We start from the raw sequence: 227,243 nt of genomic DNA, 5'->3' as shown, positions 1-227,243 counted from the left end.
TCAGCGCCAATGGTACTATGGCTTAAGCCCTGGGAGAGTAGGTCGCTGCCAGGCCTGCCAAGGACAAGAAATCTTCCTCTTTCGATGTTCGAATAAAAAACGCCGCTTCCGGAAACGGAGGCGGCGTTTTTGTTTGTGTTCTCGTCTTCAAAAGTACGCTGCGCTAGCCGAGCTCACGCGGTCCTGGCCATTGGCGTCGCGCGTTGCGATCGACAACACAGATCCGGCGGCAAGGTTCCTCGACAAGACGGTGATGCTCGGCCCGGCTTTGACGGTGGTCTGCGCACGCAGAAGGCGATCGAATGAACTGCGTGCCTAACGACCGTTCTGGGTCAAACTGCGACTTGGCAGGGAGGGCAGCTTTTGGCGCGCAAACCGGACCTAGTCAGGAATGGATCTCTTAGCTGCCTCCCGAGGATCAGGCCACGGATAGGACTGCGATTGCACGATTGAGTTGAGGATCATCTAGACCCATGGAGCCCGGCTCGGCTTGGACCTCGATCGTGGGTGCGACGCCAACGCCTTCCAGCCGCTCGCCGTCGACCTCCACGTCCCCGACCGCGAGCAACAGCAAGCCGCCATCAATGAGAAATGCCGTCGCAGCGAGGACAGCTCCCTCGGTCCGGCTACCGATGACCTCGCCAAGCCGATATTTCTTGAAGCCATAGGCAAGGATTTCCTTGCCGCTGCGGGTGCCACCGTTGACAAGCATGGCGACAGGCTTGCGCCACTTCACGTTCTCGAGTTCGCTGGCGCCATTGCGATCAGTGACCTGTATCGTCGGCGCTCGCGTGTTGAACAAATCAAGATATCCGGGGATCGCGCCGCCCCAGCCATCGCGCAAGTCCCAGATCAGTGCGTCGGCGCCGTTCAGGGGACTCTGCGATAGAAGATGCTCGAGCGTCCGCTGATACACGGAGCCGGCGTAGCACCAGACATGAACATAGCCGATGCTTCGGCCGTTGGCCGGTATTATACGGGCGCTGGCCTTCAAGCCGTCCAAGAACATCTTGTTGGGCTCAATTTCGACCGGAGTAACCGATATTTGCATAAACGCGCCGGCACGACGCAGCCCCAGCACAACTTCGTTGCCGACCTTGCCACGGAATGACTGTACCGGCTCAAACGGTGCATCATCGGCGAAGACGATCGCATCGCCAGCGAGCAGGCCGGCTTGTTGGGCTGGCGTGCCTTCTATAACACCGGTGATCATGTTGCGACCCTGCGTGTCGAGACGCGAGAGGATGCCAATGCCGGGATAGGAGATACGGCCATTCGGAAAAACACGTTCCAGTCCGCGCCGCCTTAACGCACCAGCAAAGATATCAGAAAGCTGGTAGTACTCTGGTTCGTACGGTGTGTAGTAGCGGGTGTGCGAAGCATGCAGCTCAGAGAGCATGCTATTAATGACGCCGGCCAGCGCCTCTTCGGAACTCGCCCGCGTGGCGTCCGGCAAGTAACGTTCCCGGACGGCCGACCAATCGAGCCCGTCTAGGTGCGGATCGTAAAAGCGATCTCGCACGGTCCGCCATACCTCCTCGAACGTGGCGATGCGTGCGGGCACGGCCTGGGATGTGGCCGAATCCGCTGCTTGTTGCTGCTCGGCCCACAACACCGTTGGAGTCAGAGCTGATGCCGCGGCCACTGACGTGAGCCGCAAAAAGTGGCGGCGCGACAGTGCTGAGTTGATTACCTTCTTCATCGTGCAACCTTGCGATGGAGCTCGTCGCTGTCTCGATAATCGGACATTCTCAGAGCCAGGGGGAATGTCTCAAACGGGCCGAAAGCGGCCATTGAACCGGATTTGAGGCCGCGCACGCCAATCCGCGCTTTTCGTTGGTTACGATCCACGTAGTCCAGCACGCCGCTGCAGTTCTGAGCGTTACCTCAACGCGCGTTGAAGGTGAGGCCGGCGCGCTCCTTTAGACGCTTGCGGAACGCCGGACCCATCAGCGCGCCCGGCGTCCAGGTGCCGCCCTCGCCCTGCACGTCGCGCACGAGGCAGAGAGCGCTCTCGGCGATCATCTTGCTGGTCGAGCCGTAGCCCGGATCGCGGTCGCCCGTGACGACCGCCTCGACCCGTCGGCCATCCGGCAGCTCGCCCAGGAAGAGGATGTCGTAGAAGCCCTTCGCGCGCTCTTCCCGAGTCGGGCCTGCACCGGGTTTGAGACCGCCGGTCCCGAGCAGGGAAAATATGGTGGCGAAGGTCTCCGTCGTCACGCGACCGATTTCCCCAAATCCGGGCGCGACCATCATCTCGTCGTAAACGAAGTCCGTGCCGTAGGGATGACCCAACAGGAAATTCGTGCGGTGTACGTTCTTGGTGTTGACCGGCGCCATGGGAAACGGCACGAGCCACACGTTCATGCTCGGGTCGTATTCGGGGATAAGGCCCGACGGCTGAGACGGCCCGGTGAACCCGGGTGTCAGCGCGAAGGGATCGGTCAGCAGCCGGATCAGGGCCGGGTCGCGCGCCGCGGCCGCCAACGTCGCCTGGGCGCTCGCTGCGGTGCCGCCCGACATGCCACCTTTCACCTTGCGCAGGCGGGCTTTAACCCGCCGCGCCGGGCGTCCGAATTTCTCGCGCGCCTTCTCCTGCAACGTGAGCACGCCGAGATCGAACGGGATGGAATCGAAGCCGCAGGAGAAGACGATGCGCGCGCCGGTCCGTTTCGCCTCTTCGTGATAGGCGTCGATCATGCGCCGCATCCACGCCGGTTCGCCGCACAGATCGACATAGCCAGTGCCGGTGGCCGCGCAGGCCGCCACAAGCTCGGGGCCGTAAAGCTGATAAGGCCCGACCGTCGTGATAATCACGGCCGCACGCTCGCACATCGAACGTAGGCTGGCCGGTTCGCCGGCATCCGCTTTCACCAAAGTCAAATCGTCTGGTGCGCCGATGTCGGCACGCACTTTCTGGAGCTTGTCGGTCGAGCGTCCCGCGATCGCCCAGGACGGAGCATCGTCGCCGCGATAGGACGTCGTCAGATATTCGGCGACGAGACGGCCGGTGTAACCCGTCGCGCCATAGACGATGAGGTCGAAGTCCCGCTTCACGACGCTGGTCCTCCTCGAACCCGGGAGAGCGTTACCCCTTACTCGGACCGGTCTTCCGCCGGCAGGATCGCACCAGCTTGCCTAGCGCGCTCATTCGATCACCTCGTCGGCGCGGGCCGAGCAGGCGCCTAAGAGGTGGGGATGCCAGGCCATTTTGTGCTGTCCCGGAGCCCGGCGAGGACACGAGGACGCGCAGCAAGTGCCACTAGAGGGGGCAGCCGCTTTCGTTGAACCGTCCCATCGCATTTGACGGAGGATACCACAGTTCCTGTCTTGGGGTGCGCAACGACCGGTTGGAGTCAACACGCCATTTTGACCGCGGGCGAGCCACTTCCCGTCTTCCCCTCGACAAGCGGACAGTTTCCGGGCCGGTTGGCGTGCCCCAAACGGGCCAACACCGGAAGAACTCAGGGTGAGCAAATCTGGTCCAAGCGCTCGACAGGAGTCGATCGGTGTCGCAAAAGCGACGCAGCACTGACGGGTCGGATTGCAGGAGCCGAAGCCTCGTGTTGCCCCGGAAGCAGACCTGAAGGAGAAGGGGCGAACGCGACTCCGGCAGCAGCCGCAGGGTCCTCGTGATGCCGCTAGTCAAATCGCACATGTGCAGCAAATGCTGCCGCACGCGGCGGTCTCAGATACGAAACCTGTTGACAGGGATCGGCTTCATTCGTCCTTCCATTTGATCGAGCAGCCAATAGACGCCTTTTGGTCAGCCGGCGCAAGACCGGTGGTCACAATCGCGCGCATGGCCTCGACAAGCTCTCGGGGCGCCCCCGCGCGAGGCGGAGTTGCACGCCCTTCGTCGAGCCGGCCGCGATACTTGAGCTTGCGGTCGGCATTGTAACCGAAGAAGTCCGGCGTACAGACCGCCCCATACGCCCGAGCGACTGTCTGGGTCTCGTCGTGGAGATATGGAAACGGGAAATCATGAGCCTTCGCGAAACGCTTCATATTCTCAAATGAGTCTTCGGGATAGTTCGCCGCATCGTTCGAGCAAACCGCCGCAAAGCCTATGCTCTCCGACATCAGCACGCGGGCGTCCGAAACCATGCGGTCGATCACCGCTTTGACATAGGGACAATGGTTGCAGATGAAGACGACGACCGTGCCTTTTTCGCCCGCAACGTCGTCCAGTGCGTAAATCTTGCCGTCGGTGGCCGGAAGCTGGAACACGGGCGCCGGCGTATCAAGAACGACTTGGGTAGCTGCTGTCGCCATTTCGCACCTCCTTGTGCCCAAATATATGCTGACTACGGCCTGCTGGGGCACAGTTTCCAAAGCCTACTCGCCAGTCGCGTTGTTTTGGCCATATGTTAGCCATTTCCGGTCGCCCCTTAACAGCCGCCATTGGGACGAGCGCGGGATTTCGTCGGTGTAGGCCACGAACGGACGTTAGCAGCTCCAATGTCCCGACGCGTGGGGCTGCGACCATGATAAACTGCTGTCTAAAGTTTGTTCGCCCGGCGGCTCTGAATGATCGTCTCGACACTCACCGCCGGCCGCGCTCCTGCGATTTTTTTTCGCCGATCAGACAGGGCACCCGGGGCTCTTTCTCGGCGGCTGGGACGATCCCGCTCTCTGGCGTGAGGCCCGCAACTTCGCGAATAAGCTTGGTCCGGATCGCTGCCTGGAATTTTTCGCGATCTTTGATCGTCATGATGAAGGCGCCCGGCCCTCCGATCACGCAGTCCTCGTAATAGAGATCGAGGTTCTCGATATCGGTCGTCGAGAGGGATGGCTCCTTCATCATGATCGGGAGGCCGTTGATGATGATGCCTTTCTCCAGGGCAGCGTCGCGCGCGCCGGTTACGGGGGGCTCCGTCGTTGTTCGACCCATCGCCGGAAATGTCGATGACGCGCCGCAACCCGCGATACGGATTCTCTTCGAACAGATCGCCGATTTCCGTCCCTCGCACCGTCCCATTCCCAGCCGGGCCAAAAACGAGCACATCGCTGCGACCCGTCTGATCGATCCACCTGACGATTGCGTAGCGAGCAAGCTCCAACGGCACGCGCACTCATTTGTCATTGAACAAGGATGCCCCAGTCCCTCGCGGCGTTGAGTGGGCCGGGAATGTCGTCTGCCGCCCGATCTTGGGCGGACTGCACCATCAATATGGCCGGATGTGATTTACGGCAGGCACAACTTCCGAACCCTTCACGCGAAGAACTTCTCAAACGCAAAATGGCGGCTTTCCGGCCACCGTTCTTCGCTGGGCATCGAGCGGCAACAGCAACTTTTCGAGCACACCATTGGGGTCCCTGACCGATGCAATGACCCTCGATCGGCAGTTGTTCGATACTTCGCGCGCGGCCGCGACCTCATGTGCCGCTAATGCAAGCCACCGCCCGCGCGGACTTGCGGGCTAGGCTTTCTGTTGGCGCTGGCGGCGTGCTGTTTACACCTCCAGAAATTCCTCGCCGACGAAAGGGCCCACGCCGATCTGGCCGATCGCCTGGACATGTTTTGCCCTGCGAGACCAGGACATTCGACCTACCGCAGGCTTCGCGACGATCTCTTCGGGCATGTAGCGTTTTTGCCGTTTGTAGTCCTCCTTGAGGCCCAACACATACCTCAAGTCGGATCACTTCCAGGAGGTGGATAAGTGTGGCATTCGCAAGGACCAGCAGGATATTATAAATTCCGACATTCGCGCTCAGGAATAATGGTTCGAACGGACAAAGCGGCGCGGCTCCTGGCGCGGTTCATTCTATTCAAGGGAGACCAGCGTGGGCACAGCGATTCGTAGCAGCGGAATGATCCGCGAGGCCACTCGGCTCGCCGCAGCCGGCGAGCTCGGAAATTCGGATGTCATTCGACTCTTGCAGATTCCTCATAGCAAAGAGGACGTTCAAGAAGTCCTTCGCACCTTCGAGCAGCAACTGTCCCGAGAAGCGAAGAGCAAGTTGACTTTGGACGCGTTCGTGCCGCCACCGTCCGATGTCGATAATGAGCGGTACGAACCACTCTTCGACAAGTACATCATCACGGGCAAGACCTATACGACCGCCAGCGGCGCAGTCGTGCCGAATGAGCTTCAGTATTATAACGGTCAAATGGTGCACCTCTACGGCGAGTGCTCCAATGTACCTCTCGTGAATGCCGCATTGGCCGGCAGTGGCTACAGGCCGATAACCTTGAAGTACGCGGACGGCAGGCACGCGGCTGTCGCACAGCTCTGGTCGAATAAGTTCACCGACACCTCGATCCGGCCGTATGCCGCCATGTTCATAGTGGTTGCTGCCGTGGCGGACAACGCTCCCGAAAGCCAGGCGTCCCTGAAGGCGGCCTCCAACGGCGCATCGAGCGTGCTTGTGATGCTTGATGGATCGTTCGATCCCGCAACAGCGGTGTATGAGAACAAAGCGCGGATGTACATGTTCCGACTGCTCGATACGACCCAGGTTGCGATCGACGTCGGCCGCGAGCGCATGGGTACCGACAAGCGGCCCGGGACCATCGATATGGCGTGCATCGGTCGCCGGCTTCACTTGTCGATCAAAGACCAGCACAGACGTGGCGTCGTCCAGGGAGACCTGGCGCTTACCGGGGATCCGACGGCATACGAGTCAGTGGTAGCTCAGGCGGCCAAAACAGCCGGCGTCACGCTGCAGGCGCTTCCGCGCGGTGCCGAATGCGTCTACCCGGCGGTCGCGCGCATCGGGCAGGGGCCGGTCGTTTGCTGGCAGTGGCGAAGCGATGTCGCCCCTCGGCTGCAGCCGGTGATGCCAGGATCTTTGCACTTCGACCGGAGCTCGGAAGAAGGTCGGACCCTTCTCGCATGGGGCTTCACGCCCAAAGTGCTGGGTTTTTTTCCCAAGGTGCGGGGGGTGATCACCGGCCTGGCGGATCAGACCCCGCGTTGCGCCCGCGACAGTTCGGCTGCATGCGAGGGAATGGCAAACGCCGGCTCGCGCCTTCGTTGGGGGGCATCCGAAGAGGCCGCCTCTGCCCCATTCCGCTTGGCTTGGAATACGAGCTTCCTCGGATCATTGAAGGTGGTGCTCCGCAAAGAATTGGTCGGCCCAATGTCCGACGGCCTCCGGGTCAATTGGCACATCACGGAAGGGACCTTCGTTGGGCCGGGTCACGATGCCGTCGTGTTACCCGGCGCGGCGGACTGGATGCATATCCGCCCGGATGGAATTGCGATCGTCAACGTCCGGGCGTGTTTCGAGACGCGGGACCGCGTTCGCGTGTACGGCGCCTACGGCGGGGTCGCCGATTTTGGTCCCGACGGCTACGCTCGGGCGCTGCGCGGTGAGTATGACCAGCAAATCTCCGCCGTGGTCACACCGACATATGAGACTGCGGATCCGAGGCTCGAATGGCTCAACCGCGTCCAGTGCATCGGTGTGGGGAAGGTGGACATGAGCGCGCTTCGCGCGCAGTTCGACATGTACGTGGTGCGGGTGGGGGAGCGAGCACAAGAGGCGTCCAGCGCTGCAGCACAGTCACCGATACCGGAGCAGATCATCACCGCGGTTGAACGTTTTCGCGCCGCGATTCCTGCCAATTTCGATCCGATCTACGTCGAGAAAGTCGTCATACCGTTCTTCCTGACGAACGTTTACGAAGGGGAGCGGCCCCTTTTGCCAATGATTGACCTTAATTTCAGTAAGGAGAATGCACTCCCTCGTGATCGTTTTGGTCTCATCTATCGTGACTGGAAACCGACCCCTGAGGAGGGCGTGATGGTTTTCCTGCAAGGTCTCGAGAAGCGGGGTGAGAATAATCTTCGCAAGCGAATCTATTTTTCGGCGGTGACGCCCGATCTCTATAAGCCGATGTACCGCGCCAAAGTTACAGCTTTTTTTGACAAGCTCTTAGATCAGAAATTCGCTGACAGGCCATTCATGCAGCATTACCTCGACCACTATTTCGACCTCTATTGGGACCTTCACCTTGGACTTGTTGGCAGCGATATTCCCCGTGAGGTTCGTGAAATAGGAGAGGCGTTCAATACGGTCTTTGCCTATCGGGATCCGTTGCTGCCAGTTACCTACCAAAACTATATGAAGGTTCGTGAGCTTCAGGATTTTCTCAAATCGTGGATCGGCAAACGCATCGACGATATCCAATCGGGCAAAATCAAAAATCCCGAGAGAACCATGGCTTGGCATTGGCTGAAGAATGCCCAGGACGGCGGTCATTTCAGCAAGAAGGACATGGTCATTGAGTGCCTCCACGATTTCGTCGCGCTAAGCCAATGGGGCAATGCGATTTTCCGGGTCATGTCGCTCCTGTCGGAAGACCGCGGCGACCAGGCCGTGCGAGCATCATTTCAGAAGACAATGAGCGGAAATTTCGACACTGCCGGAGGTGCGTCTTTCTCGCCACTTGAGCTATTCGTAATGGAATTGTTTCGCGTGATTTCGCCGAACGGTGGCAGCGTCTCCGCCATCCATGATGCGAGATCAAGCGTCCGCGGGGAGGCTCCGCAGCAAAAGTTCGACATGCCGTTTGAAAGGGACAGCTATGTATCCACACCGCATGCCAGCACCAGCCTGGATCCGGTTCACTGGACGGATCCGAATACGTTCGATCCGCAACGATATCTCCGCGTCCCGACCAGCGCGCAGATCAACGATGACAAATGTCGGCAAATCGGCCTGGCACGGTGTCCCTTTGACATCACCAGTTTCAAGATCAAGGACGGACGAAATGCCCGTATTACAAATAGCGGCTTCGGCACGTTATTTGTCGTTGCGGACGAACGAAGCTATCCGGTTTGTGACTATGCCGGCTTTGCTCCGTTCGGCTTTGGATACCGACGATGTGCGGGTGAACGACTGACAATTCTCGTATTTGAGGATTTTTTGCGAAAGGTCTGGCGCGACAAGATCGCGTTTCGGAAGCTTGATCTGGCGAATCCTGCTCGCGTACCAGTCGGACTGGACGCAGTGATCCAAGACGATATCGGGTTCTACAGATCCGCCTTGCGATAGCGTATCGCGCCGCTGGCAAGCGGTTTTTCGCCGTCGCAAGCGGGCTGGCGCCGGCGTGGGGAGATCCAGCAGGTCGCCCAACTACCGGCAGCAGCCCCTGTCCTGTACACGCAATACAATGTAGTCTATTAGACAGAACCAGGATCCGAAGTCGGTCGAGCAAATGCAAGGCAAATGCTATGGATCGAAAAGCGCGGTCGAAGACTCGGGGCTCTCTCCTCCGGGGGCGTCGCCGCTGTCGCGTTTACCGGGACTTGCCGATGCGGCTGGCGTCCAGACCGGGGCGGCCCAAAAGCGCGGCCTTCTTCGACAACCTTTTGACGCGCTTCAATCAGCACGCCAAAACGCTGCGCGCTTGGGAGGCTCCTCGGTGCGGCAGGCGGCGGCTTGCACACCCCCCATGGTGACCAATCCCGGCGATCTCATTGCGCGCGCACTCGAAATCCTCGCCGAGGAAGACGAAGCATGGCGGGTGCGCCGGGGTCTCGATCTCACGCCGCGGAGCGTCCGGTGAATTCCCCGTCGCGCGGATTCGTCGATAGACGGCCGTGCGTTTTCGCGGAAGCTGCGGCAAAGCCCTCACCTATTCCGGCGTGTGACCGGTTTCTTCCGGCGCCTTCCCTGACGCTGCAAACGGATGAAGCTCGAGCTACGGCAGCGTGCATGCCTTTGAGGCAGCGCGCGCGGGACGGCTCGGAGCTGCGATGGGGCGAGGCGGATACGCCCGTGCCCCCCGCGGTGATTTCTCCGGGAACCCCGGCATCGGTCACGGTAGCGGTCTCTCCAGTGCGGCCGGGTCACGCCGTCACGGTAGAGTACCGGGTGAACGGAGGCCCGGTCCGCCAGGCAATCGGGCAATCCGCACCGCGCGTCCACGGTGCGAACGGCCGGCTATTCCGGGCGCTCCTGCCGGGCCAATCCGGCGGAACGGTGGAGTTTCTGCCGGTGCTTGGCTTTGCCGGCCAGCCGATCTCTCCGCGCCTACGGGAGTCCGCCGAATGTCCCCGGTATCAGGTGGGCTGCGGAGCGGCACCGGTCGAGACCGCTGCTCTACCTGCAGGCGAGCCCCGCTGGGACTGGGATACCACGTTCCTCTGGGCCGGCACGGTGGCCATCCGTACGGAGGTAATAGGCGTTATGCCGGATGGACTGCGGATCAACTTGCACGTCACGGAAGGACGCTTCGTTGGGCCGCGCTTCGAGGGGATCGTCCGGCCCGGCGGGGTCAACTGGCTGCGCATCCGCAAGGACGGTGTTGGAATAGTCAACGTGACAGAGTGTCTGCAGACGCGGTCTGGCGCGCGGATCGACTGCTTGTATGATGGCGTCCTTGACCTGGGTGCGGACGGCTACGCACGTGCCATCCGCGGCGACTTCGGTATACTGCCGCCGTTCGTTCTTGCTCCGACCTACGCGACCGCTGACAAAGAACTCGCTTGGCTCAACCGCGCCCAGTGTATTGGCGTTGGCAGGGTGGACATGAAGACGCTTCGCGCCTCGTACGACATATACGTCGTAACGGCGGGGGCAGCAAAACATGTAGACTGAAGACTCATTCGAAGCCGCACTCGTGGAGTGCGCGCGGACGGTGTTTTGAGCTCAAGATATTTGCGTTGGTGCGCAAGCACAAACGACATCTCGTTCCCGATGTATCTAATTAGGGGGGCCTCTGAGATGACAACCGATAATCCGCAAGTGCCTTGGACCGACGAGCAGTGGGCTCGCGTCAACAAAGCCGTTCAAGAGGAAGCTAGCCGCGTACGGATCGCGGCGACGTTCCTTCCGTTGCTTGGGCCGCTGCCCGGGGATACCGACTTCGTGAGGCAGGAAGTTATCACCCAGGTTGCTCCGCCTAATTGGGCTGCTTGGGCTGCTCCGCCGCCGCCATTTCCGCCGCCGACAATATCGCCTGTTCCGCCGCCGATAATATTAGGTATCCAGGACAGGCGTGTCATCCAGTTGGCGACGTTACAGGTAAGAGTGCCCGTGCGGGGTGCGCAGATGGCCGATCCGGAGATGACCAGCGTGCTGGCCTTGTTTCGGCGCGCTGCTAGCGTACTGGCTCGTCTTGAGGACGCCGTCGTCTTCAGGGGATTGGTGCCAGACCCAGCATTCCCGGGACAGAATAGGTTTGCCCCTCCCATAAATGTCGGCCCAGCGCCCCCGCAAAGGCTCTGGGAAATCACCGGCGGGGAGCCAAGCCGTGGACTTTGGACAATCCCACTCGGATTCCCTCTGGCGCCGCAGGTGAACATTGCAGCGGTGCCGCTCAAAACCAGAGACGCGCGGCTGGTGGTCGGGATAGCCCAGGCCATTGGCCTCCTGGAAGCGCAGGGCCACTTCGGACCGTTCGCGGTGGTGCTTGACCAGGCGCTGTTTCTTGTCGCTCAGACGCCATCGGCGGCTCTTGTATTGGCGCAAGATCGCATCCTCCCGTTTCTGGGCGGCGGTCCGCTGCTCCGCTCGTCCACGCTTAACGTCACTCCCGCCGTTGCGAACGGCGTGGTTGTGGCACTTGGCGGCGAGCCAGTCGAGCTAGTCATCGCCACAGACGTATGCGTCCAGTTCCTGCAGGTCACAGCCGAGCCGAATTTCGTCTTCCGTGTGTGCGAGAAGATGGCGCTCCGCATCAAGGAACACGAAGCGATCGTACGGCTGATTGAAATCGGGGCACCGTAGCGATTGACATTTCCGGCGATCGCGGCGTGTACGGACAAATGTCTCGGGGCTAAGCTCACTTGATCGCTACTCGCCTCGGTACAAGACTAGGAGGAGATGCAAATGCAAATCTCAATAGGCATCGAGGATTTGAAATCTGCCCTTTCGATCGATGACGAGGCCGCCCGGCGAAAAATTGAGAAAACCTATAGAGTGAGGAGGATCGACGACAACACGCTAATCGAACCGAAGCGCCAGAAAGACGGGTTCAGAATAACTGTGGAAGCGCCGAGCAGCGGTCTATTGTTCATTGACTTAATTGACGAACACGGAGCGCCCATCGATACCCTCGCATATGATCTGAAAGCAGGAAAATTCTGTCAGCCTGTGCGAGACCCCGAACCCGCGGCTTCCGCTCAGGCCAAGCCGCAGGCCGATCCAGGGCGCGACCTTGAGCTCGCGCTGCAGATCGGTAGCAAGGCCGCGCTCATCGTGTTCTTGGACCATCATCCCGAGGGGCTCTACGCGGACCTGGCAAAGGCTAAGCTTAAGGAGATGCCGTGAAGGCCAATCGGCAAACTCGCCCAATTCCTAATACGGATCGCTTCGAGCTCTCTACTTGGTAAAATACAGATGGCTGCTGGCGTACGTTTGGCAACTTTGTGCAATGAAGCTCATGCTTGAAAGTGCTCGTGAGATCGTCGAGAGTGATCTGATGTATCGCGTCCCGCGCGCTCGGTGACGCCTCCAAAGCTGGCTAAAAGTCGGACTAAGTGGTCATGGCTCGGTGAAGCATGCCTACTAGGGTTATCGTCTTGGGTGGCGGTGTCGCCGGCATGAGTGCCGCGCACGAGTTGGTCGAGCGCGGCTTTGATGTCGTGGTGCTCGAGAGCGGCGATATTGCGGGAGGCAAGGCCCGCAGCATTCCCGTCTTCCACGAGGGCGAGGACACCAGCGGACATCAGGTCGCCGATGGCGCTGGGGCGTCGATCCAGCATCGGGTGCCCGGCGAGCATGGGTTTCGATTCTTCCCAGGTTTCTACAAGCACGTAATCGAGACAATGCGCCGCATACCGTCGTTTGACGGGAGCAAGGTTGCGGATCACCTGGTGCCGACCACGCGACTGGAGTTCACGCAATACGACGAGCCCCCGTTCGTCGTACCCGCCGGCTTTCCGCTCTCGCCCCGCGATGCCGGCACCATGTTGCGGGACATCCTGCTGTTGTTCGAACACTCCACTGGCCTCACACCCGACGATCTGGCATTCTTCGGTGCGCGCGTCTGGCAGATACTCACGTCGTGCCCCCAGCGCCGGCTCGCAGAATACGAACGCACGAGCTGGTGGGAGTTCGTCGGCGCCGAGCAGCGGTCCGAGTCATATCAGAAGTTCCTCGCTACCGGCATTACGCGCTCGCTGGTGGCGTCCAAGGCGCGCAAGGCCAGCGCGCGCACCATCGGTGACATCTTTGTGCAGCTGGTGCTCACGATCCTGAACCCGATCGCGGGATCGACTGATCGCGTGCTCGATGGGCCAACGAATCTTGTCTGGATCGATCCGTGGCTTGCGTATCTCGAATCGAGAGGGGTGCGGTACGTCAAGAACGCGCGGGTCGAGGAGATCCTTTACGAGAACGGACGGATCGCCGGCGTCGTCGCTCTCCAGCAGGGCCAGCGCATCATGGTGCATGGCGACCACTACGTGGCGGCGCTCCCGCTCGAGGACATCGCCCCCCTGGTGAGCGACCGCCTGGCGGCAGCCGACCCGACGCTCGCCAACCTGCGCGCGCTGGCTCCGAACCTGGAGTGGATGAATGGTGTGCAGTTCTATCTGCACCGCGCGGTGCCGTCGGCGCACGGGCACGTGATTCACATCGACACCGAATGGGCGCTCACGAGCATCTCGCAGCTTCAGTTCTGGCGTGATGTGCCGTCTGAGCTGTTCCGAGACAGCGATGTGCACGGCATCCTCTCGGTCGATCTTTCCGATTGGACGGCCCCGGGATCGGACGGACGCCCAGCTATGCGGTGCTCGCGTGAAGAAGTGGTGCGCGAGACATGGAATCAACTGAAGCGCTCGGTCAATGATGCCGGTGATGAAGTGCTGCGCGATGAGGATTTGCATTCGTGGTTCCTCAGCGCAAACATTGAGAACGATCCCGCGCGCCCGGGCTGGCTGCGGAATTCCGAGCCGCTTCTGGTGAACCAAGTCGAAACCTGGGCCTTGCGTCCCGAGGCGACCACCGCCATTCCAAACCTCTTTCTGGCGTCGGACTACGTTCGCACGCATACCGACCTCGCGACGATGGAGGCAGCCAATGAGGCGGCTCGGCGCGCAGTGAATGGGCTGCTTGACGCCGTGAAATTCGACGGAAGCCGCTGTGAGCTGTGGCCGCTGCACGAACCTGAAATCCTCCTGCCATGGCGGCTGCACGATGCTGCGCGATACCAGGCCGGCCTGCCGTGGGACGCTTCACTCGCGCAGGTAGCTGCCCACGCCTTACGCGGTGCGTCGCCGCTCCTGGAGCAGGCGAGCTCCCTGCTCGAGCAGGTATCGCCGTTCACCCATGCCGTCGCCGACACGCTCGACCCGCACAGTGCCGCCGCGGATGATGTCGGCGCGCTTGATACGGTCGACCCGGCGACGATGGCGCGCCGCTTGGTTGATGTGCCCACCTTGCAGGATGCGTTGATCAAGGTCGCGGACACTGTGCCGTTGGCCGGCGAGATCGTAGGCCCGGCCGGCTTCCTGGACCGCCTGGTGTGGTATCGCGACATGCTGGCCGATATGCTCACAGAAGGTGTACCGACGTGGGAACCGCAGCGCCACCTGTATGGGCTCGTGACGGATTTCATGGGCCGGTCAGGCAAGGGCCTTCGTCCTGCCCTCTGCATCGCGACCGCGAGAGCGCTGGGCGGCCGCGCGGAGGATGCGTTTCCTGCCGCCGCCGGCCTGGAAATGCTGCACAATGCATTTCTCGTGCACGACGATATTGAAGACGGTAGCGACTGGCGGCGTGGCGTTGCGACAATGCATCGTCGCGCCGGGATTCCAATTGCCGTGAACACCGGCGATTCCATGAACGCACTCGCTATGCGCCTTTTCCGCAAGACCGGCGAGCGGCTCGGCCCGGTGACGGCGCTGCGCATCTTCGACGAAGTCGATCACATGGTCGTCGAGACCTTGGAGGGGCAGGCCAACGAACTAGGATGGGTACGAGACAATGATCTCACAGTTACGACAGACGATTATCTGCGGCTCGTGCTCAAGAAAACGGCCTGGTACAGCTTCATTCACCCCATGCGGATTGGTGCACTCGTTGCCAACGGCGAGGACCAGAATCTCGGTCGATTTGATCGGTTTGGCTATCTGCTTGGACTGGCTTTCCAGATCACCGACGATGTTCTTAACCTGGTTGGCGACATTGGGCGTTACGGCAAGGAGATCGACGGAGATCTCTGGGAAGGCAAACGGACGCTTCTGCTCGCGCACGCCCTGGGTCGGGCGAATCCCACTGACCGTGCGTGGATTAGCACCTTTCTGGCGCGGCCCCGCGAGCGACGTTTGCCGCGCGAAGTGCTGAGGCTACATCAGATTATCGCGGACGGCGGGAGCATCCCATGGGCGCAGCGAGCGGCAGCCGAATTTGCAGAGGCTGCAGCGCGCGAATTCCACAACTCGGCGTTCGCCGGTGTGCCTGCAGGTCCAGACCTCGAATGGCTGCGCACTTGCATAAACTTCCTGACCCAGCGCGACGCGTAATCGGGTTCAGGTTGGAATGAATGGGGACATCGTAACCCGATTGCTCTTAGATCCCTTGATTGAGTCCCGCCAGGAAAGCTGCATCTGCGCGCGACCGCGGCACAGCCGTCCTACTGCAAGTTTCCAGGGTTATAGTAGGTTGTCGCGGAACGTCTGCGCGACAACGTTCGGCAGCACCGGAGAAACGTATGGAGCGCCTCAGCAAGCCAATCGATGCGGACATCCCGTTGCTTGAGAAAAGCGCTGATCAGCTCGGCTATGTGGTGCCCGATCTTGAGCAAGCCATCAAGGGCTGGATAGACCAGGGTATCGGGCCCTGGCTCACGATTGGTCCGGTGGTGGTCACTGATAACAAGTATTTGGAGAGGCCCTCACGCCCGCTGATCATGTTCGGATTCTGCCAGGTCGGCGGGGTGCAGCTGGAGCTTATTCAGCCGCTCGACAATGAGCCGTCAAGCTGGCGCGCCTTCCTTGCGGCCGGAAGGAGCGGTCTTCAGCACTGCGGTTTTTGCGTCGAGCCGCACGATTACCAGCGGTCCGTCGCGCAGACCAAGGCGTGTGGCGCGACGATCCAGCAGATGATGTCTTTTTCGGGCGCCCGCTTCACCTATTTTTCCCTGCCTGCTCGCGCCGGTCCTCTGATGGAACGAATTCGTCTTGGAGAGGTGGCGCCTGAAAAAGCAAATGCAGTGCGCTATTCCATCGCGGGGGGGGGCGAGATCGTAGAACTGATCGAGCTCCAGCCCCGTATCCGCGAGATGTTCGCAAAAGTTACGCAAGCAGCGGACACTTGGGACGGCAAGGCCAGGCCCGTTCGTCACCTGATAGGGCCTGTCGCAAAGGCAGCAATCGGTTCGCACTTGCTCCGAACTATGCGATTCCGGTGATGTATTTTCGTGGCGGCGCGACGCACGGTATGTGGCGGCATGCTCGCCTTTGACGGCGGCGCATTGGCCTTGATCGCGATCCGCTGCACCGGCATCACGCCGAACGAGCGCGGCCGGTTTGCGAGGCTTGGCGGCCAAGCTCGATCCGCCGACATCGCGCGGCGATCCTTTGAAATCGATGGTTGCGGTCATGACGGCATCGATGCGCGCGCCTGTTCGAGCGATCAATTGCGCGACGTTTCGCTGCTCTCGCTCATGCCTTGAGCTGCTCCAGCAGCGATTTGGCCTCCTTCAAGTCCAGCGTGTCGAAACCCTCGGTGAACCAACCATAGACCGGGGCGAGAATATCGTGGGCCTGCTGTCGTTTGCCCTGATCGTACCACAGCCGCGCCATGCTCACAGCCGCACGCAGTTCCCAGGACTTTGCCTGCTGCTGACGAGCGACCGCCAGCGCATGTTCGAAATATTCTTCCGCTTTCGTTGCGTTTGGGTTGGGCGACGATAGCTCGATTTCGCCTGCCATGCGCTTGATCTCGGCCTCAAACCAACTTTCCTTGGTTGTTTCTACCTGGGTCATCGCTTCGCGAATGCAGTTCCGTGCATCATCGAAGTGGTCGAGTTCAGCATGAGCGCCCGCCAGATACGACAAGCAGAATGGCACTAGCGCTGTTGCCGCCGTTGACCGACGTGCGATGATACCCGAGTCGATCACATGGACCGCGTCTGAGGCCTTCCCAGTGAGGGCCAAGACGCAACCTTGGACCACCATTCCGAGCGACCCCCAAAACAATGAACCTCTCTCGTCTGCCAGGGGGACAAGTTCATTAGCTTCGGCGCTTGCTGCCGCATAGTTTCCGCAGCAGATATGGGTAAAGGATGTATGGAACAGGGCATACATCAAAGTGGCTGCTTGGCCGATCTCGCGCGCTTCCTTGAGTGCCTGTTCAGCGTCTCTGCCTGCAGCCTCGGGGAAGCCAAGAAGCCACAGAGCCCAGGACCGATAGGATAGGGCTGCGACCCTAATGTCCTGGCCAAATCGAGCCGCCAGCGTACGATGCTCGGCGGGTTCGTAGATCGCGATCGCCTGGTCGTAATGTGCCAGACTTTCTGCAAGGACGCCCGTACACGTCAGAGACGTAGCCATAATACGATGCCCAAGCATGAGCGGAACCATTGTTCCCTGTTTCTCGGCAAGCGCCAAGCACTCTGTCGCAAGGTCGAGGAGAGCGTCGCTTTTGAACTTTATATAGTTCGTGACCCAGAACCCATAGAGGACTGAAAACAGGAGCAACGGGTCTTCAGGGGGCTCTCCGAGTGACTCCGCTTGCGCGATGAAGGCGCGGGCTCGATCGAGAGATGCGATAGTCTCAGGGGCCGCGTGGCCCTTGGTGTTCATCAAGGCATTCACAAGCGCGACCTCCAGTTTGATCTGGTCGCCACGCAGCGCTGGTGTGCCCGGCAGCGTCGCAATCTGTGAAAGAGCGCGGATTAGCTGAACCGTCGCCTCTACTAGCGCTGAACGCGCTAGCGACCGCTGTCCCGCCTTGCCCCATAAGGCCGCCGCCCTCTCGATCAGCCCGGCCTCAGTGCAGTGATGTGCTAGCCGTTCCGGCTGGCTCTCGGCTGTTTCGGCGAATTGGCTTTCAATTGCTTCGGCAATGCGTGCATGGAGCGCGCGGCGGGGCTGGCGCAGCAACGTGCTATAGGACGCGTCCCGCACCAAAGCATGCTTGAATAGGTAAGTTGCATTCGGCGGCGAGCCTAACCTGAAAAGCAAACCAGCCTTTATGAGACGGTTCAGCACTGATCCCAGTTCCGCCGCTGGCACGCGCACCACCGCCGCCAGGAGAGCATGCGAAAACTCCCGGCCGATCGCCGCGCCAATCTGTGCCACTTCTTTGGCGGGGCCGAGCCGGTCGAGCCGCGACATCAATGAAGCGTGCAAACTTGCGGGGACTGCCCAGGCCGGGGACGGAATGACGGCAATCGTGCGTTCGACTGCGCCGTGGCCCTCCGCCTCCAGCACTGCCTTCGTCATCTCCTCCACGAACAGGGGGACGCCATCGGTACGTTCGATGATGTCCTGCCTGATGCCCGCCGGCAGCAGCTTGCTCCCGACTACGCCGTCGATCATGGCGCCGACTTGGTGTTTCGTCAGCCGATTGATCGTCATGGCGGTCACGTGCTGCCGCCCGATCCAGGGCGGATCGAATTCCGGGCGGAATATCACAATCATTAGCGCGCGAAGGGTCTCAATCCTGGCCACGATCCGGCCGAAAGCTTCTAGGCTCGTAGGATCGGTCCAATGCGCATCCTCAAAGATTATCAAGACTGGGCTTTGCCGTGTAAGCGCTTCTAATTGTGAGATGAGCGCTTCGAATGTTCGCTGCCTGTGCTGCTGCGGGGTCAATTTGAGGGCGGGATAGCGTCCATCATTCGGAAGCGACAGCATCTCGGCAAAGAGCGAAGCGTCCCCGATCGAGGTCGAGGTCTGAGCGAGCAGGGTATCAAGCTTGTCGAGCCTCGCGTGCAGTGTATCGTCGTGCGTCAGCCCGGCGGCACGTTCCATCTGCCCGATGATCGGATATAGCGCGCTGTCGGTGTGCTGCGGCGAGCAGACATAGCGCAAACGCGTATGCGGCTCTCCGGCGAGTCGTTCCAGAAGCGCGGCAGTGAGACGCGACTTGCCGATCCCAGCCTCACCGGCGATCAGGACCGCCTGGCCTTCACCTGTCTTCGCCCTGGCCCAACGCTGTAGAAGCAATTCGAGTTCTTTCTCCCGCCCGACGAGGGCAGTCAGGCCAGTTGCGTGTAGCGCCTCGAAGCGGCTCTCCACGGAACTCGCCCGCAACGCCACCCAGGCCCGCGTTGGCGCGGCGATGCCCTTGAGGTCCTGCGGCCGGAGGTCTTGTAGCTCGAAGAGGTTTCCGAGCAGCCTTCGGGTGCCTTCGGCGATGACAACCGTGCTCGGCTCAGCGATCCCCTGCAGACGAGACGCCAGGTTCGGCGTCTCGCCCACCACCCCGCGTTCCTGGGCCTCGCCGGCACCAACGAGATCGCCAACCACGACCAAGCCTGTCGCGACCCCGATACGCACCCGGAGCGGCTCCTGGATACCCAGATTGCCGATCGCCTCGATGATCGCCAGTCCTGCGCGGACGGCACGCTCGGCATCATCCTCATGAGCGTGGGGATAGCCGAAATAGATGAGCACCCCATCGCCCATGTACCTGGCCACGAAGCCGTCGAACCGGGCGACCGTCTCCGCGACGCACTTATGATAAGCGCCGATTACCGAACGCAGATCCTCTGGGTCGAGCGTGGTCGAGAGCGCGGTCGAGCCAACGAGGTCGGTGAACATCACCGTCAGTTGGCGACGCTCGGCGTCGTCTCGCCGAGTTGGCTCGATATCCACGAGTGCAGAAGGTGCCGTTACGGCAGCCGAGACGTTGCTGAGATCGCGGATCGCATGCAGCATTTTCAACCGGTGGCCGAGCGAAACGCCAAGGTCTTTGAGATGTTGGTCGGTCAAGTCGGGGAGAACGGCCATATCAATGTCGTTCTCGGCGAACCTCTGCGCATACTCGGACATGCCGAGCTTTTTGAGCCAGTCCGCAATTTGTTGCACCGCGGTCACCGTGATCCGTGCGTCGCCTATCTAAGTGTTGGCCCGACGACTACAGAAAGAGATTACACAAGAAAGACCGCGAAAGCACGTCCTCACGGGCGCGGAATCGCGATACCAATCGAGCCCTGAATGCCCGCCCTGTGCGCTAGCGATTGGTATAGAGGACCAACAAATCAATGCATGACGTACCGACGCTCGACATGGAGCAGGCCCGGGCGCTATTCCGACAGTTTGCCGAATCCTGCCCGCGCGGACCTCGGACCAGCGAATTGCTGATCGATGCGCTGGCGAAGATCGCCTGCCCGGGCCCCCCGGCAAAATTGATTTTGCCGCTCGGGGCACCGGACCGTTCTCTGGAAGTCGACGACCTTGCTTCACGCAGTCGATGCAGACGAACACCGCATCGATCCAAGAGCGCAGCTGCGTCCGCCCACACCCGCCGCAGTAGCGAACATGTTGCCCGCTAGACTAGGCAAATCCGCCGAGGCGCTTGGCGATGCGGTGCGGATGGCAAGTGATTTTGCTCAGCGCGTCGACATTGTCGAGCGCTGGGTCGGGTCGATGCTCGAAAGCGGCACGCAGGACTGCGCGATCGGCCTCTCCTCCCGGATGATGGTCGCCGCCGGCGGCCGCGCGCGGATCAAGGACTGTGTTGCAAAATCCGGCCTTAGCGCCAGTCAATTCCAGCGCCGGTTTGCGACGCAAGTCGGAATGGCACCAAAGCTGTTCGCACGCACCATCCGGTTCGACCGGGCGCTGGCGTCTCGTCGCAATACCCCGAGCCGTTCGTGGAAGGATATCATCCACGAACTCGGTTATTTCGACCAGGCCGATTTCATCCGCGAACGCCACGCCTTTGCCGGTCTGCCGCCTGGCGGCCTCGTCGGTGAGTGGGACAACATCTTTTTTCCGGCGGATGACTGAAATTTACAGGCGCACTTCTGGATCCTCGCGCTAGGTCTGTCGTCAATCGAGCTGCGGGAGAGCGGTTGTCATGTTGACGAATCTGGCGCGCTTCAATGCCATCATAGAGCGCGGCTTTTCCCAAGGCGACCTCACGGACGCGGACGAAATCTGCGCCGAGAACCTCGTCGAGCACGAGTATCTGTCGCCCACCGATATTCCCGGTCCGCAAATCCTGAAGGCGCAAATCGAGGATGCGAGGCGTAGCATCAGGGATCTGACACTTGCGGTCGAAGCGGTCGTGGAGGCTGGCGATACTGTGTGGGCACGCAGCAAGGCAACGGGCGTCGATCCACGCTCGGGCAAGCCAGTCGCCATTGATGTCATGGACATCTGCCGCTTTGCCGACGGCAAGCTCGTTGAGCACTGGGGGGTGCCGGACCGGTTTGCGCTTCTTCATCAGGTTGGAGCGCTGCCGCCACGTAAATAGGTCGAATGGGCCCATTTGAGTCGAAAAAAAATCCCGTAACCAATGGCCTCCTTTCAGGCGCCCCTCCGAACTAATCGATCCGCGATTCCTTGGAAATCAGCCAAATCAACTCGCGATTCAATGGAATCCCGCGAGATCGCACCACAATTCTTTGGAATTCGACTCGTGAATCGTTGGAATCGAATCGGACCCAATTTGGCGCGACAGTGGTTGATTTGCTTGGTGGGCCCGGCAGGACTCGAACCTGCAACCAGACCGTTATGAGCGGCCGGCTCTAACCATTGAGCTACAGGCCCCGCCGCGGGACGGCCGCGGATGTGCGGCCGGCAACGGTGCGCGGTTCGTTTACAGGGATGGAGGCGGGGGTGCAATGCTGGCTCGGGCGTAAGGGAACGCCGAAGCAGTACCGCGTGTAATTTTTGAATAACCGAAACTGGCGATGATGCACTCATGCGCCTGTTTTGCCCGACGAGTCAAATGGCCCTCGCGAGGAGCCATTTTTCATCGTGCGTAACCCCTTGTAATCGCTGGCCTGTTCTACGGTGCATGGGGTTGTTTTCGCAGTTATTGTGTTGAGGGAGACCCTTGGGTCCCCCGAACGTCTTGCCAGCGGGCGGACGAAGCCGGCCGCGAGGTCTGCCTAGTCCACCGAAACCCCGGCGAACTCCACCACCTTCTTCCATTTCTCGGTCTCGTCGGCGACCAGCTTGCCGAACTCGGCGGGCGTCATCGGCTTCGGGATGCCGCCATTCTCGGTCAGCCGCGCGATGACCTTCGGGTCCTTCAGGGCTTCGCCGACGGCCTTGTTGAGGATCTCGATCACCTCGGGCGGCGTGCCCTTCGGCGCGGAGATGCCGTAGAAGCCGACCGATTCGAAGCCCGGCACGGTCTCGGCGATCGCCGGCACGTCGGGCACGGTTGGCCAGCGCTGCGGCGAGGTGACGCCGATGGCGCGGACAGTGCCGCCGCGCGACTGCTCGAGCGCGGAGGGAAGGTTGTCGAAGATCAGCTGCACCTTGTTGGAGATGATGTCGGGGAAGGCGATGGCCGAGCCGCGATAGGGCACGTGCACCATGTCGCACTTGGTCATCACCTTGAAGAGCTCCGCCGACATGTGCACCGAGGTGCCGTTGCCGGACGAGGCAAAGGAGATCTTGCCGGGATTGGCCTTGCAGTAGTCGATGAACTCCTGAACCGTCTTCACCGGCATCGCATTGGAGACGACCAGCATGTTGGTGAGCTGCATGATGCTCGCGACCGGCACGGTGTCGCGCAGGAAGTCGTAAGGCAGCTTCTTGTAGAGCGAGGTCGAGATCGCGTTGTTGGGCGCGACGAACAAGAGCGTATAGCCGTCGGGGGCTGCGTTGATCGCGGCGGCGGCCGCGATGTTGCCGCCGGAGCCGGCGCGGTTCTCGACGATGAATTGCTGGCCGAGGCGATCCGAGAGCGCTTGCGCCATGATCCGCGCCACGATGTCGACCGGGCCGCCGGCGGCGAAGCCGATCATCCAGTGCACGGGGCGGTCGGGGTAACCGGCGGCGGAGGCGGGAGGGGAGGCGTTGAGGAGAGTTGAAAGAAACAGCAGCCCAAAAACAGTGTTACGCAAAATTCGCAACATGACGTCTCCCATTGTTCTATTGTCGTTGGGCTGCATGCTTTCACAAAAACCGCCCGCTGCCTACATCGCCGCAAGTCGATGTTGACGCGGGGCGGCCGGGACTCATCATGAGATTCGCAATCACAATCCTTCTCGGCGCGGCGCTGCTCGCAAATCCACTCGCAAGCCCCGCCGCTGCTCAAACCGGAGGCAAGGCCATTCCGACCACGACACTCAGCCTGGGCACCGCGACGCCCGGCGGCGGCTTTCCGCTCTATGGCAACGCCTTTGCGGAAGCGATGAACGCGGCCGATCCGCAAATCACCATCGCGCCCCGCAACACCAAGGGCAGCAACGAGAACATTCCGCTGCTGGAGAAGGGCGAGCTCGATCTCGCGCTGGTCGCGGGCGAGCCGGCCTACGAGGCGTTTGCCGGCATCGGCCGCGCGCCTGTGCGGTTGAAGATACTCACCGCGATCTATTCCAACCCCGGCATGTTCGTGGTGCGGGCGGACAGTCCGTACAAGACCATTCGCGATCTCGTCGGTCAGCCCGTTGCGTTCGGCGCCAAAGGCTCGGGCCTGCCGATCCTGGCGCGCTACGTGCTCGATGGTCTCGGCCTCAAGCAGGACGAGGATTTCAAGGCCGTCTATCTCGATCGCGCCGGCGATGGCCCCGCGATGGTCGAGGATGGCCGCGTCGCCGCGCTGTGGGGTGCCGGCATCGGCTGGCCCGGCTTTGCCGCGGTGGCATCGAGTGCGTCAGGCGCGCGCTTCATTGCGCCGACCGCTGAGGAGATCACGCGCATTCGCGCCAAGCATGCGTTCCTGAAGCCGCTCACCGTGCCGGCCGGCTCCTATCCGAAGCAGGCCGAGCCGATCGCCTCGCTCGGCTCGTGGAGTTTCGTCCTCACGCGCGAAGACCTGCCCGATGACGTCGCCTATCGTCTCGCGAAGACGCTGCACGGCGCCGAGGCGACGTTCTGCAAGCAGCTCGCGCAGGCCTGCGAGACCACGGCGTCGAACACGGTCGCGGCAGCACCGAAGCCGGAGCTGATCCATCCGGGTGTGATGAAGTATTTTCGCGAGATCGGGGTGGTGAAGTAGGTCGCGACTGCATCCACAACCGTCATGGCCGGGCTTGACCCGGCCATCCACGTTCTTGGTGCCGCACGAAAGATCGTGGATGGCCGGGCCAAGCCCGGCCATGACGACGACCTCTCTCTACGCGGTCATTTCTTCACCAGCGGACACGCCGGGTCCGGTGGGCCAAACGCCTTCTCGCCCGAGATGGTCGTGAGGATCTTGTAATAGTCCCACGGATATTTGCTCTCCTCCGGTGTCTTCACCTGCACCAGCCAGAGGTCGTGCACCATCAGATTGTCATCGCGTAAGTGGCCGTTGCGGGCGAAGAAATCCTCGATCGGCTTTTCCCGCATCTTCGCCGCGACCTTGAGCGGATCGTCGGTGCCGGTCTCCTTGATGGCGTTGAGATAGTGCATCACGCTCGAATAGACGCCGGCCTGCCACATCGACGGCATCTTGTTCATCTTGGCGAAATAGCGCTTCGACCATTCGCGGGTCTTGTCGTCCATGTCCCAGTAGAACGACGTCGTCAGCAACAGCCCTTGGGCGGCCTGCAGGCCGAGGCCGTGGATGTCGGTGATCAGCGCGAGCAGCGCCGCCATCTGCTGGCCGCCCTTGAACACGCCGAACTCCGAGCCGGTCTTGATCTCGTTCATGTTGTTCGGGGGACCAGCGGCAATGCCGATGATCTTGGCCTTGGAGGCCTGCGCCTGCAGCACGAAGGAGGAGAGGTCGGGGGTTGCCAGCGGCGGCCGCACCGAGCCCAGCACCTTGCCGCCATTGGCGGTGACGACGCTGGAGGCGTCGCGCTCCAGCGAATGGCCGAAGGCGTAGTCGTCGGTGATGAAGAACCAGCTGTCGCCGCCGCGCTTGACCACCGCATCAGCAGTGCCGACCGCGAGCGCGCGGGTGTCGAACACCCACTGGATCGCGTATGGCGAGCAGAACTTGCCGTGGAAATCCGCCGTGCCGGTGGAGTGGGTGATGAATAGCCGCTTCTTCTCGTTGGCGATGTTCTGTACCGCGAGCCCGACCGCGGAGACCGGCACGTCGACGATCAGGTCGACCTGGTCGACATCGAACCAGCGCCGCGCGATGCCGCCGCCGATATCGGCCTTGAGCTGGTGGTCGCCGATCACGATGCTGATCGGCTTGCCGAGCACCTTGCCGCCGAAATCGTCGATCGCCATCTGCGCCGCCGTCACCGAACCCTGGCCGGTCGGCGCGGAGGCGGGGCCGTTCATGTCGGTGAGCACGCCGATCTTGACGATGTCGTCTGAAACCTGCGCCGACGCCGTACCCGGCAGCAGCGCGGCCGCCAAGAACGTCGCTGCAAAGCCGGCCGCGACCGGCAGTCCAAATCTCGTTGGATTCACGCTTGTCCTCCCCTGATCCGGCTCGTTGGCCGGTGTTGCCCGGGTATGCCCGGCTGAATTGGTTTCTTTTGCAACTATTTGGGGGCGGGCGTCAACGTCAGGCCGCGAAGCGGATCTGCCCCGCCGGCGAGGGATCGTAGCCGGTCAGCTCCTCGGCGCGCTGTCGCAGCCGCCTTTCGCTGAGGAACCGGATCAGGGCCTGCATCGGCGGGCGGAAATAGCTGCGTTGCCGCATTGCGAGATCAAAATTCTCCCAGACCAGCGGCACGAAATCGAGCCCGGCCGAGCGCGCCGCCGCACGCGTCGCGATTCCGCAATCGGCTTGTCCGGCGCGGACGATCTCGGCGAGATCCGGCCCGGTGAGGGCCGGCGTCTCGATCCGGCGCAGGTCGCGCGTCGAGGCGCCGGCGCGCTTCAACAGCACGTCGAGCAGCATCTGCGCGCCTGTGCCCTGTTGTCGCATCGCCATCCTGACACCGAGCGCAAGCACGTCGGAGAGGCCGCGCAGCCGTTTCGGATTGCCCGGCGGCAACACGAGACCCTGCTCGCGGCGCACGAATGCGACCAGCACCGTATCATGCAGGTCAGGCGCGTCACGCAGCGCCGTCGCACTGGCGTCGGAGGCAAGATTGCCGTCGGCCTCCAGGCCGTGGAAGTGCACCGCCACCGCCATCACCTCGTCGCGTTGCAAGCGCTCGAGCCCGCGCGCGGTGCCCTCGCTCATCGATCCCAGGCCCGAGCCGGATTCACGCAGGCTCCAGTCCAAAAGCTCGTCCTGACTGCCGCCCACGACCGGCGGCGGCTCCGCAGTCAGCATGCCGGCCGGACGCGCCAGTCCCGACAGGACCCAGAGGTCGAGCTCGTGCCGCGGGAAGAGCCACTTCCCGGTCACCTTGGTGCAGGGAATCGCGCCGGTGGTGACGAGTTCGTAGAGCTTGCGTTCGCCGAGCCGAAGGTAGTCGGCGGCTTCGCTGGTCGTCAGGAATTCCATCCTGCATTCCTATGCAAATTCTTGCTTCTTTTTGGCGTTCGACGCAGGTGGAATTCTGCATTTCAATTTACGTCCGCCAGGACCATGCCCGATCATCTCGCTGCTTTGCAACACATCCTCGCGCGCGATCTCTGCTTTGGTGAACGATCCTGAAGCACCCGCGTGGCGCGGGCCTTGTGGCCGTCGCGCTCGCAATTGCAATGGGCGCACCGCGCGAGCCGCATTGCCGAAATGTCCCGAGTGGGGAGCGCAACGCGCAAACGCGTCACGAGTGTGGCGCAATCGATCATCATCATGATCGCGTCATAGCCAATGGGAACCCGATCATGGTCGTCCGCCGCCTGTCCGCTGCACTTGCGCTTCTCTGCGGCCTCGCCGCGGGCGTGGCGGCGTCATTCGCGGAGGACCGCGCGATCGTGCTGGCCTCGACCACGGCGACACAGGAGTCCGGCCTTCTCGATCATCTGCTGCCGATCTTCCGCGAGAAGACCGGCATCGAGGTGACGGTGATCGCGCGGCGCGCCGATGAAGTGCTCGATGGCGCGCGCAGGGGCGAAGTCGACGTCGTGCTGATGCACGCACGGCCGCAGGAGGAGAAGTTTGTCGCCGACGGTTTTGGCATGAAGCGTTTTGACGTGATGTACAACGACTATGTGCTGATCGGACCGAAGAGCGATCCCGCCGCCGTGAAAGGCAAGGACATCGCCACCGCGCTGAAGGCGATCGAGGCCAAGGGCGCGCCGTTCGTGACGCGCGGCGATCGCTCGGGCACCCATGGCGCGGAGCTCGCGCTCTGGATCGTCGCCGGCATCGATATCGCCGCTGCCAAGGGCGCATGGTATCGCGAAGTCAAGCAAGGGATGGACGCAGCCCTCGACGCGGCGCGCACGGCGAACGCCTATGTGCTGTCCGACCGCGGCAGCTGGATCGCCTTCAAGGATCGCGGCGATCTCGACATCGTCGTCGAAGGCGACAAGCGGCTGCTCAATCAGTACGGCGCGATGCTGGTGAACCCGGAAAAGTTTCCGGACGTGAAGAAGGAGCTGGGGCAGACCTTCATCGACTGGCTGATTTCGCCGGAGGGGCAGGCGGCGATCGCCGGCTACAAGGTCGACGGACAGCAGCTGTTCTTCCCCAATGCGGCCAAATCCGGCGGCTGACCTTCGCATCGCCAGCGGTTGCCAAACCGGGCGATGCATGGTCCATCATGGCGCATGACCCAGCGCCTGCCGCCATCGCTGACGCCGCTCGACACTGCGCTCGCCGCGTTGCTGCGAGGCGTTGATCCGATCGCGACGATCGAGTTGCCCCTGACGGAGGCCGCCGGCTGCATCGCGGCAGGGACGCCGCTGCTTGCGGCCTGTCCGCCGCGCGACATCGCCGCTGCGGACGGCTGGGCGCTCTGCGCCAACGATATTGTCGGTGCGTCCGCCTATTCGCCGCTGCCTCTGACGACGGCGGCCGTTTGGGTCGATGCCGGCGACGCGATGCCGCCGGGATGTGATTGTGTGCTCGATGCCGACGCAGTCGAGGTGTCGGGTCCACTCGCCCAGGTGCTGGCAGAGGGCGTGCCCGGACAGGGCGTCAGGCGCGCCGGAAGCGACATCGCCGGGCGTGCGCCCGCCGTGGCGGAGGGGCATTTGATCCATCCTGCCACCCTGCTGCTCGCGCGCGCCGCCGGTGTTGAAAAGCTGAGCGTACGGCGGCCGCGGCTGCGCATCGTCAACGTGCCGGGTGCTGCCGTGACGGCGCACATGATTGCCGAGATCGCGCGCGCAGCAGGGCTGCAGGTGCAAACGCGCGAAGCTGCCGCGCGAGATGCGGCATCGATCGCGGAAGCGCTCGGCGATCTCACTTGCGATCTCACTTGCGATCTCGTCGTGGCGATCGGCGGCAGCGGCGCCGGCCGCCGGGATGCCGCGGTCAGCGCGCTGGCCCGGCATGGCGACGTGCTCGCCCACGGCCTCGCGCTCCAGCCCGGACGCACCGCCGCGGTCGGGCGGCTCGGACCGGTTCCAATCGTCGCATTGCCCGGCTCGCCCGATCATGCACTCGGGGCCTGGCTCGCGCTCGTGCTGCCGCTCGTCGATCGGCTGTCGGCGCGGCAGTTGCGCCGACGCATGACCTTGCCGCTTGCGCGAAAAATCGCATCCAGTGTCGGCATCGCCGAAATCGCCCTGCTGGCCGAGGAACATCATGCGTGGCTCCCGCTTGCGGTGGGGGAATGGCCGCTTCAGGCCATTGCCCGGGCCGATGCATGGCTGCTCGTTCCCGCCAGCCACGAGGGATTTGCGGCAGGAACGCCGGTCGATGCCTATCTGATGCGGGAGTGATATGGGTTTGGCATGACGATGATCCCGCAATCGCAAGACCGCAGCGCGCTCGAACAGGAACAGTTCCTCAAGATCCTCTCTCGCGAGGACGCGCTGGCGCGCTTTGAAGCTGCGTTGTTCCCGCGCGCGGTCCCGAGCGAGGCGCGCAAGCTTGCCGATGCGCTCGGCGCGGCGCTGGCCGAAGACATCACGGCGCCCCTCGACGTTCCGCCGTTCGACCGTTCCAACGTTGACGGTTTTGCCGTGCGCTCGGCCGATCTGGCCGCGGCCGGCGAAGGCGCGCCCGTTCGCCTTGCGCTGAACGGCGAGACCATTCACTGCGGCACCGCGCCGAAGCTGCAAGTGGCGACAGGAACCGCAACGCCGATCGCAACCGGCGGGCCGCTGCCGCGCGGCGCCGACGCCGTCGTCATGGTGGAGCACACCCAGCCAGCCGGATCCGATGCGATCGACGTCCGGCGAGCCGTCTCGCCGGGACAGTTCGTGTCCTACGCAGGCTCCGACATCGCGCGCGGCGAGGCGCTGCTGCGCGCCGGCACGATCATCGGCTCGCGCGAGATCGGCATGCTGGCGGCGTGCGGCATCGCCGAGGTGACTGTCGCGCGCAAGCTGCGTGTTGCCGTGATCTCCACCGGTGACGAATTGGTTCAACCCGGCGAGGCGCTCGCGCCGGCTGCGATCTACGACACCAACGGCGCCATCGTCGCCGCCGCGATCGACGAGAACGGCGGCGAGGCGGTGTTCCTCGGCGCCATTCCCGACGATGAGGCAAAACTCGAAGCCGCCATGCGCCGCGCGCTGGCGGACGCCGACATGCTGGTGCTCTCGGGGGGCACCTCGAAAGGCGCAGGCGACGTGTCCCATCGCATCATCGGCCGGCTCGGCCAGCCCGGCATCCTCGCGCATGGCGTTGCGCTCAAGCCCGGCAAGCCGCTGTGCCTTGCGGTGTGCGACGGCAAGCCGGTGGTGATCCTGCCGGGCTTTCCGACCTCGGCGATGTTCACCTTCCACGACATGATCGTGCCGGTGCTGCGTCGGATGGCCGGGCTGCCGCCACGCTCCGATGCCAAGGTAAGCGCGACCGTGCCGGTGCGCATCGCCTCCGAGCTCGGCCGCACCGAGTTCGTCATGGTCTCGCTGGTCGGCGGCAAGGACGGCCTGATCGCCTATCCCTCCGGCAAGGGGTCCGGTGCGATCACGTCGTTCGCGCAGGCCGACGGTTTTCTGCGCATCGACGCGCTCGCCGACCAGATGCCGGCCGGGACCGACGCCGAGGTGACGCTGTTCACGCCGCATGTGCGGGTGCCCGATCTCGTCATCGTCGGCAGCCATTGCACCGGCCTCGATCTCGTCACCGCACAGCTCGCGCATGCGGGGCTGACCGTGCGCTCGATCGCGGTCGGCAGCCTCGGCGGACTCGCGGCGGCGAAGCGGGGCGAATGCGATCTCGCGCCGATCCATCTGTTCGACGACAAGAGCGAGACCTACAACACGCCTTACCTCGTTGAGGGGCTCGAGCTCGTGCCGGGCTGGCGGCGGATGCAGGGCATCGTGTTCCGCAAGGGCGACAAACGTTTCGAGGGGCTCGGTGCGAAGGAAGCAGTTGCCGCCGCGCTCGCGGACCCCGCCTGCATCATGGTCAACCGTAACCAGGGCGCCGGCACGCGCATCCTGATCGACCGGCTGCTCGGCGGTGCGCGCCCGGAAGGTTACTGGAACCAGCCGCGCTCGCACAATGCCGTGGCTGCGGCTGTCGCGCAGCACCGTGCCGACTGGGGCATGACCATTGCGCCGGTCGCCCATGCGGTCGGTCTCGGTTTCATTCCGTTCGCGGAAGAGCATTATGATTTCGCGCTGGTGACGGCGCGCAAGCAGCGGCCGGCGGTGCAGGCTTTTCTCGATGCACTTGGTTCGACCGAAGCTAGAACGGCGTTGGAGCAGGCAGGCTTTCGGCCCGCCTAGACGACATACGACGACGCGGCGTTCAAGCCGCGCGACGGGGTGGGGGACGCGATGGCAAGGCCGCTTTCGGTTGCGATCGTCGGTGCCGGCATGGGCGGGCTTGCATCCGCCGCGGCGCTTCGGCGCGTCGGTATCGATGTGATGGTCTACGAGCAGGCCTCCCAATTCGCCCGCATCGGGGCCGGCATCCAGATCGGCTGCAACGCGATGAAGGTGTTGCGCGCCCTGGGGCTGGAGGCGCGGATGCGCCAGCACTCGTTCTATCCACGCTCCTGGAACAACCGCGACTGGAAGAGCGGCGACATCAAGTTCGACATGATTTTTGGCGAGAGCGCGGAAGAGAAGTTCGGCGCGCCCTATCTGCTGGCCCATCGCGGCGATCTCCATGCGGCGCTGGCGAGCGTGGTGTCGAACGAATTTGTGCGGCTCAATCACAAGCTCGTTGGCCTCGACGAGACCGGCGATGGTGTCCGGCTGAGCTTTGCCGATGGCACGCGTGCCATCGCCGATGCCGTGGTCGGCGCGGACGGCGTCCATTCGACGGTCCGCGATCTCCTGTTCGACACCGCGCCGGCCAAATTCACCGGCCGCATCGCCTATCGCACCACCTATCCCACCGCGCTGCTCGGCGGCGCAGGGATCGACGACTGCACCAAATGGTGGGGCGAGGACCGCCACATCGTGATCTATTACGTCAAGCCTGACCGCAGCGAGGTCTATCTCGTCACCAGCCAGCCCGAGCCGGACTTTCGCATCGAGTCCTGGTCGGCGAAGGGCGACGTGCGCGATCTGCGCGCATCATTCGAAGGCTTTCATCCGCAGGTCACTCAGGTGCTCGCCGCCTGTCCCGACGTGCACAAATGGGCGATCATGGACCGTGACGCGCTGGAGCACTGGGCCGATGGCAAGGTGACGCTGCTCGGCGATGCCTGCCATCCGATGACGCCCTACATGGCGCAAGGCGCGGCGATGGCAATCGAAGATGCCGCCGTGCTGTCGCGCTGCCTCGACGGTGTCGGCCGCGACGGCGTCGCCAATGCGTTCCGCCGCTTCGAGGCGACCCGCAAGGTGCGCACGACGCGGGTGCAGGAGACCTCGCGCGCCAACATCTGGCTCAAGGAGCGCACCGATACAAGCTGGGTTTACGGCTACGACGCCTGGGAAGTGCCGCTGGCGGCTTGAACCGTCTGCTCGTGCTTGCGCCGACGCTTCTTGTCAGGAGGCCGCATCCAGCGCGGCCAGCCGTTCGGCTTCGGCGATGTCCTCGACCGTGTTGGCGTTGAAGAACGGATCGAGCGGCGCGGCCGGCCATGTCACCGTTGCCAGCGGATAGCGCGCGGTCCAGCGGTCGATCTTGCGGAGGTCTTCGACGACCAGCGCGTGACGCAGCTCGTCGCGCAAGGCGACGCGCCACAGACCGATCACCGGATGCGACTGGTCGCCTGATGCGGCGACCGCGAGCTGTGCGTTCTCGCGCTCCCGCACCTCGTGCAATTGCGCCACGAGATCGCGCGGCAGGAACGGGCAGTCGCCTGCGGCGCTCAGCACCCATTCGATGTCAGGCCGGTTCGCCGCCGTCCAGTCGAGCGCGGCGAGAATGCCGGCGAGCGGACCGGGAAAGCCGGGTACGTCATCGGCGACAACGGCCAGGCCGAATGCCGCGAAGCGTGCGGGATCGCCGTTCGCATTGAGGATCAATCCGCTGCATTGCGGTGTCAATCGCGCGATCACGCGCTCAAGGATGGTGCGGCCGCCGATGGTCCGCATCGGCTTGTCGCCGCCACCCATGCGCCGTGCGAGGCCGCCTGCGAGCAGCACGCCCTGCGTTACCGGAAAGTCAGTCGTCACCACCTTCACCCTTGCGTTTGTGCTTCGTCGATTCCTCCTCGACGTAAGCAAGGTTCTGGTCGTAGACGATCCGCTCTTCACCCGCGAGCGCGATGAAGCGCTTACCGCGCGTGCGGCCGACCAGCGTCAGTCCGACCTGGCGAGCGAGATCGACACCCCAGGCGGTGAAGCCGGAGCGCGACACCAGGATCGGAATGCCCATCCGCACGGTCTTGATCACCATTTCCGAGGTCAGCCGTCCCGTGGTGTAGAGGATCTTGTCGGAGGCATCGACGCCGTGGCGGTACATCCAGCCCGCGATCTTGTCGACCGCGTTGTGACGGCCGACGTCCTCGGTGTAGCAGAGCGGCTCGCCCTCCTTGCACAGCACGCAGCCATGGATCGCGCCGGCCTCCAGATAAAGCGAGGGCATGGTGTTGATGGTCTGCGTCATCTGATAGAGCCAGGAGGTGCGCAGCTCGGCCTGCGGCAACGCGACGCTCTCGACCGCCTCCAGCAGGTCGCCGAACGCGGTGCCCTGCGCGCAGCCCGAGGTCTGGGTGCGCTTCTTCAGCTTGGCTTCGAAATTGGTGTGATGTGAGGTGCGCACCACCACCACCTGGAGGTCGTCGTCGTATTCGACCTCGGTGACCTCGTCATTATATTTCAGCATGTTCTGGTTGAGCAGATAGCCCAGCGCAAGATATTCCGGGTAGTCGCCGATCGTCATCATGGTGACGATCTCCTGCGAATTCAGGTAGAGCGTCAGCGGCCGTTCCATCGGCACCTTGATCTCGACCTTGGCGCCGGTCTGGTCGGTGCCGGTCACGCGCTCCGTCAGGCGCGGGTCGTCAGGGTTCGGAACGATCAGGGGCACCGGGGCTTTGTCGATCTTCATCATGGCCGCGACGTTAGCATGACATTCGGGTCAAGCCGATATAAGCATGCTCACGACGATGGAGAAGGCGGTTCCGGCCGCATGACACGGCTGGCGGAGATCGAGTTGCGATGAAAGTCATCGGCCTTGCGGGCTGGAGCGGTGCGGGCAAGACCACGCTGTTGACGCGGCTGATCCCGCATCTCAACGCGCAAGGCCTGCGCGTCTCCGTCATCAAGCATGCCCATCACCAGTTCGACGTCGATGTGCCCGGCAAGGATTCCTGGCGCCACCGCGAGGCCGGCGCGGCCGAGGTGCTGGTTGCGTCGTCGAACCGCTGGGCCCTGATGCATGAATTGCGTGGCGCCGAGGAACCGCGGCTGCCGGAGCTCCTGGGCAAGCTGTCAAGCGTCGATCTCGTCGTGGTCGAGGGCTTCAAGCGCGAGCCGCACCGCAAGATCGAGGTGCATCGCGCCGGCAACGACAAGCCGTTGCTGTTTCCCGATGATCCCGGGATTGTCGGGATTGCGACCGACATTGCCATTGAAACCCGCCTGCCGACCGTCCATCTCGATGATATCGAGGCTGCCGCGGCATTGCTGCTGCGTGCGGCGATGCCGGTCGAGGAAGCGGTGGCAAAAAGCGCCGCGATACGCTGACGAGGCACCATGGCGCAACTGTCGGACGATTGCTTTGCCTTCGGCGGACCGATGATGTCGGTCGACGAGGCCGTTGGTCTGATCACCACGCGCGTCAATGCGATCGCCGATATCGAGACCGTGGCACTCGTTGACGCCGATGGGCGCGTGCTCGCGCGTGATATCGCGGCGCCCCTGCCGCTGCCGCCCTTCACGAACTCCGCCGTCGACGGTTACGCCGTGCGCAACGCCGACCTTCCGGACAGCGCGGAACGGGCATTCCCGCTCGACGGCCGCATCCAGGCCGGCGGCCTTGCGCAGGCGCCGATCAAGGCCGGCCACACCGCGCGCATCTTCACGGGCGCGCCGATGCCGCCCGACGCCGAGACCGTCTTCATGCAGGAAGACGTCCGCCTCGATGAGGCCGGCAGAATCGTGCTGCCGCCGGGGCTGAAGCCCGGCGCCAATGTCCGCCCGGCGGGCGAGGACATTCCGCAAGGGCACGTCGCGCTGCGGGCCGGCCAGCGGCTGCGGCCGCAGCATGTCGCGCTTGCTGCAGCATTCGGCCTGACCCGGCTCGACGTCGTCAGGCGCATCCGCGTCGCCGTGTTCTCGACCGGTGACGAGCTGGCTTCGCCCGGCGAGCCGCGCGCGGCCTCACAACTGTTCGATTCCAACCGCTTCATGCTGATGGCGATGCTGCGCCGGCTCGGCTGCGAGGTCTCCGACCTCGGCATCTTGCGCGACGAACGCAATGCGCTCGCGGATGGATTGAAGCAGGTTGCAGGCAGCCACGATCTGATCCTCACCACCGGCGGCGTCTCGACCGGCGAGGAGGACCACGTCAAGGCGGCGGTCGAGAGCATCGGCTCGCTGGTGCTGTGGCGGATGGCCATCAAGCCCGGCCGTCCCGTGGCGATGGGCATCATCGGCGGCACGCCGCTGATCGGCTTGCCCGGCAATCCCGTCGCCAGTTTTGTCACCTTCGTCCACGTGGTGCGGCCGACGGTGCTGGCGCTTGCGGGCAGTCTGCCGGAGCCGCTGTTGCCGATCCCGGTGCGTGCCGCGTTCACCTACAAGAAGAAGATCGGCCGCCGCGAATATGTTCGTAGCTCGTTGCGACGCGGAGAGGACGGTGCGTTGGAAGCGGTCAAGTTTCCGCGCGAGGGCGCAGGCCTGTTGTCGTCGCTGGTCGAGACCGACGGCCTCATCGAACTCGGCGACGACATCACGCGTGTCGAGCCGGGCCAGAGCGTGGGTTTCTTGTCCTATGCGGATTTGCTCTGAGCCTCGCGTTGACGCCATCGTCTCACCCCGCCATGTTGCGCCCATGACCAGAACCACGCTCGATCTCACCGGGCTGAAATGCCCACTACCTGCGCTGAAGACGCGCAAGGCGCTCAAACCGTTACAGCCGGGCGATCAGCTCGAAGTGCACTGCACCGACCCCTTGTCGGTGATTGACATTCCGAACCTGATCCGCGAGACGGGCGACACGGTGGAGATCACCGAGCGCAACGAGGCGCGCATCGTGTTCTTGATAGAAAAGATCAATGGATCGATAGAGAAAACCAATGGTGCGCTGCGTTCGTAGTGCACGGTCACTCTGCTGATACCTACCTTTTGTCTATCGACATCAATCGTGGCTTCTGCCCCAATTGACAACCTCCGTGCAGGCGCGGAGGTTGAGTCTTGTCTGCGATACGCGGATGAACGGGCCAAGCTCACGAAGCCTGCACGGTGTATCGGCATAGAGCCCCGCTCGAGGGGTTAACGACTCGGATGCGCGTGACGATCCTGGCGCGCGTCAATGATTGTGCGGGGCAGCAGGGACCGTGGCTGCGCCGCAAGGGCTGAGGACCAGGATTGCAGCGGCAGGCTTGCTCAGAAGGGCAACTGCAGGGGAGGACTACATGGCAACAATCGAGAGCGCTGGAACACTTTCGGGTGCCGGCGCAGGTTTTCTGGATCGCGAGCGAACCATCGCGACCGCCGGCTTCAATCGCTGGCTGGTGCCGCCGGCTGCGCTCTGCATCCATCTCTGCATCGGCATGGCCTACGGCTTCTCGGTGTTCTGGCTGCCGCTGTCGCGCGCGATCGGGGTGACCGCGCCGAAGGCGTGCGCAGACATGTCGCTGTTTCAGGAGCTGTTCACGACCAGCTGCGACTGGAAGGTCGCCAGCATGGGGTGGATGTACACGCTGTTCTTCGTGTTGCTCGGTATCGCGGCTGCGGTTTGGGGCGGCTGGCTGGAGCGCGTGGGACCGCGCAAGGCCGGCTTCGTTTCGGCGCTGTGCTGGTGCGGCGGCCTCTTCCTCGGTGCGATCGGAGTCTACACCCATCAGCTCTGGCTGTTGTGGCTGGGTTCGGGCGTGATCGGCGGCATCGGTCTCGGCCTTGGCTATATCTCGCCGGTGTCGACGCTGGTGAAGTGGTTTCCGGACCGCCGCGGCATGGCGACCGGCATGGCCATCATGGGCTTCGGCGGCGGCGCCATGATCGGCGCGCCGCTGGCGAACCTGTTGATGAACTACTTCAAGACCCCGACCTCCGTCGGCGTCTGGGAGACCTTCGTCGCGATGGGCGTCATCTACTTCGTGTTCATGATGATCGGCGCGTTCCGTTATCGCTTGCCGCCGCCCGGCTGGCAGCCCGAGGGCTGGACCCCGCCGTCCAAGGCCAACGCGATGATCTCGAAGAGCAACGTCCATCTCAACGACGCGCACAAGACGCCGCAGTTCTGGCTGATCTGGTGGGTGCTGTGCCTGAACGTATCGGCCGGCATCGGCGTGATCGGCATGGCCTCGCCGATGCTCCAGGAAATCTTCGCCGGCAAGCTGATCGGCCTGCCTGACGTCGGCTTCAACGCGCTCGACGCCGGGCAGAAGGCGCAGATCGCCGCGATCGCCGCGGGCTTCGCCGGATTGCTGTCGCTGTTCAACATCGGCGGCCGCTTCTTCTGGGCATCGCTGTCGGATAAGATCGGGCGCAAGAACACCTATTACACGTTCTTCATCCTCGGCATCGTGCTCTACGCGCTGGCGCCGACGTTTGCGGCGATGGGCTCGAAGCTCCTGTTCGTGCTCGGCTTCGGCATCATCCTGTCGATGTATGGCGGCGGGTTCGCCACCGTGCCGGCCTACCTTGCCGACATGTTCGGGACCCAGTTCGTCGGCGCCATCCACGGCCGGCTGCTGACGGCGTGGTCCACCGCAGGCATCATCGGCCCAGTCGTGGTGAACTACATCCGCGAGTTCCAGCTCGCGGCGGGCGTGCCGCGCGATCAGCTCTACAACACGACCATGTACATCCTGTGCGCGATGCTGATCGCGGGCCTGATCTGCAACTACCTGATCAAGCCGGTCGATTCGAAGTGGCACATGAAGGACGCCGACGTCGCCAAGCTGCAAGCGGCGAGCGCCAGCGCCGCTGCCGCGGGACCGCACGGCTCCTACGGCATCGGATTCGGCGGGCTTGACGTCAAGGCGGCGCTGTTCTGGGCCTTCGTCGGCGTTCCCCTGCTTTGGGGTGTCTGGAAGACACTGGAGAGCGCGGTCAAGATCTTCTGATCGCCATCGAGACTGCCGCGGGATGCTGATCATCGGCGTCCCGCGGCGTTCGCCTTTTAGACATCATCGAGAGTCGGACTTAATCAAGAGTGGGACTTAGGGGGATTGAAATGCTTCGCACCCGAATTTGCCTTGTGGCCGTGTTGCTTGTCGCCGGCCTTCATGCCGCATCCGCGCAGACGACGCCGCCGGCGGCGCCTTCCGCAACGGAAGCCAAGCCGGGCAAGATCAAGCTCACCATGCAGAAGCTGAAGGACATGAAGGCGAAGTGGGCGGCCAACAAGCCGAAGCTCAAAGCCTGCCGCGCCGACGTGAAGTCCAAGGGCCTCGCTGGCGACGACCGCTGGTTCTACATCGAAGAGTGCATGAGCAAGACGTGAGGCCGCGCCACAAATCGGGTCGATGAAGGGGCATGGAGCCGGGCGGCTGCATGCCCCTTAAATGCTTATCGGAACGCATGAATTCTCTTGGCATCTGGTATGCCACAGGCTAGAGTTGGACTCGTTCTAAAGAAGAGATACGAGACGCATCGATGAGTCACGACGTGCACGAGGTCCGCTCGTTCGAACACCCGGGCGAGGGACGGAAGCGAGCCAAGGCCACGCCCAAGGGGCGGCAGGTCGATCCCACCGCCGCGCACGAGATCGAGCAGCTGCTCGGCGACAGGCCGCGGCGGCGCGACCTCCTGATCGAATATCTGCACCTGATCCAGGACAAATATCACCAGATCTCGGCCGCTCATCTCGCCGCGCTTGCCGACGAGATGAAGCTCGCCTTCGCCGAGGTGTTCGAGACCGCGACCTTCTACGCGCATTTCGACGTGGTGAAGGAAGGCGAGCCCGATATCGCGCCGCTGACGATCCGCGTTTGCGATTCTCTCACTTGCGCGATGCTGGGCGGCGAGAAGCTGCTCGCCGACCTGCAGAGCACATCGGGTCCGGGCATCCGCGTCGTGCGCGCACCCTGCGTCGGCCGCTGCGATACCGCGCCGGCGGCTGAGGTCGGTCACAACTTCGTCGATCACGCGACCGTGGCCAATGTGATGGCGGCGGCGAAGGGCGGCGACACCCACGCGCATCTGCCTGAGTACGTTGATTACGACGCCTATGTCGCCGGCGGCGGCTACAAGCTGCTCAATCGCGTGCGCTCGGGCGAGTTGCCGAAGGACGATCTGCTGAAGGCGCTCGACGACGCCTCGCTGCGCGGCCTCGGCGGCGCCGGCTTCCCCACGGGCCGGAAATGGCGCGCGGTGCTGGGCGAACCCGGCCCGCGGCTGATGGCGATCAATGGCGACGAGGGCGAGCCTGGCACGTTCAAGGACCGCGTCTATCTCGAAAGCGATCCGCATCGCTTCATCGAAGGTATGCTGCTCGGCGCGCATGTCGTGCAGGCCTCCGATGTCTACATTTATCTGCGCGACGAATATCCGGCATCGCGCGAGATCCTCGAGCGCGAGATCGCAAAGCTTCCGCCAGGCGGTCCGACGCTGCACATGCGCCGTGGCGCCGGCGCCTATATCTGCGGCGAGGAATCCTCGCTGCTCGAAAGCATCGAGGGCAAGCGCGGATTGCCCCGGCACAAGCCGCCCTATCCGTTCCAGGTCGGCCTGTTCGGCCTGCCGACGTTGATCAACAACATCGAGACGCTGTGGTGGGTGCGCGACATCGTCGAGAAGGGCGCGGACTGGTGGAAGGGCAACGGTCGCCATGAGCGTCACGGCCTGCGCAGCTTCTCGGTCTCGGGCCGCGTCAAGAACCCCGGCATGAAGCTGGCACCCGCCGGCATCACCGTGCGCGAATTGATCGACGAATATTGCGGCGGCATGGCCGACGGGCACCAGTTCTATGCGTACCTGCCGGGCGGCGCGTCGGGCGGCATCCTGCCGGCGTCCATGGACGACATCCCGCTCGATTTCGGCACGCTGGAGAAATACGGCTGCTTCATCGGCTCGGCTGCGATCGTGATCCTGTCGCAAAAGGACAGCGTGCGCGCGGCGGCGCTGAACCTGATGAAGTTCTTCGAGGACGAGAGCTGCGGCCAGTGCACGCCGTGCCGTGTCGGAACCCAGAAGGCGGCGCAACTGATGCAGAAGCCGGTCTGGAACCGCGCACTTCTGGAAGAATTGAGCCAGGCGATGCGCGATGCCTCGATCTGCGGGCTCGGACAGGCGGCATCGAATCCGCTGTCTACTGTGATCAAATATTTCCCTGACGAGTTCAAGGAAGCGGCCGAATGACCAAAATTACGTTCGAGCTCGACGGCAAGCAGGTCGAGGCCAAACCCGGCGAGACGATCTGGCAAGTTGCAAAACGCCAAGGCCGCGAGATTCCGCATCTGTGCTATTCGCCAGCGCCCGATTACCGCCCCGACGGTAATTGCCGCGCCTGCATGGTCGAGATCGAGGGCGAGCGCGTGCTCGCCGCGTCCTGCAAGCGCACGCCGTCGGTCGGCATGAAGGTGAAGACCGAGTCCGCGCGTGCGGTGTCGGCGCAAAAGTTGGTGATGGAGCTGCTCGTCGCCGACCAGCCGGCGCGCGAGACCTCGCACGATCCGGATTCGAAGTTCTGGCACTGGGCCGAGACCACAGGCGTCACCGAAAGCCGCTTCCCCGCCGCCGAGCGCTGGGCGACCGACGACAGCCATCCGGCGATGCGCGTCAATCTCGATGCCTGCATCCAGTGCGGCCTCTGCGTGCGCGCCTGCCGCGAGGTCCAGGTCAACGACGTCATCGGCATGGCGTATCGCAGCCATGGCTCGAAGATCGTGTTCGACTTCGACGATCCCATGGGCGAGTCCACCTGCGTCGCCTGCGGCGAGTGCGTGCAGGCCTGCCCGACTGGCGCGCTGATGCCGGCCGTCATGCTCGATGAGAAGCAGACCCGTGTCGTCTATGCCGACAAGAAGGTGGATTCGCTCTGCCCGTTCTGCGGCGTCGGCTGCCAGGTGACCTACGAGGTCAAGGACGAGAAGGTGATCTATGCCGAGGGGCGCGACGGCCCCGCCAATCACAATCGTCTTTGCGTCAAGGGCCGCTTCGGTTTCGACTACATCCACCATCCGCATCGTCTGACCAAGCCGCTGGTTCGGCTGCCGAATGCGAAGAAGGATTCCAACGACCAGGTCGACCCGGCCAATCCCTTCACGCATTTCCGCGAAGCGAGCTGGGAAGAAGCGCTCGACATCGCGGCCAAGGGCCTCGTCAAGATCCGAGACGGGAAGGGCGTGAAGGCGCTGGCCGGCTTCGGCTCGGCCAAGGGCTCGAACGAAGAGGCCTATCTGTTCCAGAAGCTGGTGCGCACCGGTTTTGGCTCGAACAATGTCGACCACTGCACGCGGCTCTGCCACGCCTCGTCGGTGGCGGCGCTGTTCGAAGGCCTCAGTTCGGGCGCGGTGTCGGCGCCGTTCTCGGCTGCGATGGATGCCGAAGTCATCATCGTGATCGGCGCCAATCCGTCCGTGAACCATCCGGTCGCCGCGACCTTCATCAAGAACGCGGTCAAGCAGAATGGCGCAAAGCTGTTCGTGATGGATCCGCGCCGGCAGACGCTGTCGCGCCACGCGACCAAGCATCTGCAATTCAAACCGGGCTCCGACGTCGCCATGCTGAATGCGATGATCAACACGATCATCACCGAAGGCCTGACCGACGACCAGTATATCGCCGGCTACACCGAGGGATTTGAGGACCTCAAGGAGAAGATCAAGGAATTCACGCCGGAGAAGATGGAGGCGATCTGCGGCATCCCGGCGCAAACGCTGCGCGAGGTTGCGCGCACCTATGCGCGGGCAAAGTCGTCGATCATCTTCTGGGGCATGGGCATCAGCCAGCACGTCCACGGCACCGACAATGCGCGCTGCCTGATCGCGCTGGCGCTGATCACCGGCCAGGTCGGCCGTCCCGGCACCGGCCTGCATCCGCTGCGCGGCCAGAACAACGTGCAGGGTGCCTCCGACGCCGGCCTGATCCCGATGTTCCTGCCGGATTATCAGCCGGTCAGCCGCGACGATCTGCGCGGCAATTTCGAAAAACTGTGGCAGCAGGATCTCGATCCCGTCCGCGGCCTGACCGTGGTCGAGATCATGAACGCGATCCATGCCGGCGAGATCACGGGCATGTATATCGAGGGCGAGAACCCCGCGATGTCCGATCCCGATCTCCAGCATGCGCGCCAGGCGCTCGCCATGCTCGATCATCTCGTCGTGCAGGATCTCTTCGTCACCGAGACCGCGTTCCACGCCGACGTCATCCTGCCGGCCTCGGCCTTTGCGGAAAAGGACGGCTCCTTCACCAACACCGATCGTCGCGTGCAGCTCGCGCGCCAGGTGATCAAGCCGCCGGGCGATGCACGGCAGGATCTCTGGATCATCCAGGAGATCGGCAAGCGGATGGGCCTGCCCTGGAATTATTCCGGCCCCGGCGACGTCTACACCGAGATGGCGGAGTTGATGCCCTCGCTCAAGAACATCAGCTGGGAGCGGCTGGTGCGCGAAGGTGCTGTCACCTATCCGGCCGATGATCCGAACAAGCCCGGCAACGAGATCATCTTCACCACGGGCTTCCCGACCGCGAGCGGCCGCGGCAAGATCGTGCCGGCCAAGGTCATCCCGCCGGATGAGCTGCCCGACGCCGAATATCCGATGGTGCTCTCGACCGGCCGCGTGCTCGAGCATTGGCACACCGGCTCGATGACCCGCCGCGCGCAGGTGCTCGACCAGATCGAGCCGGAAGCGGTCGCGTTCATGTCGCCGAAGGACATGCACCGGAAGAAGCTCGCGCCCGGCGATTTCATCCGGCTGGAGACCCGCCGCGGTGCGGTCGAGGTCAAGGTCCGCTCCGACCGCGATGTGCCCGAGAACATGGTGTTCATGCCGTTCTGCTACGCGGAAGCGGCGGCCAACCTGTTGACCAACCCGGCGCTTGATCCCTTCGGCAAGATCCCGGAGTTCAAGTTCTGCGCGGCCAGGGCCGAGCGCGCGGAGATGCGGGACGCGGCGGAGTAATACTGCGCCGTCGTTGGGCGGCGTAGCACCGTCAACGCCCACTGTCGTCCCGGCGAACGCCGGGACCCATACCGCGTGATCTCGCGATTTTGGACGGTCGCGGTACCGAACGACGAGTCTCCGCCAAACTCCTTCTTGTGGTTATGGGTCCCGGCGTTCGCCGGGACGACACTGAAGGTGTGGCGCGTATAGACATCCTCCTTGCCATGGCTTCGCTCCTCGCAATGACGGTGGTAAACATCGTGCATGTCCAAAGTCACCCCAGCCACGCGCGCGCTTGCAGCCGCCGGCGTTGCCTTCACAGTCCACACCTACGACTACGATCCTGACGCCGAGAGCATCGGGCTCCAGGCGGCGTCGGCCCTCGGTGAAGATCCGTCGCGCGTGCTGAAGACGCTGATGGCGCTTGTGGACGGCAAGCCGATCTGCGTGATCGTCCCGTCCGACCAGGAAGTCTCCATGAAAAAGCTCGCCGCTGCCGCGAGTGGCAAGTCGGCGCAGATGATGAAGCCGCCCGAAGCCGAGCGCGTCACCGGCTACAAGGTCGGTGGCATCAGCCCGTTCGGGCAGCGCAAACCGGTGCGCACCGTGATCGAGCAGAGCGCGCTCGCGCATGATCAGGTCTATCTCAACGGCGGCCAGCGCGGCTTGCAGGTTCGGCTGAAGCCGGGCGACGTGCGGGATGTCCTGAAAGCGGTCGTCGCGGATGTGGTCGCGTGAGCGCCGCGCGCTACTGCTTCTGCAGCAACTTGAGCCGGCAGCGCAATGCCTCGCGGATATGCGCCCTCGCAAGCTGCTCGGCCTTGTCGCCGTCGCGCGCGGCGATGGCGTCGATGATGGTCTGGTGCTCGCCGTGGCTGGTCGAGGGACGGCCCGTCACCGTGAAGGTGGTTGGGCCCAGCAGCGCGATCCAGTCCTGCAATTCGCGCGAGGCGTTGTCGAGATAGCGGTTGCGCGCGGCGCGGCAGATGGCTTCGTGGAAGGCGCGGTTGAGCCGCGCCATCTCGGCAGCGTCTGACGCCGACGCCTCGATAAAGGCCTGCTCGATATCCCTGAGCGCGTGGACTTCGGGCGCTGAGGCGTGCTCGGCGGCCAGGCGCGCTGCAGCACCTTCCATGATCTCCCGCATGGCGTAGAGCTCGAGCACCTCGGAAATGTCGAGGTCGCGCACGATCAGCCCGCGGCCGCCGGCGGGCTCGACGAAGCCGCGGGCCGCGAGACGACCAAGCGCCTCACGGACCGGCGTGCGGCTGACCTTCAACCGCTGCGCGACCTCTTCCTCGCGCAGCCGGTCGCCGGCACGGTAACTGCCGGCCTGGAGCGCCTCGCACAGCGAGCGGAACACGGCTTCGCCCAGCGCCACGCCGCCGCCGCGTGTGATCGATCCGCCTGACTTTGCCACGCGCTTGGCCATGTTCCCTCACGGCGCATCCTGCCCATGCAGAGATGGCACTTGCCGCGCCGATGTATATCTTTGTATACAAAGGTACGCAATGGCTGCCCTGGGTCGATCGGGGTCCTCGGCGGCAGAATGTCTCTAACTTCGTCGCATCGGGCAGACGGGATGAGCAGCAAATACGACGTCCTGGTGATCGGCGGCGGCAATGCGGCGCTATGCGCCGCGATCTCGGCGCGCCGCGGCGGTGCCTCGGTGCTGGTGCTGGAGGGCGCGCCAAAATTCTATCGCGGCGGCAACACCCGCCACACCCGCAACATGCGCTGCGCCCATGATGCGGCGACTGAGATCCTGACCGGTCCCTACACCGAAGAGGAATTCTGGCAAGATCTGCTGCTGGTGACGGGCGGCCAGACCGACGAGGTGCTCGCCCGGCACATGATCCGGGAGTCCAAGGATATCCTGAACTGGATCGTGGAGCAGGGCGTGCGCTGGCAACCCTCGCTCGGCGGCACGCTGAGCCTCGGCCGTACCAACTCCTTCTTTCTCGGCGGCGGCCGCGCGATGCTGAACGCGCTCTATCTGACCGCCGAGCGGCTCGGCGTCGATGTCGAGTACGACGCCGAGGTCACCGATCTCGTGATCGAGGACGGCATGTTCCTCGCCGCGCGCCTCAAGCGGCCGATCAAGGGCGAGACCGAGATCCGCGCGACGTCGCTGGTCGCCGCTGCCGGCGGGTTCGAGGCCAACATCGAATGGCTGAAGCAATATTGGGGCGAAGCCGCGGACAATTTCCTGATCCGCGGCACGCCCTATAACCGCGGATCGATCCTGAAGATGCTGCTCGACAAGGGCGTGCAGGAGGTCGGCGATCCCACCCAGTGCCATGCGGTCGCAATCGACGCCCGTGCGCCGAAATTCGACGGCGGCATCATCACCCGCCACGACTCCGTCGTGTTCGGCATCGTCGTCAACAAGCATGCCCAGCGATTCTACGACGAGGGTGAGGACATCTGGCCGAAGCGCTATGCGATCTGGGGCCGGCTGGTCGCGGCGCAGCCCGACCAGATCGCCTACATCATCTTCGATTCCACCGTCGTCACCAGCTTCATGCCGACGCTGTTCCCGCCGATCGCCGGGCAGACCGTCGCCGAGCTGGCCGGCAAGCTCGAGCTCGATCCGGCTGCGCTGGAGAAGACCGTCACCGAGTTCAACGCGGCCGTGCGGCCCGGCACCTTCGATCACACCATTCTGGACGACTGCGTGACTGAAGGTATCACGCCGCCGAAGACGCATTGGGCACGCAAAATCGAGACCCCGCCTTATCTCGCTTATCCGGTGCGGCCCGGCATCACCTTCACCTATCTCGGCACGCGCGTGACCAAGGAGGCGCGGATGCTGATGGCTGACGGCAGGCCGTCCGCCAACATGTTCGCGGCCGGCGAGATCATGGCCGGCAACGTGCTCGGCAAGGGCTATGCGGCCGGCATGGGCATGACCATCGGCAGCGTGTTCGGGCGGATCGCAGGACGGGAAGCGGCGAAACATGCACGGAACTAGGATTCTGGACGAAGCCGACCGTCTGATGACGGTCTGCAATTCCTGCCGCTACTGCGAGGGTCTTTGCGCGGTATTCCCCGCCATGGAGATGCGGCGCGCCTTCTCCGATGGAGATCTCAACTATCTCGCAAACCTCTGCCATTCCTGCGGCGCTTGCTACGTCGACTGCCAGTTTTCGCCGCCGCACGAGTTCAACGTCAACGTCCCGCAGACGCTTGCGGTCGCGCGTGCCGAGTCCTATGCGGCCTATGCCTGGCCGCAGGCGTTGTCCGGTGCCTTCGCTCGCAACGGGCTCGTCATCAGCGTCATCGCCGCGCTCAGCATGGCTGCCTTCATCCTCGGCTTTGCGGCCTTGAACGACCGCAATGTGTTGTTCGGTGTGCACACCGGCCCTGGTGCCTTCTACAAGCTGATGCCGCACAACGCGATGGCCGCATTGTTCAGCGCCGCCTTCCTCTACGCGATCCTCGCGCTGGTCATGAGCGTGCGTGCCTTCTGGCGCGACATCGGAGCTCCCATTGGCGGTCGCGCCGACGGCGGCTCGATCTTCCAGGCTGTCCGCGATGCCGGCGAGCTGCGCTATCTCCACGGTGGCGGCGTCGGCTGCTACAACGAGGACGACAAGCCGACCGACCGGCGCAAGCTTTTCCACCACCTGACGTTCTACGGTTTTCTGCTGTGCTTCGCCGCAACGTCGGTGGCGACGCTCTATCACTACCTCTGGAGCCGCGAGGCGCCGTATCCGTGGTGGGATCTGCCCGTGGTGCTGGGGACACTCGGCGGCATCGGCCTCATCGTCGGTCCGATCGGCCTGTTCGTTGCGAAAACGCGGCGTGCACCGGAACTGCTCGACGAGCAGCGCTACGGCATGGACGTCGGCTTCATCGCCATGCTGTTTCTGACCGGCTTCACCGGCATGGCACTGCTTGTCCTGCGCGAGACCGCCGCCATGGGGCCGTTGCTGGCCCTGCATCTCGGCGCAGTGTTCGCGTTGTTCATCACCATGCCCTATGGCAAGTTCGTGCACGGCATCTATCGCTTCGCGGCGCTGGTGCGTTATGCGCAGGAGCGGCGCAGCGAAGCCGGCTCTTGAGAGGCATGCGCGGCTGACGTATTTCTGGGCCGTTCGCGCACAGCGCGAATCGCTTAGGGATTCCGCGCTCATGTACATGTTTCTGCCTTTTCTGCTGGCGCTCGCGGGCTGCGCGAGTGCCTGGCGTTCGCGCGCGGGACTGAGCTATGCGCTCTGGAGCGCAACAGTCGTGGTCACGGTCGCATGGTTCTTCCACCACGCGACCGATCCGCTCAAATTCTCGTTCTGACGGTGCCGAGATGAGCCCTGCAGAGCTGAGCGAGCAACGGCCGGTCGGCGGGATCCTGAACATGCTTGGGCTGCTCGGGATCTCGTTGATCCTGACGGTCGCGTTCGCCTATCAGCTTGCGCTTGGCGAGTTGCCTTGCCCGCTTTGCCTGTTGCAAAGGGCCGGGTTCATCGCGATCGGCATGGGGTTTTTGTTCAACCTGCGCCTCGGTGAGCGTCCATCGCACTACGCGATGATTCTCGTTTCCAGCCTCGTCACCGGCTTCATCTCGATGCGGCAGGTATCGCTGCATCTTGCGCTCGGCGATCCCGGATACGGCTCAGCGCTGTTCGGGCTGCATTTCTACACCTGGGCGCTGATCGCGGCGATCGGGATCGTGTGTTATGTCGCGCTCGTCTTCATCCTGAAGGATGTGACCGGCAAGCGAGACGGGGACGCGCCTTTGAACGATGCGGCATCGAACACGGTCTTCGCGATCTTTGCGTTGCTGGTCGCCGCCAATCTCTTGTCCACCGTGCTGGAGTGCGGCGCGGGGCAGTGCGACGACAACCCGGTTCGCTATCTCCTGCTCAAGTGATCGGATTGAAGCGGCCTTCGTGCAGGAACGCGATCGTCTGCTCGATCGCGACGGCATTTCGTGGAAGTCCGGTGTGCGATGCCTTGACGACGATGTGGTCGGCCATGTCGGCCAATTTCGCGCTTTCGACTGAAACCCGTCCGTCATTGGGCCGCGGCAGGACAAAGGCCGAGGCGATTGGCGCGATGGTGCGGCATCCCGCGATGACGCCGATCGCATAATCGGGCGACGGCAGGGCGGCGAGCACAGGGGGCTGGGCTGTCGAAAGCTGCGAGCCGGCCGGACCGAAAACAGCGCGGTAGAGCGAAAGGTCCTTCAGGAGATCGGCGACTTCGCTGCCGCCGTTGGGCGTGCCCAGCATCACGACACGGCCGAGCCGCACCGGACGATATCTCGCGATGTAAACCCGGGCGAGTAGCCCGCCCATGGAATGGGCGACGAAGTGGATAGCGCCGTCGCATTGCTCTGCAAACGCGGCGACCGGCGCGTGGATGTCTTCCGCGAGCTCTTCGAGCGGCTTCTTGCGGCTGGGGTAGTCGAGATTGAGCGTGGCGAAGCCGTGACGCTGCAACGCTCGATCCACCTTCTTCAGCGTCCAGGAACCGACCCCGATGCCGTGAAGCAGGACCACGCCGTCGCACCGCGCACTTGCCGGTGCGACGGACGTGGGCTGGATCTCACGCAACCTCACGCTCCGGCGAGGAGGCCTGCTCGCGGGCCATCGTCGTTGCCGTGACATAGTCGGTCTTGCCGGTGCCGAGCAACGGCACCTTGTCGACCACCATGATCGCCGCGGGCACGGTCAGCTCGGACGCGCCGATCGCCTTGGCCTGGCCCTGCATCGCACTGCGCTCGGCGGTCTTCTCCGTCGTCAGCAGCACGATGCGCTCGCCCTTGCGCTGGTCGGGGATCGACACGGCGACCGAGGCGGCTTGCGGCCACAGCGTCGTCGCGATGCTCTCGACCGCCGACAGCGAGACCATTTCGCCCGCGATCTTGGCGAAGCGCTTTGCGCGTCCCTTGATGGTGATGAAGCCGGCCGCGTCGATCGCCACGATGTCGCCGGTGTCGTGCCAGCCCTCGGCGAGCGGCTCGAGCACGCCGGGATTTTCGGCCCTGAGGTAACCGAGCATCACGTTCGGTCCGCGCACCGACAGGCGTCCACCTTCCTCGATGCCGGGGACCGGATCGAGGCGGCTTTCCATCAGCGGTGAGAGGCGGCCGACGGTGCCGGGACGGTTGGCCATCGGCGTGTTCATCGCCAGCACCGGCGCGGTCTCGGTGACGCCGTAGCCTTCCAGGATGCGGATGCCGTAGCGCTCCATGAACACCTGACGGGTGCGATCCTTCACCGCCTCCGCGCCGGCGATCACCAGGCGCAAGGTGCGGAAGTCGTAGGCATGCGCCGAGCGGGCGTAGCCGGTGAGGAAGGTGTCGGTGCCGAACAGGATCGTGGCGCCGGTCTGGTAGATCAGCTCCGGCACGATGCGGTAGTGCAGCGGCGAGGGGTACATGTAGATCGGAATGCCAGCGAGCAGCGGCATCATCATTCCGCCGGTCAGCCCGAAGGAGTGGAACACCGGCAGCACATTGAACACCTTGTCATTGGCATTGGCATCGACCCGGGCCAGCGCCTGCGCCGCGTTGGCGAGGATATTGCGGTGGGACAGCACCACGCCCTTGGGCGTGCCTTCCGAGCCCGAGGTGAACAGAACGACGGCCGGATCGTTGGCCTGGCGGGCGACGCGCGGTGCGGTGCCTGCGAGCAGGCCCTTGATCTTGTCGGCCGTGCCGATCGAGGCGCGGACGTCTTCGAGATAGACGACGCGGGCCTCGGCGGAGATCGCGGCCATCAGCTTGTCGAGCTTGCCCTTCTCGATGAAGGCTTTCGAGGTCAGCACGGTCTTGACCTGCGCGGCCTTCATGGCGGCGAGGACGTTGACCGGGCCGGCGGAGAAGTTGAGCATGGCCGGAACGCGGCCAATGCTTTGCAGCGCCATGAAGACGACGGCGACACCCGCGGAATTCGGCAACAACACACCGACATTCTCGCCGGCTACCGTGCCGGCTTCGAGCTTGCGGCTCAAGACCTGCGCGCCGAGAATCAGCTTGCGATAGGTCAGCTTGGTGCCGAGCGCGTCCTCGATGATGACCTTGCCGGTGTCACGATCGCGATAGGCGTGTCCGAGTGCTTCGAACAGCGTGTGATCGAGCATGGCGTTCTTCACCATCGCATCGATCATCACGTCCTGAAGTGCGGCGCCCGCGGCATTGCGGCGTGCCTTGCCCTTCAGCGTCGGATCGACCGGAAGCTTGACCGGCGGCAGGATCGTGACCGTCACCCGCGGGAACCACGAGCGCTTGATCTGGCTGCCGTTGAGATAGCTGAGATGCGAGCGCTGCGCGCCCTCGATGCGAATGGGCACGACCACCGCATCGGCCTTGTCCGCGATCATCGCGGTGCCGTCGTAGACCTTCATCAGCGAGCCGGAGACGGTGATGCGTCCCTCCGGGAAGATCACCACGGGCTCGCCGGCGGCGACGAGCTTGATCAGGTCGCGGGCGGCCAGCGGCTTGGTCGGGTCCATGGTGTAGTGCTTGACGACGCGCAGGAACGGCTTGGCCCACCAGGCCTTGGAGATGCCGGTATCGACCGCGAAGCTGGCGTCGATCGGCAGCACGGCGTGCAGCAGCGGGCCGTCGATCAGGCTGACATGGTTGGGCGCGATCAGCATGCGCGTGCCCGGAGGCGGCAGGTTCTCGAGCCCGCGAACCTCGGTGCGGAACAGCGCGCGGAACAGCAGCCCGCCGAAATCGCGGACGCCTTCCTTGCCCCACTTGGTCAGCACGAACCACACTGCGCCGAAGCTGGCGACGCCGAGGCCGAAGAAGATCCAGCCGACATGCAATCCGCTTGCCTGCAACAGCGCGACGAACAGCGAGCCTGCTACCATGAAGGCGGCTTGCAGCACGTTGCCGGCGGCGATGATGCGGGCGCGCTCGGACGGTGCCGACCAGGCTTGCACGGCAGCGAAGGAGGGAACGACGAACAGGCCGCCGCCGAACGCGAAGGCGACGAAGTCGATCAGCATGCGCAGCCCGGCGAACGAGGTCGCGAAGTCGGCCGCGGCGATGTCCTGCCCCTTGGCGGTCACACCGATTGCCCAGGCGAGATCGAGGCCGGCAAACCCCATGATGATGGCGCCGATCGGCACCAGCGCGAGGTTCGGGCGGACGTGGCTCAGGCTGGCCGCGAACAGTGAGCCGATGGCGATGCCGATCGCGAAGGTCGCAAGACACAGCGTCACCACGCCTTCGGTGCCACCGACGACCTCCTTGACCAGCGCCGGCAGCAGCGACAGCACGATGGCGCCGACCAGCCAGAACCACGAGACGATCACGGTGCCGTCCCACAGACGGTGGTCGGCGTGCAGCGTCTTGAGCAGGCTGAGCGTCGAGGTCCAGGGATTGGCGTCGACAGGCAGATCGGGGGCAGATGGCGTTGTCTGCGGAATGCGCGAGGCGAAGGCCCAGGACAACAGGGCCAGCACGACCACGGCGGAAGCGACCCAGCCCATATGCGCGGAGCCGGCCACGAACTGGCCGCCGGCGACAGTGCCGAGCAGGATGGCCATGAAAGTCGCGCCTTCGACCAGCGCGTTGCCGGTCGCGAGCTCTCCGAGCTCGAGCTGGTCCGGCAGCATGGCGTATTTCACGGGGCCGAACAGGGCGGCGATGGTGCCGAACAGCGCGAGCGCCGTGAACAGCAGCGGCACCGAGTGCAGGAAGAAGCCGGCGGCGGCAAAGGCCGCAGCAAAGATCTCCGCGAATTTGAGCCGCCGCGCGACGACGGATTTGACGTATTTGTCGGCGAGTTGGCCGCCGAGCCCCGACAGGATGAAATAGGGGAAGATGAAGACGGCGCCTGCGACCGTCACCAGCGCGTCGCCGTGACCGGTTGCGGCGCTGTAAAGCAGGATGATGACGAGTGCGTTCTTGAGCACGTTGTCATTGAGCGCCGAGAAAAATTGCGCCCAGAACAGCGGCGCGAAGCGGCGTGACGACATCAATTCCCTGATCATGACAAGTCCTGTTTTGGGAAGGCAGCCTGAGATTGTTACGTTGTCGGTGAGGCGTCACGACCGGAAGCTTACGGGACGAACGATGGCTGGATGACGACGGTCGCCGACCTGCTCTGTCCCCTCGACCCTTCCGATCCTGTTGGTCTCCAAATGGTCTCGTTAGGTTCGCAAATATCTGGTCGCAGCCGTGGTTCGGACGGACCGGCCGCGCTTTTCCGGATACCGCGCGGAGCGATGAGGAAATGTTGAACCGCATCGCCAAAGGCCGCGACATCGGCTGCGAATGTCGGGACATGGTAAGTCCTTCCTTGCAACCGGGTCTTGCATTCGAGCCGACCGGAACGTCCCGGGTGCGCGCGCCTCACGTGAGATGAGCGAGGTGGCGAAAGGGCGAGAGGCGGCCGAGCAGGCTGAACCGGTGGCCCGCGTGACGGCTACCGGCGCGGCTCGCCCGCCACATCCGGAAGGTCGCGCGGCGCTCGGTGAGCACGCCGGCAATGTCGCAGGCATTTGCGATGCGATCGACCGGCGCCATCGCGAACTTGAGTACGGCCCGGCCAAGGCCGGCCACGAGAGCCGCGGCGTCGTCGACGAAGGTGGAGGCGATATCAACAGCGAGGGTTTGCATTTTGCAGATCTCCGGGTTAATTTGAACAATGTTCAAATGAGTAGATTGAAAATGAACAATGTTCAAGAAGAATCGCCACGCGACCAGAAAAAAAATCGGCGGAGGCTCCAGATCCTAGAGATCGCCCGCGGCATTATTTCAGCTAAGGGACTGAGATCATTGAAAGTTCGTGACGTTGCGGAGGCCGCCGGTTGCTCGGTGGGCAGTGTCTATAACGAATTCGGCGACTTCGACGGGGTGATCCTGACGGTCAATCGGGAGACGGTTCAGGCGCTCACGGTGCGGCTTGGCGAGGTCCCGGGGGAAGATCCCGTTCGCCAGCTCTACGGGCTGGCCGCGACCTATCTCGAATTTTTCGCCGAGCACGCAAACCTGCTGCGCTCGTTGTTCGAGCATCGGATGGAGGACGACCGTCCTTATCCCGACGACATCCTTCAGATGGTGATGGACGCGTTCGCGCTGATGCATCCACCCCTGGTGCGGCTGCTACCGGATGCGGACGACGTGAGGATCGCGCTGTTGTCGCGCACGCTGTTTTCCGCCGTGCACGGAATCATCTCGCTCGGCCTCGAGGAGCGCATGGTGGCGGTGCCGCCTCAGATGCTGCGCCAGCAGGTCGAGCAATTCGTCGATACGCATCTCGCCGGCCTCGGGATCGTGCCGGTCGGCACGCGGTCGACTTGAGGAGGCCAAGCGGCTACCACGCGTATCGCAGGCTCGCGGTGCCGGAATAAGTGGTGCTGCGCGCCGCGAACTCGCCGTCGAACTTCGCCGACAGGGCAACGCCGTTCGAAAACTTCAGCTCGGCACCGGCAGATGCGAGCGCGGTGTTCTTTGCCGGCGTTGCGCCATTGACGATGAAGCTCGCGCCGGGCAGCGCCTGGAATGCGGCGACGAGCGTCGGGTCGCTCACCCAATCATGGGCCCAGGCCGCGCGGCCGCGCAACGTGAGCACCGAATTCGGCGTGACCAGCGCCGCGCGATCGAAGCGCGCGCCGAGCTCGCTCCGTGTGTCGGAGGCCGTGCGTCCCTGATAGGTCAGGCCAAAGCCGCTGCCGGCCAGATCGGCCTCGGTATAGGTCGGTGTGCGAAAAGCCTGCGCTTGCGCCGCCACGTATGGCGTGAAGCCGCCAATCGGCGTGGCGAAGCGATAGCCGCCCTCGATGCGGCCTCCGACGGTTTGCGCGTCGAATTTGGCGGTGAGCTGGTTGCCGAACGGTGCGAGCCGGTCTGTCGACATCCAATGATTGGCCACGGCAAGAGAGGCGGCGAAATAGGCCGGCCCTGTGCGCACGGCGGTGTAGACGCCGGCCTGGATTGCATCGCTCTTGCCGCCGCCGATCGCCTGCGCGAGGTCCCATTTGGTGCCGCCGCCCGACAGCGCGAAACCGACCAGCGCATCGCGGCCGAAATGATAATCGGCGCCGGCCGCGACGCCGCCGGCGCGCGCGCTCAGGTCGTGACTGCCGATCACGACGGGGTCTCCGCTGGTGCGGTTGGTACCGCCGAACGCCGTGCCCCAAGCCGTCCAGCGCTCAAAGACCGGCGCTTTCATGGCAGGCGTCCCCAGCACCTTGTTGTAGGCGAGGGCGATATCGTCCGGCAGCGCGGCGCGTTCGGGGCTGAAACCGAATGCCGTGCCACCCGCGTCGACGATGCCATTGCCGCGGCCATCGACGAATGGATCGAGCATCAGGCCGAGGAACTGGCTCGTGAACTGGAAGGCGCCCTGCTGGGCGCCGGTGGCGGCTTCACCCGAAAGCTGGTCCAGACTGTAACGGAGTTGGGCGTCGCTCTGGCCTGCGAAGGAGGAGAGGAAAGGCAGGTTGGGACCGAACGCGCTCAAGGCGCCGGCCACGGCCTTCTGGTTTTGCGTTTGGGCGATCGAGAGGAATGCAGCGTTGTTGTAGTTGAGCGTCAGGAAGACGCTGAACCCGTCATAGCTGAGGAAGGAAGCGAAGAGCTGCGGATTGTATCCGCTGACGGTCACGCCCGAGAAGCTACCGGTGACGCCAGTCGTCGTGCTCAGGATGGTATATTGCGTCGAGGGGTTATAGGCGCCGGCGATCGTGTTGACTGCGACGGTGCCGCCGTTCAACGCTGCGCTGACCGCGAGGATCTTCTCGGATTGTCCGGTAGCGGTGACGGAGATCGCGTAGGTCGAGCCGGCGTTGAATGTGACATTGCCGGAGCTCGTCAGCGTACCGAGATTGCCGGGCAAGACCGTGCCGCCCGATAGCACCGTGATATTGCCGACGGCGCCGTTACCGCTGAGGATGCCCGCGCTGACGGTCGTCGCGATGTTGGGCATCGAGCCGTTCACCTCGACGGTGCCAGCCAGGACATTCATGGTCGCGATCTCCGTCGTCGAGCCGTTCATCGTCCAGGTGGAGCTGCCGGTCTTTTCCAGCACCTCGAATTCCCGGAACTGACCGGCCGCGCCGAATATGCTGAGATTGAACGCTGCGTTGGTGGCCCCGCCCAGGCGCAGCGTGTCCGTTCCGTTGCCGCCGAGGACCCATCCCGTGATGCTCGATCCCGCTCGCAACTCGAAGACGTCGTTGCCGCCCTTGAGGTCGGCAGCCGTGCTGACGCCACCGCTGATGATCGTGCCTGAGTTGATGATGGTGTCCTGATTGGCCGAGCCGATAATTGCCGTGCCCGAGGCACTCGATATCGTGCCGGCGTTGTTGACGACGTTGCCGTCTGCCGCGCCGCTTAGATCGACGGCCGCGACATTGATGGCATGGACAAAGCCGCTCGACAGGATGTTCGCCTGATTGTTCGCCGACCCGCCGCCGATGCTGATGCTGATGGCTCCGGTAACGCCGTTTCCGACCGTACCTCCGATCACGACGATGTTGTTGCTCGAATTGGCCAGTGCGAGCCCCGACGTGCCGAGGCTCGATGACCCAACCATGGCGCCGGCATCCACGGTGATGGTGTTACCGCCGCCGCCGATCACTGCAATGCCGTCGCTGTTGGCGGACGTGACCGTTGCGTTGCCGAAGACCTTGGCCGCGCTATTGGATGCCGCCTCGAGGACAACGCTGGCAAAGGTCGGGTCGTTCACGGAGGTCGCGGTGCCGTCGCCAATGTTGACGGTGACGCCGCTGACCACAGGCGCCGTCTTGACCTGGGTGTTGCCCGCTCCGGTGCAGATGATGGAATCGCCTGACTGCAGCGCTGCCTGCGCGCCGCTTCCGGTCACCACACAGGCCGCCTCTGCCGGCGTCGCGAGCCACGGCAGCGCACTACCTGCGGCAACGGCGCCGATCGCGGTGCTCAAGAGAAACGCATGCCGCCGACACGTCTTCGCGCGACGGATCTGGGGCGGGGGCAACAAACCATTCCAGGGCACCTGCAAACTCCTCTTTCGGCACGGTCCGGGCGGAATTCGGACCGCAACGTTGGCTGGTGCCATGCTTAGCGGGGGAGGTTCCGGCCATCGTGGATCAGCGCGCAAGGCGGTGTGGCGGAAAGCGAAAGACGCAGTTTTTTCGGGAGCAATGTGGCCACGGCGTCACACAGCTTCGCCGTCGCGACGCCGTTGGACGATGTCTGCAATCGGATGCCGGGGTTGAGAGGGCGCCGGCGCCTATCAGCCTCGCGCCGCGACGGCTTCGCGCGGACGGGTTGCAACGACGACGACGTCCGGTCTGCCGTTGTCGACCTGTACCCGGTTGCGCCCCTTTTCCTTGGCACGGTAGCAGGCGGCATCCGCGCGCCGCATGGCGTCCTCGAGCGTGGTGTTGCCGTCCGCGATACAGGCGACGCCGATGCTGGCGGTCACCGCAAAGCAACGATCATCCCAGGCGAAGGTGAACAGCTCGAGCGATCTGCGCACGCGTTCGGCGATATCGACGGTGGTCGAGGGCGAGCATTGCGGCAGGATCAGGCCGAATTCGTCGCCGCCGAGCCGGGCCACCAGATCATGCGGCCCCCGGTCCTGTTGCAGCAGGCGCGAGACCTGGCAGAGCAGGCGGTCGCCGGCGAGGTGGCCGCAGGTGTCGTTGACGCTCTTGAACTGGTCGAGGTCGAGCAGGATCAGGCCCAGCGAGCCCGCCGCGGTGGTGTCCAGCACGTTTTGCAGGCGCGCCTCGAAGGCGCGGCGGTTGGACAGGCCGGTCAACCAGTCGTGCGATGCCTGCCATGCCAGGCGCTCCTTCTCGGCATGCAACGCATCCTCGAACGCCTGTCGTTGCAGCATCAAGCGCCGCGTGTGCCAGATCAGGAGCAGGATCAGCGTCGCGGCCGCCACGATGTTGATGCACGTCAGCGTTACCTTGATGGCGCGCGAGCCTTCGCCGAGGACGGTCGAGAACCGCTTTGCATGCACCGTGAACTGCGTGTTGAGCTCCGAGAGCCGCGACGACAGCAGCCGCAGGCGGTCGCGGTCCTCAATGGGGCCGTGCGCCAGCTCGGACCGGATGACCTCGCCGAAGACGCTGAGCTCCAGCAGCATGGGATCGGTGGCCGCCCACTCGTGGATCGCTTCCTGGAGGAAGCTGACGCGGCTGAAATAACGGAACAGCCAGATCAATCCCGGAACGTCATCGGGATGGTTGCCGCCTTGCAGAAACCCGACGCGGGCGGCCTCGACGTCGACCGGATCGCGCTCGAGTGCCCAGCGCGCGAACTCATCGCCGATGGGAACGGCAAGGGACGCCTGGTAGTGGGTGAACTGGCTCGCCTCGCCTGAATGCAGATAGAGATTGAGGAAATAGACGGCGTTCTTCTGTGACCGCGACCACATCGCTTCGCCCGCGACATAGGCGCGGACCGATGACATCACCTCGAGGCTGAATCCCGCGATCGTTGCTTGCAGCACGACGACCACCACAAATGGCGAGACAAGTTTGATGACGTGAAGGAAACTACGCCCCTTCGTCGACGTCGCTGTTCTGCGAAACACCCTGCATTCCCCAAATCGATCAACGACCCCACCGGAGCGTCGCGCCTGCAACGCCAAGTAGAGGGGAAAGTTGCTTAACTCGACCCCAAGGACGCAGGCGACTGCACTGCAGGGTGAAAGCGTCGTGAAGCGGATGCCCGCAGATCGTTGCAAATGCCGACGAACCGGAACCGATGCGGTCGTGGCGAACCAATGCCTCGCATTCGTCCTGCGCGGTTTACCTGATCGAGAGAGTTTGGTCCGGCGCTAGACCAGCACCGGCTTGCGCACCCGGCCAGCGTCGCCGAACACGCGCAAATAGCGTTCGATCTCGGATGGCATGCCGGTCGCCTTCTCCGGATTGTCAGAGAGCTTGACGGCCGGGTGGCCGTCAACCGACGACACCTTGCAGACCAGCGAGATGGGATCGAGATTGAACGAGCCGTCCGGCGGGCAGCCGACGAAATCATTGGTGAGGTTGGTGCCCCAGCCGAAAGAGAGCCGCGAGCGACCGGAGAAGTGGTGATAGGTCTCCTCGATCGAGCCGACATCCATCGCATCGGAGAAGACGAGCAGCTTGTCCTTGGGGTTGCGGCCCTTCTTTTCCCACCATGCGATGATCTCCTCGCCGGCCTGGATCGGTGGTGCGCTGTCGGGGCGGAAGCCGGTCCAGTCGGCGACCCATTCCGGCGCATCGCGCAGGAAGGATTTGGTGCCGAAGGCGTCGGGCAGCGCGATCAGGAGATTGCCGCCATAGGTCTGGCGCCATTGGTCGAGAATGCGATAGGGCGCCCAGCGCAACTCCTCGTCGTCCTTGGCAAGCGCGGCCGCGACCATCGGCAGCTCATGCGCATTGGTGCCGATGGCTTCGAGATCATTGTCCATCGCCAGCAGCACGTTGGAGGTGCCGATGAAGGACGGGCCCAGGCCTTCCTTCACCGCCTCGACGCACCAGCGCTGCCAGAGGAAGCCGTGGCGACGGCGGGTGCCGAAGTCGGAGAGCCGCAAATTCTCGAGCTGGCGCAGCCGCTCGACCTTGGTCCACAGCTTGGCCTTGGCGCGGGCATAGAGCACGTCGAGCTCGAAGCGGCCGCGGCCCTTCATCGCGGCGCGCGACCGCAACTCGTTGAGGATGGCGAGCGCCGGAATTTCCCACATCGTGGTGTGGGTCCAGGGACCGTGGAAATGCAGCTCGTACTGGCCCTCGACCTTGCGCAGCTCGTATTCGGGCAGCCGGAATTCGGCCAGCCAGCGGATGAAGTCCGCCGAGAACATGTGAGTCTTGCCGTAGAAGGTGTTACCGGCAAGCCAGATCAGCTCTTTCTTGGCGAAGCGGATGGTGCGGGCGTGGTCGAGCTGGGCGCGCAGCTCGCCCTCGTCGATGATCTCGGCCAGCCGCACATGGCGCGAGCGATTGATGACCGAGAAGGTCACCTGCTGATTCGGATAGTCCTCCCGAATCATCTGCAACATCAATAGCTTGTAGAAGTCGGTATCCAGCAGGCTGCGGATGATGGGGTCCAGCCGCCAGCTATGATTGTAGGTCCGGCTCGCAATATCGGTCACTGTCATGGGACAATTCTAGCGTGGCGGCCCTCGCGCAACCAGTGGGTTTGGCGAAGGGCAGACTTCCCTGAAACCGTAACCGAGGCTCAGTCTCCGGCCGCCGTTGCCGCCACGGTTTCGAGCTGGCCGCGGATCCAGCGATGGGCTGGGTCTTTCTGATAGCGCTGATGCCAGACCATGAACATCGGCAGCTCGGCCAGCGTCTTGGTCCGCGACGCAAGCGGAATCGGTACATGCGCGAAACCGCGCATCACCCCGGCCGCGAGCAGGCTCGGCATGCTCGCCAGCATCTGCGAGCCGCGCAGGAAGGGCGGCACGCCGGAAAAGCTCGGCACGGAGATGGCGATGTCACGCAGAAAGCCGTTCGCCGCCAGCCTGCGGTCGAAGTCGAGCCGCTCGTTGTCGGTATAGACCACCGTGATGTGGCGTGCCGCGAGATAGGCGCTGCGGCCGGCCGGCGCGGTGCGCGCCTTGGGATCGAAGTAGCAGACGTAATGGTCGCTGAGCAGCCGCTTCTGCACGATGTCGACGCCGGATGGCGGCAGCGGCGTGACCATGAGATCGCAGCGGTTTTCGCGCAGCATCGCAGGCGACGGCGACTGCGAGGGGATCACGCGCAGGTTCAGGCTCCTGACCTGTCCCGCGACATGATCGAAGAAGCGCGGCAGCAGCAAGTCGCGCTGGAAATCATTGGCGGCGATCGTCAGCGAAAGCGGCGCGCGTGCCGGCTCGAAGGTGACGCCGCCGGCAAAGCTGCGCATCTCGTCGATCAGCGCCCGCGCTTTCGCGGCCAATGCCTGGGCATGGGCGGTGGCGACGATGCCGCGGCCGGATTTGGCAAACAGCGGATCGCCCGCGATCCGCCGCAGCTTGTTCAGCCCGTGACTGACCGCCGATTGCGTCAGACCAAGCCGCGTCGCTGCCGCCGTGACCGAGCCTTCCTCCAGCACGGCAAGGAACAGTTCGAGGGCGTGGCCGTCGAGCGCCAAATGATCGATTTTCTTCATGTAATTCATTATAATCGATCTATTTATCTTGAGAATAGATCGTCCCATGATCTCCCGATAAGCCGCGCCCCTCAAACCCGGGCGCCACAGGGAGAGACAACGCCGATGAATGTCCAGGCGCCAGCCTTGCAGGATCCCCGCCTCAACCGACCCGAGCCGTTCACGCCGCGCGACAGCGGCTTCTTCCAGCGCGACCATTCGATCCATCCACCGGCGCATGCGCCCGGCTACAAATCCTCGGTGCTGCGTTCGCCGCGCCAGCCGCTCCTGTCGATCGAGAACTCGGTCTCGGAGATCACGGGTCCGGTGTTCGGCCACAACGATCTCGGCCCGCTCGACAATGATTTGATCCGCAACTACGCCAAGGATGGCGATCCCGTCGGCGAGCGCATCATCGTCCATGGCCGCGTGCTGGACGAGACCGGCCGCGGCGTGCCGAACACGCTGGTCGAGTTCTGGCAGGCCAATGCCGGCGGCCGCTACCGGCACAAGAAGGACACTTATCTCGCCCCGATCGATCCGAATTTCGGCGGCTGCGGCCGCGCGCTGAGCGACGACACCGGCTACTATTATTTCCGCACCGTGAAGCCGGGCCCCTATCCCTGGCGCAACTTCGTCAACAGCTGGCGTCCCGCCCACATCCACTTCTCGGTGTTCGGCTCGGGCTTTGCGCAGCGGCTGATCACCCAGATGTATTTCGAGGGCGATCCCCTGATCCCGGTCTGCCCGATCCTGACGACGATTCCGGACAAGGATGCGCTCGACCGCCTCGTGGCGCCGCTCGACCTCAACGCCTCGACGCCGTTCGATTCGCTCGCCTACCGCTTCGACATCGTGCTGCGCGGCCAGCGTTCCACCTATTTCGAAAATCGCACCGCGGGGAACTGAGCCAATGCCGCAGCCGCTCGACTATCTCAAGGAAACCGCCTCGCAGACCGCCGGGCCCTACGTTCATATCGGCCTGATCCCGGCCATGGCCGGCTTCGACATTTTTGAGAAGAACTTTTCTAACGTGCTGGTGACGCCGAACACGCCAGGCGAGCGCATCACGCTGGAGGGCACGGTGCTCGACGGCAGCGGCACGCCGCTGCGCGATGTGCTGCTCGAAATCTGGCAGGCCAACGCAACCGGCCGCTATAGCCATCCGGCCGATCGCCCGGCCGGCGCGGTGGACGAGGAGTTTCGCGGCTGGGGCCGCGCCGGCTCCGATTTCGAGAGCGGGTTGGTGACGTTCGAGACCATCAAGCCAGGTGCCATCATCGACAAGGCAGGCCGCAAATGCGCGCCGTACGTCAATATCTGGATCGTCGCGCGCGGCATCAACATCGGTCTCAATACGCGACTCTATTTCTCCGACGAAGAAGCCGCGAATGCCGCCGACCCCGTGCTCAACCTGGTCGAGCCGCCGGTGCGGCGCGCGACGCTGATCGCCACGCGCGGTGAGCACGCCGGCAAGGTCGTGTACTCCTTCACGATCAATCTGCAGGGGGCGGAGGAGACGGTGTTCTTCGACGTCTGACGATCCGCCGATCGCCCCGCGGGATCATTCCACCTGGTCGCCGCGATTGATCGATCCGCGCGTGGTGGCTTGCGGTGGTTGCGGTCGCATCTCGCGCGATCCCGGCCGCTCGGCCGGGGCGCGCCCCACTCTTGGCTTCAGCTCCGTCAAATCGATGAAGACGTCGGCTTGTCGGCGCAGTTCGTCGGCCACCATGGGAGGCTGGCTCGCAAGCGTGGAGACGACCGTCACGCGGACGCCGCGGCGTTGCACGGCTTCCACCAGTGAACGAAAATCCCCATCGCCCGAGAACAGCACGATCTGATTGACGTGCTCGGCGAGTTCCATGGCATTCACGGCGAGTTCCACATCCATGCTGCCCCTCATCTTGCGGCGGCCGGTCGTGGCGTCAACGAACTCCTTGGCGAGCTTGGTGACGACGGTATACCCGTTATAGTCGAGCCAATCGATCAATGGGCGGATTGACGAGTATTCCTGATCCTCGCTCACGGTCGTGTAGTAGAAGGCTCGCAGCAACGTACCTCGGCCGTGAAATTCGCCGAGCAGGCGCCTGTAGTCGATATCGAAACCGAGCGCCTTGGTGGCGGCATAGAGATTGGGGCCATCGATGAAGACCGCAATCTTCTCAAGCGAAGACATTATGCACTAATCCCCAGTTCCGCATTGAAGCCGGCAGGTTCAGCCGCCAGGGCTGTGTGCCGGCCGGAAAACGTCGAAGTCGCCGATGGCCCGCGGAAAAAGGCGGCGCAGACGGCCGGAGGGGGGACCGTCCCGCGCCAGTTAAGGGAGGTTGCTGCTATCAGCGCCAGGATTCCGAATGCAGTCACGTTAAGGAGTGCGCATGCCACGCTCAATTGTACTGAGGTAAACGGCGCGTATCCAAAGGGTTGGATGCTCTATACGAAGGTAAGTGGCGCGCCGGTACGGATCTCGACAGCCCGGCGATCACGAATGGCCTCAAGCCTCGCCGCCATGGAGCTGGGCGCGAAAGGCGCGCGGCGACAGGCCCGTGGCTGCGGCATAGACGCGGCTGAAATAGGCGGGATCCTCGAAGCCGAGCGCGTAGGCGATCGTCGAGACCGGCAAATTGGTGTAGACGAGGTTGCGACGCGCCTCGCGGATCAGCCGGTTGAGGATCAGGTGCGAGGCGGTGTCGCCGGTCGCTGCCCGCGTCAGCCGGTTGAGATGGGTCGGCGTGATCGACAGCGCGCCTGCATAGTCCGCAACGCTCCAGCGTTCCAGATGATGCTGTTCCAGCAGCGCCTCGAAGCGGCGGAACAGCCCGCTTTCCGCCGTGCCGTTGCCGCCGCTCTCGCTGGTGAGCGCGCGGGCCACCAGCCCGATCATGGCCGCCGACAGTGCACGCAGCACGTGCGCGCGGCCGAAATCGCGTGCGGCGTGCTCGGCGAAGATCTGCTTCATGGTGGTGCGGATCTGCGGCGTGCCGCGCACCACGGCCGATCGGGACAGGGCGCCGCGCAGTCCTTCCGAGGCAAGCAGTGCCTCGTCCAGAATTTCCGCGGCGATGGTCAGCACCCAGCCCTGGGTATCGGGCTCGAAGCGGAAGCCGTGGACATGGCCGACCGGCACGTTGACGACCTGCATCGGCCGGAGCGGCACCACGCGCCCGTCGAGCGTCGCCTCGCCGCCGCCGCGCTCGATCAGCAGCACCTGGTGCAGCCGGGCATGGCGGTGCACGGCCAGCGTCCAGTCGTGCAGCACCGAGCGCGACGCGATCGTTTCGCAATGCACGACGTCGGGCAGATCGCCGGACTCGCCGAAGAGGTTGTAGACCCGGATTGCCGGGGCAGAGGCTGCGGTTCTCATGTTCGAATAGTACAAGACAAAGACGAAACCCTCCATCGGTTTGCGGCGCTGCATCTGCAAAAAACGCAGCGACGGGAGGACGTAAAAATGAAAGTTCAGGTCTGCATCATCGGCGGTGGGCCATCCGGGCTGCTGTTGTCCCAGCTTCTGCACCTGAAGGGCATCGATACGGTCGTGCTGGAGAAATACAGCCGCGACCACGTGCTCGCCCGCATCCGTGCCGGCGTGCTTGAGCACGGCTTCGCCAGGTTGATGCGCGAGGCGCAGTGCGGCGAGCGGATGGACCGCGAGGGCGAGATCCACGACGGTTTCGAGATCGCGCATGACGGCGTGCTCTCCCATATCGACCTGCACAAGCATTCCGGCGGCAATTCGGTGCTGGTCTACGGCCAGACCGAGCTGACGCGCGACCTCTACGAGGCGCGCGATCGCCTCGGCGGCAAGGTCGTGCACAACGCCGAGGACGTGACGCCACACGATCTGACGTCGGACCGGCCCTACGTGACCTATCGATCAAACGACGAGATCGTCCGCATCGATTGCGATTACGTCGTTGGCGCCGACGGCTTTCACGGCGTCAGCCGCAGGTCCATCCCGAAGGACGTGCTGCGCGAATACGAGAAGGTCTATCCGTTCGGCTGGCTCGGCGTGCTGTCGCGCACGAAACCGGTGTCGCCCGAGCTGATCTATGTGAAGCATGAACGCGGCTTTGCGCTCTGCTCGCTGCGCTCACAAGTGCTGAGCCGCTACTACGTCCAGGTGCCGTTGACCGACAAGGTGGAGGACTGGAGCGACGATGCGTTCTGGACGGAGCTGAAGCGTCGCCTGCCGGACGAGGTCGCCGGCCGCCTGATCACCGGGCCCTCGATCGAGAAGAGCATCGCGCCCCTGCGCAGCTTCGTCGCCGAGCCGATGAGCTACGGCCGCCTGTTCCTCGCCGGCGATGCCGCCCACATCGTGCCACCGACCGGCGCGCGCGGGCTCAACAGCGCGGCGTCCGACATCTACTATCTCTACCACGCCATGCTTGCGCATTATCAGCACGGCGACGATTCCGGCCTTGCGGGCTATTCCGCCAAGGCGCTTGCGCGGATATGGAAAGCGCAGCGTTTTTCGTGGTGGATGACGATGCTGCTGCATCGTTTTCCCGACCGTTCCGAATACGAGGACCGGCTTCAGCAGACGGAGCTCGAGTACCTGCTCTCGTCCGAGACGGCGCAGCGGCTGCTCGCGGAGAATTACGTGGGACTGCCGTTTTAGCGACGGTTTGTGACCGCTCAGCTGACGTTGCCGCTCCAAAGGGGAGCTCTCCCCGCGGCACGAGGCGAGTTCGCCCGTCAGGCCGGTTCCCTTTCAATAAGTGGTGACGGACGCCGAAATGCTCTGTTGCCTCGTGCGATCGTTCCTACCTCCTCAACCGAACAGGAGGGCGCAGCGATGACGAACACAGCGCTTGTGGTCGGCGCCAGCGGTATCGTCGGCAGCAATCTCGCCCGCCATCTCAGCGATCGCGGCTGGCAGGTGCTTGGGCTCGCAAGGCGCCCACCAAGCGACCTCGATGGTGTTCGTCCCATCGCGGCCGATCTGCAGGATCCGGCCTCGCTTCGCGACATCCTGGCGAGCCTTCGTCCCACTCACGTGTTTCTCGCCACATGGCTACGTCAGCCGACCGAGGCGGAAAATATCCGCGTTAACGCTGCGATGGTGCGCAACGTGCTGGGGGCACTTTCCGGCGCAGATACGCTTTCTCATGTCGCGCTGGTCACCGGGCTAAAGCATTACCTGGGACCCTTCGAGTCCTACGGTAAAGGCAGGCTGCCCGCAACGCCATTCCGCGAGGAGCAACCGCGGCTCGATGTCGAGAACTTCTACTACGCTCAGGAGGACGAACTATTCGATGCAGCCAGGCGCGGTGGTTTCAGCTGGAGCATTCACCGCCCGCACACGATCATCGGCTATGCGATAGGCAACGCCATGAACATGGGAACGACGCTTGCCGTCTACGCGACGATCTGTCGAGAAACGGGGCGGCCATTTCTCTTTCCAGGCTCGGCGATGCAATGGACCGGCCTGACGGATATGACGGATGCCAGATTGCTGGCGCGGCACCTGGAATGGGCCGGGACGACGACGGTCGCGCGAGACCAGGCATTCAACGTCGTAAATGGCGATGTCTTCCGATGGAGCTGGATGTGGGCGCGACTGGCCGGCTGGTTCGGGTTGCAGCCTGCGCCCTTTCCAGAGGAAATTTCGCCGCTTGAGCGTCAGCTTGCCGATTCAGGTCGTATATGGGCTGATATCGCGCTCAAGTATGATCTCGTCGAAAGGGACCTCTCCGTCCTTTCGTCGGCATGGCACACCGATGCCGACTTGGGCCGACCTATCGAAGTCGTCACCGATATGAGCAAGAGCCGTAAGCTCGGTTTCCTTGAATATCAGGCGACGGACGACAGTTTTTTCGATCTCTTCAGCAGGTTGCGTGCCGCGAACGTCATTCCTTGAGCCTTCTGACGAAGAGTAAACAACCGCTACTTTCCTTCCAGCGTATTGACCGGCGTCCACTCTGGCGATGGTGGATTTGCGGCGAGGGCTTTTGCGCGCTTGGCGAACAGCGCCGACGCCGGATCGATCTTCGCGACGCCGTCGAACGCCTCGGCCGCCTTCGCAAACTCCCTCGCCCGCCAGGAGGCGAGCCCCTCCGCATACGCCGCGGCCATCTTTGTTTGCGGCGCGCTCTCTGCGCCCTTGTCCGCCAGCGGCTCGAACACCTTGATTGCTTCGCCGCGGCCGAGCACCCTGATCGCATCGAGCTCACGCCAGGCGAAAGTGTCGCCGGTCTGCGCCATCGTCGTTTCCGAGGCCATGATGGCGGTGCCGTAATATTTGTTGGCGCCCTCGAGGCGCGAGGCGACGTTCACGGTGTCGCTCATCACGGTGTAGTTGAAGCGGCGGCGCGAGCCGATATTGCCGACCACGGCTTCGCCGCTGTTGAGCCCGATGCGGTGCGACAGGCCATGGCCTGCGAAGGCGGGATTGCTGGCGTTCAATTCCGCGAGCCTCTCGTGGCACTTCAGCGCGGCGTGAACCGCGTTGCGCGCGTGCGCGGGATCGTCGGCCGGCGCGCCGAACATCGCGACGATGGAATCGCCGATATATTTGTCGACATAGCCGCCATGGCTCTCGATGATGTCGGTCATGGCCGAGAGATATTCGTTCATCAGGGTCACCAGCTCGCCCGGCGTCATCGTCTCGGCGATCGAGGAGAAGCCGCTGAGGTCGGAGAAGAACATGGTGACGTTGCGCATCTCGCCGCCGAGCGCCGGCATCTTGCCGGAGGCGACCATGGTGTCGATCACTTCGGGCGCGAGATAGAAGGCAAAGCTCTGGCGCAGGAAGCGCTCGTCGCGATCGGCCAGCACGAAGCGGTAGCCGATCATCATCGCGAGCGCGGCGAGACTTGCGAGCGCAGGCTCGGTCAGCGGCAGTGCCAGCGCGTGCACGAACGCGGCGACGGCAACGGCTGTGTAAGCCGCAGTGAGGCCGAGCCATGCGATCATCGCGCCGCCCGGTGCGAGCATGGAGGCCGCGCAGGCGATGATCGCCGCGAACACGATCGTGAGAACGGTCCGCATGGGAAAGCCGAGCTCGGTCACGGCGTCGCGGTCGATCAGGTTTCGCACGACGGTGGCATGCACGAACACGCCTGCGATATCGCTCCGGGCCTTCTGCGTGGTGTTCGTCGGGATGGGCAGGGCGCATCGCTGTGCTGGCGATCCGTCATACCCGCCGGACAGCCGCATCGAGGTGAGCTTGCGGTCATCGAAATTGAGGACGGTGCCGAGCAGCACGACCTTGCCGGCGAAGGCGCGGCGGAAGAAATCGCGGTCGCCTTTTTCGACGCAGGCGCGCAGGTCGGCGAAGGAATAGGCCGGGACGTCACGGCCCATGCCGCGGTAGTTGAGCGTCAAGGTGTTGGGGACCGCACTCGGGATCGTGTAGCCGGACAGCTGCGTCACGCCGTTTGGTCCGGTCTCGGGCTTTGCGCCGAGCGCACGCGCAGCGAGCTCGACCGCCATCGCTGGGGCCGGTTTGCCGTCGATCGTGAAGCTCAGCGGCATCCGCCGGATCACGTCGTCGGTATCGATATGGACGTTGAGGGCGCGGATATTGTTCTTCACCGCCAGTTGCTGCGCGCGGTCAGGCCTCTCCGGGTGGTCGTTGCTGAGGATCTCGCCAAGCACCAGCTTGCCGCTGTCGGAGAGCTGCCGCAGCGCGATCAGGTAGTCCCGGTCAAATCCTCTGATGCGGCTGCCGAACGACGTATCGCCGAAGGGAATCTCCGACTGCTCGATCGAGCTCATGAAGATAACGTCGAAGCCGATCACCTTGGCGCCGCCGTCGGTGATGCCAGTGAGCACGCGGCCGATCTCGCGTGTCCAGGTCTGCGTCGGCGATCCCTTGAAGGGTGGGGTGTCGTAGGTCTCGCCGTCGATGGCCACGACGACGACCGGCGAATCGGCGGGATCGCGGCGATCGCCGACAAGCTCCCAGCGCAGCGCCGTGAGGATATCGAGCGAGAGACCTTGCAGCGTCTGAAGCGGCGGGGACGTGAAGACTGCGCCCGCAACCAGCGCAATCAGGATCGCCGCAACAATGTCCCGTCCCCCGATCCGCCGCATCGCCCCGTCGCAGACCGCCTATTCGAGCCGCAGCAGGCGACCGACGATCGGCGTCGGCGATGACGTGGCGCTGGCATCGACCTGGAAGGCGTAGCGCTTGGCGCCGAGAATGGCGAGATAGCTGCCGCCCGGGGTCAGCGTCTTTCCGGCCTTGGCAAAGTCGTAGAACTTGCCGCCGACCATGATCTCGCTCTTGAGCGGCACGCTGATCGTGGGCTCCTTGCCGTCGGTGCGTTCGATTACCAGCGTGCTGCCGCTCTTGGCCTGTATCAGCGGGGCGACGCCATAGAGCGTCGGCAGCTTGGCCGGCGGCGCTCCCTTCGCGTCCGATCGCATGGTGCGGAAGGTCGTCGCGGCGCTCTGGTTCGCCTCGCGCTCGGACAGTTTTGCTGCATTGGTATCGCAGGGCACTTTCTCGCGCTTGACCTCGCCGAGTTGCACGGTGCTCTGCTCGGCGCCGACCAGGACGACGCCTTCGCTGATGGTCTCGCGCTGGCAGGATTTGAGGTAGCTGAGCGTGATGCTGGCCTTGGGCCCGAGCTTGATGATCTTGCCGGGCGCGACATAGTCCATGAACGCGATGCCATCGACCTTGCCCTGGACGTCCTCGACGATCGCGGCAGGGGTCTCCGCCAAAGCGGGGGCCGCAAGACAGAACGCGCCGACACCAGCGCCGATCAGGCTTCTCATGGGAATTCTCATCCAATTCGACCGATAAATCGCCGGTCCCCGTCCTGGTTCGATGCTTAGCATCGGCGCGTCCAGGTAAGTGTGACCGGAATCACTCTTGGTTATTTGGTGCACTCTAGCAGGAACTGGTTCAAACCGGCGACCGGAGAAAAGCAAAGCCGCGGCAAGCGGTTGGCCGGATGGATCATGTCAGGCGGCCGGGACGGGCGCAGGCAACCGGTCCTCGGCCGCACCCTCTATAATAGGCGCGAGCGGCACTTCGGTCTTCTGATACGGCGTCGCCTGTTGACCGGCGGCGATTTCCACGACCTCGTCCCAGCGCGACAGGAAGGCCTCGACGCAGGCCGGGTCGAACTGCCGGCCCTGGTTCTCGACCAGATAGTCGCGCGCCACGTCGAGCGGCATCGGCTCTTTATATGGCCGGCGCGTCGTCAGGGCGTCGAAGACGTCGGCGACCGCGACGACACGTGCGGCGACCGGGATCTCGTCTGCCTGAAGGCCGTTCGGATAGCCCGCGCCGTCCCAGCGCTCGTGATGTCCTGCGGCAATTTGCGCACCGAGCTGGATCAGCTCGCAGCTGGAGTCCGCCAGGATCTTTTCGCCGATCGTCGCATGGGTGCGGATCACCGCCATCTCATCGTCGGTGAGCCTGCCGGGCTTGAGGAGGATATGGTCGGGGATGGCGACCTTGCCGACGTCGTGCAGGGGCGCGGCCAGATAGATGTCGCGGCAGAGCCGGGGCGGCAGGCCGAGCTGCTCGGCGATGATGCGGCTGTAGCGGGCGACCCGCAGCGTGTGCTCGCCGGTGTCGTTGTCGCGGTATTCGACCGCGAGCGCGAGCCGCAGGATGATCTCCTCCTCGCGCTCGCCGAGCTTCTGGGTCGCGGCCGCGACCGCGCTCGCCAGATCGGCGGCACGGTCGTTCTGCTTGCGCACGGCTGCACCAAGGCGCACCAAATTGCGCAGGCGCACCGTCATCTCGACGCTCTGTGGCTGTTTCGGTAAGAAATCGGTTGCACCAACCTGCAGCGCTTCCATCTTGACGTCATCGGTCTGTCGCGACGTGATCATCGCGATCGGGATGTCGGCGCAGCCGGGCAGGGTGCGGAAGGCGCGGATGAAGCTGATGCCGTCCATATGCGGCATTTCGTAGTCGACCAGCACGAGGTCGAAGACGCGCTCGCGTGCGCAAGCCAGCGCCTCGACGGGATCGAGGAAAGTCGTGGCCTCGACCAGGCCTTCGGCTTCGATATGACGTTTCAGGAAATTGAGGACAGAGCGGCTGTCATCAACGAGAAGCGCTTGGGTCAGCATCGGCGGCCGGTCTCGTTCGGATGCGAGGCGTGACCTCCACGAATAGTCTTTGCGATTTAACGCGGAGCAAACGCCCGGGCTGCGGCGAACTGACTCAAGACTGCGCACAGCGCATGCGAATTGAGCGAACCATGCACGTCTGCATGCATGCGCGAAGTTCTTCGGTTTGTGACCCGTAGTTGTACGGTGATGCCCATTAGGGGTTTGCACACTCTCCCAAGCGAATAGTCGTCGCGCGAGATTCGCGTCATGCGTGCAGCGAATCCCGAGGAAATCTGGGGGACGAATGTCGTCTGACGTCACTGAGCCGAAGTGGTCCCTACGGCTGCCTGCAGATTGCAGCATCGCTGCGATCCGCAGCGTCTATGACCTGATCCGCGAAGCTTTCGGCCGGCAGGACCGGCTCGAGATCGATTGTTCGAGCGTCGACAAGGCCGACGTAACCTCGATCCAGCTTCTGCTGTCGACCGCCAAGACGGGCGAGGCCCAAGGCCGCCCGGTGGTGCTCACATCATTCTCCCAGTCTCTGCGCAACACCCTTCGCCGCGCCGGCTTCGCCAGCGATGCGATGATCGATCAGCACTTCCCGCAAAAGAAAGATGGCACCTGATGGCCACGATTCTCACGGTCGACGATTCCCCCAGCATCCGTCAGATGATCAAGGTCGTGCTCGAGCCGGCTGGTCACAACGTGATCGAGGCCGGCGACGGCGCGCAAGGGCTCGCCAAGGCGCAGGCCGGCAAGCTCGACCTCGTCATCACCGACCTTAATATGCCTGTCATGAACGGGCTGGAGCTGATCCGGGCGCTGCGCAAGCTGCCGAGCGCGGTCGGCATGCCCATCGTGTTCCTGACCACCGAATCCAACGACACGGTGAAGCAGGAAGCCAAGAGCGCCGGCGCCACCGGCTGGATTACAAAGCCGTTCAAGCCGGAGCAGCTGCTCGCCGTGGTCGGCAAGCTGGTGCGTGCATGAACGCGATGGACCCGACAGAGGTCTTTCGCCAGGAAGCCAGCGAGCTGTTCGAGGTCCTGGAAGGGGCTCTGCTCGACCTCGGCCAGCGTCCCGACGACCGCGAGCTGGTCGATTCCGCCTTCCGCGCCCTGCATACGATCAAGGGCTCGGGCGCCATGTTCGGCTTCGACAAGGTCGCCTCCTTCACCCACGAATTCGAGACCGCGTTCGACCGCGTCCGCAAGGGCGAGATCAAGCCGACGCAGGAGCTGATCTCGGTCGCGCTTGCGGCCAAGGACTATATCCGCGCGCTGATCGAGGATCCGCAGTCGACCGACGACATCATCGGCGAGGCCATCCTCGACGACCTCAAGCGCTTCGTGCTTCCCGACCAGCCTGCCGCTCTCGTCGCCGAAATCGCCGAAGCGCCGCCGCTGGCACCCGGTGAGAGCAAGCAGGCCGGCTGGCACCTATATCTGGAATTCGAATCCCACATCCTGCGCAACGGCTCGAACCCGCTCGATCTGCTGGAAGACCTCTGCAAGCTCGGCCCGTGCTTCGTCGTGCCCGTGACCGACGGCATCCCGTTCCTCGACGAGATGGAGCCGGAAGACTGCTATCTGAAGTGGGACGTCAAGCTGCACGCCGCCTGCGACAAGGACGCGATCGACGACGTCTTCATGTTCGTCCAGGACGAGATGAAGCTGACGCTCTCGCCGCTTGAGCAGGTCGAAGCGCCCGCGCCGCTGCCGTTGTTCCAGCTCCTCGACGAGGAGCTGGCTCCCGTGGCCGAGATGGCCGCGCCGGTGGCCGAGGTCGCTGCCGCGCCCGTCGCCGCGCAGCCCGTCGCAAAGGCGGAGCCGAAGCCGGAAGCCAAGCCTGAATCCAAGTCTGAACCGAAACCGGAGGCCAAGCGTGACGATCGCGGCATCGCCACCGTCCGCGTCCAGGCCGAGCGTCTCGACGAGTTGATGGACCGGGTCGGCGAGCTCGTCATCGCCCAGGCGCGGCTGACGCAGCTTGCCTCGTCCGGCTCGGATCTCTCGATCAAGATGATCGCCGAGGAAATCGAGCGCCTCGCCTCCTCCCTGCGCGACACCACGATGGGCGCGCGCATGGTACCGATCGGCTCGCTGTTCGGCCGCTTCCGCCGCCTGGTGCACGATTTGTCGCGCGACCTGTCGAAGCCGGTCGAATTCGTCACCACGGGCGAGGACACCGAGCTCGACAAGACCATGATCGAGTGCCTGGCCGATCCGCTGGTTCACCTGATCCGCAACGCCATCGACCATGGCATCGAAGACACCGCGACCCGCTCCGCCAACGGCAAGACGGAGCAGGGCCGGATCGAGCTCGCGGCCGTTCATTCCGGTGCGCAGGTGCTCGTCACCGTGAAGGACAATGGCGGCGGCCTCAACACCGCGCGCATCCGCGCGAAAGCGGAAGAGCAGGGGCTGATCGCCTCCGGCGCCGTGCTGACCGATCACGAGATCCACCAGTTCCTGTTCCACCCGGGCTTCTCGACCGCGCAGACCATCTCGGCGCTGTCGGGCCGCGGCGTCGGCATGGACGTCGTCAAGCGCACCATCGAGAACATGCGCGGCACGATCGACCTGTCGACCCGGCCGGGCCAGGGCACCACGGTGACGCTGCGCCTGCCGCTGACGCTTGCGATCATCGAGGGGCTGCTGATCCGTGTCGGCGAAGGCCGCTATATCATTCCGTTGTCCGCGGTTGAGGAGTGCATCGAGCTGACCGCCGAGGACGAGCGCTCCCGCGGCCGCAACTTCCTCAACGTGCGAGGCAATCTCGTGCCCTTCCTCAGGCTGCGCGAAATCATGACTGCGTCGGGCACGCCCGACCGGCACCAGAAGACGATCATCATCTCGACCGGTGAGACGCACGTCGGTCTTGTCGCGGACCAGATCATCGGCAACCACCAGACCGTGATCAAGTCGCTCTCCAAGCTGCACTCCGACGTCACGATCTTCTCCGGCGCGACGATTTTGGGTGACGGCACGGCGGCGCTGATCCTCGATGTAGCGCAGCTCGTCACGCTGGCGCAGTCGAAGGTCGAGAAACAGCATATCAGCGAGGCGGCCTGATGAACGATGGTTTGACGGGCGAGCATCACGCCGACGCGATGCAGGTCGTAATGATCGGCCTCGGCGAGGAGAAGTTCGCGCTCGACGCAGGCCTCGTGCGCGAGATCATCGATCCAGTGCCGGTGACCAAGGTGGCCGGCGCGCGCGCCTTCGTTCCGAGCGTCATCAACGTGCGCGGCAACGTCATTCCGCTTGCGGACCTGCGCATCCGCTTCGGCATGCCGCAGCTCGACAATTCGGCCGACACGCGCATCGTCGTCATCGAGCTCACGCTCGACGGCGAGCCAGTCCTGGTCGGCGTCACTGCCGACAAGGTCTACGAGGTCACCGAGATATCGCAGACCGACGTACAGCAGACGCCGCGCGTCGGCATGCACTGGAAGCCGGAATTCATCCGTTTCATCGCCAAGTGGCGAGAAGAGTTTGTCATCGTTCCCAACATGGAACGCATCCTGAATTGAAATGAGGTCTCGGGGCGAGACTGGGGTAGGGGCTGGAAATGAGATTCACGGTCAAGGCAAAGCTTGCCATCGCGTTCGGTGTGGTCCTGTTACTGTCGATGGCGGCGGGCGGCCTCGCTTATGTGAAACTGAGCGAGATGATCGACACCGCCGACAGTCTGGTGTCGCGTGCCAACCGGATGGACCGTGCGGCGGAGATCGAGAAGGGTATCCTGCTTCAGGTTCGCGCCGAGAAGAACCTCATTCTCGCGCCTGAAGGCGAGGCGGATCGTTTTATCGCCGAAATCGCCAAGCAGCGCGAGACGCTCTCGAAGTTGAAGGAAGAGATCCAGGCCGCGGCTTCCCCCGAAGGCAAGAAACTCATGGAGAATTTCGGCGTCGCGTATGCGCGGATGAACGCCGTTCAGGACGACGCCCTCAAGACCGCCCGGACCGACAATGCGAAAGCCGCCGAGCGCTCCATGACCGAGGTCCGCAAGGCGGTCGCCGAGGCCATGGAAGCCGCCAACGTCTACGTCACCAACGTCAAGAAGAACATGGCCGCTCAGGCGGCCCAGGCTCACGAGGACGGCAACCGGGCCCAGCTCCTGCTGATCTCGGCCGTGCTGGCTTCGCTTGTCATCGGCCTGATCGCCGCGATCTGGATTTCCTTGAGCATCTCCCGCGGTCTCGGCCGCGCCGTCGGGCTCGCCGGCGCGGTTGCCGATGGCGATCTCAGCCAGTCGATCAAGGTCACAAGCAACGACGAGATCGGCGATCTCGTTACCTCGCTGAACTCCATGGTCGAGAAGCTCAAGCAGATCGTCGCCGAAGCACTCACCGCGGCGCAGAACGTCTCAGCCGGCAGCCAGGAGCTTTCGGCCAGTGCCGAGCAGCTGTCGCAGGGCGCGACCGAACAGGCCTCGTCGGCCGAGGAAGCCTCGTCCTCGATGGAAGAGATGGCCTCGAACGTGAAGCAGAATGCCGACAACGCCAACCAGACCGAGAAGATCGCCGCGCAGTCGGCCAAGGACGCGGAAGCCAGCGGCGTCGCCGTCGGGCGCGCCGTCAACGCGATGCAGACCATCGCCGAGAAGATCACGATCGTGCAGGAGATCGCGCGCCAGACCGACCTGCTTGCCCTCAACGCCGCGGTCGAGGCCGCGCGCGCCGGTGAGCATGGCAAGGGCTTTGCCGTGGTCGCGTCCGAAGTGCGCAAGCTCGCCGAACGAAGCCAGGCGGCCGCGGCGGACATCGGTACGCTGTCGACGGAAACCGTGAAGGTCGCGCGGGAAGCCGGCGACATGCTGTCCAAGCTCGTGCCCGACATCAAGAAGACTGCCGAGCTGGTCCAGGAGATCACGGCGGCCTGCCGCGAGCAGGACGTCGGCTCGGCCCAGATCAATCAGGCGATCCAGCAGCTCGACAAGGTCGGCCAGCAGAACGCCAGCGCCTCCGAGCAGGTGTCCTCGACCTCCGAGGAGCTCGCCTCGCAGGCCGAGCAGCTTCAGTCGACGATCTCGTTCTTCCGCATCGAGCATGCCGGCCGCGGCGAGGCTGCCGCGCCGGCGCCGATCGACCGTGCGGTCACCCAGCTCCGCGCCAAGGCCGCGCACATGGCGGCAGCGGACCGCGGCGTCAAGAAGCCCGCGCCCGCCCGCAAGCCGGCGCGCGCGATGAAGGTCGCCAATGGCGGCGGCTTCGCCTTCGACATGCATGACGGCGAAGACGATCGCGACGCCGAGTTTCAGCGCTGACCGCAACTTGAAAACAATCTGACCCTGGACCGTACCATGGCCGCAACCTCGCAATATCTGACGCTCGGGCTCGCCGGCGAGACGTTCGGCATCAGCATCCGCAATGTCCGGGAAATTCTCGACATGCGGCCGATCTCACGGCTGCCGCATGCGCCGAATTTCCTGCTCGGCATGATCGACGTGCGCGGCAGCGGCTATCCCATCGTCGACCTCCGCACCAAGCTCGGCCTGCCGGCCGTGGAAGCGACTGAAGCGACCCGCATCATCATCCTCGACGTGCCGATGAAGGATCGCCTGGTCGGCGTCGGCTTCGTCGCCGACTGCGTGTTCGAGGTCACCGATATCGACGAGCAGGCGATCGAACCCATCCCCGAGGTCGGCGGCAAATGGCAGTCCGACTATGCCGCCGGGATCGGCCGCAAGGGCGAGAAATTCGTCGTCATCTTCGATCTCGCCAAGCTGATGGCGAACGACGAGATCCCGGAAGGGCGCGATACCTCTCGCGCCGCCTGAATTTGCAAGCGTGAAGCGTGGTCAAGCGTAAGCACCCCAATTCGAACCAACGAGACTGACATGAGATTCACCGTCAAAGCCAAGCTTGCCAGCGCCTTCGGCGTCGTCATCCTGCTGTCCATGATCGCCGGTGCGGTCGGCTATTTGAAGCTGGCGGACATGGTCGGCACCACCGAGCTTCTGGTCAGCCGTGCGGGCCGGATGGAAAAGGCGGCGGAGCTGAAGGAAGGCATCCTGTTCCTTGTGCGCGCGGAGAAGAACGCGATTCTCGCAGCGTCCGATGCGGAGCACGAGCAGTTCCAGGCCGACCTCATCAAGAACCGCGACGCGATCACCAAGTCGAAGGATGAGATCTATGCGGCTGCCAGCGAAAGCGGCAAGAAGCTGATGGAGGTCTTCAACGTCGCTTTCGCCAAGCTCAACGCCTATCAGGACGAGACGGTCCGGCTCGCGAAGACCGACAAGCCGAAGGCCCTGGATCGCTCTATGCATGATGGCCGCAAGGTCGTTGCGGACGCGATCGAAGCGGCCGACGTCTACATCAAGAATGTCAAGAAGAACATGGCTGAGCAGGCCGAGCAGTCCAAGCAGGACGGTGCGCGCGCCGAGATGCTGCTGATGAGCCTGGTCATTGCCTCGCTGCTGATCGCCGCGGTCGCGGCGACCTGGATTGCGCTGAACATCAGCCGTGCGCTGGCGCAGGCGGTGGGTCTCGCTGATGCGGTGGCGATCGGCGATCTCAGCCACAAGATCGAGTCCTCCAGCAATGACGAGATCGGCGATCTCATCAAGTCGTTGAACGCGATGACGGTCAACCTCAACGCGACGGCGGCGCTCGCCAACCAGATCGCACAGGGCGATCTCATGGTCGAGGCCAAACCGCTGTCGGACAAGGATACGCTCGGCCTCGCGCTCGAGCGCATGGTGGAGAAGCTTCGCCAGATCGTGTCGGAAGCCCTGACCGCGGCGCAGAACGTCTCCGCCGGCAGCCAGGAGCTCTCCGCCAGCGCCGAGCAGCTCTCGCAGGGCGCGACCGAGCAGGCCTCGTCCGCCGAGGAAGCTTCCTCTTCGATGGAGGAGATGGCCTCCAACGTGAAGCAGAACGCCGACAACGCCAACCAGACCGAGAAGATCGCCGCGCAGTCCGCCAAGGATGCCGAGGCTAGCGGTGCCGCGGTCGGCCGCGCCGTCAACGCGATGCAGACCATCGCCGAGAAGATCACGATCGTGCAGGAGATCGCGCGCCAGACCGACCTGCTCGCGCTCAACGCCGCGGTCGAGGCTGCGCGCGCCGGCGAGCACGGCAAGGGGTTTGCCGTGGTTGCGTCCGAAGTGCGCAAGCTCGCGGAACGCAGCCAGGCGGCCGCGGCCGAGATCGGTACGCTCTCGACTGAAACGGTCAAGGTCGCGCAGGAGGCCGGCAATATGCTCTCCAAGCTCGTCCCTGATATCAAGAGGACGGCAGAGCTCGTCGAGGAAATCACCGCCGCCTGCCGCGAGCAGGACGTCGGCTCGGCCCAGATCAACCAGGCGATCCAGCAGCTCGACAAGGTCGGCCAGCAGAACGCCAGCGCGTCCGAACAGGTCTCCTCGACCTCGGAGGAGCTCGCCTCGCAGGCCGAGCAGCTTCAGTCGACGATCGCCTATTTCCGCATCGAGCAGGGACGCGGCCAGGCCGCCGCGCCGATCGACCGGGCGGTTACCCAGCTCCGCGCCAAGGCGGCGACAATGGCGGCCGTCGAGCGGCCGGCCAAGAAGCCGCAGGCGAGGCCGGCGCGCGCGATGAAGGCGGCCGGTGGCGGCGGCTTCGCCTTCGACATGAACGACGGCGAGGACGATCGGGACGCCGATTTCCAGCGCTGAGAGCGGTCAAGAGGTCGGCCCATCCTTCACCGGTGGGCCGATCCGCCGTCAGTGATCGTGTAAACGCGTGGGATTCAAGATGGCCCGTTCGGCCCAATATTCAGTGCAGGCGGCCATCGCGGATCGGGGCATTCAGCCATGATGCCCGCCGTGCAGGATACGGTCGTCCATCTGTCCGACCGTCACTTCCGGACCATCGCCGAATTGATCGAGGGCCAGGTCGGCATCAAGCTGCCGCAGGGCAAGCGGCTGATGCTGGAGGGGCGGCTGCACAAGCGCGTGCGCGCGCTGGACTTCTCCGACCTCAACGAGTATGTCGACAACCTGTTCGAGGCCGATCATTTCGACACCGAGCTGACCCATCTCATCGATGTGGTGACGACGAACAAGACCGACTTCTTCCGGGAGCCCCAGCACTTCACCTTCATGAGGGACGTCGCGATCCCGGCCCTGCTCAAGTCGCACGGGCGGAAGAACGCGAACCTGAAGATCTGGAGCTCGGCGAGCTCCACCGGCATGGAAGCCTACACCACCGCCATGGTGCTGGACGACATGACGCGGAACGGCTCGCGGTTTCAGTACCGCATCCTCGGGACCGACATCTCGACCGCGGTGCTGCGACTTGCCAAGTCCGCGATCTACACCCGCGACGTGCTCGCCCCGGTGCCGGAGCCCTTCGTGAAGCGTTATTTCCTGTCGTCGCGGGACAAGTCGCGCGGCGAGGTGCGGGTGGTGCCGGAATTGCGGCGCATGACGCATTTCATGAGGATGAACCTCATGGATAAGTCCTACCCCGTCGACCGGGACGTCGACATCATCTTCTGCCGCAACGTCCTGATCTATTTCGAGCGCGAGACCCAGCGCAAGGTGATCGAGCAATTGTGCAGCCATTTGCGGCCCGGCGGTTATCTTCTGGTCGGTCATTCGGAATCGATGATTCACAGTGCAGTGCCGGGTCTGAAGCAAGTTCAGCCAACCATTTTCAAGGTCTAGCCGGAGCGCAACCAGAATGCCGAGGGAGAAAGTTCGCGTACTGATCGTGGACGATTCGGCGTCGGTGCGCCAAATCCTGCAAACGATCCTCAACGACGACCCTGACATCGAGGTGATGGGGACGGCGTCCGATCCGTTCGCGGCGGCGCGCCGCCTGCAGAACGAAATCCCCGATGTCATGATCCTCGACCTGGAAATGCCGCGCATGGACGGCATGACCTTCCTGCGCAAGATCATGGCGCAGCGTCCGATCCCGGTGATCATCTGCTCCTCGCTCACCGAGGAAGGTTCCAACGTGATGTTCGAGGCGTTCGAGGCGGGCGCGGTCGACATCGTGCCGAAGCCGAAGATCGACACCCGGCAGGCGCTCCTCGAATGCTCGACGCGGCTGCGCGAGGCCGTGAAATCGGCAGCGCGCGCGCGGGTGCGCCCGCGGGCGGAGCGCCGTATGATCGAGAGGAAGCTGACCGCCGACGCCATCATCCCGCCGCCGGTGCAGGGCAAGGTCCGGCCGACGACTGAACGCATCGTGTGCATCGGCGCATCGACCGGCGGGACCGAAGCGCTCAACGACGTCCTCGAGATGCTGCCGCCGCACTGTCCTCCCATCGTCATCGTCCAGCACATGCCGGCAGGGTTCACCGCCGCCTTCGCCAGGCGTCTCGACAGCGTCTGCCAGGTCCGCGTCACGGAAGCCGAGGACGGCGAGCCGGTGCTGCCGGGCTGCGCCTATATCGCGCCGGGCGCCCGTCACATGCTGGTCCAGCGCATCGGCCTGCGCTACCAGATCGCGATCAAGGACGGCCCGCCGGTGTCGCGGCATCGCCCCTCGGTCGACGTGCTGTTTCGCTCCGCGGCCCAGCATGCCGGCGCCAATGCGCTTGGCGTGATCATGACGGGCATGGGCGACGACGGCGCGCGCGGCATGCTGGAGATGCGCAAGCTCGGCGCCTCGACGCGCGCGCAGGACGAGGAGAGCTGTGTGGTGTTCGGCATGCCCAAGGAAGCCATCGCGCATGGCGGTGTCGAGAAGGTCGTCTCGCTGCATCATATCCCGCGCGAGATCATGCTCTGGTATCAGGCCGGACACGTTGCGGTGGCAGGTTGATTGCGATGTCCGCTATTCCGGCCAACACGCTCACCGAGGCGATCGTCGCGATCGAGGATGTCTCGTCGCGGATCGAGGACGTCTTCGCGCGCGTCGGTCACGAACTCGGTCGCGGCCACCTCATCTTCAAGGAGCTGAACCAGGGCCTTGCGACGCTCTCGGAGGAACTCTCCGGCGCCGAGATCGAGGGCGCCGCCACCGCGCTAAAGGAGATCGCCGCGCGGCTCAGCGAGCTGGCAGAGGCGCTGCCGGCCGAGAGCGCGCTGCTTGCGACCATCGGCACCAGCACGGCGGAGGCGTCCTCGCTGCTCAAGCCGCTGTTCAAGCACATCCAGATGATCACCATCATCGCGCGCAGCGCGCGGATCGAGGCGGCTTCGCTGGATGGCGACCGCGAGGGTTTTCTCGCCTTCACGCAGGAAGCCTACGATCTCGGCAAGGCGGTACAAGGTTCGATCGAGGGCTGCGCGCGGGACCAGCAGCGCCTGTCGGAAGCCGTTGCGACCGCGTCCGGCCGGCAGAGGGAATTCGAGAGCCGTTACCGGAATCAATTGGTGTCGGAGAGCGCCGAGCTCGGCGCAGCCTATTCCGGATTGCGCGGCCAGCGCCGCGACAGCAGCCAGCTCGCCGACCTCGCGAGCACCAGCACCAGGAAGATCGCCGAGGCGGTCGGCGGCGCGATCATTTCCTTGCAGGCCGGCGACAGCACGCGCCAGCGCCTCGAACATGTCTGTCATGGCCTCGGCCAGGTGTCGGAAGCTGCGCCGAGCCTCGTTCCCGAACGGGGCGCGAGCGAGGACGGTGCGCGCGCGATCTGCCAGTTGCAGGCGGCCTTGCTCAGGGACGCCCAGCGCGAATTCGGCGGCGACATCGGCCAGATCGTTCGCGCGCTCACCGCCATCCTGCACGATGCAGGCAACGTCGTCGGCCATGGCCGCACGCTGTTCGGCGGCGAGGATGGCGGCTCGTCATCGTTCCTCGCGCGCATCAAGCAGGCACTGGCACATGCCTCGACCCTGATCGCCACCTGCGAGAGCGCCGGCCGCTCGGTCGACGAGGCGCTCGCCATCGTCGAGGACACGCTGGGAAAGTTTCGCCAGGCCATCGCCGGACTTGCCGAGGCGACCGTCGACATCACCCTGATCGGAATGAATGCTGGCCTGAAAGCAAGCCATCTGGGCAGTCGCGGCAGCGCGTTTGTCGTGATCGCCAACGAGCTCAAGGCGACCGCGGACCAGGTTTCGGCGGGCGCGGGGCGCCTGCGGCCCGTGCTCGACGGCATCGAGCGCTCTGCGAACGAGCTGAAGGAGCTCCGCGTCCGGGGCGATCCCACGCAGCTCGCCAAGTTCGAGCCGCAGATCCTCCAGGCGCTGCGCGAGGTCGAGGTCGGCAACGAACGGCTCGGCAAGCTGATGAACCGGCTCGTCGATGAAGGCGCGGAATTCGAGGGCCTGATGAATTCGGCGCAAGGTCTGATGAGCTCGCTAGGCGAGAGCTCCGCGGCCTTGCCCGCGGTTGCCGCGCGCCTCGAGACCGCGAGCGCCGCCGCGCAGCGGCCGCGGCCGGAGGCGCAGGATCAGGCGATGCTCGATGATCTCTTCGCGCGCTACACGATGGAGCGCGAGCGGGACGTTCACCGCGAATTCCTGCAAACGCTTGGCCTTGCGTCGATCGCCGCCACGCGCCGCGTCGAAGCGGTCGAGACCGCGGATGACGGCATAGAGTTGTTCTGACGTTCGCCGCCGGCGTCGCGCGTCGGCGGCAATTCGACGGATTGGGTTTTCCGAGCATTAACCTTGCCCGAAGGGCTGGCCGTTAGGTCATTGTCGCGCCCCAGAGTTGGTCGCAAATACAGGGCGATCTTCACCTCGGAAAATTCCCCATGCTGAGAGACGGTAAATACGCTGCCTGGTTCAGGACCTCACGAGGTCAGGGCACCGGCATCGTGGATCTGGCCGAGGGCCGGATCTCGGGCCGCGACAGCTTCTTTACTTATGGTGGTTCCTACCGGGTCGATGAGCAGCACTTCTCGGCCGTCCTGACCGTGAACCGGCATGCTGACGGCCCGCTGAGCGTGTTTGGGCCTGATGAGGTCGAGGTCAAACTCTCGGGTGTGTGCAACGGCCTGGTGGCGAGCTGTTCGGGAACGGCCAAGGAAGCACCCGACGTGAAGTTCGAGGCGACGCTGATCTACAGCCAGGAAGATGCGCCGGCGGCCGACGCCAAATGCGCGGTCGTGAAGCTCAACGCCGACAAGCTGCCCAAGGGCCTCGACAACCGTTCCCGGCCGCGTCATCCGTTCACGCCGCCCAAGGCGCCTGCGTCGTAGGGTGCGGGTTTTTAGCTTTGCATTGACGCTGTTGTCGCGAAATCACGGCGCGACTGGACTGCGGCAACACTAGTTTTAGAGGTGAAATCTAGGTTGAGGCCCATAACAAAAGGCGGACAGGGACATGCCTCAGATCTGGATGACATATGACGAACTCGCGACCCTCAGCGGCTGCAGCGCTGCCGAGGCCAGGATGCAGGCGCTGCATCTTTCGCTCGATCGCCGCAAGAGCCGCGACGGGAACACCCGCGTCAAGCTGAACCTCGCCTTGATGGCCCGGTTCTGCGAGACCGTTCGCGAAGCCGAATTCGACCTCGATGACGCGATCACGGCGCTGCGCGATGCCCATCGGCAGATGTCCGGGGTTCTTTCGACCAGTCAGCCGAGCTTGCGGCGCGGAGTGGCGTAAGCCGGCGCCGGTGGCCAGCCTCAGGACGGCGGCCTCGGCAGGAAAGCCAGGATGGTCTGGGCCAGAAGGACGCCGACGGTGCCGCCGGCGGCCTTTTGCAGCACATCGATGAATCGTGGATCACGATCCGGCGTCACCGCCTGCAAGACCTCCAACCCGACTGCGACGGCGATCACGAACGCGCAAGCCAGCTTGACGCGCCCCGGTAGCAGGAAGGACAGCAGGAAGCCCAGCAGGCCGTAGGCGCTGAAGCGCTCAATCACGACGACCCAGTAGGCCTCCGCGTGGCCCATGAGTGCCGGCCGGCCCGCGAGCTTGGCCAGCGTCGCATAGACGATGAGCACGAGACAGATAACCGCGGCTGCGATGAGATGGTTGCGGCGCATTGCGCCAACATAGCCGGTCGACCGGCTGGCCGCTTTCGAAAGCCAAGAACATCGTTAAGGTTCACAAACCCTCGAGGGCATGAACCAAGGTTCACGGGCGAGCCGCGGAGCCGAGGCTACGGCCCAACCCGCATGCATGCAGTTGACGTCAAACGCGGCGGTGTAGTCGCGATCTCACGCGGACGGCGCTGAGTTGGCGAGGGCAGGCATTCATCTGCCAGTTCTTCGGCCTGGTGACCCAAAGCCGCACTGCCAAGAACAGGAAGTTGATGCCGAACCAGATCGACATCACGATAAGGAAAGAGCTTGCCATGGCGGCTCCGCCTCCCGCTTTCTTTCGAAAGCAATGCGGAGCGCGGCTGAGAGTTCCGCCTTCAGGGGAACGGGCAGGCGATCGTCCCTGCCCAAATTCTCGTCATCGACAAAACCAGGCCACCCCGGTCAGGCACAAAGCAACGCGCCTGACCGCATGACCAAGCCGTTCGTAGGGATCGACGTTTCAACGCCGATTGTAGGACCAGCCCTTGTCGACATTGGTCGGGTAGTGGGCTGCGAAGTACGGATTCTTGAGGCAGTTGCGCGCGGGATCGAAAATCCAGTCGGCGCATTCCCGGTAATTCAGGAATCGGCAATCGAAACCGAAGGCGCACCACGGCGCGCCGTTTGGAAATCCGAAGCCCACGGGGACTTGCGCCGACGCTACTGAGGGCAGAGCCAGGAGCAGAGCTACGGCGAGCGCGCGGGACAACATGGTGCATTCCTCCAACAATCTATCAAACTGAGACCGAAGCCGGTCCGGCGACCGTTCTGCGCCGAAAAGGGACGATGTTCAATCTTCGTCGTTGGATAGTCTAGCAGCCGGGCGCGGAGAGATCGAGAGCGCTGAAAGCGATCGGCCCATGTCGATTGGCGGCTGCCATGCATCGATTGATGAGGCGGACGCGCCCGTCCATGACGTGTCGCGCGCGGCCGACGCTAGCCCTTCTTGGCGCCCTTGGATTTCAGCGACAGGCCGAGGCGCAAGGCCATACGCTTGATCGCATCGGGCGAGCGCCCGAGAAGTTTTGCTGCCTCTTCCAGCGAAGTCGAAGACTTGGCCAATTCCATCAGCCGGCGGTCTTCCTTGAACGACCAGGGCCTGCGCGCCATAACCGAAATCATCCTCTCGTCGAGACAAAGACAAAGCCGCCAAGCGGACCCACGTTCGCTCGACGGCTTTGCTTGGGTGGGGCCGGGCCTGGGGGAGCCCGGTGAGAAGATGGATATGCGATCCACTAAGGTTCGCAACAAACAACGCGGATTAAGCTAACCGCTCAACCTTACCGCGATGAAATCGGCGCGTTGCGCTCCGTATAACCACGGAGTTTCGCTAACCAAGATCGATCTGCACGCTGTGATGGTGGGGATCGAGGATGTTCTGCCACCACGTCCGGTTGTCGCAGAACCGGTGCACGGTCTTCGCAAGTCCGCGCTCGAAATCCTCGCGGGGGGCGCCTGCCGATATCCGAGACCCGACTTCGCGTCTCGACGCTGCGGCAAGACCCAGCTGCTCCGCCAATCCGCGCGGACTGTTCTGATGAGCATGGAAGAAGTGCCGATCCCCGAGCCGTCGCCGAGCAGCCGTCGAAACAGCGACCGGTCTTGCCGCGTGGTGGTGATGAGGATTCTCCTGAGGTCGGCGTACGTCAGGTCGGACCGCAGACACTGGATCGTCGGCTTGCCGAAGACAGGCAGGAGCTGCTTGGACGCCATGCTGACGATGGAGGCGAGCAGGGAACTTGTTCCCTGCGATGTGGCCCTCAATGTCCTCCAAGCTCAGGCCGGCAACCTCCACTTGACAATGGATGGCACGGCGTTTCGGCGTCAGCATTTGTGCGCGATTAGGAATTAGATGCTTCGAGATCACGACATTGTTTGCTTCGAAATCACGACGTCGATTCGAGCGATCAACTTGAATTGAAACGGCGCCGGTTGGTCGCAACGGCTTCGAACGAGAAAAAATCCAATCGCGATGCATGCGGCAGCGGTTTGACGAGCAGTATTATGCTTCTCTCGGTTGAGTCGTCACGAGATCGTCGAATTCGTTCGGCTATGGTGCGCGCGCACGAACAAATCAAAATCAACAAAATCAAGAAGACCGAGATGCTTCAAAAGGCGCGAGCGGCACTTCCTCTCACCAAGCTCAGAGAGCGGGCGTTTGAAGGCGCGTTCTTTAGCGTTGCGCTGATCGCGATGGCGGGCTGGGTGTATTTCATCACGCTGTTGCTGGTGCGATTGTTCCTCTGGTTTTTCGGCTGACGCACGAGCCGATCACTTCGCGTGCAGGGTGCTGCCCAAAAAATCCCTGGCATGACGAGAAAATCAGCGGCGGTGATCATGATCTCGACACAACTCGAGGATGAGACTGCCGGTATCACTGGAACGAATTGCGAATGATGCTGCTCGCGATCCTGGTCTCGCTCCTCGCTGGCTTTGGCGCAGGCTATGCGACGCGCGCGCTGCGGCCTCGCGAGCGCGCAGAGCGTCATCCGTTCCACCGTCCCTACAGTCCCACCGCGTTCCGGCAGAACAGTTCATTGGCGAGGGCACGGCGTGCATTCTGAGGATTTACAACCGGCGTGCGGTTCTCGCGTTGCGGCTCGCATGGCGGCGGAGGGGAGTGAATCATGACGGGATTTCGGGGAGACGCCATGACGAGCCCGACGTACAACGCGCCACGGCGGTATTTCGTCGACGGGGGAGGTCGCCGCGTCCTGATCGGCCTGACGCCAGAGGAGACGTTCGAGTTCGAGCGGCTCGACAGCGAGCAGGCGCAGGTCGCGCCCGATGCCGGCGAGCGGCGCAGGCTCGAGCTCTATGAGAAGCACGAGGGGGCCTGGAGGGCCTGGATGGCGCAAAGCCGCACCGAGCGGCGCGAAGGATTCAACCTTTATTAACCATCGCAGGCCCATTTTCTGGTCTGGCGCCTCGAACCGGAAAATGCACGCATGTTTCAGCTCTTCCTGCGGGCCCGCACCCATAACTTCCTGAAAGACCGTTTCGGCGGAGAGCAGGTGTTCCGCGCGCGCTCGCCCGAGCGCGACGCCGAAACCGATCGCACCCGCATCGAAGCCATCATGGTTGCGATCGATGACGCCCTGCATGCGGCGGAGCGCGAGCAGTCAGGTCTCAACCGGCGGGTCGAGGACGTGCTGGCGCGCGCCGCCGTGACGATCGGCAACGGCGACGACGAATATCTCGAGCGCGAGGCGCTCGACAATCACCACCAGGACCTGTTCGACAAGGAAATCCTGAACGGCCAGCGCCGACTCAAGGAGCTCGGCGCCTCGATCGCCCATTTCAAGTTCCTGAAGGCGGCGATGCTGAGCCGTTTCCCGGACTACCGGCCTCCGGCGAGCCCCACCAACTGACGCTTGATACGGCGCGCGAGCGAGACCGCTAGATCGCGAGCATGCTGTTGCCCTGAATGGACAGCAGCGTCAGGTTTCCGGTGGCATAGGCCCCGGTATCGATGTTGGCCCGGTTCTCGAGCAGCTCGGCCTGCTTCACCGGCGTATGGCCGTGCACGACGTATTTGCCGAAGCGCCTATTGCTTTGCAGGAACTCGTCCCTGATCCACAACAGATCCTGCTCGCGCTGCTCGGAAAGCGGAATTCCCGGACGCACCCCTGCATGGACGAAGAAGAAGTCGCCGCATGTGAAGGTCGGCCGCAACTGGCGCAGGAACGCGATGTGCTCCGGCGGCATCACGGATGTGAGCTCGCGAACCAGATCGGGCAACTCGTCCTTGCCAAGGCCGGGCGCGGCCGACACGCCGTACGACATCAGGGTCTGGAGCCCGCCGAACTGAAACCATTCGGCGGCGCGGGCGGGATCTTCCAGCACCGAGGTGAAATAGGCCTCGTGATTGCCCTTGAGAAAGACGGTGTTGCGGCGGCGGCTGCGGTTGATCAGGAGGTCGAGGGTATGACGCGAGTCCGGTCCGCGATCGATGTAGTCGCCGAGGAAGACCTCGATCGCGCGATATGGCCGGCTGTTCGCCATGTCCGCATCGATCACGGCGAACATCTGCTCGAGCAGATGGGCGCAGCCGTGGATATCGCTGATCGCATAGATGCGCACGCCGTTCGGTAGCTTCGGCCGCGGCGAATTTCGGGGCGCAATCATGGACATGGGGTGCAACTCTTTCAAAGAGCTTCGCCCGGGATGTCAATATGCTATCGGCGGATTTGGGTGCCCGAGCAGGTTTTTTTCTACCCCTGCCAGCAAGCCTGCGCCTGCCCGATCATTCACCAGCGCTGCGAATCACCCGTCCCCAAGCTTGCGCGAGGCTGGCCGAGTTGCCGCTGTCGAACGATGGTGCAGCCTTGCCGCGATAGGCGGCCGCTCGCGCGCGGACCAGAACCGCGCCGCAGAAATAGCCAAGCTGGAGCACCGACGCGAAGACGAGGATCGTCACAACGATGTGAGCTGAATCATGTCCCTGCCAGGCGGAGCCCACACCGAGGATCGTGGCGCCGAGAACGATGGCGGGCGGCAGGATGAAGATCCGGAATCGGCCTCCCAGCAACGATCCGATCAGCAGACTGAAAATGGCAACCGTACTCACGACGCAACTCCTCGAATTGGTCACGAGTGTTAATGGCCGCGGCCTAATAACGGCTTAAGCGGCATGGTTGAACAGCCGTTCAAATGCGCGCGACAATGCTGTGCGAAAATGACGCGATTTGGTGTGAAACGCGGCGTGATGCCTGCTTAATTGTCACGCGTGTGACAGTAGTTTGAGCATTGTTTTGCTGCGACGCTGCATTGCATGAAAATCGATTTGATTTTTTCGGTGCACTGCCGCAATGTCGCTTTGTTTAGTTAAGATATACTTCGGCGCACATCGAAAAAATTAGATCGATTTGCTCGCAATTCTGATTGCGAGTGGTGACGAGGCAGCGAGGTTCGGATGGCTGTAGCAACTTACGGTTCGGAAAACTATTATTCGGTTATCTCGAACCGACGCGGTGCCCTCCAAAGACCCCTGCAAGTGGCTTTGATCGCCGGAGACTTCGTCGCCGTACTGCTCAGCTATTTCGTGGCGAGCGGCCTGTATCGCGTGCTCGTGATCGAGCAGGACTCATCCGTCGGAGCAGGCCTGGTCGTCGGCGCGGTGTTCGTGACCATCGCTTACTTCCAGGGCGTCTACGATCACCATCGTCTGCTGAACACGGTCTGGCAGCTGCGCAAGGCCCTGGCGGTCTGGCTGATCTCGCTCACCATTCTCGCCGTCGAGGCGTTCCTGCTCAAATCGTCCGCGGACCTGTCGCGCGGAACCACGCTGCTGTTCGCCGCGACCGGCGGCGTCGCCTTGGGCGGTCTGCGCGTGCTGTGGCGCCTGGCGCTGACCTCGAGCTACGCCAAGGGCCGTCTGGTGGACCGCAAGGTCGTGCTGCTCAGCCTCAAGCCTCTCGATTTCACCTCGACCCGGTTCAAGGATCTGCGCAAGCACGGCTTCAACGTCGTGCGACATTTCGTGCTCGATCCGTCTGAAGAGGGCGCGGGCTGGGATCACGAGATTCGCGACATCACCCGTCAGGCGCGAACGGCGGATGTGGAAGAATATCTCCTGGTCATCGACTGGGACGAGATGCCGCTTCTCCAGAAGCTGAGCCAGCATCTGCGCGTTGTCCCCCAGCCGATCCGCCTTCTGCCGGATTTCCCGATCGCCGATCTGGTCTCGCGTCCGTTCCAGCCCGTCAGCGGCACGGTCGCGATCGAGATCCAGCGCGCGCCGCTCAGCGTGTTCGAGCAGGCGCAGAAGCGCTGCCTCGACATCGGCCTTGCCTCGTTCGCGCTTCTGCTGCTGGCGCCGCTGCTGATCACGGCTGCGATCATGATCAAGCTCGATTCCAAGGGCAAAGTGATCTTCAAGCAGGCCCGGCGCGGCTTCAACGGCAAGCAATTCGATATCTGGAAGTTCCGCTCGATGACGGTGGCGGAGAACGGTCATGTCGTCACGCAGGCGACGAAGAGCGACGCGCGGGTGACCCGTGTCGGCCGTGCGCTGCGGCGGACCAGCATCGACGAACTGCCGCAGCTCTGGAACGTTCTGCGCGGCGAGATGTCGCTGGTCGGGCCGCGCCCGCATGCGCTCGCGCACGACAATTACTACGATCCGATCATCAGCAACTACGTGTACCGGCATCACATGAAGCCGGGCCTGACCGGTTGGGCCCAGGTCAACGGCTTCCGCGGCGAGACGCCGACCATCGATCTGATGGAAAAGCGGGTCGAGTACGACATCTGGTACGTCAGCAATTGGAGCATCTGGCTCGACATCAGGATCATCCTGAAGACCGCGCTGGCGCTGATCCATCAGGAAGCCTACTGAGCCGGGCCGACGTCGGGCGCGCGTTGCCGCGCCCGACCCGCACGCCGCCCGTGCAGAGGGGAAACGGCCTGCATTTTGCAGCATGTGATTCGTTGCTGCCCCTTTGACGATTTGCACCCCCGAAACGCCGAGCCTTGCAGATTGAGCCATCGCCTCGCCAAGTTCGTCGCCTTGCCGTTGCTTGTCACCTGGGCGATCGCTGCCGCCTGTTCTCATGCGAACGCGTTGGAGTGGGGGGTCGGCGGACCGCCGCAAAAACGCAGGGATCTCGCGCCGATCTTTCAGCTCATGAGGGAGCGGGGGCTCACGCAATACAGGACCGGTCTCAACTTGACGCAAGATGCCGAGCCGGGCGAAGCCGCGATGTTCCGGCAGACCATTGCGCTCGCCAGAAAATACTCGATCACGCTTCACCCTTTGGTCAACTTCCCTTTCCGCTACGGTGACCGCACCGACAAGGGGCGGTACCCCAAAGGAGACTGGGACGCGCTCTACAGGCAGGGCTACGACCGCACCTACGCGTTCGTCCGGCAATTCAAGGACGATGTGTCCGACTGGGAGCTTGAGAACGAGATCAACCTGCTCGCGGTCGATTCCGACGGGAAGAAGCTGTTCGGGCGCGGCATGACCGCGGCGGACTTCGAAATGCCGGTGATGGAAGACTGGGCCCAGGTGTTGCACGGCGCGTCCGATGCCATCGACCAGATCAACCGCGAAACCGGAAGTCATCTGCGCAAGGTGCTGAACACGACGTCGACGATGCTGGGCTTCCTCGACTTCATGGAGTCCCGGGGCGTGAAATACGACGTGATCTCCTACCATTATTACGAGGTGGCGGGGCAGAACCCGCATCGGCACTGGAATGGACGCAATCCGCCCTTCGACCTCTTCAAGAAGCTGGCGTCCTATCACCGCCCGGTGACGTTCAACGAGGTCAATTGCGCCGAGATCTACAAGCCGGCCTATGGAAATCGGCCCGGCGATCCTCTGACGGAGCAATGCCTCCGCTCACTGCGGGACACCTTCCAGTATCTGAAGAACCAGAAAGACGTCGAGATCGAGAGCGTGATGGTCTACGAGCTGTTCGACGAGCCGCAGAAGAAGCCGCCGGAGAACAGGTTTGGTCTGATGTACGAGATCGACAGGCCCAAGGTTGCGCTCTTCCTTCTTTCGGAATTTGCCGGCGGCCGCCTGTCGGCTGAAGAATCGACTGAGTTGAGAACCAGGGGACTGTAGCTTTCGGTCTCCGTGCGAAGAAAAGAACCTGCAATGCCTTTACCTGGATCTGAGCGCGTCAACACCGAGAAGTCGGGCAGCATCTTGGGATTCAACGGGCTGCGCGGTCTCTCGGTCGTCCTGGTCTATCTCAATCACAAGTGCGGACTGCAGTTCTACTCGGGCAGCGTCGGCGTCTGGATATTCTTCATCCTGAGCGGCTTCCTGATCATCGGCGAGCTCAACAGGCAGCGAGGCAAGGTCGGGACGGCCGCGTCCCGGCCCGCGGCGGAAATCGTCACCTTCTGGGTCAAGCGGGCGACGCGCATCTTTCCCGCATATTATGCGCTTCTCGCCATCCTCTTCCTGGCCCGGTCCTATTTTCAGCACGCGGGGCCCGATCTCGGCTTCCGCTATCACGTCGTGTACCTGTCCAACTACTGGATCGGCAGCGTCATCGGCGGGACCGCTGGTCCCTTCGGCGTGCTCTGGACGCTCTCGGTCGAGCAGCAGTTCTACGTGATCGCGCCCTTCCTGTTCATCCTGCTTCCGCTGGAGCGCCATTTCGTCACCTGCATGAGCGTCGTCGTTCTCGGTGTGATCAGCCATTTCCTGATGTATTCGTCGGGCTTCAATCACACGGCCATCCATACCCTGTCGCCGTGGAATTTCAGCCTCATCGCGTTCGGCGGCGCGCTGACGATCTTGCATCTCCAGAGACGGGAATGGGCTCCGAACGGCAACGGCACGTTCGTCTGCCTTCTCATCGTCGGGTTCATGCTGTGCTCGAACGGCGTGATTTACGACGCCCCTTCGTATCTTTCCCCCGCGATCGACATTGCGATCGGGCTTTGCCTGGTGGCGCTGGTCTGGTGGGTGCGCGCCAACCAGGACAGTGCCTTTGTTCAGGCGCTGGAGTGGAAGCCGCTCGAGCATCTCGGGAAGATCAGCTACGGCTTCTATCTCGTTCACAACTTCATCCCGAACCCGCTCGGCAAGGCGCTGACGCTCTATGGCGGGATGTCGGTGCCCGAGAGCGTGAAGATCACCGCGGGCGCAGCCATCGGTTTCGTGATCTCCTACGGTGTCGCGCATGTGTCCTGGAAGTACTTCGAATCGCCGATCCTGCGCAGCCGTCGCGGCCTGACCAAATTCTTCCTGCAATACCTGCCCGAGAATCCCTCGCAGGGCGTGCCGCGGACCGAGCTGAAATAGCTAGCCTAGCGGCTCATGCGAAAGCCATCGCCATCGGCTGGATAACAGCGATGGCGAATTCGCAGGCCTTTCTCCGCGACGAAATGCGAGAACAGTTCCCGATCGGCTTCCGGCGCGGTGCAGGTACGTTCGAGCAGCGCGGCGCGCGCCTCAGTGCCTGCCGCCTGATAGAACGTAACTGCGCTTGGGAACAGGCGGGCCTGGAAGATATCCGCGAAGTCCTGGGTGGCGTAATCCCTGAGCTCGGGCGCGGCCGCATTGAAGGCGCGAAGCGCCAGTGGCGCGCGGATGAGCTGGAGCCAGGCCTCGTGTGGCGCGAAGCGATAGGAAAGACCCAGCAGTTCTGCCGTTCGCGGCCCAAAGCCGGCCTGGCGAATTTCGGCCCAGTAGCTGCCGAACCAGCCCAGTCCTTCAGTCGGCGCGCACGCCAGCAAGGCACGGCTCGTCGACGCGACGGCGTCTGCATCGAGGTCGGCCTGCTTCAGGTCGCCTGCGCGTGTCGATTCGTCGGCGATTGCGAGCTGGAGCAGCAGGAGTTCGCGCAGCGTCTTGGCGCTGCACAGGCGACGGGCGGATGGCAAATTGTCCGATACGATCCGTCTCAGGCGATCGACTTCATATCGCTCGCCGCGCGCGACACGTCCTGCAATCTGCGGAACCGCGGGATTGGTCACATCCGGGGCGATAGCCGCGATCCACGCCAGCGCGGCTGCGGCAAGCGCGATGGTCGAGCCGCGCAGAAGCCAGCGATAGGCGATCCCCGTTGCCTGTGCCGCCGGCTCGGGGGCGCTAGGCTCCCTCGACATAGTAGCTGTTGTAGTGCGAGCCCTTATACGCCTCGATCCTCTTGAGCATCTTCGGATTGGCGCGATTGAGCACGGCGCCCAGAAGCTTCTTCTGAATGCCTTCGGAACTCGCCATCGATTCCTGGAGCGCGTTGCGGGTCGTACGGCCCCACTCGATGACATAAACCATCGCATCGACGAGATGGCTGACAGCCTTGGCGTCGGTGACCGGCATCACCGGCGCCAGATCGATGACGATGTATTCGTATTCCTCACGCACCACTGCAAGCAGGTCAGCCATCGACTTGGAGGCGATGACGTCTGCCGAATTCACCATGCGCGATGCGACGACGGAGGGCAGGAAGTCGAGCCCGCTCTCCTTGCTGCGCTGGATATGATAGCCGAACGAGCGCGGATCCTTGAGGGCTTCGACCAGGCCGGTCTTGGAATGGGGGGCCAGCGCCCTCGTCAGCGAGCGGGTATGGAGGTCGCCATCGATCAGTAGCGTGCGATGTCCGGTCAACGCGGTCAGATGACCGAAATTGGCGGCAACCGTCGTTTTTCCCTCTTTCGGCAAGGACGACAGGATTCCAATGATCTTGACCTCGCGCGAGAGGCGCGCGACGTCGATCGACACCTTGATGTTCCGCAGCGTCTCCGCGAACCGCGAGAACGGGTGCTCGACGACGTAGCTGGATATGTTTCCTTCCGGATGATCTGCCGAAGCCCTCGCCGCGCGGATGTCGGGAAGAACGCCGAGGCATTTCACCCCGAGCTGATCCTCGACGTCGCTCGGAGATCGCAGCACGTCGCTCATCAGTTCCTTCGTGAAGGCTGCCCCGAAGCCGAAACAGAGACCGCCGAGCAGGCCGCCGACCAGCGCCAGCAGCGTCTTGGGCGAGCTCTTCTTGTCGGGTTTGACGGCCGTGCCGATGATGCGCGCTTCGCTGATCGGGAAGCTCTGGTTCTGCGTCGCGTTCTGCAGCTTCTCGAGGAAGTTGTTGTAGAGGTTACGATAAGTATCCGCCGCGCTTTCGAGGTCGCGCAGCTTGACCTGCGCCTGACTCGTGCTGCCGGCCTGGGATACGAGATTCTTGAGATTCTCCTCAAGCGCCGTCTCGCGGCTCTTGGCGATCTCGTACTCGCTGCGATATGCGTCCGCGATACGACGGACCTCGTCCGCGATCGCCTTGCGCAGCTCTTCCATTCGGTTGGCGAGGTTGACGGCCGCCTGGTGCGTCTTGCCGTAACGGCTCGACCAGTCGGCATATTGCGCCGCCAGGTCGAGATATTGGGCGCGCAGGCGCGTGATCACCGTGTTGTTGAGTGCGTCCGTCACGGTCGGCTGCACGAGATCCTTGTCGAGCAGCGCCTCGATCCGGTCGAGGCGGGCCTTGGCCTCGGCGGTCGCGGCATGAGCGGCAATAAGCTGAGAGTTGACGTCCGCAAGCTGTTGCTCGCTCATCAGACCCCGGCTGGTGCCCACGATGTTGTTTTGCGCCTTGAACGTCTGCACGGCGCGGTCGCTCGCCGTCGCCTGTTCACGCAGCTCGGCGCTGCGTTGCTGGAGCCACTCGCCGGCGCGCTTGGTCGACTGATATTTCGCCTCCAGCGCGCCTACGATGTAGGCGTCCGCAATCGCGTTGGCGATCTGCGCAGCCTTGTTCGGATCGATCGAACGGTAGTTCATCGAGAGGACATAGGTCGTCAGCACGCGCTCGACCTTAAGGTTCTTCTGGAGAAGCTCGACCGCGCCGCGCTCGACCCGCTCTTTGCTCGGAGGACCGTCCGACCCGAACATCGAGATGACCTTGCCGATGACCAGCGGAATCAACCCGGGATCCGAGCCGTTGAACTCCGGATCCTCGGTGAGCTTCAGCTTACGGACGATCGAGAGGAGCAGGTCGTCAGACTGGAGAATCTCGACCTGGCTGTCGACGAAGCCCGGGTCGATCAGCGCGTTGGCGGTTCCGCTGTCCTTGTCCAGTACCTGGGTTTGGCGCGTGTCCATCAGGATGCGCGCATTTGCCGTGTACATCGGCGTTGCCACGATCAGGTAGACGAGAACGATCGCGAGCGTACCGGCCACGATGGCGACGATCAGCGGCCATTGGCGGCGTACGATGTCCAGAGCGCGCTCGGCGCTGAGCGTCGTGCCACCGACCTCGATGGCATATCTCGGGCGTTGCGGAAACTGATCTCGTGGCTGAAACATCTCTGGGAATCTTGAGGTTGTCACTCGGGAAGGGGAACGGGTTTGAACGGGTCGGCGAGTTCGGTCTTCCACTCACCCGACATCAGACCGGCGCTCGCACCCGGACCCGCCGGTGCATTGCTGGCCGTGGCCGGGCTTCCCGGAACGGGGGCAGCCGCCGCGTCCTGATCCGTGAGATATCCTTTGAGGACGGACCCGTCGTGCAGCTTGGCAACGAATTCGCTGATCCGGCGTGCGACGTCGGGCTTGGTCGCGATGCAGCGCTCTTCGGCACGGTGAAGCCCGGCGCCGATTGCGACACGGTCGGCCTGGCTCGCCTGGCGCAGCATGTCCCGAACCGGATCGAGCGCGGCTATGTCGGTCACCAGCAATCCGGTGAGCCGGCCCGAAAGCTTGTCCCTGTCGTTCTTCGACTGTCGCAACAAAACCGAGGGGTCCGAGACGAATGCGCTGACCGCGGACGACGGCGCTCGTTCGGCGCGATCGACGCATTGAGCCTGTGCCGGCGCCGACAGCGTCGCAGACACGGCAACGGCGATCACTGCCGCGATCCGTAAAACCGGCAGGGAGCGACGCAACAAGCTATCGAGTTTGATTAGGATCGCGCTCATATCTCGTTGCAAACTAGCGATGACGTATGGATTTAGGCCCTAGGTCCTTGATGACCCAAAACTATGTCAAATTCTTGTGCGGCGCAAAATATAAACCAGTACGGACCAAATTGCCATCCTTGCCCGCTCTGCATCCCCGTTTCGCATGAACGAAATTCTTGCTGCGATCAGGCGCGGATTCGGCGAATGGTTGCGCGCGCTCGTATGCGATAAGCACGAATTTTAGGCAAGCACCATGCCAAGGCAAAGGCGCGAGGGACGGTCTGGCAGACCATCGCCTCGCGCCTGTCGCAACCTGCGATTGAGGGCGGTAGAGCGAAACTTCGCGCGGTCTATTCGGAGGTCCGCAACATCGCGAGACGCGTGGCGCGCAGGCGCTCGCCATGCTCGCCGATCGCGACCCAGAAGCGCGGATTTCCGCCGGACTGCATCGAGATCCACTCGTAATCCGCGGCGTTCCAGGGGCGCACCGAAGCGGAAAGATTGTCCAGGACGAAGTCGCCGTCGGCAAGTCGCGCCACCAGCACGAGATGGCCCTGGCCGCCATTTGTCAGGACCACTGCGAGGCGCAGTGCCGACTTGGGCCAGCCCATCTCGATCAGTTGATGACGCTTGGTGACCGCGTAGTCGTTGCAATCGCCGGCGGACGGCGAAAGGCTCCAGCGCGCCACCATCGGATTGGTCGATTTCTGCATCGGTGTGATCGACGCGTTGACCGAGCTGTTCACCTCGCGCAGCATGCTCATCGCCCGGTCGCCCGAAGGCAGTGTCCGGTCGGCGGCGTCGCTCGCGCATTCGCCGTCGTTGTTCATGCAGAACTTGACGAATTGCAGCGGCGCGAGCGCATTGTCGTACTCGCGGATGAACGCGCTCTTCGCCTGATTGAGCGAACTGTCGTTCAACATCTCGGCCTTGGCGGCGGCGCCGGTCGACGCGATCCCGATCGCGACCAGCGATTTGATAATCCAGCTCATGACATCCCCGTCTCGCGTTTTCTTTTTTGACGCTACGGGTATCTCACAAACGATTTGAGCTTTGGTTCCGCGGAAATTTACAATTGTAGCTAAATAGGCCGGTCACGGGACCGGCCTTGGAGGGGTGGTTAACGGTTCCAGCCGTCAGCGCGACGGGCTTACCGAGGTCAGAACGGCGGTCGACGTCGCCGCAAACAGCGTCTGCGTCTGTGACGCCGCACCGGGCCCGCTCTGGTTCACGACCGTGGGTGCGGTCGAGCTTGCTCCGCCACCGCGTGCCTCCGCCGCGGTCGAACCAGGTCCGCCGCCGGCTGTGGTCTCGCCCGTCGGATCGGCGCCGTTGGTCGCTTCGGTCGGGATATCGCCGGTGATGCTGGTGAACGATTGGATCAGGTCGGGATTCTCGGTCTTGAGAACCGCCTCCTGGATCAGCTGGGCAACGCCGGGCTGCGACAGAACGCAAACCGATGCGGCGGTGCCGAGACCAGCGCCAATGGCCCGGCTTTGATCGGTGCTGCTGGCCTTCGCCAGCGAGACAATGCCATCGACTGTCTCGGGACGCGCGGTCAGAAGGTCGCGCACAGCCGAGGCGAGGCCGCCTTGTCCGTCCTTGAACTGGTCGAGCAGCCCGCCGGGATTGGCAAGAAAGTCGGTGGCGCGCTCGGCTGAAACAACGCCGGTGTTGGCAACGCAGCCCGAGCTGACGCCCGTTGCGCCGAATGCTGCCGGCATTCCGGCGAAAATTGCCAGCGCTCCGACGATCACGGTGAAGCGCCTACCAGAATTCCAGCTCATTGCCCTGCCCACTTCAATCAATTTGGCTTTAAACTTCAATTAATTTGACTTTAGCTCGACTTGCACGGACTTGCCACGTTCTTTTCGCATCTGTGATGGTAGCGATTGCGCAAGGCCGCACCCGACGATGGCTGCGAAAAACACGCCGTAACCGGGTATCTGCAACGAGAAATCGATGCAGCTATGTGCAACTCCCAATACAGCGACGCTGGCGCCGATCACGGGTATGTAGCGGTCGCGCTTTCGGCGCAAGCTTCCGGTAAACAGATGGTAAAGATACCCGAGGCAGGCCAGCGCAATGACGGCGAAGGCGGGGATGCCTAATTCGACGGCAATTTCCAGCGGCGTGCTGTGCGCGCGGTCCCAGATGCCGAGACTGCCGAGCGCTGCGGGTCTGATGGCGGGAAAAACAGCTTCGAAATTGCCCAGCCCGACACCGAGCAGCCGATGATCGGCGATGATCCCCAATGAAGCCTGGTAGGCAGCGAGCCGCTGAGGATCGATCAGCCCGTGTTCGACGATTCGCCCCGCCACGAGGCCGCCTACGAGCTGCAGGAGCACGAGCCCTGCTGCCGCTGAGCCGCCGAGGACCAGCCACTTCCGCGATCTGCCGAGCTCGAGCGGCACGAGATAAAGGATGATGGCCAGCACGAACGTGCCGACCGACAGCAGCAGACCCGCCCGCGATCCGGTCATGGCAAGCGCGATCGTGCAGATCGCGAATCCCGCACCGAGCGCCACCGGCGCGGAGAGGATTTGCTCGAGCTGCGATCGCCAATCCGGTTGTTCCGGCGGCCCGCCTTCCTGGCGGTGCATGGTGCGCAGAAGCGGCACCAGAAACAGCAGGGCGCAGGTGCCCCAGAACGTCGCCGCCGTGTTTCGATTGACGAAGGTCCCTGTGGCAAAGCCCAGGTAGGCTTCTTTCTGCCTGAACAGCACCATGTCCGGTGCGATCAGCTCCGCCAGAATTCCGTACAATGCATACAGGCATCCCGCCCATGCCAGTATGCGTAGCAGCGAGCGTGCGGCTCCCGCATCGCTTGCAAGAATCGCGGCGCGCGTGAAGGCGAGCGACAGCAGCAAGACCGATCCGAACGCCAGCCACGTTCCGCGCGCAGTGACTGAGAGGCGGTCAGGCAGTACGAGGCCGAAAAAACGCCGCGGCAGTTCCCAGACCGCTGCTGATTCACTGGACGGATCGCTCCACGTTTGCAACGCCACGATGACAACCACCGCCGCGATCGCCACTGCCAATGGAATGAGCAACATGGCATTGCGACGGCTCACGGCCGAAAGATCGGCGGTCAGCAGGCTGCAGACGAGCAGAAAATTCCAGAAGCAAATCCACGCGAGGTCGAGGGATCCGAGCGGAAGTGGCGCCAGCACAAACACGGCTGTGGCGAAAAATCGCGATATCGCGCCCAAAGGCCCCTCTGTCATTCAACTCAGCCGCGATGGAGCTATCAGAACTTCGCGCGAGATCAAGTTAATGCGAGGCTGGGTCGTTGATGGCCATTCGCAACATTGCAAACAAGGCCGCAGCTCGCGCGTGCAGCCCTGATCTGTTCCAGACGCAATGCCCGTTGCCTCACGAAAGCTGAATTGAAGTCTATGAGCATGTCGTCGGAGCAAAGATGCCGGCCGGCGTCTTGCTGCCGCATCTGTCGTGCACTGTCCTGGTCGAGATCGGCGCTTCGCGGCTCTTTTCAGTTGAATAAACCACCCGGTGGAGGCATTATATTGCACCGCAGCATTTCGCTTTGGTCGAATCGTAGAGCCTCTATCAAGTGCTAGCTCATCAATCAAAGGCGCACTACGTTCCGCTGGACAGCGTTCGTGGCCTCGCCGCCCTCTGCGTGGTCGTCCATCACTTCGTCGGATCGGATCCGCTCGCCGCTGCGCTGCCTCATCGCGCCTGGATCGACGTCGCGTTTTTTCACAATTCCTGGCTCTTCGTCGATTTGTTCTTCGTTCTGAGCGGCATCGTGATTTCGATGAGCTATGTTCAGTCCGAATTCAGCGGGTTCGACTTCCGAACGTTCACCTTGCGTCGTATCGCACGCATCTATCCGCTGCACATCGTCATGCTGTTCGCGTTTCTGGCGTTTCGGCTGATGCGGCTCACGCTGACCGAACTGGACCTGCTGCACTTCTCGACCAACGAGACGGCGGATCTCCAGGTTAACAATGTGTACTCGTTTGTCGCGAATGTGTTCTTGCTCCATGCTATGGGCGTGCTCGACTATCTGAGCTGGAACGGCCCGAGCTGGAGCATCAGCGCGGAGTTCTACACCTATCTCGTGTTTGGCGCCGTCGTCGTCCTGTCGCTGCGCCTTGGCTACATCAAGCTCGTCTACGTTCTCAGCGCCGTGCTGGCCGTGCTGGGCGCGGCTCTCATTATCTTCGTGCTCAAGAATGAAACGCTCGATTTCCAGACCAACGCCTTCACCCGATGCTTCCTGGGCTTCTTCGTCGGCGTGCTCACGCTTCGTTTCGTCTCGGGAAAAGGTCGTTCAGTGAGCCCCTTCGTTCAGTCGGCCTGCCAGATCGGCGCGGCCGTCGTCGCCATCGTGCTGGTTTCAGTCGTCGGCTTCGACGAACGGCTCAGCTTCGTGGCGCCGATCGTTTTCGGCGCCCTGCTGGGCTCGCTGATGGCGTTTCCGGAGCGGCTCCTGCCGAAGCTGCTGTCCGTTCGTCCGCTGGTCTGGCTGGGCAAGCGCTCCTATTCGATCTACATGACGCATGCGCTGATACTTGTCCTCATCCAGTACTTCGCGCGTGGCGTGGGCACCGGGCGCCTGCAAATCGTGGACAACATTCTTCCCGGACTGGCAGCCTCGCTGCTGCTCGCCGTCTTCGTGGCCGCCGTGCTCGTGCTTTCCAACCTCACCTACCTCTGGGTCGAGATGCCGGGGTCGCGGTTCGTGCTTTGGCTTTTCAATCGCCGCGCCGTTCCCGCTGTGGTCGCGGCGGAGTGACGGGCATGTCCAGCAACTCTTCGGCTCTACCGAGGTCGGACTGGCGCATGGTTGATCCGGTGGCCTTGCCCCGGCATCACCAGCAGGAGGGCAGTGCATTCTTCAGTCTCGAGGCAATCGCGCTCTTGCTTTATTTCTACCGCGATGCGCTCGCAGGCGCGCTGCGCTATTATCTGGCCGTTCTCAAGATCAGCCCACTGTGGTTCCTGCCCGACATTTTCGCGCTGGTCTGTATTTTTGCCTTCGTGCAGCGCTACGTCCTGATGGGACGTAACCTCGTCGCGATCCTCACGCTGTTCTACATCTGCTTTGCGCTTTACCTCGGATACGTCTTCCTGGGCTATTTCAGCGGCATGATGTCGTCGTTCAAGATGATCGCGCCGGTGTTCGTCGGCTTCTGCTTCTGCGGGCGCAATTTCGGCGACTACGATCGACTGCTGCGGTGGCTTCACCCGATCTTCTACCTGACGATCGTCGGGATCATATTGTCGTCCCGCATGCAGTTGCCCTGGGTGGGATATGCCTACGAGACTTTCGGCACGACGCGGCAGGCGACGCGGCTGTGGTGGTCGGCGTCCGAGACGCGCCTCGCCGGGCTGGCCGCCGACAGCACGATGGCCGCATTCTTCGTGTTCATTTCGTTCACGATCAGCTCGGTGCGCCGGAGCCTGCTGTGGTGCCTGTTCTGGGCCCCCATCGGTCTCTACGCCATCAAATTGACCACGAACAAGACCTCGCTCGGCGTGATGGTGATCTACGTCGCTTGCCTGATCATCGTTCGCCTCGTTCCCGAGCGTGAGAAGTTTCCCATGCTCCGGCGCATGGCGCTGCTGTCGTTCCTGTCGATCCTCGTGCCTGCGGTGCTGATCGCCCTGTTCTCCGGCAACGGGCTTGTCAGCATGTCGCGCGGCCTGTTCAGCCTGCAGGACCGCGTCAACAACAGCTGGCAGTTGCCGTTCGTCTACATGGCTGAGCTCATGCCGGTCGGCTTCTTCACCGGCTGCGGCCTCGGTTGCTTCAACTATCCGCAGCTGCTGTTCTCGAACAAGCTCAGCTATTACGTTCCGGTGGATAATTTCTACCTCGGTACCTACCTTATGTTCGGGCCGATCTTCGTGTTGTTCATGGTCATGGTCATCCTCGCGGTCGCAAGGACCAGGGACATCTACAAGCTGTCTTTTGCGGTCGCCATGAACCTCTTCACCATCACCGTTCTGGCCTATGGTCCGGCAAGCGGCTTGATCATGCTCGGCGTCGCCTTCAGCGAAGTCTTCGCCCGAGAGAGACGTGACGAGACCGTCGCGGACGCGGTGCCGCTCGCGCCTGACGTCGACGATCTGGTTTCTCGGCCGGCATGATCGCGATGTTGCCGCATGCAATGAGCTGCAGTTCGCAGCACGGGCGCTGGTCCGGAACTTTCCTTCATCTTGATATCGGATCGCGGCGGTGAGCGCAGACAGCAAGAATTTCGTGGAGGCGATCCAGGGGCTGCGCGGCGTCGCCGCGCTCACCGTGCTGATCGTCCATCTTCAGGACATGCCGCTTCTGGCAGGTTTCCTGCCTCCGATCTGGCCGTGGCTGGAAGCGACGGTCAACATGGGCGGGCACGGGGTCGAGCTGTTTTTCATGATCAGCGGCTTCCTGATTCCGGCGAGCCTGATGCGTCACCGCAGCGTCGGGAAGTTCTTTCTCGATCGCGCCCTGCGAATCCTGCCCGTGTTTGTGATCCTGCACCTGATCCTGTTCACGGCAGGCCCCCTGGTTGGCTACAAGTTCTTCAAGGGGATCGATCTGCCGACCTATCTCAAGCTGTTCTTCGTCAATCTGGCGTTCCTGCCGGACGCGCTGGGATTGCCGATCGGCCAGCAGAATGCATGGACACTGAGCTACGAATGGGCGTTCTACATTCTGTTCGCGGTGATCTTCATGATGTTGGTGCGGCGGAGGAGCTGGCTGCTGGCGGCGCCGTTCATCCTGCTCGGTCTCGCGGGCATCGCTTTTCGGCCGATCGCCGCGTTCTTTCTGGTCGGGCTGTTGTTCAGCCTGATCGATCTGCGGATCCGCGTCGTCGGCTGGCCCGGATTGCTGGCGGGCATCCTTTGCGGGATCGCGATGTACGTGTCGATCGAATATGCGCATCCGCTGGTCGGGCTGCTGCCGGGCGCGCTGCTGTTTGGAATGGTCCTTGCTCCGGACTCCGGTATAGCCGCCGCTTTGAGCGGCAGATTCCTGCAGTTCCTCGGAAAGATCAGCTATAGCCTCTATTTGGTCCATCCTTTTGCGCTATTTCCGTTGCAGGTCATCGGAGTGAAGCTGGCCGCGCATGGCGTCAATCTCTGGCTCCTCTGGGCCGGGTTCGCGGGCCTCGGCCTGATTGCCGCACTGATAGCGGGAACTATCAGTTACGAGCTGATCGAAGTGAGACTCCGCCGCTTGCTCGATCCGGCGCTGCGGGGCCTGTTGTTCGGAGTGCGCCGTGAAGCTCGCTATGTCGCCTGAGCGCATCCTTTCGCAATCGTTTCAGCCGGATCACGTACGAGAGATGTCATGATCATCAAGAATCTGCTCTCGATGTCGAGCGTGAACGTCGTGAAGTCGGCCGTTCAGTTCCTCATCACGCTGCTGATCACCTATTTCGTGACGCCCACGGAATTCGGGCTCGTGGCGTTTTCGCTGCCCTTCATCGCCTTCATCTCCATGCTGACCGACCTTGGGCTGTCGAGCGCGATGATCCAGCGGACGTCGCTCACCAGGGAGGAAGCCGGCGCGGCGACGACTCTGATGGTCGCGATCGGGATTGGTTGTGCCCTGGTGCTGGCCGCCGCCTCGAAACCGCTGGGGGCTGCCGTCGACATGCAGGGGCTGCCGTCCGTGCTGGCTGCTCTTTCCGGTTCGGTCGTCTTGTCCATTTCCGCGATGGGGCCGCGCGCGGTCCTGGAGCGCTCCCTGCAATATAAGACCATCGCCTTGATCGAAGCCGGCGCGGCTCTGGCTTCCGCGACGGTGGGCGTGGCCGGAGCGCTGCTCGGATGGGGGATCTGGGCGCTGATCGCATACTATGTCCTGATGCAGGCGGTGCGCGCCGTCGCTTTCTATGTGAACACCAGGCGCCATATCCATCTGTCCTTCAAATGGCGCGGCGTCGCGCTGATGCTGTCGTTCGGCGGTTGGGTGCTGGCCTCGAACGTCCTCAACTTCACTGCGAGAAACGTCGGCAATCTCATGATCGGCGCCAAGCTCGGCGCGGCGGCGGTCGGCCTGTTCGGTCTCGCCTTCCAGTTCATGACGCTTCCGCTGATGATCCTGTCATGGCCGGGCGGCGGCGTTCTGATGGCCACCCTGAGCCGGATGAACGGCGAGCGGGAACAGGAACGGCGCCGGTCGGCGATCTGCGCGGTGCTCGGCATGACCGCGATGATCACATTCCCGGCGATGATCTATCTGACATTCGGGCTGAAATATCCCGTTGCGACGTTCCTCTCGCCGCATTGGCAGGAAGTCCTGCCGCTGATTGCCATCCTCGCGCCCGCAGGCGCGGCACAGTCGATTGCGGCCTATGCCGGGCCGATTCTGCTGGCTCACAACAAGGCCCGGCTTCAGTTCTGGGTGAGCACCGCCAACAGTGCCAGCATGATCCTTGCCTTTGTCGTGGCGTTGCCGTTCGGGCTCACGGCTGTGGCGGTCGTGTACCTGATCGTATCGATCCTCGTTTGCGTCCTGATGCTGATGATTGGCGCCCGCAACTGCGCGATCTCCTATGCCTCTTTGTTGGGCGCCCTGATGCCGGCCACCGTCGCCACCGCGCTCGGCGCATTGTGTGCGCTCGTCGCCACGAAGGCAGACGTCGCAAGCCTGTCACATTGGCTGTTGGCGACGGCCGTCTATGCGCTGATCGTGCTCGGCAGCTACGTGATATTCAGGCGTCGCATCTGGAACAGCATGCAATCGCTGCTCGGCGGCTCGGTTCCGTCGATCCAGGCGAATGTTTCCTCGGCAGGTTAGTAGAGATCGTTTGATGTCATCAGTTGAGGGAATGAGCGGCAAGTCCCAAGCGGGAATTCCGTGGCGCGAGGACCTGATGGCAAACACCGGCAGGTCCGGTGTGGCTGCCGCTTTCGTCGCCATGCTGACGAGCCCGGGCTTTGCCGTGATCACGACCTGGCGCATCGCCAAGATGCTGCGATTCCAGACCCGCTGGGGACATCAGATCACCTGGCTGCTCGTGCGGGCGCTGATGCGGCGCGGCTGCTACATCTCGGTTCTCGCGGAGATCGGTCCAGGGCTGATCTTGCCGCATCCGACCGGCGTCGTGATCGGCGAGGGGGCGCGGATCGGTCGCTCCGTGATGCTTTATCACAACGTCACGCTCGGCCGGCGTGCCTGGGATGAACCGGGTTGCCCGACCATCGGCGACGGTGCCGTCATCTACACCGGTGCCGTGATCGTTGGCCCGACTTCGATTGGTGCGGGAGCAAACGTTGCCGCCAACGCGGTCGTGACGCGTGACGTCCCGCCGCATTCCGTCGCCGCGGGAGCACCTGCGCGGATCGTGCGCTCGGAAGCACCAGGTCGCCTGCGCGCCTGACGGCCCGCGAACCGACGGCGAGGTTCCCGGCGATCCGCGTTTGGTCCGCCGGTTCAACCCGGTCACAATTCTGATTGCTTGCCATGTATAGTTGTGTCCGGAAACGTCTCGGACACAGGAAGCAAGCCCATGTCGTCGATCATTACCGATTTTTCGCAGGTCTATCCCTATCTCGACGGCTCGAAGTTCAAAGACACCATCGTCGTACAATATCGGGGCGATGGCGACGTCAAATACAGATGCGACGTCCTCGTGGACATCTGTAGGGGCAAGCGCGTCCTGCATGTCGGATGCTGTGATCATCTGCCGCTCATCAAACGAAAGATCGACAACCGGGACTGGCTGCACGGCCTGATCACCGAGTGTTCCGAATACACCGTCGGCGTCGACATCGATGCGGATGCGGTGCGGGAGGCGTCGCGGATTTCCGGGCTCGACAACATGGTCGCGGGCGACGTGACGTCCGGCCAGAAGATCGATGCAATATCCGGCCGGAAGTTCGACATCGCCGTGTTTGGCGAAGTCGTCGAGCACATTCCGAATCCGGTCTCGTTCCTGTCGCGCTTCAGGGAGAATTACGGCGACGTCGTCGATCAGATCGTGATCACCGTTCCGAACGCCTTCAGGGGTGGCAACATCAAGGGCATCTTGAAGAACGTCGAGACGATCAACAGCGATCACCGGTTCTTCTTCACGCCCTATACCATCGCCAAGGTCGCAATCGACGCCGGCTATGCGCCGGTCGAGGTGAAGATGGCCACCTTCATGCGCGCCGGAAAGCTGAAGTCGATGCTGCTGCGGCGGCTTCCGCTGCTGGCCGAGGATATCATCTTCATCGGTGCGGCCACACCCGCGCGGCCGCACTGACCTTGCTTCCCCCGTCGTCCCCGTTCAGCTGGCAGGGGGACCTGCCAGCTGGTTCGGCGTCAGACGAACAGGAAGTTGCCGTGATCCAGGTTGGCCGAATTCACATTCTTCAACAGGATGGAATCGGCCGAGGTGAGCTGGATCAGCGTGTCGGAACCTGATTGCGAAATCTGCAGGTGGCTGTAGTCGGCCACCAGTGATTTCAGGATTTCGATCGTGTCGTGGTTCGCCGCGGTTCCAGCGTGGAAGCTCTTGATCTGGTCGTTGCCGCCGTCGAACATGACGGTGGTCGTGCCCGGCGCCGCGGAGAAGATGTCGTTGCCGCCGCCGCCCGCCAGTGTCAGTCCCGCAGTCACCGCCGTGACGGCGTGGGTGCCATCGGTGTTGAGGACGTCGATCGAGAGCAGCGAGCCGCTGGTATTGTAGCTGTCGTGCTCGACGGCGCCCGGCAGGCCGGCGACCTTGAACTTGAAGACGTCGGACGTTCCATCGGCGTTGTTGATGGTTTCGGTCGTCTTGACCCCGGTGCTGTCGTAGACGTCGGAGACCTTGCTGCCGTCCGACTTGACGACCTGCGTGTAATCGAGCGTACCGTCCGCGTGCGACCGGGTGATCGAGGTCATCTTGCCCGCAGCGTCGATGTGCTGCTGCTCCGTGACGTAGCTCTTGCCGGTGATGTTGTAGATCGTGTTGTCGTGCGAGCCGTCGGCGTTGTTGGCATAGACCGCGGTCTTGACGCCTGACGTGAACACGGTGGTCGAGTTGGAGCCGTCCTTGTTCAGCACGTAGTCGCTGGTGAGACTGCCGCTGCCGTCGAACAGCTTCGTTTCCTTGGTGCCGTCGGCGTTGACGACGTAGATCGACGAGTTCAATCCGTTCGCGTAGTTCGTCGTCGTCACGTCGCCGCCCGCCGTCTTGTGAACGTCCTGGACCAGAGCTCCCGACGAATTGTACGTGTCCGTCGTGGTCGATCCATCGGCGGCATTCAAGATCTCGCTCATCTTGTGGCCGGTGCTGTCGTAGAGATCGGTGACCTTGCTGCCGTCGCTGTTGATCACCTGCTTGTAGGCAAGCGTATCATCGGCATGAAGGCGGGTCAGGGCCGTAAGCGCGCCGGCGGCGGTGAGGTGTTGGATCTCGGTCGTATAGCTCTGGCCCGTGATGTTGTAGAAGGTGTTGTCATGGCTGCCGTCGGCATTGGTGACATACAGCTTCGTCTTGACGCCGGCCGAATAGACCGTGTTCGATAACGAACCGTCCTTGTTCTGGACCAGGTCGCTGGCGATGATCCCGCTGGAATCGTACAGCTTGGTGTCCTTTGACCCGTCGGCGTTGACCACGTAGACCGACGCCAGCTTTGCGCCGTTGTAGTTCGTCGTCGTGGTGTTGCCGGAACGGGTCTGGGAGACCTCCTGCTTCAATGCGCCGGTCGATGCATCGTAGATGTCGGTCGTCGTGCCCGACGACGTGACGGTGATGACCGAGACCTTGTGGCCCGTGGAATCGTACTGGGTCGTGACCTTGCTGCCGTCGCTGTTGATCACCTGGCTATAGGCTATCGAGCCGTCGGCATGGGTACGGCTGACCAGAAGCAGCTTTCCGCTCGGATCGATGTGGTCGTGCTCGTTGGTATAGGACTGGCCGGTGATGTTGTAATAGTAGTTGTCGTGGCTGCCGTCGGCATTGGTGCCATAGACCTTGGTCTTGACGCCGGCCGTGTAGAGCGTGTTCGAGGACGAGCCGTCCTTGTTCTGGATCAGGTCGCTCGCGATGATGCCGTTGGAATCGTACAGCTTCGACTCCTTCGACCCGTCGGCGTTGACCACGTAGACCGACGCCAGCAGCGAGCCGTTGTAGTTGGTCGTGGTCACGTTGCCGGAGGTCGTCTGCACGACCTGCTGCTTGAGCGCGCCCGCGGTGGTATAGAAATTGGTCGTGGTGGCCGTCGACGTTATGGTGACGGCCGAGGTCTTATGGCCGGTCGAGTCGTACTGGGTCGTGACCTTGCTGCCGTCGCTGTTGAACACCTGGCTGTAGGCCATGGTGCCGTCCGCATGGGTGCGGCTGACCGACAGCAGCTTGCCGCTCGCGTCGAGGTGATCGTGCTCGCCGGTATAGGACTGGCCGGTGATGTTGAAATAATAGTTATCGCGGCTGCCGTCCGCGTTGGTGACGTAGGCCTTGGTCTTGACGCCTGCCGTATAGAGCGTGGTCGACGACGAGCCGTCCGCGTTCTGGACCACGTCGCTCGCGATGACGCCCTTGGCGTCGTACAGCTTGGAGTCCTTCGAGCCGTCGGCGTTGACGACGTAGACGGACACCAGCAGCGAACCATTGTAGTTCGTGGTGGTCACGTTGCCGGAGGTCGTCTGCACGACGGTCTGCTTGAGAACGCCGGCTGTGGTGTAGAAATCGGTGCTGGTCGCCGTCGATGTCACGGTGACGACAGAGGTCTTGTGGCCCGTGGCGTCGTACTGGGTCGTAACCTTGCTGCCGTCGCTGTTGTAGACCTGGCTGTAGGCCATGGAGCCGTCGGCATGCATCCGGACGACTGATAGAAGCCTCCCGCCCGCGTCGAGCTGGTCGTGCTCGGTGGTATAGGACTGACCGGTGATGTTGTAATAGTAGTTGTCGTGGGTGCGGTCGGCATTGGTGACGTAGACCTTGGTCTTGACGCCGTTCGAATAGAGCGTGTTCGAGGACGAGCCATCCTTGTTCTGGACGAGATCCGCGATGAGATTGCCGCTCGTATCGTAGGTCTTGGTGTCCTTGTCGCCGATCGCCGAGACGGTGACGTCACGCACCATCTTGCCGCCGGTATAGGCGATGTTCTCCGACGAGCCGTCGGTATTGAGCGTCACCTTGCTGGTGATGACGCCGTCGGTGAAGTTGGACGTGCTGGTCGACAGAAGCTTTGCGGAGGAGTCGTAGACCCTGGTGACGCTCCAGGTGTCGGTCGAGTTGGTGATGGAGAACTGGTAGCCGCCCTGGATGGCTGCGAGCGCCTTCCCGTAATGCGAGATCATGTACGCCATGGTGGCATCGGAGGCGACCGGAAGCACGTGGGTGTCGGTGAGCGTGATGGTCTTAAGCGAACCCGAGGCGTTCAGGTCGGACATCTGCGACACGATGTCGGCGGCGGTTCCGCTGACGTCGGTCACGGCGGGCGGTGCAGTGCCGCCTCCTGCCGGAGCGTCGATCTCGATGATGAGCGGGTGGTCCGTGATCGGAACCACGATCTGGCTGACGTCGGTGTAGGTCGCGATCGGCGAGCTGCCCTTCAGCGGGTCATAGACGTTGATCAGGTGGTGGACGCTGCCCAGGTTGATGGTAACCGACGTCGTCGGATTCGCGATCTCGGTGTCGGTAGCGTCGTTCCAGACCTTGGGTTCCGCCCAGACCACGAGTTCATAGGCGCCGTTGCTCTTGCCGAGAACCATGCTGTTCCCGCTCGCCGGCATGTTGTCGAGCGTATAGTTCAGCGAGGCAGTCGGCGTGTGGCCGCCCTTGCCGTCGTCGGCCAGGATCGACGTCAGATTGTGGACGGCGGTCGCCGCGAGCTTCGGGGTTCCGTCGGCGTTGAACAGGCCCCAGTGCGATTCGGGATCCGTAGGGTCGTTGCTCGCCGAGGCGTCCAGCAATTGATAGAGATAGGTGGTGCTGACGCCGTCCTTGTAGGCATCGACCAGCGTGTTCAGGATCGATTTCGCCTGTACGTTCTCGCTGGCGCCGACATACGGGGTATCGCTCTTGGTCGTATAGCCGGTCTCGGTGATCACGACCGGTTTGCCGCCGGTGACCGACGTGGCGTTACCGAGCAATTGCTCGAGGGCGGTTTCGGGTGTCAGGCCGGTGCTGACATAGGCGTGAGAGTTGGCGTAGTCGGTCGACCCCGACATGTTTCCGAGATTGGCGTAGTCGGCCGAGTCATTGTAGCCGATCGACAGGTTGTAGACGGGGATGTCCTTGAGCGCGGCGTCCGCCTTGATGGCGCTGTAATAGACAGCCTGGAACTGCGCCGCGGCCGAGACGCTCGAACTCCCATTATAGCTGAAGCCCTGGATGTTGACCTCGTTGAGGCCTTCCAGCGCGATGACGCTGCCGGGATGGCTGGCCGCGAACTCTTTTACGGATTCCAGATAAGACTGGAGCGCAGCCGCGCCGCCGGCCGGAACGCCCGACGGAACCACGAGGTCGAATTTGTAACCGTCCTTCGCAAGTCCCTCGACGATCGGTTGCGCTTCCGGGCTCGTGGCGAGTCCGCCCCGCAGTTTCGTCACCCCGAGATATTTGAGATTGTCCTCGACGAGGGCGAGGTTGTCGTAGGCGCCCCAGGAATATCCAACGTGAACATTGACGCCGATGGAACTGACAAAGGTGCTCGCCGACAGGATCGTCTGATCTGGTGATGCGGTAGTCATCGGTATTTCGGAGCCTTTTCTGAAACGCGAGAGTTCGGTGCCGCCTGCGTCTGTCGTATCGGCCAATCTCTGTTTTTCGAGTTGGTGAGATCGGTAAAAATGGAAGCACCCGGAGATTTTCTCACCGACGCTTCCTGCGCGACGCCCACAGCGCACGAATCTGCGTGGACTGAGATTGATCGATGAAGACCACGGCAATGTGCTTGCAGCGTGACGTTCGAATGGCGATGCAACGACGATGTTCGATCGATGTTGTGCCGGTGCCTAATCGAAACGCATTTGCTTGTCGCGCGAGCAGCCTTGCTTCGAATCTATTGTGTTAAGCGCCGTTAAGCTTGTGGCGTGGGCGGATCGAGTTGCCTGAGAGTCACGACCGCAAAAAATATCGATCGAATTTCGAATGTGACAGTTGTTCGGGCGTTGAAGTCTTGTAGCGCGCTTCCGAATTTTCCCGCGTGCAGTCGGGAAGCGAGAAAGTAAATCTATGGAACTCGCTACCAGAGTTTTGTTTTCTCTCCTGGTCGCTGCGACATCGTGTCGACGTCAATGCAGAAGGATATCGAGTCTGTCTTTGGCCGATGAAGAAACGCCTCGTTGATGTGCAGGGTCAGTCGAACGAACGACGCCGACCAGATGAGAGGTCCAATCTGTGTGCACGAGGTGCGGCGATCGGTGCTTTGACAGCGGGACAATCGGTCGCGGACCCGGCGGGCAAGGGGCCGGGGGACGTTTCAACCGGGCGTTGCTTGCGGAATTTGAAGGGAACGCCGACCTCCGGCGGAAGGCGCGAACCCGAGAAGCGGACTTCGGACGTCGTCTGCAGTGCCGGGGCGGAGTGTCGCAGATCCGCAACGTCAATATGTTAGGCGCGCAATGCTGTTGCGGGCAAACCGCTGGCACGGCATGGAATTTGCCGCTAAGCACTGACCGAAATGTCGTCGATTGAACGGAGTAAGGCCATTCCCATGCAAGATCCCGCCCCGAATGTCATGTTTCTGGTTGAGGTCGTGAATTGCAATGACGGGATTGCATCCTATTGCGAGACCCTGGCCACGGGATTGCATGGCCGGGGCGTGCAGATCCACCTGGTCTCCGGTGCCGTGCGCTCGGACGAGAAGTCCGAATACAAGCGTCAGAAGCTGGCGGCGGCCGTCAAGGAATGGCACGTCATTCCGGGACTTCGGAAGTTGCCTTCGCTGTCGATCTTCATGCGGTTGTTGAAGCTGATCCGGAAGAACAACATCACCGTGATCAACGTCCACGGGCTGGGCATGCTGATGTGGGGCCGGCTGCTCGCGCTGCTCACCGGCGCGCGCTGCGTTGCGACCTATCATCCCTCGGTGCTCGGGAACATCGAGAAGGTGCAGAATGCGCCGCAATCGACCTTCAGCCCGGTCCAGGTCCTGTTCTTTAACCTCTTCTTTCCCCACACCCTCATCTTGATGTCGGAGGAATCGCTCCGGCATCTGCGCCGCTACGTGCTGTTCGGCAAGAACCGGATCGCCAAGGTCTATGGCGGCGTCGACACGGTTCATTTCCGCCCGCCCTCGGATGCCGAGCGCCGCGATGCGCGCGCGAAATTCGGCGTTGGCGACGGTGAGTTCATGTGCCTGTTGGCGGCCCGTCTCGCCTGGGTGAAGGGCCACGACCTCCTCATCAAGGCGGCGCGCAAGATCCGCGACGGCGCCAGTTCTCCGCCGATCGACATCAAATGCTACTTTGTCGGCAGCGGCGGAGCCGAGCGCGAGAAGGAAATCAAGTCGTTCGCTTATGCTGGCGAGAAGGACAAGGACACCTTCAAGTTCCTCGGGTTCATGGGCGACGTCCGCGAAATCCTCTGGGCCGCCGACGTGTTCGCGCTGCCGAGCCGGTTCGAGGGATTCCCGCTCGGCGTTGCCGAAGCCATGGCGACGGGCCTCGTTCCGGTCCGGACTCCGGCGGGCGGCGCGACTGATCAGATCATCCAGGGCCAGACCGGCTTCATCGTCCCGTTCGAGGACGTCGACGCGCTCGTCGGTGCGCTCGAGAAGGTGGCCGACCCCGCGATGCGCGCCGCGCTGTCGCGCAATGCTCTTGCGCGCGCCCAGCAATATTTCGGTGTCGGGCCGATGGTCGACGAGACTCTCAGGATCTACGGTTTGACCGGCGATACCAGCGGCAACGCGCTGGCTCACGCGGTGAAGGCCTGATCTTAACTGCGTGCCGAGGCCAGCAGATCGCCTCGCCACGTCACCAGAACGACGGCGAGGCCGGCAAAGACGATCTTTCCCGCGAGCCAGGTCAGGGAGTCCGACGGAGCTGCCGCGAGCATCGCGATCGCGGCGGCCGCGACGGTCGCTTCCAGGATCAGCAACGCCTTTGGCGCCGCCCTGAACCGGATCAGCGGACCGCTGGCGAAGAGGATGATGAGGGCGGTGGCCAAGGCCGCGCTCGCGATCTGTCCCGCCACCGATATGTGCAGCAACGCGCCGATCGAGGACGCCGCCGACACCAGCAGCAGTTGGCACGCGGCGACGACCACCAGCCTCGTCGCCGATTTGGTCAGATGCGGCACGATCGCGAGCGTGGCCTGAAGGTGGGTGTGGAGGAAGTAGAAGATCGCCGCGACCGGCGCCGCGTTGAGGAAATCGACCAGCAGATCGGCGGGCACGAACAGATGCGCCGCATCGGGCAGGAGGCCGATCAGCCCGCCCAGCATCACGATCGTTGCGCAGAGGATGAATTCGAGCATGCGGGCGGTGGCCCTGCGCGCTTCGCCGTCGACGCCGCGCTCGAACTGGACCACGACATTGGGATAGCAGACGGTGTGAATGGCGGCCACCAGGACCGAGAACGGGCGTTGCAGGAGGTCGATCGCCATCGAGAAGCCGGCCGCTCCGGTCGACGCGCGGCCGAGCGTGGCGATCACGATCAGGCGCAAGGTGACGGGTACGGAGAGATGAATGACGGAGGCGGCCGCAGCCATGATGCCGTAGCGGCAGAAATTGCCCCAGTCGGTCAGCATGGCGTGTCGCGACGCGCGCCGTAGTGAGGTGCGATGCACGACCAGGCTCAGGAGAAGTACCGCGCCGTAGCTCGCGGCCATGCCGCACAGCGTCGCTGCAGCCGTGCCGTGGAGCAGCGCGCCCGCGACGGCGCCGGCCAGAAGCACGCTGGCACGCAGGATCAGGAGGACGGACGCGGTCCCCAATCGGTCGGACACGCGGACGATCATGAAATAGAGGTCGGTGGCGCCTTGCAGCACGGCCATCGCCAGCGCGAGGGCGACGACGCTCGTCTCGAGCGTGCCCAGCAGTCCCGCCATGCCGCCGACGAGCAGCAGCACCAGCGCGCTGAGCAGCCCGGCGCTGAACAGCGAGAACCGCAGGCGCGCGGCCTCTTCACCGGAAGCTGCGGCGAGGAAACGAACGCCGGCCAGCTGCAGCCATTCGAACACGAAGACGCAGAACAACTGGCTCGTCGCCAGCGCCAGCGAGAACGAGGTGTACTGGGCCGGCGAGAGGATATGGCTGACGGCGAAGATCAGAATGATCGCGGACGCACTCTGGTAGATATAGCTGCCGAATGCGAGCAGGCTGATCATGTCTGGCAATGCGTGAGAAAGAACATGGTGGGATGGTTGAGGGCCATTGGCGGCATCTGCGTCAGCTTCGGCTACGTGCGAGGCGTGCCGCGGCCGCGCGTGAGCTCGTCGTAGACGTTGCGATAGCCGGCGACGACGTCGTCAAAAACCCATTTGTCGATGCCGGACTTCAATCGCTCGCTCATCTCCACGATCTGCTGCGGCGCTTCGATGATCGCCGAAATGCTCTTGGCGATCGAGGCGGGATCGGGCGACGTCAGCCAGCCGGTCACGCCGGGCTTGATCGCTTCCTGAATGCCGCCGAACGGCGTGCCGAGCAGGGGTTTGCAGGCGGCCTGCGCGTCGGCGACGACGAGCGGGCAGGGATCTTCCCAGACCGAGGGAACGACCACGACGTTCACCTGTTCGTAAAACTGCTTCGGCTGTACGAAGCCGAGAAATTCGATCCGTGCATTCGGAGCGAGCGCCTTGAGCTGCTTCTGCTGGCTCTCGGTTGTGTGGCCTGCGATGACGAGCCGAAACCGGTCAGGCGGAATCGTCGCGATGGCGCGAACGAGATTGTAGATGCCCTTCTCTTCGGTCAGGCGTCCGATGAAGCCGAACGTAACGGTGCCGTCGACCATCGCGGCGTCTGCGTTGCCGACGTCGGCGGTCGAGGCGTTTCGAATGACGATCTTCAGCGGTGTCTGCGTGAACAGGCCGAGCTGCGTATGGATGTCGAGAATGCGCTGGCTGACGCCGACGACGGCATCCAGATGTCGCGTCGCCCCGCGACGGCGAAGGGTCAGGATCTGACAGCTCATGCAGCTCGACTCGCAGGCATGTCCGTCCGAGAAGCGCGAGCAGCGCGGGCAGGTGAGATAATAGTCGTGAAGCGTGTGCAGGACCGGAATGCCGAGCTCGGCGGCAGTCCGCCACACCGCGGTCGTCAGGCCGGAGAGATTGTTCGAGTGCAGGATGTCAGGCTTGAAGGCCTTGATGCGCGCCGCAACGAGCTCCGACATTGTCTGCCAGTCCTCGATCGCGTGCCAGATGCCGCGCACCGGCGAGCTGTGCTGCTTGGCGAAAGGGAAATAGATGTTGTGTACGGGCGCCGAATACACGTCGATGCCGTTGCAGGTCTCCATCTGCTGGTTCGATGCGGACGCGGCACGTATCACTTCCACGCCGTCGTTCTGCCCGACCAGGGTCTCGGCGAGGCGGCGGACGAACGTTTCCGCGCCCCCGACCACCTTCGGTGCCAATGGCGTTGGATAGAGGGATGACGTGATAAGGATCTTCATCGAAAAGGTCTGTCCAGCTATCCTGCCAAATGGCTTTGCTGAAATCTCCGTTTCGGCTTATTGCCGGTTGGTTCGATTGTTGTTCAAATAGACGTCCAAATATTGTCCTGTCACTGAATCCGCCGAAAACCTCTCGGCAAATCCTGGCTGCGGAGGCCGGGAGACTTTCCAGTGTGACCTCTCGTTGACGGCCTTCAGCATCAATTCTCCCAGTCGCCTATAATCGCTGGGCTCGTAGGACCCAACCATATTGGAAAACCCCGCGATCTCGGGAATCCCGCCGGCCGTCGAGCAAATCGTCGCCCGGCCGGCGTTGATGCTTTCGATCAATGTGCGCGGCAGCGGCTCCGGCCAGACCGAACTCACCAGGCAGACGTCGATGCTGGCATAGAATTCGGCTGCCTTGGCAAAGCCAAGCCATTCGACCTTCCTTCCGCTGCGGCTTTTTAGCCCCCGCACGTAATCCTCAAGCCCTTTTCCGGCAATTTTCAGTTGCCAGCCCTCGTCGGGAAGCTGCTCGGCTGCCTTGAGGACTACCTCAATACCTTTTTCAGCCTCGAGCCGCCCGATGAACCCGAATATCAGATCATCCGAGCTCGAAGCTGGTGACGGCACCACGGAGCTTGGATCGGCGATGTTGAAGATGACGCGGCCATCGGTGCCGGGGAAATATTTCAGCCTGGTGTGCTGGTCGAGCACGAATTGGCTGTTCGAGACCACCGCATCGACCATACGCGAGGCCAGCAGATAAGGCGACGTCATGGCGGCGCAGACGGTGCAGCGCTGCGCGCATGTCGCATCGCCCCGAAACAGCGTCGAGCGTTTGCAGAGCAGGGAATAGTCGCGCAGGGTGTGCACGATCCTGATGTTGCGCCGCCTGGCTTCCGACCACAGCGAGACCGAGAAGCCCGTGAGGTTGTTGGTGTGGACGACGTCGGGCTTCTCAATGTCGAGAATTTCGGCGAACCGCGCCGCGGATTTGCGATTCCATGTGTCCTTAAGATGCCACTTCAGGCGCTGGACCGAGGAGGGCTTCCTGTCGTTGCCGAACGGCCAGTAATCGTTGTCCATCGGCACGCGGTATACGCGCACGCCCTTGAGTTCGTCGATCGTGCGTTCCTGCTTGTTCTGAAGGCAGACCACGGACACCTGATGGCCGCGCTGGACGAACGCCTCCGCGAGCAGCGACACAGACACTTCGGCGCCCCCGATGATCTCGGGCGGATAGAGCGTGTTAACGATCAGTATTTTCAAGGATAGCCTCGGATTAGCAGCCCGCCGCAGCGTCAGTTCGATGGCCGGATCTCGAAATCCGGCACGGCCGTGCCCTTGACGCTGACAAGCAACGGCGTTGTCGATAACGCCGTCCAGGCGCCGGCGGCAGGGCCCGGCGCTTGCTGACATACATATCTGATCTCGGCATTCGGTTCCGCATTTTTTAATCGAACTTCGAAGCGCTTCGACGCAGTCTCCGACCAAAGCGCGAGTTTCGTTTCCGATCCACCGTCACTGCGAATCTGCACGACGCCGGGCGCCGGCGTGTTTCGCGTTGCCTTCAGGCTGGTGCGGATGAAGGCCCAGCTTTCGCGAATGGAACACACGGCAGGCTTCGGCGAATTGTCGAAATGATAAATGCCGAAATTGTCCTCCAGTTCACCAGGCTTCGTCCCACTGTCCTTCAGCTCGTAGAGCCATATCCCCTTGAGCCAGGCACCGGCGGTCGAGGCCCAGAGGATGATCTGCGCCATGTTGTCGGCGGCAAGCTGCTCGGTCACGCCGCATTTCGCGCTTGGTGTCGGCCAGCCCGTTTCGGTCAGGTAGATCGGATAGTCGGGATTGCCGGTCGCCTGTGCGACGCGTTGATGAAGATTTTGCAGCCGTTCGATCGCCTCAGCTGCGGTACGCCCGGCCGGTGACAGGCAATGGTTGTAGATGTGAATGGACATCCCGTCCGCGATACGAAGCAGGTCGGTCTTCAGCAGGGCGTCGGTCCATTTCCAGCCGGGATCGTCGCCCAGTGCTCCGACCACGAAAGGCGCGGACGGCACCGCCTGCTTGACCGCGGGCTGCACCGATCGGGCGAGCGTCACATAATTTTCGACGGTGAACAGCGGCTCCGCGCGCGCTCTGAGATTGTACTCGTTCCACAACTCGAAGATCGGCTGCCGCGATGCGACCGCTTGCGCGGCTGCCACGGCATAGGTGACGAATCTTTGGCGCGCTTCGTCGGTCGTCGGCGGATCGGAATTCGGGACGAGATGATGCCCGGTCCCGAGAATGAGCAGCGGGATTCCGACGCCGGACCTGATCTGGGTCTCGAGGCGGCCGTTCAGGGCATTGAAGCCGAGCCGCTTGCCGGGCAGCTCGAAATCCGACCAGGGGAAGTCGTCGCGGAACGAGGTGACCCCCAGCTCCTTCATCTGCTTGATGGCGGTCGCGGGCACATAGCCGCGGGCGCTGGTGACGCCGCCGAGGCCCTGGTGCGTGCCGACGCCCAGCAGGAAGCGCTGATCGAGCGGCTGCGCATTCTGTGCGTCTGCAGGATATGAGAGGCCGGCCGCGACGCAGAGCCCGCACATCAACATCCGGAAACGACGCAGGGCGCGTTTCCTGTTTTGCTCGGTCACGCTCGTGTCCACTCCTGCTCGCGTCAACCCGACAAGGCTAATACTCTTCTGTGGCCCCAATGGGGTGGGGCCGCCTTGTCTGCACGCTCGTCATTGAGCGCGCTGAGTTGGGCTATTTGGAGTTCACGACCACCGAGCTGATGTTGTCCGCGTTGGCGGTTGCCGCGTTCAGCGGGGCCATGAGCTTGATGAATTCGATCGACGGAGATTCCGCCACCGAGATCACGTCGTGATCGCGCATCCTGAACGTATCCGCCTGGAACCAGCCGTCCGGCTTGCTCATGTCGAACTTGTAGACGGCAGGGACCGACTTGGTCGGGAACTGGGATACGGCGATGCCGATCCTCTCCAGCAGCGGCTTGGGCTCGAAACGGTAGACGTAGATGGACTTGGAGTCCGCACGGGCGCCGTCGAGACCGCCTGCCTTCGCGATGGCTTCAGCCAGCGACATGTTGTCGTTCTCGAACGTGAAACGACGGTTGTTGGTGCCGCCGATCGATCCCGGAGACGGCGTCGAACCGAACACCATGTAGACGCGCGGAATGCGGGTCAGGAAGACGACGTCGCCTGGAGCGAGCAGCGCATCCTCGTTGGGGTTGTGAACGACCGAGGACATCGTTTCGCTGTAGGTGCGGCCCTCGCGCTTGATCGTGATCGTGCTCTCATAGGACGGATATTTCGGGCCGCCGGCGCGCGCGATCGCGCCCATCAGGCGAATCCCGCCCGGATCGACCGGGAAGCGGAGCGGCGAGTTGACTTCGCCGAGCACGCTGATCTGGTTACCGCGCTGTTCCGCCACGCTCACGACGGCCTGCGGGTCGATGGCGCGGTCCTTGAGACGCTCGCGGATGATGTTCGACACGGCGCGCGGCGTCAGCCCCGCGACCTTGATCGATCCGGCATAGGGGATGTTGATGTTGCCGGACTGGTCGACCTGCTGTCGCGGAATGTCCACGAAGTTGCCCGGCCGCACGCCTGCTTCGCGCGGAATGAACAGGCCGCCTGCCTGCGCTTCATACACGGTCACGGTGACGATGTCGCCGATGCCGATGGTGACGTCGCGATAGTTGCCGCCGGGGAGGCGGGAGAACACCATTCCGGCGGAGTCCGTGAACGCGTTGGTCGCCTGCAGGATCGCCGGATTGACCGGCATCAGGGCATAGGCGAGCGGCGCGGTCGGCTCGGTGATCAGCGCTGCATTTGTTTGCGTCGCGACGGCATCAGGAGCGTCTAACGGAATGAAGCTACCGCAACCCGTCAAGGAGAAGCTGATCGCAGCAGCGGCCAGGATTCGGCTAATACCGAAATCAAAATCAAAACGTTCGGTCTTAGCCACCACTATTCCCTCGCACTCATCTAAAATCGGAATCACCGTACAAATCCCGTGCTGCGGAGTCACTGCTACGTCTTCGACTTTATGGTAAAGCACTTGTGGCTGTGACCTTATTGCCACTTGTGAACGTGGATACACGCCGAAATCTCTGTCCAAAATTTGTGCGGAACATCCTCTTAAATAAGCAGTTCGCAAACCATACATACACGTGTCAGATCGATGTCACGATTGAGACTGCGATCGAACCAATGAGCAGCGCGCGGCGACGGACATGCAGATGCGACGGCATTGTCGCGAGATGACATCGCCATGAACTTCAAGTGTTGGATCCCGTCCTGAGTGATCCTGCGTTGTGTTTTCGTCGTCCTGCGGCGGGCATGGCGCCAGAGCGGACGTTCTCGCCGGGTCATCGGACCAATGTTTCTGCGACGGGATTCCACCTCCGTTAACGCTTAGATTTGGAAGCTGGCGTCACGCTGGCGTCCGTAAGGTCTTCCTAATCCTGATCCGGCTAGTGGTCGGCCAAACAAAAGGAAGGCGAAGACGATGTTGCACACCGGATCACTGCTGTTCGCGGCCGGCTTTCTCACCTGCGCGATGATCGTCGCATCGGCCATTGCGTGGTCGTTCTCCGATAAACGCGTGAATGACGGCGAGTTCGCGCAGGGCGATGCCCGCCGGCTGGCCTGATCAGCCGGTCGCTACGATCGCAGATTGTTCGGGAAATCGGACTGCAACTTCGCTTGCTGCCCGGATTCGCTCATCCGCACATGCACGACGTCGGCATAAACCTGACTGAGCGTGCGGTGGGTCTGCTCGATGTCGTAGAGGCGGGTGAAACGCTCATATCCGGCACGGCCGACCGCAGCCAGGTCGAGCCTGGTTGCGCGTTGAAAACCTTCAACCAGCTTTTCGGCCGAGACTTCGTCGCACAGCACGCCCGTCGCATTGTCTTCGACGATTTCCGGCAGGGCTCCGATGCGGAAGGCAATGATCGGCTTGGCCGCCCGCATCGCCTCGATGGCGACCAGGCCAAACGCCTCCCAGCGCGAGGGAATCGCGACCATGTCGGCCTGGTCGAGCTCGGCCTCGATCTGGTTGCGGTTCATCCAGCCCAGAAAAGAGACGTTGGCGGGCAGATCGCTTCTGCGGAATTTGCTGACGACCGAGGCGCCGATCAGGCGCACGTCGAGCTTGTCTCCGAGCGCGCGCGCCGCCTCGATCAGGAGATCGTAGCCCTTCTGACGGTCGAGGCGCCCGATGAAGAGGACCTTGATCTTCTCCGACCGCCATTGCGCTGCGCCCTTGTCGAGCGCAGGACGCTGCTTGGAAATCCCGTTGTGCACAAGAACCAGGCGATTCGCCGCGATTCCGACCTGCTTGGCGTCGGCCTGCTCGCTTTCCGAGATGCAGACGATGCGATGGGTGAATTTCGACAGCACGAGCTCGGTGAACTTCGTCACCTCGCGGCTGAGGCGGCCGGTTTCGCGGCCGAAGGCCCAGCCGTGCGGGCAATAGACGATGCGCGAGCGCCGATAGGTGAGCCAGAGCACCGGGCGCACCACGAGCCCGGCGAACGACGAGTGCAGGTGGATGACGTCAGGACGAAGCTGCCGGACCGCGCGCATGGTTGCAAACAGCATGCGAAACAGGCCGACCGCGTTGCGTCCGTCGCGCGGAAACGTGGTGACCGCGTCGTCCTCGATGTTCACCAGGTCGCTGCGATGGTCGGAGGGAACGACATAGTTGACGTTGCCGGGGCCGAAGCTCGCGCTCTGGTGCGGATGCAGCTCGTTGAGGTAGGTCGCGATGCCGCCACGGACCGTTTCGGCGACATGCAGAATCTTCAGGCCGCTGGACAACGGTCATTCCTTCCTTGTCTTGAAGGCGCCAGATACTGGAGACGCCGGATCTTGCAGACGCACGTCTAACCTCGCTAAGCAGCAATAATCGGGCCGCGTCATTGTTTCGCACGGTCGGATGTGGATCGGGATGCCGGCTTGGCGAGGAATTCGAGCATCGCTGCGGCGGACTTGGCCCAGGAATATGTCATAAGGCGCTGCCGCTGCTTCTCCTGTTCCACCGGCGAGATCCTGCCGAGTTCAATTCTTTCGCGCATTCGTGCCGACAGCTGATCCGCGTTGAGCGGATCGAAATAGACGGCGGCATCGTTGCAGGTCTCGCGCACGGCATCGGCGGAACTCGCGATCACCGGACAGGCGAAGAACATCGCCTCCAGGGGAGGCACGCCGAATCCCTCATAAAGGCTCGGAAACACGAATGCGGCGGCCCGGGAGAACAGCGCGGCAATCTCCTCGTCCTTCAGGCGCCCGGCGATGACGACGCCGGCCCTCGATTCCGCGGCCGCGCCCCCGAACACCTTGTTGTTATCGCCGCCGACCACGACCAGCGGAAAATCGGCGCGGCCAAGCTGCTCGGCGGCGCGAATGGCCGTATCGACATTCTTGTTCTTCGTCATCGAGCCGACGAAGAGGAAGAATTGATGGGGCGCAAGACGCAGCTTGTCGATGATCGAGAAGTCGGGCGCGACGGTCGCAAAATGTTCCGCGCTGTTCGCAATGACGGGGATCGAAGCCGGATCCAGCGACAGCACCTCGGCAAGTTCGTTGCGTGAAAACGCCGAAACTGTTGCGATCGTTGCCGTGCGCGCCAGCAGATGGCCGAGCGTCCGGTGCAGGGCGAGGTAGCGCCAGCTGAAGAAGTCCGGCCGCCGGAAAACCTGCGCGTCGTGAATCACGACGAGATGGTCGCGGTGGAGTACGGGGCCGGAATTGGCGAGACTGACGAGACGGGTGCCGGCCGCGGCGCGCGCCAGATCGATCTGATCCCACGCGTGCCCCTGCAAAGATCCGATCTGCTTGATGGCGATGCGGCGAAGACCTGGAAGCGTCTGCGCATTCGGCGGCGCAAGGATTTGCCACTCTGCATCCAGCAGTTGCTGCGGAGCCTCTCCGCTCGCGAGCAAGCGGTCCATCGCCTTGACGATCTCGGCGGCGTAGCGCTGCACGCCCGTGAGCGATTGTGACAGGAACCTGCCGTTGATGGAGAGTTTCAAAGTCGATCTTTTTCTTTGCGGGTTCTTGCGCGAACAATGCCCTAAGACTGAGCATCAGGCGCCGAATATACGTCCTATGACGTCTAGCACATGTGGCGCTATCGTCCGAGCATCCTTGCAGGCGGATAGCATGCGATGGTGCATGACGCCATCATGTTTCCTACACATTTCGATGCGCTTACATGGGCGGACTGACTTGATGATTGTCGTGACTGTCCAAACCTTGCCTCTCATGTCCTGGTCTGGCAATGCTCCGCGGAATGAACGAGATGACAACTTTGCGGCCAGTGATCGTTACCGGCGCTGCCGGCTTTATCGGAATGCACGTTTGTGAACGGCTGTTGGCACGTGGCGAGCAGGTCGTCGGCATCGATGCAATCACTCCATATTACGATCCCGCGCTGAAGCTTGCGCGTCTCGCAACGCTCGAACACCATCCAGGGTTCAAATTCCACAAGATCGATCTCGCAGACTTCGCCGCCGTGACGCGCGTCTTCGACGAGATCTCGCCCGATCGCGTCGTGCATCTGGCGGCGCAGCCCGGCGTGCGCGCGTCGATCGACGATCCCATCACCAGCATCCGGGCCAATTGTGACGGCTTTGTCACCGTGCTCGAAGCCGGCCGGCGCCATGGTCTGGCGCATCTCGTCTACGCCTCGTCGAGTTCGGTGTATGGCGCCAACCGCACCTTGCCGTATTCGACCGAGCATTCGGTGAACCATCCGGTCAGCCTTTACGCCGCAAGCAAGAAAGCCAACGAGCTGATGGCGCATACCTTTGCGCATGTTCACAAGCTGCCGGTGACCGGGCTTCGCTTCTTCACCGTCTACGGCCCGTGGGGCCGGCCCGACATGGCCGCCTATCTGTTCACGCGCGCGATCTTCGCGAATGAGCCGATCAGGATTTTCAATAAAGGCGACATGTGGCGCGACTTCACCTATGTCGACGACATCGTCGAAGGGGTGATCCGCACCCTCGATCGGCCCGCGGCGCCGAATCCCGCGTGGAATGCCGAGCGGCCGGAAAATTCGTCGAGCTATGCGCCGTATCGCGTCTACAACATCGGCAACAACAGGTCGGTCAACCTGATGGAGTTCGTCGAGACGCTCGAGAAGATCATCGGCAAGCCGGCGATCCGCCAGCTGTTGCCGATGCAGGCCGGCGACGTCCTGGAGACGCGCGCCGACATTTCCGCGCTCCAGCGCGACGTCGGCTTCTCGCCGTCCACGTCGATCGCGGATGGCCTCGGCCGCTTCGTCGAATGGTATCGGAAGTACCACGGCGTCTGATTCCGCGGGCGACGGCACCTGCGTGTCGCCCGGGAATGCCGGCTCTTAAGCCGGTTCTTGCGCTGGTTCTTGCGCTTTTGACCGCCGGCGGCCTTGTCAGCGGGCGCGAACGGTGGTTATCCCGTCCCTCTGAACCTCTTTGACCCCGAACCAGGCGCGGGCCCATGGCTGAGCGGATCGCTCTCATCACCGGCGTGACCGGTCAGGACGGCGCCTATCTCGCCGAATATTTGCTGTCGCTCGGCTATGTCGTGCACGGCATCAAACGGCGCTCGTCCTCGTTCAACACCGCGCGCGTCGATCACCTCTACCAGGACCCGCATGTCGGCAACGTGCCGTTCCTGATGCACTATGGCGACATGACGGATTCGACCAATCTGATCCGCCTGGTGCAGCAGATCCGGCCGACCGAGATCTACAATCTCGCAGCTCAAAGCCACGTCGCCGTCAGCTTCGAGAGCCCGGAATACACCGCGAATGCCGACGCCATCGGCGTGCTGCGCCTCCTGGAAGCGATCCGCATCCTCGGCATGGAGAAGGAGACGCGGTTCTACCAGGCCTCGACCTCCGAGCTCTACGGCCTGGTGCAGGAGATCCCGCAGAAGGAGACGACGCCGTTCTATCCGCGCTCGCCCTACGGCGTTGCAAAACTCTACGGCTACTGGATCACGGTGAACTACCGCGAAGCCTACGGCATGTTCGCGTCGAACGGCATCCTGTTCAACCATGAGAGCCCGATCCGCGGCGAGACCTTTGTGACCCGCAAGATCACCCGCGGCGTCGCGCGTATCGAGGTCGGGCTGGAACAGACGCTCTATCTCGGCAATCTCGAAGCCAAGCGCGACTGGGGCCATGCCAGGGACTATGTCGAGGGCATGCACAAGATCCTGCAGGCCGACAAGCCCGACGACTTCGTGCTCGCCACCGGCGAGATGCGCTCGGTGCGCGAGATGGTCGAGCTGTCCTTTGCGCATGTCGGCCGCCGCATCGCATGGCGCGGCAAGGGCGTCGAGGAGACCGGCGTCGACGAGACGAGCGGCAAGACCGTGGTGAAGATCGATCCGACCTATTTCCGCCCGACCGAGGTCGATCTCCTCGTCGGCGACGCCAGCAAGGCGCGCGAGGTGCTCGGCTGGACGCCGAAGCGCAGCTTCGCCCAGCTCGTCGAGGAGATGATGGCAAGCGATCTGGCCGAGGCAAAACGGGACGCTGGCAGTGGCAAACGCACCGTTTGAGCTGAGGGGCAGAAGCGTCTATGTCGCCGGCCATCGCGGCATGGTCGGAGCCGCGCTGGTGCGCCGGCTGGCGCGGGAGGACGTGCGGCTCGTCACGGTCGACCGGCGCGAGGTCGATCTCTGCAACCAGGCCGCCGTGTTCGACTGGTTCGCGAAAGCGCGGCCGCAAGTGATCTTCCTCGCCGCGGCCAAGGTCGGCGGCATCGTCGCCAACAACACGCTGCGCGCCGAGTTCATCTACGACAACATCGCGATTGCCGCGAACGTGATCCAGGCCGCGCACTTCAACGGCGCCGAGAAGCTGATGTTTCTGGGCTCGTCCTGCATCTATCCGAAGCTGGCGCCGCAGCCCTTGCGCGAGGATTCGGTGCTATCAGGCCCGCTGGAGCCGACCAATGAGCCCTATGCGATCGCCAAAATCGCCGGCATCAAGATGGCGGAGGCCTATCGCAGCCAGTATGGCAGCGACTTCATCAGCGTGATGCCGACCAATCTGTACGGTCCCGGCGACAATTATCACCCTGAATTGAGCCACGTCGTCGCCGCCCTGATCCGGCGTTTCCATGAGGCAAAAGTCGCAGGCGCGAAGAGCGTCATCGTGTGGGGCACCGGCACGCCGCGGCGCGAGTTCCTCTATGTCGACGACATGGCGGATGCCTGCGTGCACCTGATGAAGACCTATTCGAGTGCGGAGCTGGTCAACATCGGCACCGGCGAGGACATCACCATCGCCGAGTTCGCGCGCGTCGTGGCCGACATCGTCGGCTACGGCGGCGAGATCAGTTTCGACACCTCGCGCCCCGACGGCACGCCGCGCAAGCTGCTCGACGTCAGCCGTCTCGCCAAGCTCGGCTGGCACGCGACGACCTCGCTCGAGGACGGCGTGAGACGCGCTTACGCGGCGTATCTCTCGCATACGTAGAATGCAACCAATGCATGTCGCGTATTTCAGGAGATGACCGCAACACCTGTCACGCGCGGCGGTTAAGGTTTATTCGGTTCGCGAAGCAACCTGCCCTAATGTTGGGCGTGCGGCCGGATACAGAAATGGTCTAGGGTGTTCAGTGGAACATCCGTCTTCAACGGAAAGAGTTTTTCATGCGAATCGCGATGATCGGAACGGGCTATGTGGGACTGGTGTCCGGAGCCTGCTTTGCGGATTTCGGTCACGACGTCACCTGCGTCGACAAGGACGAGAAGAAGATCGCGGCGCTTCATCGCGGCGAGATTCCGATCTACGAGCCCGGCCTCGACGAACTGGTCGCGACCAATGTAAAGGCCAAGCGGCTCGACTTCACCACCGATTTGTCGAAGCCGGTCGCGGACGCCGATGCCGTCTTCATCGCGGTCGGCACGCCCTCGCGCCGCGGCGACGGTCACGCCGATCTGTCCTATGTCTACGCCGCCGCGCGCGAGATCGCGCAGTCGCTGTCGGGCTTCACCGTCGTCGTGACCAAGTCGACCGTCCCGGTTGGCACCGGCGACGAGGTCGAGCGCATCATCCGCGAGACCAACCCCGCGGCCGACGTCGTCGTCGCCTCCAACCCCGAATTCCTGCGCGAGGGCGCGGCGATCCGCGACTTCAAGTACCCCGACCGCGTCGTCGTCGGCACCTCCGACGAGCGCGGCCGCAAGGTGATGGGCGACGTCTATCGCCCGCTGTCGCTGAACCAGGCCCCGCTGATGTTCACGGCGCGCCGCACCGCCGAGATGATCAAATACGCCGCGAACGCGTTCCTCGCGACCAAGATCACCTTCATCAACGAGATCGCGGATCTCTCGGAAAAGGTCGGCGCCAACGTGCAGGAGGTCGCGCGCGGCATCGGCCTCGACAACCGCATCGGCACCAAGTTCCTGCATGCGGGTCCGGGCTTCGGCGGCTCCTGCTTCCCGAAGGACACCAAGGCGCTGATCAAGATCGCGCAGGACTATGACGTGAGCCTGCGCATCGTCGAATCCGTGCTGGCCGTCAACGAGAACCGCAAGCGCGCGATGGCGCGCAAGGTCAGCCAGGCGCTCGGCGGTAGCTTGCGCGGCAAGACCATTGCCGTGCTCGGCCTCACCTTCAAGCCCGACACCGACGACATGCGCGATGCGCCGTCGATCCCGCTCGTCACCGGCCTGATCGACATGGGCGCGACGGTCAAGGCGTTCGATCCCGTCGGCATGGAGCAGGCCAAGGGCGAGCTGCCGAACATCACCTATTGCGAGGACGCCTATTCCTGCGCGCAAGGCGCCGACGCGCTCGTCATCGTCACCGAATGGGTGCAGTTCCGCGCGCTCGATCTCGGTCGACTGAAGGCGGCCATGACCCAGCCCGTCGTGGTCGATCTCCGCAACATCTACCCGCCCGAAGAGATGCAAGCCGCCGGCTTCACCTACGAGAGCATCGGGCGATCGTCCCAGGCTTAAGCTGGTCGTTTGAAGTTCGGGTTCGCCCGCCTCATCCTGGGGCGGGCGAAATCGTTTCTGATGCGATATGATCCGGTCGCATCAGGTCGCCGCGTTTGGCCTCGTTGCCGCGATGGAGATTGTCATGACCGACGACACGCACACGATCCGCAGTGGCGGGCTCACCGCGACCATCAAAGCACACGGCGCCGAGCTGTGCTCGTTGAAGGACGGCAGCGGTGTCGAATTTGTCTGGCAGGCGGGGCCGGCCTGGCCACGCCACGCGCCGCTGCTGTTTCCGATCGTCGGGCGTCTCGCCAATGACGAAATGCGGCACCGGGGCAAGACCTACCGGATGACCCAGCACGGTTTTGCGCGCGACAGCCGGTTCGCGTGGGTAGAGCGCGGCGAGAACCGTTGCACGCTGGCGCTCGAAGACAGCGAGACAACGCGCGCGCTCTATCCGTTCGCATTTCGCCTGACGGCCACCTATGCGATCGACGACGCCGGTCTCGATCTCTCGCTCACGGTCGTGAACACTGGCAAGGAGACATTGCCGGTGTCGCTCGGTGGCCATCCCGCCTTCAACTGGCCGCTTCAGCCTGGAATGTCGAAGGAGAGCTACGCGCTGACGTTCACGAACGAGGAGCCGTCTCCGGTTCGCCGTGTCGAGGGCGGACTCCTGCTCGCGGCAACGGATCCGAGCCCCGTCAGAGGCACCGTGCTTCCTTTGTCGGAATCCCTGTTCACCAATGACGCCGTCATCCTCGACCCCGTCAACAGCCATGCGGTCCACTATGCGGCCGGGCAGGGGGGCGGGCCCTGGCTCAAAATGTCATGGCGCGGCTTTCGCGAGCTCGGCGTCTGGTCGAAACCGACAGGCGCGCCGTTCCTCTGCATCGAGCCCTGGCGCGGCTATGCCAGTCCCGTCGGTTTCGAAGGCGAGTTCAGCGACAAGCCGGGTCTGATGCACATCGCGGCCGGCGCGAACGAAGAACTGTCGTACCGGATCGAGGTTGGATCGTCCTGAGGCCGGACGGCGCATCGCGCAGCCCTCAGACCTCGATCCGCGTGAGATCCTCGCCGAGCACAACGGGACCCGAATAGTCCTTCCTGACGTCCGCGAGCAACGCATCCAGCATGGCATCGTCGGTGCGCGGACGGTGATGGGTCAGCGCAAGCTTCTTGACGCCGGCCTTGGCTGCGATCTTGCCGACCGTATCGCCGCAGGCGATCGTGTATTTCGCGAGCCGGCGGAGATGGTCGTTGTTGATTTCAGGCGTTGCGAGAAAGCAGCACTGCACCAGTAGGTCGGCTCCTTCAGCCAGCCGCTCGAGACCAGGGCAGGGCACCGTGTCGCCGGAGATCGCTATGACCTTGCCCTCGGCTTCGAAGCGGAAGCCGAGGCACATCCAGCGCGCGAGAAACGCCGGCGACATGTCGAGACCGTCGCCATGTGAGACGAGCTCGGCGCTGATCTTCCAGCGACCGGTGTCGAGGACGGGGCCGGGAATGATGTCCGTCGCGACGACCGGCTTCCAGCCGCCAAAGGTCGGCTCGCCCTGATCCCGCCAGGCGATGTCCTTGTCGTAGACCTGTGTGATCAGCGTGTTGACGAGCCGTTCGGTATCGGGCGGACCGTAGATGCGCAGATCGTCCTTGCGCCCATGCATCCACGAATTCAGCATCACATCATAGAGGTCGCCGATGTGGTCGAAGTGGTGATGGGTGAGAAAGACCGTGTTGATGGCGCCGAGCGGCACGCCGGCTTTGTGGAGCTGCACCATGACGCCGCGGCCCGCGTCGAACAGGATATTCTCCTCGCCAAGCCTGATCAGCGTGGTCGTCGCCATGCGGCGCGGGTCCGGGCGTGGGCCGCCGGTGCCGAGCAGTATGACTTCCATGGCGCCCACTCCAGCGTGAAGCCGGTCGACCTGATCACGCCGCCCCGGCGTGTCTGAAGATCTTTCGTGGCGTACTGTAGATTCGAAGGCGTCAGCTAGACAAGTCGCGCGTCAGTGCAGACCGGCCACAGTGGCCGCGATGGTCGGCCGAATGGTTGACCGGTCCGATCCCGCGGACGTCAGGCGATGCGCGAGATCCTGCGCGCGCCGTTCGACCAGATGCCAGGTCGCGCGTGCGACGAGATAGCTGAGCGCGGCGGTGACGGCATAGGCGATCAGCAGCGAGACCAGTCCGTCCGCAAGCGGCCAGATCTGGCGCAGGCCGTAGATCACCGCGAAGTGCGACAGGTACATCGAATAGGAGTTGCGGCCGAGCGCCTCGATCGGCCGGCAGCGGATCGCGAGGCGGATGCAACCTGCAACCAGCGCGCCGAGCACGAGGTTGATCATCAAATAGTTGAATTCATGCGAGCCGGTCGCGCGGTCGGCGATGAAGGACAGCACGATGAAGGCGGCGAAGATCGCTGCGTCCGACTTCGCAAAGCCGTCGCGCAGCGAGAAGAACAGCGCGCATCCCACGAGGAAGACCGGCAGCTGGTTCAGGAAGCTGATGTGCAGCGCATTCCAGACGAAGGCCTCGTGGCCGGGCCCGTAATAGGCCGAGAACAGCGCGAACGCCCACGGCTTGAACAGGCAGACATTGACGAGATGCAGCGCGATCGCGAGCGCGAGATAGAGATGGCGGCGTGATCCGAAGGCCGTGATCACGAAGGGGAACACGAGATAGAACGTCATTTCCGCCGCGATCGACCAGTCGCCCGGCACGACGCTGTTGACGCTGTCCGGCCAGAAGCCGTGCAGGAACGTCGCGGTCAGGATCACCTGGAGCGGTCCGATGCCGTTGGGCGCGTCGTAGCTCGGCCCCGTGCCGTTGATGACGAGGTAAACCGGGATCGCGAGCCAGAACAGCGGCGCGATGCGCAGGAAGCGCCGGATGTAGAATTTGCGCGTCGGGTCGGTTTCGGTGCGCTGCGTCCACATCAGGCACATCGTCATGGCGCTGACGAAGTAGAACACGTTGACGCCGGTCCAGCCGCACATGAAGGCGAAGTCGACGGCGTGGATCTTTGAAGGAAAAGATTGTGAAACGTGGATCGCCATCACGCCGACGATGGCGAGGCCGCGCAGGACGTCGAGCGTGTGAGAACGGCCGAAAGGCGTTGCACCTTGCTCGGTTCGTTCGGCGGCCAACCGGGCCTGCCCCTGCATCACGCCTGCTCCGTGGTTTCGCATCTGCAAGCGGAGACCATAGAGGCGCGGCCGGCTGTTTCGAAGCCGAAGCCTTTCTTTACGTTAACCAGCGGTTGAGTCCGATGCCGAATGTACGGGATCGGCGGTGTCGAGAGCCCCGGTCGGCGCTCGCACGAGCCATGCCGGCATGATGATGCGCGCGATGAGAATTGTGGGGCAATTCATACTTAATACGCCAATACCATGACCAATATTGTTCGGGCAGCACAACACGCCTAGTATTCCAGCAGGCAATCTCGGGGGCTCGAATAAGTCGTGAATGTTCGTTCACAGGACAGTGCGCTGCGCGACGACTTGAACTTTCAAGCCGCGCCACAAGCACACAGGACATCCAACAACGTGGTTGATTCCGCACGTCAGGAATTAAGGCCTGCCGGCCGCGAACGGCTGATCGTCGTCGAAGACGATCCCGTGACGCGGACGATGCTGGTCGGCTATTTCAGCGAGAACAATTTCGACGTTGTCGGCGCCGGCTCCTGCGCGGAATGCCGTCAGGCGCTGCGCTCGCGCACCGATCTCGTCTTCCTCGACGTGCAGTTGCCCGATGGCGACGGCTTCGAGCTCGCCAAGGAGATCCAGGCGACCAGCAATGCGGGCATCATCTTCGTGACGCGCCGCGACACCGACGTCGATCGCATCCTCGGGCTCGAGATCGCCGGCGACCATTACGTTACCAAGCCGATCAATCTGCGCGATCTGCTCGCGCGTGCGCGCAGCGTGCTGCGGCGGCGTTCGATCGACCGCAAGGCGGCGCGCAACCACAATTCGATCGCCTTCGGCGACTGGATCATCGACCTGACCCGGCGCGAGCTGCTCGGCAGCGACGGCAAGCCGGTGGCGTTGACGCGCGCCGAGTTTGACCTGCTCGCGGCGCTGGTCGGCGCCGACGGCCGGCCGCTCAGCCGCGACTATCTGATCGAGGTCGTCAGCAACCGCCAGGCCGAGGTCGATATCCGCACGGTCGATGCGCTGGTGGCGCGGCTGCGGCGCAAGCTCGTCGGCAGCGGCACGCCCGTGATCGCGACCGTCACCGGCGTCGGCTACAAGCTCGCGCTCAGCGAGCGGCTCTAGCCTCATCCGTCGAAAGATCCGATCACCCTCGCGCCTATCGCGCGCGGGCGCTCTGGTCCGTCGATGTCCTTTGCGTCGCCCCGGCCAGCTGGTCATCGACCGCATACAGCGTGCAGGTCGGCGACCATTTCATGCAGGCGCTAAGCGAATCGCGCCGGGCGTCGTCGGCGGTGGTGCGGCCCGAGCGCCAGCCGTAACCGCCGTTCGGCGACACCGCAAAAGCCTTGTGCGGCATGGTGCTGGCGAGATAGCGCGAGAATTCGGCGCGCGCGGCCTCGTTGAGCTGGCCCGGCGGCGGCAGCGGATCGGGAAGGCTCAGGATGTCATGGCCGAGCCCGCGCTCGCGCAGGAAGGCGTCGAGATAGGGCGTCCATTGCGGGCGGCCAACCACCGAATAGAGATAGTGGCCGTCGTCGCCGTAAGGCGGCGCCGCAATGAATTTCGCGTGACCGCCATTGCCGCGAAATCCGTCATAGAGGCGGCGCGCGAGATCGGGACCGAAGAACGAATCATTGGCCGCATAGACCCACAGCATCGGCACGCGCGACGTCTTGCCGAACGTGGCGAAGGCCTGCACCAGCCCATTCTCGTTGCAGACGTCGTCGTCATCGCGCGAGCCGCGGCCGCCGGCAAAGCTGATCGCGGCGACGAGACCACTCGGTGCCTGCGCGGTCAGCGCGACGGTGGTGAGCCCGCCGGCGGAATGGCCGGCCGCGATCATGCCCGATGTCGTGACGTCGGCCCTGCGCCCCATCGCGTCGATCGCCGCGCGCAAATCCGCGACTGCAACCGCCGCCGCCGGCAGATAGGTGGCATTCGCGCAAGCGCCGACGCTGTCGACGCGTCCGCCGGGCGAGGTGCCGTAGCCGCGCCGCATCACGATCAGCGCGGCAAAGCCGCGCCGGGCATATTCGAGCGCGATCCCGTAATATTTGTGCGCCGACATGGTCGCGCGGTCGTCGAAACTGCGCGGCGAGCCGTGGCTGAGCAGCGCGAGCGGATAGCGCTTCGTTCCGGCCGGCCGGACCAGAAAGGCCTCCAGCCCCTGCGGCCCGGCCTCCGTCATCGGAATGCGCAGGTCTTCCGTGTAGAACTCCGCGGCCATCGCAGTGGGCACGATATCAGCCGTCGCAAGCCAGGCCATCAGAACAACCAAGAGCCTGTGAAACAGCGTCATGCCCCGACTCGAAAAAGCCCCGATCTCAAAGACCATAGCATGATCTCAGGAACGGCCAGCCCGCCGCGCGTGTTGTGCCCTTGGCGGGGGGCCGGCCGATGCTATGGTATTCCACAAACTCTGCACGACAGGACGAGGATCTTTCAGTGGCTGATGTTGACCCCGCGGCGGGCAAGCTGGTCTCGCCGGACGCGCTCACCAATGTTCCGCGGCTGGTGACGGCCTATTTCGCCGGCAAGCCCGATGCCGGCGATCCCGCGCAGCGGGTGGCGTTCGGAACCTCCGGCCATCGCGGCACGTCGTTCAAGAACAGCTTCAACGAGGGCCACATCCTCGCGACCACGCAGGCGATTTGTGACTACAGAACTGAAAAGGGCCTGACCGGCCCGCTCTTCATCGGCATCGACACCCATGCGCTGGCCGAGCCGGCGCTGGTCAGCGCCGTCGAGGTGTTCGCCGCCAACGGCGTCGACATCATGATCGACAAGGACGGCGGCTACAGCCCGACGCCTGTCATCTCGCACGCGATCCTGACCTACAACAAGGGCCGCGCTAGCGGCCTTGCCGACGGCGTCGTCGTCACGCCCTCGCACAATCCCCCCGAGGACGGCGGCTACAAATACAATCCGCCGCATGGCGGCCCGGCCGACACCGACGCGACCTCCGTCGTCGAGAAGCGCGCCAACGCCTATCTCGCCGACGGCCTGAAGGGCGTGAAGCGCATCGACTACGCCAAGGCGCGCAAATCCGCGAACGTGCACGCCTACGACTTCATCACGCCCTACGTCGCCGATCTCGGCAATGTCGTCGATCTCGATCTGGTCAAATCCGCCGGAATCAATATCGGGATCGATCCGCTCGGCGGCGCCGCCGTGCATTACTGGCATCCGATCATCGAGCGCTACGGCCTGAAAGCCACGGTGGTGAACGAGGCGATCGATCCGACCTTCCGCTTCATGACCGTCGACTGGGACGGCAAGATCCGCATGGATTGCTCCTCGCCCTACGCGATGGCGAGCCTGATCGCGATGCGCGACCGCTTCGACGTCGCATTCGCCAACGACACCGACGCCGACCGCCACGGCATCGTGACGCGCACCGGCGGCCTGATGAATCCGAACCATTACCTTGCGACCGCGATCTCCTATCTGTTCGTGAACCGCCCGAACTGGGGCAAGGATGCCGCGATCGGCAAGACCGTGGTGTCGAGCTCGATCATCGACCGCGTCGCCAAGAAGCTCGGCCGCAGGCTGGTCGAAACGCCGGTCGGCTTCAAATGGTTCGTCGACGGCCTCCTCACGGGCGGCTTCGGCTTCGGCGGCGAGGAGAGTGCAGGGGCCTCGTTCCTGCGCCGCGACGGCGGGGTGTGGACCACCGACAAGGACGGCATCATCCTCGGCCTGCTCGCAGCCGAGATCATGGCGAAGACCGGCCGCGATCCCAGCCAGCTCTTCAACGACCTCACTGCCGAGCTCGGCGTGCCGCACTATGCGCGCATCGACGTCGCCGCCACCGCGCCCCAGAAGAACATCCTCAAGTCCGTCACGCCCGAGCAGCTCGGCCTCAAGGATCTCGCCGGCGATCCCGTCCGCGCCACGCTGAGCAAGGCGCCGGGCAACGGCCAGCCGTTCGGCGGCATCAAGGTCGAAACCGATTTCGGCTGGTTCGCCGCAAGGCCGTCGGGGACCGAGGACGTCTACAAGATCTACGCGGAAAGTTTCCGCAGCACCGAGCACCTGAAGCGGATTCAGGAAGAGGCCCAGGCGGGGCTGAAGAAGGTGTTCGGGGCGTAGGGCACTGAGCCCAGTACGACTCTTCGGTTGCTGCTCCGAGGAAGTGCTTTCCGCATTCTCCGCTGTCATCACCCGCGAAAGCGGGTGATCCAGTATGCCGCGGCCGTGCCGTGATGCGGAGGAGCCGCAGCGTACTGGATTCCCCGCCTTCGTGGGGAATGACATTCCGGTACAATTGTATACATCATCAAGATAATAGGTATTCAAATACGCCAAATTTGGCCTTGAACGATTCTATCCCTCCGTTACTGTATACATAACGTATTCATAAGCCTTGGGAGAGCGACCCGTGACAAAACCCTTCCCGATGAACGCCTGGTACGCCGCGGCCTGGGACGCTGACGTCAAGCCGGCGCTGTTGCCGCGGACGATCTGCGGCAAGCATGTCGTGATGTACCGCAAGGCCGATGGCTCGGTGGCCGCGCTGGAGGATGCCTGCTGGCACCGCCTGGTGCCGCTGTCCAAGGGCCGGCTGGAAGGCGACACTGTCGTCTGCGGCTATCACGGGCTGAAATACAATTCGCAGGGGCGCTGCACCTTCATGCCCTCGCAGGAGACCATCAATCCGTCGGCCTGCGTCCGCGCCTATCCCGCGGTCGAGCGTCATCGTTACGTCTGGCTCTGGATGGGCGACCCCGCGCTGGCCGATCCCGCGCTCGTCCCTGACATGCACTGGAATCACGATCCGGCCTGGGCCGGCGATGGCAAGACCATCCACGTCAATTGCGACTACCGCCTCGTGCTCGACAATCTCATGGACCTCACCCACGAGACATTCGTGCACGGCTCCTCGATCGGCAACGATGCGGTCGCCGAGGCGCCGTTCGACGTCACCCATGGCGAGAAGACGGTGACGGTGACGCGCTGGATGCGTGGCATCGAGGCGCCGCCGTTCTGGGCCAAGCAACTCGGCAAGCCCGGCCTCGTCGACCGTTGGCAGATCATCCGCTTCGAAGCCCCGTGCACGATCGCGATCGATGTCGGCGTGGCGCCGACAGGCACCGGCGCGCCGGAAGGCGACCGCTCGCAGGGCGTCAACGGTTTCGTGCTCAACACCATCACGCCGGAGACCGAGAAGACCTGCCACTATTTCTGGGCGTTCGTCCGCAACTATCAGATCGGCGAGCAGCGCATCACCACCGAGATCCGCGAGGGTGTCTCCGGGATCTTCCACGAGGACGAGCTGATCCTCGAGGCGCAGCAGCGCGCCATGGACGAGAACCCCGATCGGATCTTCTACAACCTCAACATCGACGCCGGTGCGATGTGGACGCGCAAGCTGATCGACAGGATGGTGGCGAAGGAAAGCGCGCCGCAGCAGCTCCAGGCCGCGGAGTAGGCCAGGTGAAACCAGCGCCCGAGCGAGAGGTCGACCGCTCCGTCTCGCAGACCGTGAAGGCGCAGCTCGCGCTGCGCGACCAGATCCTGTCGGGTCGCTTACGGCCCGGCGAGCGTATCTCCGAGCTCCAGGCGGTGGAGACGACCGGCGCCTCGCGCACGCCGGTGCGCATGGCGCTGGTGCGGCTGGAGGAGGAAGGCCTGCTGGAGGCGATTCCCTCCGGCGGCTTCATGGTGAAGGCGTTTTCCGAGCGCGACATCTCCGATTCCATCGAGCTGCGCGGCACGCTCGAAGGGCTCGCCGCGCGCTTCGCAGCCGAGCGCGGCGTTTCCGCGCGCGAGCTCGAGCCGCTCAAGGAATGTCTCGCTGCGATCGACGAGCTCTTGCGCCAGGTGCCGATCTCGGTCGATGCCTTCTCGTCCTACGTCACGCTGAACGCGCGCTTCCACGCACTGCTCACGGAATTGTCGCGCAGCCCGCCGCTGATCCGGCAGATCGACCGCGCCTCGGCGCTGCCGTTCGCCTCGCCAAGCGGTTTCGTGATGGCGCAATCGGCGCTGCCCGAGGCGCAGCAGATTCTGATCATCGGGCAGGAGCACCATCGCGTCGTGATCGACGCCATCGAGAACCGCGAAGGCGCCCGCGCCGAGGCCGTGATGCGCGAGCACGCGCGCCTCGCGGTGCGAAACTTGCGGCTCGCGTTGCGCAACCGCACCCATCTCGACCTCTTGCCGGCGCTCGCGCTGATCAAGACCGCAACCGACTAGGGCCGTCACCATGCGCTTCATCGAAACCTGGATTCCGGCAACGCTCGTCGCGACGCGCGATCTTGCGCCGGGCATCCGCGAATTCGTGATCCTGCCGGATCAGTTCGACGGCACGGCCTATCCGGTCGGCAGCCACATCAATGTCAGCGTGACCATCGACGGCCTGCCGGAGACGCGATCCTATTCGCTGGTCGGCGAGGCGTCCTCGCGCGGTTTCAGAATCGCGGTGCGCCGCGCCGAGGATTCCCGCGGCGGCTCGCGCTATATGTGGCAGCTCGCACCCGGCGCTCGGCTCGACATCACCCGGCCGGCTTCGCTGCTCGCGGTCGACTGGGCCCGCGAAAACTATTGCCTGATCGCCGGCGGCATCGGTATCACGCCGATCCTTGGCGCCGCACAGGCGCTGGCGCGTCGCGGCGCTGATGTCACGCTGCATTATGCCGTGCGCTCGCGCACCGATGCCGCCTATCTCGACGATCTCGCCAAAATGCTCGGTGAGCGCCTGGTCGTTCACGCGAGCGACGAGGGCCGGCGGCTCGACCTCGATGCGCTGTTCGGATCATTGCCGCAAGGTGCGCTGGCGCTGTTCTGCGGTCCGATGCGGATGCTGGATGCCGCGCGCCACGCCTGGATCGGCGCCGGCCATCCGCTTCTCGATCTCCGCTACGAGACCTTCGGCTCCAGCGGCACGCTGCCGACCGAGACGTTTCGCGTGCGCCTGAAGGGGACCGATGTCGAGCTCGAAATCCCACGCGAGCGCTCGATGCTTGATGTGCTCAATGCCAGCGGCCACGACGTGATGTACGATTGCAAGCGCGGCGAATGCGGCCTGTGCGCCATCGACGTGGTCGAGGTCGACGGAGAGATCGATCATCGCGACGTCTTCTTCAGCGATCACCAGAAGCAAAGCAACCAGAAGATCTGCGCCTGCGTCTCCCGCGCCCGCGGCACCATCACCGTGGACACGCTGCTGCGGGCGGATGCGGTCTGACCGGGGCTGGAGGGAAAGCGCGATCAGCCTGAAGGCGTGCGCATCCGCTCTCCTCTCGGGAGCAGATGGGTGCAGGTCGTCCTGGCGAGGCAGCTAAGGGCGGTGACGATGCGGGCTTCGCTTGCTGCGTCAATGGGCCGGTAAGAGCGCTTCGTGCGGTCCACCAATCATGATAGGCTTGCTCTCGTAGTAAAAGTGTTCAGCCGGTCTTGGACAGCAAGGGTGGAGGTTCTGCCATGAAATCCAATTCTGTCTCGCTGGCAGTCGATGAGTTCGCCACAGGGCGAGCTGACGCGCTGATTTTGATCGGCCGCATTCTCCTCGCGTGGGTATTCGTCGGAAGCGCGTACGGAGCAATATCCAACTTCAGCGGCTCTGTGGGTTACTTCAGGTCCCTGAACCTTCCAGCACCTGAGCTGTTCACGATGACGAACATCGTACTGGAGGTATTGATATCCGTTGGTTTGATATTGGGCGTCGGTACGCGCTACTGCGCAATTCTGACGTTTGTGTTCGTATTGGCGGCAACGGCTATTGCGCACCGTTACTGGGAGTATCCCGCGGGTGCGCAGCAGATCGGTCAATACAACCACTTCCTGAAGAATGTCTCGATCATGGGAGGCGCGATGTTGATCTTCGTCACCGGGGCGGGCCGGTTCAGTTTCGATCGGGCATCGTAGCCGAGATCACTTCAAGTCGGGCTTGAAAGCTTCCTCTATCGCGCGGCGGATGCTCTTTGAGAGCTGCTTCAGGGTCTTGCTCACGAGGGCGAAGAGAAGCATCAACCATGTCGCAAGCGCGGCACACCACAGCACGACTTCAAATATCTCAGGCATGATGATGCCCCTCAAAAATAATTACTTTGAAATGAGGCAAGTGTTGCTTAATGGGGCCGACACGGCAAGCCGTCTTGAGAGTGGTAGCGCGCCGAAACACTCGGAAACGTTCTCAAAACAGCGGACAGCCTTAGGTCAGGGATGCAGACCAACCCTATGACCGCGAAGACTGGCGCGGGACGCAGAACCTGCCCGGCAGCGATCATTTGCAAAGGGCGGCTTGAAGAAATTCTGCCTTGCGCGAGTCTGTTTCGCCGCTGGAAGCGGACCTCCTCACATTTGCGAGTATATGCCCTACGCTGCGTAGGTCGCCCGCAGCTTCTTCGTGTCCAGCAGCGCCAGCACGCCGTCGGCCGACACCGGCCGGCTGATCAGATAGCCCTGCGCTTCGTCGCAACCGAACTGGCGCAGAAACTCGAGCTGGTCGGCGGTCTCGACGCCTTCCGCAACCACGCCGATGCGCAGGTCGCGCGCTAGCGAGATCACAGACTTCACGATCGCAGCGCAGTCGGGCTGCACCAGCATGTCGCGGATGAAGGACTGGTCGATCTTGATACGGCTGAACGGCAGCTTGCGCAGATAGGTGAGGGAGGAGAAGCCGGTGCCGAAATCGTCCAGCGCCACCGTGATGCCGAGCTCGAGCAGCGCGTTCAGGATCGACGCCGCGGAGCCGTATTTCGACAGCAGCATCGATTCCGTGATCTCGATCTCGAGCCGGTGCGGGGCGACCTTCGCGTCCGCGAGCGCCTGCACGATGGTCTGGAGGATGCCGGTGCTGTGAAACTGCGCGGCGGAGAAGTTCACGGCGACCCGGATGTCCTCCGGCCAGTCCGAAAGCGTCGCGCAGGCACGCCGGATCACCCATTCGCCGATCTCGTGGATCAGCCCGGTCTCCTCGGCGATCGGAATGAATTCGCTCGGCGGCACCAGTCCGCGCCGGGGATGCTGCCAGCGCAGCAGCGCCTCGAAACCGGTGATGCGGTTCTCGCCGAGATCGAGGAACGGCTGGAACACCAGGAACAGCTCGTCCCTGGCGATGGCGCCTTCGAGGTCCGCTTGCAGCGCCTTGCGATCGCGTGACACCCTGTCATCGGCCTCCTCGAAGAAGCAGACCGTGCCGGGACCTGCTTTCTTGGCGCGATACAAAGCGGCGTCGGCATTCTTCATGATGTCGAGCTGCGTGGTGCCGTCGCGCGGCGCCAGCACGATGCCGACGCTGGTCGCGCCGGCGATCTGGCGGCCCTCGATCTGGAACGGTTCGTCGAAGGCCGCGACGAAGCGTTCGGCGATCTCGAGCGCATCCTCCGGCCGTGCCAGATTGGCCATCACCAGCGCGAACTCGTCGCCGCCAATTCGCGCGACGTGCTCGGCCGCGCGCGTGCAGCGTTGCAGCCGGCCTGCGACCTGGATCAGGAATTCGTCGCCGGCGGGGTGGCCGAACTTGTCGTTGACCTCCTTGAAGCGGTCGAGGTCGAGCAGGAGCACCGCGAATTCCTCGCCGGACATGGCCATCCGCCGCAGCGCGGCTTCGAGCGTTTCGTTGAAGGCGAAGCGGTTGGGCAACAGCGTGAGGGGATCCTGCCGGACCGTGCGCTCGGCCTCGATCTGCCGGATCACGCGCCGCGCGAACGCGAATGAATTGACGAACACCGCGCGCAGCAGCACGCTGCCGTAGACCACCACCAGGATGGCCATCAGCACATAGGCGGGATCGCCGTCGCGACCGAGGCAGATGGCGATACCGACGAAGATGGGGCTCGTGAAGGCGATGGCCGCAATCGGGATCGTGGCGAAGGCCAGCGCGCCGCCGGCCAGCATTCCCGAGCAAAGGCAGGTGATGACGAGCTGGCCGCCGGTCGCGGCATTCGCGAAGAAGGCGACCGGGACGATGCCCCAGGCGACGCCGAGCACGAAGGCGTTGCGCACCAGCCGATGCATCGCCCGGCGCGAAACGAATTGCGGTTTTGTGATCCGGCGCGAGGCGTGGGATTGCAGGCCGAACGCAATCGCGGCGCCGGCCACGATCGCGGCCCAGGCCAACGCAAACTTCCAGTCCGGCGAATGCCAGAGCGCGATGGCGAGCACGGCCGCGTTGCAGGCATTGGCAAGCATGATGCCGACGGAGTAGCCGAGCACCAGTGACATCTGATCGGCGCGGATATGTCCGGCGACGGCTTCGTCGGTTGCAGGACCGCCAAAGGCCGACAGATCGCCGGCGAACAGCCGCGCGAAATAGCTGGTCGTTTGAGTCCGCATTCCAGGGCCTAGCAGCATGGGCCGTTTGTCCGGCTCGATCTGGAGGATTCGCTGCAAACCTTTGACGAAATATGAATTATCCCCGCTGGCCACGATCGCCATGGCCACTTCTGCGTGTTCAAGCGAGGGTATCGATAACAAATCGATACAAATACGGCGCTCCGCGTTACGGCTGTAACAATGGGCCGATCGCAGAACGCGCTCGGCCTTCATGGTTCGAGACGCGCCGCAAGGCGGCGCTCCTCACCATGAGGGTCTAAGATGTTGCCGCGGAGCAGACCTCATCCTGAGGAGCCCGCTGAAGGCGGGCGTCTCGAAGGATGGCCGCGAGGAGGCTGCCAGCCCGCTCTGTTGCCAAAAGTGCCGAACGTCACCGCCCGAGCTGCTTCGGATCATAATAGAACCGTTCTTCGATCAGCTGATCGCCCCGCCAGGTCTGCCACGCGATCTCATCCAGCGTTCGGACGACGCCTTCGGCATTCGTGAAGCTGAAGCTCCAGCGGGTCGCGACGTGGTCGCCCTCGATCAGGCTCGGCCCGATGCGGACGGCCTTCACCTCCCTGGAGGCCGCGAGCACGCCGCGCTCCTTGGCGACGAGCTTGTCGCGGCCGACCGTCGGGGCGGCGTTGTTCTCATAGGTCGCGGCATCCGGCGTATAGAATTGTTCTATCGCTCCGATGAAGTCCCCATCCTCCAGCCGCTTGGCAAAAGCTTCAACGACATCGCGGTTCGGCATGGATCACCTCACGATTAAAACCGACTGATAGTCGGTAAATACCGACCGGCAGTCGAAAAGTCAACTGGCCGGGTGCGACGAATTGGACTAGACGGGAGCCATGGCAAAGCAGGCGGAGCGGCGGGCGGCGACATCGGAGGCGATCCTGACGGCGGCGCGCCGCCTGTTCGGGACGCAGGGCTTTGCTGCGACCACCATGGACGACATCGCGGAGGCCGCGGGCGTCGCCAAGGGCGCGGTCTATCATCACTTCAAGACCAAGGAGGCGGTGTTCGAAGCGGTGTTCGATTCTGTCTCGCGCGGTCTCGTCGCCGAGATCGACCGCACCGCGCGCGCCGAGAAGGACGTCCTCGCCGCGATGGTCGCCGGCACCCAGCATTACTTTGCGGCGACCGCCAAGGGGCCGACCGGCAAGATCATCCTGCGCGACGGCCCGGCCGTGCTCGGCTGGGAGCGCTGGCGCGAGATCGACGCGCAGCATTTTGGCGGTAAGATGCCGCGCGCGCTGTCGGTGGCGATGGAGGCCGGCCTCATCGCAAAGCAACCGGTCGAGCCGCTGGCGCGGCTGCTGCTTGGCGCGGTGACGGAAGCGGCGGTTGCCTGCGCCGGGCGCGCGGATATCGCAAGGGCAGGGGCGGAATATGCCCGTGCGTTCAAGTCACTGGTCGAGGCGCTGCGTCTACGCGCATGATTGTGCTAGTGACGAACCGGAAACGCCCACCAACAAGAAGAACAGTAGCGCATGAACGCAATTTCCTCCCTCGCGCCGTCCGATCCTGAGTTCGACTACATCATCGTCGGCGCCGGCTCTGCCGGCTGCGTGCTCGCCAATCGGCTGTCTGCGAACGGCAAGCACAGCGTGCTGCTGCTCGAGGCGGGACCTAAGGATTCCAACATCTGGATCCACGTGCCGCTCGGCTACGGAAAACTGTTCAAGGAGAAGACGGTCAACTGGATGTACCAGACCGAGCCGGAGCCCGAACTGAAGGGGCGCCAGGTGTTCCAGCCGCGCGGCAAGACGCTGGGCGGATCGAGCTCGATCAACGGCCTGCTTTACGTCCGCGGCCAGCACGAGGATTACGATCGCTGGCGCCAGCACGGCAATGCCGGCTGGGGCTATGACGACGTGCTGCCCTATTTCAAGAAAGCCGAGAACCAGGCGCGCGGCGCCGATCAATATCACGGCAGCGGCGGCCCGCTGCCGGTGTCCAACATGGTCGTGACCGATCCGCTGTCGAAGGCCTTCATGGATGCCGCGGTCGAGACCGGTCTGCCCTACAATCCCGATTTCAACGGCGCCACGCAGGAGGGCGTCGGCCTGTTCCAGACCACGACGCGCAACGGCCGCCGTGCCTCGACGGCGGTGGCCTATCTCGGACCCGCGAAGACGCGCAGCAATCTCAAGGTCGAGACCGAGGCGCTCGGCCAGCGCGTGCTGTTCGAGGGACGCCGCGCGGTCGGCGTCGAATATCGGCAAGGCACAACCGTGCGCCGGGCCCGCGCGCGCAAGGAGGTCGTGCTGTCGAGCGGCGCCTACAACTCGCCGCAGCTCCTTCAGCTCTCCGGCGTCGGCCCTGCCGATCTCTTGCGCAAGCACGGCATCGATGTCGTGCTGGACGCGCCGGGCGTCGGCCACGATCTCCAGGACCACATGCAGGTCCGCATCGTGATGCGCTGTTCGCAGAAGATCACGCTCAACGACACCGTCAATAATCCGTTCCGCCGCACGTTGGCCGGCGCGCGCTATGCGCTGTTCCGGAAGGGCTGGCTGACCATCGCGGCCGGCACCGCGGGCGCGTTCTTCAAGACCAGTCCGCGGCTTGCTTCGCCCGACATCCAGGTGCATTTCCTGCCGTTCTCGACCGACAAGATGGGGGAGAAGCTGCATGATTTTTCCGGGTTCACGGCGTCGGTGTGCCAGCTCCGGCCCGAAAGCCGCGGGACCTTGCGCATCAAAAGTGCGGACCCGACCGTGCCGCCGGAGATCCGCATCAACTATATGTCCACCGAGACCGATCGCACCACCAACGTCGAAGGTCTCAAGATCCTGCGCAAGATCCTGAATGCGCCGGCGCTGAAGCCGTTCGTGGTCAGCGAGTACGATCCCGGGGCGAAGGTATCCACGGATGGAGAGCTGCTCGATTATTGCCGCGAGCGCGGCAGCACCATCTACCATCCGACCTCGACCTGTCGTATGGGCAATGACGCGCTGGCGGTGGTGGACCAGCGGCTGAAGATGAGGGGGCTCGAAGGCCTTCGCATCGTCGACGGTTCGATCATGCCGGACCTCGTGTCGGGGAACACCAACGCGCCGATCATCATGATCGCCGAAAAGGCCTCCGACATGATATTGGAGGACGCGCGCTAAATTCGCGCGTTGAAAGGATTAGGACTTGGCTACGCGATTCAAGATCGGCACACGCAAGAGCGCGATGGCGCTGGCGCAGACGGAAGAGATTGCGCGCCGCCTGACCGCCGCCATGCCCGATCTCGATGTCGAGATCGTCAAGTTCGACACCACGGGCGATCTCGACCAGACCAGCAAGCTGCTGCCGCATGGCGGCAAGGGCGGCGCCTTCGTGGCGCAGATCCGCGCTGCCGTGCTCTCCGGCGAATTGCAGGCCGCGATGCATTCGCTGAAGGACATGCCCGGCAACGAGGACACGCCCGGCCTCGTCATCGGCGCTACGCTATCGCGCGATCCCCCGAGTGACGCACTGGTGCTGCGCGATGGGGTGACGCTGGAAGCGCTGCGCCAGTCCCGTGGCAAGGGTTTCAAGATCGGCACCAACGCCGTGCGTCGCGCCGCCTATGCGCGGCGGCTGTTTCCCGATGTCGAAGTGATCCACTTCCGCGGCGCCGCCGACACGCGCGTGCGCAAACTCGACAATGGCGAGAAGCAGAAGTTGCCGGATGGCGGTGCGGTTGGTCCCGCCGATGCGTTGATCATGGCGCGTTCCGGCCTCGACCGCGTCGGCCTCTCGCACCGTATCGCCTATGAATTCTCCGCGGCGGAGATGCTGCCCGCGGCAGGGCAGGGCATCGTCGCGGTGGAATGCGCCGCGCAGGACTGGCAGACGCGGCAGATCCTGGCATCGATCGACGATCCCTCTGCGCACGCTTCTGCCGATGCCGAGCGCGAGGTGCTGTGGGTGCTCAACGGCCATTGCAATTCGCCGGTGGCGGGTTTTTCGACCATCGCAGGCGATCAGATGTCGCTGACGGCGTCCGTGCTCGACCTCTCCGGCAACACCATCATCGAAGCCTCGCACACGGGCCCCGCCAACCGCCCGCGCGAGCTCGGCCGTGCGGTGGGACTGGATCTGCTGGCGAAGGGCGCCGCCGAGATCATCGAGCGCAGCCGGCCGCGCTAGCTGGCCTGTGAAATCGCGATCGGCGGGATGATGCCATCGTGCTCCTGTGTTGCCCGACGTGTCAAACGTTGGCGCAATCTAGTGCGATGACTGCGCATCTGATTTCAGTGCCCTCTAAGTCATTGATCGGGCGTGGTCTCTGTACTGTGCATGGGGTTGTTTTCGCGGTTTTTGTTTCCGCTCCCCTCCGGGACGCAACAAATTAGCCCCGCACGCGCTTCAGCATCTGCTCGACATGGGCGATCGGCGTTTCCGGCTGGATGCCGTGACCGAGATTGAAGATGAAGCGCCCTTGCGCAAAGTTTGCCAGCACGTTGTCCACCGCGCGGTCGAGCGCAGCGCCGCCTGTGATCAGCACCAGCGGATCGAGATTGCCCTGCACGGCGACCTTGCTCTGCACGCGCTCGCGGATGAAGGCGGGCTCGGCGGTCCAGTCGATGCTGACGGCATTCACGCCGGTCGCCTCGACATAGCCAGGCAATTGCGCGCCGGCCCCGCGCGGGAAGCCGATGATCTTGGCATCGGGCACCTTGGCGCGCACGCCCTCCACGATCCGCCGCGTCGGCTCGACCGACCAGCGCGCGAACTCGGCCGGCGGCAGCACGCCGGCCCAGGTGTCGAAGATCTGCAGCGCATCGGCACCGGCCGCGAGTTGCGCCAGCAGATATGCGATCGAGTTCTCCACGAGCACGTCGATGATTTTCGCAAACGCCTCCGGATGCCGGTAGGCCATCATCCGCGCCGGCGCCTGGTCGGGCGTGCCCTGGCCTGCGACCATGTAGGTCGCCACCGTCCACGGCGCCCCGCAGAAGCCGATCAGTGCGGTCTTGGGATCGAGCGCACCGCGCACGAGCCTGAGCGCTTCGAACACCGGCTTGAGCTTGCTGAAGTCGGCGTGCGCGGCGAGCGTCGCGACTTTTGCGGGATCATCCAGCGGCTCCAGCCGCGGACCCTCGCCAACCTCGAACCGCACGGAACGGCCGAGCGCATAGGGGATCACCAGGATGTCCGAGAAGATGATCGCCGCATCGAAGCCGAACCTGCGGATCGGCTGCAGCGTCACTTCGGCGGCAAGCTCCGGGTTGAAGCAAAGATCGAGGAAGCCGCCGGCCTTGGCCCGCACCTCGCGATATTCCGGCAGATAGCGCCCGGCCTGCCGCATCATCCACATGGGCGGGGTAGCCTGGCGCTGGCCGGAGAGCACGTCGATGAAGGGCTTTGTCGCAGACTGGGGCACGGACGGTCCTATCAAGATTGAGGTTCCTGATACACTGCCGGAAGCCAGAGCGGAACAGTGGAACCAGCGCAAATGCGCCGCGTTGACCTCCCAATCGAGGAGGACTCCATGGCTGAGACATTCAATCCCGCGCCGCACGACAAGCACGCCGATGATCTTGGCAAGGCGCTGGCCGCCGATCGCCATACCAAGCTTGAAGCCGGGCTGGAGGACAGTTTCCCTGCGTCCGATCCGGTCAGCGCTGCGCAGCCGACACCGTCGAAGGCCGATGCGGATGCCGACAGTCCCTCGCTCTGGGACAAGGTTAAGTCGATCTTCAGCTAAGGCCGACGTTCAGCGAGCGCCGGGGCGCTCGGTTTCCGATAGGGTCGCTAACGCATTGTTAGCGATCCAGCGACGCTCCAGTCCGTAGGAGTACGGGAAAACCCGCATAACGCTGCGAATGTCGGCAAGCGTTTCAGGGTTCAATAACAGAAGCGGTGGAAGTTCCGGCGATCGGAGATTTCTGCCGCATGACCGTCGCCTCACAAAGAGCCGGATGGAGCCGCCTGCCGTTGCGCGCGGCGGCGTTCGTCGTGCTCACTTGTGCGACCATCCTCGGCGTCAGCGGCTGGCGTGAATGGGCCGCGCGCGATGCCGTGCTCAAGGGCGCCGAGACCGAGATGGCGAATGTTGCGCGCTCGCTGACGCAGCATGCGGAGGACAGCCTCGACCTGCTGGATTCCGGCGTCGTCGGCGTCGTCAGTCGGCTGGAGATGGACGGCGCCGAACCCGCCACGATCGCCAAGCTCAGGAATTTGCTAGAGGCACGCAAGAAGGCGATCGCGCGCATTCACAGCCTCGCCATCATCGACGACCAGGGCAACTGGCTGACCTCGCCGGGCACGATCGGCTCGACGCTCAGCGACGACGCTTTCTTCCGTCATCACCAGCTGTCCTCGAAACGGGAGCCTCATGTCGGCCATCCGGTGCGGAGCCAGCTCGATGGCGAATGGGTCGTCACTCTGTCGCGCCGCTTCAACAAGCAGGACGGCAGCTTCGGCGGCGTCGTGCTTGCGACCATCAGCGCGAACTATCTCGCGCATTTCTACGAGCAGTTCGAGCTCGGCCGCAACAGCTCCGTGGCGCTCGTGCACGGCGACGGCATGATCATCGCGCGCAATCCAAGCAACGACAGGTTCGTCGGCCGCAGCGTCGCCGACACCCCGCTATTCCGCGACGCGAGCCTGCAGCAGCCGGGCGGCGCATACCATTTCAGGTCGCCGCTGGACGGCGCCGAGCGCGTCAGCTTCTTCAAGCGCTCCGGCCGTTATCCGCTCGTCCTGCTTGCCATGGTCGACAAGGCCGAGCTGCTGGCGCCCTGGCGCGCCGCGGCGATCTCTCGCATGCTCTACGTGCTTGCGCTGGTCGTGCTGATCGCGGTCATCGGCGCGGTGCTGGTGCGGCAGTTGCAGCGGGGCCAGCGCATGGCCGCGGCCCTGGTCGAGAAAGAGGCGCATTTCCGCCTGCTCGCGGAAGGCTCCAGCGACATGGTGACCCGCATCGGGCTCGACGAGCGGCTGCGCTATGTCTCGCCCTCGTCGGTTCGCGTCGTCGGCTGGCGGCCCAATCAGCTGATCGGAACGCCGGCGCTCGCCGGCATCCATGCGGATGATCGGCCGCAGGTCCAGGCGCTCGTCGATGCCATGAAGCGTGGTGAAAAGGACGAGGCGCGCGTCACCTATCGCAACGCGCACCGGCAAAACTCGGAAGTCTGGCTCGAATCGACCATGCGGGTGACGCGCAAGGAAAACGGCAGCGTCGACGGGGTGGTCGCGATCTCGCGCGACATCACCGAGCAGAAGAAGCTGGAGACCAGGCTCGAGACGCTCGCGATCGAGGACAGCCTCACCGGGCTCGCCAACCGCCGCCGCTTCGACGAACGGTTGAAGGAGGAATGGGCGCGCGCCTATCGCGACCGCTCCAGCCTCGCTTTGCTGATGATCGACGTCGATCACTTCAAGGCCTACAACGACGAATACGGCCACCCCGCAGGCGATGCCTGTCTGCGCGTGGTGGCGAAGGTCATCGCGGCCGAGATGCAGCGCGCCGGAGATCTGGCTGCGCGCTATGGCGGTGAGGAATTCGCCATGCTGCTGCCGAACACCGATGCCGCCGGCTGCGCGCGGATCGGCGAGCGGATCCGCCGGGCGATCCGCGAGGCGGGCCTCGTCCACAGCACCAATCACGCGTCGGGCTGCGTCACCGCTTCGCTCGGCGGCGCGGCCTGCCGGCCCGCGCTGGAACGCACCGCCGGCGTGGGCTCGCTCGTCGAGGCCGCCGATCAGGCGCTCTATGCGGCGAAGCAGGGTGGGCGCGACCGCCTGATGATGTCGGTCGAGGTGGCGAGCTTGCTGCCGAAGGCGTCAGGGCTGTAGCCCATCATCCTCAATAATGCGGCGGGGGCTCGTTGGCGGGGCCCGGCGCATTCGTCTCGGCTTCCTGAAGTCGCTCGCCGAGCTCTGCGATCTTCCGCGTCAGCGCGTCGATCTGCTTCCACTGCGCGGTGATCGTCTGGTTGAGCGTCTCGATCGTATCGTCCTGATAGGCGATGCGCGTCTCCAGCGTGTCGATGCGTTCGCCCAGCGTCTTGATGTCACTCGTCACGGTCGTGCCCCAATTCCTGTTCGCGTAGGCCCCGTTCGCGCAAGCCATGACTGAGTGCGACGCGCTCGTCGAATACAAAACATTCGCCGCGCCAGCGGCTCTGCGCCTCCGGCACATCTTCGAGATATTTGAGGATACCGCCCTTGAGGTGATAGACCTCGGCAAAGCCGCGCGCGAGCAGATGCGCGCTCGCCTTCTCGCAACGGATGCCGCCGGTGCAGAACATCGCGATCCTGCGGTGCTTTGTCGGATCGAGCTGCTCGGCGGCAAAATCCTTGAACTGGCCAAAGCTCTTGATCTCAGGGTCGACCGCACCCTCGAACGTGCCCATCGCGACCTCGAAGGCGTTGCGGGTGTCGAGCACCAGCGTGTCGGGTGCTGCGATCAGTGCGTTCCATTCGGCGGCCGCGACGTACGTGCCGACTTGCCGCGTCGGATCGGCGGCCTCGTCGCCGAGCGTGACGATCTCCTTCTTCAGCCGCACCTTGAGCCGGCCGAACGGCATCGCCGCGGCGGTCGAGAATTTCAGCTCGAGATTGTTCAGCCGGCCGCCGAACAGGGCGCCGTGCGCGAGCTCGTGGACGAAGGCGTCGATCGCCTCGGGCGCACCCGCAATCGTGCCGTTGATGCCTTCCTGGGCGAGCAGCACGCTGCCCTTGAGCGCGAGGCCTGCGCAGAACGCACGCAACGGCCCGCGCAGCGCGCGGTAATCGGGCAGGGCGGCGAATTGGTAAAAGGCGGCGACCTTGTGGATCATGGCGGCTCGTTTAGCAGGCGGCCGCCGCCCAGAAAACCCGCATGGTCCCGGACAGCAAAAGGTCTATACGCCCAGCGGATGGCAGCTATTTCGCTGGTATGCCAGCATTGCCCCGGCGGGCCGGAATGTGTCATGTAGGCCCGGTTTTTCCGAGACGGCGCGCCCTCCGCGCCGACGGCCCAAGAGAGCCCCCCAAGAGAGCCCCCCAAGAGAGCCCTGAGAGAGCAAAACTTCGATGAGAAACTTCCATTTCCCCGGCAGGTCCACGGTCCACGCCACCAACGCGATGGTCGCGACCTCGCATCCGCAGGCCTCCCTGGCCGCGATCGAGGTGCTGCGCGAGGGCGGCACGGCGGTGGACGCCGCGGTGGCGGGTTCGGCGCTGCTCGGCGTGATCGAGCCGCAATCGACCGGCATCGGCGGCGACTGCTTTGCGCTGATCCAGCCGCGCGGCGAGGGCAAGATCATCGCCTATAACGGCTCCGGCCGGGCCCCGAAGGCGGCGAACGCCGACTGGTATCTCGAGCGCAAGATCAATTCCGTGCCGCTGACCTCGGCGCATGCGGTCTCGATCCCCGGCGTGATCGACGCCTTCGCGACCGTGCTGCGCGATCACGGCAAGTTCGGCTTCGACCGCCTGCTGCAGCCCGCGATCAAGGCGGCGGAAGAGGGTTACGTCGTCGCCCCGCGCATCGCCTTCGACTGGAAGAACCAGTTCGAGAAGCTGAAGGGTGGCACCAACACGGTGCGTTACCTGTTGCCGGGTGGCAAGCCGCCGGTCGCCGGCGACATCATCCGCCAGGCCGAACTCGGCAAGACGCTGCGCGCGATCGCCAAGGACGGCCGCGACGCCTTCTACAAGGGCGCGATCGCGGAGGATATGGTCGAGACCCTCAGGGAGATCGGCGGCCTGCACACGCTCGACGATTTCGCCGCCCACACCACCGAGACGACGACGCCGATCGGTACCAACTACAAGGGTTACGACGTCTGGCAGTGCCCGCCGAACGGCCCGGGCGTCACCGCGCTCTTGATGCTCAACATCCTCTCGCGGTTCGACCTGACCAAGTACGCGCCGCTCAGCATCGAGCGCTTCCATCTCGAAGCCGAAGCCGCGCGCATCGCCTACATGAATCGCGAGATGCATGTCGCCGACCCTGAGCACATGAAGATCGACGTCGCCGAAATGCTCGCGAAGGGCTTTGCCGACGAGTACATCAGCAAGATCCGCATGGACGGCATGCTCGACCTGCCGAACGTCGCGCCGCCGATGAATCCCTCGACCATCTACATCACGGTCGTGGACAAGGACCGCAACGTCTGCTCGTTCATCAATTCGATCGCGCATTCCTTCGGCTCGGCGATCGTCTCGAACAAGACGGGCGTGCTGTTCCAGAACCGCGCCGGTGGGTTCCGCATCCAGCCCGGCCATCCCAATTGCATCGCCGGCGGCAAGCGCCCGCTTCACACGATCATGCCGAGCCTCCTCACCAAGGGCGGCCGCTCCGTGATGCCGTTCGCGGTGATGGGCGGACAGTACCAGCCGGTCGGCCAGACCCACGTCGTGACCAACATCCTCGACTATGGCTGCGACGTGCAGGAGGCGATCGACATGCCGCGCGGTCTGCACTACGAGGGCCAGTACCAGCTCGAGGACAGCGTGCCTGCCGATATCGTCGAAGGCCTGAAGAAGCTCGGCCACAAGACCACCAGCGTGGTCGGCCCGCTCGGCGGCGCCCAGGCGATCTGGATCGACTGGGACAAGGGCACGCTCACCGGCGGTTCCGATCCGCGCAAGGACGGCTGCGCACTGGGCTATTAAGGGCCCGAGGGCTGGAAACGATTGCTTCGTTGCGCTAGACACCTTCCGCCTCAAACGGAAGGTCTCTTATGCAGCGTTTCCAGCGCGCACTCCTCGCCATCATGTCGGCACTCGCGATCACCGTGATCGCCGGCGTGTCGACATTCGTTTCCACCACGGCCTCGGCCCAGACCGCAGGAAAACCCATGACCACAGCTTCAGGCTTGCAGACCATTGATAGCGTTGTCGGCACCGGCGCCTCGCCGAAGCCCGGCCAGATCTGCGTGATGCACTACACCGGCTGGCTCTACGAGAACGGCCAGAAGGGCAAGAAATTCGACTCGTCGGTCGACCGCAACGAGCCGTTCGAGTTTCCGATCGGCAAGGGCCGCGTCATCGCCGGCTGGGACGAGGGCGTTGCCACGATGAAGGTCGGCGGCAAGCGCACGCTGATCATCCCGCCGCAGCTCGGCTATGGCGCGCGCGGCGCCGGCGGCGTGATCCCGCCGAACGCGACATTGATGTTCGACGTGGAATTGCTCGCGGTGAAGTGAACCGCACGTCCCCACGGAAACAAAAAGACCGGCCTCGCGGCCGGTCTTTTCGCTTTCAGACTGACGCGCGTCACTCCGCCGCGCGCTTTGCCGCAGCCGCTGCGCGATCGATTGCTTCCTTCGCGGCGTCCTTGGCGTCGCCCATGGCCTGCTGGCCCTTGCCCTTCACTTCCTGGACCACGCCTTCGCCCTTCAGGCGATCGGAACCTGTGGCTTCACCGATGCCCTGCTTGGCCTTGCCGATGGCCTCGTTAGCGGTGCCCTTGATCTTGTCGCTCGTGCTACCCATGAAACTCTCCTTCCAGTTGGCTCGCGAAAACAACGCCTGCCGACTACGAGAGTTCCGATTTTGGGTATGGCTTGATAGGCCCGCTTTGGTTAGCTTGCCGCGCACGGAACCAACAGAAAGCAAGTCCCATGACCGGCCATGATCACACGCATTCCCACCATGACCACGATCATGACGATCGCTGGAAACATGACGGCGTGCGCGTCATTCCCGGCAATCAGCTCGATACCAACGTGCCGTCGACGGCGGGCATGGACCGTGCGGCCGCGATCAATTTCGCGCGCGTCGGCGCGCAGAAATTGTGGGCGGGCACGGTCAGCATCAAGCCGGACGCCAAGACCGGTGCGCATCACCACGGCCATCTCGAAAGCGTCATCTACGTGGTGAAGGGCAAGGCGCGGATGCGCTGGGGCGAGAGCCTGCAATTCACGGCGGAGGCCGGCCCCGGCGATTTCATCTTCGTCCCGCCTTACGTGCCGCATCAGGAGATCAACGCCAGCCGGGACGAGGTGCTGGAATGCGTGCTGGTGCGCAGCGACGGCGAGGCGGTCGCGATCAACCTCGACATCGAGCCGGTCGAGAAGCCCGAGACCGTGCTGTGGATCGACCCCGTGCACCGGGATCCCAACGAGAAGAAGTAAGGGCCTGAAAGCCCGCTGGTTCTGTGCGACAGAACCACGCAGGCACAGCCTTCAAAAAATATTCGGAAGCCGTGTCGGATGGCCGTCGGGCCATCCGTCCTTGGGCAGAACCCCGCCCAAGGAGCCTCCGATGCCCAAAATGATCTTCGTCAATCTGCCGGTGACCGACCTCAAGCGCGCGACGGCCTTTTACGAAGCTGTCGGCGCGGTCAGGAACCCGCAATTCAGCGACGAGACGGCGAGCTGCATGGTCTTCTCCGAGACCATCTTCGCCATGCTCCTGACCCACGACAAATTCCGCAAGTTCACGCCGAAGCCGATCGCGGATGCCAAGACCTCCAACCAGGTGCTGCTCTGCCTCTCGGCCGACAGCCGCGTCGAGGTCGATGACGTCGTCGGCAAGGCCGAGGCCGCGGGCGGTGTGGCCGATCCCAGCCCGAAGGACGAATACAGCTTTATGTACGGCCGCAGCTTCGAGGATCCGGACGGTCATATGTGGGGCGTGAACTGGATGGACATGGCAGCCTTCGCCGCGCAGTCCGACATGGCGAACGCCTGACCGAAGCCAACGAACATCGACCATCTCAAGAGGAGCATTCACGATGTCCAAGCTCGTGCCCTGCATGTGGTTCAACGGCGATGCCGAGGAAGCCGCGAAGTTCTACGTCTCGCTCGTTCCGAACTCGGAGATCACGCACGTCCAGCGCAACGTTTCGGACGGCCCGTCCGGCAAGACAGGCTCCGTGCTCGTCGTCGAGTTCACGGTGGCCGGGCAGCCCCTGGTCGCGCTCAACGGCGGCATGAAGGTGGAATATACCCACGCAATCTCCCTGATGATCCATTGCGACGACCAGGCTCAGGTCGACAGCGTCTGGAGCGCGTTCCTTGCTCATGGCGGCAAGGAGCAGCAGTGCGGCTGGATCAGCGATCGCTGGGGCGTATCCTGGCAGGTGGTGCCGAAGGTGATGTTCGAATTCCTGTCGAGCCCAGACAAGGCTGCGGCTGCGCGCGCGATGCAGGCCATGATGAAGATGGTCAAGCTCGATGTGGAAGTGCTCCAGCGGGCGTTCGAGGGCAAGTCGGCGGCGTGAGGTGGCATGCTCTAGCCACATATTCACTGTCATCGCCCGACTTGATCGGGCGATCCAGTACTCCGAGACGCTAGTGGTCAATCGATAGGCTGCGGCGTACTGGATGCCCCGGTCAAGCCGGGGCATGACAGCGGAATTTGGGGCGAGATCCCGCCCTAGTAATTAATCCGCAACCCCACGCCGCCATGGATGGTGTTCCCCACCGGCTGCGGGCCCAGCGTGCCGTTGGCGAACAGGTCGACGATCCAGCCCTTCTGCACGCGGAAGCCGAGGCGGCCGCCATATTCGAACCAGCCCTGGTTGCCCATCGTCGGCACCACCAGGCCGTCGCCGGTCACGGTGGCGACGATGCCGCCATGGCTGGCGAAGGACTGCACCCAGCCGCCATTGATGTTGGTCTCGATGTTGCTGCCGAAGAGGTGCGTCCACTGGCCGCCGATCTTGACCAGGCTGGTGCGGTCGGTGCCGGTCGCAATGGAGGCGTCGAACGGATTGAACGCCACGGCGCTGTCCGAATAGCCGGAGACGCGCTGCCAGAGCTGCCAGACTTCGATCGAGGCCGCGAATTCGTCACGCGGGGACAAGCGGCTCATCCAGCCGGCACGGCCATAGACGGCGTAATTCGACGCGTTGGTCGAGCCCGTGACGCTCACCGGCCCGAGGCTGGTGTTGTAGTTGCGGGTGTAGCGCGCCTTCTCCCACGGCGTCAGGATGGTGCCGACGTCGAAGAACGGGCGCGACGAGCCCCAGTCGGTGAAGTCATAGCGCAGAGCGAACGCGCCGATCGGCGCGCTGGTGATGTTGTAGCCGCCCTCGCTGTATTGCGTGTAGGCGATGCCGGCGAGCAGCGACAGGTTGTTGGTCAGCTCCTTGCGGCCGTGAATACCGGCCGAGAACGAGCCGGCGGAGCCGAATGCGCTGATGCAGTCGCTGCAATTGACCTGCTCGTTGACGCCGAGCAGCACCGTGCCGAGCACCCGGTTGGTGATCATCTGGTTGAAGCGCTGGTTGGCGAGGCCGCCGATCGAATTGCCGCTGGAGTCCGCGCCGGTCGGGCCCGAAGGTGGAGGCGGTGGATACGGGCTCGGCGAGGACGACGGATAGGGGCTCGGCGAAGGGGAGGGTGTCGGTGTGGGTGTCGGCGACGGCGACGGCGAATAGGTCGGCGACGGAGAGGGCGCCGGCCCACCGCATCCGGACTCGCAAGCCGCCTGCGCTGCCGCCGGTCGCGCATTGAACGCGAAGAACGCAAAAACAGCGGTTGCGGTCAGCGCGGCGGCGAGGACGAGGCGTCTGACGTCGAGTTTCGCCATCATCACCGCCCGCACAGCATGCCGTCGTCGTGGACGGCAGGCGTGATGGTCGGCGAGGCGTCCGCGTACTGGTTGACCGAGCACAGCCCGGCGCTTGCGGCGCAATTGGCGGCAAAGGTCCAGGGCGGCGTGTTGGTCTTGGTGATACTGACCTTGCCGCCGGCCGAGGTGATGATTGCGGTGTCGCCGGGCTGGGTGAGCTGCACGCATTGGGAGCTCGTCGTGCAGACGCTGGCGGCGCCATCCTGGAGCACGACGACGGAGCGGCCGCGCTGGGAGAGGATGTCGAGCGTGGTGCCGCGCACGCCGATGGTCGCGAGCGGTGTCGTGATCTTGTAGGCGGTCTTTTCCGAATGTCCGGTGACGAAACGGAATGCGCCCGTGGTCATGCGGATCGCGACGTCGCGATAGCTGTGCTCGTCATTGAAGACGGTGCGGTCGAGCTTCAGCGTGGCGCTCGGGCCCAGCGAGAGGTTGGTGCTGTCGGCCATGACGAAGCGCGCGGCGCTGTCGGCGCCGGTGCGCACGGTCTCGTCGCGCAACATGCTGTCGCCGACACTGATCGGCGTCGTGGTCGTGGCCACGCGCACCACGTCGTTCTGGATCACGACGGCTTCGCCGACGCGCGTCTGTGCCTGCGCGCAAGGCGCCGCGCAGACGAGTGCCGACAACAGAGTTGGGAAAAGCCAGAAACGCAAATTCATTTCGCAACCGATCGATATGTCCCTGATCGTACCGGATCGCGCGCGCTTCTGATGTGGCGAAATTATCACAAGCGGCGCTGGACGTGCGTTATGCTTAGTGACAGTTGCGGCAGAATGCGTTCAATGAAAAGTGCCGTCTTTGTTTTTCTCCGCGGTGAAGCAGATTTGCCACGCAAAATAGTCCCACAGCAGCCGTTCGAATTGCCCGCGGTTCCGAAGGTGTCGCAGAGCGCAGTGATCGCTGTCGCGATTTTCCTGGTCGCGCATCTCGCGCTGCTGATCGGCCTGACGGCGCCGGAGAAGTTCGTCTTCGACGAGGTGCATTACGTGCCGGCGGCACGGCAGATGCTGGCACCCACGATCTCGCAACCAACGCTCAATCCGATGCATCCGCCGCTGGCCAAGGAGCTGATCGCGGCATCGATCGCAGCCTTCGGCGACAATGCGCTGGGCTGGCGCTATCCGTCGACCTTGTTCGGCGCGCTCGCGATCGTCGCGATCTATCTGTGCGGGCTCGCGCTGTTCTCCGCGCAGGGGCCCGCGATCGCCGCCGCGGCGATCGCGGGCTTCAACCAGATGCTTTACGTGCAGGCGCGTATCGCCATGCTCGACATTTACGCGCTCGGATTCGGCCTGCTCGCGATTGCCGCCTTCATGCACGGCTTTCGAAGAGAGCGCCCGCATGCGTTGTTCGCGCTCGCGGGCGCGTTGTTTGGCCTTGCCGCGGCTTGCAAATGGAGCGGCCTGTTTCCGCTCGGCATCTGCATCGTTGTGGTTGCGGTGATCCGGCTGATGCAGGGCTGGCGCACGCTGTTCGCCGACGCGAATCCGAGCGACTGGTATCGGCCCGATCTCTGGCCCGATCTTCGCGTGCAGCATGTCGCGCTCTGCTTCGCCGTGCTGCCGGCGCTGACATATCTTGCCGCTTTCGTACCGCTCTACGGAGCGTCGCTGCCGGATCTGATCGAGGCGCAGCGCCGGATATTCGCCGACAACACCACGACCGCGATCGCCGGCCATACCTATATGAGCGCGTGGCCATCCTGGCCGCTGCTCGCGCGCCCGGTGTGGTTCCTGTTCGACAAGACCTCGGAGAACCATGTCTCCGCGATCGTCTTCCTCGGCAATCCGCTGGTGGCGTGGCCGGCGCTGCTCGCGCTCGCCGTTGTGCTGCGCGACTTCATCGTCGCGCGGCGCTGGGATGCGTTCCTGATCGCGGCGTTCTATTTCGGCTCCTGGCTCGCCTGGGCTTTGCTGCCGCGCACGCTCGGCTTCCTCTACTATTATCTGCCGGCCGCAACCGTGGCGTCGCTTGCGCTGGTCTATGTGCTCCGACGAGAGGGGCTGCCGCGCTGGCTGCTGTGGGCCTATGTCGGGGTCGCGGCGATCGGCTTTGCGGTGATGCTGCCGATCTCGGCGGCCTTCATCGGCACGTCCATGCAGACGTTCAACCGGTTGATGCTGTTCCAGAGCTGGATATGAAATCGCCGCCTGTCACGATCGTGGCAGGCGGCGTGTTTCGCGCGGCGATGATTTGAAGTTCACTTGAAGTTCACTTGGACAATCTACTTGGACGCCGTCGTCTTGGCTTCCATGTTGACGACCTGGACGCGGCGGTTGATCGGGTCGGCGCCGTTGGCGGTGTCCTTCAGCTTGGTCTTGCCATAGCCGACGGTGACGAGCTCGGTGCCGTTGAGACCATAGTTCTGCACCAGGTACTTCTTGATGGTGTCGGCGCGCCGTTCGGAGAGGCCTTGATTGTACTCCTCGCCGCCGACCGCATCGGTGTGGCCGGCGACCACGAAGGTCGAGCCCTTCAGCGACGGATCGGACAGTGCCTTGCCGAGCGCCTGCACCGACGGCACCGACGTCTTGGCGATGTCGGCCGAGTTGTAGTCGAACTGGATCTCCAGATCGATCTTCGGCTTGGTCGCGGCGAGCTCGGCGATCTGCTCGCGCTCGCCCGTCGAGAGCGACCGGGTCGAGCGGTTGCGCACCGTGTTCAGGAACGTCGATTCCTTGGCCTGCACCGCCGGATCGGCCTGCGGACCGACGGACAGGCCGCGGGTCGCCGGCTTCGGCTTCAGCGCATCCAGAATCTGGTTGGCGGAGACGTTATCGCCGGCGAAAGCCAGGCCCGCCGTCATCGACAGCGCGGCCGTGAGGGTAATCGCCTTCAGTCCAAAAAACTTATCAAAACGGGTCATTGTCGAATCCTCGCTGTTACGCCTGATGGCGATTTGATGTTGCGAGCGTAGGGAAGGTTCAACAGCCTCGATGTGATGCGGGTCACATTCCAGACGACCGAAATGACCCGTGCATCCTAGCGCCGGCGCCGATCGGCATCCATGGCATGTCGGGCCAGCGGCGGTGCCCTGCCACCGGGAAGAAGCGCCGTCTCATTCGGCATCGACAGCTGAACCGGCTGGACTCGCAGCCCGCGCAGGTACAATCTTTCGGCCATTGTTCGTCACCAGCCGTATTGCCCGCTGCGTCAGCAGCCCAAAAAGCGACCGTCGCAGCGACTCTCAGCTCGGTTCGAGCAGCAGAAATCCCCGAGTGATCCAGATCACAGTGCGTCGTTGTGAATTGGATCAGATTGCTCTCATCGGATCGGCTCAGGTCGAACCGAGAGCAGCGAGGAAGTTTGGATCAGGGGAGAATGATCATGCGCTTCTTGATCGCAGCAATTTCAATCGCCGTATTTCTCGTCAGCGGCAACGCGGCCTTCGCGGACAAGCGCGTCGCCTTCGTGGTCGGCAACGCCGCCTACAAGAACGTCCCGCAGCTTCCCAACCCCGCGATCGACTCCAAGGCGATGGCCAGGGTGCTGCGCAATGTCGGCTTCGACGTCGTCGAGGGCGCCAACCTCACCCGCGATGCCATGACCGCGAAGCTGCTGGAGTTCGGCAAGAAGAGCGAAGGCGCCGACGTCGCGGTGTTCTTCTATGCCGGCCACGGGATTGCCGTGAACGGCGTCAACTACCTGTTGCCGGTCGACGCCGACCTGAAATCCGAGATGGACGTCAAGCTGGGCGCGGCGATCAATGTCGACCTCACGCTCGATCAGACCATGTCGGACGCGAAGGTGAAGCTCGTGTTCCTGGACGCCTGCCGCGACAATCCGTTCGCGGCAAAGATCCGCTCGGCCAAGGCCACCCGCTCCGTCAACGTCCAGACCGGTCTTGCCGAGATGAAGTCGGGCGAGGGCACGCTGATTGCCTTTGCCACCGGCCCCGGCCAGACCGCGCTCGACGGCGAGGCCGGCACCAACAGCCCGTTCACCCGCGCGCTCGTCGCCAACATTGCCCAGCCCGGGATCGAGATCCAGCAGGCGATGACCAAGGTCCGTGCCCAGGTCAGTGACGAGACCAGCAAGGGGCAATTGCCCTGGGGGCACACCAACCTCACGGGCAACGTCTATCTCAATCCGGTTGGTGTGCCGGCCGCGGCCACGACCGATCCGCCGAACGCACCGGTGTCGGCCGCGAGCAAGCAAGGCTCCGACGTCGAGCTCGAGTTCTGGCGCTCGATCAGGGACTCCAACAAGGTCGAGGAACTCAACGCCTATCTCACCAGCTATCCCAACGGCACGTTCAAATCGATCGCACTCGCCCGCATCGCGGCGTTGCAGGATGGTCCATCCATTACCACCCGCAACCTCTCGGCCGGGATCGATCCCGCGACCTTTACCGAAGAAGCCAACCAGGTGTCTGAAGACCAGATCGGTCTGGACAAGAACCAGCGCCGCGACGTGCAGCGCCGCCTCACCGGGCTCGGCTTCGACGTCAAGGCGACGGGCAAGTTCGACGATGAGACCCGTTCCGTGATGAGGCGGTGGCAGGCTGCCCGTGGCTATCCTGCGACCGGTTATCTCAACAAGCTCCAGCACAAGGCCCTGCTGTCGGAGATTGTCTCGACCCGCGCGTCCTCCGAACAGGCAGACGACGAGCCGGCGCGTCGCCGGTCCTCCGGCGGTGGCGGCCGGCGCCATTACGGCGGTGGCGGTGCCGGTCCGCCAGGCGGCCCCGGCGGTCTGTTCGGCGGTATGATGGGCGGGTTGTTCGGCCGCCGCTGAGCCGGCAGGCGAGCAACAGGCGGCCCGGTTCGGGCCGCCAATTTGTTCCGGAAACCCTTGCTTACCGATCGTCGCAAAGCCGTCGCGTGATGGCCCGCGTGCGAACAAGAATTCGGCCAGTTGGGCGCCTAGCAGGACTCCGCGTCCAATAACCGCCGAGGAAGGGAGCCGAGTTCAGTCCAGTGCCCAGGCCGAGTGATTACCAGTTCTATCGTGGCGGGCCGCAGGATCGGACAGTCTTTCTGAGCTCAATGCCCATCTATGTCGGTGCGGCGATGATCGCGGTGGCGATCCTGCTGTCCACGCTGATCACCGGGCTGAGCAGCCGTTATGTCGGCCTCGACGGTCCGAACGACGAGAACATGTGGCTGGTCGACCGCCTCACCGGCAGCGTCTATCGCTGCCAGGCGGAGGTGCGTGGCAAAGCGTCCTGCGAGCCTGACGTTGCCACCGGCAGCCTCGGTGACCGGCCCAAGGTGCAAAAGAACGGCAATTGAGGCCTTTCACCCTCGCAGCGCAGCCATGGCCAAAACCGTTATGAGCAACGGCAAGATGAAGAGCGCCTGCACGCATTACATGAAGGCGCAGAAGGCCATGTCGATGAAGTGAGGCGCGAGGCGCGCACGGTTCGGCCGCGCTGTCAGCAGTTGGCAGCGCGGCTTTTTCTTGAGAAAGCTTCTTTGGCGTCTCTCTTTTTCCTGGCGCGAATCCGGCTACATTGCCTCCTGCAATGTCACGCGCGCCCAAACCCTTTCCGATCCCCGCGACACAGGCCCGGCAGATCTGGCTGCATGCCCAGCGGCTGGACGAGCGCGCGCCGTTCGGGGAGGGCGCGCGCGCGGTGGCGGATGCGATCGACCATCTCGGTTATGTGCAGATCGACACCATCAACGTCATCGAGCGCAGCCACCACCACATCCTGTTCAGCCGCATTCCGTCCTACCGACGTGCCGATCTGCGCCAGGCCCAGAGCGTCGACAGGAGCGTGTTCGAATACTGGACCCATGCGCTGTCCTATGTGCCGGCGAACGATTTTCGCTTCTTCCTGCCGGCGATGCGCGAGCACCGGCGCGAGGGGCACAAATGGTACGCCTCGGTTAAGCCGGCCGATACGCGCAAGGTGATGCGGCTCCTGCGCGCCGGTCCGCTGACGATCCGCGACATCGAGGACGACGTGCTCACCGAGAAGGAGCATCTCTGGCAGAGCCGAAAACCCTCGAAGCGGGCTTTGCAGCTCGCCTTCTACACCGGCGTCGCGACCGTCAGCGCGCGTCAGGGTATGCTCAAGACCTATGAGCTGATGACGCGGCACTTCGGCTGGGACAAGCTGCCGAAGCCGGCGTCGGCGAGAGACATCACGGCCTATCTGCTCGACCGCGCGCTGCGGTCGCAGGGCTTGGTCAGTCTGGATTCGATCTGCCACCTCGATGCGCCGAGCAAGAAGGCGATCGCTCAGCTGGTCGCCTCGCGCGTCCGCCGCGGCGAGCTCGTGCCCGTTGCGATCGAAGGCGCCGGCAAGCAGGAGCATTGGGCCGCGCCTGCGGCGCTGGAGCCGGGTGAGGGCGCCGCGCCCGATCTCGTTCACATCCTCTCGCCGTTCGATCCGCTGATCATCCAGCGCAAGCGCACCAATCTGTTCTTCGGCTACAACCATCTGTTCGAAGCCTATGTGCCGAAGGCCAAGCGCCAGCTTGGCTATTTCGCGTTGCCCGTGCTGGTGGGCGACGAGATCGTCGCGGCGCTTGACCTCAAGACCGACCGTCAGGCGAAGAAGCTCTTGATGCAGAAATGGACCTGGGTCGGGCAGGGGAAGAAGACGGCGGGGCGCAAGGAGCTGAAGCGCGTGATCGAGGAGGAGCTCGATCGTTTCGAGCGGTTTCAATTGGCGGAGTGAGGGGCGCTCGCCACGGCGTCGGTCTCGTAGGGTGGGCAAAGCGACTTGTCCGCCGTAGCTCGAAGAGCGAAGGCGGAAGCGTGCCCACCATCGTGGTCCGCGAAGGAGAATGGTGGGCACGGCGCTAACGCGCCTTTGCCCACCCTACAAGACCATCGACCCAAACGCCGAACGCAATCCCGACCGCATAGGCCACCAGATTCCACAGCGAGAAGATCCGTCCTAACAGCAGCGCGCCCGCGGTGGTGAGCCGAAACGCATCGAGCCAGGGCGCATGCACCAGCCGGGAGAACTCGACGGCGATCGCGATCACCACGGCGATGGCTGCAAGTCGGCTCCGCGACATCCACGGCAGCAAAACCCCGACCAGCAGAAACACCATCGTCGCCCACAGCAGCGAGCCGCCATACTTTACGACGAAGGCGGGAAGCCCGAGGGGAAAGCCGTACCAGCGCAAGGACAGCCCGCAGGCGATGACCGCAAGAGCAAGGCCGGCGCGGATCAGTGATGCCTGTAGCGGCACAACAGGTTTATCCGGTTGCGCCCCGTGCATTGCTCGCTCCATTGACTCTTTCGCGGCGATGCTGAAAACCCCGGATCAGCCCATAAAAGCAACAACCCCGGGGGGGAAAGCCATGAGCCAGACCACGACCTATGCCGGTTCCGCCGGCTCAGCCAAGTCGGAAATCGAGACCTCGACGATCCGCGCCATCTCCTGGCGCCTGATTCCATTCCTGGTGCTGGCCTACTTCTTCTCCTATCTCGACCGCGTCAATCTCGGCTTCGCCGCGCTGACCATGAACGCGGAGCTGAAGTTCACGCCGCTGATCTTCTCCTGGGGCGCCGGCATCTTCTTCATCGGCTATTTCATTTTCGAGGTGCCGAGCAATCTGGCGCTGGAGAAGTTCGGCGCGAGCCGCTGGATCGCCCGCATCATGGTGACCTGGGGCATCATCTCGGCGCTGATGGCGCTGACGAGCGGTGTCACCAGCTTCTACGTGCTGCGCTTCCTGCTCGGCGTCGCCGAGGCCGGCTTCTTCCCGGGCATCATCCTCTATCTCACCTATTGGTACCCGGCTGAATATCGTGCCCGCTTCCTTGCGGCCTTCGCCATCGCCGTCCCGGTCTCGACCGTGATCGGCGCGCCGGTCTCGGGCCTGCTGCTCGGGCTCGACGGTGCGATGGGGCTGAAGGGCTGGCAGTGGCTGTTCATCATCGAGGGCATCCCCTCGGTGCTGCTGGGCATCGTCACCTGGTTCTATCTCACCGACAGGCCGGAGAAGGCGGACTGGCTCTCGGCCGATCAGAAGGCCTGGCTCAAGTCCAGGCTCGATTCGGAAATCGCGGCCAAGCAGGCGGTGAAGCATCTGTCGCTCGGCGAGGCGCTGTCGTCGCCGAAGGTGATCATGCTGAGCCTCGTCTATTTCGGCTTCGTCGGCGCGCTCTATGGCATGCAGTTCTGGCTGCCGCAGATCGTCAAGGCGTTCGGCCTCACCAACGCCCAGACCGGCTTCGTCACCGCGATCCCGTATCTGTTCGGCACCATCGCCATGATCCTGTGGGCGCGGCATTCCGATGCGACGCGCGAGCGCGTGATGCATGTCGGCGCGCCGCTGCTGCTCACCGCCGTCGCGCTGGCCGTCTCCTCCTATCTCACCGATCCCACCATGACGATGGTGGTGCTCACCGTCGCGGCGATCGGCGTGTTCTGCTGCTTCGGCGTGTTCTGGACCCTGCCGACCGCCTGGCTCTCCGGCACGGCGGCGGCCGGCGCCATCGCGCTGATCAACTCGATCGGCAACCTCGCCGGCTTCGGCGGTCCCTACCTGATCGGCTGGGTCAAGGAAGCCACCGGCCAAACCTCGACCGGCTTGCTGGTGCTGGCCGTCCTGCCCCTGATCGCCGGCATCCTAGTGTTTGTCGGCGGCCACGAGAGCAAGCACGAGTTCGCCGGGCAGGGGCGGTAGGCCGCCCGCACCGCTGCGTAGCCCGGATGGAGCGAAGCGAAATCCGGGACTGCTCGTGCTACAGCCTGCAGGCCGCGGATTGAGCTGCGCTCCATCCGGGCTAATCTGCACTGGCGCTTCTCTGCGAACCAGCCAGTCCGAGAAACACCAGAATAGCGCGATTGAGACGCAGCAGGTCGTCATCGTCTAGGCGTCCCACTAACGTTCCTACCTTGGCTTTTGGCACTGTAGTAATCTTGTCGACCATAAGTCGAGACGGAGCTCGAAGGCCGTTGCCGTCGTTCGGCTCGACCTTGAGCCGGAAAAGTGGCGCCTCGGTTTCGTCGGTCGTGAAGGCGCAGACAGTGATGGAGTTCGTCGCGTCAAAGCTGTCGTCCTGCACGATGACGACGGGGCGCGGCTTGCCCGCATAGTCCTTGCCGCCTGCCACCGTCCAGACCTCACCTCGCTTCATTCATCGGTCCAATCGGATACGGCATCAATGAAGCCTTGGTCTTCGGATTCATGTGAGCTCGTTGCGACCGCAAGCGATTGGCGATGGGCTTCCGATTGGAAGGAGGGCGAGCGGATATCCGGCACCCAGATCTGGATCGGCCGCAGGCCTTGTGCACGCAATCGATCGCGGTGGGCCTGCACCTTCATACGAGACGGCTTGGGCTTTGAAGGGCTCATATGTATTTCCGTTGGTTACATGTAACCCTATCAAGAAATGGTGCGCGTTGCCAGCGGCACAAGGCTCACCAATCCTTACCACCCCTTAACGATCACGCTTTCCTGATGACTGACGATTATTGACTTTTATCAGTGATTAATCGACATTCCTCTCGTTGCAGTCGCGGGAGTGTCCTCCGATGTTCGTTCGGTCAGTTTTGTCCAGCTATTCCAAGCTCTTGGCGGGTGTCTCGCTGGCCCTGATGGCCGCGGCGCTGGCCGGGTGCAATGACACCGTCGCTGAAAAGGCCGAGCCGCCGCGGCCGGTTCTGGTCGCGACCGCTCATTATGATGCCGAGACGCCGGAGCGCAGCTTCGTCGGCACCGTCAGGCCCCGGATCGAGAGCGATCTCGGTTTCCGCGTGGCCGGCAAGGTTGCCAAGCGCCTGGTCGAGGTCGGCCAGACCGTCGAAATCGGCCAGCCGCTCGCGACCCTCGACGAGGTCGATCTGAAGCTCCAGGCCGAGCAGTCCGTCGCCGAGCAGACTGCCGCGACCGGCGTGCTGGCCCAGGCCGCCGCGGCCGAGCAGCGCGCCAAGGATCTGAAGGCCAAGGGCTGGACCACCGATGCCCAGATGGATTCGAGCCGCGCCGCCGCCGACGAGGCCCGCGCGCGCCTGAACCGGGCCGAGCGCTCGGTCGAGTTGACCAACAATTCCCTTTCCTACGCGACGCTCAACGCCGACGCCCGTGGCGTCGTCACCGCAACGCTGATCGAGCCCGGCCAGGTGGTTGCCGCAGGCCAGACTTCGATCCGTGTCGCCCGCTTTGCCGAGAAGGAAGCGGTCGTCGCGATCCCTGAGACGCTGGTTGGACGTGCCAAGTCGGGCGCCGCCAGCGTCACTCTCTGGTCGGAGCCGGACAAGAAATATGCGGCCAAGCTGCGCGAGATCGCGCCGACGGCCGATCCATCGACGCGCACCTATCTTGCAAAGTTCTCGCTGCCCGAGGCCGACGACAAGGTTTCGCTCGGCATGACCGCGACGCTGACGCTGTCGGATGCCGCGACCGAGCGCGTCGCGCGGCTGCCGCTGTCGGCGCTGTTCAACGAAGGCGGCAAGCCCTCCTTCTACGTCGTCGACGACAATGGCGCCGTCACGCTCAAGCCGGTCGTGGTGAAGTCCTACGAGAGCAACGACGTCATCATCACCAGCGGTGTCGACGAGGGCGCCAAGATCGTGGCCCTCGGCGTGCAGAAGCTCGATCCAAGCCAGCGGGTGCGGATCGTCTCGTCGCTGTCCTTCTAGAGTTTACGAGTCACGTCGTGTGAGGTGAGTTTCGGCCCAAGCGCAAATGCCGGGGCTGAAGCGGCGAAGCGATCCAGAACCTGCCCAGCCCCCTGGATTGCTTCGCTGCCTCGCGACGACGGTTTGAACAGAGTGGCTGTGGTTTTTTTGCAATTGGATCATCTTTGGAGAGTGCGATGAAGCGCTTCAACCTTTCGGCCTGGGCCGTCAGCCATCCGACGCTGGTCCTGTTCCTGATGATCATACTCGGCGTCGCCGGCTTCTTCTCCTATCAGAAGCTCGGGCGAGCCGAGGATCCGTTCTTCACGGTGAAGGTGGTCAACGTCTCTGTGATCTGGCCGGGCGCGACCGCGCAGGAGATGCAGACTCAGGTCGCCGATCCCATCGAGAAGAAGATCCAGGAGCTGCCCTATTTCGAGAAGGTGCAGACCTATTCCAAGCCGGCCTTCACCGCGCTCCAGGTGACCTTCCGCGATTCCACGCCGCCGAAGGACGTGCCGTATCTGTTTTATCTGCTGCGCAAGAAGCTCGCCGACGTGCAGGGCCAGTTGCCTTCGGGCATTCTGGGACCCGTCGTCAACGACGAGTTCTCCGACGTCGATTCCATCCTCTACATGATGACCGGCGACGGCGCCGACTATGCCCAGCTCAAGAAGGTCTCGGAAGGCTTCCGTCAGCGCCTGCTGAAGGTGCCGGGCGTGACCAAGGTCGACGTCTATGGCAACCAGGATGAGCGCATCTTCGTCGAATTCAGCCACGCCAAGCTCGCCACCCTCGGCATCACGCCGCAGGCGCTGTTCGATTCGCTCGCCAAGCAGAACAACGTCGTGCCCGCTGGCACGGTCGAGACCTCGTCGCAGCGCGTGCCGCTGCGCGTCACCGGCGCGCTCGATGGCGCCAAGGCCGTCGCCGAGACGCCGGTCGAGAGCAACGGCCGCGTGTTCCGTTTGGGTGATATCGCCACCGTCACCCACGGCTATGTCGACCCGCCGAGCTTCATCGTGCGCCAGGAAGGCAAGGCCGCGATCGGCATCGGTGTCGTCACCGCCAAGGGCGCCAACATCCTCGATCTCGGCAAGGAGGTCGAGAAGGCCGCCGCCGAGTTCATGAAGGCGGTGCCGCAGGGCATCGACGTCAAGCTCATCGCCGACCAGCCCAAGGTGGTCGAGCACGCCGTCGGCGAGTTCGTGGATTCCTTCATGGAAGCGCTCGTCATCGTGCTGTTCGTGTCGTTCCTGGCGCTCGGCTGGCGCACCGGCATCGTGGTCGCGCTGTCTGTGCCGCTGGTGCTCGGCATCGTCTTCGTCGTCATGAACACGATGTCGCTCGATCTGCACCGCATCACGCTCGGCGCGCTGATCATCGCGCTCGGCCTGCTGGTGGATGACGCCATCATCGCGGTCGAGATGATGGTGGTGAAGATGGAGCAGGGCTGGGACCGTTATCGCGCGGCCTCCTTTGCCTGGGAATCCACCGCGTTTCCGATGCTCACGGGAACGCTGGTCACGGCCGCTGGCTTCCTCCCCATCGGCTTTGCCAATTCCGCGGTCGGCGAATATGCCGGCAGCATCTTCTGGATCGTGGCGATCGCGCTGGTCGCCTCCTGGTTCGTGGCGGTGATCTTCACGCCCTATATCGGCGTCATGCTGCTGCCCAACATCAAGGTGCACCACAATCACGATCCGCACGCGGTCTACGAGACCCGCATGTACCGCGGCCTGCGCGCCATCGTGCAATGGTGCGTCAACCACCGCATCACCGTGGTGGCCGCGACCGTCGGCGTCTTCATCGCCTCGATCGTCGGCTTCGGCCATGTCCAGCAGCAGTTCTTCCCGCTGTCGGAGCGGCCCGAGCTGTTCCTCCAGCTCCGCCTGCCCGAGGGCACCGCCTTCAACGTCACCGAGAAGGCGGTGAAGAAGGCCGAGACGCTGCTCAAGGACGACAAGGACATCGAGACCTATACGTCCTATGTCGGCCAGGGCTCGCCGCGCTTCTGGCTCGGCCTCAATCCGCAGCTTCCGAACGAGGCGTTTGCCGAGATCGTCATCGTCGCCAAGGGCGTCGAGGCGCGCGAGCGCATCAAGGCCAAGATCGAGAACGCGGCTGCGGAGGGCATGCTGACCGAGGCGCGCGTGCGCGTCGATCGCTTCAACTTCGGTCCGCCGGTGGGCTTCCCCGTCCAGTTCCGCGTGATCGGCCCCGACGCCAACAAGGTGCGCGAGATCGCCTATCAGGTCCGCGACGTCATGCGGCAGAACAAGAGCGTCAAGGACGTTCAGCTCGACTGGAACGAGCAGTCGCCCTACCTCAAGCTCGTCGTCGACCAGGATCGTGCCCGCGCCATGGGCCTGACCCCGCAGGACGTCTCGCAGGCGCTGTCGATGCTGATCTCGGGCGCGCAGGTCACGACCATACGCGACGGCATCGAGAAGGTGGCCGTGGTTGCTCGTGCGGTCCCGTCCGAACGTCTCGATCTCGGCGGCGTCGGCGATCTGACCATCACCTCGAAGAACGGCGTCGCCGTGCCGCTCCAGCAGATCGCCAAGATCGAGTATGCCCACGAGGAGCCGATCATGTGGCGGCGTAACCGCGACATGGCGATCACCGTACGCTCCGACGTCGTCGACGGCGTGCAGGCGCCCGACGTCACCAGCCAGATCACGCCGAAGCTGAAGGCGATTAAGGACAATCTCGAGCCGGCCTACCGTATCGAGCCGGGTGGGGCGTTCGAGGAATCCGCCAAGGGCAACGCCTCGATCTTCATCCTCTTCCCGCTGATGGTCATGGTGATGCTGACGCTGCTGATGTTCCAGCTGCAGAGCTTCTCGCGCCTGATCCTGGTGTTCCTCACCGCGCCGCTCGGCATCGTCGGTGCCTCGTTCGGCCTCAACGTCGCCAACGCCCCGTTCGGCTTCGTGGCGCTGCTCGGCCTGATCGCACTCGCCGGCATGATCATGCGCAACACCGTCATCCTGGTCGACCAGATCGAGACCGACGTCTCCCACGGCCTGACCCGCCGTGAGGCGATCGTGGAGGCAACCGTCCGCCGCGCCCGGCCGGTGGTGCTGACGGCGCTCGCTGCGATCCTCGCCATGATCCCGCTGTCGCGCTCGGCCTTCTGGGGCCCGATGGCGATCACGATCATGGGAGGCCTGTTCGTCGCGACCTTCCTGACGCTGCTGTACCTGCCGGGCCTCTACGCCCTGTGGTTCAGGAAGAGCCTGGACGAGGCGGGCACCCCTGAGCAGCCTGCCGCGCCGCAGCATGGGAGCGATGACCAGCACGCAATTCCGCTTGCTGAAGCGGCTGAATAAATGAGAAGACTGCTGATGGACGAGTCCTGACACATGACACTGGTTGCGGAACATATCGAAGGCGACACCCGGGATCGTATCCTCGAGGTGGCCGAGCGGCTGTTCCGCCAGATCGGCTACCAGAAGACCACGGTCGGGGACATCGCCAAGGAGCTCAGGATGAGCCCCGCCAATGTCTATCGCTTCTTCGAATCGAAGAAGGCGATCCACCAGTCGGTGGCGCGGGCCTTGATGGGCGAGGTCGAGATCGAAGCGCTGCGGATTGTGGCGCGGCCTGGTCCGGTGCTCCCGCGCTTCCGCGAGCTGCTCACCACCATCCATCGCATGAACACCGAGCGCTATGTCGGCGATAATAAGCTGCATGAGATGGTCGAGATCGCGATGCAGGAGGACTGGGACGTCTGCGTCGCCCATATGGAGTGCATTGCCGGCGTCATCGGCCAGGTGATCGCGCAAGGGGTCGCGTCGGGCGAGTTCGAGGCGCCGGACCTGCAACTGGCCTCGATGTGCGCCTGCACCGCGATGATGCGCTTCTTCCACCCCCAGATGATCGCCCAGTGCGCCACCAAGCCGGGCCCGACCATCGACCAGATGATCGATTTCGTCATCGCGGGTCTGTCGCCGCGCCACTGACGGGCGCTGGAATTTCCCCTATAAGCAGGCCGACGTAGCCCGGATGGAGCGAAGCGCAATCCGGGATGGTTCAGCGTCGCGCTAGCGGACCCGGATTACGCTTCGCTCCATCCGGGCTACCAGGATCAGGGAAGACCTCGCCGTGACCGACAAAGACCTCTATTTCTACGAGCCCTCCAAGGGCCACGGCCTCAAGCACGATCCCTTCAACGCCATCATCGCGCCGCGGCCGATCGGCTGGATCTCCTCCCGCGACACCAAGGGCCACGTCAATCTCGCGCCCTACAGCTTCTTCAACGCCTTTTGCTACGTGCCGCCGATCATCGGGTTTTCCTCCACCAACTGGAAGGACACGGTGTCGAACATGGAGCAGACCCGGGAGTTCGTCTGGAATCTGACGACCATGGATCTCGCCAAGCACATGAACGCGACCGCCGCGCATGTCGGCCCCGAGGTCGACGAGTTCAAGCTCGCAGGGCTGACCGCCGTCCCCGGCAAGCTCGTCAACGTGCCGCGCGTAGCCGAGAGCCCGGTTGCCTTCGAGTGCAAGGTGTCCGACATCGTCCGCCTCAAGGGTGCCGACGGCAAGGAGGCCGATGCCTGGCTGACGCTGGGCGAGGTCGTCGCCGTCCATATCGACAAGGCCATGATCAAGGACGGCGTCTACCAGACCGCCGCCGCCCGCCCCATCGTCCGCGCCGGCCGTCGCGGCGACTACTTCGAGATCAAGCCGGAAAACATGTTCGAGATGGTGCGGCCGGACTGATCCGGGCTACCGCTCTCTCCACCGTCATTCCGGGGCGCGCCGTTAGGCGCGAGCCCGGAATCCATACTCCCGATGGTGGTTATGGATTCCGGGCTCGACGCTTGCGCGTCGCCCCGGAATGACGACGGGGCATTCAGCCCGATTCCCCTCCCCGGAACTGCCCCCACGCCCCGGCCGTTATGGCCCCCGGGGCGGCCGCCCGGCCGCGTCAATTCGCATCTTTTTGCTTGCGAAGTGTTCACTTACCCCGGCCACTTTCCGCTAAAATGCCGATAACCGCGCCGATGCATGAGGTCCGCCATGAGCTTCCGCCGCGACACCATCACAAAGCCGATCTTCTCCTGGGCGCGCGGCGTGCTGCCGGCGATGTCCGACACCGAGCGCGAGGCGCTGGAGGCCGGTGACGTCTGGTGGGATGCCGATCTCTTCACCGGCAACCCGGATTGGTCGAAGCTGCTGAAGGTGCCTCAGGCGACGCTCACCCCCGAGGAGCAGGCCTTCCTCAACGGCCCGGTCGACGCGCTCTGCGCCATGCTCGACGAGTGGAAGATCTTCTGGGAATGGCGCGACCTGCCGCAGGAGGTCTGGCATTTCGTCAAGCGCGAAAGATTCTTCGGTATGATCATTCCGAAGGAGTTTGGCGGCCTCGGCTTTTCGCCCTATGCGCATTCGGAAGTGGTGCGCAAGATCTCGACCCGCTCGATTGCGGCGGCCGTCACCGTGATGGTGCCGAACTCGCTCGGGCCCGGCGAGCTCCTGATGCGCTTCGGCACGAAGGAGCAGCAGGAGCGCTGGTTGCCGCGCCTTGCCGACGGCCGCGACATTCCCTGCTTCGGCCTGACCAGCCCCGAAGCCGGCTCCGACGCCGCCTCGATGGTAGACACCGGCATTATCTGCAAGGGCGATTTCGAAGGCCGCGAGGTCAATGGCCTCAGGCTCAACTGGCACAAGCGCTACATCACGCTCGGCCCGGTCGCGACGCTGCTGGGCCTCGCCTTCAAGGCCTATGACCCCGACCACCTCGTCGGGAGCCAGGAAGAGCTCGGCATCACCGTCGCGCTGATCCCGACCAATCTGCCCGGCGTCAAGATCGGCCATCGTCATCTGCCGTCGATGCAGGTGTTCCAGAATGGCCCGAACTGGGGCCACGACGTCTTCATCCCGCTCGACTATGTCATCGGTGGCAAGGAGAGACTCGGGCAGGGCTGGAAGATGCTGATGACGGCGCTCGCCGCCGGCCGCGGCATCTCGCTGCCGTCGCTGTCGGCGGCCGGTGCTGCCTATGCCGCCCGCACCACCGGCGCCTATGCCCGCATCCGCGAGCAGTTCGGCATCTCGATCTCCAAATTCGAGGGCGTCGAGGAGCCGCTCGCGCGCATCGTCGCGACCGCCTACCAGCTCGACGCGGCACGCCGGCTGACCTGCGCGGCGCTGAATGCCGGCATCCATCCCGCCGTCATCTCCGGCATCATGAAGCTGCACGCGACCGAGCGGATGCGCACCGCGGTCGACGACGCCATGGACATCCATGGCGGCAAGGCCGTGATCGACGGTCCGCAAAACTATCTCGGCAATCTGCACCGCGCCGTGCCTGTTGGTATCACGGTCGAGGGCGCCAACATCCTGACCCGCAACCTTATCGTGTTCGGGCAGGGCGCGATCCGCGCGCATCCCTATCTGCTCGACGAGATGAATGCGCTTGCGGACACGAATCGCGAGCGCGGGCTCGCCGCGTTCGACAAAGCGTTCTGGAAACATGCCGGCCACAGCTTCCAGACGCTGTTGCGTGCGTTCGGCCGCAGCTGGAGCTTCGGCGCCTTCGCGCTTGCGCCGGATGCGGGCGATGCAACGCCATTCTACCGCCAGCTCGCGCGCTACTCTGCGGCCTTTGCGCTCTGCGCCGACATGGCGCTGCTCACGCTCGGCGGCGCGCTCAAGCGCAAGGAGATGCTGTCGGCGAGGTTCGGCGACATCCTCTCCGAGCTCTACCTGCTCTCGGCCGCGCTGAAGCGCTGGCAGGATGAGGGCCGGCAGAAGGAAGACTTCGCTGCGCTGGAATGGTGCATGGCGACCGGCTTCAAAACGATCGAGAACAGGCTTGCTGAGATCCTCGCCAATCTGCCCAACCGCTTTGTCGCTGTCATCCTCAAGCTCGTGGTCCAGCCCTTCGGCGCGCGGGTGCTCGGCCCATCCGACCGTGTCGTGCACCAATGCGCCAGCCTCGTGCTGGAGCCTTCGGCGGCGCGCGAGCGTCTCACGCCGGATCTGGCCCATGTCGACGACGACGGCGGCTTTGCCCGGCTGGAGCGCGCGTTCAAGCTGGTTGCGGGCACCGATGCCATCGCCAAGCGCCTGCGCGCTGCGCATGTCCGGGACTGGAAGGATGGCGTCGCCAAGGGCGTGATCACGCAGGCCGAAGGCGAGCAGCTTGCGGCCGCTCATGAGGCCGTCACAAAAGTGATCGAGGTCGATGATTTCGCGCCGGAAGCGCTCTCGCCGATTTACAAGAAAACCGGAGATGTGCATCAGTTCTTCCAGGAACTCGGTGAACAGAGGGCGGCGAGCTGATGGCACGACCGGTTTTCATCGTCGACGGCAGCCGGACGCCGTTTCTCAAAGCGCGTTCGGGGCCGGGACCGTTCACGCCGGTCGATCTCGCCGTTCAATGCGGCCGGCCGCTGCTCGCGCGCCAGCCGTTTTCGCCCGATGAGTTCGACCAGGTCATCCTCGGCTGCGTCAACGTGATCGCGGACGAGATGAACCCGGCCCGCGTCGCCGCGCTCCGGCTCGGCATGGGCGAGGACATGGTCGCCTTCACCGTGCAGATCAATTGCGGCTCCGGCATGCAGTCGATCGACACGGCCTACCGCTACATCCGCGAGGGCCATGCCGACATGGTCCTCGCCGGCGGCACCGAGGCGCTGAGCCACGCGCCGCTGGTCTGGCCGAACTCCGGTGTGCGCTGGTTCGCCGGCCTTGCCACCGCCAAGGGCGTGGCCGCGAAGCTCGCTGCCGCCTTCAAGCTGCGGCCGCGCTATCTCAAGCCGATCATCGGCCTCGAGCGCGGGCTGACGGATCCCATCACCGACTTGAACATGGGCCAGACCGCCGAGGTCGTCGGCCATCTCTTCGGCATCACGCGGGCACAGTCCGACGCCTATGCCGCCGAGAGTCATCGCCGGCTCGCGCATGCGCAGGCCGAAGGTTTTCTCAAGGGCGAGGTCGAGACAGCGTTCTCCCGCGACGGAAAATTCTTCGACCATGACGACGGCGTGCGGCCGGACTCGACGGCCGAGACGCTCGCAAAGCTGCGGCCGGTGTTCGAACGCCCCTGGGGCCAGGTCACCGCCGGCAATTCGTCGCAGATCACCGACGGCGCGTCCTGGGTGATCCTCGCCTCCGACGCGGCGGTCGCAAAGCACAGACTGACGCCGAAGGCTGTCATCGTCGACAGCCACTGGGCCGCGCTCGATCCCAGCATCATGGGACTGGGACCCGTGATGTCGGCGACGCCGCTGCTTCAACGCAACGACCTCACCGTCAAGGACGTCGAGACCTGGGAGCTGAACGAGGCCTTCGCGACGCAGGTGCTGGGCTGTCTCGCCGCCTGGAACGACGACAAATTCTGTCGCGAGATCTTGGGCCTCGACGGCGCGGCCGGCGAGATCGACCGTGACAGGCTCAACGTCGATGGCGGCGCCATCTCGCTCGGCCATCCCGTCGGCACCTCCGGCAACCGCATCGTGCTGCATCTCGTCAATGCGATGAAACGGCTCGGCACGCGCCGCGGCGTTGCGACCGAATGTATCGGCGGCGGGCTCGGCGGCGCCATGCTGATCGAGGCGGTGTGACCATGGATTCCAGGATCATGACCGCGCTCGGCGACCGCGTGCTGGAGCTTGGGCCCAGGCCTGCGACCGACGGCCCCTACAAGCACTTCAAGCTGACGCGCGATGCCGACGGCGTCGCCTGGCTGCTGTTCGACCGCGCAGATGCTAGCGCCAACACGCTGTCCGCGGACGTGATGGAGGAGTTCGATGCCGTGCTCGCGGCGATCGAGACCGAACGTCCCGCAGGCCTTGTCATCCGCTCGGCAAAGCCGTCCGGCTTCATTGCGGGCGCCGACGTCAACGAATTCCGCGGCGCCAGCGATCCCGAGATGGTCGAGACACGCATCCGCGCGGCGCATGCGGTGGTCGATCATCTGGAGGCTTTGAGGTTGCCGACGGTCGCGGTCATCCATGGCTTCTGTCTCGGCGGCGGGCTGGAGGTCGCGCTGGCCTGCCAGTCGCGCATTGCGATCGACGGCGCGCGCTTCGGCTTCCCGGAGGTGATGCTCGGCCTGCATCCCGGCCTCGGCGGCACCGCGCGCTTCACTGCGCTGGTGAACCCGACCCAGTCGATGGCGCTGATGCTGACCGGCCGCACCATCGATGCGCGTCGCGCCAGATCGCTCGGCCTCGTCGATACCGTGACGCAGGAGCGGCACGTCCGCAACGCGGTGAAGGATGCACTGTTCGGCCGTCTGAAGCGGGCGCGTCCGGGCCTTCTGACTCACGCGGCCAATTTCGGTCCCGTGCGCGGGCTGCTGGCCAGGCGCATGCGCTCGGAGGCGGCGAAGGCCGCGCCCCGCGAGCATTATCCGGCGCCTTACGCGCTGATCGATCTCTGGGAGACCCATGGCGGCAGCAAGGCCGCGATGCTGAAGGCCGAGCAAGCCTCGTTCGCCAGGCTGATGGTGACGCCGACCGCGCAGAATTTGATCCGCGTATTCTTCCTGCGCGAGCAGATGAAGAAGGCAGCCGGCGGCGGCAATTCGGTCAAACATGTTCACGTCATCGGCGCCGGCGCCATGGGCGGTGATATCGCGGCCTGGTGTGCGGGGCAGGGGCTGCGCGTCTCGCTCGCGGACATGAAGGCGGAGCCGGTCGCCGGCGCGGTGAAGCGCGCCGCCGAGCTTTACGGCAAGATCATCCGCAAGTCGACCGACGTGCGCGACGCGCTGGATCGTCTGATCCCCGACATGGACGGCGAGGGTGTCCGCAACGCCGATCTCATCATCGAGGCAGTGCCGGAAAAGCTCGAGCTGAAGCAGAAGGTCTATGCGGGCCTCGAGCCGAAGATGAAGCCGGGCGCGATCCTTGCGACCAACACGTCGAGCATTCCGCTCCAGGATCTGCGCACCACGCTGGCGCGGCCCGATCGCCTCGTCGGCCTGCACTTCTTCAACCCGGTGTCGCGGCTGCAGCTGGTCGAAGTCGTCAGCCATGACGGCAACGACGCGCAGGTGCTGAAGGAGGCGCTCGCCTTCGTCGGCGCGATCGACCGTCTGCCGCTCTCCGTGAAGAGCTCGCCCGGCTTCCTCGTCAACCGTGCGCTGACGCCCTACATGCTGGAGGCGATGGTGATGCTGGACGAGAAGATCGACCAGCGCCTCATCGACGCGGCGGCCGAGCAGTTCGGCATGCCGATGGGGCCGATCGAGCTCGCCGACCAGGTCGGGCTCGACATCTGCCTCGACGTCGGTGACATGCTGCGGACCAAGCTCGGCGATCTGCTCCCGCCGACGCCGGCCTGGCTGCGCGAGAAGGTCGCCAAGGGCGAGCTCGGCCGCAAGACGGGCAAGGGATTCTACACCTGGAAGGACGGCAAGGCGGAGAAGGCGCCGTTGCCCGAGACCGGCCCGCGCGTCACCGACCAGATGATCGACCGCCTGGTGCTGCCGATGTCCAATGTCTGCGTCGCGGCACTCCGCGAAGGTATCGTCGACGATGCCGATATGGTCGACGGCGCCATGATCTTCGGCACCGGATATGCACCGTTCCGCGGCGGTCCGCTGAACTACGCGCGCACGCGCGGCGTGGAAAATGTCGTATCCACCCTGCGCGCGCTGGCCGAGCGATTCGGTGGGCGCTTTGCGCCCGATCCGGGCTGGGACAATTTTAGGTGAGACCGACATGACCGAAACGTCCGACACCGAGCCGCGCGGCGATCTCTGCATTCGCACGCTGGCAATGCCCGCCGACACCAATGCCAACGGCGACATCTTCGGCGGCTGGCTGCTCAGCCAGATGGATGTCGGCGGCGGCGTGTTCGCATCGAAGCTCGCGAGGTCGCGTACGGTCACCGTGGCGATCGAGGCGATGAATTTTCGCAAAGCGGTCTATGTCGGCGATCTCGTTTCGGTCTATGCCAATCTCGTCCGCGTGGGCCGCACCTCGATGACCGTGCATCTCGAAGCCTGGGCGCTACGGCGCAGGGAGCTCCAGCCGATCCTCGTCACCGACGGTCATTTCACCTACGTCTCGATCGATGATGACGGCCGTCCGCAAGCGATCCAGCGCAACGATCCGCCGATCGCGACGTAATCGCGCGCGACGCTCTGCCCTATCTCACGCAAACTTGCGGCACGCCAAACGCGGCGCGACTGAGTCACCGCGTCGCGGCTTCGCCAAGAACAAGTCATAAAACGGATGAGGTCCCGGCGTACTCAATTGCGTGTCGATTCGGGGTGGAAACGGCCTCAAATGCTCAGGAACCTTTGGGCAGGATTGCCGTTATTTGCCCGCACTGAGGAATCTACGGACCATGCCGGACAGCTACATTATCGAAGTCGACTCGCAAACCGCAGGTATCGTCGTTCGTTCTCAGGGAGGCTATTGTTTCTTCGCCTCGTCCCACCGCTTCAATCGCCTTGAAGGCCAGCTCTTCCGCAACGCACGCGAAGCCGAGCGTGCTGCGCGCAAGCTGGTTAACGGCGATGTGAAGGAAGCGGCGTAGGCGCCTTCCGCTGGTGATTTCTGACGCGCAAAGCGTGGTCGGAATTTTTTGCAGCCCTTGATGCCGCTGCCTTTTCCTTCTCCCTTCATGTCCGCCGAAGCCTTGGCGAAGGCGGATGTGGGAGAAGGTGGCGCGAAGCGCCGGATGAGGGGTTGTTTCCGCGAATTCAATCGTGAGAGGGTCGCCCGCGGGGGCAACCCCTCATCCGTCTCGCCGCTGTCGCGGCGAGCCACCCTCTCCCACAGGGGGAGGGGGTAAGAGCGTCGATCACAACTTCGTCGCGGAGCGTGACAACAGCTTCCAATCGTCGCCCTGCTTCAGCCAGTTCATCAGGATATGAAGGCTGTTTGCCACTTTCTGTCCGCCGGTCATCATCTCGGCCAGCCAATGGAAGCGCACGATCGCGACGGGGCCGACGATCTTGATGGTCGGGTCCTTGTACGTAATCGACAGGAACTCCGTCTTGCCGTCGGTGGCGTTCGCGATAAAGGCCGCCTTATCCTCGAGGAAGCCGCTGGAATGGCTGTAGCTCAGATCGTCCGCGCACAGCGCGCCGAGGGCCTTCGGATCGGCCGCGATCTGGGCGAGGCGAAATGCCTCGACGTTCTTTGCCACCGCCTCGTGGTCCGTCGTGGCAGCATGGTCGCGATTCAGTGTCATCATATCCTCCGTCCTTGATCTTGCGCCCACTGTTGCAGCCGCACTTGATTGTGTCGAGCGCCAGGTCGCAATCGTCGTCGCAATACGCTGCATTGCGCCAGGCGGCGCGATTTCTGACGCGCAAAGCGTGGTCGGAATTTTTTGCAGCCCTTGATACCGCTGCCTTTTCCTTCTCCCCTTGTGGGAGAAGGTGGCGCGAAGCGCCGGATGAGGAGTTCTATCGGCGCATTCGGAAGCGAGAGAGTTACTCGCGGAAGCATACCCCTCACCCGTCTCGCCGCTACGCGGCGAGCCACCCTCTCCCACAGGGGGAGAGGGTAAGAGCGCCAATTACAACTTCGTTGCCGCCCGGGACAGCAGCTTCCAATCGTCGCCCTGCTTCTGCCAGTTCATCAGGATGTGAAGATTGGTCGATACTTTTTTCCCATCGGCCGCCATTTCCTGTTCGCCCATCCAGTGGAAGCGCACGATCGCGGCGGGGCCGACGACCTTGATGGTCGGGTCCTTGTACTCGATCGACAGGAATTTTGATTTGCCGTCGGTGGCGTTGGTGACGAAGGTCGCCTTGTCCTCGACCTTGCCGTTCGAATGGCTGTAGCTCACCTCGTCGGCGCAGAGCGCGCCGAGCGCCTTGGGATCGGCCGCGATCTGGGCAAGGCGGAAGGCCTCGACCTTTTTCGCCACGGCTTCCTCATCCGCCGCGGCCGCCAACGCCGGTGCTGTGAGAGCAAGCGCGGAGACGGCAAGGGTTGAGACGGCAAGAGTCGAGAGAGCCAGATCGCGTCGGTTGATCGTCATCGTTTCCTCCTTTTTGGTCTTGCGCGGAGTGTTGCAGCCGCGCGCGACTTTGTCGAGTGTCGCTTGGCGGTCATGTCGATGCGTCATTGCGCGATCGGGGCTGCATTGATACGTGTTTCGCATTGATGCATCGTGCATTCGGGAAAGTACGGAAATGATCGAGGCCAAAGGGCAGGCGCAGGGGCTAGTGACGGGCAGGGCGCTGCTGTTCGACATCGACGGCACGCTGGCCAACACCGACCCGCTGCACCTCAAGGCGTTCAACCAGGTGCTTGGGCCGCGCGGCCATGTGTTCGATCACGCGCGCTTCTCCAGGGAGCTGCAAGGCTTCGCCAATGCGTCGATCGGCGAGCGCTTTCTGCCCGACGAAACCGTGGAACGGCGCGCCGTGATCCTCGGAGAGAAGGAGGTCGTCTTCCGCACACTCGTCGCCGGACAGATCGAGCCGCTTCCGGGTCTGATGGCGCTGCTCGACCGCGCGGACGCCGCCGGCATTCCCATGGTCGCCGTGACCAACGCGCCGCGTCTGAATGCCGAGCTGTTGCTCTCCGGTCTCGGCATCACGCACCGCTTCAGGGCGCTTGTGATCGGCGACGAGCTGCCGCACGGCAAGCCGCACCCGCTGCCCTATCAGGAGGGGCTGCGTTTCGTCGGCGGGAGCGCGACGGCTTCGATCGCGTTCGAGGATTCCCGCTCCGGCGTGCAGTCGGCGACGGCCGCCGGCATTCCGACCATCGGCATCCGGACGAGCCTCAGCCATGCCGACCTTGTTGGCGCCGGCGCGGTTGCCTCCGCCAGCGCGTTCGACGATCCGGAACTGCTCGCGCGTCTCGCCGCCGCGATGGCATGGTGAGAGGCTTTGTCCGTTAACCGTGATCGCTGAGCGCATTGACCGAACGTGCGAACCGCCGCACCATGCGCTTTCCTGATTTGAGGCCATCGCCGTGACCGGATTGACCCATCGCCAAGCCGAAATCCTCAACATCGCGCGCGCCTCGGGGCGCGTCATGGTCGAGGAGCTCGCGCGCCGGTTCGAGGTCTCGGCGCAGACGATCCGCAAGGATCTCAACGATCTCTGCGAGCGCCGCTCGCTGACCCGTATCCACGGCGGCGCCATCATCGCCTCCGGCGTCGAAAACCTCGCCTACGAGGCGAGGCGGTTCGTCGCCGCAGACGAAAAGAAGGCGATCGGGGCCGCGGCCGCCTCGCTGATCCCGAACGGCTGCTCGCTCTTCATCAATATCGGCACCACGACCGAGGAGGTGGCGAGCGCGCTGACCTCGCACGAGGACCTCCTCGTCATCACCAACAATCTCAACGTCGCGATGCTGCTCTACCGCCATCCCCGCATCGAGGTGGTGGTCGCCGGCGGCACGGTGCGGCGGGCCGACGGCGCGGTGGTCGGCTCGACCGCGACGCAGCTCATCGGCCAGTTCAAGGTGGACTACGCCATCATCGGGGCGTCCGCGATCGACGAGGAGGGCGCGCTGCTCGACTTCGACTATCGCGAGGTGCAGGTGGCGCAAGCCATCATCGCCAATGCCCGCAGCGTCATGCTGGTTGCCGACTCCACCAAGCTGCGCCGCAGCGCGCCGGTGCGCATCGCCCATATCACCCAGATCCAGACCTTCGTAACCGACCAGGAGCTGCCCGAGCGCCTCGCCACCATCTGCCACAGCAAGGGCATCGAGGTGATGGCGGCGATGCCGAAGGGGGCGGATATCGATGATGCGACGGCCGATACTCAGGATGCGGCACCGGAAGCCGCGCCGGTGGTGCGGCTGAGATAGCGGCTTACGCGTTGCTCCATGGGTTGAGCAGCGGAACGCCGAAGGCCGCAAAATCCGTCACATTGCGTGTGACGAGCGTGAGATTGTTGGCGAGCGCGGTGGCCGCAAAGAAGCCGTCCATCACGGACAACGCAACGCCATTGCGACGGCTCTGCGCCATCAGGTCGCCCCAGCGCTCGGCGACCGCGTGGTCGATCGGCAGGATGCGCTGCGCGAACCGAGCCGGCAGGTCGTGGGCGAGCCAAGCGGCCAGCGCGGCGCGCCGACGGCCATCATCCAGCAGGGCGATACCGCGGCGAAGCTCGGCGATCGAGGCAACGCTGATGAACGCACGATCCTCATCGACCGTATCGAGCCATGCCAAGACTTTCGCGGAAGGCGCCGGCCGCTGAACCTCCGACAGCACGTTGGTGTCGAGGAGCAGGTTCACGGCATCTCGTCGCGCGGTTCGTCCTGCACCCGTTCAAGTTCGAGGTCGGCACCGCGCAGCGGCGAAGCCAGCAGGAATTCAGCTAGCGTGCCTTTGCGTGCCGTCTTTCGCGCCCATTCATCCGCGGAAACGACAACCGCATTGGGCCTGCCGTGTCGGGTGATGATCTGGGGGCCAGTTTGGGCGCGATCGACCACCTCGGACAGGCGTGCCTTGGCATTGGCGAGCGTCCACGTGTCAGTCGGGGGCGAATCGGGGGCGGTGCTGCGGTCTGTCATGCCGAATATAACTAATATGACTATTATGACTATATTGGCTCTACGTGACTATTCAAGATCGTATTGCGGTTTCGATTGGCGTCCGAACTGCCCATTTCCACGGCTGACTGCCCACCAGAAAGTTCCTCTTTCACTTCCTTTCGCCTCTCTTTCATCTTGCTTTCGCTTTTCGGTGTGATCTAATCAAAAACGAAAGTAGTCGCTCGAAGGAACGAGCGGTCGCCGGGGGATGCGTCTGTTGGAGCGTATTTTCGACCTCGCCATTATCGGAGGCGGTGTTAACGGCTGCGGCATCGCGCGCGACGCGGTGGGCCGTGGCAACACGGTCTTCCTGTGCGAAATGAACGATTTGGCGAGCGGGACCTCGTCCTGGTCGACCAAGCTGGTGCATGGCGGCCTGCGCTATCTCGAATATTACGAGTTTCGTCTGGTCCGCGAGGCGCTGATCGAGCGCGAGATCCTCTGGGGCATCGCGCCCCATATCATCCGTCCCCTGCGTTTCGTTTTGCCGCATCACGCCGGCCTGCGTCCGGCCTGGCTGCTGCGCCTCGGCCTCTTCCTCTATGACCATATCGGCGGCCGGCACCTGTTGCCGGCGACGCGTTCGGTCGATCTCAGGCGCGACGAGGTTGGCCGTCCGCTGATCCCGAACCGCTACAGCCGCGCGTTCGAATACTCCGACTGCTTCGTCGACGACGCCCGTCTCGTCGTGCTCAACGCACGCGATGCCGCCGACAAGGGCGCCGAGATCCGCACCCGCACCCGCGCGACGGATATCAAGCAGTCCGGCGGCATCTGGACCGTCAGCATGCTCAACACGCTGACCGGCGAGCGTTCGCAGGTCCAGGCCCGCGCGGTGGTCAATGCCGGCGGCCCCTGGGTCGAGGATGTGCTCGGCCGCGGCGCCGGCGTGAACGCGAAGGCCAAGGTGCGCCTGGTGCAGGGGTCGCACATCGTAGTCAAAAAGCTCTACGACCACGACCGCGCCTACATGTTCCAGAACGCGGACGGCCGCATCATCTTCGTGATCCCGTACCAGGACGATTTCACGCTGATCGGCACCACCGATCGCGATTATGACGGCGATCCCTCCAAGGTGAAGGCGACGCCCGAAGAGATCGAGTACCTCTGCGCCGCCGCGAGCGAATACCTGGCCAAGCCGGTGACTTCGGCGGACGTGGTCTGGACCTATTCCGGCGTGCGACCGCTTTATGACGACGGCGCCAGCGAAGCCAAGGCCGCGACGCGCGACTACGTGTTTGAGCTCGACACACCCGGCGGCGTGCCGCTGCTCTCGATCTATGGCGGCAAGATCACGACCTACCGCCGGCTCGCCGAAGAGGCGTTGGAACGGCTCGCACCCTATCTTCGCAGTGCGAAAGCGCGCGAAGGCTGGACCGGCAAATGGCCGCTGCCCGGCGGCGACATGGGCGTGTCCGACGTCGACGGCCTGATCGCCGAACTCCAGCGCGGCTATCCCTTCCTCAGCCATGAGCATGCGCGGCGCCTCGCGCGCGCCTATGGTACCCGCGCCATCAAGCTGCTTGGCGATGCCAAGTCGGCCGCCGATCTCGGCCAGGCCTTCGGCGCGACACTGACCGAACGCGAGGTCCGCTACCTCATGGCCAATGAATGGGCGGTCACGGCGGAAGACATCGTCTGGCGCCGCTCCAAACTTGGCCTGCGACTATCTGCCGACGAGGTTGCTGCATTGAACGACTGGATTGCAACCCACGCTGTGCCGCAAAGTCCCCTGCTGGAAGCGGGAGGACGCTCATGACCGTGACGCTCGATCATGTGACCCGGACCGTCGAGGGGATACCGCACATCCGCGACGTCTCGCTGACGCTCGAGAGCGGCACGCTCAACGTGCTGCTCGGGCCGACGCTGTCAGGCAAGACCTCGATCATGCGGCTGCTCGCCGGCCTCGACAAGCCGACGACGGGCAAGGTGCTGGTCAACGGCAAGGACGTCACCGGTGTCGACGTGCGCAAGCGTTCGGTCGCGATGGTCTATCAGCAGTTCATCAACTATCCCTCGCTGACGGTCTACGAGAACATCGCCTCGCCGCTGCGCGTGCAGGGGAAGCCGCGCGAGGAGATCGAGAAGCGTGTCGCGGAAGCCGCGCGGCTGCTCAGGCTCGAGCCGTTCCTGAAACGCACTCCGCTCCAGCTCTCCGGCGGCCAGCAGCAGCGCACCGCGATGGCGCGCGCGCTGGTGAAGGGCGCCGATCTCGTGCTGCTCGACGAACCGCTCGCCAATCTCGACTACAAGCTGCGCGAGGAGCTGCGTACCGAGCTGCCGCGCATCTTCGAGGCGTCCGGCGCGATCTTCGTCTATGCCACGACCGAGCCGACCGAGGCGCTGCTGCTCGGCGGCAACACGGTCTGCATGTGGGAGGGGCAGGCGCTCCAGATCGGCGAGACGCCGAACGTCTACCGCCGTCCGCAGACGCTGCGGGTCGCCCAGGTGTTCTCCGATCCGCCGCTCAACCTCGTCGGCATCGAGAAGAGGAACGGCTCTGTGCAATATGCGGGCGGCATCGCCGCGCCGGCCTCCGGTCTCTATTCATCGCTCGCCGACGGCGCCTATCGCGTCGGCTTCCGCGCCCATCAGCTCGCCCTCGCCAATGGCGAGGCCGACCGCCACGCCTTCCACGCCACGGTGACGGTGACCGAGATCACCGGTTCGGAGAGTTTCGTGCACCTGACCCGCGACGGATCGAACTGGGTGGCGGTGCTGCACGGCGTGCACGAGTTCGAGCCCGGCCAGACCATCGATGCCGTGCTCGATCCCAATGATGTCTTCGTCTTCGACGCGGCCGACCGTCTGGTCGCCGCGCCGAGCTCGTAAGGGGGAGATGCGCTATGGCTCGCATTGACCTCGTCGATCTCGCCCACTCCTACGGCGGCAATGATGCGCCGCAGGAAAGCTTTGCGCTGAAGCCGGTGACCATGACCTGGCGGCAGGGCGGTGCTTACGCGCTGCTCGGCCCGTCCGGCTGCGGCAAGACCACGCTGCTCAACGTCATCTCCGGCATCATCACGCCGTCGCGGGGGAAAATCCTGTTCGACGGCCAGGACATCACACCGCTGTCAACCCAGAAGCGCAACATCGCCCAGGTGTTCCAGTTTCCGGTGATCTACGACACCATGACGGTGGGGCAGAACCTGGCGTTTCCGCTGAAGAACCGCGGCGTGCCGAAAGCCGAGATCGATAAGCGCGTCGCCGAGATCGGCCGCCTGCTCGACCTTGAGCCCTATCTCAATCGCAAGGCGACGCGCCTCACGGCGGATGCCAAGCAAAAAATCTCGCTCGGCCGCGGTCTGGTCCGCTCCGACGTCGCCGCCGTGCTGTTCGACGAGCCGCTGACCGTGATCGATCCGGAGCTGAAATGGCAGCTCCGCTCCAAGCTGAAGGCGCTGCATCGCGAGCTCGACCTGACGATGATCTACGTCACCCACGACCAGACGGAGGCGCTGACCTTCGCCGACACCGTTGTCGTCATGCATGATGGCCGCGTGGTGCAGAGCGGCACGCCCGCCGAGCTGTTCGACAAGCCGGCGCACACCTTCGTTGGCTATTTCATCGGCTCGCCCGGCATGAACATCCTGCCGGCCGAGGTGAAGGGTCGCGAGGCGCGCATCAGCGGGAATGTCATCGCGCTCAACCGCAGCTATGACAGCCTGCCTGCCGGCGCCAAGATCGAGATCGGCGTGCGTCCGGAGTTCGTCGATGCCGTCGCGCCCGCACCCGGATTGCTCAGTGCGAAGATCGACCGCATCGACGACCTCGGCCGCATCCGCTTCGCGCGCGTCCGTATCGGTGAGGCCAAGATCGCGGCGCGCGCGCCGGCGGGCTTCACCAGCGCGGACGGCACTGCCGGGCTGAAATTCGATCCGGCGCATGTCCACGTCTATGCCGACAGCCTTCTGGTGGAGGGAGCCGCCTGATGGACAAGACCGTCAACCAAAAAGCCTGGTTCCTGGTGCTGCCGGTGTTCCTGGTCGTGGCCTTCTCGGCGGTGCTGCCGCTGATGACGGTCGTGAACTATTCGATGCAGGACACCTTCGGCAACAACCAGTTCTTCTGGAACGGCGTCGGCTGGTTCAAGGAACTGCTCGATCCCTCGACCGATCTCGGCGGTCGCTTTCTCGCCTCGCTCGGCCGCAATCTGTTCTTCTCGATGGTGATCCTCGCGATCGAGGTGCCGCTCGGCATCGTCGTCGCACTGTCGATGCCGCGCCAGGGCTGGACGGTCGCGGCCTGCCTCGTCATCCTCGCGCTGCCGCTGCTGATTCCGTGGAACGTGGTCGGCACGATCTGGCAGATTTTTGGCCGGCCCGACATCGGTCTGATGGGCTATACGCTCAATGCGATGGGCCTCGACTACAACTACGTGTCCAACGCAGTCGACGCCTGGATCACCGTCATCGTGATGGACGTCTGGCACTGGACCAGCCTCGTTGCGCTGCTCTGCTATGCCGGCCTGAAGTCGATCCCGGAGGCCTATTACCAGGCCGCGCAGATCGACGGCGCCTCGCGCTGGGCCGTGTTCAAGGCGATCCAGCTGCCGAAGATGAACCGCGTGCTCTTGATCGCGGTGCTGCTGCGCTTCATGGACAGCTTCATGATCTACACCGAGCCGTTCGTTGTCACCGGCGGCGGGCCGGGCAACTCGACCACCTTCGTCTCGATCGAGCTGGTCAAGATCGCGCTCGGCCAGTTCGATCTCGGCAAGGCCGCCGCGCTGTCGCTGGTCTACAATCTGATCATCCTGATCGTCTGCTGGATCTTCTACACCGTCATGACCAATGCCGGCGTCGAGCGTAAGGCACAGGCGGAGAAGGAGCCGGCGGCGGAGCCCAAGCCCGCAGGCGCGCTCCAGCCTGCGCCCGCGCTCAAGCCGAAGGAAGGAGTGGCCTGATGCATTCGATCCCCGGCCGCCGCCTCATCATGGGGCTGTTTTTGATCTTTCTGCTGTTGCCGATCTACTGGCTCGTCAACATGAGCTTCAAGACCAACGCCGAGATCGTCTCGACGATGACGCTGTGGCCGCATTCCCCGACGCTGCAGCATTACAAGCGCATCTTCACTGACGAGAGCTGGTATTCCGGTTACATCAATTCGCTGGAATACGTCGTCCTCAACACCATCATCTCGATCTCGGTGGCGCTGCCGGCGGCCTACGCGTTCTCGCGCTACCGCTTCCTCGGCGACAAGCATCTGTTCTTCTGGCTGCTGTCGAACCGCATGGCCCCGGCGGCGGTCTATGCGCTGCCGTTCTTCAACCTCTACTCGGCGATCGGCCTGTTCGATACGCCCTGGGCGGTCGCGCTCGCGCATTGCATCTTCAACGTTCCGCTGGCGGTGTGGATCCTCGAAGGCTTCGTCTCCGGCGTGCCGCGCGAGATCGACGAGACCGCCTTCCTCGACGGCTATTCCTTTCCGCGCTTCTTCATCAGGATCCTGGTGCCGCTGATCGCGAGCGGCATCGGCGTCGCCGCCTTCTTCTGCTTCATGTTCTCCTGGGTCGAGCTCCTGCTCGCGCGGACGCTGACCTCGGTGCAGGCAAAACCGATCGCGGCGATCATGACGCGTACGGTATCGGCTGCGGGCATGGACTGGGGCCTGCTGGCCGCAGCCGGCGTGCTGACCATCATCCCGGGCGCCCTCGTGATCTGGTTCGTCCGCAATTACATCGCGAGCGGTTTCGCGCTCGGTCGGGTCTAGGGAGGCATCGATGGAATCTATTGCATGGATGGCCTGGACGCTGCCGACCGCGATCTTCTTCGTGGCGCTCGCCTGCACCCTGGCGGTCATGACGTACCTCGCCGCGGTCTATCCCGAAGCCGAGCGCGTCGGCGTGCTCAGCATTCCGACGACGCGGGGCGACCGCCTGTTCATCTCCCTGATCACGGCGGCCGTCATCCACCTTCTGTGGATCACGTTCGCCGGCACCGATACACTCGCCACCCTGCCGATCGGCGAGGAAGGTTTTGAGATTTCGAGCCTGTGGCTCGCAAGTGGAATTTCGCTGGCCACGGCCGTGCTCATTTTTCGCACGGTCTGAAGCTCGCGAAGGGACGGCCAGATCCGGGGGCAACCCGGGCCTGTATAAAATTTTGTCGCTGCAACGGAGGAACAACATGCGACAGTTTAGGAGAAGGAAAGGTCCATTGACCAAGAATAGCTTTCTGACCATGTCCAGCGCCGCCGCCATCGTTGCGGTGTCGTTCGCCGTCTCGGCGCCGGTCCGCGCCGCCGACGACGCCGCGATCCAGAAGTGGATTGCGGAATTCCAGCCCTCGACGCTGTCGAAGGACGAGCAGAAGAAGGAGCTGGAGTGGTTCGCCAAGGCCGCCGAGCCCTTCAAGGGCATGGAGATCAACGTCGTCTCCGAGACCATCGCGACCCACGAATACGAGTCGCAGACGCTGGCAAAGGCGTTCTCCGAGCTCACCGGCATCAAGCTCAAGCACGACATCATCCAGGAAGGTGACGTCGTCGAGAAGCTGCAGACGCAGATGCAGTCCGGCAAGAACGTCTATGACGGCTGGATCAACGATTCCGATCTGATCGGCACGCACTTCCGCTACGGCCAGACCATCGCACTGTCGGACTACATGACCGGCGAGGGCAAGGACGTCACCGATCCCCAGCTCGACGTCAACGACTTCATCGGCAAGTCGTTCGGCACCGCGCCGGACGGCAAGCTCTATCAGCTGCCGGACCAGCAGTTCGCGAACCTCTATTGGTTCCGCTACGACTGGTTCACCAACCCGGACTACAAAGCCAAGTTCAAGGCCAAGTATGGCTACGAGCTCGGCGTGCCCGTGAACTGGTCCGCTTATGAAGACATCGCCGAGTTCTTCACCAACGACATCAAGGAGATCAACGGCGTCAAGGTCTACGGCCATATGGACTATGGCAAGAAGGATCCCTCGCTCGGCTGGCGTTTCACCGACGCCTGGCTGTCGATGGCCGGCAACGGTGACAAGGGCATTCCGAACGGTCTGCCGGTCGACGAATGGGGCATCCGCATGGAAGGCTGCCGTCCGGTCGGCTCCTCGGTCGATCGCGGTGGCGACACCAACGGTCCGGCCGCGGTCTACTCGATCACGAAGTATCTGGAGTGGATGAAGAAGTATGCTCCGCCGCAGGCCCAGGGCATGACCTTCTCCGAGTCCGGTCCCGTGCCGGCTCAGGGCAACATCGCCCAGCAGATGTTCTGGTACACCGCCTTCACCGCCGACATGGTGAAGCCGGGCATCGCCGTGATGAACGCGGACGGTACGCCGAAATGGCGTATGGCTCCGTCGCCGCACGGTTCGTACTGGAAGGAAGGCATGAAGCTCGGCTACCAGGACGCCGGCTCGCTCACGCTGTTGAAGTCGACCCCGGCTGACCGCCGCAAGGCGGCCTGGCTCTACCTCCAGTTCATCGTTTCCAAGACGGTGTCGCTGAAGAAGAGCCATGTCGGTCTCACCTTCATTCGTGAATCCGACATCTGGGACAAGTCGTTCACCGAGCGTGCGCCGAAGCTCGGCGGCCTGATCGAGTTCTACCGCTCGCCCGCGCGCGTGCAGTGGACCCCGACCGGTAACAACGTGCCTGACTATCCGAAGCTCGCGCAGCTCTGGTGGCAGAACATCGGCGATGCGTCGTCCGGTGCGAAGACGCCGCAAGCCGCGATGGATGCACTCGCGGCCGCTCAGGACTCCGTCATGGAGCGCCTCGAGAAGTCCGGCGTGCAGGGCGCCTGCGGTCCGAAGCTGCACAAGAAGGAGACCGCCGAGTACTGGTACGCCAAGGCCCAGAAGGACGGCACCATCGCGCCGCAGCGCAAGCTCGCCAACGAGAAGCCGAAGGGTGAGACGGTCGACTACGACACGCTGATCAAGTCGTGGCCGGCATCCCCGCCCAAGCGCGCGGAAGCGAAGTAAGCGGCGCATAGCGTCATCAAACACGAAAGGCCGGGAGCGATCCCGGCCTTTTTTCTGGCGGATGTCGAGAATGGCGATTGTGCCGACTACACACTCGCTGTCATCGCCCGACTTGATCGGGCGATCCAGTATTCCAGAGACGGTCGTGATTGAACCGAAGAGCCGCGGCGTACTGGATGCCCCGCCTTCGCGGGGCATGACAGCGTCATGTGTGGAGAGGAAATTACTCCGCCGGCTCGGCCGCGAGCGTCGGATAATCCGTGTAGCCCTTCGCGCCGCCGCCGTAGAACGTGTTCTTGTCCCAATCGTTCAGCGTCGCGCCCGTCTTCAGCCGCTCGACAAGGTCGGGGTTGGAGATGAACGGCTTGCCGAACGCAATGAGATCGGCTGCGTTCGTGTCCAGCACCTTGGTCGCGAGATCGAAGTCGTAGCCGTTGTTGGCGATGTAGGCGCGGGTGAAGCGCTTGCGCAGGCCCGCATAGTCGAACGGCGCGATGTCGCGCGGGCCGCCGGTGGCGCCTTCGACCACGTGCAGATAGACCAGCTTGAGTGCGTTGAGACCGTCGACGATGTGATCGAACAAGGCCTGCGGATTGGAGTCGGAGAGGTCGTTGGCCGGCGTCACCGGCGAGATGCGGATGCCGGTGCGGTCGGCGCCGGCCTCGGCGGCAACTGCCTTGGAGACCTCGAGCATCAGCCGCGCGCGGTTTTCGATGGAGCCGCCGTAAGCATCGGTGCGCTTGTTGGCGCCGTCCCTCGCGAACTGGTCGAGCAGATAGCCGTTGGCGCCGTGGATCTCGACGCCGTCGAAACCGGCCTCGATCGCATTCTTCGTGGCGCGCTTGAAGTCGTCGATGATACCGGGAATTTCAGACAGCTCGAGCGCGCGGGGCTCGGAGACGTCGGCGAAGGTGCCGTTGACGAAGGTCTTGCCCTTGGCGCGGATCGCGCTCGGCGCCACCGGGGCTGCGCCATTGGCCTGGAGATCGACATGCGAGATGCGGCCGACATGCCAGAGCTGGATGAAGATCTTGCCGCCGCGCTCATGCACGCGGTCGGTGACTTTGCGCCAGCCGGCGACCTGGTTCTTGCTGTAGATGCCGGGCGTGTCCTGGTAGCCCTGGCCCTGCTGTGAGATCTGGCTCGCTTCGGTGACCAGGAGACCTGCGGAGGCGCGCTGGCCGTAATAATCGGCGGCAAGCGGGCTCGGCACGAACGTGCCGGGCGCGGCGCGGTTGCGCGTCAGCGGCGCCATCACGAGGCGGTTGGCCAGCGTGATCGGGCCGAGCTTGTAGGTCTCTAGCAATTTGGTCGGACGGCTCATGGGAATGCTTCCAGGCGGTGACAGATCACGAACACTTGTGCATCGCGACATCAGGCGCAAGGGAGGAGCCATACGGAAAGTGCAGGCGAGCTACGCGGCCTGGTCCGCGTAGCATGATTCATGTGCAATCCCGGCCATGACAGCGGATTTGCGCTGCCACGGCCCGCGATCTCTCAGTTCGCGCCGAGGAAATCGCGCTTGCCGATCTCGATGCCGTTGTGACGCATGATGCCGTGAGCGGTGGTGGCGTGGAAATAGAAGTTCGGCAGCGAGACCCCGCTGAAGAACTGCTGGCCCTTGAGCGTCATGGTCCGGTCCGGGCCCGCCGGGAAGGTCACGTCCTTGGTGTCGGCGCCTTCGAACTGCTCCGGCTTGTACGATTTCACGTAGTCGATCGTCTTGGCGAGCCGCTGCTTCAGCTCCTCAAACGTCTTTTCCGTGTCGGGCATCGAAGGCACCTCGCTATGGGTCAGCCTGGCGCAGCCCTTGGCGGCGAAATCGCTGGCGAGCTGGATCTGCTTCGACAGCGGCAGCATGTCCGGGAAGAGGCGCGAGCCGAGCAGGACGCCCGGGTCGATCTTTTTGGCCGCGCAATGCGCCTCGGCCTTGGTGAGCAGGCCGGTCAGGCTGTTCAGCATTTGCAAGTACGCGGGGACGACGGCGTCGTGGAAGGACATGTGATGCTCGCTTGTGAATGGGAAATCTCAGGAGAAACCTGAGCCACTCACATGGGAGCATCACGGAAAATTACAATCGCGAGAGCGGCTTGTGCGGTGCGAAAATTCTACCGGATCATCCCCGCCGGCTGCGCCTGGGCCGTGCCGCCGCGCATCCGCGCGAGCAGCTCGGCGGTCGGCCAGGAATCGGCGGGCAGGCCGTATTTGATCTGCATCGCCTTCACGGCGGCGCGGCTCTGCTGGCCCAGCACGCCGTCGACCTTGCCGACGTTGAAGCCGGCCTGGACCAAGAGCTGCTGCAATTGCTTCAGCTCGTTGAACGGCAGTTGCGCGACCGGTTGGGCCGGCTTGCGCATCGGAGCCGCGCCCGCGATGCGGGTGGCGAGATAACCCGCGGTGGTCGAATAGATCAGCGAATTATTCCACTCGGTGTAGGCCGCGAAATTCGCATACGCCATGAAGGCAGGTCCATTGCGTCCCATCGGCAGCAGCACGGACGCCGCGAGATTGTCGTTCGGCAGCGGACGGCCGTCGGGATAGGTGACCCCCAACTGCGCCCATTTCGCGCGCGGCTGCTGCACCGTGAGGTCGGTCTGATCCCAGGGCAGGTTCTGCGGCACCTTGATCTCTTCGAGCCACGGCTCGCTGCGCCGCCACTTCAATCCGTTGGCGATGTAGTTCGCGGTCGAGCCGATCACGTCGTCCTCGCTGCGCAAGAGATCGCGCCGGCCGTCGCCGTCATAGTCGACGGCGTAGTTGACGTAATGCACGGGCAAGAATTGCGTCTGCCCGAGCTCGCCGGCCCAGGAGCCGACCATCTCGTCGGGTGTGAGATCGCCACGGTCGATGATCTTCAGCGCGGCGATGGTCTCGTTCACGAACATCTCCGAGCGGCGGCAGTCATAGGCCAGCGACACCAACGATTTCAGCGTCGGCAGATTGCCCATGTTGACGCCGAAATCGCTCTCGAGGCCCCAGAACGCGGCGATCACCGCCGGCGGCACGCCGTATTCCTTTTCGGCGCGTGCGAACGCAGCCGCGTGGCTCTTGATGTGCTGCTGGCCGTTCTGCATGCGATAGGGCGCGGCCATGCGGCCGGCAAATTCGGTGAAGAGCTGGCCGAACACGCGCTGGCCGCGGTCGCGATTGACGATGCCCTGGTCGTAGACGAGGTAGGGCGAGGCTTCCGATATCGTCCGCTGCGACACGCCGGCGGTAACGGCCTGCTTTTTCACGTCGGCCAGGAAGCGATCGAAGCTCGCGCCATTGTGGCACGAGGCCGCGCGCGGCGACGGGGTTGTGGCTTTGGGCGCGATGGGCTTGGCGGGTGGTGGCGCGAACTGGGCGGAGGCGGGGAGGGCGAAGGCGAGCAGAGCGGCGGCCGCGATCGCAAATCGGGTCTGGAGCATGAGGTTTCCGGCGGGGAGAAGGGCGCGTGTGGAATCTTGCTAAAGCTTAAGTGAATTGAGCGCCTCAAACCATCCCTTCGTCATGGCCGGGCTTGTCCCGGCCATCCACGCCTTTCGGGCCTTGTGTAGAGGAAGAACGTGGATGCCCGGGCCTTCGCCGCGCCGAAGCGGCTTCGGCCGCGCAGGCGGGACAAGCCCGGGAATGCAATGTTGGGCATAGCCGCGGCCCCGCGACGCACCTTGAAACCTTGCACCCGGGCCGGGGTCATCCCTACCTGAATAGCGCCGGCCGATGGCTCGCCTGCGGCCGCCCTGGGAGACGGCCATGAACTATCTGCGTACCGCAATGCTGCTCGCCGGCCTCACCGCCCTGTTCATGGGCGTCGGCTATCTGATCGGCGGCGCCACCGGCGCCATGATCGCGCTCGTCATTGCCGCCGCGACCAATCTCTTCACCTACTGGAACTCCGACCGCATGGTGCTCCGCATGTACGGCGCCCATGAGGTCGACCGCGCCAGCGCGCCGGAGCTGGTCGGGCTCGTCGCCGAGCTTGCGGGCCGCGCCTCGCTGCCGATGCCGCGTGTGTTCGTAATGGACGAGGCGCAGCCCAACGCGTTCGCGACCGGGCGCAACCCGCAGAATGCCGCGGTCGCCGTCACCACCGGCCTTGTGCATCAGCTCAGCCGCGAGGAACTTGCCGGCGTGATCGCGCACGAGCTCGCGCATATCAAGCATCACGACACGCTGCTGATGACTGTTACCGCGACCATTGCCGGCGCGATCTCGATGCTGGCGCAGTTCGGCATGTTCTTCGGCGGCCATCGCGACAACAACGGCCCCGGCATCGTCGGCTCGATCCTGATGATGATCCTCGCCCCGATCGGCGCCATGCTGGTGCAGATGGCGATCAGCCGTACCCGCGAATATGCCGCGGACAATCTCGGCGCGCGCATTGCGGGCCAGCCGATGTGGCTGGCGTCGGCGCTGCTGAAGATCGAAGGCGCCGCGCATCAGGTCCCGAACTACGATGCCGAGAGAAACCCCGCGACCGCGCACATGTTCATCATCAACCCGCTGTCGGGCCATGGTGTGGACAATCTGTTCGCCACCCATCCTTCGACGCAGAACCGTATCGCGGCGCTCCAGCAGCTCGCGGCCGAGCTCGGCGCGCAGGCATCTCCGTCGGTCGGTGCCAACGAAAACTATCCGCCGCGGAGCCCGTGGGGGCAGTCGTCCTCACGCGGCCCTTCACCTGGTCCTTCCCGTGGCCCTTGGGGCTGATGCGGAACCGGCTGGAATCGCGCCCGGCTTTGTGACCAGCTTTTGTGACCTGGCGCACACAGGATGGTCCCGGCCGGTGTTAACACCATGGCGAGACTGTTCCTTCGAAAGGGGATGCGTGGCCGGTCCTCTGCCTGCCACGGTCGAAGATGACCAAAGCTGCGGTACCATTGTTGATCGTCCTGGGCGTGCTCATTGGCCTGTCCACGCACACGGTCGTCAATTGCGGGGACGAGGACGAGCCCGACATCTGCTCGGCGGTGATCGGATTCTCGCCGCTGCGGGGATCGCTGATCGCGTTCGCCTATGAAGGGCGCGGACGGATCGCGTTGCGCCACGGCGACTGGCGGCGGGCGATCGCGGATTTCGACGAGGCCATCCACCTCAATCCCAACCGCGCCTCGCTGTATCGCGACCGGGCGCAGGCGCGCCGGCAGAACGGCGACCTGGAGCTTGCCATCGAGGATTACGATGAGGCGATCGCACATGATCCCAGGCACGCCGCGCCCTATCACCAGCGCGGTCTGGCGCTCGCCGCCACCGGGGATCTCGATCGCGCCATCCTGAGCTACAACACGGCGGTCCGTCTCGACCCGTCGGATGCGCAGGCCCGCCTCGACCGTGGCCTTGCATTCCTCGCCCGCGGCCAGGCCGACGACGCACGCGCCGATTTCGAAGCCGCTCTCGCGCTGCCGGCCGGCAAGGACGGCCGCACCCGCGACGCGGCCCGCGCCAAGCTCGCCGAGCTCGCGAGCGCCGAGCCGAACCAGGCCCCCGCGCCGAGGCGGTAGAGGAGCTCTTCTCCCTCTCCCCGTTCTTACGGGGAGAGGGTTGGGGTGAGGGGCTCTATCCACATGCGCGACTGTCGCGGTACCTGTACCCCCTCACCCGGATTGCATCTGCGATGCAATCCGACCTCTCCCCGCAAGCGGGGCGAGGTGAATCGTGCGCGCTTACTTCGCTTTCTTGGCTTTGGCCTTCTTCGCCTTTTTCACCGGCTTCTCCTTCGCCTTCTTCTCCACCTTCGCCGGGATCGGCGTGCTGGCGACGAGGCGCATCGAGCGGGCGTAGCTGTCGGCGACGTTGTCGGCGGACATCTGGAGGCGCTTGGCGGCGGCGGTGGCCTGCTCCATCGTGGCCTTGGCCATCATCTTGAAGCGGTCGCCGGTCTCCTTGCCCTTGGCCTTGGCCGCAAGGCCGTTGAAGCGATCCCGGCGCTCCTTGGCGCGGGTCAAAAGGCCCGTATGCAGCTGTCTGGCCAGTTGCCGGATCACGACATCCAGGTCGGCGTCCGCCATGTTGTTCTATCCTCTTAAAACGGTATCGATGCGGGCGGGACTATGCAGATCGGGCCCCGCCTTGGCAATTCCCGGCGGCGCGTCGTCCGCAGCTTCCGGTTACCAAACCAAAAAAGCCGCGCATTTTTGCGCGGCTTACTGGGGTGGCTTGGCGCAGACGCCTTATTTCAGCGAGGCAACCGGACCGCTCGCCGGTGCCGGATCGGGGTCGAAGCCGAACACGCCGACCAGATATTTGTAATAGTCCGGCATCTTCTCCTTGAGCGCCTCGCGCGACTTCGGGTCGTGGAATTCGCTCTTGCCGGCCAGGAAGATGCTGGCGGTCACGGCAAAGAATTCCATGGGATTCTTCATCGCATAGGATTCCTTGGGCAACAGGTCCTTGGACTTGGCAAGGGCGAAATAGCCGATCACGCCCTTGTTGGCGTAGCCGTCCGGCAGCAGCCGCGCGTGATAGGCGTGCAGCAGCTCGTGCAGCAGCACGGCTTCCTTCTCGTAGCGCATCATGTCCGGCCGCAGCATGATCACGCCGAGGCCCGAATCGACCGCGAGGTCGACGGCGTTCGGATTGGTCCAGCGCTGCTTGTCGGGGTCCCAGACCGTCAGCGTCCGGGGTGCGGTGCGCTGGATGTCCGGCGTGACCCGGCCGTAGCATGCGGTCGCGGCGCCTTCGTCGAGGCAGGCGAGCTCGCTCGCGACGATCGGAACGGTGTGGAAGAAGCGCAGCACACGCGGCGACAGGCCGGAAGCCTCGACGACGTCGATCTGCTGCTTCAGATTGTCGGTGAGCTTGTCGACGTCCTTGCGCTCGGAATTCTCCGTCAGGTCGAACATGTAGCCGCGGTAGCTCTGGAAGCCCGGCGGCAGCGCCTGCGCTGCCCCGGCCGACGCGTCGAGCGCTCCGGCATGGGATGGATTGGCGAAGAGCGCGCCCACAACGGTCGCGGTCAGCAGCAGCGCAACGCGCATGATGAACCCCCTGATGTCACTTCACCCGGCAGAATAGGCCGTCGCCGTTTGCGAAAAGTGAGTGGGGCGAGACTAAGGCACCGATGTTGAGGCGTGCTTAACCGTTGGTTGCAGATCGCGGAGACGGATTAGTGCCGGGTTAACCAAGCGTGGATTGGTCGCGCGCTTCGGCGTAGGATCGAAGCCGGGCACATGCCCGACAGCAATAGCCGGAGGAGGATGCCATGTATGCCGCCATCCGTCAGGCCAAGGCGAAAAGCGGGAGCGCCGAAGAGCTGGCGCGCCGCATCAAGGACGGCGCCGTTCCGATCATCAGCGACGTCGAGGGTTTCCGTGCCTACTACGTCGTCTATGCCGGCGACGACACGGTCACCGCGATCTCCATCTTCGACAAGTTCGAGCAGGCGGAGGAGGCGAACCGGCGCGCAATCGCCTGGATCGAGAAGGATCTGGGGCCGCTGCTTGCAGGGCATGCGAGCGCCGCAGCCGGGCCGGTGATCGTGCATACGCTGGCGTAGTTGGACGGATCGCTCTCGCCTCACACTCAACTGTCATCGCCCGGCTTGACCGGGCGATCCAGTACTCCGAGACGGCTGTGATCGAACCGATAAGCCGCGGCGTACTGGATGCCCCGCCTGCCGCCTACGCTAAAGCTTCGGCGCCCCTGGACCTCAACCCCGGCGAAGCCTTGGCGTGGCCGGGTCGCGGGGCATGACAGCGGTGTGCCTCACAACTCCCGTGCATTCGAGAACGCGAAACTCGACACCCGTCTTGTCGTCTCATCCAAAATCAGCGTGCGCGTGATCGGCGGCTCGGCGCGCTGGGCGCAGTTTTCGCGTTCGCAGAGGCGGCAGTTGACGCCGATCGGCGTGCCCTCCGTTTTCTCCAAATCCAGGCCGGAGGCGTAGACGAGGCGGGCGGCGTGACGGATCTCGCAGCCGAGGCCGATGGCGAAGCGCGGCTGCGGCAGCGGATGCGGCGCGACGGGGCGTCGCACCATCTGCGCGATCGAGAAATAGCGCGTGCCGTCGGAGAGCTCGATCACCTGCTTCAACAGGCGATCTGGCGTGTCGAAGGTCGAGTGCACGTTCCACAACGGACAGGTGCCGCCGAATTTCGAGAACGGGAACGTGCCGGAGGAAAAGCGCTTCGACACGTTGCCGGCATTGTCGACGCGCAGCAGGAAGAACGGAATGCCGCGCGCGTTCGGCCGTTGCAGCGTCGTGAGGCGATGGCAGACCTGCTCGAAGCCGGAATTGAAGCGCTGCGCCAGCACGTGGATGTCGTAGTTCAAGGCCTCCGCCGCGGCGAGGAAGGCCGGGTAGGGCATCATCACGGCCGCCGCAAAATAGTTGGCGAGCGTGATGCGGAACAGGCGGCGCGGCGCGTCGTCGAGCGGGCCGGCGCGGCCGATAATGGTCTCCAGGGCTTGCGCGCATTCGCCGAGGCCCAGCTGGAAGGCGAGCTGGAACGCGCGGCCGGGCGGATCCACCAGCTCGGAGATCAGGAGCTGGCGGCGATGGCGGTCGAAACGCCTGAGCGTCTCGCGCATCACGTCGACCGGCATGATGCGGGTCTGGATCGAATGCTTTTCGCGCAGGCGTGCGGCGAGCGCGGCATAGAGCCCTTCGGCCGGCACGTTCAGTTCGTCGCGAAGAGTCTCCGCGGCCTGCTCCAGCTCCGGAAAATAATTGCGGTTGGCCTCGATCAGCTCGCGCACGCGCTCGACGGGATTGGCCTCATAGCGCGTGCCGACGTCGCGGTCGGCCATGTGCGCCGCGGCCAAGGTCTCGCCCTGGCGGGCCTCGGCATAGGCGGCATAGAGCCGTTGCAGCGCATGGGTGACGCCGGGACAGAGCTCGGCAAGGTCGCGCAGTTCCTGCTTGGGAACGTCGATCTGGCGGAACAGCGGATCGGAGAAGATCTCGTTCAGCTCGGCGAAGAAGCGGTCCTCGTCGGCGGTCGCGAGGTCGCGCAGGTCGAGGTCATAGGTCTCGGCCAGCCGCAGCAGGATCTGCGCCGTCACCGGGCGCTGGTTGCGCTCGATCAGGTTGACGTAGCTCGGCGAGATCCCGAGCCCCTCGGCGATCTGGGTCTGCGACAGCCCCAATTGCTGCCGGATCCGCCGGAAGCGCGGGCCGACGAACAGTTTTTTCCCTGAAACGGCGGGCATTTTCAGATCTCCCAAGGGCACGACAAGCACATCAAGGACAGTCTTATTGACCCATATTCTTTACATGATTTACAAAATAACATCTATTACATGTTCTGATGTTACATGACATCACCATTCGAATACAAGGCCTCTGTACGAACTTCGCTTTCTGGCGTTTAGCTCATGACACGCATTTCGCAATGCACTGTCAAAAATGTCGATGACAAGTTGAGTTGTCATCAGCGAAAGGATCGAGCAGATGAATTACCAGCCCCGTGGCATCAACGCCCTGCAGAGCCCGGCCTCGTATCAGAGCGAGGTCGAGGCAGCCCAGGCGCTCCTCAAGACCCAGCCGACCTGGAACGGGGTGTCCGCCGAGGCCGTCGCGCGCATGCGCCTGCAGAACCGCTTCAAGACCGGCCTGGACATCGCTCGCTACACCGCGGCGCTGATGCGGACCGACATGGCGGCCTATGACAACGATCCGACCAAATACACGCAGTCACTGGGCTGCTGGCACGGTTTCATCGCCCAGCAGAAGCTGATCTCGGTCAAGAAGCACTTCGGCGGCAAGACCGATCGCACCTATCTGTACCTGTCTGGCTGGATGATCGCGGCGCTGCGCTCCGAATTCGGCCCGCTGCCCGACCAGTCGATGCACGAGAAGACCTCGGTGCCCGCGCTGATCGAAGAGCTCTACACCTTCCTGCGCCAGGCCGACTCGCGCGAGTTGAATGACATCTTCCGCAGCCTCGATAAGGCGCGCAAGGAAGGCGACAAGACCAGGGAGAAGGAGCTGATCGAGAAGATCGACAACTTCCAGACCCATGTCGTGCCCGTCATCGCCGACATCGACGCGGGCTTCGGCAACGCGGAGGCGACCTATCTGCTCGCCAAGAAGATGATCGAAGCGGGCGCCTGCGCGCTCCAGATCGAGAACCAGGTCTCGGACGAGAAGCAGTGCGGTCACCAGGACGGCAAGGTCACCGTGCCGCACGAGGTGTTCCTGGCGAAGATCCGCGCCTGCCGCCATGCTTTCCTCGAGCTCGGCATCGAAGACGGTGTCGTCGTGACCCGTACCGACTCGCTCGGCGCCGGCCTGACGCAGCAGATCGCCGTCAGCCACAAGCCTGGCGACCTCGGCGATCAGTACAACAGCTTCCTGGATTGCGAGGAAATCACGCCGGAGAACGCCCGCAACGGCGACGTCATCATCAACCGTAACGGCAAGATGATGCGTCCGAAGCGCTTGCCCAGCAACCTCTACCAGTTCCGTCCCGGCACTGGCGAAGACCGCTGTGTGCTCGACAGCATCACCTCGCTGCAGAACGGCGCCGACCTGCTCTGGATCGAGACCGAGAAGCCGCATATCGAGCAGATCGCCAAGATGGTCGACCGGATCCGCAAGGTGGTTCCGAACGCGAAGCTGGCCTACAACAACTCGCCGTCGTTCAACTGGACCCTCAACTTCCGTTGGCAGGTCTACGACGCGATGAAGGAAGCCGGCCAGGACGTCAGCAAGTACAACCGCGCCGAGTTGATGAAGCCGGAATACGACGATACGCCGCTGGCGAAGGAAGCCGACGAGCGCATCCGCACCTTCCAGGCCGACTCAGCCAAGCGTGCCGGCATCTTCCATCACCTGATCACGTTGCCGACCTACCACACGGCGGCGCTCTCGACCGACAATCTGGCGAAGGAATATTTCGGCGACCAGGGCATGCTCGGCTACGTGAAGAACGTGCAGCGCGCCGAGATCCGCCAGGGTATCGCCTGCGCCAAGCATCAGAACATGGCCGGCTCCGACATCGGCGACGACCATAAGGAATACTTCGCCGGCGAGGCTGCCCTGAAGGCGGGCGGCGCCCACAACACGATGAACCAGTTCGGCTAACGCACCACGCTATCCAAGAGGAGACTGACAATGACCAAAGGCAGCAATTTCTGGGTGATCGGCGGCGAGTTCGGTTCGATGAACTTCCACAAGCTCGTGGAAGGCTCCGCCCAGGTGCAGGGTCCTTTCAAGACCCGCAAGGAAGCCGAGGATGCCTGGCGCTCGGTCTCGGAAGAGAACCGCCACAAGGCCGGCGTCCGCTTCTCGATCGTGGAAGAGCCGTCGCGGGTCTCGGCCTGACGGCTGCCTGACTAATTAAGAAGACGTCCAAGGACGGAGGGTCCCATCCGGCGCAAGCCGGGTGGGATCGTCTGTTTTTGGTACAGGTCAATCGGCTGTGGGCGCCGTAAGTCTCTGGAATTGTGGGCCCTTTGCGGACCGTTTGGTTGCTGATAGGTTAATGGCGTAAAGTCGAGGACGAGGCCGACAATGTCAGAGCCTGAGACCAGCGGGACCCATCCCAGCCAGCCGCGCCCGGTGCGGCTGCGCGACGCGCTGCTGCGGGCACGGATCGAGGCCGCCGACCGGACTGGTGTGGTCGTCGATTTGCGCGACGCAGAGGTGGCGCGGCTGGAGATCCTCAACGATGCGCTCGATCCCCTGTTCGCGCAGGTGCCCGACCAGATCGACCTGTTCGATCGCGGCATCAGCCAGGGCGATACGCCCAGGCTCTGGATCGATGTCGTCGCACACATCATGATGGGGCGCGACAAGCGGATGTACCGCTTCGTCCAGGACACCCGCTTCGGCCGCATCGTGCTCGCCGAAGCGCACGACACCGCCGCGATCGTCGAAGCCGTGACCGACTACGTCGCCCGCCGCATGATCGAGCGCGAGCACGCCATGGTGGTGCCATCAGAGCCGAAGCCCGCGGCCGCCGAGCCGCCGCGCCGCTCGCGCCTCTGGCCATTCGTGTTCGGATTCATTTTCGGCGCGGCCGCCTTGTTCGGCCTCGCCGTGCTGGCGGCCCTGCGGAGCTGGTGAGACGCCCTCCGCCGTCATTGCGAGCGCAGCGAAGCAATCCAGGAATCTTTCCGCGGAGAGACTCTGGATTGCCTTCGCGGAGCCTGTCATCGGGCCGCGCTTCGCGCGGACCCGTTGGCTCGCAATGACGGCGAACTAGATCAGCCTTGCCTGCTTGATCTGCCGGATCTGAAATCCGGACCCGAGGCCCCGCACCGTCTGCTCGCAGCGCCAGCCGGAATTGTCTTTCTCGATCGTGAACAGGTTATACGCTGCCGCCGGGTAGCGCCCGTGGGCGAGCGCGGAGGCCGACGGCACGCCGACCGCGGGGATGTTGCCGTTGGGGCCTTCGAACCACATCGTCGAATGAATGTGGTCGTGCCCGTGCAGGATCAGCTCGACGCCGTGACGCTTGATCAGTCCCAGCAGCGCACCCGCATCGGTCATCCGTTTCTGGCGCGCGCCGGACTTCAGGGGATGATGCACCAGCAGCACGCGGAAGGCGTCCTCGGCGGCGAGGCGGTCGAGGACCGCTTCGAGGGATGCGAGCTGATCGCGGCCGAGCGTGCCCGTCGCCATCAGCGGCAGGGTCGGCACCGCCGTGGACAGGCTGATCAGCGCGAGCGGCCCGCGCCGGCGCAGCGAAGGAAAGCCGATGCTGCCGTCGTCGCCCGCAAGATAGGGTGCAAAGGTCTCGCCGAAGCGGTGAGAGGTGGCGTGGACATAGGCATCGTGATTGCCGGGAATGGTGGTGACGCGGTCGGGCGGACCGACGCCGTCGAGCCAGGCGCGCGCCGGCGCGAACTCCGCCTCCAGCGCCAGATTGACGAGATCGCCTGTTACCGCGATGTGGTCGGGCGTCTGCGCCTGGACGTCGGCGACGAGCGCGTCGAGCACCTCGCGGCGCTGGTATTTGTGGCGGTTGCGCGTCCAGTTGACGTAGCCGAGCGCGCGCTTGCCCGCGAGTTCGATCAGCCGTGGCTTCGGCAACGGCGGCAGATGCGGGTCGGACAGATGGGCGAGCGTGAAGGGGGCCATGGCGCGCGATTGCCTCGCTATTCGTCCGCTGTAATGGCAAGGTCGCGAGGACTGTGCAAGCGGGGCCCGGACCGGCGCCTCATGGCAGTTTTCTTGGGAGGTTTCTTGGGAGTTTCTTTGGGAGCCTGATGGGGGATCGTCTGAACAGCGTCCGACGGACATTCGAACCGCTGCTGCGGCGAATCTTCCACGCCTATTTCCTGCTTGTCCGCGGCATGACGCTCGGCGTCCGCGCCGTGGTGCTTGATTCCGAGAACCGGGTGTTCCTGGTCAGGCACAGCTACATCACCGGCTGGTATCTGCCCGGCGGCGGCGTCGATCTCGGCGAGACCATGGAGCAGGCGATGCGGCGCGAGCTCAAGGAGGAGGGGGACATCGATCTCACCGGTGACGCCGTGCTGCACGGCATCTTCCTCAACAGCCACGTCTCCCGCCGCGACCACGTCGCGGTCTACGTGGTCAGGCAGTTCAAGCAGGATCGCGTCCCTGAGCCCAACCACGAGATCGTCGAATGCGGATTCTTCGCGATCAATGCGCTGCCCGAGGGCACCACACACGGCACGCGGCAAAGGCTCGCGGAAGTGCTGGACGGCAAGCCGCCGACCGCGACGTGGCGGTGAGGAGATTTGGCGTTGAAGCGATCTGACGTTGAAGCGATCCGGCCGAATCCTCAAACCCGAACCGGCTGCCCGATCCCCAGCAGGTTGCCTTCGCTGTCGCGGAACCAGGCGCCCCGCTCGCCAGTACCCTTGCTCGGATAGTTTCCCGTGATCTCCGCAATTCCATCGACAGTCTTCAAGCCGGGCAGGTCATAGTCCTCGAACGCGACGCCGCGTGTGCGAAGTTCGCGCACGGTTGCCTCGATATCCTCGACTTCCCACCCCATTTGCGTGTGCGTGCCGGATTGCGTGCCGGCCGAGACGAATATCGCAAACTCGCCGGCCGCACAGACGTAACGGAGCCCACCCTCGCGCTGTTCGACCGGCTCGAGCCCGAGCTTTTCCGAATAGAACGCCCGCGCGCGGTCGAGGTCTTTGGCTGGAAGCCGGGTTGCCACTTTCGCGTTCTTCAGCATGCCCGCTCTCCCTGTCTTTGCCTCGCGACGACGCTGGATTTTCTCGGCTACGCGGTCATGACTCGACGCCCTGACGGCTCTCCTTCGCCTGCAGCTCCAGCGCCAGCAGGCTCTGCTCCTGGATCAGCGCACAGTTCTGCCGCTCCAGCCTGTGCAGTCGCGCCGTCATGTTGTGCATGAACGCGAACACCACCAGGAACAGGGCGCCGAACATCACGACGAACGGAAACACGACGCCGGTCAGATGGCTGACGAGATAAGCCAGTGTCGGAAACAGCGTGAAGCCCGCGGGGATGATCGCCACCATGGACAGCATCAGGAAGTCATAGAGATCGAACTTGCCCTGCATCGTCTTGCGCAGCAGCACCAGCATGTAGATCAGCGCAAAGGCGGAGACGACGACGACCGTCTCCGGACTTGGAAGGGCATCTGTCACGGCTGCCTCCTCAGAATGTTCGACGAGATGATGAGACCACAAATCGGAAGGGGGACGCTCGGCGTCATGACGCCCTCACGAGGCGCGCGAGCAGGATATAACCGAGGACGCGGATCATGTAGCTCGCCGACTTCAATCCGTCGATCGAGCTGACGCCGGTCTCGCGCGCCCGCATCTCGACCGGAACTTCGCTGACCGTGAGGCCTGCGCGCATGGCCCAGGCCAGCGAGATCGGCTCCGGAAAATCCGTCGGATACGCTTTTGCGAAGAAGGCGATGGCGGAACGGTCGAGCAAGCGCATGCCGCTGGTCGGATCGGTGATGCGGCCGCCGCTGAAGAGGCCGTTGAGCGCAAGCACGATCAGCCTGATGCCGGCGCGCCGCATGCGCGTGGAGCAGAAACCGGCATGGTCGATGAAGCGGCTTCCGATGGTGATGTTGGTCGGGTCGTTGCGATAGGCCTCCAGAAGCGTCTCGATGGCGCGCGGATCATGCTGCCCGTCGCCGTCGATCTGGATGCAGAAATCAAAATCCTGACGCGCCGCGTATTTGATGCCGGTCTGCACGGCGCCGCCGATGCCGAGATTCTGCGCGAGGCGGGCGACCGGCGAGCGGCAGCTTGCCACCGCGGACGTCGCGTCCGACGAGCCGTCGTCGACGACCAGGGTGTGGTAGCCGCGGCCGGTCGCCGCGATCTCGCTCAGCAGGCCGCCGACCGAGGCCTCCTCGTTGAAGCAGGGAATGATGATGAGGACGCGCGACGTGCCTTGCTGCGGTGCGGCGGCGCCGTTGCGGTACGTGTCAGTTGAACCCAAGCCCAGTCCCATATCGGCCACGTCTGCCTCACCCCCAGAATCCCCACTTTGCTATACTTGCCGGTGCTTTTCCTGTACAGGCGGCGGGCCATTTCAAGCTGCGGGGGCCGCCCGGCGAATGCCGATGAGAGCTGTTAAAGTATTTTTTTCAATTGTGTTTCTGGCAATTCTGGCCAGCAACATCAGGCTGATCTCGCATTGGAGCGAGAGCCGCGGCGTCTATGACGACATCTGCTATCTCAGGCAGGCGCATCTGTTCCAGCGCTTCGGCTGGCAAGGGCTCGACACCAGCCTCGCCCGTGAAACCGACGGCTATCTCGCGGCCAAGTTGCGAAGTATCGATTTTCCGAACTGGAACGAACCGACGCGGGCACCCTGCCACACCCAAACTGCCGACGGCAGCAAATGGGTGATGACGCCACCGCCGGGCACGGGCTTCGTGCTCGCGCGGTTCCCGGAGGGGTTCCAGGTCGTTCCGCTCTATATGCTGGCCAACGCGATCGTCGCCGGCCTTGCGCTGTTCGGCTTGTGGCGGGCGCAGGAGAAGGTCGGCTTGACGCTCGCCGCATTGCTCGGCGCGCTCTCGATCTACTTCATGATCAATCCGACCAAGGCGAGCTATTCGATGGCGCCGACCATGGTCGTCTGCGCGCTGGCGGGTCTGTTCACCGCAAGACTGTTCGTCGATGAAGGCCGGCGCCGCCTGCTGATGGTCGCTGCCGTCGGCGTGCTGCTCGGCCTGTCCGCGAGCTTTCGGATCGCCAACGTGGTTCTGTCGGCCGGCTATTTCCTGTTCTTCGGATTGTCGTTCCTGATCTGGCGTACCCGCGAGACGTTCGTCTCAGGTCTCGCGCTCGGCCTTTCGTTCCTCGTCGGGCTGTTGCCGGTGTTCGCGGCGAACCTGGTCAACTCAGGCAATCCACTGGTCTCGGCCTATGGCGGCCAGGATACGGCCCCGCGGAGCCTCGACCCGGCCGTGCTGTTGGCCTATCTCCGCGACACGCAATTCCCGTTGATCGTGATCGCCTGCGTCGGGACCGCGCTGTTGTGGCGCTTCGCCGGCCCTGGCGGCGTCAGGAAACTCGCGTTGCTGGTGGCGGGCAATCTCGCGCTGAATCTGGCGTTCTTTGCCACGCATCCGGTCTTCACCCAGTACTACGTCATCCCGATCCTGATGCTGTCGCTCTGGACGCTGCTGTTCGCGGCGGTCCTCAGCCGCGGTCCGGCACAGGGTTTTATCGCCCACGAGGCCGATGGACCGCGGCCGTCTGAGATGTTATCCCGCATCTCGCATTGACGCGTTTTCCTGACGCGAACCTGAAACCACTTCGCTCGAAGACGCATGCCGACATGACCGATCTCTCGCTCACCATCCTTCCGGAAGCCGCCGGCGACGCCCAGGCGATCGAACGGCTGCACGAGCGCACCTTCGGCCCCGGCCGTTTCGTGCTCAGCGCTTACCGCATTCGCGAGCACGTCGACCACCTGCTCGAATTGTCCTTCACGGCCCGCATCGGCACGCTGCTGGTCGGCTCGGTCAGGCAATTGCCGGTGCTGGTCGGCGAGACGCAGGCCCTGCTGCTCGGGCCGCTCACCGTCGAGCCGCCGTTCCGCGACCGCGGCATCGGCCGTCTCCTGATGGAGCGCGCGCTGAAGGACGCCAAGGAGAAGGGGCACCGCCTGGTGCTGCTGGTCGGCGACGAGCCCTATTACAGCCGCGTCGGCTTCAAGCCGGTGCCGAAGGGCCGCGTCACCATGCCGGGCCCGGTCGACGCCGCGCGCGTGCTGGTGTTCGAGCTCGTCGACGGCGCTTTCGAGGGCGTGTCGGGGCAGGTCACGCCCGACTGGAGCAAGGCGCGAGGCTAGGGCTACGATACCTCTTGCGGAGTATCCATGATGCAGGTGCGGCCCGCTGATGCCGGCGAAGTCGATCATCTCGCTCAGCTCTGGCACGATGCCTGGCATGGGTCGCATGCCTCGCTAGCGCCACCAGAACTGGTCCGCCTCCGCACGCTCCCGAATTTTCGCGATCGGCTGGCAGTCATGCTGCCCAATGTCCGCGTTGCCGGCCCGGCCGGCGAACCGCTCGGCTTCTGCGCCATCAGGGCGGACGAACTGTACCAGCTCTTCGTGTCGTCGAAGGCGCACGGCGCGGGCGTCGCAGCGGCGCTGATCTCCGACGCAGAGGCCCGCCTTACCGCGCGCGGCGTGGAGCTGGCGTGGCTGGCCTACGCCGTCGGCAACGCGCGCGCTGCGCGGTTCTACGAGAAGAGCGGTTGGCGCAACGCCGGCACCTTCGTGATGATGACGGACACCTCGAACGGGCCGTTCCCCGTCGATCAATGGCGCTTCGAGAAGCGGCTGACGCGCAGCCCGTAGCCCGGAATTCGCTCCGCTCCATCCGGGCTACGGCTCACTCAACGCGCGTGTGTCGGGGCCCGCAGGCCCCGACTGAGTCGCGGCTAGAACTTGAAGTTGGCGAACGCCCGCACGCCGATGCCGGGCATCAGAACCTCGTCCTTGGTGTAGGACACCGAGTTGCGGATGTTTTCGTTGAGGAGATTGTTGCCGACGATGCCGGCCGTCATCTCGCGCGCACCGAACAGACGCGGATCGAGCTTGGTCTTGTAGCTGACCTCGGCCTTCAGCAGATTGTAGCCCGGCGTTGGCGTCTCCGCGATCACGGCGACGTTGTTCTGCGCGAAAGCGTGCAACAGGTTGACGCGCATCAGCCAGTTGTCATCGCGCCAGAACACGCCGCCGCCTATCCGCAGCGGCGGAATGCGCGGCACGTTGGTGCCGTCGGTGAAGGTGGCGCGCACCACGTCGAACTGGTTCTCGATGCCCCAGATGCCGCCCTGGAATGCGCCGACGTCGAGCTGCGACTGGAATTCGCCGCCGCGGAAATTGGCATTGCGTTGCGAATAGACGGCCTGGTTCAACTCGGCGCCCGGCGTGCCGCAGGACGCAAAACTGTCGTCGCACATCACGCCGGTGAGGCGGCGAAAGATGAAATTGTCGAAATGCGTGTAGTAGACGGTCGCCTCGAACCGGAACGGCCCCGTCGCCTTGCGCAGTCCAACCTCGACCGACTCAGCGGTCTCGATCGTGAGGTTCGGATTGCCGATGTCGAACGTCGCGGTCGCATCATGCGCACCGCGCGAGAACAGTTCGGCCGGCTTCGGCGCGCGCTCGACATATTGTGCGGTGATGCTGCCGACCATGCCGCCCGGCAGGTCCTGCAACAGGCCGATGCTGCCGCTCTTCGGCGTGAAGGACGGATTGCGTGCGATGCCCACCTGCGGCGTGCCGTCGGGTAGATAATCCGGCGGGAAGTTCGGCGTCGTGCCGTGCAACTCGACATGCTCGATGCGGCCGGCGATCTGGGCTCGCGTCGCGTCCGTGAACTTGAACTCGTTGAAGGCGTAAGCGGCAACGCGGGTGTTGTTGTTGGGGTCCCACAGGCCGTTGAACAGCGTACCGGGATTGTCAGGGCTCGGTGCGGTCAATTCCTGATGGCCGACCTGAAAGCCCAGCGCCGTCGTCACCTCGGCGAAGCGCGCGTTGAACGGCATCAACTGCACCTCGGTGCGGATCTCCTGCTCCTTGTTGGTGAAGGTCTGCCGCACACCGTCGGTGTTGGGATCGGCGGGATCGGCAAGGCCGATCTCGTTGTGTCGATAATCCGTGGCGCCAGCCCAGAAGCGGATAGTGTCGATCGCGGCTGCATCGGGCCGGTACTCGCCCTTGACGTTGATCTTGGTCTGGTGCGCGTCGATCCGGGTGTTGTGGTCGGCGCCGTCGATGCCGGGGATATGGTAGAGCGAGTCGTTCTGCGTGATCGACGCGCCGATATAGCCGCCCTGGAAGAAGTAGGAGCCGCCGATCGAGGCGCCGTCCGTGCGCGACGCCGAATTGGGCTGGCGCCCGTTTGTGATGGTCCGGGTCTGGTCGGTCAAATAGGGGTAGCTCGGGATGCCGTAATCCGTCGTGTTGCGGCCGTAGACGTCGGCATGGAACGCGAAATTGCCGGTGCCGGTGTCGAGCAGCACGCCGCTCTCGACACCGCGATCGACCGAGCTGAACGCGGAACGCGTCTCGGCCGTGACGCAGGGCGATGTCCCGGCGGTTGCGAGTGGCGCCTTCACCGGCATGCCATAACTCTGGAACGGCTGGGCACCGCAGGTTGGCAGCGCGTCCGGAATCCGGTTGTTGGTCGCGCTGACGACGCCGCCGATCGAGGTCGAGCCGTAGCGCAAGGCGGCCGGCCCGCGCACCACCTCGACCTGGTTGGTCGCGAGCGTATCGATCGGGACGAAGTGATCCTCGCCGAGATCGGATGCGCCGTTCGCATTGGTGCCGTTCTCGACGATGCCGACGCGGTTGACGTCGAGGCCCCGGATGATCGGCCGGCTGGAGGCGCCGGGTGCAAAGCTCGAGCCGGTGATGCCGGGCTTGGAGAACAGCAGATCGCCGAGCTGGCCGCCGCCCTCGCGGCGGATCTCCTCGTTCGGCACCACGGTGACGGTGGCGAACTGGTTGGTGACGATCGGCAGCACGCCCTGCTGGGGCGTGGCGGCCGTCGCTGGCGCCGCCGGCGCAGCTTCCGCCGTGCGTTGCTGGCCGCGCGACCGTCCGGTGCGCGCGACATGGACCGGGCTGCGGGTCGGCACCACCCTGCGCACGATCGGGCTCGGCGCCGTCACGGTGACGGCGGGGATCTCGGTCGATGATTTATCTTGTGCAGGCTGTTGTACCGGCTCTTGGGCGAGCGCCGATGTGGCGGCGGCGCCGAGCAGGAGCAGGCTTGCTCCACCCAGACGCTGCGCGCGTCGCAATTCAAATGACATAGTCCTGATTCCAGTCAGGCGCCGTCCGCAAGATTTGGTGCTGATCGGAGGCGGCCTGCCGTCGCAGCGCGACGGAATTCGACTTCAACTTCTCCCGTGCGTTCGCCTGAAAGCGGCGAGCCGGGCGTGATCAAGTGATGTCTGGAGTCAGGACGCGGGAGGGGCGCGGGGCTGGAACGCCGTGCCGGCCGATTTCAGATGGACGAATTCGGCATCGGTGGTGAGCTGAAGCAGCTCGATCGCCTGCGGCAGCAGGAGCACAGGCGGCGTCGCGGATACGACGGTACCCGCCATCGCGACGACGGCGCAGATCGCGCAATTGTCCTCGCCCGGCTGCTCCCGGTCGGGGCCGGCGGGCGATTGCTTCTGGACCGCGGCGCGGTCGATCGAAGCGATGCTCTTGCCGCTGTCGGTCTGCTGGAGCGAGGACTGGGCGAGGGGAGCGGCCTGGGCGAACCAATGGCTGTGGCCGAACGCCAACGCGAACTGCACCAGCATCGCGAACAACGCGAGCCGGGCGCCGTGTCTGATATTCGACCGGAACCACTTCATCTGGAAAAGCCACCCCACATCGCGAGGCGCCGATCCCCTCGGCTTCCTGCGATGTTATAATGTAACATCGCAGGAACGGTCAGCTTATGTCAACGGAAGTCAGACGATCTCGCGCGGGTGGCCGCGCGATGTGTCGTTCAGGCAACTAACGCCCTTCGCGGACCCAGGTCGCGGCAAACGCGCCGAGCAGCAGCAGCAGGCCGATCAGGCCGGCGAAGATCGGCAGCACGCCGACGCCCTTCACGACACTGGCGTCACGCATCCGCACGCCCATCCAGCCATCGCCGGCGAAGACGCTCGCCGAACGCACCGGCACGATGCGCGGCAGCTCGACGCTGGTGCCGTCGACCACGCGCACGGCATTGCCGCCGGTCGCCTGCGTCAGCGGCTTCAGCGTTTCGGTCGTCGAGGTGACTTCCGAAAACTCCTTCGGATTGGTCGGACCGACATTGATCAGCGCCTTCAGCGTGCCGTCGGTCGCCTGCCACAGGCCGAGCTCGCTGGCCGGCAGGCTGGCGCGCCACTCGCCGGGATCGGCAGGCGCGAGCGTCAGGTCCTGCGATACGCCGGACGGCGAGGTCACGCTGACCGGCTGGACACTGTCCGACATGGTCTGGCGCACCACGACGAGGTCCTTGCCCTGCACCTGGAGGCGCAGCGCCTCTTCATCGAGGTCCGGCTGCTTCATCAGCCAGTGCGACATCCGCCGCAGCAGGTCGAGATGCGGGCCGCCGCCTTCATAGCCGCGCGCCCATAGCCAGATATGGTCGGAGAGCAAGAGCGCGACGCGGCCCTCGCCGAAGCGCGACAGGAACAGGAGCGGCTTGCCGTCGACGCCCGTCATCACCGGCGGGTTGACCGCATTGCGGGTGTCGACGGTGCGGAAGAACCGGCTCCAGCGCGGTGGCTCGGAGGCCGAGCCTTCGAGGCCGCGCGTGACCGGATGGCGTTTGCCGATCTCCGACAGATGCGCATAGAACGGCTTTTCGGTCACGCCGACGGGTTCTGCCGGCAGCACCGAATCCAGCGGCGTGCGCCAGATGCTGGTGTTGGAGGCATAGTCGGGGCCGGCCGAGACCAGCACCGCGCCGCCCGCGCGGACATAACGCGCGATGTTGTCGAAATAGGCGATCGGCAGCACGCCCTGGCGGGCGTAGCGGTCGAAGATGATCAGCTGGAATTCGTTGATCTTCTGCTGGAACAGCTCGCGGGTCGGAAACGCGATCAGCGACAGCTCGTTGATCGGCGTGCCGTCCTGCTTCTCCGGCGGACGCAGAATGGTGAAGTGCACGAGGTCGACGCTGGCGTCGGACTTCAGCAGGTTGCGCCAGGTGCGCTCGCCGGAATGCGGCTCGCCCGAGACCAGCAGCACGCGCAGCTTGTCGCGCACGCCGTCGATGGCGACGACGGCGCGGTTGTTCACCGGCGTCAGCTCTTTCTCGAGCGGCGAGGCCTCGATCTCGACGATGTTGGGGCCGGCATGCTTGATGTCGACGTCGACACTCGCGCTCTGGCCGCTTCCTAGCGTGCGCTCGCCCAGGACCTCGCCGTCCCTGCGGATCGTGACCTTGGCGCGCTCGCCGGTGACGCCCTGGTCGTCGAGGCGGTAGGTGATGGTCTGGGTCTGTCCGACGATGCCGAAGCGCGGCGCGGCCGTGATCGCGATGCGGCGGTCGCGCTCGTCCTTCTGCCCGGTGATCAGCGCGTGCACCGGCGCCTGGAAGCCGAGCCCGGCGGTGTTGGCCGGGATGTCGTGGACCCGGCCGTCGGTGATCAGGAACGCGCCGGCGACACGGTCGACCGGCACGTCCGACAGCGCGGTGGCCAGCGCCCCGAACAGTTTTGTGCCGTCGGTCTCGCCATCGGCCTGTCCGGCGTCGACGACGCGGACCTCGAGGCCCTTGATCTTCTTCAGGCTGTCGACCAGCGCTTCCTGAGCTTGCGCGGCCTCGCGATTGCGGTTGCCGAAATTCTGGCTCGGGCTCTTGTCGACCACGACGGCGGCGACCGAGGTGAGGGGATCGCGGTCCTCGCGGGTGAAGGAGGGATTGGCGAGCGCCAGCAGGAACAGCGCCAGCGCGGCCACGCGCACGGCTGCGCCGCGCGCACGCGCCACCAGCAGCACGAGCGCAACGACCACGATCGCTGCGAGCGCGAGCCACAGGACGATCGCGGGAACAAGCGGCGTGAACGCAATGCCGTAATTCATGTCGATCCTATTGCCCCAGCCGTTCGATCAGGGCCGGTGCGTGCACCTGGTCGGCCTTGTAGTTGCCGGTCAGGGTGTACATCACGATGTTGGCGCCGGCGCGGTAGGCGAATTCGCGCTGGCGGGCGTCGCCGCCGGACATCGGCAGCATGAACTGACCGTCGAGCCGCTGCGCCCAGGCGCCGGCCAGATCGTTCGAGGTGATGATGATGGGCGAGACGCCGTCGCCGCCGCGGGCCGGCCGCTGCGCGCTGTCGTCGTCCTCGTCGCGCGGCAAGGCCTCGACCCAGGTCTGGCCGGTGCTGAAACGGCCCGGGAAGTCGCGCAGCAGATAAAAGGTCTTGGTCAGCACGTGCTCGCGCGGCACCGGTTCGAGCTCGGGCACGTCGAGCGACGACAGGATCTCGCGCAGCGTCTGCATGCCCGGGGTCTGTGCGGCGCCGTTCTCGCCGGGCGGCGCTTCGATCGCGTCGCGGGTGTCGAACAGCACTGTGCCGCCCTGCTTCATGTAGGCGTCGATCTTGTTGATGGCATCCTGCGGCGGCTTGGGTGCGCCCGGCACGATCGGCCAGTAGATCAGCGGGAAGAAGGCGAGCTCGTCGCGTCCGGGATCGATGCCGACGGGATCGCCGGCCTCCAGCGCGGTGCGCTGCGCCAGGAATTGCGTCAGACCGGACATGCCGGCCTTGACGATGGAATCGACGTCGGCATTGCCGGTGACGACATAGGCGAGGCGGGTTTGCGACACTGCCTTCATGGCGAACTCGTCGGAGGCGCCATCGGCGCGCGACGGCGCGGGCGCAAGCGACATGAGGCCTGCAAGCGCCAGCCCGACGACGATCATGGCTGTCGCGGCGCGCCGGCGCAGCAGCGCGGCGATCCCGCCGCCGAGCACCGCGACGATGATGGCGTCGATCAGGAACAGCGCGAGCGCCGTCGACAGCAGCCAGCCGCGCAGGTCGCGCGGCTCGGCATTGGTGTAGGTCGCGTGCCGGGCGCGCAGGCCCGCGGTGTTCAGCGCTGCGATGCGGTCGGAAGCTGCGAGCGTGTTCACGGCGAGCGGTCCTTCTGCCGGACCATAGAAGCCGGGCGGATGATCAGGCGTAGCGCGGTCGCGATAATCCGCGGGCAGCGGCTTTGCGGTGGCCGGCGGCGGACCGAACGCGCCGAAGCCGTCGAGGATGTGCAGCGGCGCCACCGTCTCGGTGCTCGCCTCGGCCGCGACTCCGGGCCCGGGCTTGGCGGTGTAGCCGGACATGTCGACGACCCGGCGCAGCATTTCGACGAAGGTGCCCGACATCGGCAGGTCAGACCAGCGCATGTCGGCGCTGACGTGGAACAGGCTGACCAGGCCCTTGCCGCGATGCTCGCCGGTGACGAGCGGCGTGCCGTCTTCCAGCGAGGCCCAGCTCTTGGTGGCGAGCACCGCGTCGGGCTCGGCCAGCACCTGGCGGTTCACGGTAACGTCCTTGGGGACTGCGACGCCGGCAAACGGGCCATTCGCCGCGAAGGCGGCGAGATGCTGCGGCTTCTCCCAGGTCAGGCTGCCGCCGAGCGTGCGGCCGCCCTTGCGCAGCTTGACCGGCACGAGATCGTCCTCGGCCTGCGCGAGCCTTGGACCGGCGAAGCGCACCAGCACGCCGCCCTGGTCGATCCAGGCGTTGAGGCGCTCGCGGATTTCAGGAGCGACGGTGCCGACATCGGCGAGGATGATCATCGGCAGCTTCTGGTCGAGGAATTGGGTGATGCCCTGCTGCGGCGAGCCCCGGTCAGCGAGCCGTACGTCGGCGAACGGCGCCAGCGCACGGGTCAGGTAGAAGGTCGGCGCCAGCAGCGGCTGCGCGGTCTCGCTGGTCGTGCCGGTGACGATGCCGATGGCGCGGCGGCGCCACCGCTTGTCGAGCAGTTGCACCGCGCCGGCCGAACGCTCGCCCGATATCTCGAGCCGCGTGATGTCGTTGCGCAGCTCGACCGGCAGGTCGAACGAGGCTTCGGTCTCCTTGTCCTGCAGGGCGAACGAATAACGTGCTTCGCCGATCGGCGAGGACTTCTGGTCCAGCGCGCGCACGGTGCCGACGGCGATGCCGCTGTCGGTGCGCAGCACCTTCACCGTCATCTTGGCGGCGGCGTTCTCGGCGGCGACGAGCGCCAGCGGGGAGGACGTGCCGCCTTCGAACACTGTCAGGCTGCGATCTCCGATGGTCTTGCCAAGGCCCTGCACGAAATCCTCGCCACGGCCGGTATCGACGCCATCCGAGAGCCAGGCGATCTCGCAGTCGCCGGTGGCCTTCAGGAAGCGGTCGATGGCGGTCAGGGTTTCAACGCGATCGATCGAGTAGGGCTTTGGCGCGAGCTGGCGCAATGCGACCCGCGCCGCACCCGCCGGCATCAGGGTGATGTCGCGGTTCGGCTCGGACAGCGGCACCAGCGCGATGGCGCGGCGGTCGTTGTCGGCATTGGCGATCAGCTCGTCGGCGGCCCTGACCCTGACATCCCAGTGCGATGCGGCGCTCCAGCCGTCGTCGAACATGATCATCAGCGGCGCCTTGCTGCCGGCGGCGCCGGTCTGCGGATTCCAGATCGGGCCGGCGGCGGCGAAAATGACGAGGGCCGCAGCCAGGAGCCGCAGCGCGGTCAGCCACCACGGCGTCCGTGAGGGCGTCTCTTCCCTTGGTGCGATGTCGAACAGCAGGCGCGTCGGCGGAAACTCGATGCGGCGCGGCCGCGGCGGCATCACGCGCAGCAGCCACCACAGCACCGGCAGGCTGACGAGGCCGATCAGGAGCAGCGGTTCGGTGAAGGCGAGCGGCAATCCCATCATGCGGCCGGCCCCACCTTGATCGTCGTGGTGCGGGTGCCCGATTTGCTCACCTGCATGCCGGCATGCAGGAACAGCAAGAGCTCGGCGGCGGAGCGGTCGGTCGCATGGGTCGTGAACAGCCAGTTGAGTCTGCTGGTCTCGGCGCGGATCTGGTCGCGGTGCAGCGCGAGCCGCGCGGTGTAGTCCTGTGCCCAGGTCTCGGCGCGGCCCGCCGTGATCACGCCGAAGCCCTCGGGCTCGACGAACTCGACGCGGCCGGAATAAGGGAATGACTCTTCGGCGGGATCGACCACCTGCACCATCGTGCCATGCGCGCCGGAGCCGGACAGGCCCGCGAGCGTGGATTTGATCTCCGCGATCGGCGACCAGAAATCCGACAGCACGATGATCTCGGCGAGCGCGGAAGGCACGAAGGACGGCGGCAGGCTCAGCCGGTCGGCATCGTCATGCAGCATCGCCTGCGCCATCTTGTCGATGACGCTGCGGCTCGCGGTCGGCGCCATCAGTCCGGGAATGCCGACGCGTTCGCCGCCCGAGACCAGCAGCTCGGCCAGCGCGAAGGCAACGATCAGCGTCCGCTCGAGCTTGGATTCGCGCGCGGTCTTGGAGGCGAACGCCATCGAGGGCGAGCGGTCGGGCCAGATCCACACCGTGTGCGAGGCTTCCCATTCAAGCTCGCGCACATACAGATGGTCGTCACGCGCCGAGCGGCGCCAGTCGACGTTCTGCGCCGGCTCGCCGGAGACGAAGCGGCGGTATTGCCAGAAATTTTCGCCGGAACCGGCGCGGCGCCTTCCGTGCAGGCCGTGGATGACGTTGGCGGCGATACGGCGGGCTTCGAGCACCAGGCGCGGCAGCGAAGCGGCGAGCGTACGGCTTTCGCCATCGGCACGTCGGATCGCGATGATCTCCTTCGCTGTGTGCCCGTTGTCTGCGGCCATCAACCGATCCGAGCCTTCAATTGTTTGATCACGTCCGGAATCGTGCGGCCTTCGGCGCGCGCCTGGAACGTCAGCGCCATGCGGTGCTTCAATATGGGCTCGGCGAGGTCGAGCACGTCGTCGATCGAGGGCGCCAGGCGTCCGTCGATCAGCGCGCGTGCGCGCACGGCGAGCATCAAGGATTGGCTGGCGCGCGGGCCGGGACCCCAGGCGATGAACTTGCCGGTCTCGCCGCTCTCCTCGCCCGGACGGGCCGAGCGGACCAGCGACAGGATCGCCTCCACCACGGAATCGCCGACCGGCAGACGGCGGATCAGCCGCTGCGCGGTGATCAGCGCATCTGCGTTCATCGATCCCTTCGCCAGCGTCTCCTCGGCACCCGTGGTCTCGAACAGGATGCGGCGCTCGGCGTCGCGATCGGGATAGTCGACGTCGATCTCCATCAGGAAGCGGTCGAGCTGGGCTTCCGGCAGCGGATAGGTGCCTTCCTGCTCCAGCGGGTTCTGCGTGGCGAGCACGTGGAACGGCTTCGGCAGGTCGTGACGCGCGCCGGCGACGGTGATGTGCTGCTCCTGCATAGCCTGGAGCAGCGCCGACTGCGTGCGCGGGCTGGCGCGGTTGATCTCGTCGGCCATTAGGAGCTGCGCGAACACGGGACCGGAGATGAAGCGGAAGGAGCGCTTGCCGGCGGTGCTCTCGTCGAGCACTTCGGCGCCGAGAATGTCCGACGGCATCAAATCGGGCGTGAACTGGATGCGCTTGGCGTCGAGGCCCAGCGTGATGCCGAGCGTCTCGACCAGCTTGGTCTTGGCGAGGCCGGGCACGCCGATCAGCAGCGCATGGCCGCCGGAAAGGATGGTGACGAGCGTGTTCTCGATCACCCGATCCTGGCCGAAGATGACGGACGCGATTGCGTCTTTCGCCGCGCGGATCTGGCTCGACACCTGCTCGGCCGAACGGACGATTCCGTCTTCCAGTTTCTCGACACTTTCCGCCATCCGTCAGCTCCTTAAGTCCGCCACGCGGCCCGCTTGCGTCGTCAGATCATCACAAGTCGCACATGGGCCCTATGCTAGACTTGCAGGAAGGCCATGTATTCGTTGAATTAACCTATCCCCACCTTATCGGCTTAGGGATATGTAGGGCATCACGAAGTGGCGACCTCCACACCGGGTTAATCCGGTGTGGAACCGCGCACCCGGGTACAACGTAAAACCTGCACCAATCGTGCCAACAGACAAAGTCAGGGCAAACCATGGCGAACCAAGGGCAGAGCGCCGATCGAGGTCTTGAGGGGCTGACTGCCGCCGCCAAAAGTGCCGCCAATGCCGAAGGCGCCAAGAAGGGCCTGCCGCCGGTGCATCTGTGGAATCCGCCGTTTTGCGGCGATCTCGACATCCGAATCGCGTCCGACGGTACTTGGTTCTACATGGGCACGCCGATCGGCCGCCCTGCGCTGGTTCGCCTGTTCTCGACGGTCCTGAAGCGCGAAGGCGACAAGCACTTCCTCGTCACGCCTGTGGAGAAGGTCGGCATTCGCGTCGACGACGCGCCGTTCATGGCGGTCGAGATGCAGAAGGACGGCGAGGACAACCATCGCGTGCTCCGCTTCCGCACCAATGTCGACGACTGGGTCACCTGCGATGCCGCGCACCGGTTGCGCTTCGAGCAGGCCAGGGAGGGCGGGCTGACGCCATACCTGCATGTCCGCGCCGATCTCTGGGCCAAGGTTACCCGCGCGCTCTACTACGATCTGGTTGACATGGGTGAAGAGCGGATGGTCGATGGCCAGCCGATGTTCGGCGTCGAGTCGGCCGGCGAATTCTTCGCCATGGCCGACGCGGAGCAGGTGAGGGCCGCACTTTGAACAAGCCTATCCTGAAGAGTGGTCCGGTCGTGATCGGCGCGGCCGATTTCTTCGCCCGATCCAGGGCGAGGCTCGGCTTCGACGTGCCGCCCGGCCTCTACGATCCGAACATCATCCCGGCCTCGGGCGATCCCGGCACCGACAAGATGCTCGAGATCGTCGCGCGCGAGCAGCCGGTGCGGCCGGCTGCGGTGCTGATCGCCGTGGTCGACCGTCCCGAGCCGACCATCCTGCTGACGCAGCGCTCGGCGCATCTCAACGACCACGCCGGCCAGATCGCCTTCCCCGGCGGCAAGATCGACGCGATCGACGCCTCGCCGCTCGATGCGGCTTTGCGCGAGGCCGAGGAGGAGGTCGGCCTGTCCAGAGACTTCGTCGAGCCGATCGGCTATCTCGATCTCTACGGCACCGCTTTCGGCTTCCGCATCCTGCCGACGGTCGCCAAGGTGCGGCCTGGCTTCGAGCTCACCATCAACCATTCGGAGGTTGATGATGCCTTCGAGGTGCCGCTATCCTTCCTGATGAACCCGGTGAACCACCAGGTGCACAGCAAGGAATTCCGCGGCATGGAGCGGTTTTATTACGCGATGCCGTTCGCGGAACGCTACATCTGGGGTGCGACGGCCGGAATGTTGCGTGTGCTGTATGAGCGGATCTACTCATCATGATCCGGCCGGTTCTGACCGAGATCGGAATTTTCCTCATCCCCTTTGCCGTCTATGCGCTGTTCCTGGCCGCCACCCGCTCCGGCCTGTTCGCGCGATCGTCCTGGCCGGTCACCGTCGTCGCGCGCCTTGTCCTGGCCGCGCTCGTGCTTGTCATCGCGGGGCTGATCGGCTTCGCGCATTTCTCCGGCGCCGCACCAGATTCGACCTACGTTCCCGCCCATATCGAGAACGGCAGGCTCGTGCCGGGCGTGGAAAAATAGGGGCTGGACCATGAGCGCAGAGCCGTTACTCGCCAATGCGCCCTGGCTGACCTCCGGCGGGACGGCGCGCGTCCTGACGCTGCTCAACGGCAACGGCGAGGAAGCGCGCGTGGTCGGCGGCGCCGTGCGCAATGCGTTGCTCGGTCTCGTGCCCGGCGACATCGACATCGCGACCACGGCGCGGCCCGACGAGGTGATGCGGCGCGCCAAGGCTGCCGGCATCAAGAGCGTGCCGACCGGCATCGACCACGGCACCATCACGCTGGTCATCGACGGCACGCCTTACGAAGTCACGACGCTGCGCGAGGACACCGAGACCTTCGGCCGCAAGGCCAAGGTCGCGTTCGGCCGCGACTGGGTGAAGGACGCCGAGCGCCGCGACTTCACCATGAATGGACTTTCGGCCGATGCGATGGGCATCGTCTACGACTATGTCGGCGGGATCGCGGATGCGGCCGCGCGGCGCGTGCGCTTCATCGGCGATCCCGACCAGCGCATCGCCGAGGATTTCCTGCGCATCCTGCGCTTCTTCCGCATCCACGCCGCCTTCGGGGCCGGCGAGCCCGACCGCGACGGCTATCTCGCCTGCATCCGCGGCCGCGCGGGTCTTGCGAGCCTGTCGGCCGAGCGGGTGCGCATGGAGATGCTGAAGCTGCTGGTCGCTCGCGGTGCCTCTGACGCTGCGGTCGCGATGGCGGATGGCGGGTTGCTGCAAGCGCTGAGCGGAGGCGTCGTCTATACCGGGCCGCTGTCGGCCATGATCGCGATCGAGGGCGAGCTTGGCTTGCCGGCAAGCGGCACGCGGCGGCTCGCCGCGCTGACGGTCGCCGTGACCGAAGATGCCAAGCGCGTGGCCACGCGCTTGCGGCTCTCCAATGTAGAAAGCAAGGCGCTGGATTCGATGGGGCATCGCTGGTGGCGCTTCGCCACCAAGGACGAGGCCAATGCGCGGCGGTTGCTCTACCGGCTTGGCGCGGAGCGCTATCACGATCGCGTGTTGCTCGGCTGGGCGCGGGCCGGCGGCGACGTCGGATCATCGCGCTGGCGTGCGCTCGCCGAGCTGCCGCAGCGCTGGATTGCGCCGAAATTTCCGCTTCGCGCCGCCGATTTCATCGCCCGCGGCATGGCGGAAGGACCCGCGCTCGGGCACGTGCTGACGCTTGCCGAGGACGCTTGGCTTGCGGCGGATTTTCCCCTAGAGGAAGCCGCGCTCGCTTCCATCGCCGATCAAGCAGCGGCACGCGTCAGCCGCGATGAGAGAACGTGACCATCGTCTCAGGCTTCGCCGACATCTCGATCCTTCAGCTCCTGCTGGTCGCGTTGATGGCGTTGTTTGCTTCGATCATCGGTGGTCTCGCCGGCTACGGCACCGGCGCGCTGATGCCGCTGGTGCTGGTGCCGCTGGTCGGCGCCGAGCCCGTGGTGCCGATCATCGCGATCTCCGCGATCTTCACCAATTCGAGCCGCGCGCTCGCCTATCTGCGCTATGCCGATCGCCGCCGCGCGCTGATCGTGCTCGCCTGCGCGGCGCTGACGACCGCGCTCGGCGCCTACGGCTACACGCGGCTGACCAATGCGGGCGCCGCGCTCGTGATCGGCTCCATGCTGATCCTGAGCGTGCCGCTGCGCCGCGTGCTCCGCCGCCGCCAGGTCAGGATCGGCGACACCGGCCTTGCGGCTGGCTCCGTTGGTTACGGCGTGCTGGTCGGCGGCACCTCCGGCTCCGGCGTGATCCTGCTGTCGCTGCTGATGGCCGCGGGCCTCGAAGGCGCCGCCGTGATCGCGACCGATGCGATGATCTCGCTCGGCACCGGCCTCATCAAGATCTCGGTGTTCGGCGTTGCCGGCGCTGTCACCGCGCAGGTGCTCGCCTTCGCGCTGCTGATCGGCGCAATTGCGATCCCCGGCGCGTTTCTGGCAAAGGCTTTCGTCGAGCGGATGCCAGTGCATATCCACACCGCGATTCTCGACGTTGCGGTGATCACCGGCGGGCTGGTGATGATCTCGGCGGCGGCAAGGTCGCTGATCGCATAGCTGATCGCATAGATGACTCCGGTCCAATTGGCGTTCGCGATGTCCTTTCAAGGACGGACATTCCGTCCCGATGCTTGCACGCCACCAAATGCTAGCCGAAACGCCCGATCCTGACTGCCGAGGGTTGAAAAGATTTCCGCCGATGACGGCCGTGGGCCGGTGGGCCAAGCGGGACGCTTTCTTACAACTGCAATCGGGCATGTCAGGACTGAAATGCTTCAGTAGCACCGTCGCGGCAGGTTTGAGACTTCATATCAACGGAAGCGGGCGCAGGCATGCGCACGCATCGTGGTCTCGACATGCACGGAGGAAGGTGAGGCATGGGACGATCCAACACAGAGTGCCAATGGCCTGAAAAAAAGTCGCGCAATCGGTCCAGGATTCAGATTGCCTTCCGTGAGATCAGTGCCGTTCTTGTTCTCTTTCCTGCTCTCCTGGGTCTTTCTCTCCCTTCCAGTGCATGGGCGCAGACCGGGACTGACGCGAAGCCGGACCGCATCAAGGCGAATATCTCGAGAGTCGACAGTGCCTTCATTGAAGCCAATACGAAGAGATCCAGGGATTGGCCGACCGTCGGCCTCGACTACGCCGAAACGCGGTTCAGCAAGCTCAATCAGATCAACACTGACAACGTCAGGGATATCGGGCTCGTCTGGAGTTACAATCTGGAATCATCGCGCGGCATCGAGGCAACGCCCCTCGTCGTCGACGGCATCATGTATCAGTCGGCCCCCTGGAATGTGGTCCATGCCATTGACGCGCGGACCGGGACAAAAATCTGGTCGTTCGATCCGGGTGTTGACCGGTCAAAGACCTATCGCGGCTGCTGCGACGCTGTCAGCCGTGGCCTCGCACTCTACAAGGGCAAGGTTTTCGAAGCCGCCTATGACGGGCGCCTGATCGCGCTCGATGCCGCGACCGGAGCCAAGATCTGGGAAACGGACACGCTGATCGATCACGATCATTCCTACACGATCACCGGCGCGCCGCGCGTCTTCAACGGCAAGGTCGTGATCGGCCAGAGCGGTGCCGAATATGGTGTGCGCGGCTACGTCACGGCCTACGACAGCGAGACCGGTCATCAACTCTGGCGCTGGTTCACCGTGCCCGGCGATCCATCGAAGCCATTTGAAGACGCCTCGATGGAAGCCGCGGCGAAGACCTGGGATCCCTCAGGGAAGTATTGGATCAACGGCGGCGGTGGCGCGCCATGGGACTCGATCACGTTCGATCCCGATCTGAACATGGTTTATGTCGGCACTGGCAACGGCGGCCCTTGGAATCGCAAGCTTCGCAGTCCGTCGGGTGGCGACAATCTCTGTCTGGGCTCGATCGTCGCGCTCAACGCCGACACGGGCCGGTATATCTGGCACTACCAGGAGACGCCCGGCGACAATTGGGACTATACATCGACCCAGCCGATGATCCTGGCCGACATCAAGATCGACAATGTGCCGCGCAAGGTGATCCTGCACGCGCCGAAAAACGGCTTCTTCTTCGTCATCGATCGCACCAACGGCAAGTTCATCTCGGCGAAGAATTTTGTCGATGTGAATTGGGCGACGGGATACGACGCCAACGGACGGCCGATCGAGCTGCCGGCGGCGCGCGACGCAGATCAATACGAGTCGATTCCGGGACCGGACGGGGCTCACAATTGGCAGCCGATGTCGTTCAATCCGCTGACCGGCCTCGTCTACCTTCCGGCGCAGCACATCCCGGTCAATCTGTCGCCGGAAAAGTCGTTCGCGCAGAATGCTGCTGCGCCGGGCAAGCTCGGCGGCTTGCTGGGCGGGAATATCGGTTTCGTTTTCAACCCTCCGAAGTCGGCCCCATTCGGACGTCTGCTCGCCTGGGATCCGGTGCATCAAAAGGAAGTCTGGCGCGTCGAGCACGTGTCGCCGTGGAACGGCGGGACGCTGACCACAGCCGGCAACCTGGTTTTCCAGGGGACGGCGGATGGCCGCTTCGTCGCTTATGATGCGGCAAACGGAACCAAGCTGTGGGAAATGCCGACCGGCACCGGCGCGGTGGCGGCCGCCGCGACCTACATGGTCGACGACAGGCAATACATCTCGATTGCGGTCGGCTGGGGCGGCTCCTACGGCCTGACGCACCGCGCGACCGAGTACCAGAACCCGGGAACGATCTACACCTACGCACTCGGCGGCACGGCGCAGCTGCCAGCGTTCGTCAAATATCAGACCGAAGGTCTGCTGCAGGGCGTGAAGTACGATCCGAAGGACATCAGGGAAGGCGGCGAGATCTATGTCGCGGCAGCCTGCGTCGCCTGCCACGGCGTGCCTGGCGTCGGCCGCGGCGGCAACATCATCAATCTCGGCTACGCCAGCGCCGAAGAGATCACCAATCTGAGGCATATCCTCTTCCACGGTCCATTCCGCGACCAGGGCATGCCGGATTTCAGCGGCAAGTTGACGGAAGGGGACGTCGGCAAACTCCAGGCCTTCATACAGGGAACTGTTGACGCCATCAGACCGAAGAGCAGGTGATGAGCCAGCAGACGCTGCGGCGGCGAGCGGCCCGTTCGACCGTGGCCGCCCGTCACGCGGCTTTGTCGATCTTCACCCAGAGCGCACTCCCGAGCGTCGATGAGTTCCTGGCCGCGTAGGCCCATGCCGGCAAGCGCAATGGTGCAAGCGCGAGTGCGATCATCGCTTGCCCAATCCGCTGCGCCTTGCTTCGCGGCAGGCCGCGCACGAACTCACTGACGCTGCCCGGTTTCTCTGCCCTGCGCAAAAAGCTGTCCACGATGTCTTCCCTGAGGAACTTCAGGACGTTGAATGGCTCCCGCTCGCAAATGCTCAATTGCAGGCCGTGTCGTCGACATACCGCGTCAAACGCGTCCTTCGTCCAGCGGCCAATGTGGTTCGGCGGCATGTCGATGAGCGATCCGTGGCCCTCCATGTAGTGCGTTCGGATATCATTCGGCACGGCGATGAAGACAGAGCCTTGCGCCTTGAGAAGGTATTTCAATCGCGCGAAGACGTCATCCACCCGGTCCATGTGCTCGAACACCTGAAACATGAAGATGATGTCGAAGGCCTCCTTCATCGGAGTGAAGCCATCCTCCCGAAGGTCGACCGAAAAGGTCTTGTAGCCTTTCGATCGCAAGGCCTGTTGCGCTGCTTCGTTGTAATCGACCGCGTAAATATCGGACGCGCGAAAGAGTTTGTCCCTGATGTGATCGAGAAAATAGCCAAACCCGGCCCCGACATCGATCGCCGTTTTTCCGGCAGTGCCGAGGCCGCTCAGCTCCTCGATCGTCCTCTCATACTCCCATTTCATGGTTGGATAGGAAGGGTGGGGCGCGGCCAGGTTATAGAACTCGGCGCCGCCCGCGACGAACGGATCTGCAAATCCAAATCCGCAATCCGCGCATTTGCGGATATCGCAGGTGTCGCGGCCCCAGAGCAGCGACAGGTGGCTTATTAACTTTCGAGAGCGATCCGGATACTGGCGCGGACTGACGAAGGATCGGGAGGCCTGATCTGCGGTCACTTCAAACAGTTTGGCAGTTGATCCACTGCCGCATGCTGGACAGGTGCTCATCTCTCCTGACCTCATTCAGGTCTTTCGGTGGAAAGTGGTTGCGACCAATTGTCTCGTCATCATTCAAATGAAGGTTGGCGGAGCGCGAGGTCCGGGGCAGTGGACAGGACAGGCAGGCCGCTCGCGGCGCGAAAGGCGCCTTCGGCTGCGCCGATTTTCTACTGCCAGAATCTGTCACTGGCCTGCGCTAGGTCTTCTTTCAGGGCATTTTTACTGAAAGGAAGACGATGAAAACCCAGAGCAACGGCCAGGCGCTGCAGATCGCCAAGACCTACATCGAGGCCATCGCCAGCAGGAGCGTGGATACGATTACTTCCGTGTCGGCGGACGACGTTGTTTGCACGTCGCCACGCGGGCGGATCGCCGGCATGCAGAAGTTTCGCGAATTCCACGAGGGTTTCGCCCGCATGATCAAGAAGGTCACGGTTCTCGCCGTCTACGGCGACGATGATCAGGCTGTCGTCGTTTACAGCGCGGACACCCATCCGGTTGCCAACGCCGTTGTCGCGGAACTCCTCAAGGTGAAGAACGGCAAGATCGCGTCGACCGAAGTGATCTACGACGCGACTCCGTTCGCCGCCTACACGGCGACCGTCCAACCGCACTAAGGCACGATCGACCATGAAACGGATTCAATATGACAGCTACGGCGGCCCTGAAACGATGAAGCTCGAAGCCTTCGAGCTGAAGGCTCCGGGGACCGGCGAAGTCGCGGTCAAGGTCAAGTTCGCCGCCATCAATCCCATCGATTGGAAGGTGCGCAATGGCTATCTCAAAATGGTGACGGGGAAGAAATTTCCGCGTGCCATGGGCAGCGATTTTTCCGGCGTCGTGACCGCTGTTGGTGCTGGTGTCACGCGCTTCAAGATTGGCGATCCCGTATTCGGCATGTCGCAGATAAAGCATGGCGGCGCGCTTGGCGAAGCCGTCATCGCTCCCCAAACCTTCGTCGCCAGGAGGCCGGATTCAGTCTCGTTCGAGGACGCGGCTTGCCTGGCTACGCCGGGGGTCACCGCATGGAACGGCCTCGTGGACAAGGCTGCCCTGAAATCCGGCAGCCAGGTGTTCATCAACGGCTGCTCCGGCGCTGTCGGCGAGGCCACGGTGCAGCTCGCAAAGATGTTCGGGGCGACCGTCGCGGGGACATGCAGTGCGCAGGCGATGCAGCGAGCCCGTGACTTGGACGTCCAGCCTCTCTTCGATTATCGGGCCACCGATCTGTCGAAGATCCGTGAACGCTTCGACGTAGTGTATGACTCGGCGAGAACGATGGCAGTTGCCGCCGGGGTTGGCCTGCTTCGCGAAGGCGGCGTGTATCTCGATATCAATCCAGCGCCAATCAAGTTCATCCGTGCGATCTTCAACCGGAAACTCAAGCCGATCGTCTGCACCGCGCGGGCTGATATCCTTGACGGCCTTGCCGTCGCTTCGGCGAATGGAAAGCTGCGCTTGCCAGTTGCTGAGACCGTGCGTCTGAACGATGCGATCCCGCTCATCGCGGCGCTTGAAGCCGGGCACAAGCTCGCCGGAAAGGCTCTGGTAGCGATGTAAATGCCGTCTGGGCCAGTAAAGCCCCGCCGCCCGTGGCCCGCGACGCCTACTGCCATTTTTTGGCAGGATTCGTGCTAGACTTGGTCTATGTCGAAGAGCCAACGATTATTCGACCTCATGCAGATATTGCGGCGGCACCGCACCCCGGTGTCGGGCAACGACCTCGCGGCTGAGGCGGGTGTGTCGTTGCGAACGATTTATCGCGACATCGCCGACTTGCAGGGCTTGGGCGCACAAATCGACGGTGAGCCTGGCTTTGGCTATGTCTTGCAACCCGGCTTCCTCCTTCCTCCCCTGATGTTCTCGGAACAGGAAATCCAAGCCTTGGCGCTGGGCGCCCAATGGGTATCTCGCCAGACCGATGACGAGTTCGCGCTGGCGGCGCGTGACGCGCTCGCTAAAATTGGCGCGGTCCTTCCCTCGGAGCTGCAACACAAGCTGGACGACAGTGCCTTTCACGTAGGGCGCAGGTCGAAGCAGCCCGAAGCCGTCGACCTTCGCGTCGTGCGGCAAGCCATGCGCGACCAACACAAGCTTTCCATTGTGTATCGCGACCCGCAAGGCGCGAAGACCACGCGGATCATCTGGCCAATTGGCGTCGGCTTTTTCGATTCCCGGCGCATCATTGCCGGCTGGTGCGAAATGAGAAAGGACTTCCGCTCATTCCGGGCGGATCGGATAGAAAAGATCAAGCTCAGGACGGAACGCTATCCCGGTCGCCGGCGCGATCTCGTCAAGCAATGGCGGGCTCAAGTTGACGCGGAACGTCGCAAGACTCTCGGCTGATCTCACCACCGGGTCCGACGCCGATGCTGGCGAGCTATCACCTGCTGGTGCGCTTCACCATCGCCGGCGTAAGGGCCGCCTGACGCCTTCCGGGGTTAGAGCGGGCGCCGAAAATTACCGCGCCCGCTAGGCTCGAACCTTAGTTCGTGACGGGCGCCGCCTTGCGGACCAACACTTCGTTGCCCGCCCGGCTGATTTCAAGCGCACCTGGCTGCTGGGACGTTGAGAGAACAACGCTTTGGCCTGGCGCAAGAACAGAGACTACGCGGATTGGCGTTCCCGTCTCGCCCTGAGCAAGGGTCGTCACGACATGGAACCCATCGCGCTCAACGGTGTAGTAGGCGACGCCGGACACCCCGCCGAGATCGATGCTCTTTGCCTGAATTGGCCTGAGGCTATCTGCATGAGCGGTTCCAAAAGCGGCTAAGGCTAGTGTGACGGCCAAAAGGCTACTGCGGATTGACATGTTGATCTCCTCTAGCTGGGCGGTGGGCCACGCCCTCCGTTCCCTTGCCACATGAGATGGGCGGCCTATGCTCATTGATCAAACAGATTGGATCGATGATGGGTATCGATGCCGTCAATCTAAGCCATCTCGACCTAAACCTACTGGTTCACCTCGATGCCTTGCTTCGCGAACGTAGCGTCACGCGAGCTGCGGGCCGCGTAGGCATTGGTCAGTCGGCGATGAGCCACAACCTCGCCCGCCTGCGTGACCTGTTCGGCGACGAGCTTCTGACGCGAGGGCCCGACGGCTTGCGCCTCACTCCTCGTGCAGTGATGCTGGTAGAGCCGGTGCGGGCTACGCTGTCTCAAATCCAAACGATTGTCTCACGCGACGACGCATTCGATCCAGCGACGGCAGAGCGGACCTTCAGGTTCGGACTCCCAGACAGCATGGAAATCCTGGTCCTTCCCGCTCTCCTCGCACGCCTGCGCGAGGTCGCGCCTGGCGTCCATCTGCGGCTCTACAACATCGACTCGTCGAGACTTCTGGATGATCTCGATGCTGACGAACTGGACCTCGCTATTGGCTATGACGTCTTTCCTCAGGGCCAGATCCACCACAAGCGGCGTCTGCTGTTCAACGAGAGCTATCTGTGCATGTTCAACGCGGAGATAACGGGCATCACCGACGCCCAAATCTCGCTCGAAGATTATGTGCGGTTACCTCATGTTCTCACGAGCCTGCGGCCGGGCCGGACTGTGCGCGGCGTGGTAGACGACGCCCTTGAGAAACTAGGATTGCGGCGGACGGTTGTCCTGACCACGCCTCGCTTCCTCACTGTCCCTGCCTTGGTGGCACGCGCACCTGTTGTCGTGACAATGCACGCGCGGCTGGCTCGGTTGTTCGCCACAGAACTCAAGCTTAGCCTGAGCCAGCCTCCGGTGGATTTGCAGGACGTAGCTGTTTCACTGCTCTGGCACGCTTCCTACGATCACGATCCATCTCATGCGTGGCTGCGTCAGATCTTGGTGGAATTGGTCTCCGAGCTTTGAGCTGGCCGCTACCCGGCGTGGAGCGGTGCCGACTCCACAGGCCGCATGTCGCCTTT

The 227,243-nt window shown here is 63.9% G+C and carries 201 protein-coding genes, 1 tRNA gene and 1 pseudogene; 121 read left to right on the top strand and 82 right to left on the bottom strand.

Annotation, left to right across the window (positions count from 1 at the left end; all coding sequences use genetic code 11):
- Positions 1–418 precede the first annotated feature (418 nt).
- From ABIA90_RS37685 to ABIA90_RS37665, 5 genes and pseudogenes are all read right to left on the bottom strand, one after another.
- On the bottom strand, positions 419–1,702 hold the full coding sequence (locus ABIA90_RS37685) for a S41 family peptidase (protein ID WP_354121135.1): 1,284 nt from the start codon (positions 1,700–1,702) through the stop codon (positions 419–421).
- Positions 1,703–1,887: 185 nt separating this feature from the next.
- Complete coding sequence (locus ABIA90_RS37680; protein ID WP_354121134.1) at positions 1,888–3,057, bottom strand: saccharopine dehydrogenase family protein; 1,170 nt, start codon at positions 3,055–3,057, stop codon at positions 1,888–1,890.
- Between the two features lie 663 nt (positions 3,058–3,720).
- On the bottom strand, positions 3,721–4,275 hold the full coding sequence (locus tag ABIA90_RS37675) for a thioredoxin family protein (protein WP_354121133.1): 555 nt from the start codon (positions 4,273–4,275) through the stop codon (positions 3,721–3,723).
- Between the two features lie 271 nt (positions 4,276–4,546).
- Positions 4,547–4,949 (bottom strand): annotated as a pseudogene (locus tag ABIA90_RS37670) (DUF1194 domain-containing protein); the annotation flags it as partial.
- 507 nt (positions 4,950–5,456) lie between these two features.
- Entirely contained in the window at positions 5,457–5,624 is a 168-nt protein-coding gene (locus ABIA90_RS37665; protein WP_161495859.1) for a hypothetical protein, read from the bottom strand.
- Between the two features lie 163 nt (positions 5,625–5,787).
- Between ABIA90_RS37665 and ABIA90_RS37660 the strand changes: the two genes are divergently transcribed.
- From ABIA90_RS37660 to ABIA90_RS37630, 7 genes are all read left to right on the top strand, one after another.
- The gene (locus ABIA90_RS37660) at positions 5,788–9,006 is read left to right on the top strand and encodes a DUF3237 family protein (protein WP_354121132.1); all 3,219 of its coding nucleotides are present in this window, start codon (positions 5,788–5,790) and stop codon (positions 9,004–9,006) included.
- A gap of 930 nt (positions 9,007–9,936) precedes the next feature.
- Complete coding sequence (locus ABIA90_RS37655; protein ID WP_354121131.1) at positions 9,937–10,554, top strand: DUF3237 domain-containing protein; 618 nt, start codon at positions 9,937–9,939, stop codon at positions 10,552–10,554.
- A 699-nt stretch (positions 10,555–11,253) separates the two neighbouring features.
- Positions 11,254–11,685, top strand: a complete 432-nt coding sequence (locus ABIA90_RS37650) for an encapsulin (RefSeq protein ID WP_354121130.1) — start codon at positions 11,254–11,256, stop codon at positions 11,683–11,685.
- A gap of 102 nt (positions 11,686–11,787) precedes the next feature.
- A complete protein-coding gene (locus ABIA90_RS37645; RefSeq protein WP_354121129.1) occupies positions 11,788–12,228 on the top strand; it encodes a hypothetical protein in 441 nt (146 codons plus the stop codon).
- A gap of 230 nt (positions 12,229–12,458) precedes the next feature.
- A complete protein-coding gene (locus tag ABIA90_RS37640; RefSeq protein ID WP_354121128.1) occupies positions 12,459–15,425 on the top strand; it encodes an FAD-dependent oxidoreductase in 2,967 nt (988 codons plus the stop codon).
- A gap of 188 nt (positions 15,426–15,613) precedes the next feature.
- Positions 15,614–16,312: a VOC family protein gene (locus ABIA90_RS37635; protein WP_354121127.1), complete on the top strand. Its 699-nt coding sequence runs from the start codon at positions 15,614–15,616 to the stop codon at positions 16,310–16,312.
- Between the two features lie 9 nt (positions 16,313–16,321).
- Positions 16,322–16,576, top strand: coding sequence for a hypothetical protein (locus ABIA90_RS37630; RefSeq protein WP_354121126.1), 255 nt, complete (start codon positions 16,322–16,324; stop codon positions 16,574–16,576).
- Here ABIA90_RS37630 and ABIA90_RS37625 read toward each other — a convergent pair.
- Positions 16,566–19,949: an adenylate/guanylate cyclase domain-containing protein gene (locus ABIA90_RS37625; RefSeq protein ID WP_354121125.1), complete on the bottom strand. Its 3,384-nt coding sequence runs from the start codon at positions 19,947–19,949 to the stop codon at positions 16,566–16,568. The genes ABIA90_RS37630 and ABIA90_RS37625 overlap by 11 nt on opposite strands.
- Positions 19,950–20,309: 360 nt before the next feature.
- Here ABIA90_RS37625 and ABIA90_RS37620 point away from each other — a divergent pair, with 360 nt between their 5' ends.
- Both ABIA90_RS37620 and ABIA90_RS37615 read left to right on the top strand, forming a co-directional pair.
- Complete coding sequence (locus ABIA90_RS37620) at positions 20,310–20,864, top strand: helix-turn-helix domain-containing protein (RefSeq protein ID WP_354121124.1); 555 nt, start codon at positions 20,310–20,312, stop codon at positions 20,862–20,864.
- A gap of 70 nt (positions 20,865–20,934) precedes the next feature.
- Positions 20,935–21,333: an ester cyclase gene (locus ABIA90_RS37615; RefSeq protein WP_354121123.1), complete on the top strand. Its 399-nt coding sequence runs from the start codon at positions 20,935–20,937 to the stop codon at positions 21,331–21,333.
- A 220-nt stretch (positions 21,334–21,553) separates the two neighbouring features.
- Here ABIA90_RS37615 and ABIA90_RS37610 read toward each other — a convergent pair.
- Together ABIA90_RS37610 and ABIA90_RS37605 are read right to left on the bottom strand one after the other, a co-directional pair.
- Positions 21,554–21,629 (bottom strand) — tRNA-Ile (locus tag ABIA90_RS37610).
- Positions 21,630–21,973: 344 nt separating this feature from the next.
- The gene (locus ABIA90_RS37605) at positions 21,974–22,951 is read right to left on the bottom strand and encodes a Bug family tripartite tricarboxylate transporter substrate binding protein (protein ID WP_085402202.1); all 978 of its coding nucleotides are present in this window, start codon (positions 22,949–22,951) and stop codon (positions 21,974–21,976) included.
- Positions 22,952–23,058: 107 nt separating this feature from the next.
- Between ABIA90_RS37605 and ABIA90_RS37600 the strand changes: the two genes are divergently transcribed.
- Entirely contained in the window at positions 23,059–24,036 is a 978-nt protein-coding gene (locus ABIA90_RS37600; RefSeq protein WP_354121122.1) for a TAXI family TRAP transporter solute-binding subunit, read from the top strand.
- Between the two features lie 125 nt (positions 24,037–24,161).
- Here the strand turns inward: ABIA90_RS37600 and ABIA90_RS37595 are convergent, their stop codons facing one another.
- Positions 24,162–25,391: an ABC transporter substrate-binding protein gene (locus ABIA90_RS37595; protein ID WP_354121121.1), complete on the bottom strand. Its 1,230-nt coding sequence runs from the start codon at positions 25,389–25,391 to the stop codon at positions 24,162–24,164.
- A gap of 97 nt (positions 25,392–25,488) precedes the next feature.
- Positions 25,489–26,382 carry a substrate-binding domain-containing protein gene (locus ABIA90_RS37590; RefSeq protein ID WP_354121120.1) on the bottom strand — a complete coding sequence of 298 codons (894 nt, stop codon included), beginning with the start codon at positions 26,380–26,382 and terminating at the stop codon, positions 25,489–25,491.
- A 326-nt stretch (positions 26,383–26,708) separates the two neighbouring features.
- On the opposite strand from ABIA90_RS37590, the gene ABIA90_RS37585 reads away from it, so the two are divergent.
- The 4 genes from ABIA90_RS37585 to ABIA90_RS37570 are packed head-to-tail and all read left to right on the top strand — an operon-like array spanning position 26,709 to position 31,859.
- Positions 26,709–27,542, top strand: coding sequence for an ABC transporter substrate-binding protein (locus ABIA90_RS37585; RefSeq protein ID WP_354121119.1), 834 nt, complete (start codon positions 26,709–26,711; stop codon positions 27,540–27,542).
- A 54-nt stretch (positions 27,543–27,596) separates the two neighbouring features.
- On the top strand, positions 27,597–28,715 hold the full coding sequence (locus ABIA90_RS37580) for a molybdopterin-binding protein (RefSeq protein ID WP_354121118.1): 1,119 nt from the start codon (positions 27,597–27,599) through the stop codon (positions 28,713–28,715).
- A 12-nt stretch (positions 28,716–28,727) separates the two neighbouring features.
- Positions 28,728–30,677, top strand: a complete 1,950-nt coding sequence (locus ABIA90_RS37575; protein ID WP_354121117.1) for a molybdopterin biosynthesis protein — start codon at positions 28,728–28,730, stop codon at positions 30,675–30,677.
- 51 nt (positions 30,678–30,728) lie between these two features.
- Entirely contained in the window at positions 30,729–31,859 is a 1,131-nt protein-coding gene (locus tag ABIA90_RS37570; RefSeq protein WP_354121116.1) for an FAD-dependent monooxygenase, read from the top strand.
- 33 nt (positions 31,860–31,892) lie between these two features.
- Here the strand turns inward: ABIA90_RS37570 and mobA are convergent, their stop codons facing one another.
- Both mobA and fdhD read right to left on the bottom strand, forming a co-directional pair.
- A complete protein-coding gene (gene mobA, locus ABIA90_RS37565) occupies positions 31,893–32,528 on the bottom strand; it encodes a molybdenum cofactor guanylyltransferase MobA (RefSeq protein WP_354121115.1) in 636 nt (211 codons plus the stop codon).
- Complete coding sequence (gene fdhD, locus ABIA90_RS37560; protein ID WP_354121114.1) at positions 32,515–33,405, bottom strand: formate dehydrogenase accessory sulfurtransferase FdhD; 891 nt, start codon at positions 33,403–33,405, stop codon at positions 32,515–32,517. Before fdhD ends, mobA begins: the two co-directional genes overlap by 14 nt.
- Positions 33,406–33,512: 107 nt before the next feature.
- Here fdhD and mobB point away from each other — a divergent pair, with 107 nt between their 5' ends.
- The 8 genes from mobB to ybaK all read left to right on the top strand — a co-directional run bounded on the left by mobB (position 33,513) and on the right by ybaK (position 43,309).
- Positions 33,513–34,040, top strand: coding sequence for a molybdopterin-guanine dinucleotide biosynthesis protein B (gene mobB / locus ABIA90_RS37555; RefSeq protein WP_354121113.1), 528 nt, complete (start codon positions 33,513–33,515; stop codon positions 34,038–34,040).
- 9 nt (positions 34,041–34,049) lie between these two features.
- The gene (locus tag ABIA90_RS37550; RefSeq protein WP_354121112.1) at positions 34,050–35,306 is read left to right on the top strand and encodes a molybdopterin molybdotransferase MoeA; all 1,257 of its coding nucleotides are present in this window, start codon (positions 34,050–34,052) and stop codon (positions 35,304–35,306) included.
- Between the two features lie 43 nt (positions 35,307–35,349).
- A complete protein-coding gene (locus ABIA90_RS37545) occupies positions 35,350–35,613 on the top strand; it encodes a sulfurtransferase TusA family protein (protein WP_014497569.1) in 264 nt (87 codons plus the stop codon).
- A 319-nt stretch (positions 35,614–35,932) separates the two neighbouring features.
- On the top strand, positions 35,933–37,588 hold the full coding sequence (locus ABIA90_RS37540; RefSeq protein WP_063985266.1) for an OFA family MFS transporter: 1,656 nt from the start codon (positions 35,933–35,935) through the stop codon (positions 37,586–37,588).
- A gap of 110 nt (positions 37,589–37,698) precedes the next feature.
- A complete protein-coding gene (locus ABIA90_RS37535; protein WP_354121111.1) occupies positions 37,699–37,968 on the top strand; it encodes a hypothetical protein in 270 nt (89 codons plus the stop codon).
- 152 nt (positions 37,969–38,120) lie between these two features.
- The gene (locus ABIA90_RS37530; RefSeq protein ID WP_354121110.1) at positions 38,121–39,824 is read left to right on the top strand and encodes an NADH-ubiquinone oxidoreductase-F iron-sulfur binding region domain-containing protein; all 1,704 of its coding nucleotides are present in this window, start codon (positions 38,121–38,123) and stop codon (positions 39,822–39,824) included.
- Entirely contained in the window at positions 39,821–42,589 is a 2,769-nt protein-coding gene (gene fdhF, locus ABIA90_RS37525; protein ID WP_354121109.1) for a formate dehydrogenase subunit alpha, read from the top strand. Before ABIA90_RS37530 ends, fdhF begins: the two co-directional genes overlap by 4 nt.
- A gap of 246 nt (positions 42,590–42,835) precedes the next feature.
- Positions 42,836–43,309 carry a Cys-tRNA(Pro) deacylase gene (ybaK, locus tag ABIA90_RS37520; protein ID WP_354121108.1) on the top strand — a complete coding sequence of 158 codons (474 nt, stop codon included), beginning with the start codon at positions 42,836–42,838 and terminating at the stop codon, positions 43,307–43,309.
- 10 nt (positions 43,310–43,319) lie between these two features.
- On the opposite strand, the gene ABIA90_RS37515 is transcribed toward ybaK, so the two are convergent.
- Positions 43,320–44,003, bottom strand: coding sequence for a GntR family transcriptional regulator (locus tag ABIA90_RS37515; protein WP_354121107.1), 684 nt, complete (start codon positions 44,001–44,003; stop codon positions 43,320–43,322).
- Positions 44,004–44,153: 150 nt separating this feature from the next.
- On the opposite strand from ABIA90_RS37515, the gene tcuA reads away from it, so the two are divergent.
- The 4 genes from tcuA to ABIA90_RS37495 all read left to right on the top strand — a co-directional run bounded on the left by tcuA (position 44,154) and on the right by ABIA90_RS37495 (position 47,444).
- Positions 44,154–45,545, top strand: coding sequence for an FAD-dependent tricarballylate dehydrogenase TcuA (gene tcuA, locus ABIA90_RS37510; RefSeq protein WP_354121106.1), 1,392 nt, complete (start codon positions 44,154–44,156; stop codon positions 45,543–45,545).
- Positions 45,532–46,638 (top strand): tricarballylate utilization 4Fe-4S protein TcuB, encoded by a 1,107-nt coding sequence (gene tcuB / locus ABIA90_RS37505; protein ID WP_354121105.1) that lies wholly within the window; start codon positions 45,532–45,534, stop codon positions 46,636–46,638. Before tcuA ends, tcuB begins: the two co-directional genes overlap by 14 nt.
- A 70-nt stretch (positions 46,639–46,708) precedes the next feature.
- On the top strand, positions 46,709–46,867 hold the full coding sequence (locus tag ABIA90_RS37500; protein WP_201266196.1) for a DUF5993 family protein: 159 nt from the start codon (positions 46,709–46,711) through the stop codon (positions 46,865–46,867).
- A 10-nt stretch (positions 46,868–46,877) separates the two neighbouring features.
- Positions 46,878–47,444 carry a disulfide bond formation protein B gene (locus ABIA90_RS37495; RefSeq protein ID WP_354121104.1) on the top strand — a complete coding sequence of 189 codons (567 nt, stop codon included), beginning with the start codon at positions 46,878–46,880 and terminating at the stop codon, positions 47,442–47,444.
- Here the strand turns inward: ABIA90_RS37495 and ABIA90_RS37490 are convergent.
- From ABIA90_RS37490 to ABIA90_RS37480, 3 genes are all read right to left on the bottom strand, one after another.
- A complete protein-coding gene (locus ABIA90_RS37490) occupies positions 47,437–48,129 on the bottom strand; it encodes an esterase/lipase family protein (protein ID WP_354121103.1) in 693 nt (230 codons plus the stop codon). The genes ABIA90_RS37495 and ABIA90_RS37490 overlap by 8 nt on opposite strands.
- Positions 48,122–51,526, bottom strand: coding sequence for an acyl-[ACP]--phospholipid O-acyltransferase (locus ABIA90_RS37485; RefSeq protein WP_354121102.1), 3,405 nt, complete (start codon positions 51,524–51,526; stop codon positions 48,122–48,124). The genes ABIA90_RS37490 and ABIA90_RS37485 overlap by 8 nt, the downstream gene beginning before the upstream one ends.
- Positions 51,527–51,887: 361 nt before the next feature.
- Positions 51,888–52,154, bottom strand: a complete 267-nt coding sequence (locus ABIA90_RS37480) for a hypothetical protein (RefSeq protein ID WP_354121101.1) — start codon at positions 52,152–52,154, stop codon at positions 51,888–51,890.
- 51 nt (positions 52,155–52,205) lie between these two features.
- Here ABIA90_RS37480 and ABIA90_RS37475 point away from each other — a divergent pair, with 51 nt between their 5' ends.
- On the top strand, positions 52,206–52,838 hold the full coding sequence (locus tag ABIA90_RS37475; protein ID WP_354121139.1) for a TetR/AcrR family transcriptional regulator: 633 nt from the start codon (positions 52,206–52,208) through the stop codon (positions 52,836–52,838).
- Between the two features lie 13 nt (positions 52,839–52,851).
- On the opposite strand, the gene ABIA90_RS37470 is transcribed toward ABIA90_RS37475, so the two are convergent.
- The 4 genes from ABIA90_RS37470 to ABIA90_RS37455 form a co-directional block, all read right to left on the bottom strand.
- Positions 52,852–55,443, bottom strand: coding sequence for an autotransporter outer membrane beta-barrel domain-containing protein (locus ABIA90_RS37470; RefSeq protein WP_354121100.1), 2,592 nt, complete (start codon positions 55,441–55,443; stop codon positions 52,852–52,854).
- 312 nt (positions 55,444–55,755) lie between these two features.
- A complete protein-coding gene (locus ABIA90_RS37465) occupies positions 55,756–57,069 on the bottom strand; it encodes a GGDEF domain-containing protein (protein ID WP_354121099.1) in 1,314 nt (437 codons plus the stop codon).
- A gap of 246 nt (positions 57,070–57,315) precedes the next feature.
- Entirely contained in the window at positions 57,316–58,620 is a 1,305-nt protein-coding gene (gene pncB, locus ABIA90_RS37460) for a nicotinate phosphoribosyltransferase (protein WP_028159033.1), read from the bottom strand.
- Between the two features lie 80 nt (positions 58,621–58,700).
- Positions 58,701–59,630, bottom strand: a complete 930-nt coding sequence (locus tag ABIA90_RS37455) for a LysR family transcriptional regulator (protein ID WP_354121098.1) — start codon at positions 59,628–59,630, stop codon at positions 58,701–58,703.
- Between the two features lie 96 nt (positions 59,631–59,726).
- On the opposite strand from ABIA90_RS37455, the gene pcaH reads away from it, so the two are divergent.
- Both pcaH and pcaG read left to right on the top strand, forming a co-directional pair.
- On the top strand, positions 59,727–60,509 hold the full coding sequence (pcaH, locus tag ABIA90_RS37450; RefSeq protein ID WP_354121097.1) for a protocatechuate 3,4-dioxygenase subunit beta: 783 nt from the start codon (positions 59,727–59,729) through the stop codon (positions 60,507–60,509).
- A 4-nt stretch (positions 60,510–60,513) separates the two neighbouring features.
- Positions 60,514–61,140 (top strand): protocatechuate 3,4-dioxygenase subunit alpha, encoded by a 627-nt coding sequence (gene pcaG / locus ABIA90_RS37445; RefSeq protein ID WP_354121096.1) that lies wholly within the window; start codon positions 60,514–60,516, stop codon positions 61,138–61,140.
- A gap of 24 nt (positions 61,141–61,164) precedes the next feature.
- Here the strand turns inward: pcaG and ABIA90_RS37440 are convergent, their stop codons facing one another.
- Together ABIA90_RS37440 and ABIA90_RS37435 are read right to left on the bottom strand one after the other, a co-directional pair.
- Positions 61,165–61,779, bottom strand: coding sequence for a LabA-like NYN domain-containing protein (locus tag ABIA90_RS37440; protein WP_166350011.1), 615 nt, complete (start codon positions 61,777–61,779; stop codon positions 61,165–61,167).
- 318 nt (positions 61,780–62,097) lie between these two features.
- Entirely contained in the window at positions 62,098–63,003 is a 906-nt protein-coding gene (locus tag ABIA90_RS37435; RefSeq protein WP_038936366.1) for a helix-turn-helix domain-containing protein, read from the bottom strand.
- 51 nt (positions 63,004–63,054) lie between these two features.
- Here ABIA90_RS37435 and pobA point away from each other — a divergent pair, with 51 nt between their 5' ends.
- Positions 63,055–64,227 carry a 4-hydroxybenzoate 3-monooxygenase gene (pobA, locus tag ABIA90_RS37430; protein ID WP_354121095.1) on the top strand — a complete coding sequence of 391 codons (1,173 nt, stop codon included), beginning with the start codon at positions 63,055–63,057 and terminating at the stop codon, positions 64,225–64,227.
- 177 nt (positions 64,228–64,404) lie between these two features.
- Positions 64,405–65,469, top strand: coding sequence for an SDR family oxidoreductase (locus tag ABIA90_RS37425; RefSeq protein ID WP_354121094.1), 1,065 nt, complete (start codon positions 64,405–64,407; stop codon positions 65,467–65,469).
- Between the two features lie 26 nt (positions 65,470–65,495).
- On the opposite strand, the gene ABIA90_RS37420 is transcribed toward ABIA90_RS37425, so the two are convergent.
- From ABIA90_RS37420 to ABIA90_RS37410, 3 genes are all read right to left on the bottom strand, one after another.
- Entirely contained in the window at positions 65,496–67,646 is a 2,151-nt protein-coding gene (locus ABIA90_RS37420; protein ID WP_354121093.1) for a CHASE2 domain-containing protein, read from the bottom strand.
- 18 nt (positions 67,647–67,664) lie between these two features.
- On the bottom strand, positions 67,665–68,336 hold the full coding sequence (locus tag ABIA90_RS37415; RefSeq protein ID WP_259258853.1) for a hypothetical protein: 672 nt from the start codon (positions 68,334–68,336) through the stop codon (positions 67,665–67,667).
- Positions 68,337–68,525: 189 nt separating this feature from the next.
- A complete protein-coding gene (locus tag ABIA90_RS37410) occupies positions 68,526–69,650 on the bottom strand; it encodes a response regulator (protein WP_354121092.1) in 1,125 nt (374 codons plus the stop codon).
- Between the two features lie 286 nt (positions 69,651–69,936).
- Here ABIA90_RS37410 and ABIA90_RS37405 point away from each other — a divergent pair, with 286 nt between their 5' ends.
- From ABIA90_RS37405 to ABIA90_RS37350, 12 genes are all read left to right on the top strand, one after another.
- Entirely contained in the window at positions 69,937–70,260 is a 324-nt protein-coding gene (locus ABIA90_RS37405; protein WP_063692297.1) for an STAS domain-containing protein, read from the top strand.
- Positions 70,260–70,625 carry a response regulator gene (locus ABIA90_RS37400; protein WP_008142319.1) on the top strand — a complete coding sequence of 122 codons (366 nt, stop codon included), beginning with the start codon at positions 70,260–70,262 and terminating at the stop codon, positions 70,623–70,625. The genes ABIA90_RS37405 and ABIA90_RS37400 overlap by 1 nt, the downstream gene beginning before the upstream one ends.
- Positions 70,622–72,709 (top strand): chemotaxis protein CheA, encoded by a 2,088-nt coding sequence (locus ABIA90_RS37395; RefSeq protein ID WP_354121091.1) that lies wholly within the window; start codon positions 70,622–70,624, stop codon positions 72,707–72,709. Before ABIA90_RS37400 ends, ABIA90_RS37395 begins: the two co-directional genes overlap by 4 nt.
- Positions 72,709–73,170 (top strand): chemotaxis protein CheW, encoded by a 462-nt coding sequence (locus tag ABIA90_RS37390; RefSeq protein WP_166350025.1) that lies wholly within the window; start codon positions 72,709–72,711, stop codon positions 73,168–73,170. The genes ABIA90_RS37395 and ABIA90_RS37390 overlap by 1 nt, the downstream gene beginning before the upstream one ends.
- 38 nt (positions 73,171–73,208) lie before the next feature.
- Entirely contained in the window at positions 73,209–74,906 is a 1,698-nt protein-coding gene (locus tag ABIA90_RS37385; protein WP_354121090.1) for a methyl-accepting chemotaxis protein, read from the top strand.
- Between the two features lie 36 nt (positions 74,907–74,942).
- A complete protein-coding gene (locus ABIA90_RS37380; RefSeq protein ID WP_063985241.1) occupies positions 74,943–75,419 on the top strand; it encodes a chemotaxis protein CheW in 477 nt (158 codons plus the stop codon).
- A 60-nt stretch (positions 75,420–75,479) separates the two neighbouring features.
- A complete protein-coding gene (locus ABIA90_RS37375; RefSeq protein ID WP_354121089.1) occupies positions 75,480–77,282 on the top strand; it encodes a methyl-accepting chemotaxis protein in 1,803 nt (600 codons plus the stop codon).
- 138 nt (positions 77,283–77,420) lie between these two features.
- The gene (locus tag ABIA90_RS37370; RefSeq protein WP_354121088.1) at positions 77,421–78,275 is read left to right on the top strand and encodes a CheR family methyltransferase; all 855 of its coding nucleotides are present in this window, start codon (positions 77,421–77,423) and stop codon (positions 78,273–78,275) included.
- 16 nt (positions 78,276–78,291) lie between these two features.
- Positions 78,292–79,383 carry a protein-glutamate methylesterase/protein-glutamine glutaminase gene (locus ABIA90_RS37365; RefSeq protein WP_354121087.1) on the top strand — a complete coding sequence of 364 codons (1,092 nt, stop codon included), beginning with the start codon at positions 78,292–78,294 and terminating at the stop codon, positions 79,381–79,383.
- A 5-nt stretch (positions 79,384–79,388) separates the two neighbouring features.
- Positions 79,389–81,116 (top strand): chemotaxis protein, encoded by a 1,728-nt coding sequence (locus tag ABIA90_RS37360; RefSeq protein ID WP_354121086.1) that lies wholly within the window; start codon positions 79,389–79,391, stop codon positions 81,114–81,116.
- A gap of 149 nt (positions 81,117–81,265) precedes the next feature.
- Positions 81,266–81,712: a hypothetical protein gene (locus tag ABIA90_RS37355; protein WP_247314556.1), complete on the top strand. Its 447-nt coding sequence runs from the start codon at positions 81,266–81,268 to the stop codon at positions 81,710–81,712.
- 124 nt (positions 81,713–81,836) lie between these two features.
- Positions 81,837–82,121, top strand: a complete 285-nt coding sequence (locus ABIA90_RS37350) for a hypothetical protein (protein WP_247314554.1) — start codon at positions 81,837–81,839, stop codon at positions 82,119–82,121.
- Between the two features lie 20 nt (positions 82,122–82,141).
- Here the strand turns inward: ABIA90_RS37350 and ABIA90_RS37345 are convergent, their stop codons facing one another.
- From ABIA90_RS37345 to ABIA90_RS37335, 3 genes are all read right to left on the bottom strand, one after another.
- The gene (locus tag ABIA90_RS37345) at positions 82,142–82,507 is read right to left on the bottom strand and encodes a VanZ family protein (RefSeq protein WP_014497531.1); all 366 of its coding nucleotides are present in this window, start codon (positions 82,505–82,507) and stop codon (positions 82,142–82,144) included.
- Between the two features lie 499 nt (positions 82,508–83,006).
- Positions 83,007–83,258, bottom strand: coding sequence for a hypothetical protein (locus ABIA90_RS37340; protein ID WP_014497530.1), 252 nt, complete (start codon positions 83,256–83,258; stop codon positions 83,007–83,009).
- Positions 83,259–83,482: 224 nt separating this feature from the next.
- A complete protein-coding gene (locus ABIA90_RS37335; RefSeq protein ID WP_166103634.1) occupies positions 83,483–83,656 on the bottom strand; it encodes a hypothetical protein in 174 nt (57 codons plus the stop codon).
- 765 nt (positions 83,657–84,421) lie between these two features.
- Between ABIA90_RS37335 and ABIA90_RS37330 the strand changes: the two genes are divergently transcribed.
- The 3 genes from ABIA90_RS37330 (at position 84,422) to ABIA90_RS37320 (ending at position 85,917) form a co-directional block, all read left to right on the top strand.
- Positions 84,422–84,805, top strand: a complete 384-nt coding sequence (locus ABIA90_RS37330) for a hypothetical protein (protein ID WP_247314550.1) — start codon at positions 84,422–84,424, stop codon at positions 84,803–84,805.
- A 392-nt stretch (positions 84,806–85,197) separates the two neighbouring features.
- Entirely contained in the window at positions 85,198–85,443 is a 246-nt protein-coding gene (locus tag ABIA90_RS37325; RefSeq protein ID WP_039146277.1) for a hypothetical protein, read from the top strand.
- Positions 85,444–85,494: 51 nt separating this feature from the next.
- A complete protein-coding gene (locus ABIA90_RS37320) occupies positions 85,495–85,917 on the top strand; it encodes a hypothetical protein (protein ID WP_028150369.1) in 423 nt (140 codons plus the stop codon).
- 28 nt (positions 85,918–85,945) lie between these two features.
- On the opposite strand, the gene ABIA90_RS37315 is transcribed toward ABIA90_RS37320, so the two are convergent.
- Positions 85,946–86,680: a metallophosphoesterase family protein gene (locus ABIA90_RS37315; RefSeq protein ID WP_028154250.1), complete on the bottom strand. Its 735-nt coding sequence runs from the start codon at positions 86,678–86,680 to the stop codon at positions 85,946–85,948.
- 112 nt (positions 86,681–86,792) lie between these two features.
- Entirely contained in the window at positions 86,793–87,116 is a 324-nt protein-coding gene (locus tag ABIA90_RS37310) for a hypothetical protein (RefSeq protein WP_028159057.1), read from the bottom strand.
- 345 nt (positions 87,117–87,461) lie between these two features.
- Between ABIA90_RS37310 and ABIA90_RS37305 the strand changes: the two genes are divergently transcribed.
- From ABIA90_RS37305 to ABIA90_RS37295, 3 genes are all read left to right on the top strand, one after another.
- Entirely contained in the window at positions 87,462–88,886 is a 1,425-nt protein-coding gene (locus ABIA90_RS37305; RefSeq protein ID WP_166350045.1) for an undecaprenyl-phosphate glucose phosphotransferase, read from the top strand.
- 330 nt (positions 88,887–89,216) lie between these two features.
- Entirely contained in the window at positions 89,217–90,122 is a 906-nt protein-coding gene (locus ABIA90_RS37300) for a glycoside hydrolase family protein (RefSeq protein ID WP_354121085.1), read from the top strand.
- Positions 90,123–90,155: 33 nt separating this feature from the next.
- Positions 90,156–91,316, top strand: a complete 1,161-nt coding sequence (locus ABIA90_RS37295; protein WP_354121084.1) for an acyltransferase family protein — start codon at positions 90,156–90,158, stop codon at positions 91,314–91,316.
- Between the two features lie 5 nt (positions 91,317–91,321).
- On the opposite strand, the gene ABIA90_RS37290 is transcribed toward ABIA90_RS37295, so the two are convergent.
- The 6 genes from ABIA90_RS37290 to ABIA90_RS37265 all read right to left on the bottom strand — a co-directional run bounded on the left by ABIA90_RS37290 (position 91,322) and on the right by ABIA90_RS37265 (position 98,136).
- Positions 91,322–92,122 (bottom strand): hypothetical protein, encoded by an 801-nt coding sequence (locus tag ABIA90_RS37290; protein ID WP_354121083.1) that lies wholly within the window; start codon positions 92,120–92,122, stop codon positions 91,322–91,324.
- Positions 92,106–94,316, bottom strand: coding sequence for a GNVR domain-containing protein (locus ABIA90_RS37285; protein ID WP_354121082.1), 2,211 nt, complete (start codon positions 94,314–94,316; stop codon positions 92,106–92,108). Before ABIA90_RS37285 ends, ABIA90_RS37290 begins: the two co-directional genes overlap by 17 nt.
- A gap of 20 nt (positions 94,317–94,336) precedes the next feature.
- Complete coding sequence (locus tag ABIA90_RS37280) at positions 94,337–94,858, bottom strand: hypothetical protein (RefSeq protein WP_225004847.1); 522 nt, start codon at positions 94,856–94,858, stop codon at positions 94,337–94,339.
- A 401-nt stretch (positions 94,859–95,259) separates the two neighbouring features.
- The gene (locus tag ABIA90_RS37275; RefSeq protein WP_354121081.1) at positions 95,260–95,901 is read right to left on the bottom strand and encodes a transglutaminase-like cysteine peptidase; all 642 of its coding nucleotides are present in this window, start codon (positions 95,899–95,901) and stop codon (positions 95,260–95,262) included.
- A gap of 144 nt (positions 95,902–96,045) precedes the next feature.
- Complete coding sequence (locus tag ABIA90_RS37270) at positions 96,046–96,696, bottom strand: hypothetical protein (RefSeq protein WP_071916260.1); 651 nt, start codon at positions 96,694–96,696, stop codon at positions 96,046–96,048.
- 39 nt (positions 96,697–96,735) lie between these two features.
- Positions 96,736–98,136 (bottom strand): O-antigen ligase family protein, encoded by a 1,401-nt coding sequence (locus ABIA90_RS37265; RefSeq protein ID WP_354121080.1) that lies wholly within the window; start codon positions 98,134–98,136, stop codon positions 96,736–96,738.
- A gap of 347 nt (positions 98,137–98,483) precedes the next feature.
- Between ABIA90_RS37265 and ABIA90_RS37260 the strand changes: the two genes are divergently transcribed.
- The 6 genes from ABIA90_RS37260 (at position 98,484) to ABIA90_RS37235 (ending at position 105,126) form a co-directional block, all read left to right on the top strand.
- On the top strand, positions 98,484–99,674 hold the full coding sequence (locus tag ABIA90_RS37260; protein ID WP_354121079.1) for an acyltransferase family protein: 1,191 nt from the start codon (positions 98,484–98,486) through the stop codon (positions 99,672–99,674).
- A 47-nt stretch (positions 99,675–99,721) separates the two neighbouring features.
- Entirely contained in the window at positions 99,722–101,032 is a 1,311-nt protein-coding gene (locus tag ABIA90_RS37255) for a hypothetical protein (RefSeq protein WP_354121078.1), read from the top strand.
- Between the two features lie 88 nt (positions 101,033–101,120).
- Complete coding sequence (locus ABIA90_RS37250) at positions 101,121–102,173, top strand: acyltransferase family protein (protein ID WP_354121077.1); 1,053 nt, start codon at positions 101,121–101,123, stop codon at positions 102,171–102,173.
- A gap of 48 nt (positions 102,174–102,221) precedes the next feature.
- Positions 102,222–103,676: a lipopolysaccharide biosynthesis protein gene (locus ABIA90_RS37245; RefSeq protein WP_166350063.1), complete on the top strand. Its 1,455-nt coding sequence runs from the start codon at positions 102,222–102,224 to the stop codon at positions 103,674–103,676.
- 76 nt (positions 103,677–103,752) lie between these two features.
- A complete protein-coding gene (locus ABIA90_RS37240; protein ID WP_224580647.1) occupies positions 103,753–104,259 on the top strand; it encodes a serine O-acetyltransferase in 507 nt (168 codons plus the stop codon).
- 129 nt (positions 104,260–104,388) lie between these two features.
- Complete coding sequence (locus tag ABIA90_RS37235) at positions 104,389–105,126, top strand: class I SAM-dependent methyltransferase (RefSeq protein WP_071916254.1); 738 nt, start codon at positions 104,389–104,391, stop codon at positions 105,124–105,126.
- 59 nt (positions 105,127–105,185) lie between these two features.
- Here the strand turns inward: ABIA90_RS37235 and ABIA90_RS37230 are convergent, their stop codons facing one another.
- Entirely contained in the window at positions 105,186–109,547 is a 4,362-nt protein-coding gene (locus ABIA90_RS37230; RefSeq protein WP_354121076.1) for an RHS repeat protein, read from the bottom strand.
- Between the two features lie 965 nt (positions 109,548–110,512).
- Between ABIA90_RS37230 and ABIA90_RS37225 the strand changes: the two genes are divergently transcribed.
- Positions 110,513–111,736, top strand: coding sequence for a glycosyltransferase family 4 protein (locus ABIA90_RS37225; protein ID WP_354121075.1), 1,224 nt, complete (start codon positions 110,513–110,515; stop codon positions 111,734–111,736).
- 2 nt (positions 111,737–111,738) lie between these two features.
- Here the strand turns inward: ABIA90_RS37225 and ABIA90_RS37220 are convergent, their stop codons facing one another.
- The 5 genes from ABIA90_RS37220 to ABIA90_RS37200 form a co-directional block, all read right to left on the bottom strand.
- The gene (locus ABIA90_RS37220) at positions 111,739–113,130 is read right to left on the bottom strand and encodes a hypothetical protein (RefSeq protein ID WP_354121074.1); all 1,392 of its coding nucleotides are present in this window, start codon (positions 113,128–113,130) and stop codon (positions 111,739–111,741) included.
- 71 nt (positions 113,131–113,201) lie between these two features.
- Complete coding sequence (locus tag ABIA90_RS37215; RefSeq protein WP_028152407.1) at positions 113,202–114,413, bottom strand: glycosyltransferase family 4 protein; 1,212 nt, start codon at positions 114,411–114,413, stop codon at positions 113,202–113,204.
- 57 nt (positions 114,414–114,470) lie between these two features.
- Positions 114,471–115,817: a glycosyltransferase family 4 protein gene (locus ABIA90_RS37210; RefSeq protein WP_354121073.1), complete on the bottom strand. Its 1,347-nt coding sequence runs from the start codon at positions 115,815–115,817 to the stop codon at positions 114,471–114,473.
- A complete protein-coding gene (locus ABIA90_RS37205) occupies positions 115,700–116,992 on the bottom strand; it encodes a glycoside hydrolase 5 family protein (RefSeq protein ID WP_354121138.1) in 1,293 nt (430 codons plus the stop codon). Before ABIA90_RS37205 ends, ABIA90_RS37210 begins: the two co-directional genes overlap by 118 nt.
- A gap of 160 nt (positions 116,993–117,152) precedes the next feature.
- A complete protein-coding gene (locus tag ABIA90_RS37200; protein ID WP_247314515.1) occupies positions 117,153–118,577 on the bottom strand; it encodes a polysaccharide biosynthesis/export family protein in 1,425 nt (474 codons plus the stop codon).
- A gap of 342 nt (positions 118,578–118,919) precedes the next feature.
- On the opposite strand from ABIA90_RS37200, the gene ABIA90_RS37195 reads away from it, so the two are divergent.
- A complete protein-coding gene (locus ABIA90_RS37195; protein ID WP_166084269.1) occupies positions 118,920–119,063 on the top strand; it encodes a hypothetical protein in 144 nt (47 codons plus the stop codon).
- Between the two features lie 11 nt (positions 119,064–119,074).
- Here ABIA90_RS37195 and ABIA90_RS37190 read toward each other — a convergent pair whose 3' ends face one another.
- Both ABIA90_RS37190 and ABIA90_RS37185 read right to left on the bottom strand, forming a co-directional pair.
- Positions 119,075–120,235, bottom strand: coding sequence for a glycosyltransferase (locus ABIA90_RS37190; protein WP_081369340.1), 1,161 nt, complete (start codon positions 120,233–120,235; stop codon positions 119,075–119,077).
- Positions 120,236–120,333: 98 nt separating this feature from the next.
- On the bottom strand, positions 120,334–121,449 hold the full coding sequence (locus ABIA90_RS37185) for a glycosyltransferase family 4 protein (protein ID WP_166084275.1): 1,116 nt from the start codon (positions 121,447–121,449) through the stop codon (positions 120,334–120,336).
- 269 nt (positions 121,450–121,718) lie between these two features.
- On the opposite strand from ABIA90_RS37185, the gene ABIA90_RS37180 reads away from it, so the two are divergent.
- From ABIA90_RS37180 to ABIA90_RS37160, 5 genes are all read left to right on the top strand, one after another.
- A complete protein-coding gene (locus ABIA90_RS37180) occupies positions 121,719–122,738 on the top strand; it encodes an NAD-dependent epimerase (RefSeq protein ID WP_354121072.1) in 1,020 nt (339 codons plus the stop codon).
- A gap of 164 nt (positions 122,739–122,902) precedes the next feature.
- Positions 122,903–123,973 carry a GDP-mannose 4,6-dehydratase gene (gene gmd / locus ABIA90_RS37175; protein ID WP_354121071.1) on the top strand — a complete coding sequence of 357 codons (1,071 nt, stop codon included), beginning with the start codon at positions 122,903–122,905 and terminating at the stop codon, positions 123,971–123,973.
- Positions 123,954–124,895: a GDP-L-fucose synthase gene (fcl, locus tag ABIA90_RS37170; RefSeq protein WP_354121070.1), complete on the top strand. Its 942-nt coding sequence runs from the start codon at positions 123,954–123,956 to the stop codon at positions 124,893–124,895. Before gmd ends, fcl begins: the two co-directional genes overlap by 20 nt.
- Positions 124,896–125,071: 176 nt before the next feature.
- Positions 125,072–126,385 (top strand): UDP-glucose dehydrogenase family protein, encoded by a 1,314-nt coding sequence (locus ABIA90_RS37165; RefSeq protein ID WP_166084326.1) that lies wholly within the window; start codon positions 125,072–125,074, stop codon positions 126,383–126,385.
- Between the two features lie 124 nt (positions 126,386–126,509).
- The gene (locus tag ABIA90_RS37160; RefSeq protein ID WP_354121069.1) at positions 126,510–127,394 is read left to right on the top strand and encodes an aldose 1-epimerase family protein; all 885 of its coding nucleotides are present in this window, start codon (positions 126,510–126,512) and stop codon (positions 127,392–127,394) included.
- A gap of 25 nt (positions 127,395–127,419) precedes the next feature.
- On the opposite strand, the gene ABIA90_RS37155 is transcribed toward ABIA90_RS37160, so the two are convergent.
- Positions 127,420–128,268, bottom strand: a complete 849-nt coding sequence (locus ABIA90_RS37155) for an MBL fold metallo-hydrolase (RefSeq protein ID WP_354121068.1) — start codon at positions 128,266–128,268, stop codon at positions 127,420–127,422.
- A gap of 111 nt (positions 128,269–128,379) precedes the next feature.
- Positions 128,380–129,537, bottom strand: coding sequence for an acyltransferase family protein (locus ABIA90_RS37150; RefSeq protein WP_354121067.1), 1,158 nt, complete (start codon positions 129,535–129,537; stop codon positions 128,380–128,382).
- 297 nt (positions 129,538–129,834) lie between these two features.
- Here ABIA90_RS37150 and ABIA90_RS37145 point away from each other — a divergent pair, with 297 nt between their 5' ends.
- Positions 129,835–130,650, top strand: coding sequence for a response regulator transcription factor (locus ABIA90_RS37145; RefSeq protein ID WP_063979731.1), 816 nt, complete (start codon positions 129,835–129,837; stop codon positions 130,648–130,650).
- A 34-nt stretch (positions 130,651–130,684) separates the two neighbouring features.
- On the opposite strand, the gene ABIA90_RS37140 is transcribed toward ABIA90_RS37145, so the two are convergent.
- A complete protein-coding gene (locus tag ABIA90_RS37140; RefSeq protein ID WP_354121066.1) occupies positions 130,685–131,827 on the bottom strand; it encodes an alpha/beta hydrolase family protein in 1,143 nt (380 codons plus the stop codon).
- A gap of 146 nt (positions 131,828–131,973) precedes the next feature.
- Here ABIA90_RS37140 and pgm point away from each other — a divergent pair, with 146 nt between their 5' ends.
- The 5 genes from pgm to ABIA90_RS37115 all read left to right on the top strand — a co-directional run bounded on the left by pgm (position 131,974) and on the right by ABIA90_RS37115 (position 137,397).
- Positions 131,974–133,620 (top strand): phosphoglucomutase (alpha-D-glucose-1,6-bisphosphate-dependent), encoded by a 1,647-nt coding sequence (pgm, locus tag ABIA90_RS37135; RefSeq protein ID WP_354121065.1) that lies wholly within the window; start codon positions 131,974–131,976, stop codon positions 133,618–133,620.
- Positions 133,621–133,909: 289 nt separating this feature from the next.
- Entirely contained in the window at positions 133,910–134,959 is a 1,050-nt protein-coding gene (locus ABIA90_RS37130) for an aromatic ring-hydroxylating dioxygenase subunit alpha (protein ID WP_354121064.1), read from the top strand.
- Between the two features lie 5 nt (positions 134,960–134,964).
- Complete coding sequence (locus ABIA90_RS37125) at positions 134,965–135,726, top strand: GntR family transcriptional regulator (RefSeq protein WP_354121063.1); 762 nt, start codon at positions 134,965–134,967, stop codon at positions 135,724–135,726.
- A 10-nt stretch (positions 135,727–135,736) separates the two neighbouring features.
- Positions 135,737–136,717 carry a PDR/VanB family oxidoreductase gene (locus tag ABIA90_RS37120; protein WP_354121062.1) on the top strand — a complete coding sequence of 327 codons (981 nt, stop codon included), beginning with the start codon at positions 135,737–135,739 and terminating at the stop codon, positions 136,715–136,717.
- Between the two features lie 236 nt (positions 136,718–136,953).
- The gene (locus ABIA90_RS37115) at positions 136,954–137,397 is read left to right on the top strand and encodes a DoxX family protein (protein ID WP_354121061.1); all 444 of its coding nucleotides are present in this window, start codon (positions 136,954–136,956) and stop codon (positions 137,395–137,397) included.
- A gap of 6 nt (positions 137,398–137,403) precedes the next feature.
- Here the strand turns inward: ABIA90_RS37115 and ABIA90_RS37110 are convergent, their stop codons facing one another.
- The 3 genes from ABIA90_RS37110 to ABIA90_RS37100 all read right to left on the bottom strand — a co-directional run bounded on the left by ABIA90_RS37110 (position 137,404) and on the right by ABIA90_RS37100 (position 140,545).
- Positions 137,404–137,553 (bottom strand): hypothetical protein, encoded by a 150-nt coding sequence (locus ABIA90_RS37110; protein ID WP_166084486.1) that lies wholly within the window; start codon positions 137,551–137,553, stop codon positions 137,404–137,406.
- A gap of 294 nt (positions 137,554–137,847) precedes the next feature.
- Positions 137,848–139,809, bottom strand: a complete 1,962-nt coding sequence (locus tag ABIA90_RS37105) for a putative bifunctional diguanylate cyclase/phosphodiesterase (RefSeq protein WP_354121060.1) — start codon at positions 139,807–139,809, stop codon at positions 137,848–137,850.
- A gap of 370 nt (positions 139,810–140,179) precedes the next feature.
- Entirely contained in the window at positions 140,180–140,545 is a 366-nt protein-coding gene (locus ABIA90_RS37100; RefSeq protein ID WP_354121059.1) for a nuclear transport factor 2 family protein, read from the bottom strand.
- A 100-nt stretch (positions 140,546–140,645) separates the two neighbouring features.
- On the opposite strand from ABIA90_RS37100, the gene ABIA90_RS37095 reads away from it, so the two are divergent.
- Genes ABIA90_RS37095 through hemC form a run of 3 tightly spaced genes read left to right on the top strand, consistent with a single transcriptional unit; the run spans position 140,646 to position 143,919 of the window.
- Entirely contained in the window at positions 140,646–141,236 is a 591-nt protein-coding gene (locus ABIA90_RS37095; RefSeq protein WP_354121058.1) for a TetR/AcrR family transcriptional regulator, read from the top strand.
- 51 nt (positions 141,237–141,287) lie between these two features.
- Positions 141,288–142,913, top strand: a complete 1,626-nt coding sequence (locus tag ABIA90_RS37090; RefSeq protein ID WP_354121057.1) for a GMC family oxidoreductase — start codon at positions 141,288–141,290, stop codon at positions 142,911–142,913.
- Positions 142,914–142,938: 25 nt separating this feature from the next.
- Complete coding sequence (gene hemC, locus ABIA90_RS37085; protein WP_354121056.1) at positions 142,939–143,919, top strand: hydroxymethylbilane synthase; 981 nt, start codon at positions 142,939–142,941, stop codon at positions 143,917–143,919.
- Positions 143,920–144,121: 202 nt separating this feature from the next.
- Here the strand turns inward: hemC and hemE are convergent, their stop codons facing one another.
- Positions 144,122–145,156, bottom strand: coding sequence for a uroporphyrinogen decarboxylase (gene hemE / locus ABIA90_RS37080; protein ID WP_354121055.1), 1,035 nt, complete (start codon positions 145,154–145,156; stop codon positions 144,122–144,124).
- A 108-nt stretch (positions 145,157–145,264) separates the two neighbouring features.
- On the opposite strand from hemE, the gene ABIA90_RS37075 reads away from it, so the two are divergent.
- Positions 145,265–145,480: a hypothetical protein gene (locus tag ABIA90_RS37075; protein WP_014497480.1), complete on the top strand. Its 216-nt coding sequence runs from the start codon at positions 145,265–145,267 to the stop codon at positions 145,478–145,480.
- A 188-nt stretch (positions 145,481–145,668) separates the two neighbouring features.
- The gene (locus ABIA90_RS37070; RefSeq protein WP_085399129.1) at positions 145,669–147,573 is read left to right on the top strand and encodes a diguanylate cyclase domain-containing protein; all 1,905 of its coding nucleotides are present in this window, start codon (positions 145,669–145,671) and stop codon (positions 147,571–147,573) included.
- A gap of 10 nt (positions 147,574–147,583) precedes the next feature.
- On the opposite strand, the gene ABIA90_RS37065 is transcribed toward ABIA90_RS37070, so the two are convergent.
- Both ABIA90_RS37065 and trhO read right to left on the bottom strand, forming a co-directional pair.
- On the bottom strand, positions 147,584–147,802 hold the full coding sequence (locus ABIA90_RS37065) for a SlyX family protein (RefSeq protein ID WP_063985210.1): 219 nt from the start codon (positions 147,800–147,802) through the stop codon (positions 147,584–147,586).
- A complete protein-coding gene (trhO, locus tag ABIA90_RS37060; protein ID WP_354121054.1) occupies positions 147,792–148,559 on the bottom strand; it encodes an oxygen-dependent tRNA uridine(34) hydroxylase TrhO in 768 nt (255 codons plus the stop codon). Before trhO ends, ABIA90_RS37065 begins: the two co-directional genes overlap by 11 nt.
- A gap of 235 nt (positions 148,560–148,794) precedes the next feature.
- Between trhO and ggt the strand changes: the two genes are divergently transcribed.
- A complete protein-coding gene (gene ggt, locus ABIA90_RS37055) occupies positions 148,795–150,381 on the top strand; it encodes a gamma-glutamyltransferase (protein ID WP_063985209.1) in 1,587 nt (528 codons plus the stop codon).
- A gap of 68 nt (positions 150,382–150,449) precedes the next feature.
- Positions 150,450–150,914, top strand: coding sequence for an FKBP-type peptidyl-prolyl cis-trans isomerase (locus tag ABIA90_RS37050; protein WP_166084644.1), 465 nt, complete (start codon positions 150,450–150,452; stop codon positions 150,912–150,914).
- 70 nt (positions 150,915–150,984) lie between these two features.
- Here the strand turns inward: ABIA90_RS37050 and ABIA90_RS37045 are convergent, their stop codons facing one another.
- Positions 150,985–151,203 (bottom strand): CsbD family protein, encoded by a 219-nt coding sequence (locus tag ABIA90_RS37045; RefSeq protein ID WP_028148583.1) that lies wholly within the window; start codon positions 151,201–151,203, stop codon positions 150,985–150,987.
- A 128-nt stretch (positions 151,204–151,331) separates the two neighbouring features.
- Here ABIA90_RS37045 and ABIA90_RS37040 point away from each other — a divergent pair, with 128 nt between their 5' ends.
- The 3 genes from ABIA90_RS37040 (at position 151,332) to ABIA90_RS37030 (ending at position 152,935) form a co-directional block, all read left to right on the top strand.
- Positions 151,332–151,844 carry a cupin domain-containing protein gene (locus ABIA90_RS37040; RefSeq protein WP_028148584.1) on the top strand — a complete coding sequence of 171 codons (513 nt, stop codon included), beginning with the start codon at positions 151,332–151,334 and terminating at the stop codon, positions 151,842–151,844.
- 130 nt (positions 151,845–151,974) lie between these two features.
- Positions 151,975–152,403, top strand: coding sequence for a VOC family protein (locus tag ABIA90_RS37035; RefSeq protein ID WP_085399112.1), 429 nt, complete (start codon positions 151,975–151,977; stop codon positions 152,401–152,403).
- A 43-nt stretch (positions 152,404–152,446) separates the two neighbouring features.
- Positions 152,447–152,935, top strand: a complete 489-nt coding sequence (locus ABIA90_RS37030; protein ID WP_354121053.1) for a VOC family protein — start codon at positions 152,447–152,449, stop codon at positions 152,933–152,935.
- A 155-nt stretch (positions 152,936–153,090) separates the two neighbouring features.
- Here the strand turns inward: ABIA90_RS37030 and ABIA90_RS37025 are convergent, their stop codons facing one another.
- Both ABIA90_RS37025 and ABIA90_RS37020 read right to left on the bottom strand, forming a co-directional pair.
- On the bottom strand, positions 153,091–154,248 hold the full coding sequence (locus ABIA90_RS37025) for a hypothetical protein (RefSeq protein WP_354121052.1): 1,158 nt from the start codon (positions 154,246–154,248) through the stop codon (positions 153,091–153,093).
- A 2-nt stretch (positions 154,249–154,250) separates the two neighbouring features.
- Positions 154,251–154,952, bottom strand: coding sequence for a FecR family protein (locus tag ABIA90_RS37020; protein WP_063985207.1), 702 nt, complete (start codon positions 154,950–154,952; stop codon positions 154,251–154,253).
- A 51-nt stretch (positions 154,953–155,003) separates the two neighbouring features.
- On the opposite strand from ABIA90_RS37020, the gene ABIA90_RS37015 reads away from it, so the two are divergent.
- Positions 155,004–156,434: a phospholipid carrier-dependent glycosyltransferase gene (locus ABIA90_RS37015; RefSeq protein WP_354121051.1), complete on the top strand. Its 1,431-nt coding sequence runs from the start codon at positions 155,004–155,006 to the stop codon at positions 156,432–156,434.
- Positions 156,435–156,517: 83 nt separating this feature from the next.
- Here ABIA90_RS37015 and ABIA90_RS37010 read toward each other — a convergent pair whose 3' ends face one another.
- A complete protein-coding gene (locus ABIA90_RS37010) occupies positions 156,518–157,159 on the bottom strand; it encodes an OmpA family protein (RefSeq protein ID WP_354121050.1) in 642 nt (213 codons plus the stop codon).
- Positions 157,160–157,620: 461 nt separating this feature from the next.
- Between ABIA90_RS37010 and ABIA90_RS37005 the strand changes: the two genes are divergently transcribed.
- The 3 genes from ABIA90_RS37005 to ABIA90_RS36995 all read left to right on the top strand — a co-directional run bounded on the left by ABIA90_RS37005 (position 157,621) and on the right by ABIA90_RS36995 (position 160,924).
- A complete protein-coding gene (locus tag ABIA90_RS37005; RefSeq protein ID WP_354121049.1) occupies positions 157,621–159,030 on the top strand; it encodes a caspase family protein in 1,410 nt (469 codons plus the stop codon).
- Between the two features lie 251 nt (positions 159,031–159,281).
- Positions 159,282–159,527, top strand: a complete 246-nt coding sequence (locus ABIA90_RS37000) for a hypothetical protein (protein ID WP_063985204.1) — start codon at positions 159,282–159,284, stop codon at positions 159,525–159,527.
- Between the two features lie 233 nt (positions 159,528–159,760).
- Positions 159,761–160,924, top strand: coding sequence for a winged helix-turn-helix domain-containing protein (locus ABIA90_RS36995; protein WP_354121048.1), 1,164 nt, complete (start codon positions 159,761–159,763; stop codon positions 160,922–160,924).
- Between the two features lie 124 nt (positions 160,925–161,048).
- Here ABIA90_RS36995 and ABIA90_RS36990 read toward each other — a convergent pair whose 3' ends face one another.
- Positions 161,049–161,477, bottom strand: coding sequence for a ribosomal maturation YjgA family protein (locus tag ABIA90_RS36990; RefSeq protein ID WP_354121047.1), 429 nt, complete (start codon positions 161,475–161,477; stop codon positions 161,049–161,051).
- An 82-nt stretch (positions 161,478–161,559) separates the two neighbouring features.
- Between ABIA90_RS36990 and ABIA90_RS36985 the strand changes: the two genes are divergently transcribed.
- The gene (locus ABIA90_RS36985; RefSeq protein ID WP_354121046.1) at positions 161,560–162,891 is read left to right on the top strand and encodes an MFS transporter; all 1,332 of its coding nucleotides are present in this window, start codon (positions 161,560–161,562) and stop codon (positions 162,889–162,891) included.
- A 100-nt stretch (positions 162,892–162,991) separates the two neighbouring features.
- Here ABIA90_RS36985 and ABIA90_RS36980 read toward each other — a convergent pair whose 3' ends face one another.
- Positions 162,992–163,345: a type II toxin-antitoxin system PemK/MazF family toxin gene (locus tag ABIA90_RS36980; protein ID WP_063985200.1), complete on the bottom strand. Its 354-nt coding sequence runs from the start codon at positions 163,343–163,345 to the stop codon at positions 162,992–162,994.
- Positions 163,342–163,563, bottom strand: a complete 222-nt coding sequence (locus ABIA90_RS36975; RefSeq protein ID WP_063985199.1) for an antitoxin MazE family protein — start codon at positions 163,561–163,563, stop codon at positions 163,342–163,344. The genes ABIA90_RS36980 and ABIA90_RS36975 overlap by 4 nt, the downstream gene beginning before the upstream one ends.
- Positions 163,564–163,742: 179 nt before the next feature.
- Between ABIA90_RS36975 and ABIA90_RS36970 the strand changes: the two genes are divergently transcribed.
- The 9 genes from ABIA90_RS36970 (at position 163,743) to ABIA90_RS36930 (ending at position 176,342) form a co-directional block, all read left to right on the top strand.
- On the top strand, positions 163,743–164,849 hold the full coding sequence (locus ABIA90_RS36970) for an efflux RND transporter periplasmic adaptor subunit (RefSeq protein WP_354121045.1): 1,107 nt from the start codon (positions 163,743–163,745) through the stop codon (positions 164,847–164,849).
- Between the two features lie 176 nt (positions 164,850–165,025).
- The gene (locus ABIA90_RS36965) at positions 165,026–168,163 is read left to right on the top strand and encodes an efflux RND transporter permease subunit (RefSeq protein ID WP_354121044.1); all 3,138 of its coding nucleotides are present in this window, start codon (positions 165,026–165,028) and stop codon (positions 168,161–168,163) included.
- Positions 168,164–168,196: 33 nt separating this feature from the next.
- Positions 168,197–168,796 (top strand): TetR/AcrR family transcriptional regulator, encoded by a 600-nt coding sequence (locus tag ABIA90_RS36960; RefSeq protein WP_166350142.1) that lies wholly within the window; start codon positions 168,197–168,199, stop codon positions 168,794–168,796.
- A gap of 142 nt (positions 168,797–168,938) precedes the next feature.
- The gene (locus ABIA90_RS36955) at positions 168,939–169,562 is read left to right on the top strand and encodes a flavin reductase family protein (protein ID WP_028148599.1); all 624 of its coding nucleotides are present in this window, start codon (positions 168,939–168,941) and stop codon (positions 169,560–169,562) included.
- Positions 169,563–169,862: 300 nt separating this feature from the next.
- On the top strand, positions 169,863–172,130 hold the full coding sequence (locus tag ABIA90_RS36950; RefSeq protein ID WP_354121043.1) for an acyl-CoA dehydrogenase: 2,268 nt from the start codon (positions 169,863–169,865) through the stop codon (positions 172,128–172,130).
- Complete coding sequence (locus ABIA90_RS36945; protein WP_354121042.1) at positions 172,130–173,413, top strand: acetyl-CoA C-acetyltransferase; 1,284 nt, start codon at positions 172,130–172,132, stop codon at positions 173,411–173,413. Before ABIA90_RS36950 ends, ABIA90_RS36945 begins: the two co-directional genes overlap by 1 nt.
- 2 nt (positions 173,414–173,415) lie before the next feature.
- The gene (locus ABIA90_RS36940; RefSeq protein WP_354121041.1) at positions 173,416–175,512 is read left to right on the top strand and encodes a 3-hydroxyacyl-CoA dehydrogenase NAD-binding domain-containing protein; all 2,097 of its coding nucleotides are present in this window, start codon (positions 173,416–173,418) and stop codon (positions 175,510–175,512) included.
- Positions 175,513–175,519: 7 nt separating this feature from the next.
- Positions 175,520–175,930 (top strand): acyl-CoA thioesterase, encoded by a 411-nt coding sequence (locus tag ABIA90_RS36935; protein ID WP_085398536.1) that lies wholly within the window; start codon positions 175,520–175,522, stop codon positions 175,928–175,930.
- Between the two features lie 220 nt (positions 175,931–176,150).
- On the top strand, positions 176,151–176,342 hold the full coding sequence (locus tag ABIA90_RS36930) for a hypothetical protein (RefSeq protein ID WP_028134810.1): 192 nt from the start codon (positions 176,151–176,153) through the stop codon (positions 176,340–176,342).
- A gap of 267 nt (positions 176,343–176,609) precedes the next feature.
- On the opposite strand, the gene ABIA90_RS36925 is transcribed toward ABIA90_RS36930, so the two are convergent.
- Together ABIA90_RS36925 and ABIA90_RS36920 are read right to left on the bottom strand one after the other, a co-directional pair.
- The gene (locus ABIA90_RS36925; RefSeq protein WP_155795381.1) at positions 176,610–177,005 is read right to left on the bottom strand and encodes a nuclear transport factor 2 family protein; all 396 of its coding nucleotides are present in this window, start codon (positions 177,003–177,005) and stop codon (positions 176,610–176,612) included.
- A gap of 327 nt (positions 177,006–177,332) precedes the next feature.
- The gene (locus tag ABIA90_RS36920) at positions 177,333–177,800 is read right to left on the bottom strand and encodes a nuclear transport factor 2 family protein (RefSeq protein WP_085398540.1); all 468 of its coding nucleotides are present in this window, start codon (positions 177,798–177,800) and stop codon (positions 177,333–177,335) included.
- 154 nt (positions 177,801–177,954) lie between these two features.
- Between ABIA90_RS36920 and ABIA90_RS36915 the strand changes: the two genes are divergently transcribed.
- Entirely contained in the window at positions 177,955–178,653 is a 699-nt protein-coding gene (locus ABIA90_RS36915) for an HAD family hydrolase (protein WP_354121040.1), read from the top strand.
- Between the two features lie 91 nt (positions 178,654–178,744).
- A complete protein-coding gene (locus tag ABIA90_RS36910; RefSeq protein WP_354121039.1) occupies positions 178,745–179,590 on the top strand; it encodes a DeoR/GlpR family DNA-binding transcription regulator in 846 nt (281 codons plus the stop codon).
- Positions 179,591–179,594: 4 nt separating this feature from the next.
- On the opposite strand, the gene ABIA90_RS36905 is transcribed toward ABIA90_RS36910, so the two are convergent.
- Both ABIA90_RS36905 and ABIA90_RS36900 read right to left on the bottom strand, forming a co-directional pair.
- The gene (locus ABIA90_RS36905; protein ID WP_354121038.1) at positions 179,595–180,020 is read right to left on the bottom strand and encodes a type II toxin-antitoxin system VapC family toxin; all 426 of its coding nucleotides are present in this window, start codon (positions 180,018–180,020) and stop codon (positions 179,595–179,597) included.
- Complete coding sequence (locus ABIA90_RS36900; protein WP_028148610.1) at positions 180,017–180,298, bottom strand: type II toxin-antitoxin system Phd/YefM family antitoxin; 282 nt, start codon at positions 180,296–180,298, stop codon at positions 180,017–180,019. Before ABIA90_RS36900 ends, ABIA90_RS36905 begins: the two co-directional genes overlap by 4 nt.
- A gap of 229 nt (positions 180,299–180,527) precedes the next feature.
- On the opposite strand from ABIA90_RS36900, the gene glpD reads away from it, so the two are divergent.
- The 7 genes from glpD to ABIA90_RS36865 all read left to right on the top strand — a co-directional run bounded on the left by glpD (position 180,528) and on the right by ABIA90_RS36865 (position 188,244).
- On the top strand, positions 180,528–182,078 hold the full coding sequence (gene glpD / locus ABIA90_RS36895) for a glycerol-3-phosphate dehydrogenase (RefSeq protein WP_354121037.1): 1,551 nt from the start codon (positions 180,528–180,530) through the stop codon (positions 182,076–182,078).
- Positions 182,075–183,151, top strand: coding sequence for an ABC transporter ATP-binding protein (locus tag ABIA90_RS36890; RefSeq protein WP_071916210.1), 1,077 nt, complete (start codon positions 182,075–182,077; stop codon positions 183,149–183,151). The genes glpD and ABIA90_RS36890 overlap by 4 nt, the downstream gene beginning before the upstream one ends.
- A 14-nt stretch (positions 183,152–183,165) precedes the next feature.
- On the top strand, positions 183,166–184,251 hold the full coding sequence (locus ABIA90_RS36885; protein WP_354121036.1) for an ABC transporter ATP-binding protein: 1,086 nt from the start codon (positions 183,166–183,168) through the stop codon (positions 184,249–184,251).
- Positions 184,251–185,225, top strand: a complete 975-nt coding sequence (locus ABIA90_RS36880) for a carbohydrate ABC transporter permease (RefSeq protein ID WP_071916208.1) — start codon at positions 184,251–184,253, stop codon at positions 185,223–185,225. Before ABIA90_RS36885 ends, ABIA90_RS36880 begins: the two co-directional genes overlap by 1 nt.
- Positions 185,225–186,031 carry a carbohydrate ABC transporter permease gene (locus ABIA90_RS36875; protein ID WP_071916207.1) on the top strand — a complete coding sequence of 269 codons (807 nt, stop codon included), beginning with the start codon at positions 185,225–185,227 and terminating at the stop codon, positions 186,029–186,031. The genes ABIA90_RS36880 and ABIA90_RS36875 overlap by 1 nt, the downstream gene beginning before the upstream one ends.
- A gap of 10 nt (positions 186,032–186,041) precedes the next feature.
- Complete coding sequence (locus ABIA90_RS36870; RefSeq protein ID WP_071916206.1) at positions 186,042–186,371, top strand: DUF2160 domain-containing protein; 330 nt, start codon at positions 186,042–186,044, stop codon at positions 186,369–186,371.
- Between the two features lie 130 nt (positions 186,372–186,501).
- Positions 186,502–188,244 (top strand): ABC transporter substrate-binding protein, encoded by a 1,743-nt coding sequence (locus tag ABIA90_RS36865; RefSeq protein WP_208089314.1) that lies wholly within the window; start codon positions 186,502–186,504, stop codon positions 188,242–188,244.
- A gap of 223 nt (positions 188,245–188,467) precedes the next feature.
- Here the strand turns inward: ABIA90_RS36865 and ABIA90_RS36860 are convergent, their stop codons facing one another.
- The 3 genes from ABIA90_RS36860 to ABIA90_RS36850 form a co-directional block, all read right to left on the bottom strand.
- A complete protein-coding gene (locus ABIA90_RS36860) occupies positions 188,468–189,568 on the bottom strand; it encodes an alkene reductase (RefSeq protein ID WP_354121035.1) in 1,101 nt (366 codons plus the stop codon).
- Between the two features lie 173 nt (positions 189,569–189,741).
- A complete protein-coding gene (locus tag ABIA90_RS36855) occupies positions 189,742–190,245 on the bottom strand; it encodes a DUF1993 domain-containing protein (protein ID WP_354121034.1) in 504 nt (167 codons plus the stop codon).
- Positions 190,246–190,352: 107 nt separating this feature from the next.
- The gene (locus tag ABIA90_RS36850; RefSeq protein ID WP_354121033.1) at positions 190,353–191,654 is read right to left on the bottom strand and encodes a lytic murein transglycosylase; all 1,302 of its coding nucleotides are present in this window, start codon (positions 191,652–191,654) and stop codon (positions 190,353–190,355) included.
- Positions 191,655–191,979: 325 nt separating this feature from the next.
- On the opposite strand from ABIA90_RS36850, the gene htpX reads away from it, so the two are divergent.
- Both htpX and ABIA90_RS36840 read left to right on the top strand, forming a co-directional pair.
- Positions 191,980–192,936 (top strand): zinc metalloprotease HtpX, encoded by a 957-nt coding sequence (gene htpX, locus ABIA90_RS36845; protein ID WP_063985179.1) that lies wholly within the window; start codon positions 191,980–191,982, stop codon positions 192,934–192,936.
- Between the two features lie 149 nt (positions 192,937–193,085).
- Positions 193,086–193,727: a tetratricopeptide repeat protein gene (locus tag ABIA90_RS36840; RefSeq protein WP_028158277.1), complete on the top strand. Its 642-nt coding sequence runs from the start codon at positions 193,086–193,088 to the stop codon at positions 193,725–193,727.
- Between the two features lie 162 nt (positions 193,728–193,889).
- Here the strand turns inward: ABIA90_RS36840 and ABIA90_RS36835 are convergent, their stop codons facing one another.
- Both ABIA90_RS36835 and ABIA90_RS36830 read right to left on the bottom strand, forming a co-directional pair.
- On the bottom strand, positions 193,890–194,234 hold the full coding sequence (locus tag ABIA90_RS36835; protein ID WP_063985177.1) for a hypothetical protein: 345 nt from the start codon (positions 194,232–194,234) through the stop codon (positions 193,890–193,892).
- Positions 194,235–194,396: 162 nt separating this feature from the next.
- Positions 194,397–195,203, bottom strand: a complete 807-nt coding sequence (locus tag ABIA90_RS36830) for a hypothetical protein (RefSeq protein ID WP_354121032.1) — start codon at positions 195,201–195,203, stop codon at positions 194,397–194,399.
- A gap of 224 nt (positions 195,204–195,427) precedes the next feature.
- On the opposite strand from ABIA90_RS36830, the gene ABIA90_RS36825 reads away from it, so the two are divergent.
- Positions 195,428–195,721, top strand: a complete 294-nt coding sequence (locus ABIA90_RS36825) for an antibiotic biosynthesis monooxygenase (protein ID WP_166084869.1) — start codon at positions 195,428–195,430, stop codon at positions 195,719–195,721.
- Between the two features lie 209 nt (positions 195,722–195,930).
- On the opposite strand, the gene ABIA90_RS36820 is transcribed toward ABIA90_RS36825, so the two are convergent.
- The gene (locus ABIA90_RS36820) at positions 195,931–197,376 is read right to left on the bottom strand and encodes a helix-turn-helix domain-containing protein (protein ID WP_071916200.1); all 1,446 of its coding nucleotides are present in this window, start codon (positions 197,374–197,376) and stop codon (positions 195,931–195,933) included.
- 241 nt (positions 197,377–197,617) lie between these two features.
- Here ABIA90_RS36820 and ABIA90_RS36815 point away from each other — a divergent pair, with 241 nt between their 5' ends.
- From ABIA90_RS36815 to ABIA90_RS36805, 3 genes are all read left to right on the top strand, one after another.
- On the top strand, positions 197,618–199,252 hold the full coding sequence (locus ABIA90_RS36815) for an isocitrate lyase (RefSeq protein WP_166350172.1): 1,635 nt from the start codon (positions 197,618–197,620) through the stop codon (positions 199,250–199,252).
- 30 nt (positions 199,253–199,282) lie between these two features.
- Complete coding sequence (locus ABIA90_RS36810) at positions 199,283–199,492, top strand: DUF4170 domain-containing protein (RefSeq protein WP_008137787.1); 210 nt, start codon at positions 199,283–199,285, stop codon at positions 199,490–199,492.
- Between the two features lie 189 nt (positions 199,493–199,681).
- Positions 199,682–200,236: a hypothetical protein gene (locus tag ABIA90_RS36805; protein WP_354121031.1), complete on the top strand. Its 555-nt coding sequence runs from the start codon at positions 199,682–199,684 to the stop codon at positions 200,234–200,236.
- A gap of 135 nt (positions 200,237–200,371) precedes the next feature.
- On the opposite strand, the gene ABIA90_RS36800 is transcribed toward ABIA90_RS36805, so the two are convergent.
- Positions 200,372–201,253: a metallophosphoesterase family protein gene (locus ABIA90_RS36800; protein WP_354121030.1), complete on the bottom strand. Its 882-nt coding sequence runs from the start codon at positions 201,251–201,253 to the stop codon at positions 200,372–200,374.
- A 128-nt stretch (positions 201,254–201,381) separates the two neighbouring features.
- Here ABIA90_RS36800 and ABIA90_RS36795 point away from each other — a divergent pair, with 128 nt between their 5' ends.
- Positions 201,382–201,873, top strand: coding sequence for an NUDIX domain-containing protein (locus tag ABIA90_RS36795; protein ID WP_085402497.1), 492 nt, complete (start codon positions 201,382–201,384; stop codon positions 201,871–201,873).
- A 50-nt stretch (positions 201,874–201,923) separates the two neighbouring features.
- On the opposite strand, the gene ABIA90_RS36790 is transcribed toward ABIA90_RS36795, so the two are convergent.
- From ABIA90_RS36790 to ABIA90_RS36780, 3 genes are all read right to left on the bottom strand, one after another.
- Positions 201,924–202,328, bottom strand: a complete 405-nt coding sequence (locus ABIA90_RS36790) for a VOC family protein (protein ID WP_354121029.1) — start codon at positions 202,326–202,328, stop codon at positions 201,924–201,926.
- Between the two features lie 55 nt (positions 202,329–202,383).
- A complete protein-coding gene (locus ABIA90_RS36785; RefSeq protein WP_354121028.1) occupies positions 202,384–202,764 on the bottom strand; it encodes a DUF2304 domain-containing protein in 381 nt (126 codons plus the stop codon).
- Positions 202,765–202,828: 64 nt separating this feature from the next.
- Positions 202,829–203,578, bottom strand: coding sequence for a glycosyltransferase family 2 protein (locus ABIA90_RS36780; RefSeq protein ID WP_354121027.1), 750 nt, complete (start codon positions 203,576–203,578; stop codon positions 202,829–202,831).
- Positions 203,579–203,702: 124 nt separating this feature from the next.
- On the opposite strand from ABIA90_RS36780, the gene ABIA90_RS36775 reads away from it, so the two are divergent.
- The 3 genes from ABIA90_RS36775 to ABIA90_RS36765 are packed head-to-tail and all read left to right on the top strand — an operon-like array spanning position 203,703 to position 205,957.
- Entirely contained in the window at positions 203,703–204,875 is a 1,173-nt protein-coding gene (locus ABIA90_RS36775; protein ID WP_354121026.1) for a hypothetical protein, read from the top strand.
- A gap of 53 nt (positions 204,876–204,928) precedes the next feature.
- Positions 204,929–205,444: a GNAT family N-acetyltransferase gene (locus ABIA90_RS36770; protein ID WP_063986635.1), complete on the top strand. Its 516-nt coding sequence runs from the start codon at positions 204,929–204,931 to the stop codon at positions 205,442–205,444.
- A gap of 30 nt (positions 205,445–205,474) precedes the next feature.
- The gene (locus tag ABIA90_RS36765) at positions 205,475–205,957 is read left to right on the top strand and encodes a GNAT family N-acetyltransferase (protein WP_354121137.1); all 483 of its coding nucleotides are present in this window, start codon (positions 205,475–205,477) and stop codon (positions 205,955–205,957) included.
- A gap of 83 nt (positions 205,958–206,040) precedes the next feature.
- Here ABIA90_RS36765 and ABIA90_RS36760 read toward each other — a convergent pair whose 3' ends face one another.
- The 6 genes from ABIA90_RS36760 to ABIA90_RS36735 form a co-directional block, all read right to left on the bottom strand.
- Positions 206,041–208,428 carry a TonB-dependent receptor gene (locus tag ABIA90_RS36760; protein WP_354121025.1) on the bottom strand — a complete coding sequence of 796 codons (2,388 nt, stop codon included), beginning with the start codon at positions 208,426–208,428 and terminating at the stop codon, positions 206,041–206,043.
- A gap of 147 nt (positions 208,429–208,575) precedes the next feature.
- Positions 208,576–208,980 carry a DUF2946 domain-containing protein gene (locus tag ABIA90_RS36755; protein ID WP_354121024.1) on the bottom strand — a complete coding sequence of 135 codons (405 nt, stop codon included), beginning with the start codon at positions 208,978–208,980 and terminating at the stop codon, positions 208,576–208,578.
- A gap of 145 nt (positions 208,981–209,125) precedes the next feature.
- Entirely contained in the window at positions 209,126–211,189 is a 2,064-nt protein-coding gene (locus ABIA90_RS36750) for a hypothetical protein (RefSeq protein ID WP_166350186.1), read from the bottom strand.
- Positions 211,190–211,196: 7 nt separating this feature from the next.
- Complete coding sequence (locus ABIA90_RS36745; RefSeq protein ID WP_135216915.1) at positions 211,197–214,010, bottom strand: DUF4159 domain-containing protein; 2,814 nt, start codon at positions 214,008–214,010, stop codon at positions 211,197–211,199.
- Positions 214,007–214,951 carry a DUF58 domain-containing protein gene (locus ABIA90_RS36740; protein WP_028148638.1) on the bottom strand — a complete coding sequence of 315 codons (945 nt, stop codon included), beginning with the start codon at positions 214,949–214,951 and terminating at the stop codon, positions 214,007–214,009. Before ABIA90_RS36740 ends, ABIA90_RS36745 begins: the two co-directional genes overlap by 4 nt.
- The gene (locus ABIA90_RS36735; RefSeq protein ID WP_071916189.1) at positions 214,951–215,949 is read right to left on the bottom strand and encodes an AAA family ATPase; all 999 of its coding nucleotides are present in this window, start codon (positions 215,947–215,949) and stop codon (positions 214,951–214,953) included. The genes ABIA90_RS36740 and ABIA90_RS36735 overlap by 1 nt, the downstream gene beginning before the upstream one ends.
- Positions 215,950–216,206: 257 nt before the next feature.
- Between ABIA90_RS36735 and ABIA90_RS36730 the strand changes: the two genes are divergently transcribed.
- The 6 genes from ABIA90_RS36730 (at position 216,207) to ABIA90_RS36705 (ending at position 222,290) form a co-directional block, all read left to right on the top strand.
- Positions 216,207–216,818, top strand: coding sequence for a DUF1285 domain-containing protein (locus ABIA90_RS36730; protein ID WP_208085092.1), 612 nt, complete (start codon positions 216,207–216,209; stop codon positions 216,816–216,818).
- Positions 216,815–217,486 carry a CoA pyrophosphatase gene (locus tag ABIA90_RS36725; RefSeq protein WP_354121023.1) on the top strand — a complete coding sequence of 224 codons (672 nt, stop codon included), beginning with the start codon at positions 216,815–216,817 and terminating at the stop codon, positions 217,484–217,486. The genes ABIA90_RS36730 and ABIA90_RS36725 overlap by 4 nt, the downstream gene beginning before the upstream one ends.
- Positions 217,483–217,746, top strand: a complete 264-nt coding sequence (locus ABIA90_RS36720; RefSeq protein ID WP_014497409.1) for a DUF6111 family protein — start codon at positions 217,483–217,485, stop codon at positions 217,744–217,746. The genes ABIA90_RS36725 and ABIA90_RS36720 overlap by 4 nt, the downstream gene beginning before the upstream one ends.
- Positions 217,747–217,756: 10 nt before the next feature.
- The gene (locus ABIA90_RS36715; RefSeq protein ID WP_354121022.1) at positions 217,757–219,013 is read left to right on the top strand and encodes a CCA tRNA nucleotidyltransferase; all 1,257 of its coding nucleotides are present in this window, start codon (positions 217,757–217,759) and stop codon (positions 219,011–219,013) included.
- A complete protein-coding gene (locus tag ABIA90_RS36710) occupies positions 219,010–219,780 on the top strand; it encodes a sulfite exporter TauE/SafE family protein (RefSeq protein WP_354121021.1) in 771 nt (256 codons plus the stop codon). The genes ABIA90_RS36715 and ABIA90_RS36710 overlap by 4 nt, the downstream gene beginning before the upstream one ends.
- 320 nt (positions 219,781–220,100) lie before the next feature.
- On the top strand, positions 220,101–222,290 hold the full coding sequence (locus ABIA90_RS36705; protein WP_354121020.1) for a PQQ-dependent dehydrogenase, methanol/ethanol family: 2,190 nt from the start codon (positions 220,101–220,103) through the stop codon (positions 222,288–222,290).
- A gap of 52 nt (positions 222,291–222,342) precedes the next feature.
- Here ABIA90_RS36705 and ABIA90_RS36700 read toward each other — a convergent pair whose 3' ends face one another.
- Positions 222,343–223,350: a class I SAM-dependent methyltransferase gene (locus ABIA90_RS36700; protein ID WP_354121019.1), complete on the bottom strand. Its 1,008-nt coding sequence runs from the start codon at positions 223,348–223,350 to the stop codon at positions 222,343–222,345.
- Positions 223,351–223,577: 227 nt separating this feature from the next.
- Here ABIA90_RS36700 and ABIA90_RS36695 point away from each other — a divergent pair, with 227 nt between their 5' ends.
- The 3 genes from ABIA90_RS36695 to ABIA90_RS36685 all read left to right on the top strand — a co-directional run bounded on the left by ABIA90_RS36695 (position 223,578) and on the right by ABIA90_RS36685 (position 225,687).
- The gene (locus ABIA90_RS36695) at positions 223,578–223,958 is read left to right on the top strand and encodes a nuclear transport factor 2 family protein (protein WP_085402511.1); all 381 of its coding nucleotides are present in this window, start codon (positions 223,578–223,580) and stop codon (positions 223,956–223,958) included.
- A gap of 13 nt (positions 223,959–223,971) precedes the next feature.
- Positions 223,972–224,901 (top strand): NAD(P)-dependent alcohol dehydrogenase, encoded by a 930-nt coding sequence (locus ABIA90_RS36690; RefSeq protein WP_354121018.1) that lies wholly within the window; start codon positions 223,972–223,974, stop codon positions 224,899–224,901.
- Between the two features lie 87 nt (positions 224,902–224,988).
- Complete coding sequence (locus ABIA90_RS36685) at positions 224,989–225,687, top strand: helix-turn-helix transcriptional regulator (RefSeq protein WP_208085097.1); 699 nt, start codon at positions 224,989–224,991, stop codon at positions 225,685–225,687.
- A gap of 139 nt (positions 225,688–225,826) precedes the next feature.
- Here ABIA90_RS36685 and ABIA90_RS36680 read toward each other — a convergent pair whose 3' ends face one another.
- On the bottom strand, positions 225,827–226,153 hold the full coding sequence (locus ABIA90_RS36680) for a hypothetical protein (protein WP_354121017.1): 327 nt from the start codon (positions 226,151–226,153) through the stop codon (positions 225,827–225,829).
- A 98-nt stretch (positions 226,154–226,251) separates the two neighbouring features.
- On the opposite strand from ABIA90_RS36680, the gene ABIA90_RS36675 reads away from it, so the two are divergent.
- Entirely contained in the window at positions 226,252–227,187 is a 936-nt protein-coding gene (locus ABIA90_RS36675) for a LysR family transcriptional regulator (protein ID WP_247314656.1), read from the top strand.
- Positions 227,188–227,243 lie beyond the last annotated feature (56 nt).

Source organism: Bradyrhizobium sp. LA6.8, assembly GCF_040547935.1.
In the GTDB taxonomy this organism is placed as follows: Bacteria; Pseudomonadota; Alphaproteobacteria; order Rhizobiales; family Xanthobacteraceae; genus Bradyrhizobium; species Bradyrhizobium barranii.
Note: the sequence above shows the minus strand (reverse complement) of the source record. Positions and strands in the feature narration are given on the sequence as shown.

Excerpts from the sequence above, each read along its gene's own strand:
- ABIA90_RS37685 (WP_354121135.1), bottom strand. The coding sequence starts at position 1,702 with ATGAAGAAGGTAATCAACTCAGCACTGTCGCGCCGCCACTTTTTGCGG.
- ABIA90_RS37675 (WP_354121133.1), bottom strand. The coding sequence starts at position 4,275 with ATGGCGACAGCAGCTACCCAAGTCGTTCTTGATACGCCGGCGCCCGTG.
- ABIA90_RS37645 (WP_354121129.1), top strand. The coding sequence starts at position 11,788 with ATGCAAATCTCAATAGGCATCGAGGATTTGAAATCTGCCCTTTCGATC.
- ABIA90_RS37640 (WP_354121128.1), top strand. The coding sequence starts at position 12,459 with ATGCCTACTAGGGTTATCGTCTTGGGTGGCGGTGTCGCCGGCATGAGT.
- ABIA90_RS37635 (WP_354121127.1), top strand. The coding sequence starts at position 15,614 with ATGGAGCGCCTCAGCAAGCCAATCGATGCGGACATCCCGTTGCTTGAG.
- ABIA90_RS37615 (WP_354121123.1), top strand. The coding sequence starts at position 20,935 with ATGTTGACGAATCTGGCGCGCTTCAATGCCATCATAGAGCGCGGCTTT.
- ABIA90_RS37605 (WP_085402202.1), bottom strand. The coding sequence starts at position 22,951 with ATGTTGCGAATTTTGCGTAACACTGTTTTTGGGCTGCTGTTTCTTTCA.
- ABIA90_RS37600 (WP_354121122.1), top strand. The coding sequence starts at position 23,059 with ATGAGATTCGCAATCACAATCCTTCTCGGCGCGGCGCTGCTCGCAAAT.
- ABIA90_RS37590 (WP_354121120.1), bottom strand. The coding sequence starts at position 26,382 with ATGGAATTCCTGACGACCAGCGAAGCCGCCGACTACCTTCGGCTCGGC.
- ABIA90_RS37585 (WP_354121119.1), top strand. The coding sequence starts at position 26,709 with ATGGTCGTCCGCCGCCTGTCCGCTGCACTTGCGCTTCTCTGCGGCCTC.
- ABIA90_RS37580 (WP_354121118.1), top strand. The coding sequence starts at position 27,597 with ATGACCCAGCGCCTGCCGCCATCGCTGACGCCGCTCGACACTGCGCTC.
- ABIA90_RS37575 (WP_354121117.1), top strand. The coding sequence starts at position 28,728 with ATGACGATGATCCCGCAATCGCAAGACCGCAGCGCGCTCGAACAGGAA.
- ABIA90_RS37570 (WP_354121116.1), top strand. The coding sequence starts at position 30,729 with ATGGCAAGGCCGCTTTCGGTTGCGATCGTCGGTGCCGGCATGGGCGGG.
- fdhD (WP_354121114.1), bottom strand. The coding sequence starts at position 33,405 with ATGATGAAGATCGACAAAGCCCCGGTGCCCCTGATCGTTCCGAACCCT.
- mobB (WP_354121113.1), top strand. The coding sequence starts at position 33,513 with ATGAAAGTCATCGGCCTTGCGGGCTGGAGCGGTGCGGGCAAGACCACG.
- ABIA90_RS37550 (WP_354121112.1), top strand. The coding sequence starts at position 34,050 with ATGGCGCAACTGTCGGACGATTGCTTTGCCTTCGGCGGACCGATGATG.
- ABIA90_RS37545 (WP_014497569.1), top strand. The coding sequence starts at position 35,350 with ATGACCAGAACCACGCTCGATCTCACCGGGCTGAAATGCCCACTACCT.
- ABIA90_RS37540 (WP_063985266.1), top strand. The coding sequence starts at position 35,933 with ATGGCAACAATCGAGAGCGCTGGAACACTTTCGGGTGCCGGCGCAGGT.
- ABIA90_RS37535 (WP_354121111.1), top strand. The coding sequence starts at position 37,699 with ATGCTTCGCACCCGAATTTGCCTTGTGGCCGTGTTGCTTGTCGCCGGC.
- ABIA90_RS37530 (WP_354121110.1), top strand. The coding sequence starts at position 38,121 with ATGAGTCACGACGTGCACGAGGTCCGCTCGTTCGAACACCCGGGCGAG.
- fdhF (WP_354121109.1), top strand. The coding sequence starts at position 39,821 with ATGACCAAAATTACGTTCGAGCTCGACGGCAAGCAGGTCGAGGCCAAA.
- ybaK (WP_354121108.1), top strand. The coding sequence starts at position 42,836 with ATGTCCAAAGTCACCCCAGCCACGCGCGCGCTTGCAGCCGCCGGCGTT.
- ABIA90_RS37515 (WP_354121107.1), bottom strand. The coding sequence starts at position 44,003 with ATGGCCAAGCGCGTGGCAAAGTCAGGCGGATCGATCACACGCGGCGGC.
- tcuA (WP_354121106.1), top strand. The coding sequence starts at position 44,154 with ATGAGCAGCAAATACGACGTCCTGGTGATCGGCGGCGGCAATGCGGCG.
- tcuB (WP_354121105.1), top strand. The coding sequence starts at position 45,532 with ATGCACGGAACTAGGATTCTGGACGAAGCCGACCGTCTGATGACGGTC.
- ABIA90_RS37500 (WP_201266196.1), top strand. The coding sequence starts at position 46,709 with ATGTACATGTTTCTGCCTTTTCTGCTGGCGCTCGCGGGCTGCGCGAGT.
- ABIA90_RS37495 (WP_354121104.1), top strand. The coding sequence starts at position 46,878 with ATGAGCCCTGCAGAGCTGAGCGAGCAACGGCCGGTCGGCGGGATCCTG.
- ABIA90_RS37485 (WP_354121102.1), bottom strand. The coding sequence starts at position 51,526 with ATGATCAGGGAATTGATGTCGTCACGCCGCTTCGCGCCGCTGTTCTGG.
- ABIA90_RS37480 (WP_354121101.1), bottom strand. The coding sequence starts at position 52,154 with ATGCAAACCCTCGCTGTTGATATCGCCTCCACCTTCGTCGACGACGCC.
- ABIA90_RS37475 (WP_354121139.1), top strand. The coding sequence starts at position 52,206 with ATGAACAATGTTCAAGAAGAATCGCCACGCGACCAGAAAAAAAATCGG.
- pncB (WP_028159033.1), bottom strand. The coding sequence starts at position 58,620 with ATGACAGTGACCGATATTGCGAGCCGGACCTACAATCATAGCTGGCGG.
- ABIA90_RS37455 (WP_354121098.1), bottom strand. The coding sequence starts at position 59,630 with ATGAATTACATGAAGAAAATCGATCATTTGGCGCTCGACGGCCACGCC.
- pcaH (WP_354121097.1), top strand. The coding sequence starts at position 59,727 with ATGAATGTCCAGGCGCCAGCCTTGCAGGATCCCCGCCTCAACCGACCC.
- pcaG (WP_354121096.1), top strand. The coding sequence starts at position 60,514 with ATGCCGCAGCCGCTCGACTATCTCAAGGAAACCGCCTCGCAGACCGCC.
- ABIA90_RS37440 (WP_166350011.1), bottom strand. The coding sequence starts at position 61,779 with ATGTCTTCGCTTGAGAAGATTGCGGTCTTCATCGATGGCCCCAATCTC.
- ABIA90_RS37435 (WP_038936366.1), bottom strand. The coding sequence starts at position 63,003 with ATGGAGGGTTTCGTCTTTGTCTTGTACTATTCGAACATGAGAACCGCA.
- pobA (WP_354121095.1), top strand. The coding sequence starts at position 63,055 with ATGAAAGTTCAGGTCTGCATCATCGGCGGTGGGCCATCCGGGCTGCTG.
- ABIA90_RS37425 (WP_354121094.1), top strand. The coding sequence starts at position 64,405 with ATGACGAACACAGCGCTTGTGGTCGGCGCCAGCGGTATCGTCGGCAGC.
- ABIA90_RS37420 (WP_354121093.1), bottom strand. The coding sequence starts at position 67,646 with ATGCGGCGGATCGGGGGACGGGACATTGTTGCGGCGATCCTGATTGCG.
- ABIA90_RS37415 (WP_259258853.1), bottom strand. The coding sequence starts at position 68,336 with ATGAGAAGCCTGATCGGCGCTGGTGTCGGCGCGTTCTGTCTTGCGGCC.
- ABIA90_RS37410 (WP_354121092.1), bottom strand. The coding sequence starts at position 69,650 with ATGCTGACCCAAGCGCTTCTCGTTGATGACAGCCGCTCTGTCCTCAAT.
- ABIA90_RS37405 (WP_063692297.1), top strand. The coding sequence starts at position 69,937 with ATGTCGTCTGACGTCACTGAGCCGAAGTGGTCCCTACGGCTGCCTGCA.
- ABIA90_RS37400 (WP_008142319.1), top strand. The coding sequence starts at position 70,260 with ATGGCCACGATTCTCACGGTCGACGATTCCCCCAGCATCCGTCAGATG.
- ABIA90_RS37395 (WP_354121091.1), top strand. The coding sequence starts at position 70,622 with ATGAACGCGATGGACCCGACAGAGGTCTTTCGCCAGGAAGCCAGCGAG.
- ABIA90_RS37390 (WP_166350025.1), top strand. The coding sequence starts at position 72,709 with ATGAACGATGGTTTGACGGGCGAGCATCACGCCGACGCGATGCAGGTC.
- ABIA90_RS37385 (WP_354121090.1), top strand. The coding sequence starts at position 73,209 with ATGAGATTCACGGTCAAGGCAAAGCTTGCCATCGCGTTCGGTGTGGTC.
- ABIA90_RS37380 (WP_063985241.1), top strand. The coding sequence starts at position 74,943 with ATGGCCGCAACCTCGCAATATCTGACGCTCGGGCTCGCCGGCGAGACG.
- ABIA90_RS37375 (WP_354121089.1), top strand. The coding sequence starts at position 75,480 with ATGAGATTCACCGTCAAAGCCAAGCTTGCCAGCGCCTTCGGCGTCGTC.
- ABIA90_RS37370 (WP_354121088.1), top strand. The coding sequence starts at position 77,421 with ATGATGCCCGCCGTGCAGGATACGGTCGTCCATCTGTCCGACCGTCAC.
- ABIA90_RS37365 (WP_354121087.1), top strand. The coding sequence starts at position 78,292 with ATGCCGAGGGAGAAAGTTCGCGTACTGATCGTGGACGATTCGGCGTCG.
- ABIA90_RS37360 (WP_354121086.1), top strand. The coding sequence starts at position 79,389 with ATGTCCGCTATTCCGGCCAACACGCTCACCGAGGCGATCGTCGCGATC.
- ABIA90_RS37355 (WP_247314556.1), top strand. The coding sequence starts at position 81,266 with ATGCTGAGAGACGGTAAATACGCTGCCTGGTTCAGGACCTCACGAGGT.
- ABIA90_RS37350 (WP_247314554.1), top strand. The coding sequence starts at position 81,837 with ATGCCTCAGATCTGGATGACATATGACGAACTCGCGACCCTCAGCGGC.
- ABIA90_RS37345 (WP_014497531.1), bottom strand. The coding sequence starts at position 82,507 with ATGCGCCGCAACCATCTCATCGCAGCCGCGGTTATCTGTCTCGTGCTC.
- ABIA90_RS37340 (WP_014497530.1), bottom strand. The coding sequence starts at position 83,258 with ATGTTGTCCCGCGCGCTCGCCGTAGCTCTGCTCCTGGCTCTGCCCTCA.
- ABIA90_RS37335 (WP_166103634.1), bottom strand. The coding sequence starts at position 83,656 with ATGGCGCGCAGGCCCTGGTCGTTCAAGGAAGACCGCCGGCTGATGGAA.
- ABIA90_RS37325 (WP_039146277.1), top strand. The coding sequence starts at position 85,198 with ATGACGAGCCCGACGTACAACGCGCCACGGCGGTATTTCGTCGACGGG.
- ABIA90_RS37320 (WP_028150369.1), top strand. The coding sequence starts at position 85,495 with ATGTTTCAGCTCTTCCTGCGGGCCCGCACCCATAACTTCCTGAAAGAC.
- ABIA90_RS37315 (WP_028154250.1), bottom strand. The coding sequence starts at position 86,680 with ATGTCCATGATTGCGCCCCGAAATTCGCCGCGGCCGAAGCTACCGAAC.
- ABIA90_RS37305 (WP_166350045.1), top strand. The coding sequence starts at position 87,462 with ATGGCTGTAGCAACTTACGGTTCGGAAAACTATTATTCGGTTATCTCG.
- ABIA90_RS37295 (WP_354121084.1), top strand. The coding sequence starts at position 90,156 with ATGCCTTTACCTGGATCTGAGCGCGTCAACACCGAGAAGTCGGGCAGC.
- ABIA90_RS37290 (WP_354121083.1), bottom strand. The coding sequence starts at position 92,122 with ATGTCGAGGGAGCCTAGCGCCCCCGAGCCGGCGGCACAGGCAACGGGG.
- ABIA90_RS37285 (WP_354121082.1), bottom strand. The coding sequence starts at position 94,316 with ATGTTTCAGCCACGAGATCAGTTTCCGCAACGCCCGAGATATGCCATC.
- ABIA90_RS37275 (WP_354121081.1), bottom strand. The coding sequence starts at position 95,901 with ATGAGCTGGATTATCAAATCGCTGGTCGCGATCGGGATCGCGTCGACC.
- ABIA90_RS37270 (WP_071916260.1), bottom strand. The coding sequence starts at position 96,696 with ATGAGCTGGAATTCTGGTAGGCGCTTCACCGTGATCGTCGGAGCGCTG.
- ABIA90_RS37265 (WP_354121080.1), bottom strand. The coding sequence starts at position 98,136 with ATGACAGAGGGGCCTTTGGGCGCGATATCGCGATTTTTCGCCACAGCC.
- ABIA90_RS37255 (WP_354121078.1), top strand. The coding sequence starts at position 99,722 with ATGGTTGATCCGGTGGCCTTGCCCCGGCATCACCAGCAGGAGGGCAGT.
- ABIA90_RS37245 (WP_166350063.1), top strand. The coding sequence starts at position 102,222 with ATGATCATCAAGAATCTGCTCTCGATGTCGAGCGTGAACGTCGTGAAG.
- ABIA90_RS37240 (WP_224580647.1), top strand. The coding sequence starts at position 103,753 with ATGGCAAACACCGGCAGGTCCGGTGTGGCTGCCGCTTTCGTCGCCATG.
- ABIA90_RS37235 (WP_071916254.1), top strand. The coding sequence starts at position 104,389 with ATGTCGTCGATCATTACCGATTTTTCGCAGGTCTATCCCTATCTCGAC.
- ABIA90_RS37230 (WP_354121076.1), bottom strand. The coding sequence starts at position 109,547 with ATGACTACCGCATCACCAGATCAGACGATCCTGTCGGCGAGCACCTTT.
- ABIA90_RS37225 (WP_354121075.1), top strand. The coding sequence starts at position 110,513 with ATGCAAGATCCCGCCCCGAATGTCATGTTTCTGGTTGAGGTCGTGAAT.
- ABIA90_RS37220 (WP_354121074.1), bottom strand. The coding sequence starts at position 113,130 with ATGATCAGCCTGCTCGCATTCGGCAGCTATATCTACCAGAGTGCGTCC.
- ABIA90_RS37215 (WP_028152407.1), bottom strand. The coding sequence starts at position 114,413 with ATGAAGATCCTTATCACGTCATCCCTCTATCCAACGCCATTGGCACCG.
- ABIA90_RS37210 (WP_354121073.1), bottom strand. The coding sequence starts at position 115,817 with ATGTCAGCAAGCGCCGGGCCCTGCCGCCGGCGCCTGGACGGCGTTATC.
- ABIA90_RS37205 (WP_354121138.1), bottom strand. The coding sequence starts at position 116,992 with ATGTGCGGGCTCTGCGTCGCGGCCGGCCTCTCATATCCTGCAGACGCA.
- ABIA90_RS37200 (WP_247314515.1), bottom strand. The coding sequence starts at position 118,577 with ATGTATGGTTTGCGAACTGCTTATTTAAGAGGATGTTCCGCACAAATT.
- ABIA90_RS37195 (WP_166084269.1), top strand. The coding sequence starts at position 118,920 with ATGTTGCACACCGGATCACTGCTGTTCGCGGCCGGCTTTCTCACCTGC.
- ABIA90_RS37180 (WP_354121072.1), top strand. The coding sequence starts at position 121,719 with ATGACAACTTTGCGGCCAGTGATCGTTACCGGCGCTGCCGGCTTTATC.
- gmd (WP_354121071.1), top strand. The coding sequence starts at position 122,903 with ATGGCTGAGCGGATCGCTCTCATCACCGGCGTGACCGGTCAGGACGGC.
- ABIA90_RS37165 (WP_166084326.1), top strand. The coding sequence starts at position 125,072 with ATGCGAATCGCGATGATCGGAACGGGCTATGTGGGACTGGTGTCCGGA.
- ABIA90_RS37160 (WP_354121069.1), top strand. The coding sequence starts at position 126,510 with ATGACCGACGACACGCACACGATCCGCAGTGGCGGGCTCACCGCGACC.
- ABIA90_RS37155 (WP_354121068.1), bottom strand. The coding sequence starts at position 128,268 with ATGGAAGTCATACTGCTCGGCACCGGCGGCCCACGCCCGGACCCGCGC.
- ABIA90_RS37150 (WP_354121067.1), bottom strand. The coding sequence starts at position 129,537 with ATGCAGGGGCAGGCCCGGTTGGCCGCCGAACGAACCGAGCAAGGTGCA.
- ABIA90_RS37140 (WP_354121066.1), bottom strand. The coding sequence starts at position 131,827 with ATGACGCTGTTTCACAGGCTCTTGGTTGTTCTGATGGCCTGGCTTGCG.
- ABIA90_RS37120 (WP_354121062.1), top strand. The coding sequence starts at position 135,737 with ATGCGCTTCATCGAAACCTGGATTCCGGCAACGCTCGTCGCGACGCGC.
- ABIA90_RS37115 (WP_354121061.1), top strand. The coding sequence starts at position 136,954 with ATGAAATCCAATTCTGTCTCGCTGGCAGTCGATGAGTTCGCCACAGGG.
- ABIA90_RS37110 (WP_166084486.1), bottom strand. The coding sequence starts at position 137,553 with ATGCCTGAGATATTTGAAGTCGTGCTGTGGTGTGCCGCGCTTGCGACA.
- ABIA90_RS37105 (WP_354121060.1), bottom strand. The coding sequence starts at position 139,809 with ATGCGGACTCAAACGACCAGCTATTTCGCGCGGCTGTTCGCCGGCGAT.
- ABIA90_RS37100 (WP_354121059.1), bottom strand. The coding sequence starts at position 140,545 with ATGCCGAACCGCGATGTCGTTGAAGCTTTTGCCAAGCGGCTGGAGGAT.
- ABIA90_RS37095 (WP_354121058.1), top strand. The coding sequence starts at position 140,646 with ATGGCAAAGCAGGCGGAGCGGCGGGCGGCGACATCGGAGGCGATCCTG.
- ABIA90_RS37090 (WP_354121057.1), top strand. The coding sequence starts at position 141,288 with ATGAACGCAATTTCCTCCCTCGCGCCGTCCGATCCTGAGTTCGACTAC.
- ABIA90_RS37075 (WP_014497480.1), top strand. The coding sequence starts at position 145,265 with ATGGCTGAGACATTCAATCCCGCGCCGCACGACAAGCACGCCGATGAT.
- ABIA90_RS37070 (WP_085399129.1), top strand. The coding sequence starts at position 145,669 with ATGACCGTCGCCTCACAAAGAGCCGGATGGAGCCGCCTGCCGTTGCGC.
- trhO (WP_354121054.1), bottom strand. The coding sequence starts at position 148,559 with ATGATCCACAAGGTCGCCGCCTTTTACCAATTCGCCGCCCTGCCCGAT.
- ggt (WP_063985209.1), top strand. The coding sequence starts at position 148,795 with ATGAGAAACTTCCATTTCCCCGGCAGGTCCACGGTCCACGCCACCAAC.
- ABIA90_RS37050 (WP_166084644.1), top strand. The coding sequence starts at position 150,450 with ATGCAGCGTTTCCAGCGCGCACTCCTCGCCATCATGTCGGCACTCGCG.
- ABIA90_RS37045 (WP_028148583.1), bottom strand. The coding sequence starts at position 151,203 with ATGGGTAGCACGAGCGACAAGATCAAGGGCACCGCTAACGAGGCCATC.
- ABIA90_RS37040 (WP_028148584.1), top strand. The coding sequence starts at position 151,332 with ATGACCGGCCATGATCACACGCATTCCCACCATGACCACGATCATGAC.
- ABIA90_RS37035 (WP_085399112.1), top strand. The coding sequence starts at position 151,975 with ATGCCCAAAATGATCTTCGTCAATCTGCCGGTGACCGACCTCAAGCGC.
- ABIA90_RS37030 (WP_354121053.1), top strand. The coding sequence starts at position 152,447 with ATGTCCAAGCTCGTGCCCTGCATGTGGTTCAACGGCGATGCCGAGGAA.
- ABIA90_RS37025 (WP_354121052.1), bottom strand. The coding sequence starts at position 154,248 with ATGGCGAAACTCGACGTCAGACGCCTCGTCCTCGCCGCCGCGCTGACC.
- ABIA90_RS37020 (WP_063985207.1), bottom strand. The coding sequence starts at position 154,952 with ATGAATTTGCGTTTCTGGCTTTTCCCAACTCTGTTGTCGGCACTCGTC.
- ABIA90_RS37015 (WP_354121051.1), top strand. The coding sequence starts at position 155,004 with ATGTGGCGAAATTATCACAAGCGGCGCTGGACGTGCGTTATGCTTAGT.
- ABIA90_RS37010 (WP_354121050.1), bottom strand. The coding sequence starts at position 157,159 with ATGACCCGTTTTGATAAGTTTTTTGGACTGAAGGCGATTACCCTCACG.
- ABIA90_RS37005 (WP_354121049.1), top strand. The coding sequence starts at position 157,621 with ATGCGCTTCTTGATCGCAGCAATTTCAATCGCCGTATTTCTCGTCAGC.
- ABIA90_RS37000 (WP_063985204.1), top strand. The coding sequence starts at position 159,282 with ATGCCCATCTATGTCGGTGCGGCGATGATCGCGGTGGCGATCCTGCTG.
- ABIA90_RS36995 (WP_354121048.1), top strand. The coding sequence starts at position 159,761 with ATGTCACGCGCGCCCAAACCCTTTCCGATCCCCGCGACACAGGCCCGG.
- ABIA90_RS36990 (WP_354121047.1), bottom strand. The coding sequence starts at position 161,477 with ATGCACGGGGCGCAACCGGATAAACCTGTTGTGCCGCTACAGGCATCA.
- ABIA90_RS36985 (WP_354121046.1), top strand. The coding sequence starts at position 161,560 with ATGAGCCAGACCACGACCTATGCCGGTTCCGCCGGCTCAGCCAAGTCG.
- ABIA90_RS36980 (WP_063985200.1), bottom strand. The coding sequence starts at position 163,345 with ATGAAGCGAGGTGAGGTCTGGACGGTGGCAGGCGGCAAGGACTATGCG.
- ABIA90_RS36975 (WP_063985199.1), bottom strand. The coding sequence starts at position 163,563 with ATGAGCCCTTCAAAGCCCAAGCCGTCTCGTATGAAGGTGCAGGCCCAC.
- ABIA90_RS36970 (WP_354121045.1), top strand. The coding sequence starts at position 163,743 with ATGTTCGTTCGGTCAGTTTTGTCCAGCTATTCCAAGCTCTTGGCGGGT.
- ABIA90_RS36965 (WP_354121044.1), top strand. The coding sequence starts at position 165,026 with ATGAAGCGCTTCAACCTTTCGGCCTGGGCCGTCAGCCATCCGACGCTG.
- ABIA90_RS36960 (WP_166350142.1), top strand. The coding sequence starts at position 168,197 with ATGACACTGGTTGCGGAACATATCGAAGGCGACACCCGGGATCGTATC.
- ABIA90_RS36950 (WP_354121043.1), top strand. The coding sequence starts at position 169,863 with ATGAGCTTCCGCCGCGACACCATCACAAAGCCGATCTTCTCCTGGGCG.
- ABIA90_RS36945 (WP_354121042.1), top strand. The coding sequence starts at position 172,130 with ATGGCACGACCGGTTTTCATCGTCGACGGCAGCCGGACGCCGTTTCTC.
- ABIA90_RS36940 (WP_354121041.1), top strand. The coding sequence starts at position 173,416 with ATGGATTCCAGGATCATGACCGCGCTCGGCGACCGCGTGCTGGAGCTT.
- ABIA90_RS36935 (WP_085398536.1), top strand. The coding sequence starts at position 175,520 with ATGACCGAAACGTCCGACACCGAGCCGCGCGGCGATCTCTGCATTCGC.
- ABIA90_RS36930 (WP_028134810.1), top strand. The coding sequence starts at position 176,151 with ATGCCGGACAGCTACATTATCGAAGTCGACTCGCAAACCGCAGGTATC.
- ABIA90_RS36925 (WP_155795381.1), bottom strand. The coding sequence starts at position 177,005 with ATGATGACACTGAATCGCGACCATGCTGCCACGACGGACCACGAGGCG.
- ABIA90_RS36920 (WP_085398540.1), bottom strand. The coding sequence starts at position 177,800 with ATGACGATCAACCGACGCGATCTGGCTCTCTCGACTCTTGCCGTCTCA.
- ABIA90_RS36915 (WP_354121040.1), top strand. The coding sequence starts at position 177,955 with ATGATCGAGGCCAAAGGGCAGGCGCAGGGGCTAGTGACGGGCAGGGCG.
- ABIA90_RS36900 (WP_028148610.1), bottom strand. The coding sequence starts at position 180,298 with ATGACAGACCGCAGCACCGCCCCCGATTCGCCCCCGACTGACACGTGG.
- glpD (WP_354121037.1), top strand. The coding sequence starts at position 180,528 with ATGCGTCTGTTGGAGCGTATTTTCGACCTCGCCATTATCGGAGGCGGT.
- ABIA90_RS36890 (WP_071916210.1), top strand. The coding sequence starts at position 182,075 with ATGACCGTGACGCTCGATCATGTGACCCGGACCGTCGAGGGGATACCG.
- ABIA90_RS36885 (WP_354121036.1), top strand. The coding sequence starts at position 183,166 with ATGGCTCGCATTGACCTCGTCGATCTCGCCCACTCCTACGGCGGCAAT.
- ABIA90_RS36880 (WP_071916208.1), top strand. The coding sequence starts at position 184,251 with ATGGACAAGACCGTCAACCAAAAAGCCTGGTTCCTGGTGCTGCCGGTG.
- ABIA90_RS36875 (WP_071916207.1), top strand. The coding sequence starts at position 185,225 with ATGCATTCGATCCCCGGCCGCCGCCTCATCATGGGGCTGTTTTTGATC.
- ABIA90_RS36870 (WP_071916206.1), top strand. The coding sequence starts at position 186,042 with ATGGAATCTATTGCATGGATGGCCTGGACGCTGCCGACCGCGATCTTC.
- ABIA90_RS36865 (WP_208089314.1), top strand. The coding sequence starts at position 186,502 with ATGTCCAGCGCCGCCGCCATCGTTGCGGTGTCGTTCGCCGTCTCGGCG.
- ABIA90_RS36860 (WP_354121035.1), bottom strand. The coding sequence starts at position 189,568 with ATGAGCCGTCCGACCAAATTGCTAGAGACCTACAAGCTCGGCCCGATC.
- ABIA90_RS36855 (WP_354121034.1), bottom strand. The coding sequence starts at position 190,245 with ATGTCCTTCCACGACGCCGTCGTCCCCGCGTACTTGCAAATGCTGAAC.
- ABIA90_RS36850 (WP_354121033.1), bottom strand. The coding sequence starts at position 191,654 with ATGCTCCAGACCCGATTTGCGATCGCGGCCGCCGCTCTGCTCGCCTTC.
- htpX (WP_063985179.1), top strand. The coding sequence starts at position 191,980 with ATGAACTATCTGCGTACCGCAATGCTGCTCGCCGGCCTCACCGCCCTG.
- ABIA90_RS36840 (WP_028158277.1), top strand. The coding sequence starts at position 193,086 with ATGACCAAAGCTGCGGTACCATTGTTGATCGTCCTGGGCGTGCTCATT.
- ABIA90_RS36835 (WP_063985177.1), bottom strand. The coding sequence starts at position 194,234 with ATGGCGGACGCCGACCTGGATGTCGTGATCCGGCAACTGGCCAGACAG.
- ABIA90_RS36830 (WP_354121032.1), bottom strand. The coding sequence starts at position 195,203 with ATGCGCGTTGCGCTGCTGCTGACCGCGACCGTTGTGGGCGCGCTCTTC.
- ABIA90_RS36825 (WP_166084869.1), top strand. The coding sequence starts at position 195,428 with ATGTATGCCGCCATCCGTCAGGCCAAGGCGAAAAGCGGGAGCGCCGAA.
- ABIA90_RS36820 (WP_071916200.1), bottom strand. The coding sequence starts at position 197,376 with ATGCCCGCCGTTTCAGGGAAAAAACTGTTCGTCGGCCCGCGCTTCCGG.
- ABIA90_RS36815 (WP_166350172.1), top strand. The coding sequence starts at position 197,618 with ATGAATTACCAGCCCCGTGGCATCAACGCCCTGCAGAGCCCGGCCTCG.
- ABIA90_RS36810 (WP_008137787.1), top strand. The coding sequence starts at position 199,283 with ATGACCAAAGGCAGCAATTTCTGGGTGATCGGCGGCGAGTTCGGTTCG.
- ABIA90_RS36805 (WP_354121031.1), top strand. The coding sequence starts at position 199,682 with ATGTCAGAGCCTGAGACCAGCGGGACCCATCCCAGCCAGCCGCGCCCG.
- ABIA90_RS36800 (WP_354121030.1), bottom strand. The coding sequence starts at position 201,253 with ATGGCCCCCTTCACGCTCGCCCATCTGTCCGACCCGCATCTGCCGCCG.
- ABIA90_RS36795 (WP_085402497.1), top strand. The coding sequence starts at position 201,382 with ATGGGGGATCGTCTGAACAGCGTCCGACGGACATTCGAACCGCTGCTG.
- ABIA90_RS36790 (WP_354121029.1), bottom strand. The coding sequence starts at position 202,328 with ATGCTGAAGAACGCGAAAGTGGCAACCCGGCTTCCAGCCAAAGACCTC.
- ABIA90_RS36775 (WP_354121026.1), top strand. The coding sequence starts at position 203,703 with ATGAGAGCTGTTAAAGTATTTTTTTCAATTGTGTTTCTGGCAATTCTG.
- ABIA90_RS36770 (WP_063986635.1), top strand. The coding sequence starts at position 204,929 with ATGACCGATCTCTCGCTCACCATCCTTCCGGAAGCCGCCGGCGACGCC.
- ABIA90_RS36765 (WP_354121137.1), top strand. The coding sequence starts at position 205,475 with ATGCAGGTGCGGCCCGCTGATGCCGGCGAAGTCGATCATCTCGCTCAG.
- ABIA90_RS36760 (WP_354121025.1), bottom strand. The coding sequence starts at position 208,428 with ATGTCATTTGAATTGCGACGCGCGCAGCGTCTGGGTGGAGCAAGCCTG.
- ABIA90_RS36755 (WP_354121024.1), bottom strand. The coding sequence starts at position 208,980 with ATGAAGTGGTTCCGGTCGAATATCAGACACGGCGCCCGGCTCGCGTTG.
- ABIA90_RS36750 (WP_166350186.1), bottom strand. The coding sequence starts at position 211,189 with ATGAATTACGGCATTGCGTTCACGCCGCTTGTTCCCGCGATCGTCCTG.
- ABIA90_RS36745 (WP_135216915.1), bottom strand. The coding sequence starts at position 214,010 with ATGATGGGATTGCCGCTCGCCTTCACCGAACCGCTGCTCCTGATCGGC.
- ABIA90_RS36740 (WP_028148638.1), bottom strand. The coding sequence starts at position 214,951 with ATGGCCGCAGACAACGGGCACACAGCGAAGGAGATCATCGCGATCCGA.
- ABIA90_RS36735 (WP_071916189.1), bottom strand. The coding sequence starts at position 215,949 with ATGGCGGAAAGTGTCGAGAAACTGGAAGACGGAATCGTCCGTTCGGCC.
- ABIA90_RS36730 (WP_208085092.1), top strand. The coding sequence starts at position 216,207 with ATGGCGAACCAAGGGCAGAGCGCCGATCGAGGTCTTGAGGGGCTGACT.
- ABIA90_RS36720 (WP_014497409.1), top strand. The coding sequence starts at position 217,483 with ATGATCCGGCCGGTTCTGACCGAGATCGGAATTTTCCTCATCCCCTTT.
- ABIA90_RS36715 (WP_354121022.1), top strand. The coding sequence starts at position 217,757 with ATGAGCGCAGAGCCGTTACTCGCCAATGCGCCCTGGCTGACCTCCGGC.
- ABIA90_RS36705 (WP_354121020.1), top strand. The coding sequence starts at position 220,101 with ATGGGACGATCCAACACAGAGTGCCAATGGCCTGAAAAAAAGTCGCGC.
- ABIA90_RS36700 (WP_354121019.1), bottom strand. The coding sequence starts at position 223,350 with ATGAGCACCTGTCCAGCATGCGGCAGTGGATCAACTGCCAAACTGTTT.
- ABIA90_RS36695 (WP_085402511.1), top strand. The coding sequence starts at position 223,578 with ATGAAAACCCAGAGCAACGGCCAGGCGCTGCAGATCGCCAAGACCTAC.
- ABIA90_RS36690 (WP_354121018.1), top strand. The coding sequence starts at position 223,972 with ATGAAACGGATTCAATATGACAGCTACGGCGGCCCTGAAACGATGAAG.
- ABIA90_RS36685 (WP_208085097.1), top strand. The coding sequence starts at position 224,989 with ATGTCGAAGAGCCAACGATTATTCGACCTCATGCAGATATTGCGGCGG.
- ABIA90_RS36680 (WP_354121017.1), bottom strand. The coding sequence starts at position 226,153 with ATGTCAATCCGCAGTAGCCTTTTGGCCGTCACACTAGCCTTAGCCGCT.
- ABIA90_RS36675 (WP_247314656.1), top strand. The coding sequence starts at position 226,252 with ATGGGTATCGATGCCGTCAATCTAAGCCATCTCGACCTAAACCTACTG.